The sequence below is a fragment of the Streptomyces sp. NPDC000345 genome, assembly GCF_042898825.1.
In the GTDB taxonomy this organism is placed as follows: Bacteria; Actinomycetota; Actinomycetes; order Streptomycetales; family Streptomycetaceae; genus Streptomyces.
On the sequence record NZ_JBIAZE010000005.1, the window covers coordinates 342601 to 506114 of the forward strand.

Consider the following 163514-nt stretch of genomic DNA (forward strand, 5'->3'; position numbering starts at 1 on the left):
GCGCCACCCAGCTGTTCGGCGAACCCCTGCTGTTCGAGGGCAGCATCTCCGGCGGCATCTCCCACCAGTACCAGACCCTCGGCCTGTACATGTACGAACAGGGCTGGGGCTTCTTCCACCTCGGCCGCGCTGCCGCCACCGCCTGGGTGATGTTCCTGCTCATCGTCCTGCTGGTGCTGTGCAACACCGCCATCGCCCGCCGCCGCAGCGGTAAGGAGACCGAGCGATGACCACACTCACCGCGCCGGAGCGCACCCGGAAGACCGCCGATCCAGCCCGTCCGGCCCGCGGCCCGCGCGGGGGGCGGGCGGGAGGCCAGCAGCACGGCGGCCGTCTGGCATACGCCATCCTGATCGCGGCGGCCCTGTTCTCGGCGTTCCCCTTCTACTGGACGATCGTGGCGGCCACACGCTCCAACGCGGACCTGGCCAAGACCCCGCCGACGCTGCTGCCCGGCGGCAACCTGATGCACAATGTCGGTCAGGTGCTCGACCAGGCCGACATCGGCAAGGCACTGCTCAACTCACTCATCGTCTCCGGATCGGTCACGGTGGGGACCGTGCTGTGCTCCACCCTGGCCGGCTTCGCCTTCGCCAAGCTCCGCTTCCGGGGACGCAACGCGCTGCTCGCCCTCACGATCGGCACGATGATGATCCCGCCCCAGCTCGGTGTGATCCCGCTGTTCATGGTCATCGCCAAGCTGCACTGGGTGAACCAGCTCCAGGCCGTCATCCTGCCCGGGCTGGTCTCCGCCTTCGGAGTCTTCTTCATGCGCCAGTACCTGGTGCAGGCGCTGCCCGACGAGCTCATCGAGGCGGGCCGGGTCGACGGCGCTTCGACGGCGCGCATCTTCTGGAGCGTCGTCATCCCGATCGCGCGGCCCGGTATGGCGGTCCTCGGGATGCTCACCTTCATGGCCTCGTGGAACGACTTCTTCTGGCCGATCATCGCCCTCACCTCGCAGGAGCCGACGGTGCAGGTCGCTCTGCGGCAGCTGGGCGGCGGGTACGTCCACGATCAGTCCGTCATCATGGCCGGCACTCTGCTCGGCACCCTGCCCGTGCTGCTGGTCTTCGGCCTGCTGGGCCGGCACATCGTGGGCGGCATCATGCAGGGCGCCGTCAAGGGGTAGAAGCGGCGCCCGGCGGCCCCACCGCCGCGGGTACCACGTGCCCGCCGCAGGCGGCCCCCGGTCCACAGCCTCATGCCCCGGCGCGGTACGTCCGCCCCGCTTCGCCGCGCCGACCCCGGGCCGCGCCGGCCGGGGGCCGCCCGTACGCACCTGCCCGCAGGCCGTGGCCCGGGCCCCTCTGTGGCTGACACAGAGCCGAGGAAAGGCTCTGGTCAGCGTCTTTCGCAAACGACCACGCTGGAGCTTCGATGACCACTACCGCCCCCCGCACCGCGACCGTCGCCGGCGTGGCGTTCCCCTCGGACTTCCGCTGGGGCGCCGCCACCGCCGCGTACCAGATCGAAGGAGCCGCGGACGAGGACGGCCGGACGCCTTCCATCTGGGACACCTTCAGCAGAACGCCGGGCAAGGTGCGCAACGGCGACACGGGAGACATCGCGGCCGACCATTACCACCGTATGCGCGAGGACGTCGCGCTGATGGCCCGTCTCGGCCTGACGGACTACCGCTTCTCCGTCTCCTGGCCCCGCGTGCAGCCGACGGGGCGGGGCCCGGCCTCCCGGAAAGGCCTCGACTTCTACCGCGCCCTGGTCGACGAGCTCCTCGCCAACGGCATCCGGCCCGTGCTGACCCTGTACCACTGGGACCTCCCGCAGGAACTGGAGGACGCGGGCGGCTGGCCCCTGCGCGACACGGCGCAGCGGTTCGCGGACTACACCGCGCTCGTGGCGGAGGCGCTCGGCGACCGCGTACCGACCTGGACGACTCTGAACGAACCGTGGTGCGCGGCGTTCCTCGGCTATGCCGAAGGCGTCCACGCCCCGGGCCGCACCGAGCCGAAGGCGGCGCTGCGAGCGGCACACCACCTGAACCTGGCCCACGGCCTGGCCGTCGGCGTGCTGCGCGAGCAGGCGCACCCCTCGGCCGAGGTGTCCCTGACACTGAACCTCGCCGCCGTCCGCCCGCTGAGCGACAGTCCCGCCGACACGGACGCGGCACGGCGCATCGACGCGCTGGCCAACCGGATCTTCCTGGACCCCGTCTTCCGCGGCCACTACCCGCAGGACCTGCGAACGGACACCGCGCAGCTCACGGACTGGTCCTTCGTGCGGGACGACGACTTGTCAATCATCTCCCGCCCCATCGACAGCCTCGGCATCAACTACTACACCCCCACCATGGTCGCCGCCGGCTCCCACCCGCTGCCCTCACCGTGGCCGGCCGCGCAGGACCACGCGCGGTTCCTCCCCGTGCCGGGCCCGCGCACCGCCATGGACTGGCCGGTGGACGCCGAAGGCCTGTACGAGATCCTGACGCGGTTGCGGGACGAACTGCCGGGCACCCCAGTGCTCGTGACCGAGAACGGCGCCGCGTACGACGACTACGCCGACCCGGGGGGAGTCGTCCACGACCCCGAACGCATCACCTACCTCCGGGCGCACCTCGAGGCCGTGCACCGGGCGATGGCGGCCGGCGCGGACGTCCGCGGCTACTTCTTGTGGTCGCTGCTGGACAACTTCGAGTGGGCCTACGGCTACAGCAAGCGTTTCGGCATGGTCCACGTCGACTTCGCCAGCCAGCGCCGCACGCCGAAGGACAGCGCCCGCTGGTACGCGGATGTGGTGGCTCACGGCAGGTTGCCGCAGGACTGACCGCTGCCGTACGCGCCAGAGGTACCGCACCGCGCTCGCCGGGAGCGGATCGGTCGCACGCCTTCCCGTACGATGTACCGGTGAGAGCGCTCTCTACGAGGGGACTCTCACTCCGTCATGCGGGAGCTGCGCTGTTCCCCTCCCGAGAGGAGTGCTCCTTGTCCGACCAGAACTCCGCACCCCGCCCCACCCTGGAAGCCGTCGCCGAACGGGCCGGCGTCTCCCGGGCCACCGCCTCCCGTGTCGTCAACGGAGGCAGCGGCGTGCGCGAGGCCCTGGTGGAGAAGGTCCGCCGCGCCGTGGAGGAACTGGGGTACGTACCGAACCATGCGGCCCGCACGCTGGTCACACGGCGCACCGGGGCCATCGCCGTCATCGCCGCCGAGCCGGAGACCAAGGTCTTCACCAACCCGTTCTTCGCCGAACAGCTGCTCGGCATCAGCCGGGAACTGGCCGACCACGACCTTCAGCTCGTGCTGCTGCTGGTCGAGGGAACGACCGACTACGACCGTGTGGGCCGCTATCTCGCCGGCGGCCACGCCGACGGCGCCGTGCTGTTCTCCCTGCACAACGAGGACCCCCTGCCGGCCATCACCCGCCGGGTAGGGATTCCGACCGTCTTCGGCGGCCGCCCCGGGTGGCCGGGGGCGGAAGCAGACCGCGGCATCCTGTACGTCGACTCCGACAACCGCGGCGGCGCCCGCGAGGCCGTGGGCCACCTCATCACGCTGGGACGTTCACGCATCGCGACCATCACCGGTCCGATGGACCAGACGGCCTCCGTGGACCGGCTCGACGGCTACCACGACTTGCTCCTGGACGCCGATCCGAAGCTCATCGCCGAGGGTGACTTCACGGAAGCAGGAGGCGCACGGGCGATGGCCGAGCTGCTGGACCGCACCCCGGACCTGGACGCTGTCTTCGTCGCCTCCGACCTCATGGCCTGCGGAGCACTGCGCGTCCTGCGGGAGCGCGGGCGCCGGGTGCCGGAGGACGTCGCGGTCGTCGGTTTCGACGACATGGTCAAGGTGGCCGAGCTGACCGAGCCCCCACTGACCACGGTCCGTCAGGAGATCGAGGAAATGGGTCGGCTGATGGTACGGCTGCTGCTGCGCAGTCTCGACCAACCGGCGAAGGAGGACAGCGTCGGCCGCCCCCTGTCCTCTGTGATCACCCCGACCCGGCTGATCCGTCGGGCCACCGCGTGACCACGCCGACACGCCGGCGGCCGACCGTGCGGCAGTGACCGGCACAGGCGGTCTTCACACAGCCGTGGATGACGCCGAGGCCGCCGGTCCCCGCACACGGGCCACCGGGGTTGGTACCGCAGCAGGGGCGCCGGCCCCTTGTGTCGCGGTTGCTCCGGCGATTCGTGCCCGCAAGGGACGTGTCGCTGCGGTGGGGCGACATCGGCCCCACCGACAGGGCCTCGGTGGCCGGCCAGTGATGTGAGTGCTTTTCCGGCTTTCGCGGTATGTGGGCGGGGCCCCGGCGGAGTGTGTGAAGAGGAGTGGACCATGAGACTGGTGATCGCAGATCGCTGGAGGACTGGGACAGCGACGTGGGCATCGATCGACGAGAGGCCAACAGGCTGACAATCGGACCGGCCCCAGGAGATCAGGCTCGTACGTCCCGCTGCTGAACGTCCTTGAGCACTCCGGCCACCGTCGCGAAGTCGTTGTCCACGTGGAGAACGGTGTGCCCGTGGTGAACTGCGGTCGCACACACCAACAGGTCGATCGCTCCGGCCGCGCGATGCTGACCCTGCTGGGTCAGTTTGTACTGGGCGGTGTCGACCCAACGCCAGGCATTCTTCGGAACGGGAGAGAGGTGGCAGAGTGCGTCCAGCTCCTCCGCGAGCTCGTCCCGGTGGGACGGGCTGGTTGCCGAGTAGAGAAATTCGGCGCGTGTCGGCTCGCAGAGGTGGAACACCCCGGCGGCGATGTGCCCCTCCCAGGGCGGCAATGCTCCGGGGGTGCGGAACAGGTGCCACAGGGCGGACGTGTCGAGCAGGTACGTGATCACTCAAAGGCCTCGCGCCGGGCACGCCTGCCCGCGTCATGCGCCGCCGCGGCCTGCTCGAACTCGCCACGCGCACCACGCGCGGCCAGCTTCTCGGCGGCATCGAGCCGCTTGATCCGTGCCACGTAGTCCCGCAGGGCCGCGTTGACTGTCTCCTTCTTCGTCGTTACACCCATCAGCCGCATGGCCTCGGCGAGCGCCTCGTCATCGAGATCAATCTGCGTGACGGACATCGACCACCTCCGGCATCCCTGATGTATGCCATCAGAATACATCACCAACATTGCAGCGCATCACGGCTCAGACCACTCTCGGCGCAGCGGACCCGCAATGGCCCGGACGCCGATCGCCACGCCATCAGCAACACGCGCCCTACCGCCACCGGCAGCGCCAAGAGGCATCACCATCCACTCCGCCCGGTGCGCGCGGCATCCGACCGGATACATCGCGGACGACGGCCCACAGTCAACGAACGAGAAGTACCCCGACCCTGGATCCCACACGCTCGACGCATGATGGGCGCCGTCCCGGCCCCTGTCCGGTCCCTGGATCTTGGTATCGAGCCTCAGGACAGCCGCCCGGACTACGAGCGACAACCTCGATCAACTACCCCGCCGCAGGTCCGAGGGGTTGAAGTTCCCCGAGCGCCGCCGGACTCCAAACCCACAAGCAGCGGATTCAGTCCGCTCAGGCAAAGTTGACGCCCCGACACCCAAAAATGAACGTTTCCGCAGGTCAGGGTCCTGCATAGGTGGGGCGGGTGGGACTCGAACCCACGGCCGACGGATTATGAGTCCGCTGCTCTAACCGGCTGAGCTACCGCCCCATAGCGGCGTGTCGCGTACATGTGTGCGCGCCGTCTGCCGCAGCATAGCCGCTCATACGATCTCACGCTTCGGCTGGTCGACCTTGCATGACCAGGGAGACCGCGCTGCGGCCTGCGCGGTCTCCGTCGGCGTGACACCGACATGAAAAAGGACCCCGTAGGGTCCTCGTTCACGATGCTCCCCCGACTGGACTCGAACCAGTAACCTGCCGGTTAACAGCCGGCTGCTCTGCCAATTGAGCTACGGAGGACCGAGCTCCCCCGACTGGACTCGAACCAGTAACCTGCCGGTTAACAGCCGGCTGCTCTGCCAATTGAGCTACGGAGGAATGCCTCGTTGCATCGAACGTACCTACCTGGGTATTCGCCAGGGGGCGGGCGCTCGCTGCGACACATACATTAGCGCAAGCAGGGGGGTGCTCCGCCAATCGGTTCCCCCCGGCGCCCACGCCGTGCCAGGGACCTACGCAAGGAGAGGGTGGCCGCCATGCGCTACAAGCTGACGTTCGTCGTCGGGCTCGCCGTCGGGTACGTGTTCGGCACGCGCGCCGGGCGCGAGCGTTACGAACAGCTGAAGAAGTCCGCGCGCCAGGTCGCGCAGAACCCTGCCGTACGCAACACCGCCGAGACGGCCGCCCAGCAGGGCCGCCAGTACGCGGGCCGGGCGTACCACGTGGTGAGCGCCAAGGTCGGCGACCGTATGCCCGAGTCGGTGGCCGGCCGGGTGCGCTCCCTCCGGGAACGCAGCGCCCACAACGGCGGCGAGGACGACTGGGGCACGAGCAACACCTAGACCCGGCGACACGCGGCACCGGTGGACGCGGAGCACCGCCGCCGGTTTCGGGGGCGGTGCCGCCATCGAATCGCGGCTCCGCCACGCGGGCGCCACCAGCCACGACGCTCCCGCGTCCGGCCGCCTGCGCACCCCTGCGGCGCCCGACGGCTCGACCCCGGCGGCGCGTGCGGCAGAATTTTACGTATGGGGATAGTCGCCGGGCTGGACAGTTCGCCCGATTTCACTCGTATCGTCGTCTGCGACGGGGACACCGGAGCCGTGCTCAGGCAGGGGTATGCGCCGCATCCGGTGGAGGGCCCGGACAGCGGCGGCCGGCCCAGCGACGTCGATCCGCAGGCCTGGCTGCTCTCCCTCGGCGAGGCGGCCGGCGGCGGGCTGCTCGAAGGCGTGCAGGCCATCGGGGTGTCCTCGCAGCAGAACGCCCTGGTGCCGCTGGACGCGCAGGGCAACACCGTGCGTCCGGCGATGGTCGGCGGGGACAAGCGCGCCCAGGTCGCGGCGGCCGATCTGATCGACGCGCTCGGCGGGCGCGAGGCCTGGGCGCAGGCGGTGGGATGCGTCCCGCAGGCCGCGCAGCCGGTCACCAAACTGCGCTGGCTGGCGAAGGCCGAGCCCGACGCCGCGCTGCGTACGGCGGTGCTGATGCAGGCTCATGACTGGCTGGTGTGGCAGCTGCTCGGGCGGCCCGTGCGCAGGACCACGGACCGGGGCGGGGCGTCCGGGACGGGGTACTGGTCCGCCGCCACCGGCGGGTACCGGTCCGACCTGGTCGAGCTGGCGCTCGGTCACCAGGCCATGCTGCCCGAGGTGATCGGGCCGTCCGACGCGGCCGGTACGACCCCGGAGGGGCTGCTGATCTCGGCCGGGACCGGCGAGACCATGGCGGCGGCGCTGGGCCTCGGGCTCGGGATGGGCGACGCGGTCGTCTCGCTCGGCGCCTCCGGGTCCGTGATGGCCGTCCACCCCGAGGCCCTCGTCGACCAGAGCGGGATGATCACCTCACTCGCGGACGCGACGGGCATGCACCTGCCGGTCGTCACCACCCTGAACGCCGTACGGACCCTGCGCGGCACCGCCGAGCTGCTGGGGCTGCCCGACCTGGAGAGCCTGTCCGATCTGGCGATGAAGTCGACGCCCGGGTCGCACGGTCTGGTGATGCTGCCCTATCTGGAGGGCGAGCGGACGCCGAACCTGCCGCACACCGCCGGGACGCTGGCGGGGCTGCGGCGCGAGTCCATGAAGGCCGAGCATCTCGCGCGGGCCGCCTTCGAGGGCATGCTGTGCGGGCTCGGCGACGCGCTCGACGTGCTGCGGGGGCGGGGCGTGGAGGTACGGCGGATCTTCCTGCTGGGGGCCGCGGCCGAGCTGCCGGCCGTGCAGGCGGCGGCGCCCTCCCTCTTCGGCGCGCAGGTCGTCGTACCGCAGCCCGCGGACTACGCGGCGATCGGGGCGGCCCGGCAGGCCGCCTGGGCACTCGGCGTGAAGAACGGCACGCTCGATCCCCGCACCCCGCCCGCCTGGCAGGGAGCGGCGGCCCAGGTCCTGGAGCCGGGCGAGGACCTGGCCGTGGGCCAGGCGGTGCGGCAGCAGTACGTGTCGGTACGCGAGCAGACGCACCCCGGGGCGTTCCGGGTGTAGGGCGGACCCGCGGGCGGGGAGGGGCGGCGTTTTTTCGGGTGCAGGGCAGGGGCCCCTCGGCCGGGCGGCGTTTCGGGCGGGGGCGGGACCCACGGACCGGTGCGGCGAGTCGGGCGTAGGGCGGAGCCCACGGGCCGGGGCGGCGAGTCGAGTGCGGGGCGGGCCCCGGCCGGGCGGCGTTCTGGGTGGAGAGCGGGACTCGCGGCCATAGGCGACGCGTTGCAAGTACAAAGCCGAGCTCGGTCCGGTCCGGGTGAGCCGGCGGGCTGGGCGGGCCGGACGGCCCGGCCGGCCGGGCGCGCCATCCGGGCGCTGGCCCGCAGACCACCCGGGGCGCAGGTCAGCAGGCCACCCGGGCGCAGGTCGGCAGGCCACCCGGGCGCGCGGGCCGACCAGCCATCCGAGCGCGGCCCTCAGGCCACTCGGCCGCAGGTCGGCGGACCACCCAGGGCAGACCCACACACCATCCCCGCGCAGGCCCACAGACCACCCGGGGGCGCAGGTCAGCAGGCCACCCGGGCGCGGGTCGGCAGGCCACCCGGGCGCGCGGGCCGACCAGCCATCCGAGCGCGGCCCTCAGGCCACCCGGCCGCAGGTCGGCGGACCACCCAGGGCAGACCCACACACCATCCCCGCGCAGGCCCACAGACCACCCGGGGGCGCTGGCCCGCAGACCACCCGGGCGCAAGTCAGCAGGCCACCCCGGGGGCGCGCGGGCCGACCAGCCATCCGAGCGCGGCCCTCAGGCCACTCGGCCGCAGGTCGGCGGACCACCCAGGGCAGACCCACACACCATCCCCGCGCAGGCCCACAGACCACCCGGAGGCGCAGGTCAGCAGGCCACCCGGGCGCGGGTCGGCGGGGCCGTCCAGACGCAGGCCCGCACACCATCCCCGCGGGGGCCGACAGGCCATCCCCGCGTCGGTCCACACGCCGCCCATGCGCGGGTCGGCGGGCGTTGCCCGCGCGGGTCGTAACCGTGAGGCATACCCGGGCGGCGGCATAGCACACCGCTGTCGGCTTAATGGGTTGAGGTAACGCGGGTGGAGTGTCCGACGATAGGGGCCAGGGGCAACCAGTGCCCCGACCGCCGACTCCGAGAGACGCAGCGTGCTCATACGACTTCTGAGGGCCCACCTCAGCCCCTACCGAACACCCATCGCCCTGCTGGTGCTGCTGCAGTTCCTGCAGACCTGCGCCACCCTCTACCTGCCCACGCTGAACGCGCACATCATCGACAACGGCGTCGTCGAGGGGGACACCGGTTACATCCTGTCCTTCGGCGGCGTGATGATCGGCGTCTCGCTGCTGCAGGTCGTGTGCAACATCGGTGCCGTGTACTACGGCGCCCGGACCGCCTCCGCGCTGGGCCGGGACGTGCGGTCGGCCGTCTTCGACCGGGTGCAGTCCTTCTCCGCGCGCGAGGTCGGCCAGTTCGGCGCGCCCTCGCTGATCACCCGGACCACCAACGACGTCCAGCAGATCCAGATGCTGACCCTGATGGCGTTCACGCTGATGGCGTCGGCGCCGATCATGTGTGTGGGCGGCATCGTCATGGCGCTCGGCCTGGACGTTCCGCTGTCCGGGGTGCTGGTGGCCGTCGTGCCGGTGCTGGGCATCTGCGTGACGCTGATCGTACGGCGGCTGCGGCCGCTGTTCCGGTCGATGCAGGTGCGTCTGGACACCGTGAACCGGGTGCTGCGCGAGCAGATCACCGGCAACCGGGTGATCCGCGCCTTCGTCCGCGACGAGTACGAGCAGCAGCGCTTCCGCAAGGCCAACACCGACCTCACGGACATCTCGCTGAAGACCGGCAACATGCTGGCGCTGATGTTCCCGATGGTCATGACCACGGTCAACCTGTCCTCGATCGCGGTGGTCTGGTTCGGCGCCCACCGGATCGACAGCGGCGGCATGCAGATCGGTGATCTGACCGCGTTCCTCGCCTACCTCATGCAGATCGTCATGGCCGTGATGATGGCCACCTTCATGTTCATGCAGGTGCCGCGCGCGGAGGTGTGCGCCGAGCGCATCCAGGAGGTGCTGGAGACCTCGTCGTCCGTGGTTCCGCCGGTGGCGCCCGTCACCGAGCTGCGGCGGCACGGACATCTGGAGATCCGGGGCGCGGGCTTCCGCTACCCGGGTGCCGAGGAACCCGTCCTCAAGGGCATCGACCTGGTGGCGCGGCCCGGTGAGGTGACCGCCGTCATCGGCTCGACCGGCAGCGGCAAGTCCACCCTGCTCGGGCTGGTCCCCCGGCTGTTCGACGCGACCGACGGGGAGGTGCTGGTCGACGGGGTGCCGGTGGCCGACGTGGATCCCGCGCTCCTCGCCAGGACCGTCGGGCTCGTGCCGCAGAAGCCGTACCTGTTCGCGGGGACGGTCGCGACCAACCTGCGCTACGGCAACCCGGACGCCACCGACGAGGAGCTGTGGCAGGCGCTGGAGGTGGCGCAGGCCAAGGACTTCGTCAGCAAGCTGGAGAACGGCCTCGACTCCCCCATCGCCCAGGGCGGGACGAACGTCTCCGGCGGCCAGCGGCAGCGGATCGCCATCGCCCGTACGCTCGTGCAGCGGCCGGAGATCTACCTCTTCGACGACTCCTTCTCCGCCCTCGACTACGCCACCGACGCGGCTCTGCGCGCGGCGCTCGGGCGGGAGACCGCCGAGGCGACCGTCGTGATCGTCGCCCAGCGGGTGGCGACCATCCGGGACGCCGACCGGATCGTCGTCCTCGACGAGGGCCGGGTCGTCGGCGCGGGCACCCACCGCGAGCTGATGGCGGACAACGAGACCTACCGGGAGATCGTGCTCTCCCAGCTGACGGAAGCGGAGGCTGCCTGATGGCCGTCATGGGACGCATGATGGGGGGCACCGGTCCCGACAGCCGCTCACTGGACTTCAAGGGATCCGGCGGGCGGCTGCTCGCCCAGTTCAGGCCGGAGCGGCTCACCCTCTCGCTGATGCTGGCCTGCGTGGTGATGAGCGTCGGCCTCAACGTGGTCGGGCCGAAGATCCTCGGCAAGGCCACCGACCTGGTCTTCGCGGGCATCGTCGGACGGCAGATGCCGGAGGGGGCGAGCAAGGAGCAGGTGCTCGACTCGATGCGCGAGAGCGGCGACGGCAGTGTCGCCGACATGCTCAAGAGCACCGACTTCACCCCGGGCAAGGGCATCGACTTCGACCAGGTCGGTGAGGTCCTGCTGTTCGCGCTCGGGGTGTTCCTCGTCGCCGGTCTGCTGATGGCGGGGGCGACGCGCCTGGTCAACCGGTCGGTCAACCGCACGATGTTCCGGATGCGCGAGGACGTGCAGACGAAGCTGTCCCGGCTGCCGCTGTCGTACTTCGACAAGCGCCAGCGCGGCGAGGTCCTGTCCCGGGCGACGAACGACATCGACAACATCGGGCAGACGCTGCAGCAGTCGATGGGCCAGCTCATCAACTCGCTGCTGACCATCATCGGCGTCCTGGCGATGATGTTCTGGGTGTCCTGGCTGCTCGCCCTGGTCGCGCTCGTGACGGTGCCGCTGTCGGCGGTCGTCGCGGCGAAGGTCGGCAAGCGGTCGCAGCCGCACTTCGTGCAGCAGTGGCGCTCCACCGGCAAGCTGAACGCCCACATCGAGGAGATGTACTCCGGTCACACGCTGGTGAAGGTGTTCGGCCGCCAGGAGGAGTCGGCCCAGCAGTTCGCCGAGCAGAACGAGGCGCTGTACGAGGCCGGGTTCAGGGCGCAGTTCAACAGCGGGATCATGCAGCCGCTGATGTTCTTCGTGTCGAACATCAACTACGTGCTGGTGGCGGTGGTCGGCGGTCTGCGGGTGGCGTCGGGTGCCCTCTCCATCGGTGACGTGCAGGCCTTCATCCAGTACTCCCGCCAGTTCTCGATGCCGCTGACGCAGGTCGCGTCGATGGCGAACCTGGTGCAGTCGGGTGTCGCCTCGGCGGAGCGGATCTTCGAACTCCTGGACGCGGAGGAGCAGGAGGCGGATCCGGCGGCGGGCGCCAGGCCGGGGGAACTGCGCGGGCGGGTCGCGCTGGAGCATGTGTCGTTCCGCTACGACCCCGAGAAGCCGCTGATCGAGGACCTGTCGCTGACGGTGGAACCGGGGCACACCGTCGCGATCGTCGGTCCGACGGGCGCCGGCAAGACGACGCTGGTCAACCTCCTCATGCGCTTCTACGACGTGTCCGGCGGCCGTATCACCCTCGACGGCGTCGACATCGCGCGCATGTCCCGGGACGAGCTGCGCTCCGGGATCGGCATGGTGCTGCAGGACACCTGGCTGTTCGGCGGCACGATCGCGGAGAACATCGCGTACGGGACGTCCCGCGAGGTCACCCGGGGCGAGATCGAGGAGGCGGCGCGGGCGGCCCACGCGGACCGGTTCATCCGCACGCTGCCCGACGGCTACGACACCGTGATCGACGACGAGGGCAGCGGGGTCAGTGCCGGTGAGAAGCAGCTGATCACCATCGCGCGGGCGTTCCTGTCCGATCCGGTGATCCTGGTGCTCGACGAGGCGACGAGTTCCGTGGACACCCGGACCGAGGTGCTGATCCAGAAGGCGATGGCGAAGCTGGCGCACGGGCGTACGTCGTTCGTCATCGCTCACCGGCTGTCGACGATCCGGGACGCGGACACCATCCTCGTGATGGAGAACGGCTCGATCGTCGAGCAGGGCGCGCACGCGGAGCTGCTGGAGGCGGGCGGGGCGTACGCGCGGCTGTACACGGCGCAGTTCGCTCAGGCGGTGGCCGAGGTGGACTGAGGCCGCGCCCGGCGCCGGGACGGGTGGGTGCGTTCGCCCGGGTCGGCGGGGTGCCGCCGCGCCCGCCCTCCCGCACTCTCGGCATCGCTCGAGCGGGGGACCCCCATCGCCCCAGCGGCACGACTGCCCGCGGCTACCGGCAGCAGGGGGCGGCTGAAGGGTGGGCGCCGGGCCCGCCGTGCGGCTGCCCTCCGCTGCGGTGGGGGGCGTCGTCGAGAAGGGCCCTCAGTCCAGGTAGCCCCTCAGTTGGTCCGCGAAGGCGTGGTCGCGGAGTTTGTTGAGGGTCTTGGACTCGATCTGGCGTATCCGTTCGCGCGTCACGCCGAAGATGCGGCCGATCTCCTCCAGCGTGCGCGGGCGGCCGTCGGCCAGGCCGTACCGGAGCTGGACGACCTTCCGCTCGCGTTCGCCGAGGGTGGAGAGGACCGCTTCCAGGTGCTCGCGCAGCAGCAGGAAGGCCGCCGACTCCACGGGGCTCGTCGCGTCGCCGTCCTCGATGAGGTCACCGAGGGCCACATCGTCCTCCTCGCCCACCGGCGCGTGCAGGGAGACCGGTTCCTGGGCCAGGCGCAGCACCTCGCCGACCCTTTCCGGGGGCAGGTCCAGCTGGCCGGCGACCTCGTCGGGGGTCGGTTCGTAGCCGCGCTCCTGGAGCATCCGGCGCTGCACGCGCACCACCCGGTTGATCAGCTCGACGACATGGACCGGAACGCGGATGGTGCGGGCCTGGTCGGCGAGGGCGCGGGACATGGCCTGCCGGATCCACCAGGTGGCGTACGTCGAGAACTTGTAGCCGCGGGCGTAGTCGAACTTCTCGACGGCCCGGATCAGCCCCAGGTTGCCCTCCTGGACGAGGTCCAGCATGGTCAGGCCGCGGCCGACGTACCGTTTGGCGACGGAGACGACGAGCCGCAGGTTCGCCTCGATGAGCCGGCGCTTGGCCATGCGGCCCATGACGACCAACCGGTCGAGGTCGACGGCGAGTTCACTGTCCAGGTCGGGCGTGCTGCCCAGCTTCTCCTCGGCGAACAGGCCCGCCTCGACCCGGCGGGCGAGTTCGACCTCCTCGGCGGCGGTGAGCAGCGGGATGCGCCCGATCTCCCGCAGGTACTGGCGGAACAGATCGGAGGAGGGGCTGCTGCTGTCGGTGGCCCGGGCGCGCGGCGCCTCGACGGGCTCGGGAGGGTCGTCCGGGGCCTCTTCGAGGGCCCCGGGCGGCGGGTCCGGCTCCGTCTCGGGGTGGTGCGCGGCGCGGTTCTGCGGCGGGACCGCGGCCAGGACGTCGGGCTCGGCGTCCGGTTCCGTGTCGTCGGCAGTGCCGGCGTTCTGCGTCAGGGTCTGGGTCTGGGTCTGCACGGGGGCGACCTCCAGGATGATCGCTGCTGAGGTGAGCGGCAGCGGTGCTCCGGGGGCCGCTCCGAGGACTCAGGCACCGGACCCAGTGTGGAGTACGACACATCCCCGCCACGAGGGGCGTGCGGTGACTTTTTGAGTCCGTCCCGTAACCGGCTGTTCAGAGAGCCGCGGCTCCGTGCTCGCGCAGCGCCTGGTCGTACTGCTGAAGGATCCACAGTTCGTTCTGCACGGCGGCGAGTTGGGCCTGGTCACCGCCCGCGCCGAGGCGGGCCAGCTGGGACTGTACGTCCCGGACACGGCGCTCGACGGCGCGGCGGCGGACCTGGACCAGGACCGTGCCGGCGTACACCTCGTCGACCGTGCGGCGCATGATCGGCTCGACGGCGAGTTCGGTGACCATCGCGCGGACCGTGTCGTCGGGGGCGGCCTCGCGGACGCGGACCAGGTACTCCTGGGCGTCCTGTACGCCCCATTCGGCGCCGCCCGCGTCCAGGACGGCCTGGCGTACGGCGGCGTAGGGGGCGGCGGTGAACTCGTCGACGCCGTACGCGTCGAAGGCCGGGGAGACCAGCTCGGGGCGCTGCAGGGCGAGTTTGAGCAGCTCGCGCTCGGTGGCGTAGACGGGGTTGCGCAGGGTCAGGGCGGGGCCGGCGGCGGCGGGGCGGGGGGCGGCGTCGTACTGCTGGGGGCCGCCGCGGCCGGCCGGTGCCGGTCCCTTGCCGCCCCGGTCGCGGGCCCAACGGGCCAGCTGGGCGACGCGTTTGACGACGAACTGGGTGTCCAGGATGCCGAGCATCCCGGCGAGCTGGACGGCGACCTCGTGCTGGGCGCCGCTGTTCTTGATGCGGGCGACGACGGGCGCGGCCTCGTCGAGGGCGGCGGCGCGGCCGGCGGGGGTGTCCAGGTCGTAGCGGACGACGATCTGGCGGAGGGCGAACTCGAAGAGGGGGGTGCGGGGTTCGACCAGGTCGGCCACCGCCTCGTCACCCTTGGCCAGGCGCAGGTCGCAGGGGTCCATGCCGTCCGGCGCGACCGCGATGTAGGTCTCGGCGGCGAACTTCTGGTCGTCCTCGAAGGCGCGCAGGGCCGCCTTCTGCCCGGCCGCGTCGCCGTCGAAGGTGAAGATCACGCGGGCGCTGCCGTTGTCCATGAGGAGCCGGCGGAGGATCTTGATGTGCTCGCCGCCGAAGGCCGTGCCGCAGGTGGCGATGGCGGTGGTGACGCCGGCGAGGTGGCAGGCCATGACGTCCGTGTAGCCCTCGACGACGACGGCGCGGCTGGACTTGGCGATGTCCTTCTTGGCGAGGTCGATGCCGTACAGCACCTGGGACTTCTTGTAGATCGCCGTGTCGGGTGTGTTGAGGTACTTGGGGCCGTTGTCCGCCTCGTAGAGCTTGCGCGCGCCGAAGCCGACCACCTCGCCGCCGATGTCGCGGATGGGCCACATCAGCCGGCCCCGGAACCGGTCGATGGGGCCGCGGCGGCCCTCCTGCGCGAGGCCGGAGAGGAGCAGTTCCTTGTCGGTGAAGCCCTTGCCGCGCAGGAAGCGGGTGAGGTGGTCCCAGCCCTGGGGGCTGTAGCCGACGCCGAAGTGGACGGCGGCGGCCTGGTCGAAGCCGCGCTCGGCGAGGAAGATCCGGCCGGTGTCGGCCTCGGGGCTGACGGCGAGCTGTTCGGCGTACCAGTCGGCGGCGATCTTGTGGGCCTCCACCAGGCGGATACGTTCGCCGCGCTGGTGGGCGGGGTTGTAGCCGCCCTCCTCGTAGCGCAGGGTGATGCCGGCCTGGGCGGCGAGCCGCTCGACCGCCTCGGAGAAGGTGAGGTGGTCGACCTTCATCACGAACGTGATGGTGTCTCCGCCCTCCTGGCAGCCGAAGCAGTGGAAGAGTCCCTTGCTCGGGCTGACCTGGAAGGACGGCGACTTCTCGTCGTGGAACGGGCACAGCCCCTTGAGGTTGCCGCCGCCCGCGTTGCGCAGCTGGAGGTACTCGGACACCACGGCGTCGATCGGGACCGCGTCCCGTACCGCCTTCACGTCCTCGTCGTTGATCCGTCCTGCCACGAGGTGATTCTACGGGGGTGCGGTGACAGTCAGGCTGCGAGGCTTTCGAGCGGAACGTGCGGGTCCGCCAGCGCCTCCGTGTTCACCGGGCTTGCGGAGGTGATCAGCCGCTGGATCTGCTCGGTGACGTCCCACACGTTCACGTTCATGCCGGCCAGCACGCGGCTCTCCTTCACCCAGAACGCGATGAACTCCCTCTTGCCCGCGTCCCCCCGGATCACCACCTCGTCGTAAGACCCCGGCGGCGCCCAGCCGCTGTACTCCATGCCGAGGTCGTACTGGTCGGTGAAGAAGTAGGGCACGCGGTCGTAGGTGACGTCCTTGCCGAGCATCGCGCGGGCGGCCGCCGGGCCGCCGTTCAGGGCGTTGGCCCAGTGCTCGACGCGCAGTCTGGTGTCGAAGACGCCGTGCGGGAAGGAGGCGACGTCTCCGGCGGCGTAGATGTCGGGGTCGGAGGTGCGCAGGCGGGTGTCGACCGCGACCCCGCCGCCGTGGGCGCGGTCGGCGAGGGTGAGGCCGGCCGCCTCCGCGAGGCCGGTGCGGGGGGCCGCGCCGATCGCCGCGAGGACGTCGTGCGCCGGGTGCTCCTCGCCGTCGTCGGTGCGGGCGGCGAGGACCATGCCGTCCTGTCCGACGATCTCCGTGAGCCGGACGCCGAAGCGGAAGCGGACGCCGTGGTCGCGGTGCAGCTCGGCGAAGACGTTGCCCAGCTCGGGGCCGAGGACGCCGTGCAGCGGGGTCGGCGAGGGGTCGACGACGGTGACCTCCGCGCCGTACTCGCGGGCCGCCGCCGCGATCTCCAGGCCGATCCAGCCGGCGCCGGCGATCACGATGTGGCCGTTGTCGCGGCCCAGGGCGGCGAGGACGCCCTTGAGGCGCTCGGCGTGCGCGAGCCGGCGCAGATGGTGGACGCCCGCGAGATCGGTGCCGGGGATGTCCAGGCGGCGCGGCTCGGCGCCGGTGGCCAGGAGCAGCTTGTCGTAGTGGACGAAGGTGCCGTCGTCGCCGAAGTGGACGGTCTTGGCCGTGCGGTCGATCGCGTCGACGGTCTGGCCCAGGTGCAGCTCGATGTCGTTCTGCGCGTACCAGGCGGGTTCGTGCACGAAGACGCTCTCCCGGCTCTCCTTGCCGAGCAGGAAGCCCTTGGACAGCGGCGGGCGCTCGTAGGGGTGGTCGCGTTCGTCGCAGATCAGTATCACCCGGCCGGTGAAGCCCTCGGCCCGCAGCGTCTCGGCCGCTTTCGCGCCGGCCAGGCCTCCTCCGACGATGACGAACGTCTGATCCGCGTCGACCACGTGATGCCTCCTAACGGGGGTCTGGGGATGACCCCAGACAACACTGTGCGAACCGCCATCTGCGAGCGTCCCGCACGGAGCGTGATGGGGGAAGGGGGAGTGGCCCGATCAGGCCACCGAGTGTCCCGTTCGGGTTCCTTTGATCCTGTCAGCACCCCTTTGTCCCATCGGTGTCGCCTCCTCCGTCACGGCTGCCCCGTCAGACGGGAGTGAAGCGAGCGGGCCGAGGCGTCGGTGAGGGAGGCGATCTGGTCGACGATCACGCGCTTGCGGGCACGGTCGTCGGGAGCCTGCTCGAACAGGGCCCGGAACTGGGGGTCGAGTCCCTCGGGGGCGCGGGCGGTGAGGGCCTGCGCCAGCTCGGTGATCACGATGCGCTGGTCGGCGCGGAGCCGTGTCTGCTCGGCGCGCTGCATGACGTACCGGTCGGCGACGGCCTTGAGGACCGCGCACTCCAGGCGGGTCTCGTGGGGCACGACCAGTTCGGCGCCGTAGCGCGTGAGCTGCCCGGACCCGTACCGCGCGCGCGTGGCGCCCTCGGCGGCGAGGCAGAAGCGGCCGATGAGCTGGCTGGTGGTGTCCTTGAGGCGGGCCTGGGCGGCCGCCGTGCCGTCGTAGCCGTGCGGCCACCACTCCTGGTCCTGAAGGCGGTCGAGGGCGGCGGCGAGTTCGGCCGGGTCGGTGTCCGCCGGGACGTAGCGGCCGACGGCCACCCGGTAGACCTCCGCGCGCTCCGGCTCCGCGCGCAGGCTGCCGGGGTCGATGTGGCCGGCGTGCAGGCCGTCCTCCACGTCGTGCACCGAGTAGGCCACGTCGTCGGACCAGTCCATGACCTGTGCCTCGAAGCACGTGCGCGTGCCGGGGGCCTCCTTGCGGACCCAGTCGAAGACGGGCCGGTCGTCCTCGTAGACGCCGAACTTGGGGGACGCGGGGTCCGTCGGATGGGCGCCCCTCGGCCAGGGGTACTTGGTGGCGGCGTCCAGGGTGGCGCGGGTGAGGTTGAGGCCGACGGAGCCCTCGGCGGTGAAGCGCTTGGGCTCGATGCGGGTGAGGAGGCGCAGGGACTGGGCGTTGCCCTCGAAACCGCCGCAGTCGTGGGCGAAGTCGTTGAGGGCCTGTTCGCCGTTGTGGCCGAACGGGGGGTGGCCCAGGTCGTGCGACAGGCAGGCCGCTTCGACCAGGTCGGGGTCGCAGCCCAGGGCCGCGCCCAGCTCGCGGCCCACCTGGGCGCACTCCAGGGAGTGGGTGAGGCGGGTGCGGGGCGTCGCGTCCCAGTCCTGGCTGTGTTCACCCGGCGTGACGACCTGGGTCTTTCCGGCCAGTCTCCTCAGCGCGGAGGAGTGCAGGATTCTTGCGCGGTCGCGCTGGAATGCGGTGCGGCCGGGGCGCTTGTCCGGTTCCGGGGCCCAGCGTTCGGTCGACGGCAGGTCATAGGGCATGTCTCGACAGTAAGCGGCGGCAGTGACAATCGGGTGCCCGCTGGTCCGCCGGGTTCTGTGCGCCTACGGGTGCGGGAGGCGCCGTGGCCGTTCGCACCCACGGGTGCGGGACACGTCACGGGCGGCCACACGCACGCGTGCGGGACGCGCCGGGGCCGTCGGCGCCCACGCGGAAGAAACAGGTCATGGCCGCTCGCACCCACGCGTGCGGGGACACGCGACACCCGGCCGCACGCGTGCGGGACGCGCCGGTGCCGATCGCGCCCACGGGTGTCCACGCGTGCCCACGGGTGCGGGACGTGATCGTGGGCGTTCACGTCCCCGCGGCCGGGCAGCGCGTCGGGGCGGCCCGCCGTGTTCTCAGGCGGCGTTGCTGGTGCCGTCCGCCGCCAGTGCGCGGTCGTAGCGGTGCAGCAGCAGGCTCGCCATCGCCGGGTGGGTGCCCAGGGGGGCCGACGCGATCCACGGGGCCGCCTGCGCGCATTCCGTCGCGAAGCGGCCCGGGGCCGTGAAGTACGAGGCCACCGCCACCCTCTCGCGGCCCCTGGCCGCCAGGGCGCGGATCGCCTTGGGGACGGTCGGGGCCGCCGTGGAGGCGTACGCCGGGATCACCGGGACTCCGAGGCGCGCCGCCAGCAGGTCGGCCGTGCGGCGGGTGTCGGTCGCCGAGTCGGGGTCGCGGGAGCCCGCCGCCGCGAGGACCACGGCGCTCGTGCGGCGCTCCTCCTGCGTCATGTCCGTGCGCCAGCCCGCCTCCACCAGGCGGGTGTACAGGGTGTCCACGAGCAGCGGATGCGGGCCGAGCGGTGCCGCCACGCGCGTGCGTACCCGTGCCCGCGCCGCCATCTCGGGGATGTCGCGCTTGACGTGGTAGCCGCGGGCGAGCAGGAGGGGGACCAGGACGGCGTCCGCGGTGCCCCGGGCGTCCAGGCCGGCCAGCGTGTCCGTGAGCAGGGGCTCGTTCAGCTCGATGTGCCCGAGGTGCACCGGCAGGCCGGGGCGCCGGTCGCGGACGCGGTCGAGGAGCGTGCGTACGGTGCTCAGGGCGCGCGGGTCCCGGCTGCCGTGGGCGACGACCACCAGCGCGGGCGGGGCCGGGCGGCGACGGCCGTCGAGCGGGACGAGGCTTGGCTGGCTCATGCATCCATCCTCACGCGGCGAGGTTGCACCCCCGTTGCCTGACCGTCACGAGTATTTTCCGGGCGTTCACCGCGCGCCCCGGGGCGGTGTGAGGTGCGCGCCCGGCGAGGGAGCGAACCGGATCACCGCGGGTTGCGTCTTCCCAGGCCGAACGGGATTTCGACCCAGATCGACCCAGGGGGCACCTCATGAACATCCGTCGACCGCGGCTGCCGCGCACCCGTGCCGGGCGGCGCCGGCTGGTGCAGGCCGTGATGACCGGGTGTGTGCTCGCGCTGCTGCCGGCCACCTGGCTGTACGTGTCCACGGCCGACCGGATCGGTACGACGGCCGGCGCGCCGCGCCGGGAGGTCGCCGTGGTCTTCGGCGCGGGCCTGTGGGACGGGGAGCCGTCGCCGTATCTGGCGCACCGGCTCGACGCGGCGGCGAAGCTGTACCGGGAGGGCCGGATCGCGGTCGTCCTCGTCACCGGCGACAACAGCCGCGAGGACTACGACGAGCCGGACGCCATGCGCGCCTATCTGAAGAAGCACGGCGTGCCGGACACCCGGATCGTCAGCGACTACGCCGGCTTCGACACCTGGGACTCCTGTGTGCGCGCCAAGAAGATCTTCGGTGTCGACCGGGCCGTGCTGATCAGCCAGGACTTCCACATCCGGCGGGCGGTCGCCCTGTGCGAGGCGGCGGGCGTCGACTCCTACGGGGTCGGCGTCGCCGCCAAACATGACGTGACCTGGTACTACGGGGGCACCCGGGAGATCCTCGCGGCGGGCAAGGCGGCCCTGGACGCGGCCTTCGAGCCGGATCCACGCTTCCTGGGACCGAAGGAGCCGGGCGTGGCACGGGCGCTGGCCGGGGCCGGATGACCTGGGCGGAGTGCGTCCGGCGGCGGCCGGGGGACTCCGTGTGACGCCGCCGCTGTCGTCCGCCAGGATTGACGCGCCCACTACACCCGGCGGTGCGAAGAACGGATCGGACGCTCTCCGCTGTCGTCCGCCTGATCCGCCTGATCCGCCTGGTCCGCCTGGTCCGCTCCGGCCGCCCTGACGACCGCGGCGGCGGCTGAAGCCGTCCAGGCGAGGGAGCCGGGCGGCGCCGGCCTTCCTCCTGCGGCGTGGGACGGGCCGGTATCCGCGACTCCCACGGCCGCACGGTCTTCGCCGGTCAAGCGAGGAGGTCCGGCATGCGAACCCCGGGTGCGTGGCCGGCGTCGGCGGAAGAACCCGCTGGGGCGCCGGTCGGATGGGATGGAGGCGTGGACGGCGCTGGTCGTCGCCGTGCTGCTGCTGGTGGCCGTGCCGCCGGCCGGGGCGGTCGCGGGGCGGTGGGCGCACGAGGCGGCGCGGACGGCCGCGGCCGCGGCGTCGCGGTGCACTGGTTCGGCCCGTCGCGCGTCCCGAGCGGCCCCTGCCCGACCGCCGCCGTCGGGCTGGAGCCGGGTGACGTGCCGTACCGCGCGTACGTGTGCGGAACAGGGCGGGGCCGGGAGCAGTGGCGGCCGGTCCGGGCCCCGGCCGTTGTACGGCCGTCAGCGCCCCCGGAAGACCGGGGCGCGCTTCTCCAGGAAGGCACTCATGCCCTCCTTCTGGTCCTCTGTCGCGAACAGCGCGTGGAACACCCGGCGTTCGTACCGGACGCCGTCCCTGAGGCCCGTCTCCAGGGCCCGGTCCACGCACTCACGGGCCGCGCGTACGGCGCCGCGGCCGTACGAGGCGATGGTCGCCGCCGCCTCCAGCGCCTCGGGCAGGACCCGGTCGTCCGGGACCACCCGGGAGATCAGGCCCGCGCGTTCCGCCTCGGTGGCGTCCATGGCACGGCCGGTGAGGACCAGGTCCATCGCCTTCGCCCGGCCCACCAGGCGGGTCAGCCGCTGGGTGCCGCCGATACCGGGGATCACGCCCAGTCCGATCTCGGGCTGCCCGAACACCGCCGACTTCCCCGCGATCACCAGGTCGCACATCATCGCCAGCTCGCAGCCGCCGCCGAGGGCGACGCCGTTGACGGCGGCGATCTTCGGGGTGCGCAGGTCGGCGAACTCCTCCCAGCCGGAGAAGTAGTCCTCCGCGGCCATCTCCACGGCCGACTTCCCCACCATCTCCCTGATGTCGGCGCCCGCGGCGAAGGCCCGCCCGGAGCCGGTGAGGACCACACAGCCGACCGTCGGATCCGCGTCCAACGGGCTCAGCACGTCCAGGAGTTCGTCCAGCAGCTCGGAGTTCAGCGCGTTCAGCACCCTCGGCCGGTGCAGCCGTACGGTCACGACGGCACCCGTACGTTCCAGGATCAGGTTGGTCATCCCCGCCACTCCTCTCACGAGTCCCAGATCGCGCCGTATGCCGGAATCCCGCGCCGTTCCAGCCCGTGCACCACCTGCCAGGTCAGTTTCTTGTTGGAGATGCAGATCACCGCCTCCGCCCCGAAGTCCCGGTACGCGGCGTACGCGAGCGCCACCATGTCGGGCTTGCCGTCGCGGGAGGTGTCCCGGACGACGGCGTGCGGCTGGACTGCGAGGATCTCGTCGACGAGGGCGTCGCCGTAGGTCGCCCGGGGGTCGCGGGTCGCCCAGACCAGACGGGAGGGGACCTCGGCGGCGAGCAGATGGGGCAGGCAGGGGCCGATGCCGCTGCCGGTCGCCACGTACACCACCTTGGTGAACAGGACCTCGATGTTGGCGACGCCGGCCGTGGTGATGCCCTTCGTCCAGACCCGCGCGGGCAGGTCGTCGATGAAGGAGCCGGTCCAGTCGCCGGCCCGGGAGATGGTGAGCCGGAAGCCGGACTCGCCGGGGGCGGGGACGTTGGCGAAGGAGTGCCACTCCTTGAGCGGGCTGCGGCTGATCGCGGTGGAGGAGCCGGCGAACGGGGTCTCGCCGTGGTCGAAGCGGGCCAGCGCCACGTGCGGGGAGGGGCGTTCGGTGCGGACGTCGACCTTGCGCAGCCTCAGCCAGGGCAGGGCGACGCTGAAGGTGACGAGGGCGAGCACCGACAGCGGTACGGGCCCGGGGGCGGACATCAGGGTGTGCGTCCAGAAGAGCGCGAGGGCGCTCCAGCCGCCGAAGCGGTGGATCATCTCGAACCGGTCGTGGTGGCGGGAGCGGAAGCGGGGAAGCGCGGTCCCCACGATCACCGCGAGCAGGGCCACCAGGGTCCAGCCGACCGCCAGGAGCGGACCGTTCGTCGTCCGCAGCGTCAGCGCCAGGAACCAGACCGCGCCCGCCAGCGCCCCGCCCACGTGCAGTCCGCCGAAGTGGTACACCTTGCCGAGCGTCCAGCGCAGCCGCAGCGGCCAGTGCGTCGGGGCCGAAGTCGCCAGCCGGAAGAAGAGGTTGATGACGTACTGCTGGCGGACGAGCACGGCCAGGGCGAGGTTGGCGAGGGCCGCGTGACCGAGGGAGCGGTCGGACAGCGGCCGGCTCGCGCACGCGTAGGCCACGTTGCCGAGGACCACCAGTGCCGCCAGGCGGTTGTAGTGCATCAGACGGGGGTGTTTGAGCAGGCGGCGGGGCGCGGAGGTGAGCGGGGGCAGCTCGGTGGCGGGCCTGACCGGCGAGGTGGTCATCGGCGGGCCACCGCCGACCGCTCGTGCGCCAGCCTCAGCAGCGCCTGTTTGTCGATCTTGCCGCGGTCGGTCTCCGGTAGCGATGTCAGGGGCATGACATTCTCGGGCACGCAGTAGTACGGCAGCGCGTCGGCGACCGCGCGGCGGGCCGCGTCCGGGTCCACGTCCGCCGGGCAGACGAAGGAGACCAGGCTGCGGGCGTCGCGCTGGAGGGTCACCGCCCGGGCGCACCCGGGGAGCCGCTCCAGCACCGAGGAGACGGAGTCCAGCTCCACGCGGAAGCCGCGCACCTTGACCTGGTCGTCGGTGCGGCCGAGGTGTTCGAGCCGGCCGTCGGGGGTCCAGCGGCCCAGGTCACGGGTGCGGAACATCCGGTGGTCGCCGCCGAGGAAGGGGTCGGGGGCGTACCGCTCGGCGTTCAGCGGCTCGTTGGCGAGGTAGCCCGCCGAGACGCACGCGCCGCCCGCCCACATCTCGCCGACCTCGCCGATGGGCAGTGGGCGGCGGTCGGCGTCGAGGACGTAGACGGTGTTGTTGGGGGTGGGGCGGCCGATGGTGAGGAGCGGGTCGGCCGGGTCGTGGCGGCTCATCGTGTTGACGATGGTCGTCTCGGTGGGGCCGCAGCCGTTGAAGAAGGCCGCCCGGAGGGCCCAGCGGTCGGCCAGTGGGCGGGGGCAGGGCTCACCGGCCACGGCCACCGCGCGCACCCGGGGGCAGGCCGCCGGGTCGATGCCGGACAGGACGGTCGGGGTGGCGATCAGCACGGTGGCCGTGCGGGCGGCCGCGGCGATGTCCTTGCCCCGCAGGAGCAGGGTGGCGCCGTGCGCGAGGCAGCCGAGGATCTCCCAGGCGGCCATGTCGAAGGCGATGTTGAGGAGTTGGGCCACGCGGTCGCCGGGGCGGATGCCGAGGGCGCCGGGCTGGGTGAGGAGGATGTTGGCGACGTTGCGGTGGGTGACCTTCACGCCGTTGGGGCGGCCGGTGGTGCCGGAGGTGAACAGGACGTAGCAGCCGGCGTCGGGGACGGTCCGGGGACGGGGGGCCGGCGCGGGCGCGAGCGGGTCGTCGAGGGTGATCACCCGGGGACCGGCCGGCACCCGGGCCGCGTGCTCGCGCTGGGTGAGGACGACGGCGGTGGCGGCGGTGCGCACGACGTGGTCGAGCTGGGCCCGGGGGGCGAGGCCGATGTCCTGGGGCACGTAGGCCGCGCCCGCTTTCAGGACGCCGAGCAGGCCGACGAGCATCGGGATCGAGCGGCGGACGAAGAGGCCGACGTGGTCGCCCGGCCGTACGCCCTCGCGGACCAGGCGGGCGGCGAGGGAGTCGGCGTACCGGTTCAGCTCGCCGTAGGTGAGGGTCGCGCCCTGGTGTTCGGCGGCGACGGCGTGCGGGGTGGCCGCGGCGTGCCGTTCGACGGCGTGGTGGACGAGGGGATCGGGGACGGGGACGCCCGGGCCTCGGCCGTACAGCCGGAACAGACGCCGGTCGTGGGGGGTGAGGTGGCGCAGAGGCATGTCGGGGGGACCTCCAGGCTGCTTCGAGGGTCGGTGACATGTCCGGTGGCGGCGGCATGCCCGGGATTTCGAACGCCGTGCGGGGTCGTGCGATGCCGTGCGAGTGGTGAGCGTCGACTGTACTGCCGACGGTTCAACTCTCAACCGTATGTGTCCGGCCAACTACTGTTACGGAATGAGTCACATGCGGCGTCTTTCGTCGCAGCGGCAACTCACGTGAGGGCCGGCGGCGACTCAAGGGAGGAGCGCCGTGCGCCTCACGGCGGCCGGGGGCCGGCGGGGAGGGCACCACCACACCGTCGTAACAGGAGACCGCACGGCGTGTAACACGGCCGAAGCACGCTGAGGAGCATGCGGACCACCTCGACGCCCACCCACTGCCCGTACTGCGCCCTGCAGTGCGGGATGGCCCTGTCGCCCCTGCCCACGGGGGGCGTCGAGGTGGTCGAGCGCCCGGACTTCCCGGTGAACCGGGGCGCGCTGTGCGGCAAGGGCCGTACGGCGCCGGCGGTGCTCTCCTCCCGCGTGCGACTGACCTCGCCGTTGGTGCGTTCCGGCGACTCGCTCGTGCCGGCCACCTGGGACGAGGCGCTGGACCGGATCGCCGGGGAGCTGCGGCGGGTGCGCACGGAGTACGGCGCCGACGCGCTCGGCGTGTTCGGCGGGGGCGGGCTGACGAACGAGAAGGCGTACACGCTCGGCAAGTTCGCGCGGGTCGTACTGGGCACCTCGCAGATCGACTACAACGGCCGTTTCTGCATGTCGTCGTCGGCGGCGGGCGGGATCAAGGCGTTCGGCCTGGACCGGGGGCTGCCCTTCCCGATGGAGGACATCCCGAAGACGGGCTGTGTGATCCTCGTGGGCTCCAACCTCGCCGAGACCATGCCGCCCTCCCTGCGCTTCTTCCAGGAGCTGCGGGAGAACGGCGGCACGCTGATCGTCGTCGACCCGCGCCGCACGAAGACCGCCGAGCAGGCCGACCTGCATCTGGCGCCGAGGCCCGGGACGGACCTCGCGCTGGCGCTCGGACTGCTGCACCTGGTCGTCGCCGAGGGGCGGGTCGACGAGGAGTACGTGGCGGAGCGGACCGTCGGCTGGGAGGACGCCCGGGCCGCCGCCATGGCCCACTGGCCGGAGTACGTGGAACGGATCACGGGGGTGTCCGTTCCGCAACTCCGCGAGGCCGTACGGCTGTTCTGCGAGCCGGAGGCCGCGATGGTGCTCACCGCGCGCGGTCCCGAGCAGCAGTCCAAGGGGACCGACACCGTCGGCGCGTGGATCAACCTCTGCCTGGCGACGGGCCGGGCGGGACGCCCGCTGTCCGGCTACGGCTGTCTGACCGGACAGGGCAACGGGCAGGGCGGGCGCGAGCACGGCCAGAAGGCCGACCAGCTGCCCGGCTACCGCAAGCTGGACGACCCGGCGGCGCGCCGGCACGTGGCCGAGGTGTGGGGCGTGGACCCCGACTCGCTGCCCGGGCCGGGACGCAGTGCGTACGAGCTGCTGGACGCGCTGGGGACGGACGTCAGGTCGCTGCTGCTGATGGGGTCGAACCCGGTGGTGTCGGCGCCGCGTGCCGCCCATGTCGAGGAGCGCCTGAAGTCCCTGGACTTCCTCGCCGTGTGCGACGTCGTGCTGTCGGAGACGGCGGCCCTCGCCGACGTCGTCCTGCCGGTGACGCAGTGGGCCGAGGAGACGGGCACGACGACCAGCCTCGAGGGCCGGGTGCTGCTGCGCCGCCAGGCGCTCACCCCGCCGGACGGCGTCCGCAGCGACCTGGAGGTCCTGCACGAGCTGGCCGCCCGGCTGGGCGTGGAGAAGGGCTTCCCGACCGACCCCGAGGAGGTCTTCGAGGAGCTGCGGCGGGCCAGCGCGGGCGGGGTCGCGGACTACTCCGGGATCACCTACCGGCGGCTGGCGGAGGAGAACGGCGTGTTCTGGCCGTGCCCGGCGCCGGTGCGGGAGGAGGACGGCGAGGACGCCGCCCTGGACGCGCTCCCCGACGACCCGGCGCAGGACCCGGAGCCCGCGCGGGCGGCGCACCCGGGGACGCCCCGGCTCTTCCTCGACCGGTTCGCGACCCCGGACGGCCGGGCCCGCTTCACCCCGGTCTCGCACCGCCCGGCCGCCGAGGAACCGGACGACGAGTACCCGGTGCTCCTCACCACCGGCCGTGTGGTGGCGCAGTACCAGTCCGGCGCCCAGACCCGCCGCGTGGACGAGCTGAACGCCGCCGCGCCCGGCCCGTTCGTGGAGCTGCACCCCCGCCTCGCGGCGCGGCTCGGGGCGGCCGAGGGCGATCCCGTGGCCGTGGTGTCCCGCCGCGGACGGGCCGTCGCCCCGGCCCGCATCACCACCGGGATCCGTCCGGACACGGTCTTCATGCCGTTCCACTGGCCGGGCGAGGGCCGCGCCAACACTCTGACCAACCCGGCCCTGGACCCGACCTCACGGATGCCCGAGTTCAAGGTGTGCGCGGTGCGGGTGGAGATTGCGGAGGCCTGAGGCTTCGCTGAGCGGTCGAAGAACTGCCGGTACTCCACCGATCACCGGGTCGTCCTTTCGCCCACATGAAGGGCTGGACGATCCTCCGGACCTTTCGCCTCGCCTGCCGCGCACGCCCGTGGTGCGATGAAACAGGGGGGTCGGGAAGGAGAGAACGATGACCCCACCGGCAGGCGAGCGCAAGAGTGGCACGGGCCCGTTGTCGGTCCGCCCGCTGGGTGAGGCGGACCTGGACCGGGCCGACGAGATCTTCAGGGTCGCCTTCGGGACGTTCTTCGGGGTTCCCGAGCCGAAGACGTTCTTCGGGACCGCCGACTACGTCCGCACCCGCTGGGCGGCCGATCCCCAGGCGGCCTTCGCAGCGACGGTCGAGGGCGAAGTCGCCGGATCGAACTTCGCCGCCAACTGGGGCAGCGTCGGGTACTTCGGCCCGCTGACCGTGCGTCCGGACCTGTGGGACCAGGGCGTCGGCAGGCGCCTCATGGAGCCGGTCATGGACTGCTTCGACACCTGGGAGAACCGCCACCTGGGCCTGTTCACCTTCTCGCACAGTCCGAAGCACCTCGAGCTCTACCGCCGGTACGGTTTCTGGCCCCGATTCCTCACGGCCATCATGAAGAAGCAGGTGGCGGGCAGTGCCGCAGTCCCCGGCCGAGTGCTGTACGGCCGGCTGCCCGCCGCCGAGCAGCCCGAGGCCCTGAGCCTCTGTCGCGCACTGACCGGGGCCGTGTACGAGGGCCTGAGCCTGGAGCGCGAGATCGTGGCCACGCACGCGCAGGGGCTCGGTGACACCATCCTGCTGCAGGGCGCCGGCTCCGAGCTCGACGGCCTGGCCGTCTGCCACTGCGGAGCCGGGTCGGAGGCCGGCGAGGACGTGTGCTTCGTCAAGTTCGGAGCCGTACGGCCCGGCCTGGAGGCTGCCAACCGGTTCGAACGGCTGCTTGGCGCGTGCGAGCAGCTGGCCGCCGAACGCGGACTGGGTCAACTGGACGCCGGGACGAACCTGGGCCGCCCGGATGCCTACCGTCGAATGGTCGACCGCGGTTTCCGCACCTGGTTGCAGGGCGTGACCATGCACAGGCCCAACGAACCCGGCTACAGCCACCCCGACGCCTACGTGATCGACGACTGGCGCTGAGCCCCCGCCGCACTCGGCCCGCGTCCGGACACGGGGTCAGGTCCCGGAGGTCCAGCCCGGGAGGGTGGGCAGGAGTTCCGCCGCGACGCGCAGCAGCGTGGCGTCGTCGGGGGGTGCGGAGTCCTGGCGCCAGAGGGCCATCTCGTAGGAACCGCCGCCGTCCTCCGGGTCCCGTGCCACCACCAGGGTACGGGTGGGGCGTCCGGTGGCGCGGGCGGCGTCGCCACCGCCGGTGCCGAGGGCGAAGGCGAAGGTGCGGTCCGAGTAGAGCACCGCAGGGCGCCCGAGGAACGTCCGTTCCCGCGCGTCGCCGCCCAGCAGGCCGGCCATCCCCTTGACCGCGAAGTGGTCGTAGGACGCGGAGAGTTGAACGGAGTACGTGGTCAGCGTGACGTTCATCTCCGGTGCGGGGACGTCGGCGCCGCCCAGCGTGACCGAGTTGTCGCCGCCCCCGTACGACGTCGCCCGCTCCCCCGGCGTGCCGAGCAGCGCGGCGAGGTCCGGACGGTTCAGCACCTGGCAGAGCTGGTTCGCGGAGACGTACTCCACGCCCGCCCGCACCATCTTCGGCACGCCGGTGGGCGTCGACGTCGAGCAGGAGATCGGGCCGGCGGGTCCGGCGGCCTTCTCCTGAACCGCGTTGTTCTTCTGCTGCACCCACAGGAACCCTGCCAGCGCCCCCACCACGGCGAACGCGGCGACGACTTGGACGAAGGCGTTCGGTTCCCTCCTTCTGGGCGGGCCGGCCTCCTCGGCCCCGTCGGCTCCCTCGGCCGGTCCGGCTCCCTCGGCCGTTTCCCCCACAACCGCCCCCATTACCCCCGGTACCCCCTGGTCATCCGTGTCCCCGGCGCACGCTGGTCCGCGTGCGCCGGGGGAGCATAACGGGTGATCGGGTCACGGGAAAGCGGCTTTCCCGAGCGTCAGTTCACGTTGACCGCGCTCCAGGCCGCCGCCACCGCGTTGTACTCGGTGCTGCCGGAGCCGTAGAGGTCGCGGGCGGCGTTCAGGGTCGCCGTCCTCGCCCCCGCGTAGTTGGTGGACGACGTCATGTAGACCGTCAGCGCCCGGTACCAGATGGCGCCCAGCTTGTCCCGGCCGATCCCGGTGACGGTGGAGCCGTTGTAGGTCGGGGAGTTGTAGGTGACGCCGTTGATGGTCTTGGAGCCGCTGCCCTCCGCCAGCAGGTAGGCGAAGTGGTTGGCGACGCCCGACGAGTAGTGGACGTCGAGGTTGCCGACCGAGCTGCTCCAGTAGTCGGCCGAACTGCCGTCCTTGCTCGGCTTGTCCATGTAGCGCAGGGCGTCGCGGCCGAAGCCGGAGCGGACGATCTCCTCGCCGATGAGGTAGTCACCGGTGTCGGAGGTGTTCCCCGCGTAGAACTCCACGAGCGAGCCGAAGATGTCGGACGTGGCCTCGTTCAGGCCGCCCGACTCGCCGGAGTAGGTCAGCTTGGCGGTCTTGGAGGTCACACCGTGGGACATCTCGTGGCCGGCCACGTCCAGCCCCACCAGCGGGCCGAGCTGGGTGCCGTCGCCGTCGCCGTACGTCATGCAGAAGCAGCTGTCGTCCCAGAAGGCGTTGTTGTAGCTGTTGCCGTAGTGAACGCGGTTGTAGGAGCCCTTGCCGTCGTTGCCGATGCCGTTGCGGCCGTGGACGTTCTTGTAGTAGTCCCAGGTCACGTTGGTGCCGTACTGCGCGTCGACCGCGGCCGTGGCGCGGTCCGAGGTCGCCCCCGTCCCCCAGTGGTTGTCGGTGTCGGTGAAGACCGTCGAAGGGGCGCGGCTGATGCAGATGCCGAAGATGCACAGGTCGGTCTTGTTCGCCGCGTCCCCCGTGTAGGTGTTGCCGCGGTTCGGGTCCTTGAGCTGGTACGTGGATCCCGAGAGCGTGGTCTCCAGGGGGACCGTGCCGCCGTACAGGGACTTGCCGTCGCCCGTGGCCGTCTCGATGGCGTCCCAGGCGTCGATCTGGGCGCCGGTGCGCGCGTCGGTCAGCACCGTGCGGGCGACCGGGTTGCCGAGGGAGTCCAGGGCGACGGCGTTGGTCCGCCAGGCCAGTCTGGGGGTGCCGTGCAGGGCGTCGACGACCAGCTCGGGCTTGGCCTTGGCCTGCTTGAGGGTCTCGCCGAGGTTGGCCGCGCGCAGGGCGTTCACGGCGGCGTCGGCGGCCTTCGGGGCGGACACCTTCGGGGTGATGGTCGCGAGGGAGATCGCGCTCCGCGTCGCCCGGTTCGCGCTGCGGTAGGTGCCGTCGGGAGCCAGGTGGACCACGAAGTCGCCGCCCAGCACCGGGAGTTCACGGTACGTACGGTCGTAGCGGACGTGCTGGGTACCGTCCTTGTCGATGACGACGTCACGGACGGTCGTGTCCTGGGTGGCGGTCAGCCCCAGGCTCGCCGCGTGGTCGGCGAGCGCGGCGGCCGCGTGGTCGAGCGCGGTGGCGCGGGTGGGTCTGCCGGCCGCGTCGGCGGCCGGTGAGAGTACGGCGGCCAGCAGGGTGGCCGTGGTGACGGCGATGCCGGCGGTGGCGAGACGGGAACCTCGGACGTGCTGCCGTATCCGACTCATCAGTCTGCTCGGTCTCCTCGGGAAGGCGCCGTGGGGGCGCGTGTGGGGGTGGCGCTGAGGTCGTGCACTGATACCGCCCTGCGATTTAAGTGGGCATGACATGTCATGTCCATAGCGTCTTCGTGCCGGACCGGTGAGAGGGCGGTGAAAGGGAGAGAATCGTCCCGTGACCAGCCCGACCCGCCCGCCCCGCACCGGCCTCCCCTTCTTCGTCTACGGCACCCTCCGCCCCGGCGAGGCCAACCACCGCCGGTTCCTGCGCGGCCGCACCCTCCGCGAGGAACCGGCCCTGCTGACGGGCGCCGTGCTGTACGACGGGCCCGGCTATCCGTACGCGGTGGAGGAACCCGGCGGGATGGTCACCGGGGAGCTCGTCACCGCCCTCCCCGAGGCGTACACCCGCCTGCTGGCCGAGCTGGACCGGCTGGAGGAGTACACGCCGGGCGATCCACGCAACCTGTACGAACGGGTGGCGCGCCGGGTGACGGTCGGCGACGGCTCAGCGGACGCCTGGGTCTACGTGGCGGCGCCGGCGGTGGCGGCCCGGCTGCGCGGCCGGGGGAAGCCCGTCGAGGGCGGCGACTGGCTCGCCCGCCGCTGACCGGTCACCCGTTCACACCCCCTCCGGACGGTTTTCCGCCCCGCGCCCCCCACAGCCCGGGTGACCTGCCGAAACGGCCATCCTCCACGCTCCGCCGCCGCGCCCCCCGACACCCGTTCATCCCAGTCCTGACGCCCCCTCAGGAAGCGCGCCCGGCGCGCTGCGACTTACCTCGGAAGAGCAGGGACGCGCCCCGAGGAGCTCGAAGGAGCACAGATGCGACGTACGACCCGTCTGCTCACCGGCACCGCGCTCGCCGTCGCCGCCGCCGGGATCGCCGTTCCCGCCGGCGCGGCGCACGGCGCGGACGGCGCGGGCGGGAACCTGCGGATCCACCCCGCCGCCGTCGTGCCGGGCAGCCCGGTCACGGTCGACACCACGGCGTGCGGCAGGGGCGGTACGGCGACGGGCGACGCGGGCGCGGTGGGCGCCGGGCGCTTCACGCTGGCGCCCGGCGCCCACCGGGACGAGGCGGCCGGGGAGTTCCGGGTGCCGCCGAGCGCGCAGCCGGGAACGTACGAGATCGTCGCGCAGTGCGCGCGGGGCGGCCGGCGGATCACCGGGGACCTGGTGGTGTCGCTGGCCCCGGCGCGGCAGCCGGTGGCTCCGCGAGGAAGCGTGAAGACGGGGGTCGGCGGCGCACTCGGCCCCGACCCCGTGCAGACCGCGGCCGGTGTGGCGGCTCTCGCCGTCGCCGCCGCGGGCGGTACCTGGCTCCTGCATCGCCGGGCGAGAGGCGACGGGATCTGACGGACACCCTCCGCTGTCCGTCCGCCGGTACCGCATGTCCCCTCCCCCTCCGGGTCCGACGCCCCTCGCGGCCCGGAGGGGGGTACGGGGCGCCGTGAGGGAGAGGGGTTGAGATGCGCAGGGTCGGCAACACCGTCATAGCGGCCGTCACCGCGACCGCCCTGTGCGCGGGCGCGTGGCTGCTGCACAGCGGCGCCGAGACGCACCCCCCGCCGCAGCCGTCCGCCGCCCAGGCGCGCTCCGGGGGCCGGGACAGCGGCACGGACGGCGGTGCGGCCATACGGTCCGCCCCGGCCATGCCCCCCTCCCCTCCCGTCCGGATCCGCATCCCCTCCCTCCGCGTCGACGCCCCGCTGACCGGCCTCTCCCTGACCCCCGCCGGCGGCCTCACCGTGCCGCCCGCCGACCGGAAGAACCTCGCCGGCTGGTACGAGGCCGGCACCACCCCGGGCGAGCGGGGCACCGCGATCGTCGCCGGTCACGTCGACAACGCCGAGGGCCCCGCCGTCTTCTACGGCCTCGGCTCGCTGCGCAAGCACGGCACCGTCGAGGTGGACCGCCGGGACGGCACCGTCGCCGTCTTCACCGTCGACGCGGTCGAGGTCTACGACGCCCGCCGCTTCCCCGACGACAAGGTCTACGGCGCCGCCACCCGCCCCGAGCTGAGGGTCATCACCTGCGGCGGCACCTACTCCGAGGCGACCGGTTACCAGGGGAACGTGGTCGTGTTCGCGCATCTGACGGGGAGCAGGTGAGGCGCACGCCGCCGGACCGGCCTAGGCCACCCACTGCTCCCAGGCAAGGTTCCCCACCAGGGCGAACACCACCGTCAGCAGCACCACCCGCACGAACCCGCTGCCCTTCTTCAGGGCCGTACGGGCGCCGAGGGTGCCGCCCGCCAGATTGAACACGGCCATCAGGGCGGCCAGTTGCCACAGGACGGTGCCCTGCCAGGCGAAGGCGGCGAGGGCTCCGGCGTTGGTGCAGCAGTTGACGATCTTGGCGGTGGCCGAGGCCGTGACCAGGTCGAGGTGGAGGACGGCGGTGAGGGCGAGGACGAGGAAGGTGCCCGTGCCGGGCCCGATCAGGCCGTCGTAGAAGCCGATGCCGAGGCCCGCCGGCGCGATGGCCGTGAGGATCTGACGGCGGGTCGCGGGGCCGGGCGCGGGAGCGGTGCCGAAGGCGGGGCGCAGGATGACGAACGCGGCCACCGCGAGCAGCACGACCATGATCAGCGGCTTGAGGACGTCCGTGCTCATCCCGGCCGCGAAGAACGCCCCGGCCGAGGAGCCCGCGAGCGCCGCGAGACCGATCCGGACGGCGGTGCGCACGTCGACCGGTGCCTTGCGGGCGTAGGTCACCGCCGCCCCCGAGGTGCCGACGATGGCCACCGCCTTGTTCGTGCCGAGCGCGTACGCGGCCGGGGTGCCGGCCGGCAGCCCGAGGAGCAGCACCGGCAGGAGCAGCAGCCCGCCGCCGCCCACCACCGCGTCGATCCACCCGGCCGCGAGGGCGGCGAGACAGAGGAGGGCGATCACGGCGAGGGGGATGTCGGGCATGGCCAGGACCCTACGGCCCCGATGTGTGCACAGGCCACGCACCTGAGGATCTTCTGAGGTCCGGCCCCGGGACCACCTCGCACACCCCGGCCACCCGCCCGGGACCACCTCACGCACCACCGGACCGCCCGCCCCGGGACCACCTCGCACACCCCGGCCACCCCAGCACGGACCGGCCTCGGACACACCCCCCCCGGGACGCCCGCCCCAGCACCACCTCGGACACCCCGGCGACCCGCCCCTGCAATCACCGGACACCCCCGGCCACCCCAGCACGAACCGGCCTCGAACACCCCCCGGGGCGCCCGCCCCAGCGCCACCTCGGACACCCCGGCCGCCCACCCCTGCAATCACCGGACACCCCCGGCCACCCCAGCACGAACCGGCCTCGGACACCCCCCGGGGCGCCCGCCCAGCGCCACCTCGGACAGCCGGCCGCCCGCCCCTGGGATCACCGCGGACACCCCGGTCACCCGCCCCGGGGCACCTCACGCACCCCCGGGCCGCCCGCCCCGGGGCACCTCACACACCCCCTCCCACCGGCCCCGGGAACCCTCACACCCCCGCCCGGCCCCCGCTGAGGGCAGCGTTCCTCGCGGGAAACAACCGTGATGCGGCCGGGTAACCTCCGCACCGCACGCTCGATGACATGACCTCGAATTCGCGTGTGGTGGTGATCGGCGCCGGCCTCGCGGGCGTACGTCTCGCCCGCCGGCTCGGTGAGCTGGGCATGCCCGCGCTGCTCGTCGGCGAGGAGGAGCACCGCCCGTACAACCGGGTCCTGCTCGCCGAGGTGCTGGCCGGCCGGTACGCCCCCGAGGTGATCGCGCTGCCCTCGCCCGCCGGGCTGGTCCGGGCCCGCGTCACCGGCATCGACCGCGACCGGCGGACCGTGGCCTGTGCGGACGGCTCGGAGATCGCATACGACACGCTGGTCCTGGCGACCGGCTCCAACCCGGTGCTGCCGCCCCTGCGCGGGCTGTTCACCCCCGACCACGTGCTGCCCGAGGGCGTCCACGCGTTCCGCACCATGGACGACTGCCTGGGCCTGTCGAAGGCCGTCCGGCCGGGTGTGCGGGCCGTGGTCATCGGCGGCGGGCTCCTCGGGGTCTCCGCGGCGCGCGCCCTCGCCGTGCGCGGCGCGCAGGTCGTCCTCGCCCAGCAGTCCGAGCGGCTCATGGAGCGCCAGCTCGACCCGAGCGCCTCCAAGCTGGTGCTGCGGCACCTGAAGGACCTGGGCGTCGAGGTCCACACCGAGTGCCGCGTCCGCGACGTGCGCTGCGTCGGCGGGGCCGTCCGCTCGGTGGAGATGTCCGACGGCTACGCCCTCGACGCCGACCTGGTGGTGCTGGCCTGCGGGGTCTCCCCGCGCGCCGGTCTCGCCAAGGAGGCGGGCCTCGCCGTGCACAAGGGCATCCTGGTCGACGACGAACTCCGTACGTCCGACCCGCACATCCGCGCCATCGGCGACTGCGCCCAGCACGACGGCAACGTCTACGGACTGGCCGCACCGGCGCTCGAACAGGCCGACGTGCTCGCCGAGTCGCTCGCCGGTGCCCCGGACGCCCGCTACGGCGGCACCCGCGCCCTCACCCGTCTCACCCTCTCCGGGAACAGCGTCTTCGACCTCGCCGCGTTCGGCGAGACCGAGCCGCGCCCCGGCGACGACGTCGTGCAGCTCGCCGACGCCACCCGCGGGACCTACCGCAAGGTCGTCGTCCGCGACGACCGCCTGGTCGGCGGGGTCCTCGTCGGCGAACTCGGCACCGTCGGCGCGCTCGCCCGCGCCTGGGAGGGAGCAGAGCCGCTCCCGTCCGACGGCGGCCCCCTGCTCCACCTGCTCACCAACGATGGAGGCTCCTCATGACCGCCACCCTGGGGGCCACCCCCACGATCGTGCTCGTCGGCCACGGCATGGTCGGCCAGCGCTTCCTCGAAGCGCTCGGCGAGCGCGGCCTGACCGCCACGCACCGCGTGGTCGTGCTGTGCGAGGAGCCGCGTCCCGCGTACGACCGCGTCGCGCTCACCTCGTACTTCTCCGGCAAGACGCCCGAGGACCTCTCCATGACCGACATGGAGTTCATCGCCACCCACGGCATCGAGCTGTACGTCGGCGACCCGGCGGAGTCGATCGACCGCGAGGCGAAGAAGGTCACGGCCCGCTCCGGCCAGGTCTTCGAGTACGACACCCTCGTCCTCGCCACCGGCTCGTACCCCTTCGTGCCGCCGGTCCCCCACAAGGACGCCGAGGGCTGCTTCGTCTACCGCACGATCGAGGACCTCCTCGCGATCGAGGAGTACGCGAAGACGAAGGCGACGACCGGTGCGGTGGTCGGCGGCGGTCTGCTCGGACTGGAGGCGGCCGGCGCCCTGAAGGGCCTCGGACTCACCTCCCACATCGTGGAGTTCGCGCCCCGGCTGATGCCCGTCCAGGTCGACGAGGGCGGCGGCGCCGCGCTGCTGCGCACCATCGAGGACATGGGCCTGAGCGTGCACACCGGTGTGGGCACCCAGGAGATCGTCGTCGGCGAGGACGGCGCGGTCACCGGCATGAAGCTGTCCGACGGCTCCGAACTCGCCACCGACATGGTGGTGTTCAGCGCCGGTGTCCGTCCCCGCGACCAGCTCGCCCGCGACTGCGGTCTGACGGTCGGCGAGCGCGGCGGCATCTCGGTCGACGAGCAGTGCCGTACCGTCTCCGACCCGCACGTCTTCGCGATCGGCGAGTGCGCGCTGGCGGCGGACGGCCGGGTGTACGGCCTGGTGGCCCCGGGGTACGAGCAGGCGGAGACGGCCGCCGCGACCATCGCCGCCGACGAGGCGTCCTTCACCGGCGCCGACCTGTCCACCAAGCTGAAGCTGCTCGGCGTGGACGTGGCGTCCTTCGGCGACGCGCACGGCGCGACCGAGGACTGCCTGGACGTCGTCTACTCCGACTCCCGCGCGGGTCTGTACAAGAAGCTCGTCATCGGCCGCGACGGCACGCTGCTCGGCGGCATCCTGGTCGGCGACGCGGAGGCGTACGGCACGCTGCGCGCCCTGACCGGTTCGGTCCCGCCGGTCTCGCCCGAGTCGCTGGTCCTGCCCGCCGGTTCCGGGGGCGGCGCCCAGCTCGGCCCGTCCGCGCTGCCGGACGAGGCGATCATCTGCTCCTGCCACAACGTCAGCAAGGGCACGATCCGCGGCGCGGTCACCGAGCACCAGTGCACCACCGTGCCCGAGGTGAAGAAGTGCACCAAGGCCGGCACGGGCTGCGGTTCCTGCGTGAAGGTCCTCGGCCAGCTGGTCACCGCCGAGCTGGAGGCGAGCGGCGTCGAGGTCGACAAGGGCCTGTGCGGCTGCTTCGCGCAGACCCGCGAGGAGCTGTACGAGATCGTCCTCGCGCTGCGCATCAACACCTACCAGGACCTCCTCGACCGTTACGGCCGCGAGGACGCCCGGGGCGGCGACGGCTGCGAGATCTGCAAGCCGGCGATCGGCTCGATCATCGCCTCCCTCGCCCCGACGATCGGTGCGAGCGGCTACGTCCTGGACGGCGAGCAGGCGGCCCTGCAGGACAGCAACGACCACTTCCTCGCCAACCTCCAGAAGAACGGCTCGTACTCGGTCGTCCCGCGCATCCCCGGCGGTGAGATCACCCCGGAGGGCCTGATCGTGATCGGCGAGATCGCCCGTGACTTCGGCCTCTACACGAAGATCACCGGCGGTCAGCGGATCGACATGTTCGGCGCGCGCGTCGAGCAGCTCCCGCTGATCTGGGCCCGGTTGGTGGACGCCGGCTTCGAGTCGGGCCACGCGTACGGCAAGGCGCTGCGCACGGTGAAGTCCTGCGTGGGCCAGACCTGGTGCCGCTACGGCGTCCAGGACTCCGTCCGGATGGCGATCGACCTGGAGCTGCGCTACCGGGGTCTGCGCTCGCCGCACAAGCTCAAGTCGGCGGTGTCGGGCTGCGCCCGTGAGTGCGCGGAGGCCCAGTCGAAGGACTTCGGCGTGATCGCCACCTCCAACGGCTGGAACCTGTACGTCGGCGGCAACGGCGGCGCCACCCCGCGCCACGCGGACCTGCTCGCCCAGGACCTGTCGGACGCCGAACTGATCCGTCTGATCGACCGCTTCCTGATGTTCTACATCCGCACCGCCGACCGCCTGGAGCGCACCTCCACCTGGCTGGAGCGGATCCCCGGCGGCCTGGACCACGTGCGCGACGTGGTCGTGGAGGACTCCCTCGGCATCTGCGAGGAGCTGGAGTCCCTGATGGCGGACCACGTGGCGCACTACGCCGACGAGTGGGCCACCACCATCAACGACCCGGAGAAGCTGGCCCGGTTCGTGTCCTTCGTCAACGCGCCGGACACCCCCGACCCGGTCGTCGGCTTCGTCCCCGAGCGCGACCAGATCAAGCCCGACCTGCCGCTGCTGACCATCGGCCACCGTCCCCTGGAAGGGAGCGCCCAGCGATGACCCTGGCACCCGAAACCACCGACCTGAAGATCCAACTCCAGCTGGAGGAGGGCTGGTTCACGGTCTGCGACCTGAACCAGCTGCTGCCCGGCCGCGGTGTGGCCGCGCTGCTGCCCGACGGCCGCCAGGTCGCCCTGTTCCGTGACCGCGCCGGCGAGCTGTACGCCGTCGACAACCGTGACCCGTTCGGCGGGGCGGCGGTCCTCTCCCGCGGCCTGACCGGCACCCACCAGGGCCGCCCGTTCGTCGCCTCCCCCCTGCTCAAGCAGCGCTTCGACCTGGCGAGCGGGCAGTGCCTGGACGACGAGACGGTGCGCATCACGACGTACGAGGTACGGGCGGCGGCCTGAGAACCCACGGTGGCCCGGGTCAGCGTCGACCCGGGTCACCGTCGGCCCTGGTCACCGTCGGCCCGGCGCCGCCGTCTGCAGCGGTCGCGCCGGCCGCTGGGAGGGCGCCGCGGTGCCGGCCCGGCCCGGCACCGCCGCGAGCCGGATCACGGCGTCGAGACCGCCGAGCGGCGCCGGCCGCAGAACCGCCTCTCCGCCGCTCGCGTGGGCGAGGCGCTGCACCAGGGCCAGGCCCAGACCCGTGCCGCCCTTGGGGGCGCCCGGGGCGCGCCAGAAACGGTCGAAGGCGCGCCGGCGCTGTTCCTCGGTCATGCCGGGGCCCTCGTCCATGACGTGCAGCTCGACCCAGGCCGGGCCCGCCGCACGGTGCGCCTGGCGGTGTGGGAAGCGCCGTTCGTGGGGCGCGTGACGGCGCGGGTCGATCGAGACCGTGGAGCCCGGCGGCGACACCCGCAGGGCGTTGGAGAGCAGGTTGTCGAGGATCTGCTCGACCGCCCCGGGCAGGGCCAGCACCTCCCCCGTGCAGTCGCCGGCCAGCGCGAGCCAGACGCCGTGCTGCTCGTACAGCGCGCTCCAGGCGCTGTGGCGTTCCGCGCACACCCGCGCCAGATCGACCGGCTCCCGCTCGGCGGCGCTCTCGTCGAGCCGGGCCATCGCCAGCAGCGCCTCGACCATCCGGGCCAGCCGGTCGGTCTCGGTCAGCGCCGCGGTGAGCGAGCCGCGCGCGTTCAGGGCGATGTCGTTCTCCAGGTTCTCCAGCCGCAGCCGCAGCGCCGCGAGCGGGGTCTTCAGCTGGTGCGAGGCCTCGCCGGCGAACGCCCGCTGGGAGGCCAGCAGGTGTTCCAGGCGGGCGGCGGTGCGGTTGAAGGTGGCGGCCAGGCTGCGCACCTCCGGCGGCCCCTTGGTGATCGCCACCGGCACGGCGGTGCCGCCGACCGCCAACTCGTTGGTGGCGTGCTCCAGTTCGCGGATGGGGCGGCCGGTCCAGCGCGCGATGCCGAACCCGATGACGGCCACCGCGGTCAGCGCGGCCAGCCCGCCGAGGCCCAGCAGCAGCCAGACGTGATGGACCCGGTCGGCCACCGTCCTGGTCGGCACGGTGATCCGCACCGCCCCCTGCTCCTCGGCGCCGTGCCGCACCGGGGTGGCCACCGCGAGGTACTCCACCCCGCCGATGGTGGAGGTGCGCACGTCCGCCGTGGCGGTGCCGCGCAGCGCGGCGGCGATCCCCGGCCAGGAGGCCAGGCGGGACTCCTCGGCCGCGCCGAGCGGATGCGAGGAGGCCAGCAGGGCGCCGCTCCGGTCGACGATCAGCACCTTGCCGCCGATGCGCTCGGCGCAGTGCGCGGCACGCTCGGGCAGGTCCTGCGCGGCCCGGCCCGCCGAGACGGACAGCGAGGCGAACGCCGACACCGACTCCGCCTCGTCCGTCGCCGCGTTGATCACCCGCTCCCGCTCGGCCCGCGAGTAGACGAAGCCGAGCGGGATCTCCAGACAGAGCAGGAGCAGGGCGGCGAGCGTGAGGTAGCTGAGCAGCAGCCGACGGGTCATCAGTAGGCCGCCGACGGGTGGGGGGTGGGGAGGGGGCGGGTGAACGGGGTGTCGTAGGGGGGTGGTTCGTACGGGGGCGGGTCGTACGCGGGCGCGTCGTAGGTGGCCGGGCTGTAGGGGGGTGGGTCATAGGGGGGCTGACTGTAGGTGGGGCGGTCGTGGCTGGGGCTGTCGTCCCTGGGCTGGTCGTCCCGGGGCTGGTCATGGGTGGGCTGGTCGTACGGGGCCTGGTCGTACCTGTGGTCGCGGGTGGGCCGGCCGTAGGAGGGCCGGTCGGGCTGGGGGGCAGTCGGAGGCCGGGTGTGGACCGCCAGCCGGAAGCCGACCCCGCGCAGCGTCTGGATCCACGCCGGGTTGCCCAACTTCCGCCGCAGGGTGGCGACATGCACGTCCAGCGTCTTGGTCGGACCCTCGTAGTGCGGATCCCAGACCCGGTCGAGGATCTGCTGTCGTGAGTACACGGCCCCCGGGTCCTCGGTGAGCAGCGCGAGCAGCCCGAACTCCTTGGGCGTCAGCGTCACCGCCTCCTCCCCCACCCACACCTGCCGGGTCCGGCGGTCGACGACCAGCGGGCCGACGGCACCCTCGACGGCTTCGAAGGGCGGGGAGGCGAGCGGGCTCGGGGGCGAGACCGGTGGCGGAGGGGAGGCCGCGGGCGGAGGGGAGACCGGTGGCGGAGGCGGGGGTGCGGGCTCGAAGGCGGCGGACGGGGCGGTGGCGGCGTGGGGGGTGGCGGCGCCGTAGGGGGCCGCGAGGGGCTCTCCGCCGAACGGTTCCGCCGCGGCTCCCGTGAACTCCCGTTCTCCCAGCCCACGGTGGGTCCGCCGGGTCACCGCCCGCACCCGCGCGACCAGCTCCCGCATGCTGAACGGTTTGGCCAGGTAGTCGTCGGCCCCCAGTTCCAGGCCCAGCACCCGGTCGGCCTCCTCGCCCCGCGCGCTGAGGATGATGATGGGGACGTCGGAGGTCTGCCGGATGCCGCGGCAGACGTCGATGCCGTCCACGTCGGGCAACCCCAGGTCGAGCAGCACGACATCGCCGTACGGGCCTCTCAACCCCTCGCTCCCCGTGCTGACGTGATGCACCGTCAGCCCGAAGTGCCCGAGACCCTCGACGAGCGGTTCGGCGATCGTCTGGTCGTCCTCGATGAGCAGGACTCGTACGCCCATGCGTTCCCGTCTCTCCCATGAACCGAATTCGCGTGTTCCGTGGACACGCCACGCTACAAGAGCGACCGATAAAACTTCGTATCGATCCGAAGAATGTGAGCAGCAGCTCAGTCCGAGACGACACCCGACAAAAACTGTCCCATTCTTGTCGGCGGTTTAGTGTTCCTCTAACCTTCGCCTGGCAAAGGCTCCTCTACGGTGATGAGGAACTGGTCGTACCCCCATGACGACCAGCTCTGACCTGGGATGAAAGCACCGGGAGGAAACGTGAAAGCACTGCTGGACCGCGCCCGCTCGTTCCAACGGCGGGTCGACTTCGAAAGCGGCGAATACCGGCGGCTGGCCGAGGGGCAATACCCCGAGGCATTGTTCATCACCTGTTCCGACTCACGGGTGATTCCAGCCCTGATAACCGGCGCGCGGCCCGGTGAGATGTTCGAGCTGCGAAACGCCGGGAACATTGTTCCGCCGCATGGCGGACAGGGGGCCTCGGGCGAGGCCGCCACCATCGAGTACGCGCTGGAGGTGCTCGGCGTTCAGGACATCGTGGTGTGCGGCCACTCCCACTGCGGGGCGATGGGCGCGCTCAAGTCCGGTGACGACCTGTCCGCCCTGCCCGGTGTGGACGCCTGGCTGCAACTGGCCCGCCCGAGGCTGGCATCCGCGCTGGACGGCCCGGCCGAGGATCCGCGGCTGCGGGAGGTCGCCCAGCTGAACGTCGTCAACCAGCTCGCTCTGCTGCGGAGTTACCCTTCCGCACGGCGGCGTCTCGACGCGGGGACCCTGCGGCTGCACGGCTGGTACTACGAGGTGGACACCGGCCGGGTGCACGAGCTGGACGAGGACGGTCTGTTCCGGGTGCACGCCGCATGAGCGGCGCACACGCCACCCGGACCCGCGGCGCGAGGGCCCGCGACCCGAAGGCCCGCCCGGCCCGGGACGGGGCGAGGGACCCGGCCCGGAGCACGGGCGGGGACCCGGGCGGGGGCGCCGGCCCACGCCGGGACGCGGGGCCGGGCGGGGACGCCGGCCCGCGCCGGGACGTGGGAACGGGCAAGGACGCCGGCCCGGGCGGGGACGCGGGGACGGGCGGGGACTCCGTGACGACCCGGAAGGGTCCGAAGGCCGACCTGGCGACCGAGATCACCGCGTCCCTCGTCGTCTTCCTGGTCGCGCTCCCCCTGTGCATCGGTGTGGCCGTGGCCTCCGGTGTCCCCGCCGAGCTGGGCATCATCTCGGGTGTCATCGGCGGTCTCGTGGTCGGCGCGGCGCGCGGCAGCACGCTCCAGGTGAGCGGCCCGGCCGCCGGTCTCGCCGCGCTGGTCGCGGAGACCGTGCTGGAGCACGGCGTGGCCATGCTCGGTGTGATCGTGCTCTTCTCGGGCCTGCTGCAGATCGTCCTCGGCCTGGTCAAGCTGGGCCGGTTCTTCCAGGCGATCTCGCTGGCCGTCGTCCAGGGCATGCTCGCCGGCATCGGTCTGCCGCTGATGTTCAGCCAGGCGTACCCGGCGATGGACGCGAAGGCACCCGGCACCCCGATCGAGAACATGGCCGGCGTCCCCGGCCTGCTCGCCGACACGCTCACCGACCCGCAGGCCCTGATCGCGGCCGCCCTCGGTGCCGTCACGGTCGTGCTGAGCTTCCTGTGGAAGAAGGCGCCCGGACCCGTCAGGAAGGTCCCGGCGGCCCTGGTCGCCGTCGGCATCGGCATCGCGGTCGCCGCGATCCCGGGCGTCGAGATCAAGACGCTGCAGGTGGGCAATCTACTGGCCTCGGTCGACGTGCCCGGCCCGGAACAGTTCGCGGGCCTGGCCCACGCGGGGATCATCACGGCCGTCCTGACCTTCACGGTGATCGCCTCCGCCGAGTCCCTGTTCACGGCGGCCGCGGTGGACCGTATGCACGACGGTCCGCGCACCCGCTACAACCCCGAGCTGATCGCCCAGGGCGCCGGCAACACGGTCGCGGGCCTGCTGGGCGCGCTGCCCATCACGGCGGTGGTGGCCCGCAGTTCGGCGAACGTGCAGGCGGGCGCGAAGACCCGGCTCTCCCGCACCCTGCACGGCCTCTGGCTGCTCGCCTTCGCGCTCCTCCTCCCCCAGGTGCTGGCCCTGATCCCGATCTCGGTCCTCGCCGGCGTGCTGATCCACAGTGGCTGGAAGCTGTTCGCGCCCGAGGAGTTCCCGAAGATGTGGCGGCAGGACCGCGGCGAGTTCGCGGTCATGACGCTCACCACACTGGTCATCGTGGCGACCGCGCTCCTGGAGGGCGTCCTGTTCGGCCTCGCGGCGGGCATCGTGCTGGCGGCGGTCCGCATGTCGCAGACGGTGATCAGGCAGCACATCGAGGACGACACCGCGAAGGTGGTCATGGCGGGGAACGCGACCTTCCTGCGGCTGCCGCAGGTCATCGAGGCACTGGAGGCCGCCGCCGGGGCCGGCCGGCCCCGGATCCGGCTGGACCTCACCGGCGTGACCCACCTCGACCACGCCTGCCGCAGCCAGGTGGAGGAGTTCACGGCCCAGCAGCGCGGCAAGGGCCTGCGGGTGGAACTGCTGATGCCGGGTCCCGCGAAGCGGCACGACACCGGCGAGGACGGCTCCCCGCGGTCGGCGGCCGACCGGTCTGCGCGGCCCGGCTCCGAACGGCCTTCGCAGACCGCCGCCACGTGGCCGTCGGGGGCCGATGCCGAGTGGCCGTCGGGGACCGATGCCGAGTGGCCGTCGGGGACCGATGCCGAGTGGTTCTCGCGGCCCGGAGGGGAAGGGGGCTCGCGGCCCGGAGACGAAGGGTCCTCGCGGCGCGGCGCCGGCCGGCACGCGCGGCCCGCTCCCCTGCCTCGCCGGAGGACGGCCGCCGCACCCGCCGCACCCGCCGCCCCTGGGCCCTCCCCCGTCGCCCCCGGCCCCACCGCGGAGTGGTTCTACCTGGACACCACTCCCATGCCGGAGGACTTCGCCCAGCGGTACGCGGAGGAATACGCGCCGGGTCACGCCCAGCGGTAGCCGCCGCCCCGGGACATCGACGAGGCGGCGGCGAGGGGGCGGCGGGCCCGTGTCCCGTGCGTGAGCGGGCCCGTGCGTGAGCGGGCCCGTGCGTGAGCGGGCCCGTGCGTGAGCGGGCCCGTCCGGTGGCGGACCCCTCCGATGGCGGACCCCTCCGATGTCCGGACCCCTCCGAGGCGGACCCGCCTGATGCCGGGCCCGCCGGGTTCGTCAGCGGTCCGGCGGCGGGTAGAGCCATCGCCGCAGCAGGTGGCTCAGCCGTGGCATCACCAGGTACGTCAGCGTCGGCAGCAGCACCACCGGGAACACGGCGGCCCGCAGCGGCAGGGGCCAGGCGCCCGTGGCCGGCGCCACCAGCCACTGGATCAGCAGCGTGAACGGATACGCGCCGAGGAACGTGGTGAGCACCATCTTCCAGCGGGGCGGCGGCTGCACGGTGGTGCCGGGCAGGCTGAACCAGGTCTCCATCCCCGAGGTCGACTGCCGCTCGCTGCCGATCTCCGTGGCGACGTCCGCGATCCGCTCGTGCCATGCCGCCCGCTCACCCGACTCCAGCCAGGCGGCGAGCCGCTGGGGGTCGGACCAGCGCAGCACCGCGTGGAAGCGGTGGCCCTGCTCGGGGCGCAGCCAGGAGACGCCCTCGTTGCCCGGGAACCGTCTGGCACAGCGGGTGATCCCACGCGTCCAGTCCTCGAACTCCTGCTCGCGGCCGGGGCGGACCTCCCAGGTGAGGACCGTGGTGATGGGATCGCCCCGCCGAACGTGCGTGGTGCTCATGCTCATCACGGGTGCCACGTACCGCGCGGATCATGCCCGGTTCGCGCCGCCGGACGAACCGGTGCGCAAAGCGGTCATACGGCCTTGAGGGCGTCGTAGGACACGCCCGTCAGCTCCTCCGAGGCGTCCCAGAGCCGGCCCGCCACCGCGTCGTCGGTGGTCCAGGGCGCCCGCCACGACGGTGCGGGTGCCCCGCGCCACATCGCGAGGGACGGCCCGGTGAACGAGTCCGGCCGGACTCCGGGCGCGGTAGCCGCGTACAGCACGGGCAGCGCGCCGGCCGCGGCGGGCTGGGCGACGACGCGGTTGCCGAGTTCCATCAGCCGCTCGGCGGCCCGCCGCCCCTCCGCACGCGGTCCGGCGGTCTGGAGGTTGGTCGCCGCGTACCCCGGGTGGGCGGCCGCCGCCACGACATCGGCTCCGGCGGCCTCCAGCCGTCGCGCGAGTTCGTGCGTGAACAGCAGGTTGGCGGTCTTGGACCGGCCGTATGCGAGCCAACGCCGATACCGGCGTTCGGAGTTGAGATCGCGGGCGTCGATGTTGCCGACCAGGTGCATCATGCTGGAGACGGTGACGACCCGGGCTCCGGACGGCGCGGCGAGCAGCGCGGGCAGCAGCAGCCCGGTGAGCGCGAAGTGCCCGAGGTGGTTCACCCCGAACTGCGTCTCGAAGCCGTCGGCGGTGGTGCCGTACGGCAGCGCCATCACGCCCGCGTTGTTGACGAGAAGGTCGAGGGGACCGTGGTACGACGTCGCGAACTCCCGCACGGAGGAGAGGTCTCCGAGATCGAGCCGCGCCAAGTCCACGTCGGCGCCCGGTACTTCACCCACGAGCCGCTCGACGGCGGCGGCACCCCGCGCCTCGCTCCGGCAGGCGAGCACCACGCGCGCCCCCTTCCGGGCGAGCTCTCTGGCGACGACGTACCCGAGCCCGCTGTTGGCGCCGGTGACGACGGCGGACCGGCCGCCCTGATCGGGAATGTCGCGCACGCTCCAGCCGGCCATGACCGACCCCCTCCGCTGCTCTGTCTCCGGAAAGCCTACGGCGCTCCCGGTCACGCACCCCGCATCTTCCCGTTACGACGTGTCCACGACACAGCTACCCTGCGCGGTTAGCGTCCTCCCCGCACGACCCCGGCGCCGTCCGGTACCGGGCCCGGTTCACGACACCCCTGGGAGTGAGCGTGGAACGTCGTACCTTCCTGCGTGCGGCCGCGGTCGGCGGCTCCTCCGCCGTACTCGGCGGAACCCTCTGGCGCGGCGCCGCCTACGCCGCGCCCGCCCAGCCCGGCACGGGCCCCTACGGAGCGCTCGGCTCCCCCGACGCCAACGGCATCCGCCTCCCCGCCGGCTTCACCAGCCGGGTGATCGCCCGCTCCGGCCAGAGGGTCTCCGGAACGTCGTACACCTGGCACAACGCCCCCGACGGCGGCGCCTGTTACGCGGACGGCACGGGCTGGATCTACGTCTCCAACTCGGAGATCAACCCGTCGGGCGGCGCGAGCGCGGTGAAGTTCTCCTCGACGGGCGCGGTCACCGGCGCCTACCGCATCCTGTCCTCGACCCGCCAGAACTGCGCGGGTGGCAGGACCCCGTGGAACACCTGGCTGTCCTGCGAGGAGGTGGACCGCGGCTACGTCTACGAGACGGATTCCTGGGGGGTCCAGTCCGCGATCCGCCGTGACGCGATGGGCCGTTTCAAGCACGAGGCGGCGGCCGCCGACCCGGTCCGCAAGGTGATCTACCTGACGGAGGACGAGACGAACGGCTGCTTCTACCGCTTCCGGCCGACGAGTTGGGGCGACCTGTCCTCGGGCACCCTGGAGGTCATGGTGGCGGGCACCGGCACCTCCGGCCCGGTGTCCTGGTCCCCCGTCCCCGACCCGACCGGCGCCACCGCCACCCGGACCCAGGTCTCCGGCGCCAAGCACTTCAACGGCGGCGAGGGCTGCCACTACGCGGACGACACCTGCTGGTTCACGACCAAGGGCGACAACCGCGTCTGGCAGTACGACGCGGCGGCCCAGACGATCGAACTGGCCTACGACGACTCACTGGTGACGAGCGGCACAGCCCCTCTGACAGGCGTCGACAACGTCACGGGCTCGGCGTCCGGCGACCTGTTCGTCGCGGAGGACGGCGGCACCATGGAGATCTGCCTGATCACCCCGGACGACGTCGTCGCCCCCTTCCTCCGTGTCGACGGTCAGTCCTCCTCGGAGATCACGGGTCCGGCCTTCTCCCCGGACGGCACCCGTCTGTACTTCTCCAGCCAGCGGGGTACGAGCGGCAGCTCGTCCGGCGGAATCACGTACGAGGTGAGGGGCCCGTTCCGCGCCTAGCACGCCCCGACCGGGCGGGCGACGCCCGGCACCGGCCGCGAACCGATGCCGGCGCCGGTGCCGGGCGCCGGGTGCCCGGCGCCGGGTGCCGGGCGCCGGGTGCCGCACACGGGCGGACGGCCCCGGGGCGTCAGCGGATCCGGCGGACGACGGTGAACCCGTCCCACCCCTTGGCACCCACCGTCTGCAACGCGGTCGCCTCCAGCCGCGCATCCCGCGCGATGTCCGCGAGCACGGCTCGCACGCCCTGAACGCGCTCGTCGGAGCTGCCGGCGTCGACGACGACACCGTTGCGCACGACGTTGTCGATGACGATCACGCTCCCGGGCCGGGTCAGCGCGAGGGAGGCCTTCAGGTATTCGGGGTTGCTCGGCTTGTCGGCGTCGATGAACACGAAGTCGTACGGTTCCACGCCGTCCTCGACCATCCGCCACGCCGACTCCGCCGCGGGCCCCACGACGACGTCGACCCGCCCGGCGACACCGGCCCGCTCCAGGTTCCGCCGGGCGATGTCCGCGTTCCGCTCCTCCAACTCCAGCGAGGTGACCCGCCCGCCCTCCCCCACGGCCCGCGCCAGCCACACCGTGCTGTACCCCACCAGCGTCCCGAACTCCAACACCCGCCGCGCCCCGGCCATCCCGCACAGCAGCGCCAGCAACTTCCCCTGATTGGGCGCGACTTCCGCCTGCGGCATCGTGCTCAGCCGCCCGGACTCACGAGCCTCGATCAGCGCCTGGTCCTCAGCGACGAGCGTCTCCACGAAGTACGCATCGACAACCCGCCAGACCCCCTCGGACGCATACACCGCAGCATCCCCCTCCTCACGCCGACCCCACTCCCGCCCACCACCCTAAACCTCAAGATCGCCCACCATCGGGCGTTCCCCGACACCGACCACCATGGAACGGGGCGACACCCCCGACGGGCGCCGCCCCTGCCTTCTCCCACACCCGAGGATCAGTCCCGTCTGATCAACTCCGGATCGATCCGCCGCCCGATCAACGGCAGGGACCCGAGGGCGGCGACCACCACGGCCCCGAGGGCACAAGCCAGCAGCAACGGCACGCCGGCTCCGTCCCAGAAGACCGCGCCCCCGCCGGTGACGAGATAGCTGGACTCGGCCGCCTTCCCGGCGACCACCGCCCATGCCAGGCCGACGGCCAGGGGCAGGACGACCTGTGTCACCTGCACGGCTCGCAGCGTACGGGGCCGCGCGCCGAGCAGGGACAAGGCAGTGACCTGCGGCCGGCGTTCGACAGCACGGTCGGTCGCGGCCACCAAATAGGCGGCTACGCCGATGATCAGGCCGAGGACCATTCCCATGGCGAGGATCGTCTTGACCACGGCGATCTGCTGGAGGGCGGTGACGACCACACCGGGCGTTTCGACCTTGGCGGTCGGATCGACTCCGCCGACGCCGTCGAGGACCGAGCGGACGGTGGCGGGCTGGGAGCTGCTGAGGAGGACGAGCGTGGCACCCTCAGGGCGAAATCCCGCAGGGAGAGATGAAGGAGGGAGGAGCACCGCGCCGCTGCTGGCAACAGGAACGGCCGCGCTGTCGTGATAGCGGATCGCCTTCTCAGGAACCAGTACCTCGACAACCCTGCGATGCTTGCCTTCGTCGTAGAGGTGGAGCGGGTAGACCTTTCCAGGCCTACTGGGCTCGTCGTACGTCTGCTGCGGGTCGACCAACCGCGTGGGACGCCCCTCTACGCACCCCTTCGTCATGGGCGAAACTCCACGCAACTGAGCGCAGGTGGCGATCAGAACACTGATGGCGTCCTGCACCTCATCAACGGTGGAGTCCGTCCACGAACGGGCTTCGACCACGTGTCCCTGGATACCCGGCACGTTCTCGAAGGCCCTCTGTTTCCTGTCGGAGACACCGTCGAGCGGCAAGTCATACGTCTGGACCGGTGAGGTGTTCTTGGAGACCTGATCCAGTTCGATGAGCACTCCTTGCACGAGCGAGGCTGCGTAGACCAGCAGCACCAGACCGGTGGCAACCCGCAGGGCCCCACCCGAATCCACCTCATTGCGTCGCATGGCCAGACCGAGGGGCAGGGATCGGCTGGTGTGTGCCAGGGTTCGAGCCAGGCTTCGGGAGAGGATCGGAAGCGACATCACAAGCCCGAGGCCGATCAAGACAACGGCGAGCGGCATCAGGATCGATGAAACCGAGGTGTCGCGTGGTGCATGCCCCGTCGCCCCAGCGACGCAATACCCGGCGGCGATGCCCAGTCCTGGCAGGAGGGGAAGCAGCCCCCACTTCGGGGGTGCCTTCTCCACCGCACTGCGCCGCACTGCCAAGGGGTTCGCCGCGGCCTTCTTGGCCCCGACCGCTCCTGCGAACCACGCGAGGGCGGGACAACCGATCAAGCAGAAAAGGGCGGTGGACAGAGAGAGCGAACCATCAGTCGGATACCATCGAAATCCGGGCAGACCGATGTGGGAGATGAGCCGGTTGGTCACCGCGTAGATGCCCAGGCCGATCACTGTCCCCAGCAGCGCCGCAGCGACCGTCTCGGCCGCGTTGACACGCTGAACACCTTTTTTGCTCAACCCGACAAGCCGCAAGGCAGCCAGTCGGCGGCCCCGTGCGGCAGCCGACAGCCGCGCGCACACGGACAGATACACGGCCAGCGGAAGCAGTACGACGCCCGCAAGGGTGAACCTCACGATGTCCAGCGTCGAAGGTTCTACCGTTTCGTCCTGTGTGTACGACCACCCGTACGAGGTCACGGGCTCGCCATTCTTCAACTGGTCACGGCGGACCCCGATGTATGCGTACAACTCGTCCGGGTGAGCCAGCCCTTGCGCGCCAATAATTCCCCGTTCCCGGCCGGGCAGAAGCTGGGCCAGGCCAGGCTCCTTCTTGAGCTCCTCGTGCAGCCGGGGCGACAAGAACATTTCGCCGGGAGCAGGCAGGGCGCTCAGACCCGGCGGAGGATGGATGGCGGCAGCACCCGGCGCATGGAATACGCGCGTCATGGGCCGGGAGCCGTAAGGGTCTGTGAGTTCGAGCTCGCGAGGCGCCCGGTCGGCTCCGACACAAACCCGGCGATCGCTGCGGGGACAGTCCGCCTCACGTGCCGCCTTACGTCCGTCCTGCGCAGCCAAGATCCCGGGAATGGCGAGCACCATGGCGAGGCAGCACACGCCAACGGCACAGCCCGCGGCCATGAGGAGGAACCGCACGCGGTTGCCGCGACCACTGCCCAACAACAGCCGGAGTCCCAGCAGGAGTTCCCTCATGTCGCCTCCCGCGCCAGGGCCGAAAGAACGCCATCGCACATGGTGTACTGGCTGTCGGCCCGAGAGGCCACCTGGGCGTCGTGTGTAACGAGCAGCACGGCCGTACCCTGGGACCGCGCCAGGGACAGGAACTCCTCCAGTACGGCCGTGGCGTTGGCGCTGTCGAGCGATCCCGTCGGCTCGTCGGCGAACACCACAGCGGGCTGATGCACCAACGCCCTTGCAACCGCTACGCGTTGGCTCTGCCCCCCGGACACCTGCGAAGGTCGTCGCTGTCGCAGGTCGGCCAAGCCCAGCCGGCTCAAAACCTTGCCGGCCGCGGTGAGCGCCTCCGCCTTGCGTTGGCCGGCCAGGCGCAGCGGCAAGGCCGTGTTTTCCTCCACGGTCAGCTCAGGCAGCAGTTCACCGTACTGGAAGACGAACCCGAATCGCTCACGACGCAGGGCGCTGAGTTCCTCGTCGTCAAGTTCACCGAGGACGCGCCCCTCGAAACGGACTTCTCCGCGCGCCACGGGCAGGACCCCGGCCAGGCAGTACAGCAACGAGGATTTACCGGAGCCGCTCTGTCCTGTGATCGCCGCGACTTCGCCACGGCGCAGGCTGATGTCCGCCTTCCTGACGGCGGGCGTCTCACCGTAGAAGAGGTCGACATCCTTGGCGGACAAGACTTCTGACGTATTGATGATGGTTCCCCAATGACGAGAGGGAGCCCAGATGCGGGCATCTGGGCTCTGCGGTTCGGAAGGCTCCTAGCGACGGTGCGTAAACTTCTTGGTATAGGAGCAGTTGTCCGGCCTCAGGCTGCCGCGATTTCGGCAAACCCGGATCTCCGCGTCTTCGGTGTAGCGCTGGGCTCCGTCCCAGTTCGAGTGGTGCAGGACGACGGTCTTGCCCTGCTTCCCCTCATATCGCACCCAGGGATGGGATTCGACGCGCACCAACATGTACACGTTGTGACCGTCGCTCCTCGTGTCGCTCAACTTGCCGTTCCACTCGAAGGAACCGTGGTTCCGCTGTGGCGGATTGAACCGGTAGCGGCCCTCCAGAAAGCTGGCCCCGGCGGTGTTCAGCGAGCCCATGCGGTGCCACGAGTCCGCCACTGCACTCCCCGCCCCGACGACCAGTAGCCCTGCGGCCACGACTCCGAGTAGCGCCCTCTTCATCGCTGCACCCTTCTGTACGTCCAGAAGCCCCGTCGGCTTCGGCCGCTACAGAAGGTAATGGATCAATCACATGCTGAAACCTTAAGTCACCAAGCACCATCACAACAGGTGATCGACTTCCAGCCACCCCGTCCCAAACCCACCCCAAGCTGCCGGGGCGCAGCACAAGAGGGCGGCACCCCCGCACAGGGTGCCGCCCTCCTCTTGCGTGCCGGAGCCGCCGTCGATCGGTACTGAGGGTCGGGGACCGACGACGGCTCCGGGGTCTAGCGGGGGATCAGCGGTGGTCGCTGCCCGCCGACTGCGTGGCCGCCCGGCCGGCCTCCAGCCGGGCCACCGGGATCCGGAACGGGGAGCAGGAGACGTAGTCGAGGCCGACCTCGTGGAAGAAGTGCACCGACTCCGGGTCGCCGCCGTGCTCGCCGCAGACGCCGAGCTTGAGGTCGGGGCGGGTCTCGCGGCCCGCCTTCGCCGCCGCCCTCACCAGGGAGCCGACGCCGTCCTTGTCGATCGTCTCGAACGGGGAGACCCCGAAGATGCCCTTCTCCAGGTAGGCCGTGAAGAAGGAGGCCTCCACGTCGTCCCGGCTGAAGCCCCACACCGTCTGGGTCAGGTCGTTGGTGCCGAAGCTGAAGAACTCCGCCGCCTCCGCGATCTGGCCCGCCGTGAGCGCGGCGCGCGGCAGCTCGATCATCGTGCCGATCGACAGCTTCAGCGACACGCCCGTCGCCGCCTCGACCTCGGCGACGACCTGGTCGGCCTCGTCGCGGACGATCTCCAGCTCCTGGACGGTGCCGACGAGCGGGATCATGATCTCCGCGCGCGGGTCGCCCTTGGCGTTCTTGCGCTCGGCGGCGGCCTCGGCGATGGCGCGGACCTGCATAGTGAACAGGCCGGGGATGACCAGGCCGAGGCGTACGCCGCGCAGGCCCAGCATCGGGTTCTGCTCGTGCAGCCGGTGCACCGCCTGGAGCAGGCGCAGCTCGTTCTCGTGCGGCTCCTGGCGGGACTCCGCCAGCGCCACGCGCACCGACAGTTCGGTGATGTCGGGCAGGAACTCGTGCAGCGGCGGGTCGAGCAGCCGGATGGTGACGGGCAGGCCGTCCATCGCCTCGAACAGCTCCACGAAGTCCTTCTTCTGGAGCGGGAGGAGCTGCTTGAGGGACTCCTCGCGCTCGGTCTCCGTGTCGGCGAGGATCAGGCGTTCGACCAGCTCACGCCGGTCGCCGAGGAACATGTGCTCGGTGCGGCACAGGCCGATGCCCTGGGCGCCGAAGCGGCGCGCCCGCAGGGCGTCCTCGGCGTTGTCGGCGTTCGCGCGGACGCGCAGGCGGCGCTTGCGGTCCGCGAAGGCCATGATGCGGTGGACCGCCTCGACCAGCTCGTCCGCGTCGTCGGCGCCGGCGTGCATCCGGCCCTCGAAGTACTCCACCACCGGGGAGGGGACCACCGGGACCTCGCCCAGGTAGACCTTGCCGGAGGAGCCGTCGATCGAGATGACGTCGCCCTCCTCGACGACGTGGCCGCCCGGCACCGTCATCCGGCGTCGCTTGGTGTCGACCTCGAGCTCCTCCGCACCGCAGACACAGGTCTTGCCCATGCCGCGCGCGACGACCGCCGCGTGGGAGGTCTTGCCGCCCCGGGAGGTGAGGATGCCCTCGGCCGCGATCATGCCGTCGAGGTCGTCCGGGTTCGTCTCACGGCGGACCAGGATCACCTTCTCGCCCGAGCGGGACCACTTCACCGCGGTGTACGAGTCGAAGACCGCCTTGCCGACCGCCGCACCCGGCGACGCCGCGATGCCGCGCCCCACCTGCTGCGTCTTCGCCTGCTCGTCGAAGCGGGGGAACATCAGCTGGGCGAGCTGGGCGCCGGTGACGCGCTGCAGCGCCTCCGTCTCGTCGATCAGGCCCTGGTCGACGAGCTGGGTGGCGATGCGGAAGGCGGCACCGGCGGTGCGCTTGCCGACGCGCGTCTGGAGCATCCACAGCTGACCGCGCTCGATCGTGAACTCGATGTCGCAGAGGTCCTTGTAGTGGTTCTCCAGCGTCTCCATGATGCCGAGCAGCTGGTCGTACGACTTCTTGTCGATCTGCTCCAGTTCGGCCAGGGGGACGGTGTTGCGGATGCCCGCGACGACGTCCTCGCCCTGGGCGTTCTGGAGGTAGTCGCCGTAGACGCCCTGGTGGCCGGAGGCGGGGTCACGGGTGAAGGCCACGCCGGTGCCGGAGTCCGGGCCCAGGTTGCCGAAGACCATCGAACAGATGTTGACCGCGGTGCCGAGGTCGTGCGGGATGCGCTCCTGGCGGCGGTAGAGCTTGGCGCGGTCGCCGTTCCAGGAGTCGAAGACGGCCTTGATGGCGAGGTCCATCTGCTCGCGCGGGTCCTGCGGGAAGTCGCGGCCGGCCTCGGTCTTGACGATCTTCTTGAAGCGGGTGACCAGCTTCTTGAGGTCCGCCGCCTCCAGCTCGGTGTCGACGGTGACCTTCTTCGCCGCCTTCGCCGACTCCAGCGCGTCCTCGAAGAGCTCGCCGTCGACGCCGAGGACCGTCTTGCCGAACATCTGGATGAGACGGCGGTAGGAGTCCCAGGCGAAGCGGTCGTCGCCGGCCTGGGCCGCGAGGCCCTGGACCGACTTGTCGGAGAGGCCGATGTTGAGGACCGTGTCCATCATGCCGGGCATGGAGAACTTGGCGCCGGAGCGGACGGAGACCAGGAGCGGGTTGTCGGCCTGGCCGAGCTTCTTGCCCATCCGCTCTTCGAGGGCCTCGAGGTGTGCACTCACCTCGTCACGCAGTGCCGCCGGCTCCTCGCCGCTGTCGAGGTAGACCTTGCAGGCCTCGGTCGTGATGGTGAAGCCGGGCGGGACGGGAAGGCCCAGGTTGGTCATCTCGGCGAGGTTGGCGCCCTTGCCACCGAGGAGGTCCTTGAGGTCCTTGTTGCCCTCGGTGAAGTCGTAGACGAACTTCACGCCCTCAACGCTCGCGGCCTGATCGGCTACCGGGAGATCTTTGTTTTCCGACACGGGTCTCGACTCCTCGAGGACGCGGTGGCTGCCCTGACGGCCAGGAACATACCCAGATCAAAGGCGCCTGGGTACGTCCACTTGCGCGTCATGCGCCTGTAACCAGTCGTCCGCCACGGGATCGAAAGTCAAGGCTTGGCAAGCGCAGGGCCGCCGATGTTTTCACTTCTTGAACGCGACCTATCCCAAGCGTCCCATTCAGCGCTCACATGAGCGCCGTTCGGCACGCCTGATTTCGATCGATGAACGATCAAGGGGTGGCACGGAGTGCCACCCCTTGGAGAAGTACAGTCGGCCAAGATCCGCTCATCTGAGCGCTACCCCTATCAAGGGTGGCGAGAATCACGCTTCCTGGAGCCATCGAATTTCACCATCCGGACGCGCCTCGGGACGGAGACAGGAGCGGAAACACCCCTGTCACACGGCCCCCGTCCCCTGAGCGTCCCTCACACCCCCAGCGCCAGCAACCGCTCCTCCACCCGCTCCGGCGCGTACAGGTGCTCCACGACCAGCGCACCCGCCCCCACCAGCCCCGCCCGCTCCCCGAGCCGCGAGGTCACGACGTCCAGACGGGCGGTGGAGCGCGGCAGCGCCCGCTGGTAGAGCAGCTCGCGCACCCCGGTCAGGAAGGGGGTTCCCGCGAGGTCCCCGGCGATCATCAGGACACCGGGGTTCAGCAGGGTCACGACCGTCGCCAGCACCTCCCCCACCCGGCGCCCGGCCTCCCGTGCCAGCGCCGCCGCCTCCGGGTGCCCGGCGGCCAGCAGGTCCCGCACGTCCGACCCGGACTCCGCCCGCACCCCCTTCTCCGCCAGCCGCCGGGCGACCGCGCCGCCGCTCGCGAGGGCCGCGAGACAGCCGTACGACCCGCAGCGGCACAGCGCCTCCGCGCCCTCGGGGACCCGGATGTGCCCGATGTCCCCGGCGCCGCCGTCGATCCCCCGGAAGATCGAGCCGTCGACCACGACCCCCGCGCCGATGCCGGTCGACACCTTGACCAGGACGAACGCCGAGCAGTCGGGGTGTCCGGTGCGCTGTTCGCCGTACGCCATGAGGTTGGCGTCGTTGTCCACCAGCACCGGGACCGCCGGGGGGAGCCCCGGGGCCGCGAGCCGTGCGGCGGCGAGCCGTGACGCAGGGTGCCCCGGAGCCGCGCCGGACCCCGGCCGCCCCGGCACCGCGTGCCCCGCCGCGCCGTCCGTCCGCTCCGCGAACGCTCTCGCCAGGCGGCCTCGTATGTCGTAGCCGTCCCAGCCGGGCATCATCGGCGGCTGCACCACCCGGCCCGTCTCGCTGTCCACCGGACCGGGCACGGCCAGTCCTATGCCGCAGACCTCCTCCGCCCGGTGACCCGCCTTCACCAGCAGCTCGGCGAACCAGCCGCCCAGCTCGCCGAGCACGACGTCCGGGCCGTCCTCGACGGCCAGCGTCCCGGAGTGCTCCGCCAGCATCTCGCCGGTCAGGGACAGCACGGCCGCGCGCGCGTGCCGGGTGTCCAGGTCGGCGGCGAGCACCACCGCGTGCGCGTCGTCGAACTCCAGGGTGATCGAGGGGCGGCCGCCCAGCGGTGAGTCGACCGGGCCGCCGGCGCCCTCGCGCAGCCAGCCCGCGCGGAACAGGCGGTCCAGGCGCTGGCCGACGGTCGCGCGGGAGAGGCCCGTCGCCTGCTGGAGGGCGCCGCGTGTGGTCGCCCGCCCGCTGCGCACCAGTTCCAGCAGATCTCCGGCGCTGGCCTGACCACCGGCCCTGCCGGTCCGTCCCGGACGCCCAGTCATGCACACCCCCTTGTGTTTCTCAAGCTTGCATTACATATTGAGTTTTGCGTGTTAAATAGACGTAACCCTACGGTAGCCCCTGCCGAACCAGGTGGCCTTGTCGTCTTCGGGGAGCCCCGAGTGGATCGCACCGCCCAGCTCATCGCCCCTCCGGCGGAGTACACCGCTGTATACGATCCGGCGGCTCCGCCGGGTTCGCCGCACCTCAGGGCACTGCGCCGCGGGGCGGTGGAGGTGCTGGAGGGCAACTGGACGGGCACGTCGACCGTGCCCTCCCGCCGGCTGTACCCGCACCAGTGGTCCTGGGACTCGGCCTTCATCGCGATCGGGCTGCGGCACGTCTCGCCGCGCCGGGCGCAGACCGAGCTGGAGACGCTGCTGGACGCCCAGTGGGGTGACGGGCGGATCCCGCACATCGTCTTCAACCCCTCCGTGCCGCTCGACGCGTACTTCCCGAGCCCCGACTTCTGGCGCTCCTCGACCGCGGGGCGCGCTGCGGGCGCCCCGCGCACCGTACAGACCTCGGGCATCGTGCAGCCACCGGTGCACGCGCTCGCCGCCTGGCTGGTGCACCGCGCCGACCCGGGGCTCTCCCGGGCACGGGGCTTCCTCGCCCGCGTCTACCCGCGGCTGGCCGCCTGGCACCGCTATCTGCTGCACCGGCGCGACCTCGGCGGGGGCGGGCTCGTGTCCGTCGTCCACCCGTGGGAGCAGGGGATGGACAACGCGCCCTCGTGGGACGCCCCGCTCGCCCGGATCACCCCGGCGCCGGCCCGCTCCTTCCGGCGCGCCGACCTCGACCACGGGGCCGCCGAGGACCGGCCGACGGATCTCGACTACGGGCGGTACGTACGGCTGGCGGCGGACTACCGGGACGGGCGGTACGCCGACGGGGACGGCGACTTCGCCGTCGAGGACCCCTCCTTCAACGCGCTGCTCATCGCCTCCGAGCACGCCCTCGCACGGATCGCGCGGGAACTGGGGGCGACGGCCACCGCCCGCCACGCGCGCGCGGAGCGGCTGACGGCGGCGCTCGTCGAGCGGCTGTGGGACCCGGCGGAGGGCATGTTCTTCTGCCGTGACCTGCGGGGCGGGGTGCTCGTGCGCGAGCGGGGCGTCTCCGGACTCGTCCCGCTGCTCCTGCCCGGACTGCCGCGCGAGGTGGTCACGGCCGTCGTGGGCACCCTGCGGGGTCCGCACTTCGGTGTCGGTACGACGACCCGGCTCGTCCCCAGCTACGACCTGCTGGGCGAGGCCTTCGACCCGCACCGCTACTGGCGCGGCCCGGCCTGGTTCAACACCGGCTGGCTCCTGGAACGGGGCCTGCGGCTGCACGGGCACACCACCGACGCGGACGCGCTGCGCCGGGCCGCCCTGGACACCGCGCTCACCACGGACTTCGCCGAGTACGTCAACCCGTACACCGGCGAGGCCTGCGGCGCGACCGGCTTCAGCTGGACCGCTGCGCTCACGCTCGACCTGCTCCACCAGCACACCACGGCCATCAAGGGAGGGGACCGGGGATGACGGACCGGCATCATCTGCTCGTGTACGGCGGGACGTTCGCCGCCGTGGGCGACCGCGGGGACATCAGCGGCGTACGGGGCGCCGGCTCCTCTCCGGAGGGGGTGTTCGTCAGGGACGCCCGGCACCTCAGCCGGTGGCAGCTGACGATCGACGGCGCGGTCCCGGAGGCGCTCGCGCCGGTCGCGGGCGGGGACACCGTGCGCTGTGTGCTCGTCCCGCGCGGCGGGCGCAACGAGCCGCCGTCCTGCACCCTCTTCCGTGAACAGGCCGTCGGGGACGGGGCGTTCGTGGAGTCGGTCAGGGTCGTCAGCAACCGGCCGGTGGCGACGACGGTCCGGCTGGCCCTGACCGTCGACGCGGACTTCGCCGACCAGTTCGAGCTGCGCTCCGACCACCGTACGTACGCCAAGACGGGAGCCGTCCGCCGCCGCCAGGTCCTCGACGACGGCGTGGAGTTCACCTACCGGCGCGGTGAGTGGAAGTCCTGTACGACGGTGACCGCCGAGCCCGCCCCGGACGGCGTCGAGGAGACCGGCACCGGGGCCCGCCGCCTGGTGTGGAGTCTCGAGCTGGAGGCGCACGGCTCCGCCGAGCTGGTCCTGCGGGTGATGGCCCGGCCGCACGGCGAGAAGCGAGCGCTGCGGGTACCCCGCTCCCCTTCCGCAATGGCCGAAAAGCTACTTGCGCAGGAAGGCGACTTCATGGAAGGTGTCGCTTTTCCTACGGAATGGCCCGAACTGGCGACCGCCTGTGTTCGAGGGCTCGCGGATCTGGCCGTGCTCCAGGTCCACGCGACCGGCCCGGACGGCGAGGAGCTGCGCGTCCCGGCCGCCGGAGCCCCCTGGTTCCTCACCCTGCTCGGCCGTGACGCCCTGCTCACCTCCCTCTTCGCCCTCCCGTACCGCCCGCAGCTCGCCGCCGCCACGCTCCCGGCCCTCGCCGCCACCCAGGCCACCGAGACCGGCGCGCAGTCGGTGTCCCAGCCCGGCAAGATCGTCCACGAGGTGCGGCACGGCGAGCTGGCCCACTTCGGGCAGGTCCCGTTCGGCCGCTACTACGGCTCGGTCGACGCGACGCCGCTCTTCCTGGTCGTCCTCGGCGCGTACGTCGAGCAGACCGGCGACACCGCGATGGCCCGCCGCCTGGAGCCGCACGCCCGCGCCGCGATCGGCTGGATGCTGGACCACGGCGGGCTGACCTCCCGGGGCTATCTGGTCTACCGCGCCGACCAGGGCGGCCTCGCCAACCAGAACTGGAAGGACTCCCCCGGCGCCATCTGCTCCGCGGACGGCACCCGCGCCACCGGAGCGGTCATGGCGGCGGGGGCCCAGGGATACGCGTACGACGCGCTGCGCCGCACGGCGTGGGTCGCGCGCACGGTGTGGGAGGACCCGACCTACGCGGCCCTCCTCGAACAGGCGGCCGCCGACCTCCGCGACCGCTTCCAGCGGGACTTCTGGATGCCGGAGCGGTCCTTCCCGGCGCTCGCGCTGGACGGGGAGGGCCGCCAGGTCGACGCGCTGGCGTCGGACGCCGGGCATCTGCTGTGGTCCGGCCTGCTGGACAAGGAGTACGGCGAGGTCGTCGGCCGGCGCCTCCTGGAGCCGGACTTCTTCTCCGGGTGGGGCGTGCGCACGCTGGCGGCCGGGCAGCCGGCGTACCACCCGCTGTCGTACCACCGCGGCTCGGTCTGGCCGCACGACAACGCGCTGATCACGCTGGGGCTCGCCCGCTACGGCCTGCACGACGAGGCCCGCGCGGTCGCCCACGCCCTGGTCGACGCGGCGACGGCGACAGGTCACCGGCTCCCGGAGGTGCTCGCCGGCTACGGCCGCGACACCCACGCGGAACCGGTTCCGTACCCGCACGCGTGCGTACGGGAGTCCCGTTCGGCGGCGGCGCCGTTGGCGCTGCTCACAGCGGTCGGAGGGGCGTAGCGCCCACCGCGGGCGGGTGCTTGGCGTGACGTTTGCACGGTGTTTGCCGAGGACTGGCCGAGGGGGCTGAACGCGGGCCGAGGGCAGGCCGTACGAAACTGAGGCGGATCCGACTTCCCGCGTGGGATCCGCCGAACCACCGGGCTTCGTACGGAAGGACCCTCGGGTGCCTGTCTCCACTCGCTCATCCCATCCGCCGGTTTCGAGAGAACCCGAGGACGACGCCGTGCTGTCCGCGGGCGCCGAGAATTCCACGGCCGCTGAGCAACCGACGGCACCCGAGCAGCCGACGGCACCTCAGGAACCGGCGGCCACCGGTTCCTCGGCCGCCTCCGAAGCACCCGCGGCGGCCGAGGAGCCGCCGGGCTCGGCCGCCTCCACGGCCACAGCGGCCCCGGCCACCACCGAAGAACCGGCACCCGCCGAGCACCCGGCCGCGTCCGGAGCAACGGCGGCCGTCACCAGGGAACCGCTCGCGTCCGAGGAACCGGCGGCATCCAAGGAACCGGCGGCATCCAAGGAACCGGCAGCCGCCAAGGACCGGGCACCCGAAGAAGCCGCGGAGGCCACCAAGGAACCGGCAGCCGCCGATACCCCGGCCCCGTCCGGAGAAGCCGAGGACCCCGGAGAATCGGCGGCCACCGACGAACCCGCCGCGCTCGCAGAACCTGCCGCATCCGCAGAACCCGCCGCATCCGCAGAACCCGCCGCGCCCGCGGAACCCGCCGACGTCCAAGAAGCGGCGGGTACCGGGGAATCGGCGGGGGTGGCAGACCCGACGGGAATGGCAGAGCCGGCGGGGACGGCAGAGCCGGCGGGTGCCGGGGGCGGCTCCCTCAAGGCTCGTTTCGCCCGCGCGTGGGACTGGCGGGACCGGCATCCCCGGGCCGCCCGGGTGGTGTGGTGGACGGTGACCGTCCTCTCCCTCGTGCTCGTGCTCGGCGCGCTGCTGCTGCCGAACCGGCTGGCCGCGCTCCAGGTGAACCGGTTCGTCCGGCTGCCGGGTGAGGCGATCATCGGGGCGGCGGTGCTGCTGGCGCTGCCGCGCAGGCCGAGGGTGGCGCTGGCGGCGTTCGGCGGCGCGGTTCTCGGCGCGCTGACCGTGCTGAACCTGCTCGACATGGGCTTCCTGGAGTACCTGGGCCGGGACTTCAACCTGGTCCTGGACTGGGGCCTGCTGGACGACGCCCAGTCGTATCTGGCCGACACCATGGGGAAGACCGCCGCCGGCGCCGCCGCGATCGGCGTCGTCCTGCTCGTCGTCCTCGTGCTGACGCTGATGGCGCTGGCGACGGTCCGGGTGAGCGATCTCCTGGTGCGCGACACCCGGCGGGCCACCCGGGTCACGCTGATCGCGGGCACCGCCTGGATCACCTGCTCGGTGCTCGGGCTGCAGTACGCCGGGATCCCGGTCGCCTCCGAGCGGGTCGCGAACCGGCTGGAGTCCGAGGCCAGGCAGGTGCGGGCGACGATCCGGGACGAGGCGGCCTTCGGCAAGGAGGCCCGCAGCGACACCTTCGGCAACACGCCGGCCGACCAGCTCGTGCCCGATCTGCGCGGCAAGGACATGATCTTCACGTTCATCGAGAGCTACGGCCGCAGCGCCATCGAGGACCCGGTCATCGCGCCCGGCGTCGACGCGACCCTGGAGGCCCGTACCGAGGCCCTGGCGAAGGCCGGCTTCCACGCCAAGAGCGGCTGGCTGACCTCGGCGACGTACGGCGGAAGCAGCTGGCTCGGCCACTCCACCACCCTGTCCGGCCTGTGGGTCGACAACCAGCAGCGCTACCGCACGGTGATGGCGAGCGACCATCTGTCCCTCACCAAGGCGTTCCGGAAGACGGGAGCCTGGGACACGGTCGGTGTCATGCCGGGAGTGCAGAAGGGCTGGCCGGAGGCGGAGTTCTACGGTCTGGACAAGGTCTACAACGCCTTCCAGATGGGGTACCAGGGACCGAAGTTCAGCTGGTCGACCATGCCCGACCAGTACGCCCTGGAGGCGTTCCAGAAGCTGGAGCACAGCAAGAAGCGCGACAAGCCGCTGATGTCGGAGATCATCCTGACCTCCAGCCACCAGCCCTGGGCGCCGATCCCGACGATGGTCGGCTGGGACGAGCTGGGCGACGGTTCGGTCTTCAAGGACATCGAGGCGGCCGGCGAGAAGGCGTCCGACATCATCGCCGACTCCACCAAGTCCAAGGAGGAGTACGGCAAGTCGGTCCAGTACTCGGTGACCGCGCTGACCGAGTGGCTGGAGCGCTACGGCACCGACGACACCGTCCTGGTCTTCCTCGGCGACCACCAGCCCATCTCCCGGGTCAGCGGCCAGAACGCCAGCCGCGACGTGCCGGTCTCGATCGTCGCCAAGGACCCGAAGGTCCTCGACAAGATAGCCGCCTGGAACTGGACCGACGGTCTCAAGCCGGCCCACGACGCCCCGGTGTGGAAGATGAGTTCGTTCCGCGACCGCTTCCTGACGGCGTACGGCTCGACCCCGCACCCCCGCAACGGCTGATCGCCGTACGGCGGTTCAGCCGCCGGAGGTGTCCAGCTCCGCGTCCTCGCCCACGCCCGCGCAGTCGTACGGGTCCTTCAGCCAGCCGTCCGGCAGCACCACCCGGTTGTTGCCGGACGTACGGCCGCGGGGCCCGTCGGCACCGGCGGGCCAGGCCTGGCCGAGGTCCAGCTCGTCGAGCCCGGAGCGGAGTTCCTCCAGCGAGGAGGTGACGGCGAGCCGCTTGCGCATCTCCGAGCCGACCGCGAACCCCTTGAGATACCAGGCGACATGCTTGCGGAAGTCGACGACTCCCTTGGTCTCGTCGCCGATCCACTCGCCGAGCAGCGTGGCGTGCCGGACCATCACCTCGGCGACCTCGCGCAGTGAGGGACGCGCGATGTCCTGCGTACGCCCCTCGAAGGCGGCGACCAGGTCCGCGAACAGCCACGGGCGGCCCAGGCACCCCCGCCCGACCACCACGCCGTCGCAGCCGGTCTCGCGCACCATCCGCAGCGCGTCCTCGGCCGACCAGATGTCGCCGTTGCCGAGCACGGGGATCTCCGGGACGTGCTCCTTGAGGCGGGCGATGGCGTCCCAGTCGGCGGTGCCGCCGTAGTGCTGGGCGGCGGTGCGGCCGTGCAGCGCGATGGCGGTGACGCCCTCCTCGACGGCGATCCGGCCGGCGTCGAGGTAGGTGATGTGGTCGTCGTCGATGCCCTTGCGCATCTTCATCGTCACCGGGAGGTCGCCGGCGCCGGCGACCGCCTCGCGCAGGATGGCGCGGAGCAGGTTGCGCTTGTAGGGGAGGGCGGAGCCGCCGCCCTTCCTGGTGACCTTCGGGACCGGGCAGCCGAAGTTCAGGTCGATGTGGTCGGCGAGGTCCTCCTCCGCGATCATGCGGACGGCCTTGCCGACGGTCGCGGGGTCGACGCCGTACAGCTGGATCGAGCGCGGCTTCTCGGTCGCGTCGAAGTGGATCAGCTGCATGGTCTTCTCGTTGCGCTCGACCAGCGCCCGGGTGGTGATCATCTCGCTCACGAAGAGGCCCTTGCCCCCGCTGAACTCCCTGCACAGGGTGCGGAAGGGCGCGTTGGTGATGCCGGCCATGGGGGCCAGGACGACGGGCGGCAGGACGGCGTGCGGGCCGATCCGCAGGGTCGTGTTCTTCGTGGGCGCGGTCGTGGGCATTCCCCCATTGTCACGCATCGGCCGGGGTGCCCGGCGGGCGCCGGGACAGCACCCGACATGATCATGTAACAACCATTAGTTAGACGCACTATCGACACGCGCGTACGATGAGGCGCATGCCCGAGCTCAGCCCTCGCCGACGTCTGCTGGTCCTCGCGATCTGCTGTATGAGCCTGCTGATCGTGAGCCTCGACAACACCGTCCTCAATGTCGCGCTGCCCTCGATGGAGCGCGACCTGCACGCCTCCACCGCCGGCCTGCAGTGGACGATCGACGCCTACACGCTGGTCCTGGCCACCCTGCTGATGCTCGCGGGCTCCACGGCCGACCGCATCGGCCGCAGGAAGGTGTTCATGGCGGGCCTGGTGGTGTTCTCGCTGGGCTCGCTGCTCTGCTCCCTCGCCCCCGGTCTGGGGCTGCTGATCGCGGCCCGGATGGTGCAGGCGGTCGGCGGCTCGATGCTGAACCCGGTCGCCATGTCGATCATCACCAACACCTTCACCGACCCGCGTGAGCGCGCCCGCGCGATCGGCGTGTGGGGAGCGGTCGTGGGCATCTCCATGGCGGCCGGCCCGCTGCTGGGCGGTCTGCTGGTGGAGTCGGTCGGCTGGCGCTCGATCTTCTGGCTCAACCTGCCGGTGGGCCTGGCGGCGCTCCTGCTCACCCTCCGCTACGTCCCCGAGTCCCGTGCCCCGAAGGCCCGCCGCCCCGACCCGGTCGGCCAGTTGCTGGTCATCGCGCTCTTCGGCTCCCTGACGTACGCGATCATCGAGGCGCCCGAGGCGGGTCTCGCGGTCAGCGGCCCCTTCGCGGCGGTGGCCCTGGCCGCGCTGACCGGCCTGCTGATCTACGAGCCCCGCCGCGCCGAGCCCCTCATCGACCTGCGGTTCTTCCGCTCGGCGCCGTTCAGCGGAGCGACGGTGGTGGCGATCAGCGCGTTCGCCGCGCTGGGCGGGTTCCTGTTCCTGTCCACCCTGTATCTGCAGAACGTGCGGGGCCTGGACGCGCTGCACGCGGGTCTGTGGATGCTGCCGATGGCCGTCCCGACGTTCCTGTGCGCGCCCCTGTCCGGCCGTCTCGTGGGCACCCGCGGCCCCCGGCTGCCCCTGGTCGTCGCGGGGAGCGCGCTGACGACGAGCGCGCTGCTGTTCGCCGCGTTCGACGCGGAGACGTCGAACGTGACGCTGTTCCTCGGGTACGTGCTGTTCGGGGTGGGCTTCGGCTTCGTGAACGCGCCGATCACGAACACGGCGGTGTCCGGGATGCCCCGCAGCCAGGCGGGGGTGGCGGCCGCGGTCGCGTCCACCAGCCGTCAGCTGGGCCAGACCCTCGGCGTCGCGGTGGTCGGGGCGGTGTTGGCGGCGGGCGTGAGCACGACGTCGTACCGCGAGACGTTCGTCGCGGCCGCGGTCCCCGGCTGGTGGATCCTCACCGTCTGCGGTCTGTCGGTGCTCGTCCTCGGTGTCCTGACGACCGGTCCGTGGGCCAGGCGGACGGCCGAGCGCACGGCGGAGCGCCTGGAGGCCAGGGACGTCCGGGAGGCGGCGGGCGTCAGCGCCTGACCTCGCGCCGCGCTCCCGGCCACGGCGGGGTCACCGCGGACCGGGTCCGCTGAACATCAGGTGCAGCTTCTCCAGCCGCTCGCGGGTCACCTCGTCCACCGGCGTGTACGTCACCATCCGGGCCCCGTGCTCCGGGCCGAGCCACAGGTCCGTGTGACAGACGGTGAGGAGGCCGACGTAGGGGTTGCGGAACTCCTTGGTCTTGGTCCGGTTGACCACGACCTCGTAGCGCTCCCAGTTCTCGCGGAACTCCGGGGACTCCTTCTGAAGCCGCTTGACCAGCATCTTCCAGGCCGGCTCGGAGAGATGACCGGCCATGGAGGCGCGCAGCTTGGCCGCCATCAGGCGCGTCGTCTCGTCGAAGTGGACGATCGCGGACCGCCAGTCGGGGTTCGTGTGCACCAGGAGCATGCAGTTGCGGTCCTCGGGCGCGATGGCGTCGAGGTCGCAGAACAGGCGGGCGTAGGTGCGGTTGTAGGCCAGGATGTCGTAGCGGCTGTTCTGGACGCAGGCGGGCAGCGGGTCGAGCTGGTCCAGCGTCATGCGCACGGAGTCGCTGACGCCCTCGCAGTACGCGGCGGGCGTCGGATCGATGGCGCCGGCCAGCTGGAAGAGGTGGACGCGCTCGGTCTTGTCGAGCATCAGCGTGCGGGCGAGGGCGTCCAGGACCTGGACGGAGACATGGATGTCCCGGGCCTGTTCGAGCCAGGTGTACCAGGTGACGCCGACCGCCGAGAGATGGGCGACCTCCTCACGGCGCAGCCCGGGCGTGCGGCGGCGGGCGCCGCGCGGGAGGCCGACCTGTTCCGGGGTGATCCGCTCGCGGCGGCTGCGCAGGAAGGCGGCGAGTTCATGGCGCCGTATCTCCGAGCTGCTGTTCCGCGGGGCGGCCGCCGTCTGCCGGAGCGACTCCTGGGCCATCGTCGTCATGCCTCCAGCGTGCCGCCGTCCGGACCCTGTTGCCAGGTACTCCTTCTACCAGGATAAGGACACTCTGGTACCCGTCTGGGGCGCGGCGCAGGCTCGGGGGCGTGACTGAGACAACCCGGACCACCACCACCGCCGCCCCGCCGGGCGCCCGCGGCTCGTCGGCCGCCCACGCCCTCGGCTCCCTCGGGCTCTTCACCGTGCTGCTCGGCGCGGCCCTGCCCCTCATCGACTTCTTCATCGTCAACGTCGCCCTGCCCACCATCGGCCGCGACCTCGCCGCGAGCGAGTCCGTCCTGGAACTCGTCGTCGCCGGGTACGGGGTCGCCTACGCCGTGCTCCTCGTCCTCGGCGGCCGGCTCGGCGACCTCTTCGGCCGGCGCCGGCTCTTCCTCGGCGGGATGGCCGCCTTCGGTCTGACGTCGCTGGCCTGCGGACTCGCGCCCGAGGCCTGGTCGCTGGTCGCGGCGCGGGTCGCGCAGGGCGCCTCGGCGGCCGTCATGGTCCCGCAGGTGCTCGCCACCATCCAGTCCGCCACCGAGGGGACGCGGCGTGCCAGGGCGATGAGTCTCTACGGCGCGACGGCCGGCCTGTCCATGGTGGCGGGCCAGATCCTGGGAGGCGTCCTGGTCGCGGCGGACATCGCCGGCACGGGGTGGCGTTCCGTGTTCCTGGTGAACGTCCCCGTGGTGGTCGTGGGCCTGGTCCTCGCCGTCCGTGCGGTCCCCGAGACCCGCTCCCCGCATCCGGAGCCGGTGGACGGTCCCGGCACGGTCCTGCTCGCCGCGGCCCTGCTGACCCTTCTCGCGCCGCTCACCGAGGGCCGGGCGGCGGGCTGGCCGCTGTGGACGTGGCTGTCCCTGGCCGCGTTCCCGCTGGTGGCGGCGGCGTTCTACGCGGTGGAGCGCCGGGCCGACCGGCGCGGCCGTACGCCGCTCGTACCGCCGAGCCTGCTCGCGCTGACGACACTGCGGCGCGGGCTGACGATCATGGCACCGCTGGCCGTGGGCTTCAGCGGGTTCATGTTCGTGGTGGCGGTGGCGCTGCAGGGCGGGGCGGGCCTGGGCCCGGTCCGGGCCGGACTGGCGCTCGCGCCGATGGCGCTGGCGTTCTTCGCCGCCTCGCTCGCCGGTCCCCACCTGGTGGCCCGGTTCGGGTCGCGGGTGGTGACGGCGGGGGCGGCGCTGCAGGGCGTGGGCATCCTGCTGATCGTGCTCGCGGTCCGCGCCGACTGGCCCGACGTGGGCCTCATGGGCCTGCTGCCGGGTACGGCGGTCGCGGGTGCCGGCCAGGCGTTCCAACTGCCCGTCGTCATGCGGATCGTGATGTCCGAGGTGCCGCCGGCCCGGGCGGGCGTCGGCAGCGGGATGATGGTGACGACCCAGCAGGCGTCGCTGGCACTGGGCGTGGCCACCCTCGGCACCCTCTTCCTCTCCCTGGTCCCGGGGATGGGCATGCGCGACGCGCTGGTGACGACGCTGGCCGTGCAGGTGGGCGGGGTGGTCCTGACGGGGCTGCTCAGCCTGCGGCTGCCGCGCGGGGTGAGGTGAGTCCGGTGGCGGCCCCGCACTACGGCTTGGCCAACTCATCCGGCCGAACCCCCCGTTGATGTTGTTCTTGCGGCACACTCCATGCCTGCCGGAGCAGGGAAGGGACGGAACAGGTGACAGGAGGCGTCGTGCCGTCGATCGACTCGAGCAAGGTGAGCCGCTGGGACCAGCACGGGCGCGAGCACGTCGTGCGGGTGCAGCGGACGGGAGTGCAGCGCACCCTCAGATGTGACACCTGCGGCTGGCGCAAGGGCGCCCAGTTCCTGCCGTGGCTCAAGGCGGCGGAGCATCTCGCCGAGGTCCACCAGGCGACGGTGGACCCGGCCGGAAGCTCTCCTCGATCTCGGTGAACTCCTTCTCGTAGGCGTAGCCGCCGTCGGGCAGCGCCTCACGCAGGGCGGCGAGGTCGGAGGGGCGCAGCAGCGGGAAGGCGTTGTCGGGCAGGAGCACCAGCAGGTCGGCGGTGTGCGCGGCGAGCCAGTCGGTCAGCCCGAACTCCCGTGCCAGGCGGAGGAGTTCGATGACGGCGACGGGGTGACAGGCGGCGATGTCCGGGAGCAGGGGGTCGGCGACACAGGCGTCGAAGACACCGACCAGCCGGCCGCTGCCGTCGCGGTGGAGCTGTCCGAGGAAAGAGGTGGTGCGGCCCGCCCGGGTCAGTCGCACCAGCATCACCGGGTGGGTGAGGGGGTCCTGGACGGCCTGCGCCTGGAGCGCGGCGACCTCCGCGCCGAGTGCGCGGTCCCCTCGCCCCAGGAGGCGTTCCACGCAGCGTGAGAGGGTCGCCCGCAGCGAGCCGGCGCTGACCCTTCCGAGGCACCGGTTCAGCAGTCCCACCACCGTCAGCAGGTCCTGGTCGGTCATTCCGTCGGCGTCGTGCACGAGCCGCTCGCAGACCGCCTCGAGCATGAGCTCGCCTTCGGCGGCCGGCAGGGCCGGGACGATGTCCAGGCAGCGGAGGTATAGGTCCGGCAGGCTGGAGGAGTCGTACACGTCGTGGGCGAGCAGGGCGGTCAGTGTCTGGGCCGCCGACCGCAGCAGCCCGCCCGGAGCCGCGGCGTGGACGCGCAGCGCGCTCGGCAGCCGGTGCAGCAGGGGGTGGGCCGCGTCCAGCAGCAGCTCCGCGTCGCGGTCGCCGACGAACATGACCCGTCGCGCCACGTTCGGGACGTCGTCGTCCGCCCCGCCGTCCACCGCGTACGGGCCGACCGTGGGCCCTGTCCCCGGGAAGCCGAGCGGCCAGCCGAGGTCGTGCTGGACGAAGGGCACCCGGCGGGTGCCGAGGAGCAGGTCGGGTCGTACGTCGTCGCCGGAGCCGTCCTCCGGCGTCCGCCAGACCCGTTCCGGACGCAGCGAGGACGTGTACACGTCCCACGACTCCTTGGAGAGCTGGGACTGCCACAGCAGGGTCTGACGGCGCCACCGGTCGACCAGGTCGTCGGGCCCCAGGAAGTCCGACGCGTGCAGCCGCCCCGCCGCGAGCACCGCGATCAGCAGCAGGTTGGCTCCGTAGACGGCGTCACGGTACGCCCTGGTCTGGCGGGTGGGGGCGTGCGCGGGGCCGGTGCGGTGGGCGTTCTCCCAGGGCACCTCGCGAAACAGGGCGCGGAGCCGGCCGGGCAGTGCCGCCCGTTCCGGTGCCGGCCACCCGGCGGTCATGTCGACGAGGTTCTGCACGATCTGGGCCCGGTCGGTGAGCGGGGTGAAGGACAGCAGCGCGTACAGCTCGCCGTCGTCGGGGAGCAGGGACGGCAGTCGGCGCAGGGCCCGTTCCACGAGGCGGGCGGTCAGATGCTCGCCGAAGGTGGCGTGCATGAACTCGTAGCTGCGCAGCCGTTCTTCGGCGACGACGGCCTGCGCCTCGTGCACGAAGAAGAAGCGGCCGAAGAGGAGGTCGTCCCCGGTGCCGCCGTCCGCAAGCGCCCGCAGGTCGTCCTCGGCCTGTCCGCCCGTGATGGCCTGGGCGCCGCGCTGGAACATGCCGAGGGCGACGACCGCGAGGCGGTGCATCTCGCGCTCGGTCGCGTCCCGTTCGCCGGAGGCGGGAAGGGGGCCGTCCTTGACGATCTGTCTGCGGACGAACGTCGACAGCAGCCGGTCGTAGAGGTCGGTGCGGCTGATGTTCTCCTCCCGCAGCCGGCGCAGGGCGTTGTCGTCGGCGTCGTAGAGGGCGAGCATGAGCAGCAGGAGCGGATGGGCGGCGAGGTCGTGGTGCGGGACGAGTACGTCGCCGGAGAGCGGGCGCAGGCCGCGCCGCTCCAGGTACGCCAGGTTCGTGGTGTTCCAGGCGGTGAGCCAGCGCTCGATCTCCGGCGCGTCGAACGGCTCCAGGCGCAGCACCTGGCTCTGTGCCGGGATCTCCGCGCGGGCCGCCACGACCGTGCGGCTCGTCACGATCACGGCCAGCGGCCGGCCGGCCTCCGCCTCCCGGCGCTGGAACCACTCGACGTCCCGCAGATAGGCCCACTGCAGGGCGGAGTCGAGCCGCTGGGCGCCGGCCTGGAGCAGTTCGTCGAAGCCGTCCAGGAGGACGACCGGGAGGGCGCCCGGTTCCCGCTCCGCCCAGTCCGGCCAGCTCTCGGACCGCCCGGTGGCACGCCGCAGGGCGTGTTCCAGCTGGGTCTGCACGTCGGCGTCGGCGGGCGTGTACCGCAGTTCGACGCGGAGCGGGCGGAACTCCCGGGCCGGGAGCCGGGCCGTCAGCAGCTTGGTGAGCAGTGACTTGCCCGCTCCGGGGTGGCCGAGCACGATCAGGGGGCCGAGGAGTGCGGGGAGACCGATGAGGTGGGCGGCGAGGAACCGCTCGATGTCCTCGTACAGCGGGCGCTGCTGCCACCACTTGTCGGAGGCGGCGCCCTGCTGGAGGCCCTCGCCGCCCGGTCCGGCCAGCCGGTAGCGGGGGTTGACGTAGCCGTCGGCCAGGCTGGGCAGTCCGGGCCCGCGCACGTCGAGAGTGGTGATCGGCCCGTCCAGCAGCGGGCGGGCGGCCGCGGGCAGGTCGTCCCGCCCGGCGAAGCGCGCGAGCATCGCCCCCAGCCCGGCGAGGCCGGTCCGTTCCTCGTCGGCCTCGCCGGCCCCGCCGGCCCCGTCGGGGTCCGGAGGCAGTCCGGCCGACAGGGCGAACTCGGGGCAGGCTTCGGCGAGGGGCCCGGCGAGTGCCCGGTAGGTGTCGAGGACGGCCCGGTCGGTCGGGGGCCCGACCCTGCCCATGTCGATGCCTTCCCGCAGGGCGGGGTCGGCGGGGAGCGGCGGGAGGCCGTCCGGATCCCCGGCACGGGCGGGCCAGCCGTAGGCCCTGGCGGCGCCGTTCACGACGGTTCGCCTGCCGTCGCGGACGAAGGGGTGCACATCGACGGCGGCCACCGCCACCGAGACGAGGACGACCCGCGCGGCCTGCAGCAGCGCGGCCCGCCACACGCCGTGCGCCGCGCGCACCCGTTCGGGGAACCGGTCCAGCAGGACGCTCAGGGCGTGGGGCTGGTCGGCCTCGCTCAGCAGGAGTTTCTTCAGCGAGTACGCCAGGTCGTCGTCGCCGCCCGCGAGGATGAGCACGGCACGTGAGGCGTCCATCGCGGTGGCGGCGAAGACGTCGGTCGTCTCGGGGAGTTCGGGGGTCGGCGGGACGGGGGCCGGAGCGGGTCCGGGCGCGGGGCCGGTTCGTGCGGGGCGGGTCTCGACGGTCCACACGAGTCCGTCGTGGCGGCTCTTCCACCACGGGACGTCGAGCCGTACGCCCGGTGGCGGTGTGCGCGGGTTCCCGTGCCGTTGCGCGCACAGCGTCACGATCCCGCGCACCACGTCCCAGTCGGGAGGGGTGCGCCGGCGTCCGCCCAGCAGTTCCGAGACCGAGGGCCGGGTGAGGCCGAGGGAGTCGGCGATGTCCTTCTGCAGCACCCCGCACGCCCGCACCAGCCTGCGCAGCTCGGCGCAGAAGTCCGCTACGGGTCCCGTGGGTGGTGCGGCCAACTCCCCGTTCCCTTCGGCGCGGTTCGGCGAACTGTTCCGAAGCGTACGGCGTGACCTGCGGCTTGTGCCGGGAGTTCGGCATGAGTCGGGATCGGGCTGCCGGACGGCCGGGGCGCGGGACGGTGATGGCGGACGACCTGCCACAGCTCCCTCAGGAGAAGCCATGACGCTGCCTGCGCCTTCCCTGCTCCCCTTCCTCCTCGTCTTCACCGCCGTCTACGCCGGGGTGGTGCTGCCCGCCGTCTGGTCCCGCAGGCCCGCACGCCGGCGGGCGGCGCTGCGGGTGCTCACTCAGCTGCTGGGTGCTCTGCGGCGTCGAGGTCGCTGACCAGGGACCGGAGTACCGGCCCGTACTCGGGGTGGGACAGGGCGTGGGCCATCTGGGCGACCAGGTAGTCGGCGGGGTTGCCGGTGTCGTACCAGCGGCCCTGGATGACCTGGCCGTAGACCGCCCTGGTGGACGCGTAGGCGTTGATCGCGTCGGTCAGGTAGATCTCGCCGGTGCGGTGCTCGTACCAGCGGCGGGTCTGCTCGCGCAGTTCGTCGACGATGCCGGGGGTGATGACATAGCCGCCGATGGCCGCGTAGGAGGACGGCGCGTCGGCGGGGGCCGGCTTCTCGACCAGGCCCGTGATGCGCAGGGTGCCGCCGCCGAGGTCCTCCTTGACGAGGGGGACGCCGTAGCGTCGGGAGTCGGCGGGGTCCATCGGCATGAGGGCGAGCACGGGGCAGCCGGTCTGCTCGTGGGCGCGGATCAGCTGCTGGGCCCGGGGCACCCCGGCGACGAACACGTCGTCGGGCCACAGGACGAGGACGGGCTCGTCGCCGAAGGAGCGGGCGGCGTTGAGGACGGGGGTGCCGTTGCCGTAGGGGCCGCGCTGGTCGAGGTAGGTGATGTGGCCCCGGCGGGCCAGCTCGGCGACCTCCTCGACCGCGTCCGCGTAGGCGGTCTTGCCGTCGGCGCGCAGCTGGTCGACGAGGGCCGGGTTGGGGCGGAAGTGGTCCTGGATGAGGGACTTGCCGCCGGAGACGACGATCGTGATGTCCGTGATGCCGGAGTCCACCAGTTCCCGCACGGTGTGCTCGATCACCGGCTTGTCGCCGACCGGGAGCATCTCCTTCGGCGTCGCCTTGGTGAGCGGCAGCAGACGGGAGCCGAGTCCGGCGGCGGGGATCACGGCCCTGCGGATCGTCGGTGGCATCGCGCACCCCTCGTCCTCGTCCACGCTCCCGGTTCGCTCCGGTTCCTCTCCGGCCGGTGGGCACGACTCTAGCCCGCCCGCAGCCCCCTCAGCAGCAGCTCCACCACCGCCGCGAAGTCGCCCCCGGCCTCCGGCCGCTCCCACTCCGCGCGGTAACCGGGGTCGTGGAAGCGGCCGGTGGCCTGGAAGACGGCCCGTGCCTCGGTCTGCGGGTCGGCGGCGGTGAAGACGCCGGCTTCGGCCCCGGCCGCGATGATCCGCGCCAGCTGGCCGGTCAGGTCGTCGATGTGCTCGCCCACCACCGCACCGCTCTCCTGGGACAGCACCATGTACGTGGCGAACAGCTCCGGGTCGCCGCCCGCCTTGCGCCGCTTGGCCTCGAAGAGGGCGGCGAGCCAGTCGCGCAGCCGGGTCCCCGGGTCGCGGGTCTCGTCGGCGGCGATGCCCGCCAGAACGTCCGACGTACGGTCGAGCCACCGCTTCGTGACCGCCTCGCGCAGCGCCGCCTTCGTACGGAAGTGCCGGTAGACGCTGCCATGGCTGACGCCGAGCGCCCGGGCCACGTCCACCACGGTGGCCTTGGCCGGGCCGTGGCGGCGCAGCACCTCCTCGGTCGCTTCGAGGATGCGCTCGGCGGTCAGGGTCTCGGTGGTCGGTGCCATGCCCTAGACGGTACCCGGCACCACGATCACTGCTCCGTGCCGAGATGTGCCATCTGCGGGGCCGGGTAGCGGGTGCCGGCCGCCGCGCCGGCCGGTACGGCCTCCTCGATCGCCGCCAGATCCGTCTCGTCGAGTACGACGTCCAGGGCGCCCAGCGACTCGGCGAGCCGCGCCCGGGTGCGGGCGCCGACCAGCGGCACGATGTCCTCGCCCCGGGAGAGGACCCAGGCGGTCGCGATCTGCGCGACGGTGACGCCCTTGTCGTCGGCGATCTTGCGCAGCGCCTCGACGAGGTCGAGGTTGCGCTGGAGGTTGTCCCCCTGGAAGCGGGGCGAGACGCCACGGAAGTCGCCCGCCCCGAACCGCTGGTCACGGGTCACATGGCCGGAGATCAGGCCCCGGGAGAGCACTCCGTACGCTGTGACGCCGATGCCCAGCTCGCGCATGGCCGGCAGGATCTTCCGCTCGATGTCCCGGGTGATGATCGCGTATTCCAGCTGGACGTCGGCGATGGGCGCGGTGGCGGCGGCCCGCCGGATGTTCTCCGCGCTGGCCTCGCTGAGGCCGATGTGGCGGACGTACCCCTTCTCGACGAGTTCGGCGATCGCGCCGACCGTCTCCTCGATCGGAACGTCCGGGTCGACGCGGGCGATGCGGTAGACGTCGATGTGGTCGAGGCCGAGGCGCTGGAGCGAGTACGCGGCGAAGTTCCGCACGGCGGCGGGCCGGCCGTCCTGGCCGCCCCAGCCGCCGTCGGGGTCCCGCAGGGCACCGAACTTCACACTGACCAGGGCCTGTTCGCGGCGGGCCGCGGGGGCCGTGCGCAGGGCTTCGGCGACCAGCATCTCGTTGTGCCCCATGGCGTAGAAGTCGCCGGTGTCGAGCAGGGTCACGCCCGCTTCCAGGGCGGCGTGGACGGTGGCGATCGCCTCGGTGCGGTCGGCGTCGCCGTACACGGCGGAGGACATGCCCATGCAGCCCAGGCCGAGGGCGGAGACCTGGGGGCCGGTGCTGCCGAGAGTACGCGTGGGAAGGCTCATGCCCCCACCCTGACACGACAGATGACAGATTTCAATATCTGTCAGTCCATACTTGTCGACACGACAGTCCCCGCCGCCGCCCGGAAAATGAGAATTGTCCGCGAACAGTCACCCCCTGGGAGGGGCCATGACGATCCGCATCGGCACGTACAACGCGGAGAACCTGTTCCGCCGCCCCAAGGTCTTCGACATACCGGACGCCGCGGAGCGCCGGCAGGTCCTCGACGACTTCAACGAGCTGGTCGGCCTGCTCGACAAGGCCGTCTACAGCGACGAGGACAAGACCCGCATCGCGCGGATCATCAAGGACCACCGGGCCTACGACCAGGACCCCGACCACCCGCGCCCGCCGTTCGTCATCCAGCAGACCCGCGGCGGCACCGCCTCGCTCTTCAAACAGAGCGGGCCGGAGAGCGATCCCGTGATCACCGTCACCGCCAAGGGCCGCGCGAAGTGGACCGGTTGGGCCGAGATGGTGCGGTCCGAACTCGACTGGGACGTGGTCCGCAACACCGGCCGGGTCGTCGCCGAGGTCAACGCCGACATCCTGCTCACGGTCGAGGTCGAGGACCGGCTCACCCTGGAGCGCTTCAACCGGCAGGTCCTGGGCGGCGCGCTGGGCAAGCGGCCGTACCCCTACAGCATGCTGATCGACGGCAACGACCCGCGCGGCATCGACGTCGGCATCCTCAGCCGGCACCCGATCACCTCGATGCGGTCGCACATCTTCGACCTGCGCACCAACGGCGCGCCGGTGTTCAGCCGGGACTGCGTCGAGTTCGAGATCGCGGTCAACGGGACACCGCTGTGGATACTTGGCAACCACTTCAAGAGCAAGCGGGGCGGCGGAGGCGGCGGCGGGCTGCGGCTGGCCCAGGGCACCCGGGTCGCGGAGATCTACACGGAGGCCCTGCTCCGCTCCCCCCGCGTCCTCGTCGCCGGCGACCTCAACGACTCCCCCGACAGCGCGGCGGTCCAGAAGCTGCTGGCCACCGGCGCGAAGGACGCGATGAGCCACCCCTCCTACACGGGCGACCTCGGCACGTTCGGAACCGGCCACTCCCTCGACCAGAAGATCGACTACCTGCTGTTCTCACCGGAGCTGTTCGGCAAGGTGCAGCATGTGGACGTGGAGCGGCGCGGGGTGTGGGCGCCCAAGTCGTTCAAGTCCTTCGACACGGTGACCTCGAAGGCGGACGAGGCGTCGGACCACGCGGCGCTCTACGCGGACGTCGACCTGTAGGCACCGACGAAGCGGGTCCAGGCCTCCGCCCCGAAGAGGAGCACGCCGCGGGCGGGGGCCTTGCTGTCCCGGACGGGGACGAGGGCGGGGATGTCGTCGGCGACTTCTAGGCAGGCGCCGCCGTCCTGGTTGCTGTAGCTGCTCTTGCGCCACGTCACGTCGCTCAGGTCAAGGGCTCGCATGGCGCTTCCTCCAGCATCCGTTCGATGAACTGCCGCGATTCGCCCGGGGACAGAGCCAAGTCGCGTACCCGATCGTATCGGAGCTGGAGGCGCTCAACCGAGGCCGATTCCTGGACGAGTTCGCCCGAGTAGCCAGTCTCCACCCAGGCTACGGTCTGGCCGTCCAGACCTCGCAGAAAGATGGTGTCGGTGTTCGCCAGCCCGTGAAGTCCGGCGGGCCACGGCAGCACCTGGAGGGTGACGTTGAGGCGATGGCCCATCATGCCCAGGTGCTCCAACTGCGCACGCCACTCATCAGGCTCCTCCAGCGGAGTACGCAGCACCGCCTCTGAGAGAATCACGCGGAACTGAAGCGGATCCTCCCTCAGCAGCACGTCACGCCGCCCGATCCGGGCCTCGACCTGCGCTTCCAACTCGTCCCCCTTGAGCCCACCCTTCCTGAGCAACTCTCGTGCGTACTCGGGAGTCTGCAGTAGCCCCGGCAGGATGCTCGGCGAGTACTGCCACACACTCACGGCCTCCGCTTCCAGCACCATGTACCTCCGGTACCGCTCCTTGAACTGCGTCGGATCCGCCATCGCCAGTTCCCACAGCGCCAGCAGCATTCCCGGCGTCCCGTAGTACTGGTCGAGCGCCTGGACCACTTCGGGACTGCCCAGGGTGTGTCCCGTCTCCAGTTTCCCGAACAATGACCAGTCCCAGCCGACTTTCTCCCCCAGCTCCCGCAGGCTGTCGCCCTTCGCGGCCCGCAGTAACCGCAACTCCTCCGCGAACCGCTGCCTCGGCTCCTGGCTCCGTCCCGTGATCACTCGCCTCGGCGGCATCGCATCGCATCCCTCCGTGGAATTTGTGGAACTTACGCCGCCCGGCGACGAACAACCCCTCGTCAACGGCGCGCCGGCCCCGCCGCGAGGCCATCCTGTCGACAGCCCCCACCACCCAGAGTAGCCCAACCCTCACATTACGTACGAAAGTTGGGTAAAAGGAGTGACCTCATGCAGCACGAACCCGGCGCCCTCCTCTACGACCCCGCCACGGACAAGGTCGGCGAGTACCAGGACCGCTCCGGCCCCTACGCGATGCTCCGCCCCCTCGGCGGCGGCCGGGAATGGCAGGCCGACCCCGCCGCGCTGCGGCCGGCCACGGAGCGGGAGCGGCTGCACGCGAGCGTCCGCGCGGTGAACTCGCGGGCCCGGACCGACGGGCCCTTCATGGTGGGCCTGCGCCGTCCGCCCGAGCCGGCGCCGGACTGCGCCGAGTGCGGTGAACTGGCGGCGGCGCGGGAGAGCGCCCGCGCCGCGCACGACCACAGCGCGGAGACCGACGCCAACGTCCTGCTGCGCAGCCATCAGCGGCAGCAGCACCCCACCGCATAGCGCGAGGCCGGCCCCGACGGGATTCCCGTCGGGGCCGGCCTCGCGCGTGGACCGTGAGCCGTGGCTAGCAGCCGATCAGGCGGCCCGCCAGGTAGCCCTCGATCTGGTCGAGGGAGACCCGCTCCTGCTTCATCGAGTCGCGCTCACGCACGGTCACCGCGTTGTCGTCCAGGGTGTCGAAGTCGACCGTCACGCAGTACGGCGTACCGATCTCGTCCTGGCGGCGGTAGCGGCGGCCGATGGCGCCGGCGTCGTCGAACTCGATGTTCCAGTGCTGGCGCAGGGCGGCGGCGAGACCCTTGGCCTTCGGGGACAGCTCGGGGTTGCGGGACAGCGGCAGGACCGCGACCTTCACCGGGGCCAGACGGTGGTCGAGGCGCAGGACCGTGCGCTTCTCCAGCTTGCCCTTGGCGTTGGGGGCCTCGTCCTCGACGTAGGCGTCGAGCAGGAACGCCAGCATCGCGCGGCCGACACCGGCCGCCGGCTCGATGACGTACGGCGTCCAGCGCTCCTGGGCCTCCTGGTCGTAGTAGGAGAGGTCCTGGCCGGAGGCCTTGCCGTGGGCCGAGAGGTCGTAGTCGGTGCGGTTGGCGACACCCTCCAGCTCGCCCCACTCGTTGCCGCCGAACTGGAAGCGGTACTCGATGTCAGCGGTGCGCTTGGAGTAGTGGGAGAGCTTCTCCTTCGGGTGCTCGTACCACCGCATGTTCTCCTCGCGCAGGCCGAGACCGGTGTACCAGTTCCAGCGCTGCTCCATCCAGTACTCCTGCCACTGCTCGTCCTCGCCCGGCTTGACGAAGAACTCCATCTCCATCTGCTCGAACTCGCGGGTGCGGAAGATGAAGTTGCCGGGCGTGATCTCGTTGCGGAAGGACTTGCCCATCTGGGCGATGCCGAACGGCGGCTTGCGGCGCGAAGTGGTCTGCACCTGGGCGAAGTTGGTGAAGATGCCCTGGGCGGTCTCGGGACGCAGGTAGGCGATGGAGCCGGAGTCCTGGGTCGGGCCGAGGTGGGTGGAGAGCAGACCCGAGAACTGCTTGGGCTCGGTGAACTGGCCCTTGTTGCCGCAGTTGGGGCAGTTCACGTCCGCCAGGCCGTTCTCCGGGAGGCGCTTGTGCTTGGCCTCGTAGGCCTCCTCGAGGTGGTCCGCGCGGAACCGCTTGTGACAGGAGGTGCACTCGGTCAGCGGGTCGGTGAAGGTGGCGACGTGACCGGAGGCGACCCAGACCTCGGGGGCCAGGATGACGGACGAGTCGATACCGACCACGTCCTCGCGCGACGTCACCATGTAGCGCCACCACTGACGCTTCAGGTTCTCCTTGAGCTCGACACCCAGCGGTCCGTAGTCCCAGGCGGCACGCTGACCGCCGTAGATCTCACTGCAGGGGAATACAAAGCCACGGCGCTTGCTCAGGCTGACGATGGTGTCGATCTTGTCGGCGGCCACGGTGCTCTCTTCATAACGACGACGGGCGACGAAGCGAGATGCTTCCAGCGAATGATTCAGGGTACCGGCGGGGGCTCCCCCTCGACCAAATCGGATCCCCTTCCGCAGCTTGTTGACAACGGTTTCCATATTTGTTGAAAATGACTGTCATGAACGTACGACGACAGCGCATATCCGGGACAGTCGTGGCGGCCGTCACCGCTCTCGGCCTCGGAACCCTCTCCGCCTGCTCGGGCGCGAGCGCGGCGGGCAACACGGAGAAGTTCGACGTCGTCGCGTCGTTCTACCCGATGGCCTTCCTCGCCCAGCAGATAGGCGGGGACCACGTGAACGTCACCAGCCTGACCGAACCCGGCCAGGAGCCGCACGACCTGGAGATCAGCGCGAAGCAGACCGCGCAGCTCCAGGAGTCCGACGCGGTGCTCTACCTCAAGGACCTCCAGCCCTCCGTCGACGACGCGGTGGCCCAGTCCGAGGTGAGGACGAAGATCGACGCCGCCTCCCTCACCACGCTGGAGAAGCACGGCAACGAGGTCGGCGGCCACGCGGCCGAGCACGACGACCACGAGGACGAGGAGTCGTCCGGCCTGGACCCCCACATCTGGCTCGACCCGGTGCGCTACGCCCAGGTCGCCGAGGGGGTCGGCAAGGCCTTCGAGAAGGCCGACCCGGACCACGCGGCCGACTACAGGACCAACACCGCCGCCCTGGTGAAGAAGCTCGACGCGCTCGACACCGAGTTCGAGGACGGGCTCGCGCACACGAAGTCCAAGGTGTTCCTCACCACCCACGCCGCCTTCGGCTACGTCGCCGAGCGCTACGGCCTGACCGAGGAGGCCATCAACGGCCTCGACCCCGAGTCGGAGCCCAGCGCCGCGCGCGTGAAGGAGCTTGAGAAGATGGCGAAGGCGGACGGCGTCACCACCGTGTTCTACGAGACGCTCGTCAGCGACAAGACCGCGAAGACCATCGCCGCCGACGCCGGCCTGAAGACGGACGTGCTCGACCCGATCGAGGGCATCACGGACAAGTCCCGGGGCAGCAACTACTTCTCGGTCCAGAGGGCGAATCTCAAGGCGTTGCAGACGGCCCTGGGAGCCAAGTGACCAGCCGATCGGAGAGCGGCATGACCGAGCCCGTCATTTCCCTGCGCCAGGTCCGCGCCGACCTGGGCTCGCGCCCCGTCCTGCGGGGCATCGACCTCACCGTGCACCGCGGTGAGGTCGTCGCGCTGCTCGGCGCCAACGGCTCCGGCAAGTCCACCGCCGTGCGCAGCGTCATCGGCCAGGTGGCGATCGCCGCCGGCGAGATCGAGCTGTTCGGCACCCCGAGGAAGCGGTTCCGGGACTGGGCGCGGATCGGCTACGTCCCCCAGCGCACGACGGCCGCCGGCGGCGTCCCCGCCACCGTCACGGAGGTCGTCACCTCCGGCCGCCTCTCCCGCGCCCGCTTCGGCGTCCTGCGCAAGGCCGACCGGGAGGCCGTACGGCACGCCCTGGAGCTGGTCGGCATGGCGGACCGGGCGAAGGACAACGTCGACGCCCTCTCCGGCGGCCAGCACCAGCGCGTCCTGATCGCCCGCGCCCTCGCCGCCGAACCCGAGCTGCTGATCATGGACGAGCCGATGGCGGGCGTCGACCTGGCCAGCCAGGAGGTCCTGGCCCGCACCCTGAAGGACCAGGTCGCGGCCGGTACGACGGTCCTCCTCGTGCTGCACGAACTGGGCCCCCTGGAGCCCCTGATCGACCGGGCGGTCGTCCTGCGCGACGGCTGCGTGCAGCACGACGGACCGCCCCCGAAGGCCGTCGGCCAGCACGCCCTTCCCGGCCATGACCATGTGCACCCGCACGCCTCGGCGGGCGCCGAACCGATCCGTACCGGCCTGCTGAGCTGATGGACCTGTGATGGACTTCCTCGACTACGCCTTCATGCAGCGGGCCCTGCTCGCCGCCGTCCTGGTGGGCGTCACCGCCCCCGCCGTCGGCATCTATCTCGTCCAGCGCCGCCAGGCCCTCATGGGCGACGGCATCGGCCACGTCGCGATGACCGGCGTCGGCCTCGGCTTCCTGCTCTCCACCTCCCCGGTCTGGATGGCGACGGCGGTCTCGGTCGTCGGCGCGGTCCTGATGGAACTGATCCGCTGGTACGGCAGGACCCGCGGCGACATCGCCCTCGCGATGCTCTTCTACGGCGGTATGGCCGGCGGCGTGATGTTCATCAACCTCGCGCCGGGCGGCTCGAACGCCAACCTCACCTCGTACCTCTTCGGCTCCCTGTCGACGGTGTCGGATGCGGACGTCACGGCGATCTGCCTGCTCGCGGCCTTCGTGGTGCTGGTCACCCTGGGGCTGCGCCGCCAGCTCTTCGCGGTCAGCCAGGACGAGGAGTTCGCGCGGGTGACGGGCCTGCCGGTCCGCGTGCTCAACCTGCTCACGGCGGTCACGGCGGCGGTGACGGTGACGGTCGCGATGCGGGTGGTCGGCCTGCTGCTGGTGAGCGCGCTGATGGTGGTCCCCGTGGCGGCGGCCCAGCAGCTCAGCCGCAGCTTCGCCGCGACCTTCGCGATCGCGGTGGCGATCGGTGTGACGGTGACGATCAGCGGCACGGTGACCTCGTACTACCAGGACGTCCCGCCCGGCGCGACGATCGTCCTGCTGACCATCGCCGTGTTCATCACGCTGAGCGTGCTGGCCGCCCCGCTGGCCCGCCGCCGCGCCCGCGCGGCAGCCGCAGCCCGGCCGGCCGCGGACCCGGCGGAGTGCGCGATTCCGGCCACGAGAGCGGCCGACCGGGAAGTCGGCGTCTGACCGGCCACCGGCCGGGCTGGCACAATGGCCCGGCAAGCCGCAGACGTGAGGAGGCAACGGTGACGACCGCTGGACCGCCCGTGAAGGGCCGCGCCACCCGGCAGCGCGCCGCCGTGGCGGCGGCGCTGGACGAGGTCGACGAGTTCCGCAGCGCGCAGGAACTGCACGACATGCTCAAGCACAAGGGCGACTCGGTCGGCCTGACCACCGTCTACCGCACCCTCCAGTCCCTCGCCGACGCCGGCGAGGTCGACGTCCTGCGCACCTCCGACGGCGAGTCCGTCTACCGCCGCTGCTCCAGCGGCGACCACCATCACCACCTCGTCTGCCGCGCCTGCGGCAAGGCGGTCGAGGTGGAGGGCCCCGCGGTGGAGAAGTGGGCGGAGGCGATCGCCGCGGAACACGGCTACGTCAACGTGGCCCACACGGTGGAGATCTTCGGCACCTGCGCGGACTGCGCCATGGCTGCTTCCTAGCGGGCGCGGTTGCGGGCGAGGCCCACACCGCCCGCGGCGTCGCCCCCGAGCGTCGGCCGGCGGAGACCACGGGCACCGAGCCGGCGGTCCGCCTCCCTGAACAGCAGGTCCAGGGAGATGACCTCCGGCCCGTCGGGCAGGCCGTTGTTCAGAATGTCGATGAGTCCGCCGGTGAACGCCGTGTACCCGCCGCCCGACGGAGCGGGGGTGTCCTGGGCGGAGGCGGCCATCATCAGGACGTCGTTCGGGAACGGCTCGATGTTGAGGACCCCGGGCAGCGAGTCGATCCGGGCGGCGCCGGCGTAGTAGCAGTCCAGGATGATCATCTTGTGGCGCGCCTGGCTGTCGCGGACCGCGTCACGGACGTGGTCGACCGGCACCGCCATGACGGTCGAGTGCGGCCTCGTGTCACGGACCGCCAGACTCAGGTCCCCGTTGACCGGGTCGAACAGGCCATGCCCCGCCAGGTACACCAGCAGCGTGTCCTCAGCGGCCGCGGCGGACCGGCGGACCTCGTCCAGGACCTGCTCTGTGCTCTCCGGGTTCGCCAGGACCGCCGTGCGGTCCCGGGCGAAGGCGCCGTCCGACGGATCCGTCAGCACACCCGCGAGGTCCCTCAGTCCGTTCAGCACCTGCGGCAGCTCGGGCAACTCGTCGTACACACCGGCTCCGACGAGGACCGCGTTGGAGCGGGACCGGTCGGGAAGACCCGGCGGGCGAGGGCGTTCGGGCAGGGCCGGCCGCAGCCAGGCCCAGGCCCGGTAGTTCTTGAGGTCGACACGCACACGCTGGAAGTGCTCCTGGAGGGCGGGCACCTTCCGGCAGAGCGGATCGGACACGACGACGGCGAGGTCCGCATCCCGGTCGGCGTCCACCGCCGCTCGCAGCACGGCCGAGTCGAGAAGACGGGCCGTGTGGACCACCGTTTCTCCCGTGGAGAACGGATCCGCCACGGCAGGTCCCTGGTGCACGGCGACGCGCAGGCGCATCGGATCCCCCGCCGCACGAGTCCTTCTCAGCGCCTCGCCCAGCCCGTCGAGGAACGCGGGCAGGGTCGCGGACTCGTCCACGCCGGGAGGCAGAAGCATGACCGCGCCGTCGCCGCGGCTCTCCAGGCGAAACTCGTCCGCGGCGACCCCGGCCGCCCGCGCCGCTTCGACGAGGATCGTGTCCTTGATCTCCCACAGACGCATCTGGGCCGACTCGGGCAGGTCCGAGAAGCCCACGATGTCGACGGCGACGCACACCCGTTGCTGAAGGGCCGGCACACCGTTCTGGAGGCGCAGCCACACGACCGGCGCGACGCTGTCGGCCCGCCCGTCGGCCCGCGCGACGACGACGCAGTCGTCGACCGGGAGCGGTCCGTCCGGCTTGTCGTCGTCGTCGACGGCCACGACGAAGACCACGGGAACAGAGCCGTCCGTGTCCGGCGTCCCCCCTATGCCCGGCCAAGTGAAGGGGGATCCGCGATGGCTGACCTTCACCACGTAGCGCTGACCGTCCTCAAGCCACACCAGCCCGTCACTTCGCCCGGCCCGTCCTCGCCGCTCCCGTACGACCTCGATCCCGCGGGCTCGGAGGAATCGCCACAGGTCCTCGGTGACCTCCCTCTCGTCCCGGTACGTCCCCTCCCCCCGGAGGGCCCCGGAGTGCGGATCGACGAAGTGGATCAAGTGCGGAAGCAGCAGCCCCGCGCCCGGCGGCAGTCCGGCCCGGCGCACCCGGTCGAAGGCGCCACGGACCTCGGCGGTGCTCTTGGACAGTACGGCCTCGGCGTACTCCGCGCGCAGGCGGTCCTTCTCCTCGGGGGTCTGCTCGCCGAACCGTGTCGCGAGCGTGTTCCACAGCTCGGTGACCAGGTGCCAGGGAGGAAGGACGCGCCCCTCGAAGTAGCCGTCGAGTTCCGCGGGCGACATATCGGCGTCGGCCATGAAGTCATAGCCGTCGATGCCCAGCGAGTCGAACAGCAACCGGAGCGATCCGCCGAAGGACGACGGGGCGGGTGTGCTGTCGTAGCCGGGCACGTCCCGGAGTCCGAGCCGGGCCTGGAACTCCGGACCGAGATACGCGAACGGTGCCGCGGTCGTCGCGGAGTCCGGGTCCAGCGGCCATGCCGGGAAGTCCGAGGAGCGGCCGGCCAGGGACTCGATGAGGTCCCCGACCCTGCGTGCGCAGTCGATCAGTTCGGCGGTGGGGACGGCGTCGAGCAGCAGGTCCTTGACCTGCGGTGTGAAGTCGAACAGCCGGTGGCGCCCCGAGGACGGGATGTCCCGCACGGGTGGAAGGGCGTGCAGCAGTCCGCCGAGGAGCACCTCCGCCAGCGGTGTGGGGTCCTGTCCCTGATCGAGGCAGGTGTGGACGAGGCGCATGACCGGCACGGTGACGGGGGCCATCGCGGCGAGATGCGCGGCCAGCCGCAGCGCCTCGGGGGAGGCCGCGCGGGCGAAGTCCGTCACCGGCACCGCAGGCCGTGCGTCACCGGCGGCCCGGGGCCGGGGGGCGGTCCACAGGGGCACGGGGACCGGACGTCCCACGACGGTGTTCACCGCGGTCCAGGTGGCAAGGCTGTCGGCGGTGAGTTCCAGCACCGGGACGGGGACGGACGGTGGTGGGGCGACCTCCGGCGGGAAGAGCTGGTCCGCCACCGCCCATGCGGTGTTCGGCGCGCCGGGCCGGGGGGACGTGACCCGCCAGGTGTCCGCCCCGACGCCGGATCCCGCCCACAGCCGGCGGGGCAGGGTGTGGACCACGGCGGTGGGGCCGCGGCGGGCCCAGGCTTCGAGCAGGGGGCGCAGGCGTCCGTCGCTCCAGGCGGCCGCGGCTCCGTCGGTGACCACCAGGACCATCGTCCGTCCGGAGCCGTCCACGACGGTGTCGGCCGGCCTGGTCGCCGTAGCGGTGCTCCACGGGGGCCCGAGCCGGATGCCGGCGCCGTCCGTGTCGTAGCGGATCTGGTACGTCTGCACCTCGCGGAAGGCACCGCTGTGCTCCAAATGGGCCCGGAATTCGGCGCAATGACGCTCCCACAGCAGCATCGACACTCCGCTGTCGATGATCAGGACCAGCCGCAGCCACCGTTCCCGTTCCGGACGCAGGACCGGGTACGTGACACCGGTGTCGGCCTGCCGCTCGGCCGTCGCCTCCTCGTCGAACTCGGTCCTCCGGTGGTTCGCGACGAGTCGTTTCAGGGGCCGCAGCGCTCGGCCGAGCGGCAGGGACGGTCCCAGCGCCCTGGTGCCGGGGGTCCGGACGGCCTCGGCCGCGGCCGAGGGGCCGACCGGGCGCGAGACGACTCCGACGCGCCGGGCCGGTTCCCGGGCGGGCGCGGAGAGTGCTGCCGGGAGCCGCTCCGCCGCCGGGAAGACAGCATCGTCGTCCGTCGTCCGGGAGGAGGGGACGGGGTCCGGAGGCGAGGGCTGCGGGGCCGTGGCGCGGGGGAGATGGGCGGCGAGGGGAGCCGCCGGGCCGCTGGGGACGCGGCGGGCCAGCCAGAGGAAGTCGACGAGGTCTTCCTCCTCGACAGGCAGGTGCAGCAGCCCGGCGTCCGCGAGGATCTTCCCCAGCTCCTCGAACATGCTCAGCCGTCCGCGTTGAGCCGGTGCAGCACCGTCTTCAGCAAGCCCTCGGCGTCCAGCCGGGCACCTCCGTGGCGCAGGAACACGGCGTTGAGGAGCTGGTCCGTGGCCAGTTCCCCGACGGCCCTCTTGGCGAGGAAGGCCTGCACCAGGTCGCCGGCGTCGGCGAGGGCGCCGGGTCCGAGATGACCGGCGATGATCTCCCGCAGGCGGGCCTCGTCCGGATCGCCGAGGTGCAGCGGAAGGCAGCGCCGCCGGAACGCCGGAGGGAAGTCCCGTTCGCCGTTGCTGGTGATGACGACCAGCGGGAACTCGACGCACCGCACCATGCCCCGCGTCACCTTCGCCCGCTGGTGCGGGTCGGCGGTCAGGACGTGGACGTCCGCCTGGTCCTCGGGGAGCCGGGACAGCTCCGGGATCTCGAAGGTGCCGTCCTCGAAGACGGTCAGCAGGTCGTTCGGGAGGTCCACATCGCCCTTGTCGAGTTCGTCGACGAGCAGGACGCGGGGGCGGCCGGTGGCGACGAGCGCCGTGCCGACCGGGCCCAGCCGGAGGAACGAGCCGATGTCGGGCTGGGCTTCCTGGGGAGCGCGGTGGAGATTGCTCTCCTGAAGGCGCCCGATGGCGTCGTAGCGGTACAGCGCGTCCTGGAGAGTGGAGCGGCTGTTGACCGGCCAGTGCAGTACGGGTCCCAGGTCCAGCTCGTGCGCGATGGCGGCCGCGAGTGAGGACTTGCCGGTTCCCGGGTGTCCGGTGACGAGCAGCGGTCGGCGCAGGTGGATGGCGGCGTTGACCACGTCCGTCTCCTGACGGCCGATCACGTAGTGCGGGGTGGCGGCCGTCGGGGCGGCGAAGCGCCGCCAGGGCGGCGCCTGGGGAATCGGGACGGCGCGCCGGTGTCCGTCCCCTCGGAAGATCCGCCAGTCCTCGGTCTCGGCGGCGGATTCGCCCATGGCGTCGGGCTCGGGCTGGTGCGTCATCGGAAACCCACTTCTCAGGAGTCGGAGCCGTCGAAGCCGTCGGTGGAGCCCGAGGAGCCGGCGGAGTCAGGGGGGCCGCCGGCGGGCTCACCGAGGCCGGACGGTTCGGCCAGGGACAGCACGGGCGGCGGAGGGCGGTCGGCGGCCTCCAGCAGCACCGCCGGGCGGGCGGGATGGGCCACGGGGTCCGCACAGGCCTTCGCCCGGTAATGACGGACCCGCCAGGGCAGATCCGCCACGGCCCCCTCGGGTCGCAGGGGGGCGAAATGAGCCTCCGGCACCGCTTGTGCGGCCTGCCGGTCCCACAGCACGACGGGGTAGCCGAGCCGGAGCGCCGCCTGCACTAGACGGTCCCGGCCCGGCGGGGCGGCCCGCACCACGACACGGGCCGCTTCGGCATACGCCATGAGGGCCCCGTACACCGCTGCTCTGTCCTTGAGGTGCTCGTCGTCGAGGTAGACCACGATGTCGTTGTGGCGTCGCGACCAGCGGCGCTCGAGCGCGGCCCGGCGCCGTTCCTCGCCGTCCCGGGAGGCCAGGGGCGCACAGCGCAGGACCGTCGCCTGCCCCACACCGAGCAGGAGGGGCAGCGGATCGTCGTCGTCGGATCCGTCCCAGGAGTCGACGGGCAGGTGTACGGCGTCCGGCGGCACCACGATCTCGACCACCGGCTCCTCCTCGGTGAGCGCGCGCAGCAGCGACACCGTGCGCTCGATGCGGCGCACCACGTCCCGCGGGGTCAGAGGCTTCATGCTCTGCTCGGTCGCCCGTTCGAGGCCACCCGCACCCGTGTCGATCCACATCACGCAGATGAAGTGCTCCTCGCCGGCGCCGTCGCCCCCGGAGGTGCCGCCCGGTGATGCCGGGTCCAGTTGGGCCACCACCCTGGGGGTCCCGCCGAGCGAACCGGGCCACATCATCGCCTCCCCGCGGCGTTCGGCGAGGCCGCCGGGGTCGACGCCCAGCCTGCGGGCGACCCGCTCTCCCCAGTCGTGCAGCGGTCGGCGGATGTCGTGGGCGAGTGCGGCGAGCAGTTCGGTGAAGCGGACGACCGCGGGCACCAGCTGCCGGCCCGGACGCGCCATACTCTGGCCGCCGGTGTGTTCCTCGAAGTGCTTTACGCACGCCATGAGCTGGCCGACGGTCGGGCCGGTGGCGTCCTCGACGGCCGGCGGCAGCCACGTCCTCTCCATCGGCAGAGCGGCACGCACCGCGGCGAGCACATGAGCCGTCGGGAGCGGAACCGGGTTCCGGCCGAGGATCTCGCGCAGGGCGGCGTACTCCAGCGGGGACAGCAGACCGGGCGCCTGCCGGGAACGGCCCAGTGCCAGGAGCCGGTCCGCGGCCTCCCGGTCGCGCGAGTGCACCATCTCCACGACTGCGGCCATGGCCCGCTCCACGGTGAGCAGCACCTCCGCGATCCGTTCGTCGGACGGTGCCGGTCCCAGCGCCGCGCCCGGACACGAGGAGGCGAGGTGTTCGACGCACCGCCCGCGCAGATCCCTGTCGGTGAGGGCGTTGCGCAGTGCGAGGGCGACCTCGTCCCGGCCGACCGCCGGGGTCCGCGGAGGGGGCGGCTCCGACGGCACCAGGCGTTCCTCAGAACCGTCCAGGGTGCGGATGCGGAGGCTGACGGGCGTCTGCCGGGGGCCGCCCACGGCGTTCCACTCGTCGAACCACCTCCTGACGTCGGTTGCGAGCGCGTCCAGGTCCGGTCGCGGGCCGGCCGCGTGCGTCTCCAGCCAGTCGAGTACGGCGCGGGAGAAGGCTCCGCTGCGCGCCGCCGCGTCGTTCTCCGCGACCTGGCCCGCCGCGGCCGCGTACAGCAGGAACTGATCGACGGAGCGCCGGGGGGCCGTGGGGAACTCGGCGACCGCCGGGCCGTTCGGCTGATGGTGGTGTTCCAGGAAGGTCGCGCAGGTGTCGAAGAAAAGCACCTGCTGTCCGAAGCCCCGCAGGTCGGCACGCTGGAGGTGTTCGAGCAGATGGGCCGTGTCGAGGCAGCGCTTGTCCCTCGGGGATGCGTCGGGACACAGCAGCAGGCGCCGGTCGCCGTGCCCCAGGACCCCGTGGCTGCCCCAGTACACGTACAGGAGGTCGCCGTCGCGCCCGTCGAGACCGTCGGTGAAGGCGTCCATGAGCTGGTCCCGTGACCAGGTCTCGCACCAGTCGAACGCGGGCTGCGCGGCCTGCGTCCTGAGCAGCCGGCGGCTGTCCTCTCCGGGGGCCAGCAGCAGCCGGACGTTGGCGTCGGGCACACCGCCCCCGCGCAGCCACTGGGCGAACCGCAGGGCGTCCCCCACGGCGCCGGACAGGTCCCAGTCCGGGTGCCGGGGATACCGTTCGATGCCGACGACCACGGCGTGGACGCGTGCCGGGTCGTCGACGGGGTTCAGCCCAGCCATGTGCCGACGGCGTCCCAGACCTCGCGGTTGGACCAGTAGGCGCTGTGCGCGAAGGGGAACGGCTGGCGGTTGTCGACCTCGTGGTCGGTGGCGACGGCGGGGAAGACCGCGGCCGCGCGGAAGGACAGCAGGTCGCGTCGGTCGTAGAGGTTGAGCCAGCGTCGCGGGAAGTGCGCGGGGGGCTGCTGGGGGTGTTCGAGGGAGACCAGCGCGCCCGCCTCGTAGAAGAACGGCGCCTGGGAGCCGACGGTGATCAGCTGGTCGACCCGCTCGATCTCCTCCGCCACCATGAGGTCGACGCAGGCCACGCCGCCGAGGCTGTGGGCGATGACGGTGACGGCGTCGCCGGGGGCGTGCTCGACGGTGCGCTTGATCAGCCGGCGCAGGGTGTGGCCGCGGGCCTGGTAACGCAGGATGTCACCGACCGCGGGCACGAGGAGGTCGTCGCTGTACCTGCCGCGCCGCCGACGGGCCTGCCACGTGAGGGCGCGCAGCGCGGGGGTGGCGGCGGCCTTGGCCACCGATCCCGCCAGACTGCGGCCCTGGGTGTGCAGGTCGGAGCCGAGCACGGTCAGCAGGGCGTCCCGCCGGAGGCCGTCGAGGGAGTCGGCTCCCCGGTCCGCCGCGTCCGCCAGCGCCGCGGCGACGACGGCCCGCGCGAACGCGTGCCGGTGCTCGTAGCCGCCTTCGTCGGCCGTGGCCGCCGCGTCCCGTAGCTCCGGCGACCCGGCGACCGCGCGCACGGCGCGGTCGAGGGCGTCGCCCAGCCCGTGTTCCGCGAAGGCGTCCCTGACCCGGGGCGACGGGGTGTAGGCGGAAAGCTCTTCGAGCAGCTTCAGGGCCGGGCTCTGCCCCCGTCCCATCGCCGAGGGAAAGGCCGGGCGGAGACCCAGAAGGCGCAGTTCGTAGCCGGGGTCGCGGTAGAGCACCCCCCAGACGGCCACGTCCGCGTCCTCCTCACGGCCCCCGCCGGATGCGGTGTAACCGGGGATGCTCGCACCGTCGACGGCGAGCCCCGCTCCGGCCTCACGCCCCCAGAAACAGCCCCGCGTCCGCATCCCGGGACGCAGCCCCGCCAGCGCCGACCGCACGGTCTCGAGCGTCTCGCCGTAGGACTCTTCCCGTACACCGGTGCCGTGCACGAACACCACCGAGCGCTGCATGTCCCCCCACCCCGTGGACGCATGCGGCCGGGCTTCCGCGCCCGGCCCCGGCTCGATGCTAGTGCGGCTGCCCGGCCCGGGGAGGTGATCCGGGGGAAACGGGCCCTTGTTCCGCGCCCCCGGTGGACGTGCGGGAGCTACGGAGCGGTCTGCTGGTCCGCGGGCCGGCCCTCCATCGCCAGCAGTTCCTCGTTCGGGATCGCGCCGCCGAAGCGGCGGTCGCGGGAGGCGAACTCGACGCAGGCGCGCCACAGGTCGCGGCGGTCGAAGTCCGGCCACAGAACGTCCTGGAAGACCATCTCGGCGTACGCGCTCTGCCAGATCAGGTAGTTGGAGGTGCGCTGCTCGCCGCTCGGCCGCAGGAACAGGTCCACGTCCGGCATGTCCGGGTAGTACATGTACTTCTGCAGGGTCTTCTCGGTGACCTTGGAGGGGTCGAGGCGCCCCGCCTTCACGTCCTCCGCCAGGGCCTGCGCCGCGTCGGCGATCTCGGCGCGGCCGCCGTAGTTCATGCAGAAGTACAGGGTGAGACGGTCGTTGTCCTTGGTCTGCTCCTGGGCGATCTGGAGCTCCTTGGCGACCGACTTCCACAGCTTGGGCATCCGGCCCACCCAGCGCACCCGGATGCCGAGCTCGTCGAGCTGGTCGCGGGTCTTGCGGATGAAGTCGCGGTTGAAGTTCATCAGGAAGCGGACCTCGTCGGGTGAGCGCTTCCAGTTCTCGGTGGAGAAGGCGTACAGCGAGATGTTCTTCACGCCGATCTCGACCCCGCCCTGGAGGACGTCGAGGACACGCTCGGCGCCGACCTTGTGGCCCTCGGTGCGGGGCAGTCCGCGCTCCTTGGCCCAGCGGCCGTTGCCGTCCATGACGATCGCCACGTGCTCGGGGACCAGCTCACCGGGGAGCTTCGGCGCGCGGGCGCCGGACGGGTGCGGCTCCGGTGCCCTGTACTCCCGACGCTGCCGCCCCAGGAACCCGCGTACGACCATGTGTCTCTTCTCTCCTCTTGCCGCTTATTTCTCTACGTACCGCAGGGAGCGCAGGCCGCGCTCCAGGTGCCAGTGCAGGTAGGCGGAGACCAGTCCGCTCCCCTCCCGGACGTGCCGCGGCTCGCACGCGTCCGCGGTCTCCCAGTCTCCCGTGAGCAGCGCGCCCAGCAGGACCAGGGTCTGCGGCGAGGGTACGACGCTGCCGGGCACCCGGCAGTCGGCGCAGACGCTGCCGCCGGAGGCGACCGAGAAGAACCTGTTCGGACCGGGCATTCCGCACTTCGCGCAGGCGTCGAAGCTGGGCGCGTAGCCGTTGACGGCGAGGGAGCGCAGCAGAAACGCGTCCAGGACGAGGTGCGGGGCGTGTTCGCCCCGGGCCAGCGTCCGCAGGGCCCCGACCAGCAGCAGGTACTGCTGGACGGCCGGTTCGCCCTCGTGGTCGGTGAACCGCTCGGCGGTCTCCAGCATGGCCGTCCCGGCGGTGTAGCGCGCGTAGTCGGTCACGATCCCGCCGCCGTACGGCGCGATGGTCTCGCTCTGCGTGCACAGCGGCAGCCCGCGCCCGACCAGCTCGCTGCCCCGCGCGAAGAACTGCACGTCGACATGGGAGAAGGGTTCGAGCCGCGCCCCGAACTTCGACTTGGTGCGCCGGACTCCCCGGGCGACCGCCCGCACCCGCCCGTGCCCGCGGGTCAGCAGCGTGATGATGCGGTCCGCCTCACCCAGCTTCTGGGTGCGCAGCACGATGCCGTCGTCGCGGAACAGGCTCATGGGCCCATTCTCGCCTACGGGGCGGGGGCCGTGTCCCGGCCTCCCGCGAGATCCCCGGGCCGGAGCCGGTGGGACCGCGGTCCCACCGGCTGCGGCCCGGCGGTCAGACGCCCTCCGGGTCGGGTCCCGGGGTCCGTACCCGCACGCTGCCGGGCACGCCGTTCAGGAGGTTGTCCGGGTCGGCCGCCTCCCACAGCAGGTTGAACCGGCGCAGCAGGGGCTGGACCAGTTCACGGCGGGCGTTCACGGCGGTGCGCGAGTTCAGCCCCAGCTGGTCGGGGTGGATCTCGTACGACAGCGCCTCGTCGAAGACGATGAAGTCGATCATGTTGCCGCGGCGGTGGTGGGCGGGGAGCTGGTCCAGGGCCACCACGCGCACCTGGATGCGCAGATCCCGCTGCTCCTCGCAGATCGGGGCCAGCGCGGCGCGCTCACCGCGTTCCTTGACGATGAACAGGCGCCGGACCGTGACGCCCCGCTCGACGATCGCCTCGTGCTGGGCGGTCAGATAGCGGTTCGCGGGCTCGGTGGACCAGAAGCCGTCGTCGACGACGCTGGTGCTGATGGCGTCGATGCTGGTGCGGGCGCACTTGGTCAGCGTCATGAGCCAGTCGTGGTTCTCGCCGGGTGTCTCGGCGCTGAAGCTGGTCAGGTCCTCCATCACCCCGGCGAGCCGGTTGATCTCCTCGTTCGCGAAGTCGTGCAGGATCCTGGGCCCGGTGGAGACCACCTTGGTGGCGTTCTCGGCGAGCCGGGGCACCCCGTCGTCGCGCAGCTTCTCCACCTCGTTGAAGAGCTTGGTCGCCCGGCCGATGTCCGCGAACCGCTTGTCCACGGAGTCGTTCATGGCGTGCATCTGGTTCACGAAGGACACCATGAACTGCGCGAGCAGCACCACGCCGCCGCACAGGACGGACAGGACGAGCTGCCAGGGGCCGTCCTCCTCGGACGGTCCGATGACATTGGTCAGCAGGTAGACGACGCCACCCACCACTACGGTGACCAGGAGCTTCAGGGTCACATGCCGTGCATTCATCTCTCTTTCTCCCCCCGTTGGGATCGTGAGCCGTCGAAACGGTGAGCCGTCGCGGGCCCGGAGCGTCAGGGCGCCGGCAGCGGATCCGGCCGGACGCCGAGGTGGTACAGGACGAGCTGGTCGCGGATGCGCTGCGCCAGCGCGTTCCACTGTCTGCTGTAGCCGGGGCTCTTCTCCAGTTCCTCCCAGGCGGTGTGCAGGGCGCCGTCGACTCGGGCCCGCGGCATCCACAGGTGCAGCAGGTGGTCGACGAGCGGGCGCAGCACCTTCAGCGCGGCCCGGCCGTCCTCGGAGCCGACCCGCAGTCCGTCGAGCTTGTCCGCGACGGTCGTCAGCAGCCAGTCGTGCAGGGCGAGGTCCTCGCACAGCCCGGCCGCGGCCGCGGGCGCGGTGCCGCGCGGCACCCGCAGTTCGACGATCCGCAGTCCGTCCTCGGCCTTGGTGAACAGCAGGGACGGCTCCTCGCCGTCGCCGGCCGCGGCCGCCGTCCAGCGCAGGCTGGTGTCGGCGGTGGTGAGCGGGGTGTCGTAGTCGAGGATCCGGTGCTGGCAGATCTTCGCCAGCAGGCTCTCGGCGATGGATCCGACGTCCAGTTCGCCCGGCTGGTGGCCGGTCAGGAACCCTTCGGTGACGGACTTGCCGGGCAGCCGGCCGAGCGGGACCAGACAGCCGGGCCGGACCAGGTAGTAGCCCCAGGGCTGCCGCCGGTCGGGGCCCGAGGCGGGGGCGCGGAAGTACGCCGTGGACTGCAGGACCCGTCCCTCGGTGAGGGCCGCCCGGGCCGTCACGGTGCCCACCGCGCGGCAGCGGGCGCCCGTGGCGGTGGGCAGCCGGCAGTCGACGCCGGTGAGGACGTCCGGGGAGACGGCGTGCCGGTTGGGGTGGCGGGAGACCCGGACGCGTTCGTCGGCGCGCAGCCGCAGCAGTCGTACGGCGGTGCGCTCGTCCACCGCGTCCCGGGTGGGCAGCAGGCAGGTGCGCACCTCGCCGCAGACGAGGACGGGTCCCGAGGTGGTGCCCAGACCGCTCATGTCACAGCCCCGGCGGGAACACGTAGGAGGTGCGGTCCACCACCGCCGTGGGCACGTCGAAGCCCTCCGCCGCCGACCGCTCGGCGACCTGGCCCAGCGCCTCCGCCTCGACCTGGACCTGGTCGAGGATGACGCGTACGGCGTGCTCGACGGGCAGGAAGCGGGCGGGGAGCACGCTGCAGGTGACGTACGCGGTGAAGGGCGCGGCCTGCGGGTTGAGGCGCAGTACGGGCGGCAGGGCGTCCCACTCGGCCGGGAACTCCTTGTCGTCCCAGGGGGTGGGGGTGAGCACGGCGCGGCCGTTGTCGCGCAGCAGCCCGAGGCGGACCAGCTGCCAGACGGAGGCGAGGAAGGCGCAGGACCAGGTGCGGTCCTCCTCGGGGCCGTTCCACAGTTCGACGTCCATGAAGACGGAGTGGCCGCGGGCGCCGGTCTCGCTGGGCGGCTGCCAGACGCTGCCGGTGGCGTCCAGCGCGGCCGAGGTCCGCACACCGGGGGCGCGGCGGCCGTTGGTGAGCCAGCCGGTGCGGCTGACGGGCGGGCGGAAGCCGTTGCTGCCGGGCGGCGGTGACTCCACCAGCCGGTGCAGGACGGACTCGGCGAGTTCGGCCCGGTCCCGGTGCGCGGGGTCGGCCGCGGCGCATCCCGACTCGCGGGCCAGGTAGTCGATGGTGAGTCCGGCCTCGGCGGCCGCCTCGAGGAGCGGCGGTATCAGCTCGGCGGGGGTGGAGAGCCGGGAGAAGTAGTCGTCGATGAGGAAGCAGGTGCTGATCCGGGGGCGCCGGCCGGCGGGCAGCGGGCCGAAACCGGTCCGTGCGGCGTCCACCCAGGGGCGTACGGCGGCGAAGTGCCGGCGCAGCCGGGAGGGCCCCTCGACGAAGTCCTCCATGTACAAGTGGCCTAATTCCAGGGAGAGATGGGAGAACGGAACGGATTCCGTGCGCGGCTCGGCGCTGGTTTCCCGGAAGACGGCCGCGGGCCGGTTCACAACTCCCCCCAGAACTTGTCGTCGGCGACCCGCTGGGCGAGGTCTCCCATGGCCTGCCAGGTCGCGTTGTTGGCGATCCGGCGGTCGTGCACGTCCTCGTCGGTGATGAGGCGTTCCTGCCATTGCAGGACGGGTTCCAGCGGAATGGAGGTCAGCACCCGGGTCTTGCCGATGCCACGGCCGGCGGCGAGTTCCTCGAGTTGCTTGTCGCACTTGCGCATCCACGCGTACTGCGCGGGCGACACCTGCGACCACAGGGGCGACTCCAGATCCGGTACGGCGGCCCGGACGAAACGGATCGAGCCGCCCAGTGCTTCGGGCCGATGGCCCATGGCGGTACCGGCCTGCACAATTCCCTGTTTCCCGTACACGAGTTCGGCTGCGGCCATCACATGCTGGCGGGTCCAGCGGTGATAGACGAGCCACCGCGTTTTGAGCCGTCCGAGCCCGCCGCGGGGTGAGGTGGCGACGAGGGCGAGGTCCATCGCATAACTGCGTCCGGCGCTCAGGTCGACGATGATGACGTCGAATTCGCGTTTCAGGCTCAGGACGAGATCGACGCAGCGGTGCAGGTTCTCGTCGTCGGTGACGAATTCCCCGCCGGTGCGGTCACCGGGCAGCAGGACCAGCCGGCCGGAGCCGCCGGGCCGGCTGCTCAGGTCGGGGTGTTCGGTGCGGGCCCAGACGTCGACCCGGAGCGGTTTGCCGGTCTTGCCCTGCAGATACGAGTGCAGGCCCCGCCCCTCGGCCTCGGTCAGCACGTCGGGCAGGTCGAACACGGCGGCCGCGGTGGGGGATCCGAAGTCGAAGTCCAGGTAGCAGACGTCGTCCCCCTCGAGGGCGCGCTGGTAGGCGAGGTTGGCACTGGTCACGGAGCGGCCGGTGCCTCCCTTGTCGGAGGCGGCGAAGACGAGCACGGCTCATACCCCCTGGGAGCCGGAGTCGCCCCGGGCGCGGTCGAGTTCGTAGAGCCGGGCGAGGACGCCGAGGGCCAGCGAGTGGGCGGTGCCGGGCTGCCGGTCGAGCAGCTGGCGGGCCCGGCGCAGGTCGGCCTCGATGGCCCTGACCTGTTCGCCCTGGGGGCTCCTCGGGGCGGGCGCGGGCTGGTTCATCTGCTCCTTGCCGAAGAGGTGGGCGGCCTCGCTGAGCGCCGCCTGGGCCAGCGTGGACATCTCGGGGCTGCGGATCGGGTTCTGCGAGTAGAGGCCGTGCGCGGCGACCATGCACTCGGTGACGCGCTCGGTGATGCTCCAGGACAACGGGCCTTCGCGGACCGGGAACTCCGGGTAGACGGCGTGCACGTTGTCCCACAGGCCGACGCCCTCGCCGTCGGTGATCCGGCGGGACCAGAGGTGGTCGAGGATGTCCTCGGCGAGCCGCAGCAGCCGGTCCTGCGAGGCGATGTTCCTCGACAGCGCGCACAGTTGGACGGTCCGCTTGAGCAACTGGGCGGCGAAGTCGCCCATCGTCCACTTCATGGCCGGGCCCAGCTTCTCGCTGCCCAGCAGGGGCAGGCTGACGCCGGGGTTGTGCAGGCCGACCGCCGGGTCCTGACGGGTGGGACGGCTGGTGATGCGGCCGCGGTCGGCGAGACGTTCCATCACCGCGACGGTGCGGGTGAGGTCGTCGTCCGTGGCGCGCCGGCGGACCAGGTCGTGGACGAGGATGGAGGCGACGGAGAGGGAGAAGTACTCCGACTCCAGCTGCTGGAGCGTGGTGCGCCAGGGGATCTCCTCCAGCGGCCAGGTGGCGTCGTCGAAGCGGGCGATGGCGGACCAGTACTGCTGGGTGATCTCCCAGCGCAGCCGCAGCGCGTCGGCCAGCTTCTGCTGTTCGGCGGTGAGCAGGCCGAGGACGAGGGTGCGCTCGGAGGACAGGTCGGGGATGCCGTCGAGGGCGACGACGGTGAAGTACAGGTAGGGCACGGCGCGGGCGACGCCCTCGGGCTGTTTGCCGATGTCCTGGGCGGTCTTCGGCTCCACCTCGATCTCGGGTGCGCCCTTCACCAGGCTCCAGGCCCAGCCGCACTCGAAGAGGCGGTTCTCGTTGCGCAGTTCGTCGGTGACGTCGGTGTCGAGGCCGAGGGTGACGCTCTCGGTGATGAGGGCGCGCAGCGACTTGAAGCGCTCCTGGAAGCGTGCCAGGACCTGCCGGTCGGAGAGCCGGCCGCGGCCGAGGAGGCGGGAGAGCGCCTGTCCCTGTTCGGAGGAGATGTCGACGACGTTGACGGTGAAGGAGCGCAGCAGGCTGACCATGGCGGCGGTCAGCCGGGCGCTGGTCTCGTCCCTGAGCTGGTCGATCCGGGCGAGGGTGGAGGCCCGGCGGGTCTTGCCCCGGTACACCTTGAGGAAGCCGAGGGTGGCCAGGCACAGGGTGATCGACATGGAGTACGAGTCGACGACGCCGACCTCGCGCTGTTCCTTGGAGAGCTCCTGCTCGGGGTCCTCCGCCGCGAAGTAGTAGCCGCCCGCGAAGGTGGGGCCCTCCTCGCCGCGGTGCTTGTCCATGAAGTCGCCGAGGATCTCCACGAGGTTCGCGGGAATCTCGCTGGAGTCACCCGCGTTCCGCAGGGCCCTTTCCACGTCGAGCTGAGTGGTGTCGGGGTCGTCCAGACGGAACGGCTCGATCTCGGTGGCGGGGTAGAGAAGGCAGAGCAGCCGCTCGGCGTCGGCGACGCTGCTGCGGCCGCCCCATTCACCCCAGTCCCATTCCCCGTCGCCCCAGGAATGGCGGGCGATGGCCTGCCACACTTCGAGCAGATTCTGTCTCGGCTTGATCTGCATGCCCATTCCCCTCGCACAGGCCGGTCCCTACGGATGACGATTGACGGAGTCATTCTTTCCGTCGGCCGCAGACCAGGATCATTCCGGCGTATCCGTCGCGCACGTAATGGTCCGGGTCTTCCATCCGGTACATCTTCATGTTCTCGGCGAAATCACCGAGGGCCGCTTCGGCCTTCACCTCGTCGATCTCACGGGTGGCGGGGAAATCCACATCGCCGACCCGGTATCCCGTGGAATGCTTCATGAAGGCGGCGGCGAAGGGCGCGCCGGGATTGAGGACGCTCATGAAACAGCCGACCCCGCGCCGGAACTCGTCGAGTGACGTCGTGATGGATTCGGCCACGAAGAACATCGTGCCGAGATCCCAGCGGCGGCTGTCCGCGCAGAGGTCGAAGAGACTGCCCCGCTCGGGCTGCTGCACGGCCTCCTTGAAGCGGACCCTGGGTGTGACGTCCAGCTCGGCATATGCCTTGTCCTCGCACAGGACATCCCAGAACTGGTCCCAGTTCTGGGCGTAGTCGGCGCACTGGCCGCGAAGGTACTCCAGATTGCGGGCGGACCACTCGAGGAGCGTGATCCGGTCGCACCAGGGAAGCATGGTGAGGGCGGGATAGAGGTTGGGACCGGCGCCGACGTCAATACCGGAAGGAACGCGGCCATGACCCCGGAAATGATCACTGAAGTGGTCCCGGACCCGGGAAATGATCTCCTTGTCCACCGCCTGCATCCGGATGTAGTTACGCCCGATGTACGCCTCCGGGTCGAAGTCGTCCCAGCGTACGTCGGCATTCAGTTTTCGGGCGGCGGTGGTTCCAGAAGTCATGGTTCACCTTACCGTAAGTCTACCAGTGCGCGGGGGTCTTGAAGCTGTGGATGGACCTGGCAATGATGGAGATCAGGTACGGAAATCACACAAGGCCCCCATTCGATTTATCGACATTCACAAGGGGACGGCATGACTCCACTTCCCGGAGATCATTTCCGGTCGACCGCCGGTTCGACAGTGAGCCAGGGACCCGGGGACCAGGGACCCGGGGAAAGGAACTTACGGATCAGAACGGCCACCGACGCGGATCTGCCCCATATCGTCCGCCTCGACGAGCAGGCCTTCCCGACCGACCCCTACCCGTTCTTCGTGGTGCGCCAACTCCTCACGGCGTTCCCGGACTTCCTGCTCCTCGTGGAGGACGACGAGGACCTGCGCGGCTATGTGTTCTCGACCCCGCCGCGCGCCGCGGAGAGCTGGGTCCTCAGCCTCGGCATCGTCCCCGACCTGCGCGGACACGGGCTGGGCCGGAAGCTGATGGTCGAGACGCTGATGAAGCTGCGGGCCGAGGGCGCGCGCACCGTCCGGCTCTCCGTCGAGCCCCGCAACACCCCGGCCATCACGCTCTACGAGGACCTGGGCTTCGTACCCGATCCCGACGGCCCCTGCCCGGACTACTTCGGTCCCGGCGAAGACCGCCTCCTCATGACCCTGGCCCTGTGAAGCTGCGGACGTAGCGCCGCTGCCACGGCGTCTCCACGGCGTGCCGGTCGTAGTTCCGGCGCACGAACTCCACCGCCTCCCCGGCCGGTACGCCGTCCAGTACCGCCAGGCACGCCAGCGCGGTCCCGGTACGCCCCCGCCCGCCGCCGCAGGCCACCTCCACCCGCTCGTCCGCCGCCCTGCGCCACGCCTCGGCGAGGGCCGTGCGGGCGTCGGCGCGGTCCGCCGGGAGCCGGAAGTCGGGCCAGCGCACCCAGCGCGCCTCCCAGGGCACCCCGGGGGGCGGCTTGCCCAGCAGATAGAGCCCGTACGCCGGTGCGGGCGCCGCCGGGTCGAGCGGCCGCCGCAGCCCGCGCCCCCGCACCGACCGCCCCGACGGCAGCACCAGCACTCCGGGCTCCCCCGCCCGCCAGGCCCCGCCACCGCGCTCCGTCCCCGTCGTGTTCTCCACGCCCTCATTCGAACCCGGCCGGCGGGCCGGGGCAACCGATTCCCCCCGACCGGTGGTCTGGAGGGCGAGGAGGGTGCTTGATGCAGGCCGAACTAGAGGATCGGTTCCAGGAGTTCGTCAGAGCGCGGTGGTCCCGGCTGGTGCGGACCGCCTATCTGCTCACGGGGGACGTCCACCACGCCGAGGATCTGACGCAGACCGCGCTGGCGAAGGCGTACCGGTCGTGGCGGCGGATCTCCCGCAGCGACAACCCGGAGGCGTACGTCCGGCGGATGCTGGTCAGCTGCAACAGCGACCGGTTCCGCAAGCGGCGGGTCTCCGAGGCGCTGACCGCGGCGCCGCCGGAGCGGGCCGGACGCGACGAGGCCACGGGGCGGGTGGAGGAACGGGGCTCGCTGATGGCCGGGCTGGCCCAGCTGCCCAGGAAACAGCGGGCGGTGGTGGTGCTCCGGTACTGGGAGGACCTGTCGGAGGCGGAGGTCGCCCAGGTGCTCGGCTGCTCGCCCGGCACGGTCAAGAGCCAGGCGTCCAAGGGGCTGGCGAAGTTGCGTACGTATCCGGGACTGGCCCCCAGCCGCACGGTCTCCGGGCAGGCCCAGGGAGGCGGCAGGTGAGCGGCGAACAGCACTTCGACACCGATTTCGAGCAGCAGTTGCGGGAGCTGCTGGTGCGGGACGCCGACATCGTCCGTCCCGCGCCGGCCCCGTATCCGGCGATCAGGAGGCGCGGCATGGCGGAGCGACGGCGGCGGGTGGCGGCGGTCGGAGCGGCACTGGTGGCACTGACCGCGGTGCCGGTGGGGGCGTACGCCTGGGCCGGCGGGAACGGGGAACGGGAGGTGGACACGGCGACGCCGATGACGTCGGCCAGTGCCCCGCGGAGCACGGGCGCCTCCCCGGAGGAGACCGGGCCCGCGCGGCCCGCGGGCGACGGACAGCTGCTCGACGGCATCACCTTCGCCCAGGCCTCCGACGGGCTGCGCACGTGCCTGGCCGCCGAGCGCCCCTCGTCCTCGCTCGGCATCAAGCTGGGCAAGGCCGAGGACTACCGGATCCTCCTCGCGGCGAAGAGCACCGGCGACTCCAACGACCCCGGTGACGGCTTCCACGTCGTCGCCGTGAAGGACGAGCCGGCCGGCTTCCGGGTGATCTGCGACATCAAGGACGGCGAGGCCTCCGGCATCAACGTCAGCGCGCGCGACGCCGCGGCGGCGGACGCGGGTCCGGTCGTGCCCGACCCCAACGCCGGCGACCTCTACCGCCAGTCGGTCATCGACCAGGGCCAGTGGAAACTGCCGTACCGCTGGGCGGCCATCGGCTACGTCGACGAGTCGGTGGCCAAGGTCACCGTCACCTACGGCGACAGCACCACCGACCCGGCCGTCCTCGACCACGGCTGGTTCGTCGCCACCGGAGTCGTCCACCAGCAGGTCGATCTCGCCCCGCACATCATGGGCTACGACAGCGACGGCGAGCTGGTCTACGACTCCGACACCGACAAGGGGTACTCGCGCGAGCTGTACTAGAGGCCCTGCAGACGGCGGAACCCGATCGTCTCGTACGGTCCCGCCGTCCCCGTCTCGTACAGCACCCCGGTCGTCTGCGCGTCCACCCGTACGAGATCGGAGTAGGCGGCGGGGTCCGACGACAGCGTCACCGCCCGGGTGAAACCCCCGGCCGGATCCGTGGCGCGCCAGACCGTGAGAGCCCGGCGGGCGGTCGGGCCGGACGGGGCGGAGAACAGCAACGGGGCTCCCCGCCCGGGGAGTTGCAGGGTGCTGCCCTGGACGACGGGGACCGCGAGGGTGGGCTGCGGGGCGTAGGGCCGGGCCAGGGTCTCACCGCCGTCCTCCGAGACGGCGTCCACCCGGTTGCCGGGGGCCGTGCCGCCCTGGTCGCGGGCGCTGAAGTACACGCGTCCGTCGGGGAGCTGGGCGGCCGAGCTCTCGTTGGCGTTCACGGTGCCGTCGTGTGCGGCGTCGACGAACCCGAGCCGCCAGGTGCGGCCGCCGTCGTCGCTGAGCAGCGCGTGGCCGCCGTAGTGGCGGGACTCCCGGCCGGTGTCGGGGGAACCGGGAGGCGGGGCGGCGGAGTGGTTGGCGGGGACGACGAGGCGGCCCGCGTACGGGCCCCGGGTGAGGGCGAGGGCGTGCCCGGGGCCGGTGGCGTACCAGCGCCAGGCCGGACGCGCGGCCGCCGCCGTGATGTCCCGGGGCCGGGTGAAGCGGAGCCCGTCGTCCCGGCTGTGCTGGACGAACACCCGGCGGCCGGGCGCCTCGCCCCGCATGATCCCGGCCTCGGTCGCCGTTCCCTCGTTCGCGCAGCTCACCAGCACGACGGCACCCGTGCGCGGATCGACCACCGGCGCCGGGTTGCCCCGGGTGTCCCCGTTCCCGGCGGCCACCACGGACAACGGACCCCAGGTGCAGCCGCCGTCGGTGGAACGGCGCAGCACGATGTCGATGTCCCCGGTGTCCCCCGTCCCGTCCCGGCGCCCCTCGGCGAACGCCAGCACGGTTCCCCGGAGCGTGGTGACGGCGGCCGGGACGCGGTAGGAGGCGTAGCCGCCCTGCCCGGAGACGTACGGCACCGAGGAGGTGCAGCGACCGGGGGCGGCGGCGGCCGGGGCGGCGGTGAGGGGGGTGAGGAACACGGCGGTGGCGAGGAGGGTACGGCTCAGGAAGGTCATCCCAGCTCCATGGTGCGGACTGGTCACATCGTCCCCGGCGTCACCACCTGCGACGCGTACGCCACGGCGACGCGTCGGGCACGGTCCCGCGCACCCGGCTTCCCCGTGGTCCGGCCGGCGCACGTTCTCGCGGTGAGCGGACTCGGCCCCTCCGCCCGGACGATCCCGGCGTCGCCCCGGCCCCGCCCGACCAGGACGCTCCCGTCCGGAGAGCCGGGCGGGGGCGGGTCAGGAGGGGGTGCCGGCCGCCGCCAGCAAGCGCGTCACGTCGTCCGCGCAGATCGTCAGCGCCGCGCCCACCGTCGCCAGCACCTCCCGCTCGGCCGGGGTGTACGGCCCGTCCGCGAGGGCGATGCGGGCGCCCTGGAGGAGGATCGATTCGCGGCCGGCCGGCGCGAGGTGGGGGGCCAGGGGGTCCAGGGCCTCGTGGAGCTCTATGGCGAGACCCGCGCCGCAGGGCTCGCCGTAGGTGCGGCCGGTGTCGGCGGCGAGGGCGTCGACGAGGGCGGCCAGCTGTTCCCGGGTGCAGTCGGCGAAGCCGGCCGCGCGCACCGCGCCCGCCGCCGTCTCCAGGGACGTGGGCGCGCAGGGGCTGCCGGCGGAGAGGACCGCCAGGGCGACGGTGTGGACGGCGTCGCGGAGCATCGCGGAGAAGCGGGTGGTGGTGGGGTGGTCGAGGACGTCGGTGCCGTACTGGCACTGGCAGGCCGCGCACTCGACGACCGGGCCGGTCTGCCCGCGCGAGAGGACGGGCAGGCCCAGCAGGGTGAACCTGCGCCGCCCGGTCAGCCGCTGGTAGTTGCGGTCGCCGCCGCAGCCGGGGCAGAAGAACTCGCCGTCCCCCACGGGGGTCCACGCGGTACGGGTGCCCAGGATGCGGGCAAGCCTGGTGACCTGGCCGTCTCGTCCCCGTCCTGGCAGCACGTCGCACCTCCGTAACCCCGCGGCAACATCGCCACGTCTGCGTGATGTTAGCCACATCGGGGAGGAGTAGTCAGCACCCAGGACGAGACCTTTCCGTGACCTCCACGTGGCGGTGGCCGATAACCGACGGGGCCTTGATCGCCGTATACGACGGTCAAGGCCCCTGAACCACCGGTCAGGATGGTCAGCGCGCGGCGCGGTTGACGGCGGAGACGACCGCCTTCAGCGACGCACGCGTCGTGTTCGCGTCGATGCCGATGCCCCACAGGACCTTGTCGTCGATCGCGCATTCGATGTAGGAGGCGGCCTGCGCGGAGGCGCCCTCGCTCATCGTGTGCTCCTGGTAGTCGAGCAGGCGTACGTCGATGCCGATGGACTGCAGGGCGTCGAAGAAGGCCGAGATCGGACCGTTGCCGGAGCCGGTCAGGACGGTGTCCTCGCCGTCGACCGTCGCCTCGACCGTGAGGGTGTCCACGCCGTCGGTGTCGGTCGTGGACTGGCCGGTGCGGACCTGGATGCGGCCCCACGGGTTGTCCGGGTTCGGCAGGTACTCGTCCTGGAAGACCGACCAGATGTCGGAGCCGGTGACCTCGCCGCCCTCGGCGTCCGTCTTCGCCTGGATGATCTTCGAGAACTCGATCTGCATCCGGCGGGGCAGGTCCAGCTTGTGGTCGTTCTTCAGGACGTACGCGATACCGCCCTTGCCGGACTGCGAGTTGACGCGGATGACGGCCTCGTAGGAGCGGCCGACGTCCTTCGGGTCGATCGGCAGGTACGGGACCGCCCACTCGATGTCGTCGACGGTGACGCCCTTGGCGGCCGCGTCGGCCTCCATGGCGTCGAAGCCCTTCTTGATGGCGTCCTGGTGGGAGCCGGAGAAGGACGTGTAGACCAGGTCGCCCACGTACGGGTGGCGCGGGTGGACCTCCATCTGGTTGCAGTACTCCCACGTACGACGGATCTCGTCGATGTCGGAGAAGTCGATCTGCGGGTCGACGCCCTGGGAGAACAGGTTCATGCCCAGGGTGACCAGGTCGACGTTGCCGGTGCGCTCGCCCTGCCCGAACAGACAGCCCTCGACGCGGTCGGCGCCGGCCATCAGCGCCAGTTCGGCGGCGGCGACGGCGGTGCCGCGGTCGTTGTGCGGGTGGACGGAGATGCAGACGTGCTCGCGGCGGGAGATGTTCCGGCTCATCCACTCGAAGCGGTCCGCGTGGGTGGACGGGGTGGAGCGCTCGACGGTGGCCGGCAGGTTCAGGATGATCTCGCGGCCCGGGCCGGGCTGGTAGACGTCCATCACCGCCTCGCAGACCTCCAGCGCGAAGTCCAGCTCGGTGTCGGTGAAGATCTCGGGGCTGTACTGGTAGCCGAACTCGGTCTCCGGGCCCAGCAGTTTCTCCGCGTACTCCATCACCAGGCGGGTGCCGTCGACGGCGATCTGCTTGATGTCGTCCTTGGAGCCGCGGAAGACCACCCGGCGGAAGACCGGCGCGGTGGCGTTGTACAGGTGGACGGTGGCGCGCCGGGCGCCCTTCAGGGACTCCACGGTCCGCTCGATCAGGTCCTCGCGGGCCTGGGTCAGCACGGAGATCGTGACGTCGTCCGGGATCGCGCCCTCTTCCTCGATGATCGAGCGCACGAAGTCGAAGTCGGTCTGGCCGGAGGCGGGGAAGCCGACCTCGATCTCCTTGTAGCCCATCTTGACCAGCTGGTCGAACATCCGGCGCTTGCGCTCGGGCGACATCGGGTCGATCAGGGCCTGGTTGCCGTCGCGCAGATCGGTGGAGAGCCAGCGGGGGGCTACGGTGATCCGGTTGTTCGGCCAGGTGCGGTCGGGGATGTCGACCTGCTCGTACTGTCCGTACTTGTGGATCGGCATCTGGCTGGGCTGCTGGCGGTTCGCCATGGTGCGGTGGCTCCTCAGGATGTCCGGATGGACGGCCGACGACGCAACACCGAGCTCCGCGGGGAGGGGGTCGGCCTCGACTACAGGCCCTCGCCGCGGCAGCTAAGGAGAAGCAGCCCGAAACGCATAGTGCTCCGCAGCCTAGCCGAGCCGCTTCCGTCGCGTGGGGTCCGTATCAGTATGCGGGACCACGGGGACCAATCGGGCGAAACGTGCGCTATACCACTCCCCGCTGCGGATCGGACGCGTTTGTCACCGTTTTTCACCGATCATGGTTGCACGTGGTGACAGGGATATAACACAGTGCAAGGGTTCCGCTCATGACGACGAACGGGGGCTTCGAGCCCGTCTTCTGCACCGTCGTACCGCCGCATGTCCTCGACAAGCTGGCCCGGCACGACGACCCCGCACTCTCCGGTCCCGCCCAGCGCACCCTGGTGCGCGACAGCGAGCTGCGCGCCAGGCGCCGGGTGACCACCGAGTTCCGCCTGTGGGCGGGCCCGACGGCCAAGGCGCCGGCGGAGCAGCCGCTGCGCACCGTCTACGACGCCGGGCACGGCACCGACCTGCCCGGCACCAAGGTCCGCTCCGAGGGCCAGGACCCCGGCCGGGACGCCACCGTCAACCGCGCCTACTCCGGGCTCGGCGCCACCTTCGACCTGTATCTCAAGGCCTACCGGCGTCACTCGATCGACGACGACGGTCTGCCCCTGGACGCCACCGTCCACTACGACGAGGGCTACAACAACGCCTTCTGGAACGGCGAGCAGATGGTGTTCGGCGACGGTGACGGCGAGATCTTCACCGACTTCACCAACTCCATCGACGTCATCGGCCACGAACTCACCCACGGCGTCACGCAGTACACGGCGAACCTGACCTACTACGGCCAGCCCGGCGCCCTCAACGAGTCGATGTCCGACGTCTTCGGCTCGCTCATCAAGCAGTACTCGCTCGGCCAGACCGCCGCCGAGGCCGACTGGCTGATCGGCGCGGACATCCTCGCCCCGGGCGTCACCGGCTCGGCCCTGCGCTCGATGAAGGCCCCGGGCACGGCGTACGACGACGACGTCCTCGGCAAGGACCCGCAACCCGCGACCATGGACGACTATGTGCGCACCGGCCGCGACAACGGCGGGGTGCACATCAACTCCGGCATCCCCAACCACGCGTTCTACCTGGTCGCCACCGCCCTCGGCGGCCACGCCTGGGAGAAGGCGGGCCAGCTCTGGTACGACGTGCTGACCGGTGGCGAGCTGACGTCGGGGGCGTTCTTCACCGACTTCGCGGGACTCACCGCCAAGGCCGCGCGCGAGCGGTTCGGCGACGGCAGCGACGAGCTGCAGGCCGTACGGAAGGCGTGGGAGCAGGTGGGGGTGCGGATTCTCTGACCGGGCGATAGACAGGGACCCATGCGTATTCAGGTGAGGCGCACGGGCGGTTTCGCGGGCATCGAGCGGCAGGCCGAGGTGGGCACCTCGGGGCGGCCCGATGCCCAGGAGTGGCACACCCTGGCCGAGCAGGCGGTCGCCGCCGGGCAGGGCGTGCCGCCCCTGGGCGTGCCCGACGGATTCAGCTACGAGATCACGGTGGACGGGAAGACGGTGTACGCGGCCGATCCCGCACTCACCCCCGAGCAGCGGGAGCTCATCTCCCGCGTGCTCAGGGAAGGGGCGTGAGGGCTGGGCCGGGACAGGGGCGCAACTGGTAGTTCACGCCTGGACGTTGACTTCCTTACCCGGCGGTAAGGATGATCCCGCCCATGGCGAACGATCCGCGCGACGCGGCGCACCCGATACCCCAGTTCCCGGCCGGCTTCCTGTGGGGTGTGTCCACCTCCGCCCATCAGATCGAGGGCGCGGTGGACCGGCGCGAGCCGTCCGTGTGGGACACCTTCACGGCCGAGCCGGGGCGGGTGAAGGACGGCTCGACGGCGGCGGTGGCCTGCGACCACTTTCACCGCTACCGCGAGGACGTGGCCCTGCTGTCGGGGCTCGGCGTGGACGCGTACCGCTTCTCGGTCTCCTGGCCCCGGGTGAACTCCCCCGGCGGCCTGGACTTCTACGACCGTCTCGTCGACGAGCTGCTGACGGCGGGCGTCCGTCCCGTCCCGACCCTGTTCCACTGGGACCTGCCGGCGGACCTGGACTGGCTGGAACGGGACACGGCGTCCCGGTTCGCCGAGTACGTGTCGGTGGTGGTGGACCGGCTGGGCGACCGGGTGCAGAAGTGGATCACCCTCAACGAGCCCGCCGAACACACCCTGCTGGGCCACGCCCTCGGCACCCACGCCCCGGGCAGGCAGCTCCTCTTCGACGCGCTCCCGGTGGCCCACCACCAGTTGCTGGCCCACGGTCTCGCCGTACGGGCCCTGCGCGCGGCCGGTGCCACGGACATCGGCGTCGCCAACTCCCACGGCCCCACCTGGCCCGCCTCCCGGGAACCGGCCGACGTGGAGGCGGCGGCCTTCTACGACGTCCTGCTGAACCGCCTGTTCGCCGAACCGCTCCTGCTGGGCGAGTACCCCGAGGGGCTCGGCGAGCTGATGCCCGGGGACGTGGCGGCCGACCTCAAGGTCATCGGCGAGCCCCTCGACTGGTACGGCGTCAACTACTACGCGCCGACCCGGGTGGGCGCCCCGCAGGGCACGGAGATCGAGTTCGGCGGGATCCGCATGCCGGCCGACCTGCCCTTCTCCGTCCAGGACATCGAGGGCGTCCCGGTGACCGACTTCGGCTGGCCGGTCGTCCCCGAGGGCCTGACCGAGCTGCTGACCACCTTCAAGGACCGCTACGGCGACCGCCTCCCGCCCGTGGTCATCACGGAGAACGGCTGCTCCTACGAGGGCGTCGACGACCAGGCCCGCATCGCGTACCTCGACGGCCACATCCGGGCCCTGCACCGGGCGCTGGAGGCGGGGGTGGACGTACGCGGCTACTTCGTGTGGTCCCTCCTGGACAACTTCGAGTGGGCGGAGGGCTACGCGCGCCGGTTCGGCCTCGTCCACGTCGACTACGCCACCCAGACCCGGACCCCGAAGGCGTCGTACCGCTGGCTGCGGGACGTGCTGCGGGCGCAGAGATGACGACCGCCGGCCGGGCCCCGGCCGCCGCGCTGGCCGAGCCCGTCGAGCGGGTGAGCCGGGGCTGGTCCTCGGCCCTCTCCCTCGCCAACGGGGCGATCTGGGTGGGCTGGTACGGCCCGCTGCAGATCCTGCTCGCCTCCCAGGCCGAGGACTTCGCGCCCGGCTCCGGCCTGTCGAAGGAGACCATGCTGGCCTGGGTGACCGGCACGGGCGCCCTCGTGTCGCTGGTGGCGAACCCGCTCTTCGGCGCCCTGTCGGACCGCACGACCTCCCGGTACGGCCGCCGTACGCCGTGGATCGTGGCGGGCGCGGCGGGCGGCGCCCTCTCCCTGCTGCTGCTCGCGGCGGCGGACGGGGTGTGGACGATGGCGCTGGGCTGGTGCCTGGTGCAGCTCACCCTGAACGCGGCCTTCGCGGCGGTGACCGCCGCCGTCCCGGACCGTGTCCCCCGGCTCCAGCGGGGTTCCGTGGGCGGCTGGCTCGGTGTCGCGCAGGTGCTCGGCGTGGTCGGCGGGACGGCGCTCGCCACGGCCGCCGGGGGTGTGGGCGCCGGGTACGCCGCGTGCGCGGCGTTCACGGCGGTGGGCGTGCTGCCGTACGTCCTGCGGTTCGAGGACCTGCGGCTTGCGGCGGAGGACCGGCCGCCCTGGTCCTGGCGCGGCTTCCTGGCGGGCTTCTGGCTCAGCCCGCGCCGCCATCCCGACCTGGGCTGGGCCTGGCTGACCCGGTTCCTGATGAACCTGAGCAACGCGCTGGTGCTGCTGTACCTGCTCTACTACCTGCGGGACCGCCTCCACCACGCCGACCCCGAGCACGGCGTGCTGATCCTGACGGCCGTGAACGGGGTGACGCTGCTCGCCACGGTCGTCGTGGGAGGCGTCTGGTCGGACCGGGTGGGCCGGCGCAAGCCGTTCGTGATCTGGTCCGGCGTGCTGATGGCGGTGGCGACGGCGGGGCTGGCGGCCTGGCAGACCTGGCCGGGTGCCGTCGTGGCCGCGGCGGTCCTCGGGATCGGCTTCGGCGTGTTCACCTCCGTGGACTTCGCGCTGATGACGGACGTGCTGCCGAAGGCCCTGGACCGGGGCAAGGACCTCGGCGTCATCAACGTCGCCAACGCCCTGCCCCAGGTCGCGGCCCCTGTCCTCGCCGCGCCGATCGTCACGTACCTGGGCGGCTACCGGGTGCTGTACCTGGTGGCGGCGCTGGTCGGACTGGCGGGGGCGGTGCTGGTGGGGCGGATCAGGGGCGTCGACTAGGGCCTGTCGCCGTCCCGGGGCTCCGGTGTCACAGGGCTCCCGCGTCCCGGGCGGACCAGACGGTCGGGTGGATCGGGCGGAAGCCGAGGTCCCGGCGGATCCGCCGGGTGGACATGACCCCGAACCAGGGGTCGGGGTCCGTGCGGGTCCGGAGCTCGGCGGGAACCTCCACGCCGTTGAGCTGGTGCAGCTCGACCGCCGTCACGGGAGCGTCGTCGGCGATGTTGTAGACCGGGCGGGTCACCCCCGGCGCGTGCAGGAGACGCAGCAGCCCCTGGGCGACGTCCGCGTGGTGGGCCATCTGCAGCCGCTGGGCCGCCGCCCAGGTCCCGGCCCAGCCCGCCCGGGCACGGAGGCCCATGAGCGGCTGCGGCTGCTGAGGGTGGTGGGGCTGCAGGACATGTCCCCCGGGGAGGCGGCTCCCGGCCGGACCGGCTAGAACCCCAGCTTGCGCAGCTGCTTCGGGTCGCGCTGCCAGTCCTTGGCCACCTTGACGTGGAGGTCCAGGAACACCGGGGTGCCGAGCAGCGCCTCGATCTGCTTGCGGGACTTGATGCCGACGTCCTTCAGCCGGCGGCCCTTGGGGCCGATGATGATGCCCTTCTGGCTCGGCCGCTCGATGTAGAGGTTCGCGTGGATGTCGAGGAGCGGCTTGTCGGCGGGGCGGTCCTCGCGGGGGAGCATCTCCTCGACGACGACCGCGATGGAGTGCGGCAGCTCGTCGCGCACGCCCTCCAGGGCGGCCTCACGGATCAGCTCGGCCACCATCACCTGCTCGGGCTCGTCGGTCAGGTCGCCCTCGGGGTAGAGGGCGGGGCCCTCCGGGAGCATCGGGACCAGGAGGTCCGCCAGCAGGTCCACCTGCCGGTCGCCGACCGCCGAGACCGGGATGATCTCCGCCCACTCGATGCCCAGCTCCTTGCCGAGCTGGTCGATGGCGATGAGCTGCTCGGCGAGCGCCTTGGAGTCCACGAGGTCGGTCTTCGTGACGACGGCGACCTTCGGGGTCTTCTTGATCCCGGCCAGTTCCTTGGCGATGAAGCGGTCGCCGGGACCGAGCTTCTGGTCGGCGGGCAGGCAGAAGCCGATCACGTCGACCTCCGCCCAGGTGGTGCGGACCACGTCGTTGAGGCGCTCGCCGAGCAGGGTGCGCGGCTTGTGCAGGCCCGGGGTGTCGACCAGGATCAGCTGGGCGTCCGGACGGTGCACGATGCCCCGCACCGTGTGCCGGGTGGTCTGGGGGCGGTTGGAGGTGATCGCCACCTTCTGCCCGACCAGAGCGTTCGTGAGGGTGGACTTGCCCGCGTTGGGGCGGCCCACGAAGCAGGCGAAGCCGGCGCGGTGAAGGGTCCCGGCCGGCTGCTCGGATGACTGGTTACGAACGCTCATGCCGCCCATTCTCCCTGATCCATCAAGCCCCGCCGCACATACGAGCGGCAGCGCCCCTCCCGGTGAGCTCCCGGAAACCTGTGCGCAACGAAACGTCGCGGAAACACACCCGTACGCAAGCGGAAACCAGGACCGGTGAACCTCTGACGAGCCCCCGTACCGATGGAGACCCCGTGACGACCCTCGCCGCCGCACACGTCGACACCGGCGACACCGCCTGGCTGCTCGCCGCCACCGCGCTCGTCCTGCTGATGACCCCGGGTCTGGCCCTCTTCTACGGCGGCATGGTCCGCACGAAGAGCGTGCTCAACATGCTCATGATGAGCTTCGTGTCGATCGCGCTGGTCACGGTGGTGTGGCTGGCGGCCGGCTACTCCCTCGCCTTCGGGGAGGACGCCGGGGGCGGCCTCATCGGCGGGCTCGAGCACGCCGGTATGTCCGGCCTCGGCCCGGACAGCGTCCAGGGCACCGTCCCCACCGTTCTCTTCGCCACCTTCCAGCTCACCTTCGCGATCATCACGGCGGCGCTCATCAGCGGCGCGATCGCGGACCGCGCCAGGTTCGCCGCCTGGCTGGTGTTCGTGCCCGTCTGGGCGCTGCTCGTATACGTTCCCGTCACCCACTGGGTCTGGGGGCCCGGCGGCTGGATCCTGGACCGGCTCGGCGCCCTGGACTTCGCGGGCGGTCTGCCGGTCGAGATCACCTCCGGTGCCTCGGGGCTGGCGCTCTGCCTGGTCCTCGGTCCCCGTCTCGGCTTCAAGAAGGACGCGATGCGTCCGCACAACCTGCCCATGGTGGTGCTGGGCGCGGGCCTGCTCTGGTTCGGCTGGTTCGGCTTCAACGCGGGCTCGGCCCTCGGCGCCAACGGCCTCGCCGCCGCGGCCTTCCTCAACACCCTCGCCGCCGGCTGCACCGGCCTGCTGGGCTGGCTCTTCGTCGAGCAGAGGCGCGACGGCCACCCGACGACGCTGGGTGCCGCCTCTGGCGCCGTGGCCGGTCTGGTCGCGATCACGCCCTCCTGCGGCTCGGTCTCGCTGCTCGGCGCCCTGGCGGTCGGCCTGGCCGCCGGTGTCGTCTGCTCCTACGCCGTGAGCTGGAAGTTCAAGCTGAACTACGACGACTCGCTCGACGTCGTCGGCGTCCACCTGGTCGGCGGCGTCATCGGCACCCTCCTCATCGGCGTCTTCGCGGTCGACACCATGACCGGCGGCGCGGAGGGCCTGCTCTACGGCGGTGGCCTCACCCAGCTCGGGAAGCAGCTGGTGGCCGTGGCCGTCGTGGCGGCCTACGCCTTCGGCGTCACCTACGGCATCGGCAAGCTGCTCGACCGCACGATCGGCTTCCGGGCGGACGAGGACCAGGAGCACACCGGCCTGGACCTTACGGTCCACGCCGAGACCGCATACGATCACGGCGTCCTGGGCCACGGTGCCCCGGTCGGACACTCCGTCCTCCCCTCCGCCCAGAAGGTCAAGCCGCAGGCATGAAGCTCATCACCGCGATCGTCAAGCCCTACCGCCTCGACGAGGTCAAGACGGCCCTGCAGGAGCTCGGCGTCCACGGTATGACCGTGACCGAGGCCAGCGGGTACGGCCGCCAGCGCGGCCACACCGAGGTCTACCGGGGGGCCGAGTACCAGGTCGACCTCGTGCCGAAGGTCCGTATCGAGGTGGTCGTGGACGACGCGGAGTCGGAGGCCGTGATCGACGCGATCGTGCGCGCCGCGCAGACCGGGAAGATCGGGGACGGAAAGGTGTGGGCGCTGCCGGTGGAGACGGTGGTGCGGGTCCGCACGGGCGAGCGCGGACCCGACGCGCTCTAGGGGTGTGCCGACAGTCCTGTGCGGTGCCCGGGGTGTCCGGTGCGTGCCCTCGGCGTGCCGGACGAAAGCCCACGCACGGGGCGTACTCGGGCTTTCGGCCGGTGCGGCGGCGGGGTACCTCCCGCTTGAGCGAAGCCGGGAGCGGGGGAGCGTGCCGGCCGCCGCGGGTGCTGTGCGGGCCTTCGCGACACCCCCTAGCCTCCGGCGGATCGGCCGGCTTCCGGCTGCGGGTGCGCGGGGGCCGGTCGCGCCCCGCGGCGGAGCCGCATGACGGCACGGCCCCGCGCCCCTGCGCGGCGCCGCCGGAGCAGCAGCCACACCCCTGCCGCGGTCCCCGCCACCGCCGCCGCCACCACGAGCCACGGCACCGCCACGAACGACGCCGTCGCCGACTCCTTCGTGTCCTTGGCCGTCGCCGTCAGCTTCACGTCCGCCCGGTCCAGCTGGGGGGCGCTCCGCCAGGTTTCGGTGAGCCGGACGCGCTGGCCGGGGAGCAGCTGGGAGGGGATCTTCTTCAGGTCGCGGGTCAGGAGTGTACGGCCGAAGAGGCCGCTCGCCTTCAGCTCCACCTTCGGTTCGAGGGTGACGTTCCCGGTGTTGTGCAGGGTGTAGGAGATCGTCGCCGTGCTGGCGCCGAGGCCGGGGACGAGGGGCTGGTGGTGGCTGACATGGACGTTCTCTACGGCGAGCGCGGGGAGCCTGGGGCCGCCGACGGTGAGGTAGACACGGGCGCCGACCGCCCGCTGTACGCCGAGGGCGACCGAGCCGTCGCCGCGGTCGATCCGCTCGTCGAGGGCGACGATCGCGCCGGGGTGGTCGCCGGGCTCGGCGCCCTGGGGCACCTTGACGGTGAACGGCACGGTGACCGTCCTGTGGCCGGGGACCGTGACCCGTTCCTTCGGCAGCTCGGCCCACGCGCCCACACCCCGCATGCGCTCTCCCGGTGACTTCACGGCGAAGCCGCCGTCACGCGCGGTGTTGTAGGCGTCGGCGGCGTACAGCCGGAAGGTGAGGGGCTTGCCGGTCTTGTTGGCGACGACGACCTTGTCCTCGACCGTCTGGCCGGGGTCGGCGGAGACGTAGAAGTACGGCCGTGCGGCGACGGCCGAGGAGAGGGGATAGACGGACCAGCTCCCGTTGTCGGCGGCCCGGGCGGGCGCGGCGGGCAGCAGGCCCAGGAGGAGCGGCAGGAGGAGGACGTACGGCTTGCGCAGCAGCATGGGTGCGGACCCCCACAGACGTACCACGGGTGATGGAACGGGCTCGGTGGACGGGCGGGTGCGGGCCTGTGGGGCGGCCGCCCGGCCACCGCGGGGACGGGTGGGTCAGGTGAGCGTGAGCGTCAGGACGCCGGCGTACGCGCCCGGGGGTGTGAACGCCGGTACGTCGAGGGAGAGTCCGGCACTCGCGGTGAACTCACCGCCGGTGAGCGTGCCGTCCGGCGCGGACGCCAGGGTCGCCCCCGCCCCGCCCACGACGCCGGGCGACCCGGCCTGACAGGTGCTCGGGCTGCCCGCCTTGGTGGTGCACGCGGGGGTCCAGCTCAGCTTGCCGGCGTCGATCTTGGCGCCGGGTCCGCTGAAGTCGGTGACCTTGCCGGTCAGGGACCAGCCCGCGGGCCCGCCGCGGTAGTCCTTGACCGTCACCGTGTTGAGGTCGCCGGTCGAGGGGTCGCCGGAGCCGAAGTCGACCGTGGACATCGTGACGCTGTCCCCGGCCTGCGCCATCGACAGGTCGCCCGCCTTCACGGTCGCCGTCAGCCGCTGACTGCCCTCGGGTACGGGCGTGTCGTCGATGACGACGTACGCGGCGGGCGGGGTCCCCAGCTCGGCGGTCCAGGCGCTGCCCTCGTACGCCACCACACCGGTCGTGGTGGGGTCGTTGACGACGAGCGACCCGGAGATGCCGCCCGAGGAGCCCGCGGTGACGGTGGTCCGGTCCGCGGTCGGGTCGGATCCCGACCGCCCGGCCACGGTGACCGTCGCGCCCGGGGTGAAGCCGCCGCCCGTGAAGGTGACGGGGTCACCCGGGGCTCCGGAGGCCGAACCGAGGCCGAGGTTGCGGGTGTTGGCCGGGGGGTTGTCGGCCGCGGTGACCGTCTCCGACACCGGGGCGGGCGGGTTGGTCACCGTGCAGACGGTGTCCAGTTCCAGGATGTAGCTGGTGTGGATGTTGTAGTCGCCGGGTGCGAGGGTGATCGCGCCGGGCGAGGTGACCGTGAACGTGCCGGTCATCGAGAACGACGGGAAGGCGGCCTTGCCCGGCACCGGGTCGTTCTTCCTCGGGCCCGCGACGGTGACGTCTCCGGCCTGGGCGCCGCCCAGGGTGACCTTGCCCGTCGGCGTCATGATGTCGGCCGGCAGGTCGATCGCGGTGGGGTTGGCCGCGGCGGCCGTGACCACCGTGTACGTCACGGTGACGGTGTCGCCGACCTCGGGGCTGGTGTTGTCCACCGTGATCCTCGCGGTGGTGGTGCCGTCGATCGGCGGGAGGCCCGCGATCGCGGGCGGGATGCAGTGCGTCGCGAAGTCCACGTCGGTCGCGGCGCCGGCCGGGCACGCCAGCGCCCCGCCCGCGGTCACCGCGAGCGCGGTCGCCCCGAGCAGCGACGCCCAGCGCCGTCTTCGGGAACTGCGGCCATTTCGGGGTGAACCCATGTTTGCCCCCTCCTCCGGGGTGCGGGCGCAGCGGCTCTTCTGCGCCGACAGGGGGCATTGACGGGCGGATCGCGAGAGAAGTCAATGGACTCGGCGGCAGAAACTGATGAACCGTCAGCTTCCTGATGCTGCTCGGAAACTGACGGTCCGTCAATCCGGTTTCCGGCCGCTATCAGTCGAACACGAACGGACCCGGTGCCTGCGCCGTGCTGGTCGTACAGGTGAGGGTGATGCCGAGGACCACCATCTTCAGCGATCCGCCGTTGAAGTCGAGCTTGTCACCCGAGGCCACGGTGCCGGGCAGCGGGCCGACCGTGATCGAGGCGCCGGCCGCCATGGCCGGGTTGACGGAACCGCTGAAGACACGTGCGGAACCGGTCGAGTTCGCCATCGTGAGCGTCGAACTGATGCTGTTGGCGCCGAGCGCGATGGGGGTGGTGATCGCGGAGGAGGTGAGGGTGATGGTGGCCGAGGTACCGGACTGCGTGGCGGTGAGCGTGGCCGCACCACCGCCGAAGATGCCGCAGCTCGCGGTGATGGTGGCCGTCGTCGGGGTCACCGCGGCGGCCGAGGGCGCGAACACCAGCCCGGTGACCGCGAGGGCCCCGGCCAGCAGTGCCGCACCTGATCCGATTCGCTTGCTCATGGGATTCCGGCTCCTTCCCGGATGTGGGGAGACGGACGGCCGGAACGGGACGGTGGGTGCGGTCACCGGGCCCGGTGGGGGGTGGATCTGACGGTCCGTCGGAAGTTACGGGTCCCATTGACGCGGGAGCGGTGCGGGAAGGGCAAGGTTGAATTCCGGCCGAGTTGGAACCGGGGTCCAGGGGGCAGAGCCCCCTGGTGCCTCAGCCGGCGGAAAGGGTCAGCCGGACCGTCCCGTCCGGCGAAGCCACCAGCACCGAAGTCCCCGGCCCGCCGAGATCGCGCACGGCGGCGAGATCGTCCTCGGCGGCGCCCTCCGCTTCGGTCACCACGGCCGCCGCCTCCAGGGACGCCGCTCCCGAGGCCACCGCCATCGCCACCGCCGTCCGCAGCGCGCTCAGCTTCAGCGACGGCAGGCCGACCGTCCCGGCGACATACGTACGTCCCGTCTCGTCCCGTACGGCGGCCCCCTCCGGCACGCCGTTGCGGGCCCGCGCGGAACGGGCCAGGGTGACGATCTTGCGGTCCTCGGGGTCAAGCGCGCTGCTCTCGGTCATGCCCCGAGCATACGAAGTACCCGACCCCTCAGCCCGCCACGGGGTACATCGCGCCCCGCCGCCCCTCCGGCGAGGCCAGCCACTCCAGCTTCGCCGCGGTGTTCGCCTCGTCCAGCGGCGTGTGCAGCACGATCATCAGATCCGGCCGGGCCGGCACCTTCATCGCCGTACTCTCCACACACAGCAGACCGACCAGCGGATGGTCGAGCTCCTTGCGGACCACGCCCGCGTCCTGGATGTCCCGCTCGTCCCACAGCCGGGCGAAGTCCGGGCCGGCCGTCTCCCGCAGCTCGGCGAGCACCGCCTGGAACCCCTCGTCGTCGGGGCAGGCCGAGCAGGCGGCCCGGAACTGCGCGACGACCGTGCGCGCGTTGCGCTCCCAGCTCTTCGTACGGGACCGGTACAGCGGGTCGGTGAAGAAGTCGACGAGGCAGTTCTGCCTGATGCCGGGCCGCATGCCGAGCACCCAGGTCGCGGCCTCGTTGTAGATCACACAGTTGTAGTACCGGTCCATGATGTGGGCCGGAAACGGCATCCACGCGTCGATCAGCCGCCGCAGCCCCTCGCAGCCGTGGTCCGGCGCCGGCTCGGGCGCGGGCGGGTTCAGCCCCGCGAGGACGTAGAGATGGCGCCGCTCGGGGTTGCTGAGCCGCAGCACCCGGGCCACGGAGTCCAGGACCTGCGGGGAGACGGAGATGTCCCGCCCCTGCTCCAGCCACTGGTACCAGGAGGCACCCACCCCGGCGAGCACGGCGACCTCCTCGCGCCGCAGCCCCGGCGTACGCCGCCGCGCCCCGCCGTCCGGCAGCCCGGCCTCGGCCGGACTGACCCGGGCCCGCCTGCTCATCAGAAACTCGCGCAGTTCGCTCAGCCGACGGCTCTTCACCGCGTCCGTCGTTCCGCCTTCAGGCACGTGCCGCTCCCCCGGGCCGTATCTGGTGGTGCCACCACCACCATAAGTTCCGACTCCCCACGAGTATTCCGGCCGCCGGAAGCTCTTGCCATGGCGATCGACACCACCCCGTCCACCTCCACCTCCCTCCCCGAGACGCCCGGCGCCCCACGGCTGTCGGCGCGTGACCGGCTCGTCCTCTTCGTCCTGTGCGCGGCCCAGTTCATGGTCGCGCTCGACTTCTCCGTCCTGAACGTGGCACTGCCGGTGCTGGGTGCCGACCTGGGCATGAGCACCTCCGCCCTGCAGTGGGCGGTCACCGCCTTCGCGCTCCCCTCCGGCGGCTTCCTGCTCCTGTTCGGCCGCATGGGCGACCTCTACGGCCGCCGCAGGCTGTTCCTCGCCGGTCTGGCCCTGTTCGGCACGGCCTCACTGCTCGCCACCTTCGCCTGGGACCCCGCGTCCTTCCTCACCGGACGGGCCCTGCAGGGCCTGGGCGCGGCGGCGATCGTGCCGACGGGCATGTCCCTGCTGACCACGACGTTCCCGGAGGGCCCGGCCCGCGACCGCGCCCTCGGCATCTCGGGCACCCTGCTGTCGCTGGGCTTCACGGTCGGCATGGTGGCCGGCGGCGTCCTGACCGACACGCTCGGCTGGCGCTCCACGATGGGCCTGCTCACCGTCTTCGCCCTGGTCGTGCTGCCCCTCGCCCCCGGCCTGCTGCCCGAGTCCCGCACTCCGGAACGCCCGCGCCTGGACGTGCCCGGCGCGGTGACGGTGACCACCGGTCTGCTCTCCCTGATCTACGCCCTGTCGACGGCCGCCGACCACGGCTTCGGCCGCACGGACGTGATCGCGACCCTGATCGCGGGCGTCCTGTTCCTCAGCGCGTTCGTCGCGGTCGAGTCCCGTACCCGCGCGCCCCTGGTCTCGCTGCCCATGCTGCGCCGCCGCACGGTGGCCTGGGGGAACCTCGGCGGCCTGGTCACCTTCTCGATGATGTCGACGGTCGTCTTCGTGCTGACCCTGTACCTCCAGGAGACCCTGCGTCTGTCGGCCTTCGAGACCGGGCTGGTCTTCGGCGTCCAGGGCGTGCTGTCGGTGGTCGCCGGCACCTGCGCCCCGAAGGTCATCGGCCGCCACGGCGCCCGCCGCACCCTCGTCGGCTCCCTCACCGGGCAGGGTGTCCTGGTCGCCGCCCTGCTGGCCCTGGACACCCACACCTGGTCGGTCTGGCTCGCGACGGCCGCCGTCTCCCTGGCCAGCATGTGCCACCTGGGCGCGATCATCTCGTACGGCCTGACGGTCACCTCGGGTGTCCCGGACGAGGAGCAGGGCCTGGCGACCGGCCTGGTCACCTCGACGCAGCAGGTCGGCATCACGGTGGGCATCCCGCTCCTCGGCGTCCTGGCCACGACCTCGGACGACCTGCTGGCCGGGGTCCACACGGTCCTGGCCCTGGATGCGGGCATCGTGCTGGCGGCGGCGCTGCTCGTGGGGCTGGGGCTGCGGGGACGCGCCGGCTCCCGCTGACCGGGCGGTGACGGCCGCCCGCGCCTCAGGGGCGGTCGAGCCGCAGCCGCTCCGCGCGCGGCAGTCCGGCCACCACCAGGTCGTAGGAGTCCTCGATCAGCTCCCGGACCAGGCGGTCCGGGAGGCCGCCGTCGGCGGTCACCGTGTTCCAGTGGCGCTTGTTCATGTGGTAGCCGGGGGCGATCAGACCGGGGTGCTCGGTGCGCAGCCGGACCGCGTCCTCGGGGTCGCACTTGAGGTTGACCTTCAGGGGCCGCTCGTCCGTCCAGCTCAGTGCGAACATCTTGCCGCCGACCTTGAAGACCGAGATCTCCGGGCGGAACGGGAAGTCCTCCACCACCGCGTCGAAGGACAGACAGAAGGCGCGCAACTCCTGCGGGGTCACTCCGGTTTCGTCTCCTCCCGCGGTGGACCGGCCGGCTCCACCGGCTCCACCAGCACCGTCACGATCTTGTTCCGGCGGCCCGCGGCCGCCTCGGCGGTCAGGCGCAGGGCGCGGCCGTCCGGGAGGTCGACCACGCCGGACGCCCCGGCGATGGGGACCCGGCCCAGGGCCTTGGCGAGCAGGCCGCCGACGGTCTCCACGTCCTCGTCGTCGTACTCCTCCAGGCCGTACAGCTCGCCGAGGTCGGTGATGTCGAGCCGGGCGGTGACCCGGTACCGGTCGTCGCCCAGCTCCTCCACCGGCGGGAGTTCGCGGTCGTACTCGTCGGTGATCTCGCCGACGATCTCCTCGAGGATGTCCTCGATGGTGACGATCCCGGCCGTGCCGCCGTACTCGTCGATGACGACGGCGACGTGGTTGCGCTCCTGCTGCATCTCGCGCAGCAGGTCGCCGGCGTTCTTGGTGTCGGGGACGAAGGCGGCGGGCCGCATGGCCGTGGACACCAGGTCGGACTCGGCGTCGCGGCTGATGTGGGTCTTGCGCACCAGGTCCTTCAGGTACACGATCCCGACGATGTCGTCCTCGCTCTCCCCGGTCACGGGGATGCGCGAGAAGCCCGAGCGCAGGGCGAGGGTCAGGGCCTGGCGGATCGTCTTGTAGCGCTCGATGACGACCAGGTCGGTCCTGGGGACCATGACCTCCCGGACGAGGGTGTCGCCGAGCTCGAAGACGGAGTGCACCATGCGCCGCTCCTCGTCCTCGATCAGCGACTCCTTCTCGGCGAGGTCGACCAGCGCGCGCAGCTCCGCCTCGGAGGCGAACGGGCCGCGGCGGAAGCCCTTGCCGGGGGTGAGCGCGTTGCCGATGAGGATGAGCAGGGACGGGATCGGGCCCATGATCCGGGCCAGCGGGAGCAGGACGTACGCCGCAACCGTCGCCGTGTTCAGCGGGTGCTGGCGGCCGATGGTGCGCGGAGAGACCCCGACGGCGACGTACGACACGAGGACCATCACGCCGATCGCGGCGAGCAGGGCGGTGGCGGTGCCGTCGATCTCCTGCAGGCAGGCGTAGGTCACCAGCGCCGCGGCCGCCATCTCGCAGGCGACGCGGACCAGCAGCGCCACGTTCAGATAGCGGGTGGGGTCGGCGGCGATCTGGGCGAGCTTGGCGCTGCCGCGCCGTCCGGACCGTACGGCTTCCTCGGCGCGGAAGCTGGAGACGCGCGCGAGGCCCGCCTCCGCGCAGGCGGCGAGCCACGCGACGACGACCAGGGCGATCGCGCCGGAGACGAGGGTGGGGCTCATGAGACGGTCGGGGCCGGGGACGGGCCGGTCAGGCCCCTCTCCGCACGCCAGCCGTCCACGATGGCAGCCTGGAGGCCGAACATCTCGGCCTTCTCGTCGGGCTCCTCGTGGTCGTAGCCCAGCAGGTGCAGCACGCCGTGGACGGTGAGGAGCTGGAGCTCCTCGTCCATGGAGTGCTGCGTGGGCGCGTCGGCGCCCTGCCTGGCGGCGACCTCGGGACACAGCACGATGTCGCCGAGGAGGCCCTGCGGGGGCTCGTCGTCGTCCTTCGACGGCGGACGCAGTTCGTCCATCGGGAAGGACATGACGTCCGTCGGCCCCGGCAGGTCCATCCACTGGATGTGCAGCTGCTCCATGGCGTCGGCGTCCACGACGATCACCGACAGCTCGGAGAGCGGGTGGATGCGCATCCGCGCGAGCGCGTAGCGGGCGATGTCGAGGATCGCCTGCTCGTCGACCTCGGTTCCGGACTCGTTGTTGACGTCGATCGACATGGTGCTGCTGTGTCTACTTCCCCTTGTGCCCGGACTGCCGGCCCCGGCCGCCCTTGTGGGTGCCGTTCTCGGTGCCGTGCTTGCTGTCGTACTGCTCGTACGCGTCGACGATACGGCCGACCAGCTTGTGCCGTACGACGTCCTGGGACGACAGGCGGGAGAAGTGGACGTCGTCGAGGCCCTCCAGGATGTCCTGGACCTGACGCAGACCGGACTTGGTGCCGTTCGGCAGGTCGACCTGCGTCACGTCACCCGTGATCACGATCTTCGAGTCGAAGCCGAGACGGGTGAGGAACATCTTCATCTGCTCGGGGCTCGTGTTCTGGGCCTCGTCCAGGATGATGAAGGCGTCGTTGAGGGTGCGGCCGCGCATGTACGCCAGCGGCGCGACCTCGATCGTGCCCGCGGCCATGAGCCTCGGGATGGAGTCCGGGTCGAGCATGTCGTGCAGCGCGTCGTACAGCGGGCGCAGATAGGGGTCGATCTTCTCGTACAGGGTGCCCGGGAGGAAGCCGAGACGCTCGCCGGCCTCGACCGCGGGGCGGGTCAGGATGATCCGGTTGACCTGCTTGGACTGCAGGGCCTGGACCGCCTTGGCCATGGCCAGATACGTCTTGCCGGTACCGGCGGGGCCGATGCCGAAGACGATCGTGTGCTTGTCGATCGCGTCGACGTACCGCTTCTGGTTGAGGGTCTTCGGTCTGATGGTGCGGCCGCGCGAGGACAGGATGTTCTGCGTCAGAACCTCGGCCGGGGTCTCCTGGCCGTCACTCGTCCCGTTCTCACTCGCCCGCAGCATGGCGATCGAGCGTTCCACTGCGTCCTCCGTCATCGGCTGCCCGGTGCGGAGCACCAGCATCATCTCGTCGAACAGGCGCTGGATGAGAGCGACTTCCCGTGCGTCGCCGACCGCGCTGATCTCGTTGCCCCGGACGTGGATGTCGGCTGCCGGGAAGGCCGTCTCGATCACGCGCAGGAGGGAGTCGCCGGATCCCAGGACGGTCACCATGGGGTGCTGGGCGGGGACAGTGAACTGTGCTCTCGCCTGCCCCTGCGCGGGGCTCTGAGCTGTGGGTGTCTCAGTCATAGGCCGGCCACGAGGGCCTCTACGTCCTCCCGGATGCGTCTCGCCTGCCACAAGGGCGGCCTGGCGATTTCAAGGGTACGCCAGGGCACTGACAACTCCGTAGGGCTTTTCCTCATACCGGCGGGGGGTCAGGCCGAGCGGCGGAAACCGATCGTCGGGACCGCGCGGCGCAGCGGCCAGGGCGTGGTGGGCTCCTCCCGCGGGAGCAGGTCCTCCAGGAACGCGTACCGGCGCAGCGCCTCCGGGTCCTGGCCCTCGACCGACTGCACCCGGCGCCACCAGGCCGCGATCTCGGACCAGCCGGGGGCGGAGAGGGAGCCGCCGAACTCCTGGACCGACAGCGCCGCGGTGAGGCCGGCGAAGGCGAGGCGGTCGGCGAGCGGCCAGCCGGCGAGGGTGCCGGTGACGAAGCCGGCCACGAAGACGTCTCCCGCGCCGGTCGGATCGAGGGCCTCGACCGCGATCGCGGGGACCTCCGCCGTCTCGCCGGTCTCCCGGTCCACCGCGTACGCGCCCTCCGCGCCGAGGGTCACGACGGCGAGCGGCACGTGCTCGGTGAGGGCGTGGGCGGCGGCGCGGGGGCAGTCGGTGCCGGTGTAGCGCATGGCCTCCTCGGCGTTCGGCAGGAAGGCCTCGCAGTGCTCCAGGTCGGCGAGGCCGGCCAGGTCCCAGGCGCCGGTGTCGTCCCAGCCGACGTCGCCGAAGACGCGGGTGCCGCGGCTCGCGGCCTGGGCGATCCAGGGGGCGCGCTTGCCGGGGGTGAGGGAGGCGACGGCGGCGCGGGCGCGCGGCGGGCACTCGGGGGCGGGCTCCTCCGGGGGCGGTTCGTGGCCGTGGGACACCATGGTCCGTTCCCCCTCGTAGGCCATGGAGACGGTGACCGGCGAGTGCCAGCCGGGGACGGTCCGCGAGGGGCCGAGGTCGATGCCCTCGCCCTGGGCGAGGGCGTCCCAGCAGTACTCGCCGTAGTGGTCGTCGCCGAAGGCGGCGGCGAGGGAGGTCCTCAGGCCCAGGCGGGCGAGTGCGGTGGCCATGTTGGCGACGCCGCCGGGGCTCGATCCCATCCCGCGCGCCCACGACTCGGTCCCGCGCACCGGGGCGGAGTCGAGCCCGGTGAAGATGATGTCCAGGAAGACGGTGCCGGTGAGGTAGACGTCCCAGGGCGGATCGCCGGGGGTCCGCCGGGCGGCCAAGGGGTCGACCAGGGCGGCCTGGCCGTTCTGACGGTGGTGTCCCTCTCCGGTGGACGCGGCGGACGCGGTCACGGTGCGCTCCCTGACGTGGTGCGGATCTGGCCAGTCTGCACCACGGGGCCGACACCGTGCCGCCCGTCACGCCGGAAACGGAAGGACGCGCCGCGGGCCCGCGCCGGGCCGGCATCCGGCGCGGGCCCCTGGGACGCCGCGGGGACGCGGCGGCGGGAGCGCTACCAGCGGGGGACGGCCGGGGTGACCCAGGCGGGGTCGGCGACGCGCATCGCCGCCGCGTCGTCCCGCTCGCGCAGCGCACCGTCGTCGTCGAGCCACCGACGGTGCAGGAGACCCAGCTTCTCGCGGTCGAGTGCGACGCCGAGGCCCGGCGCGTCGGAGACGGTGACCCCGCCGCCGTCGAAGGTCAGGCGCTCGGTCAGGACGTCCTCCGACTGCCAGGGGTAGTGGGAGTCGCAGGCGTGGTGGAGGCCGGGGACGGTCGACGCGACATGGGTCATGGCGGCCAGCGAGATGCCGAGATGGGTGTTGGAGTGCATGGACACCCCGACGCCGAACGTCCGGCAGACGGCGGCGAGTTGCTGGGTGTTGCGCAGCCCGCCCCAGTAGTGGTGGTCGGAGAGGACCACCTGTACGGCGTTCCGGGTGAACGCCTCCTCGATCTCGGCGAACGTCGTGACGCACATGTTGGTGGCGAGCGGCACGTCGGTGCCCGCCGCGACCTCGGCCATGGCGGGGGTGCCGAGCGCCGGGTCCTCCAGGTACTCGAGGACGTCCCCGAGCTCCCGCGCCACCCGCAGCGAGGTCGCCACGCTCCACGCGCCGTTGGGGTCGAGCCGCAGCGGGTGCCCGGGGAAGGCCTCCGCCAGCGCCCGTACGGCGGCGATCTCCTCGTCGGGCGGGAAGACGCCGCCCTTGAGCTTGAAGGAGGTGAAGCCGTACCGCTCCTTGAACCGGCGGGCCTGCCCGACGATCCCGGCGGGGTCGAGGGCGGCGCCCCAGTCGTCCTTCTCGCAGGCCACGCCCTCGGGGTGGCCGGCCCACTTGTAGAAGAGGTAGGCGCTGTACTCGACCGTGTCCCGCACCTTGCCGCCGAGCAGCGCGTGCACGGGCAGGCCGAGCGCCTTGCCGAGGGCGTCGAGGCAGGCGACCTCGAAGGCGGAGACGACGGACAGTCGCAGTTTGTCGGCGGTCTGGACCCCGCGCAGCCCGCCCACGTCGACCTGGCCGGAGATCCGGGAGCCGTCGACGGCCACCTCGTCGGCGACGGCGGACAGCCCGTTCAGACCGGTGACCTGACGGCCGGGCAGTTTCTCGGCGAACGGGCGTGCCAGTTCCAGGTACTTGGTGTCGCCGTACGTCTCGCCGACGCCGGTGACCCCGTCCGCGGTCTCGACCTCCACGATCAGCCGGGGGGTGTACGGCTGGTGCACGCCCTGGGTGTTGAGCAGCGGCGGGTCGGCGACCAGGATCGGCGTCAGCCGTACGTCGGTGATGGTGAGGTTCACAGCGCGGCTCCCACGAGGTCGAGTCCGGTGGTCAGCAGGGTCCGAAGGGCGGCGAGGTCGGCGGCCGAGGGGTCGGTGAGCGGGGCGCGCACGGGTCCGACCGGCCGGCCGCGCAGCCGGGCCGCCGCCTTCACGAGGGACACGGCGTACCCCGGCACCCGGTCCCGCAGTTCGACGAGCGGGACGTAGAACGCGCGCAGCAGTTTGTCGACCGTGCCGCCGTCGCCGTCCCGCAGCGCCGCGAAGAAGGCGTTCGCGATCTCGGGGGCGAAGGCGTGGACGGCGGAGGAGTAGGCGGGCACGCCGACGGTGGCGTAGGCGCGGGCCTGGATCTCGGCGGTGGCGGCGCCGTTGAAGAAGAGGAAGCCCTCGGGGGCGGCGAGGGTGAGGCGCTGGAGGCGGTCGAGGTCGCTGTGGCCGTCCTTGAGGCCGATGACGGTGGGCAGGGCGGCGATGCGCCGCAGCGAGGCGGCCGTGAAGGCGACCTGGCCGCGCTGGTAGGCGATGAGCGGGAGCCGGGTGCGGGCGGCGATCTGCTCCAGCTGGGCGACGAGGCCGTCCTGCGGGGCGGCGACGAGGTAGTGCGGCAGGACGAGGAGGGCGTCGGCGCCCGCCTCCTCGGCGATCCGGGCGAAGCGGACGGCCTGCGCCCAGCCGTAGCCGGTGCCGGCGACGACGGGGATCCGGCCGGCCGCCTCCTCGACGGCGAGGGTGACGACCTGCCGGTACTCGTCCTCGTCGAGGGAGAAGAACTCGCCGGTGCCGCACGCGGGGAAGACGGCGCCGGGCGCGGTGGCGAGCTGGGCGGCGACGTGGGCGCGGAAGCCGTCGGGGGCGAGCGAGCCGTCCGCGCGGAAGCTCGTCAGCGGGAACGACAGCACGCCCCGCGCCATGCCGTCGCGCAGGCGACGTGCCGTGTCCGTTTCGAGGCTCACCCTGGCCATCTCCCCATGTAGACGACATCCATGTATGAAAATGGAGGTTAGATATGCGAACGCCGCCCGTCAATGGGGCCCGTCGCCGCCTGCGCTTACGATCGGGCCATGCCAGAGGAGACAGGCGGCGTCCGCGAGGTGAAGTCGGCCGCCCGCACGGTCGAGCTGCTGGAACTCCTCGCCGCCCGCGGGGACCGTCCGGCGCGGCTGCGTGAGCTGGCGGACGCGCTGGGCGTGCCGCGCAGCTCGATGTACGCGCTGCTGCAGACCCTGATCGGCCGGGGCTGGGTGCGCACGGACGTCACCGGCTCCCTCTACGGCATCGGCATCCACGCCCTGCTGGCCGGAACCGGCTACCTGGACTCCGACCCGCGCGTCCGTCTGGTCCGCCCGTATCTCGACGAGGCGTCGGAGGCGCTGGGCGAGACCATCCACCTGGGGCGGCTGGACGGGCGGGACGTGGCCTATCTGGCGACGCGGGAGTCGCACGCATACCTGCGCACGATCAGCCGGGTCGGCCGCCGGCTGCCCGCGCACGTGGGCGCGCTCGGCAAGGCCCTGCTGGCCGAACGCCCGGACGCCGAGCTGCCCGAGGGCCCCTACGAGGCGCTGACGCCGAGGTCGCACACGAGCCGGGAGTCGCTGCTGGCCGACCTGGCCGGGGTCCGGGCGCGCGGCTACTCGGTGGACCGGGAGGAGGGCGTCACCGGTATCGCCGGTTTCGGCTTCGCCCTGCGCTACGACCGTCCCGCGCAGGACGCGATCAGCTGCTCGGTGCCGGTGGCCCGGCTGACGGCGGAGCACGAGGAACGGATCGTCGTGGTGATGCGGGAGATCCGGGCGAAGATCGAGGCGGCGGCGACCGCGCCGGGGACGGGGAACGGCTCGGCGGGAGCCGTGAACTGGCGCTGAAAGGCGCCCTTTTACCCGCGCACCCCCACCCCAAACGCAAAGTGATCCACATCACGCACCCCGCGCTTCTTCTCCCTCCCCGCGCTTGATACAAATTGCCCGCGCGTTCCTGTCCGTCGACGGCCTGCGCCCCACCCCCCTTTTTTGAGCCTCTTCTTTCCGCATGCCCTGGAACGCCCGTGTTCGCCCGCCGCACCCCCACGCCCTGGCCCCTGCTCGCCCTTTTCACGGCCGGATACCTCGCTCCCTACCTGCTGCCGACCGTCGTCGGCCGGCTGGAGTCGGGACTTCCCCTGACCGCCACCGAGGCGGGTGCCGTCGGCAGCGCGCTGCTGCTGAGTTCGGCGTCGGCGGGATTCCTGCTGGCCTCGAGGGTGGAACGGATCGGCGCCCGGACCCTGGCCCGCGCCGGACTCGCGCTGGCCGTGCTCGGCTACGGCGGGGCCGCCCTCGCCGGTGACGTCCCGGCCGTGGTCGCGGGCGCCGTCCTCGGCGGCTTCGGCTCCGGTACGGCCACGACGGTCGCCGCGACCCGGATCGCCGCCCAGCCCGATCCGCACCGTGCCTCCACGCTGGGCCTGCTCGCGGTCTCCGCGCTCGCCGCCGTCGTCTATCTGACGGTGCCGCGGCTCGGGCCCGGACACGGGCAGCCGCTCGCCGCCATCGCGCTCACCGCGGCCGCCGTGTGGCCGCTGACCGGCCGGCTGCCCGCACGGACGGCCCCCGCGCCGACGGCCCGCCGCGCGGAACGCGCCCGTCTGCCCCATCTGCGCTCCGGGCTCGTCCTGGCCGCCGCCATGCCCTGCTGGTCGCTGGTGCAGAACTCCCTGTGGGGAGTCAGCGGCCGGATCGGCCTGACGCAGGCCCACCTGGGCGAGGCGGCGGTCGGCGCCGTCTTCGCGGTGGCGCTGGGCGCCGGCCTCATGGGTGTGCTCGGCGCGGGATTCCTGGGACCGCGCCTCGGACGGGCGGTGCCCATCGGTGCCGGGACCGTCCTCATCGCGGGCTGCGTCGTCGTGAGCGCCCGCGCGACCGGTCCGGTGAGCTTCGCGACCGGTGAGATCGCCTGGAACGTGCTCTACCCCGTCGTCCTGTCGTACCTCATCGGGCTGGCCGCCTCGCTCGACCCGCGCGGCCGCTGGGCGGTGCTCGTCGGCTCCGCGGGCTCACTGGGCACCGCCGCCGGGCCGCTGACCGGGAGCGTGCTGTCGGCACAGGCCGGGTTCCCCGCGATGGGGCTGGTGCTCGGGGCGGGACTGCTCGTCGTCGCCGTACCGATGACCGCCGTGGCCCTGCACACGGGCGGACGGCCACTGTCCACGGGCGCCGTGCGGCGCCGGGGCGGCGCATCGGAGCAGCCGGTCGTCGAGCTCATCGAGCTGGACACCCCGGCCAGACCCGCACCGGACGCCTACGACACGGCCGGCCCCCGGCAGGCGGGCACGTCCCCGGGCTCCGGGAGCTGAGTCCCCCCACAGCCCCGCCCGCCGGCGGAGAGACCGGCCCGTCGCCGCGAGCGGGAGGGCCGGGCCCGCCCGCGACCGTGCGGTGTCCCGGCCCCGGCCGCACGCCCCGCGCCGGTGGGCCGTTGAGGTGAGTCCGCTACTGCAATGAGTGCCCCCGCCGGGGTTTTCCGGGCCTGTGCCCTCGGCGCGCTGCCGATGATGTCGGTCGAATCCGACCGTCCGGATCCCACCGCCCGGATCCGGCTGCCCGAAGGAGCATCATGCGGTCTGCACGCATCGTGGGCCTGCTGCTGGGGGCCGTGCCCCTGGTGGCGATCGGCGCCCTGGCACCGGCGTCCGCCACGCCGAAGCCGAAACCGCGCGCCCTGGTCGTCCCCACCAGGGCCTTCCCGACCATCCAGTCCGCGGTCGACGCCGCGCGCCCGGGAGACCGCGTCACCGTCCGCCCCGGCGTCTACCGGGAGCAGGTGACGATCGGCAAGAAGCTCACCCTCACCGGGGCGGGAGCCGGGAAGACCACGATCCGCGCCCCGAGGAAGCTGGTGAAGGGACCCGACGGCCGCACCGCGATCGTCACCCTCGACGACGCGGCATCGGTGCGGATCTCCCGTCTCACGGTGAGCGGGCCGGGTTCCGGCACCTGCGACAAGGGCGCGCTGGGAGCGGGCATCCGGGTCATGGGCGGGGCCCACCTGGACCTCGGCCGGGCGAAGGTGACCCACATCAAGGACACCCCCCTCGCACCGTGCTTCCGCAGCGCCACCGCGGTCCTCGTCGGCGGCCTTCCGGAGGGCACCGGATCGGCGACCATCACCGACTCCCGCATCACGGACTACCAGGGCGCCGGCATCGTCGTCCTCAACGCGCGCTCCCGCGCCACCCTGGTCCGCAATGTCGTCGTCGGACAGAAGAAGCTGTCGACGGACGGGATCGAGTTCATCGAGGCGACCGGCCGGATCGAGCACAACGTCGTCCGTGACAACGCCTGCCGCGAGCCGGACCCGGGCTGCGGCACCGACTTCTTCGAGGACGTCCAGCACGCCGGCATCCTGGCGGGCGCCCCGGGGACGGTCATCACCGGGAACCGCCTCACCGGGAACCAGCTGGGCATCTACGCGGTGGACACCGCGAGGATCAGCCGCAACCGCATGACCGGCAACACCTACTTCGGGATGGCCCTCCAGGACGGTTCGTTCACCGCGGCCAAGGACGTCGTCCGGGGCGGGACCGGCGGTGTCGCGGTCATCGCGTCGTCCGTCGACACCACCGCCCGGCTGCACCATGTGAAGATCACCAAGACCTCGGGGCCCCGGATCCGCACGTTCACCTGCTGTGGCCACACCGCCACGGTGAAGACCAGGCGCCAGGCGGAGCGGACCGCTCCCTACGAAGGAAACGTGTAGGCGTCCACCTCGGCGAGACACCGCGCCCGCCGCTCCTCGTCGTCCTCCAGGAAGGAGGCGGTGAAGGAGTTGCGGGCCAGCTCGCGCAGCCGTTCCTCGCTCAGGCCCAGGGTCTGCCGTACGGCGTCGAAGTTGTCGCCCGCGTAGCCGCCGAAGTAGGCCGGGTCGTCGGAGTTGACCGTGCAGACGAGCCCGGCGTCGAGCATCGCGGGCAGCGGGTGGTCGGCGAGGGTGTCGACCGTGCGCAGCCGCACGTTGGACAGCGGGCACAGGGTGAGCGGGATCCGCTCCCGCACCAGCCGCTCGACGAGCGCCGGGTCCTCCATGCAGCGCAGCCCGTGGTCGACGCGCTCGACGCCGAGGACGTCGAGGGCCTCGGTGATGTACTCCGGCGGCCCCTCCTCCCCCGCGTGCGCCACGCGGCGCAGCCCCAGCGCGGCGGCGGCTTCGTACACCTCGCGGAACTTCACCGGCGGGTGCCCCACCTCGGCGGAGTCGAGCCCGATGCCGGTGATCCGGTCGAAGTGGGGCTTGGCCGCCTCCAGCGTCTCGAGGGCCGACTCGGCGGATTCGTCGCGCAGGAAGCAGAGGATCAGCCGGGTCGAGATCCCGTGGTCGGCCTCACTGGTCCCGAGCGCCCGCCACAGCCCCTCCACGACCGTGCCCATGCCGACGCCGCGGGCCAGATGGGCCTGCGGGTCGAAGAAGATCTCCGCGTGCCGCACGCCCTGTGCGGCGGCGCGGGCGAGGTAGGCGCGCGCCAGATCCTCGAAGTCCCGCTCGGTGCGCAGGACGGCCATGAGTTCGTAGTACAGGTTCAGGAAGGACTGCAGATCCTCGAACCGGTACGCCCTGCGGAGTTCGTCGGTGTCGGCGTACGGCAGCGCGACCCCGTTGCGGGCGGCCAGCTCGAAGGCCAGCTCCGGCTCCAGGGTGCCTTCGATGTGCAGGTGCAGTTCGGCTTTCGGGAGGGACATCAAAGCATCGTACGTCCGCTTTACCGTCGTTTCGGCAGCGGCACCCGGAGCAGATCGTGGGCCACGGTCAGCTCGCCGTCGAAGCCCGCCGCCCTCGCCTGGCGCTCGAAGTCGTCCGGCTCCGAGTAGCGCTGGCTGAAGTGGGTGAGCACGAGATGCCGTACGCCGGCGTCCCGGGCGGCGCGGGCGGCCTGACCGGCGGTCAGATGGCCGTGCTCGACGGCGAGTCGCTCGTCCTCGTCGAGGAAGGTCGACTCGATGACGAGCATGTCGGCGCCCTCCGCGAGCGCGTGCACGCCCTCGCACATCCGGGTGTCCATGACGAACGCGAACCGCTGCCCGCGCCGGATCTCGCTCACGTCGTCGAGCGAGACACCGCGGACGAAACCCTCGCGCTGGAGAAGGCCCACGTCCGGACCCTTGATGCCGTGCGCGGCGAGGCGGTCGGGGAGCATCCGGCGGCCGTCGGGTTCGATCAGCCGGTAGCCGTAGGACTCCACGGGGTGGGAGAGCCTGCGGGCCTCCAGCGTGCAGGAGCCCAGGCTGCCGACGGCCCCGTCGGCGCTCACCGGTGCCTCGGTCAGCTCCACCGTCTCCCGGTAGGCGGTCGCGTAGCGGAGGCGGTCGAAGAAGCGCTGCCCCGACTGCGGGTAGTGGACGGTGACCTCGTGCCGGACCTGGTCGAGATTGATGCGCTGGACGACCCCGGCGAGGCCGAGCGAGTGGTCGCCGTGGAAGTGCGTGACGCAGATCCGGTGGATGTCGTGGGCCGCGACACCGGCCCGCAGCATCTGGCGCTGGGTGCCCTCGCCGGGATCGAAGAGGATGCCCTCGCCGTCCCAGCGGAGCAGATAGCCGTTGTGGTTGCGGTGCCGGGTCGGGACCTGGCTGGCGGTGCCGAGGACGACCAGTTCACGTACGGACATGGCAGGTCACCCGGGGGGCCACTGCAGGCCACGGCCGCCGATGACGTGCGCGTGGGCGTGCCAGACGGTCTGGCCGGCGCCGGTGCCGGTGTTGAAGACGATGCGGTAGCTCTCCAGCTTGTCCTCGTCGGCGACGGCCTGCGTCTCGCGCAGCACGTCGGCGGCGAGCTGCGGCGCCTCGGCGGCCAGGACGGCGGCGTCCTTGTAGTGCGCCTTCGGGATCACCAGGACGTGCGTGGGGGCCTGCGGGTTGATGTCCCGGAACGCCACGGTCGTCTCCGTCTCCCGGATGATCGTCGCCGGGATGTGCCCTTCGACGATCTTGCAGAACAGGCAGTCGTCCTGCGGTTCCCCGGCCATGAGGTCTCCTTTGCGGCGGGTGATCTCTTACGGGGCATCGTAGCGAGCGGTGGCTGGACGACGGCCACCTCTTTGCCGACCGAGCCGCGTGGTGGAGGGGCACAGGCCGGGGGTCCAGGGGGCGGGGAGCCCCCTGGACGGTCACGGCAGCGCGGGGGGCGTTCTGGCCGGCGTCGACTCCAGCGCGGCCAACGCCAGCCGCACCGCCTCGTCCAGCTGGACGTCCCGGCCGGCCGCGTGGTCCTGCGGGGCGCAGACCACCTCGACGTCCGGGTCGACGCCGTGGTTCTCCACGCCCCACCCGTAACCCTCCAGCCAGATCGCGTACTTGGGCTGGGTGACGAGGGTGCCGTCGACCAGGTGGTAGCGGCTGTCGATGCCGATCGTGCCGCCCCAGGTGCGGGTGCCGACCACCGGTCCGATCCCGAGGGCCTTGATCGCCGCGTTGACGATGTCCCCGTCGGACCCGGAGAACTCGTTGGCGACGGCGACCACGGGCCCCCGGGGCGCGTCCTCCGGATAGCTGAACGGCCGCATCCCGCGCGGCACGTCCCAGCCGACGATCCGCCGCGCCAGCTTCTCCACGACCAGTTGCGAGGTGTGTCCGCCCCGGTTCTCCCGGACGTCCACGACCAGCCCCTCACGGGCCACCTCCACCCGCAGGTCGCGGTGGATCTGGGCCCAGCCGGGCGCCTGCATGTCCGGCACGTGGAGGTAGCCGAGCCGGCCCCCCGAGACCTCGTGCACATACGCCCGCCGGTCCGCGACCCACGCGTGGTAGCGCAGCGCCTCCTCGTCGGCGACGGGGACCACGACCGCGTGCCGCGGCTCGCCCCCGCCGGAGGGCGAGACGGTCAGTTCCACCACCTTGCCCGCCGTGCCGACGAGCAGCGGGCCGGGGCCCGTCACCGGGTCCACCGGATGCCCCGACACGGCGACGATCGCGTCCCCGGCCCGCACCGCGACGCCGGGTGCGGCGAGCGGCGAGCGGGCGTCGGGGTCGGAGGTCTCCGAGGGCAGCACCCGGTCGATGCGCCAGCTGCCGTCCTCGTGCCGGGAGATGTCGGCGCCGAGCAGCCCCTGGCGGGCGCCCCGGCCGAAGCCGCCGCGGGGCGAGACGTAGGCGTGTGAGGTGCCCAGCTCGCCGTGCACCTCCCAGAGCACGTCGACCAGGTCGTCGTGGGTGGCGACCTTCTCCAGCAGCGGCCGGTAGCGGTCCAGGACGCCGTCCCAGTCCACTCCTCCCAGGTCCGCCCGCCAGAAGTTGTCCCGCATGATGCGGCCGGTCTCGTCGTACATCTGCCGCCACTCGGCGGCCGGGTCGACCAGCTGCCGGATCCGGCCGAGGTCGACCGTGATGTTGCTGTCGCTGTCCTCGTCGCCGGAGGCGCGCCGGTCGCTGGGTACGACCTTGAGCTTGCCGTCGGTCCGCAGCAGCAGCCGCTTGCCGTCGCCGCTGACCTCGTAGCCGTCGGCGTCGGCGGCGAGGTGCTCGATGCGCTGCTGGACGAGGTCGTAGCGCTCCAGCTCGGTGTTCGGATCGGGGTCGTCGGGGGTGGCGCGGGAGGTGCCGAGGACGCCGCGCACGGGGTGGCGCAGCCACAGCACGCCGTCCTTGGCCGCCGCGAGGCCGGAGTAGCGGCCGGCCTCGACCGGGAAGGGCACTATCCGGTCGGCGAGGCCCTCGAGGTCGATCCGGGTGGCCGGGGTGCCCTCGCTGTCGGGCGTCTCGTCCTTGTCGGGCGCGTCGAAGGGACGGCCGTGCCGCTGCGGGCCGAACGGCGACGGCGTCGTCGCGGCCAGCGTGATCAGGTGCGGGCGGGCGCCGGCCGGGAAGGAGAGGTCGAAGACGTGCTCGTCGTAGACCGGGTCGAAGGCGCGCGTGGACAGGAACGCCAGGTGCTTGCCGTCGAGGGTGAAGGCGGGCGCGTAGTCGCGGAAGCGCAGCGGGGTCGCCTCGGTGACCGACAGATCGGTGACGTTGGCGAGCTTGAGCTGGGCGAGCGGGCGCGGGCCGGGGTGCGACCAGGCGAGCCACGCCGAGTCGGGCGAGAAGACCAGGTCGCCGACGTCTCCGTCGGCGCTGCGGTCGACCTCGCGGACCTCGCCGCTCTCCCGTTCTACGAGCAGCAGCCGCCCGTCGTGCGAGGCGACGGCGGCCCGGCTGCCGTCGGGCGCCATGGCGAGTTCCAGGACCCGCCCGAGCCGTCCGGCCGCGAGCCGGCGCGGGGCGGCGCCCGCGACGGGCCCGGTGGCCGGGGCGAACTCCAGGGCGTCCTCGCCCTCGGCGTCCGTCACCCACACCACCCACTCCTCGCCCTCCGTGCGGAAGGTGCGCGGCAGCCGGGCCCGCACCCCCGGCTCGGCGGCGAGCGCCCGCGCGGGCCCGGAGCGGTGGGTCACCCAGTGCACGGCCCCGCGCACCTCGACGGCGCTGCCGCGCGCGGTGTGGTCCGGCGCGGCCCCGCCCAGCCAGCGCGAGGGGGTCACCGGGTACGGGCGGCGGTCGGTGCGCTGCCCGCCGAGGCGGACGTCGAGGCGGCGTGGCTCGGCACCGTCGAGGTCGTCGAGCAGCCACAGCTCCCCCGCCGACATGTACACGATCCGGGTGCCGTCGCCGGTGGCGTGCCGGGCGTAGAAACCGTCCAGCGGGGTGTGCCGCCGCAGGTCGGACCCGTCGGCGAGGGACGAGTACAGCGCGCCGGTGCCCTCGTGGTCGGAGAGGAACGCGATCCTGTCCCCGGCCCACACCGGGTACTCGATGTTCCCGTCCAGCTCGGTGTGCAGCCGGACGAAGTCGCCGGTGCCGTCCCGGTCGATCCACAGCTTGCCCGCCGTGCCGCCCCGGTAGCGCTTCCAGTAGGCGGCCTCGCGGCCCATCGGCGCGGACAGCAGCACCGTGTGCGGGCCGTGGGCCACGGCGCCGACCGGGCCGTACGGCAGTGTGGTGGCCGGTCCGCCGTCGACGGGGACGGCCCGGGCCCAGCTGCGGCGCAGGGTCGCCTGGTCGTGGGTGCTGACGGCGAGGACCTGGCCCTGCGGGGTCCAGCCGCGCACCCGGGTCTGCCAACTCCCCCAGTACGTCAGGCGGGTGGCCGGTCCGCCGTCGACCGGGGCGATGTGCACCTCGGGGGCGCCGTCGCGGGTGGAGGCCCAGGCGACGGTGGTGCCGTCGGGCGAGATACGGGGCGAGGAGACCGGTACGTTGTCGGCGCTGACCCGCCAGGCGCGCCCTCCGCCGAGGGGCGCGAGCCACACGTCGTCCTCGGCGGCGAAGGCCACCAACTCGCCGTGCAGGTGCGGGTGTCGGAAGTATGCGGCAGGCGTCGCGGACTGTGTCACCAGGTCACTCTATGCAAGGACGGCGCCGCAGGTCAGGGGTTTCGATCACTTCTGTCCGCCACTGCCCTGCACGGTCCGGGTGACGGTCACGGTGACCGTGACGGTCGGCTGCCCGCCGGGCCGCGCCGAGCCGGACGGCCCGACCGGCGAGGGGGTCACGGATCCGCAGTCCCCGAGCCCGCTGACCCGGAACACCTCCTTCTTGCCGACGACCGCCCGCAGGTCACCCCGCACGCACTTGCCGTCGACCGCGCGGACGACCTTGCCGTCGACGCCGACGTCCCGTCCGTCGCCGGTCTCCCCCTGGCACTCGACGGAGACGAGACGGTCCTCGGTGCCGCCGGTGCAGGTCAGCCAGCGCACGTCGACGTCCCGCCGCTCGATCTCCGCCGTTGCGGCCTGGTCGGTCGTGTAGGCCACGGAGGCACTGCTCACCCCGCCGCCCGGCTCGCAGGCCACGGCGCCGCCCACGGCCACCGGCACGACCAGGAGAAGCCGCATCCGCCTCAAGGCTCCCATGGAGGGCAGCCTGCCACTCACGCAGACGGCGCGACAGCCCGTATGCGGCCACGATCTACGCTGAACCCATGCGCGACCGACGCCGTCTGAGAAGTCTCGTCGTGGACGACGCCACCACGTATCTGTGGAGGGTCCGTCACCGGCACGAGCCCTGCCGGGAGATCCTCACCCTCCTGCGCGACGGGGTCCGCACCCGGATCGTCTTCCGGACCGGGGACGGCCACTACGCCGGCGACGGCGCGTACACCCACACCGGCGGTGTGGGCGACCGCCACCACCACCTCAACCTCCACCGGCCCGCCGTCGTACGCGCCCTCGTCGACGAGGCGGCCCGACGCGGACTGCTGCCCTCGACGGAGGACTTGGACGGCTGGGAACTGTTCCCGGCAGTGGCCCACGACTGAACACCCCGGCGCCGGCCAGAAGCAGCGACCCCTCCGGCCTGGGATCAGGAACAGCGGCGCGTCCGGCCAAGGACCACGCCCAGCGGCCCCGTCCCGCCCGGGACCAGAACCAGCGACACGCCCGGCCGACGATCACGCCCAGCGGCCCCGCCCCGCCCGGGATCAGGACCAGCGGCCCGTGCGGCCGAGGATCAGGGCTGTGGCGGCCGTTCCGGCGGTCGAGGTGCGCAGCACGCTGCGGCCCAGCCGGTACGCCCTGGCACCCGCCTGTTCGAAGAGCGCCAACTCGTCCGGGGAGACGCCCCCTTCGGGGCCGACGACGAGCACGATCTCGCCCTCGGCGGGGAGTTGGGCGGTGGCCAGCGGCTCGCTGCCGTAGTCACGGTCCTCGTGCAGTACGGCGGCGAAGTCGGCCCGCGCCAGCATGTCCGCCACCTGCTTGGTGGTCGCCGCGTCGGCGACCAGGGGGAAGCGGACCCGGCGGGACTGCTTGCCGGCCTCACGGGCGGTGGCCCGCCACTTCGCGAGCGCCTTCAGCCCCCGCTCGCCCTTCCACTGTGTGATGCAGCGGGAGGCGGCCCACGGGACGATCGCGTCGACGCCGGTCTCGGTCATCGTCTCGACGGCCAGCTCGCCCCGGTCCCCCTTCGGCAGCGCCTGGACGACGGTGACGCGGGGCGACTCGACGGGCTCCTCGACGACGTCCTTCAGGCTCACGACCAGCCGGTCCCTGCCCTCGGCGGCGAGCACCTCGCCCTCCGCCCAGTGCCCTGCCCCGTCGGTGAGGACGACCGCCTCCCCGGCCCGCAGCCGCTTCACGGAGACGGCGTGCCGTCCCTCGGGCCCTTCCAGCACGAACGCGCCGCCGCGGGTCAGCTCGTCGACGACGAACACCGGCGCGGTCACGAGAGGCCCCGCTCACCGGCCGGACGCCGCACCAACGCCGCCCGTGCCGCCTCGAGTTCGGACACCAGGACCTCCACCAGCCGCCCGGCGGGAAGCTCCCGGGCCATCCGGTGCCCCTGGCCCGCCCACAGCGCCATGCCCTGCGCGTCGCCCGCCTTGGCGGCGGCCTTGCGCAGCGGCGAGGTGAGGTGGTGGACCTCGGGGTAGGCGGCGGGGGCGTAGGGGCCGTGCTCGCGCAGGAAGCGGTTGACCAGGCCGCGGGCGGGGCGGCCGGAGAAGGCGCGGGTCAGTTCGGTGCGCACGAAGAGGGGGTTGGTCAGCGCCTCCTTGTGCACGGCGTGCGCGCCCGACTCGGGGGTGGCGAGGAAGGCGGTGCCCAGCTGGGCCGCGCTCGCGCCGGCCGCGAGGACGGCGGCGATCTGGCTGCCGCGCATGATGCCGCCGGCGGCGACGATCGGCAGGCTCACGGCCTCGCGGACCTGGGCGATCAGGGAGAGCAGCCCGATGCCGGAGCCGTCGTTCTCGGGGATGTCCTTGTGGGTGCCCTGGTGCCCGCCGGCCTCCATGCCCTGCACGATCACGGCGTCCGCCCCGGCCTGCTCGACGGCCCCGGCCTCCTCTACGGAGGTCACGGTGACCAGGGTGAACGTGCCCGCGCGGCGCAGCGACTCCAGCGTGTCGGCGCTGGGGACGCCGAAGTGGAAGGACGCCACCGGCACCGGGTTGTCCAGCAGTACGGCGATCTTGGCGTCGTAGCCGTCGTCGCGGCCGCTGTCCGGGTCGCCCAGCTCGGTGTCGTACCAGGTGGACTCGCCGGCGAGCTGCTCGGCGTAGACCTGCACGGCGCCGGCGTCGAGAGGCGCGGCGCCGGCCGTTGCGGTGGAGCCGTCGACCGCACCGGGTTGTTCGGGCTGCGGCATGAAGAGGTTCACGCCGAAGGGGCGGCCGGTGAGCCCCCGGAGCTGCTTGATCTCCTGGTACATGCCGTCGGCCGTCTTGTACCCGGCGGCGAGGAACCCGAGCCCGCCGGCCTCGGACACGGCGGCGGCGAGCTGGGGCACGGAGACGCCGCCCGCCATGGGGGCCTGCACGATCGGATGGGGGAAGAGATCGGTCAGCGCGGAGGACATGACGGCATGTTGTCACGTCCTCCGAACAAGTCCGAATCCGGCCGTCCCTCCGGCGAGGGTGTGACGGGACCAGCCGGTGCTGCGGTCCGGGCCGAGGCCCGTCCAGGGCCTCGGCGGGGGTCCGGGGGCGGCGGCGCGGCAGCCCCCGGCAGCCCGTCAGCGGCCGTTGAACGCGTCCTTCAGCCGCGAGAACAGACCCTGCTGGCCCGGCTGGAACTGGCCCTGCGGCCGCTCCTCGCCGCGGAGCTTGGCCAGCTCGCGCAGCAGCCGTTCCTGCTCGGGGTCGAGCTTGGTCGGCGTCTGGACCTCGACGTGGACGATGAGGTCGCCGCGGCCGCCGCCCCGCAGATGGGTGACGCCCCGGCCGTGCAGCGGGATCGACTGGCCGGACTGGGTGCCGGGCCGGATGTCGACCTCCTCCAGGCCGTCCAGCGTCTCCAGCGGCACCTTGGTGCCGAGGGCCGCCGCGGTCATCGGGAGCGTCACCGTGCAGTGCAGGTCGTCGCCGCGCCGCTGGAACATCGCGTGCGGCAGCTCGTGGATCTCGACGTACAGGTCACCGGCGGGACCGCCGCCGGGGCCGACCTCGCCCTCGCCCGCGAGCTGGATGCGGGTGCCGTTGTCGACACCGGCCGGGATCTTGACCGTGAGCGTCCGCCGGGAGCGGATACGGCCGTCGCCCGCGCACTCCGGGCACGGGGTCGGGACGACGGTGCCGAAGCCCTGGCACTGCGGGCAGGGCCGCGAGGTCATGACCTGGCCGAGGAAGGACCGGGTCACCTGGGAGACCTCGCCGCGGCCGCGGCACATGTCGCACGTCTGGGCCGTGGTGCCGGGGGCGGCGCCCTCACCGCTGCAGGTGCCGCAGACGACCGCCGTGTCGACCTGGATGTCCTTGGTCGTGCCGAAGGCGGCCTCCTCGAGGTCCACCTCCAGCCGGATCATCGCGTCCTGGCCGCGCCGGGTGCGCGAGCGCGGGCCGCGCTGGGACGCCGTGCCGAAGAACGCGTCCATGATGTCGGAGAAGTTGCCGAAGCCACCCGCCCCGAAGCCGCCCGCGCCGCCGCCCGCCTGCGAGAGGGGGTCGCCGCCGAGGTCGTAGACCTGCTTCTTCTGCGGGTCCGACAGCACCTCGTAGGCGGCGTTGATCTCCTTGAACCGCTCCTGGGTCTTCGGATCCGGGTTGACGTCCGGGTGCAGCTCGCGGGCGAGCCGGCGGAAGGCCTTCTTGATCTCTTCCTGCGACGCGTCGCGGCGCACGCCGAGAACGGCGTAGTAGTCCGTGGCCACTTACGACTCCGCCAGGATCTGTCCGACGTACCGTGCCACTGCGCGTACCGCTCCCATCGTTCCCGGGTAATCCATGCGGGTCGGTCCGACCACGCCGAGCTTGGCGACTGCCTCGCCGCCCGAACCGTAGCCGACCGACACCACGGAAGTGGAGTTGAGTCCCTCGTAGGCGTTCTCGTGACCGATGCGTACGGTCATGCCCGAATCCCCCGCCTCGCCCAGGAGCTTGAGGAGCACCACGTGCTCCTCAAGGGCCTCCAGGACGGGCCGGATGGTGAGGGGAAAGTCATGTCCGAAGCGGGTGAGATTGGCGGTGCCGCCGATCATCAGCCGCTCCTCGTTCTCCTCGACGAGCGTCTCCAGCAGCGTGGAGAGCACCGTCGAGACCGTGCCGCGGTCCTCGGCCTCGAAGGCGTCCGGCAGGTCCTCGACCAGACGCGGCACGTCCGTGAACCGGCGGCCCGCGACCCGGCTGTTGAGCCGCGCGCGTAGATCCGCCAGCGAGGCCTCCCCGAAGGGCGCCGGGCAGTCCACCATCCGCTGCTCGACGCGGCCGGTGTCCGTGATCAGCACGAGCATCAGCCGGGCCGGGGCGAGCGACAGCAGTTCCACGTGCCGCACGGTGGACCGGGTCAGCGACGGGTACTGCACGACGGCGACCTGCCGCGTGAGCTGGGCGAGCAGCCGCACCGTCCGCGCGACCACGTCGTCGAGGTCGACGGCGCCGTCGAGGAAGTTCTGGATGGCGCGCCGCTCGGGCGCGGTCATCGGCTTGACGCCGGCCAGCTTGTCGACGAACAGCCGGTAGCCCTTGTCGGTGGGGATGCGCCCGGCGCTGGTGTGCGGCTGGGCGATGTACCCCTCGTCCTCCAGGGCGGCCATGTCGTTGCGGACCGTCGCCGGGGACACGCCGAGGTTGTGCCGCTCCGTGAGCGCCTTCGAGCCCACGGGCTCCTCGGTGCCGACATAGTCCTGGACGATGGCGCGCAGTACCTGCAGCCTGCGTTCACTCAGCATCCGCGCACACCTCCAGAAGTAGTCCCCAGTCCCCTGGGCGCCTGCCCTGGCACTCTTCACTTCCGAGTGCCAGCGTTCCCCGGCCCAGTGTACGGCTGTGGGGTACGCCCCGGGCAAGGTCGTCCGGCGGCAGGGCGTCCTACCGTTAGCGTCCCGGTATGACGGTGACTTGGGAAGAGCTGGGGTGGGAGCAGGTCGCGGCCGGGGTCGGGCGGGTGCGGCTGCCGGGCTGGGACTGCACGGCCGGGCTGGTCGTCGGGGCGGGCGCGGTGCTGGTGGTGGACGCGGGGTCGAGCCTCGCGGAGGGTGCGCGGCTGCGGGCGCAGGCCGAGGAGCTGACCGGCGCGCGTGTGACCCATCTCGCGCTCACCCATCCGCACTTCGACCATGTGTTCGGCGCCGCGGCGTTCGCGGGCGCGGAGGTCTTCGGGGCGGTGGGCGTCGACACGGTACGGGCGGAGGAGCTGCGGGCGGACGCGGTGCGCCACGGTCTGGACGAGACGACCGCTACGGAGGCCGCGGACACCCTGGTCCGCCCCCGCCACCTCGTCTCCGGCGAGTGGACCCTCGGCCTCGGCGGCGGCCGGCAGGTCCTGCTGGCGAACGTCGGCCCCGCCCACACCGCCCACGACCTGGTGGTCCTCGTCCCCGGCGGCCCCGGCTCCCCGGAGGTCGTGTTCTGCGGCGACCTGGTCGAGGAGTCCGGCGAGCCGCAGGCCGGCCCCGACGCCGTCCCCTCCCACTGGCCCGCCGCCCTGGACCGACTCCTCGACCTCGGCGGCGAGGACGCGCTGTACGTGCCCGGTCACGGGGCCGTGGTGGACGCGGCGTACGTGCGGGCGCAGCGGGACGCGCTGGCGGTGCGTTTCGGCGTGTCGCGCTGAGCCTTCACCCCTCGGGGCCGGGGCTTCTCCTATCGTCATCCGAATGCGCCAGTACTCCGCCGACCTGACTCCTCCCTGGAAGAAGCCGAAGCCCGTCCCCGAGGTCCCGGCGGAGCCCGGCCTGGTCGTGGAGGAGCCCGGCACCGGCTTCTGCGGCGCGGTGATCCGCTGCGAGGCGGGCGCGGTGACCCTGGAGGACCGCTTCGGCAAGCACCGGGTGTTCCCGCTGGAGCCGCGCGGCTTCCTGCTGGAGGGCCGCGTGGTGACCCTCGTACGGCCGTCGTCGGGTGGCCCCGTGCGCCCGGCCCGTACCGCCTCCGGTTCGGTCGCCGTCCCCGGCGCCCGCGCACGGGTGGCCCGCGCCGGCCGCATCTACGTCGAGGGCCGGCACGACGCCGAGCTGGTCGAGAAGGTGTGGGGCGACGACCTGCGCATCGAGGGCGTGGTCGTGGAGTACCTGGAGGGCGTCGACGACCTGCCGTCGATCGTCGCGGACTTCGCCCCGGGCCCGGACGCGCGCCTGGGCGTCCTGGTGGACCACCTGGTGCCGGGGACGAAGGAGTGGCGCATCGCGCAGTCGGTGACCAGCGCGCACGCGCTGGTGGTCGGCCACCCGTACATCGACATCTGGGAGGCGGTGAAGCCGTCGTCCCTGGGCATCGCGGCCTGGCCGCGGGTACCGCACGGCCAGGACTGGAAGACGGGGGTGTGCCGGGCCCTGGGCTGGCCGTCGGACAACACCGGCGCGGTGTGGCAGGCGATCCTGGCGAAAGTCGGCTCCTACAGGGACCTGGAACCGGAGCTGCTGGGGCGGGTGGAGGAACTGATCGACTTCGTCACGGACAGCGGTGCGGCCTGACGCGGCACCGGGCCGCTCGCCGCAGTGATCAGTCCACCAGGTCCCGCACCACCGCGTCCGCCAGCAACCGCCCCCGCAGCGTCAGCACGGCGCGCCCCTCGCCGTAGGGCCCGCGGTCCAGCAGCCCCTCCGACAGGGCCCGGCGGGCCGCCGCGAGCCCGTCCTGCCGCAGCAGCGACAGCGGCACGCCCTCCCGCAGCCGCAGCTCCAGCAGGATCCGCTCCACCCGCCGGTCCTCGTCCGAGAGGAGTTCGCGTCCCGCCCCGGGCGAGCGCCCCGCCGCCAGGGCCGCCGCGTACGCCCCCGGATGCTTCACGTTCCACCACCGCACCCCGCCGACGTGCGAGTGGGCGCCCGGCCCCGCGCCCCACCAGTCGGCGCCCCGCCAGTACAGCTCGTTGTGCAGGCACCGGGCCGCCGCGGAGGTGGCCCAGTTCGACACCTCGTACCAGTCGTAGCCCGCGGCCGACATCACCTCGTCCGCGATCAGATAGCGGTCGGCGTGGACGTCGTCGTCGGTCATCGGGACCTCGCCGCGGCGGATGCGGCGGGCGAGCTGCGTGCCCTCCTCGACGATCAGCGCGTACGCGCTGACGTGGTCCGGGCCGGCCCCCAGCGCCGCGTCCAGGGACGCCCGCCAGTCGTCGTCCGACTCGCCCGGGGTGCCGTAGATCAGGTCCAGGTTGACGTGCTCGAAGCCCGCCGCCCGCGCCTCCGCCACACACGCCTGCGGCCGTCCCGGTGTGTGCGTGCGGTCGAGGACCTTCAGGACGTGCTGCCGGGCGCTCTGCATGCCGAAGGAGACACGGTTGAAGCCGCCCGCGCGCAGGGTCGCCAGATACGCCGGGTCCACCGACTCGGGGTTGGCCTCCGTGGTGACCTCCGCGTCGGCCGCGAGACCGAACTCGTCGCGGATCGCGCCCAGCATCCGCACCAGGTCGGAGGCGGCCAGCAGGGTCGGTGTGCCGCCGCCGACGAAGACCGTGCGGACCTCGCGCGGGTCGTCGCCGAGCACCTTGCGGGCCAGGCGGATCTCGTCGGTCAGGGTGTCGGCGTAGTTGTCGCGGGAGGCGAGGACACCGCCGGTGCCGCGCAGCTCGGTCGCGGTGTAGGTGTTGAAGTCGCAGTACCCGCAGCGGGTCGCGCAGTAGGGGACGTGCAGATAGAACCCGAGGGGGCGGTCGGCGGCGCCGGTGAGCGCGTGCGCCGGGAGCGCGCCGTCGTCGGGGACCGGCTCGCCGTCGGGGAGTGCGGAAGGCATGCCCTCCATTGTCCAGCACCCCGGCGCACACCTACTCCGCCTGCAGCACCAGCAGCGCCAGGTCGTCCTCGGGCGGCCGCTCGCCGAACTCGTGCACCAGCCGGCGGATGCGCCGCGCGATCAGCTCCGCGTCCAGGCCGACGCACCCGGCGAGCGCGGCGGCCAGGCCGTCGCCGTCGTCGAACTGGCGCGAGCCCGAGCGCCGCTCCGTCACCCCGTCGGTGACGCACAGCAGGCTGTCGCCGTGCCGCAGTTCCAGCACGTCACTGGTGTACGTGGCGTCCTCGACGACCCCGAGGAGGGTCTGCGGGCGCGCGGCCGTGGCGACGGAGCCGTCCGGGCCCAGCAGCAGCGGCAGCGGGTGACCGGCGGAGGCGAGGGTGCAGCGGACGCCTCCCTCGAAGGGGGCGAGCTCGCCGTAGAGGAGGGACAGGAAGCGGGTCTGGGGGCCGTCGGCGGGTCCGGCGGGGCCGACGAAGGCGCGGGCGGCGGCGTCGGCGGCCTCGGTCGCGTCGTCGAGGAGGAGCTGGTTGAGGCGGTCCAGGACGTCGGGGACGCCGTAGCCCTCGCGGGCCAGCAGCCGCAGCCAGGGGCGCGCCAGACCGATGACGACGGCCGCCTCCGGGCCCTTGCCCTGGACGTCGCCGATGGCGAAGCACCAGCGGCCGTCGCCCGCCGGGAACAGGTCGTAGAAGTCGCCGCTCGGGCCGCCCTGCTCGCGCGGCTCGTAGACGAGGGCGCTGCGCACCCCGGGGATCTCGGCCATCGCGCCGGGCAGCAGACCGCGCTGCAGGACGGCGCTGATGGTGACCTGGCGGGCGTACTGGCGGGCCGCGCCGATCGCCAGCGCCACCCGGCGGCCGAGGTCCTCGACGAGCCCCGTCACCTCGTCGGGGAAGGCCCGCGGTCCGGCCTGTCCGATCGCCAGGGTGCCCAGCGGGCGGCCGCCGGCGATCAGCCGGTAGGCGAGGGCCGTGCCGCGCGGGCCGAGGGCCGTGCCGGGCCAGGGGTAGGGCTCCGGGCCCGAGCGCGGGGGATCGGACGGCCGCGGCGGGTCCTTCTCCAGGGCCCGGCGCAGTTCCTCGATGTGACCCTCGTTGGCGTGCCACACCCGGGCCAGCCGTGGTCCTGGCCCCCCGGCCCACTCGCCCCAGCCGCCGCGCCCGCTGACCTCGTCCTCCAGCCACACCGCGCACCAGTCGGCGAGCCGCGGCACCAGCAGCTGGCTGGTGAGCGCGGCGACCAGGTCCTCGTCGAGCTGACCGGCGAGCAGGTCGGAGGCCTCGGCCAGGAAGGACAGGGCGCCCCGGTTCAGCCAGTCCGGGCCCCGGTCCGCGGCCTGCGGTTCGGGGGCGAGGGCTTCGAGCAGACCGACGGCGGCACCGGGTCCGGGGGCGGCCGCCTCCTCGGTGTCGTACGGGGGCCCGGACGGCGTCGGCAGCAGCCGCGCCCAGACCGTCTTGGCGCCCCTGCGGTAGGTCACTCCCCAGGCGTCCGCGAGCGTGGCGACCAGGCGCAGGCCCCGGCCGTACTCGGGGGTCTCGTACGGCGGTTCGGGCGGGTCGTCGCGCGGGGCGCGGGAGGGATGGTGGTCGGAGACCTCGACGACGACCGCGCGGCCGCACTCCGGATGCTCCTCCAGCCGGCACAGCAGCTCCACGTCGGTGCCGGCGTGGATCACGGCGTTGGTGACGAGCTCGCTGACGACGAGTACCGCGTCGCCGACGAGGTGCTCGGCCACACCGCCCCACTCGGTGAGCGCGGCTCGCACCAGGTCGCGGGCGTCGCCGGGCGCGAGGGATCCGGCGCCCAGGGTGGTCCGCAGGTGCGGGAGCGCACCGACGGGCGCGTACGGGAGCGCGTCGGTGGCGAGGGAGAAGGTCTCCCGCTGGGTCGGAATGGCCCCCATGCGCAGCTCCCGGGACGGTCGGATGCCCTCAGGGTGACAGGACGGACCCGGTCATAAGCAAGGAGTTACCGAAGTGGAGCCGGATGAGTGAGAACCCTGCCACGCCCGCGCTCGAAGCGGTGCGGTTTCGGAACGGATTCCGAGCGTCCGGACTATGCCGGACGCACGGAGCAGCCGTACGCCCCCGGCCCCGCCGCTCAGTCCTCCACACACCGCACGACGACCCGCATGGCGGCACCGCGCTCGGTCAGCCAGCTCACCTCGTCGCCGACCTCCCGCCCCATCAGCGCCCGGCCCAGCGCGGAGTCCGGGCTCAGCCGTTCCGCCTCGTCGCCCGCGAGCATCGCGATCTCGTACGTGGTGACGCCGGGCTCGTCCGGATACTCCACGCCGACCAGGCAGCCGGGCACGACCGTCGAGCCGCCCGAGAACGCGGAGTCGGGCGTGACCCGGTCCAGCAGGTCCCGCAGGAAGCTCCGCCGCTGCCGCAGGGCCGCACGCCGCCGGTCGTGGTCCGCCAGCTGTGCCTGCCGCGAGGACGAGTCGACTGCCACGATCTCGGGCGCGGGCCGGTCCAGGGCGTCCTGGACGCGCTGCAGTTCCCGGTGCACCCGGCGGTGCGCGGCGGGGCTGAGCCGGTCCACCCGGTCCGGGGCGGAGGGCCCGGCGGCCGCCCGCGGCTGTGGCACGGGAGCGGGCTCGGCGGCACGCGCCGGCTGCCGCGGTACGGCGGGCAGGGTCCCGGCCGCCGGACGGGGCGCCGCCGGGCGGACCCGCAGCAGCTCGGTCGTACGCCCGTCGGTGACGCCGGCGGAACCGGGTGCGTGGTAGCGGGCCAGACCCGTCTGTCCCGCGGGGCCCAGCACGGGCACGTCGGCATGGGCGATCACGGCCCGGATCATGGCCTGTATCTCGGCGTGGGCGACCCGCACGACCGCCCGTCCGGCGCGCAGCACCTCCACGGCGTCGGCGCCCGGGAAGCCGGGCACCCCCACTCCGGCGAGGAACCGCGCGGTGCTCTTCACGCTCCGGCCCATGCTGAACGCGTGCTGCGCCGAATTGACCTCGTCACGGTGCAGCCGCGCCACGGACTCCAGCTCCGGCTTCCCGTCACCGGCCGCCGATTCAGAAGGCCTGCCCGGGCCCACGGAGGAAACGGGGCCGGAGCCGGCGGGGACGCCGGTGGTGCCAGCGTCGGTGGTGCCGGCGTCGGTGGTGCCGATGGCGGTGGTGCCGATGGCGCCGTCCGCGCCGGATCCGCGGGCCCTTCCGGACACCGTGGGGTGCCCCGCCGGACTCCCCGCGCGGCGAGCGCCGGGACGGACGTCGGTCCCGCCCGCCGGCGGCTGGCCCGCACGGCCTCGGACGCCGTCGCCCGGACCGGCCTCCGCCCCGCGCGGCCGGTCCCCAGGACCACCCGGGCCGTCGTGCCAACCGGCCTCGGCAGCAGCCCCGCCCGGCCGGCCCGAGGGCCTGCGCGAGTCACCGGCCGGACCAGCCCCGGAAACCACCCCGCGGCGCGGATCCACAGCACCACGCGAGCCCTCGTACCGACCCGCCTCCGCAGCAGCCGTGCCCGGCCGGCCCGCGGGCCTACGCGGGTCGGTGGACGGGCCGGCGGGCTTCGGAGCAGCCTCGCGACGCCCGCCCGCACGGCCGCGCGGGCCGTCATACGGACCGGCCTCCGCGGCTGCGCCCCGCCGCGGGTCCACGGGGCCGTGGGGGCCGTCGTACGAAGCGGGATCCGGGACCGCCGGGAGGGCGGGGCGGGGCCGGTCGGTCGGGGGCCTTGCGTCGCCGGGGGCCTCGGCCTCGCTCGCCGCACGGTCACGTGACAGCTGGGCCGCCGTTTCGATGTCGAGCCGCTCCAGCTGCGCCCACAGGGGCTCGAGCGCCCGCTCGGGGTCGAGGAAGAACCGGCTGCCCCGGATCCGGACGAACGTCCAGCCCACGCGCTCCAGCTCGCGCTGGCGGGCGGCGTCCGCGTCCGCGTTCTCCTCGGTGTGGAACGCGTCGCCGTCGCACTCGACGGCCAGGCGCCGCGTCCCGCCCTCGACGACGAGGTCGATGCGGTAGCGGCCCGCCCGGTACTGCGGCCGCACCCGGTAGCCGCGGGCCCGCAGCGCCAGATAGACCCGCTGCTCGAAGAGGCTGTCGAAGGCCTCGTGCGGAACGTCAGGCCGGACGTCGCCCAGCCCGATGCCGTCCTGCTCCTCGGCGGGACGCGAGAACCAGTCCAGGTAGGCGCGCCGCAGATCGGTCTCGCCGAGTTCCGTCAGCGCCACGCTGTGGAACAGCCACACCTGGTCACGGGCCCGGGACGCGGCCACGTTGATGTGCTGGCGGTACAGCGCGCTGTTGTAGGAGCCGATGCGGCGCGGCCCGTCCGGCCCGGTGAGGGAGGTGACGAGGCCGATGAACACGATGTCCCGCTCGTCGCCCTGGAACTCCTCCGCGTTGCCCACCCGCAGCCGCCGCCGCTGCCGCTCGTCGAGCGGGACGCGGTCCGCCAGCAGGTCCTCGATGAGGAACTTCTGTCCGGCACCGAGCAGGGTGATCACGCCCATGGTGCGCCCCGCGTAGGCGGGGTCCGCGATGCACCGGGCGACCTGCTCCACCAGCCGCTCCGCCTCGGGCCGGTTGATCTGCTTCTGGCCGCTGCCCTCGACATGGCCGTCGGCCACGTGCACCGACCGCAGCGGGGGCAGCCGGTCGGCGCCGTACTGCCGCAGGGGCTGGAGTCGGCCGCCGTAGCAGAGTTCGTTGGAGAAGCCGATGATCTCCGGCATGCACCGGAAGTGTTCCTGGAGCATCAGCCTGCCGCGGCCGCCGGCGAGACCGGACGCGATGTCGAAGAGGCTCGCGGTCGGCGTGAAGAGGTTGCGCCGGGCGGCGGGCAGTTCGCCGAGGAGCCGCCGCTGCAGGGCGAACTGCTCGTCGTGGTCGACGCCCACCTGGGCGGGGCTGACCTGCTGGTCGTCGCCGACGACGATCACCTTCGCGCCGAGCCAGGCGAGCAGCAGCGCCTCGGGGCCGGACTGGCTCGCCTCGTCGATGATCACGACGTCGAAGCGTCCGGCCCGGTCCATCGGCACGGTCTCGGTGACCTGGTGCAAGGGCATGATCCAGGCCGGCACCGCCTCCTGGCTGGCCTGCAGGCTCTCGCGGGCCTGGCGGCGGTAGGTGGCCGCGTACTTTCCGGTGCCCTTGCCGAGCCTGCGGACGTTCTGCTGGTAGGAGGTGAGGGCGACGGCCTGGTCGTCGGTGAGGCGGGACAGGCAGTTGAACCAGGCCCGGTCGGCCGCCAGCCGTTCCAGGCTGATGCGGATCTCGGCATCGGCCTCGGTGAGCAGGCGCAGCTGCCGGTTCTCGGCCTCCGGGTCCGTCAGTTCCGTCATCCGCGCGTGCCATGCCGACCAGGCCCACGCGGCCTCGAAGTCCGCGAGGCGCGTGTCCCACTCGGGGTCCTCCGGGGCAGACTCCAGCGTGTCGGCGACCTCGGGGAGTTCGGTCGCCACCCGTCGGTAGGCGTCGTCGCACTCGGCCTTGCGGGCGAGCGCCTCCCGCAGGTCGTCGAGGTCGCCCACGGCGGCGGAGTACGCGGCCGGGTCGTGGGTCTCGGCCGCGGCACGGGCCCGGTCGACGGCGGCCGGCGCACCCCGCCGGTGCGCCGCGGCGCGCAGCACGACCAGCGCCGCGTCGATCAGGGCCCGGGCGGGATCGGCGGCCCTGCGCGCCGCTCTGGCCCGCAGCACACTGCGGAGCGTGCCGACGGCCGTGGTGTCGCCCCAGTCGACGCCGGCGAGGCCGGGCGCGTCGGCCGCCGCCCGCACCGCCTCCGCGCGCAGCCCGGCGAGAGCCGTCAGCGTGGCCAGGGAGGCGGCGTCCTGGTGGAGCCGGGCGACACGGCGGGTGGCGGGCTGCCAGGCGTCGGGGCCGTCGCCCCACTCCCGCTCGATGTCCTGGAGGTGCCGCTCCAGGGTGATCCGGTGCAGGACGACGGCCGCGGCGGCCTCGGTCTCCACGGTGCGGCCGTCGACCCGTACCGTCTCCGGGAACTCGCCGACCGCCTTGCGCAGCCTGGTCTTCATCCCGAAGGTGCCGCGCAGCTTCTCGCCGGCCGCGAGGCCGTCGCGCAGGGTGGTGGCGAGCCCGAGCGCGGTCGGTACGTCGTACGCCTCCAGGCCGCTGACCAGCGTGGACCCCAGGGCGCGCGCCGCCTCGTCGATGGCGGTCAGGGCTGCCGTGGTGCGCTCGTGCCGGCTGCGTGCGCCCACGTCCTGTCCGGCGAGGACGTCCCGGCGCAGCTCGGCGGCCCAGTCGGCGGGGAGCGCGGCGGCGGCCGCGTCGCCGGCCGTGAATCGGTCGAGTACGGCGGCCAGCCGCTCCTGCTGGGCGGCCGTGAGGGCGGACACCGCGTCGTCGAGGCGGGAGACGGAGCCGTCCTGCCGGAGCGCCGCGAGGTCGGCCTCGGCGGCCCGGACAGTGCGGACCGCGTCGGCGAAGTCGGGGCCCGAGGGCAGCTCCCCCGGCTCGGGAAGCGCGGCGGTGACGGTGGCCGCGAGAGCACGGTGCCGGTCGGTGAAGGCGAGGGCGGCGCGCCGCAGGCCGGTCAGGGCTGCCGCGTCGAGGGTGGGCGCGGCGCCGGGCACCGGCCCGATCCAGGCGAACCGCGGGCGTTCCTCCGCCAGGCGCTCGGCGATCCGGGCCAGGGTCCCCTCGTAGTCCCCGATCTCGACGGGATGACGGAAGGTCTCCTGCTCACGCAGGGCACGCAGGGTCTTGAGCGCGCGGGCCTGCGCGGACCGGGCGGAGCGCAGCCGCTCCTCGTGCTCCTCGATACGGCGACGGTAGACGCGCGGGTCGAAGTCCCCCTGCCGGTCGAGGAGCGCCTTGACCGACTGTTCCAGCTCCTGCTGGCCGGCCCCGTCGTCGGTGCGGCTGACACAGAGTTCGCGCACGCTGGCGGGAAGTTTGTCCCTGAGCACCTTCAGGGCGCGGGCCGTGTGACTGGTGATCAGCACCCGGTTGCCGTGCGCCAGCAGGTCGGTGACGAGGTTGGCGATGGTGTGGGTCTTGCCGGTTCCCGGGGGTCCCTGGACCACGACGAGGTCCCGGTCGCGCAGCCGCTCGGCGATGGTGCGCTGCTCGTCGTTGGAGGGCAGCGCGAAGTACAGCTCGGGCAGCTCCCCACGGCCCCCGGCCGTACCGGGCTCGCCCAGCGGGCGGTCGCCGCCGGCTCCGGCGATGGCCCGCAGCAGGGCGGTGGGCTCGGCGCCCTGTTCGATGCTGACGGCGACGCCGCGCAGCGCCTCCAGCATGCTGCGCCGGGTGCGCTCCCGCAGGAGCAGCACCGGTGCGAAGCCGACGAGCGGGACGGCGGGGTCGCCGGAGGCGCGGTGCCGGGCGGGCGAGGGGTCGTAGCGCCCGGCCTCGTGGGCCGCGATGGTCCAGGTGGTCAGCGCACGGTGGACCTGGTCGAAGAACACCGGGTCCGTGGTGTCGCCGGCGGCGTCCAGTTCCTGGCGTACGAGGGCACGGATGTCGGCGCGGGCCTTCTGCCCGGCGTCGAGCATGGACTCCTCAAGGACGGGGCTGCCCTGTTCCGGGTCGGGGCCCACGGTGATGGCGCCCGTGTCCGGATCGATGGAGATGACGGCCCGGCAGGTGACGAGATGGCGGCGGATCGGCTCGCCCTGTGCCGACCAGGTCAGGTAGCCGAAGCCCACGACCAGTTCGAAGCTCTCGCCCAGTTCGGAGGCGTCCACGCACAGCCGGTAGAGGCGGTCGTAGGCGCGCACGACCGGCTTGGCGGCGCGGTCGCGCCGGGCCCAGCCCTCCCAGGCGGGCGCCCAGGCGCGGTGCTGGTCGCGCACCACGTCCCGCTGGGGGAAGTCCTCGAGGGCGACGGTCGTCCGGCCGGTGCGCAGGGTGCCGCCCGCCGAGAGCTCGTCGGCGGGGATCTCCACGTGCGGCCGCGGTGCGGGGGCGGTGTCCCGGTCGGAGTCGTGGACCTCCCGGCCGTCCACCCAGTGGGCCAGGGGCAGGGGCGGGGCGGGCGGGTCCTGCCGAAGGGGGCGGGGCGCCCGCAGCCACAGCGGGGCGTCTCCGGGCACGACTTCGGTGAGGAAGGACGCGAACTGCTCGGGGAGGTCGGCGAACCACACCTGATGCCTGGCGTCGTCGTGCGTCCGTACCGGCCTGGTGCGGCTCTCGCCGACCTCCGCCAGGTAGCGGAAGACATGGCGGACGACTTCGTCGGGCGTCGCGGCGGACAGGGGCACGAGCACCTCGCTGAACCAGTGGAGAAGGAAATGTGCAGATGGTGTGCGCATCCTATGCGGCACGTCTGACATCGCGGCCCATAGGCCCATTTCACCGGGGAGATGCGGACATACGGCGGCCCCGGAAGGCCGACTGCCTTCCGGGGCCCTCGTGTTGGGTCACGCCTCGCGGGTGCCGGCGTACATCTCCTCGATGAGGTGCTTGTACTCCCGCTCCACCACCGGGCGCTTGAGCTTCAGGCTCGGCGTGATCTCACCGTGCTCGACGTCGAGGTCACGGGGCAGCAGCCGGAACTTCTTGATGGTCTGCCACTTCTGCAGCCCCTGGTTGAGTTGCTGGACGTACTCCTCGACGAGGGCGACCGTCGCGGGCGCGGCGACGACCTCGGCGTACGTCCTGCCCTCCAGGCCGTTCTCCTTGGCCCAGTCCAGGATGGACACCTCGTCCAGCGCGATCAGCGCGGTGCAGAAGTTCCGGTCGGCGCCGTGCACGAGGATGTTGGAGACGTACGGGCACACGGACTTGAACTGTCCCTCGACCTCGGTGGGCGCGATGTACTTGCCGCCGGAGGTCTTGAAGAGGTCCTTCTTGCGGTCGGTGATGCGCAGATAGCCGTCGGGCGAGAGCTCGCCGATGTCGCCGGTGTGGAACCAGCCGTCGGCCTCCAGGACCTCGGCGGTCTTGTCCGGCAGCCCGTGGTAGCCCTCCATGATGCCGGGGCCGCGCAGCAGGATCTCGCCGTCCTCGGCGATGCGCACCTCGGTGCCGGGCAGCGGCTTGCCGACGGTGCCGGTGCGGTAGGCCTCGCCGGGGTTCACGAAGGAGGCCGCGGAGGACTCCGTGAGGCCGTAGCCCTCGAGGATGTGGATGCCGGCGCCGGCGAAGAAGAAGCCGATCTCGGGGGCGAGGGCGACGGAGCCGGAGACACAGGCGCGCAGCCGGCCGCCGAACGCCTCACGGATCTTGGCGTAGACGAGCGCGTCGGCGGCCTTGTGCCTGGCGCCGAGGCCGAAGGGGACGGAGGCCGTGCCGGTGCGGCGGAAGTTGTCCTGGCTGACCTTGGCGTACTCGCGGGCGACCTCGGCGGCCCACCGGAAGATCTTGTACTTGGCCGGGCCGCCCGCCCGGGCCTTGTTGGCGATGCCGTTGTAGACCTTCTCGAAGATGCGCGGCACGGCCGCCATGTACGTCGGCCGGACGACCGGGAGGTTCTCGATGATCTTGTCCACGCGGCCGTCGACGGCGGTGACGTGTCCGACCTCGATCTGGCCGGAGGTGAGCACCTTGCCGAAGACGTGCGCGAGCGGCAGCCAGAGGTACTGCACGTCCTCGCCGCTGATCAGGCCGGTCGCGGCGATCGCCTTCGCCATGTACGACCAGTTGTCGTGCGGGAGGCGCACGCCCTTGGGGCGGCCGGTGGTGCCGGAGGTGTAGATGAGGGTGGCGAGCTGGTCCTTGGTGATCGCGCCGACCCGCTCCTTGATCAGCTGGGGTTCCTTCTCCAGCCGGGCCGCGCCGCGCTTCTCCAGCTCGTCGAGGGTGAGGATCCAGTCCTCGCCACTCTCCACGCCGGCCGGGTCGATCACGACCACATGGGTGAGGTCGGACAGCTCGGCCCGCTTCTCGACCGCCTTGGCGAGCTGCGCCGCGTTCTCGGCGATCAGCACCCGGCTGTCGGAGTCGGAGAGGATGAACGCCGACTCCTCCGCGTTGGTCTGCGGGTAGATGGTGGTCGTCGCGGCGCCGGCGCACATGATGCCCAGGTCGGCGAGGATCCACTCGATCCGGGTGGAGGAGGCGAGCGCCACGCGCTGCTCCGGCTGCACACCCAGTTCGATGAGGCCGGCCGCGATCGTGTACACCCGCTCGGCGGCCTGGGCCCAGCTCAGTGACTTCCAGTCGTCGGGGCCCTCGCCGGACGCGGCCGGCACCGGGTAGCGGTACGCCTCGGCGTCGGGCGTGGCCGCCACGCGCTCCAGGAAGAGGCCCGCGACGGACGGCGGACGGTTCTCGATCAGGGTCTGTGTGTCGCTCACGACATCCTCCGGGGCCCGCGACGGCGCGGCTGGCTCAAATGCGGCTGTTGTCTGACGCAGCTGTTGGGTGAACGCGACTCTTGTTTAACTCGCGAGTAACTATCGGGCAGGGACAGAGTAAGGGGCGACCGGTCGGTGCGTAAGGGGCTCCGGACAGTGGATTTCCGCAGGGGAGGGGCCGGATTCACCCGAGAAGCGGCACGGGGCCCGCCACGCGGTCGCGTGACGGGCCCCGGAAACCGGCCTTCACCGTGGCTACTTCTTGCCCTTGGCGGAGCTTCCGCCGTCGTCGCTGCTGAGGACGGCGATGAAGGCCTCCTGCGGAACCTCCACGGAACCCACCATCTTCATCCTCTTCTTGCCTTCCTTCTGCTTCTCCAGCAGCTTCCGCTTGCGGGAGATGTCACCGCCGTAGCACTTGGCGAGAACGTCCTTGCGGATGGCGCGGATGGTCTCGCGGGCGATGACCCGGGAGCCGATGGCGGCCTGGATCGGCACCTCGAAGGCCTGCCGCGGGATCAGCTCGCGCAGCTTGGCGACGAGCCGCACACCATACGCATAGGCGGCGTCCTTGTGGGTGATCGCCGAGAAGGCGTCCACCTTGTCGCCGTGCAGCAGGATGTCGACCTTGACCAGGCTGGAGGTCTGCTCGCCGGTGGGCTCGTAGTCCAGCGACGCGTAGCCGCGCGTCTTCGACTTCAGCTGGTCGAAGAAGTCGAAGACGATCTCCGCGAGCGGCAGGGTGTAGCGGATCTCCACCCGGTCCTCGGAGAGGTAGTCCATGCCGAGCAGGGTGCCGCGCCGGGTCTGGCACAGCTCCATGATCGAGCCGATGAACTCGGTCGGCGCCAGGATCGTGGCCCGCACGACCGGCTCGTACACCTCGCTGATCTTCCCCTCGGGGAACTCGCTCGGGTTGGTGACGACGTGCTCGGTCCGGTCCTCCATGACCACGCGGTAGACCACGTTCGGCGCGGTGGCGATCAGGTCGAGCCCGAACTCGCGCTCCAGCCGCTCGCGGATCACGTCCAGGTGCAGCAGGCCGAGGAAGCCGACGCGGAAGCCGAAGCCGAGGGCGGCGGAGGTCTCCGGCTCGTAGACCAGCGCGGCGTCGTTGAGCTGGAGCTTGTCCAGGGCCTCGCGCAGCTCGGGGTAGTCGGAGCCGTCCAGCGGATACAGACCGGAGAAGACCATCGGCTTCGGGTCCTTGTAGCCGCCGAGGGCCTCCGTGGCGCCCTTCGCCTGGCTGGTGACGGTGTCACCGACCTTGGACTGACGGACGTCCTTCACGCCGGTGATCAGATAGCCCACCTCGCCGACGCCGAGGCCGTCGGCGGACAGCATCTCGGGCGAGTTGGTGCCGATCTCCAGCAGTTCGTGGGTGGCGCCGGTGGACATCATCCTGATCCGCTCACGCTTGTTGAGCTGACCGTCGATGACCCGGACGTAGGTGACCACGCCCCGGTAGGAGTCGTACACCGAGTCGAAGATCATCGCGCGGGCGGGCGCGTCCTTGACGCCGACCGGCGCCGGGATCTCCCGCACGACCTTGTCGAGCAGCGCGTCGACGCCGACGCCGGTCTTCGCGGACACCCGCAGCACGTCGTCGGGGTCGCAGCCGACGAGGTTGGCGAGCTCCTCCGCGAACTTCTCGGGCTGCGCGGCCGGAAGGTCGATCTTGTTCAGTACGGGGATGATCGTGAGGTCGTTCTCCATCGCCAGGTAGAGGTTGGCGAGGGTCTGGGCCTCGATGCCCTGGGCGGCGTCGACGAGGAGGATGGTCCCCTCACAGGCCGCGAGCGACCGCGAGACCTCGTAGGTGAAGTCGACGTGCCCCGGGGTGTCGATCATGTTGAGGATGTGCGTGTTGCCGGGGTCCTGAGTGGGAGCCCACGGCAGACGCACCGCCTGGGACTTGATCGTGATGCCGCGCTCGCGCTCGATGTCCATCCGGTCGAGGTACTGAGCACGCATCTGCCGCTGCTCGACCACACCGGTCAGCTGGAGCATCCGGTCGGCGAGTGTGGACTTGCCGTGGTCGATGTGCGCGATGATGCAGAAATTGCGGATCAGAGCCGGGTCGGTACGGCTCGGCTCGGGCACATTGTTAGGGGTCGCGGGCACGCAGGGTCCTGTCTCTTGAGGCGCCTTATGCCTCGGGTCGGATCGATACGTAGGCTCCATGGTCCCACGCGCGGGGACCGGGGGCCGGTTTGGGCCATTCTCCGGCCCGCTGGTAACCTGGGTGGCTGTGCCTCATGCCCTCTCAGCGCGAGGCGCACCTCAGAAAATCACCTGGTGCGGGTCCCGTGCGGCCCCGTGCCTGAACCTGAAAAGGCTCATTCGTGGCGAACATCAAGTCCCAGATCAAGCGGATCAAGACCAACGAGAAGGCCCGGCTGCGCAACAAGGCCGTCAAGTCCTCCCTGAAGACCGCGATCCGCAAGGCCCGTGAGGCCGCTGCCGCGGGTGACGTCGAGAAGGCCACCGAGCTCCAGCGCGCTGCCGCGCGTCAGCTCGACAAGGCCGTCTCGAAGGGCGTCATCCACAAGAACCAGGCCGCCAACAAGAAGTCGGCGCTTGCTTCCAAGGTCGCGTCCCTCAAGGGCTGAACCCTTCTGGTCTGATCGCCGGCAGGACCCAGAGCGGGCCCTCTCTCATCCGCTCCCGGCCGGCACCCCGGAGCCGCGCGCGGCCTGCGTTCGCCACGCGGGCGCGGCTCCAGCAGCGTGAGTCGAAGGCCCCGGCGCCTCGCCCTTCCCCAGGGCGGGAGCCGGGGCCTTCGGCGTGCCGGGGCCGTGCCGTGCCCGGCACGCCGGTGGGGGCGCGGGTGCTCACGTCCAGAAGTCGGCGGCGGTGTCGAGGTCCGCGACGCACTCGTCAAGGTCGGTGATCTTGTCCCCGACGATCCGGAAGACGATGCCTCCCATCTCGTCGATGTGCTTGCTGCCCCGGTCGGCGGTGACGTGGTGCACGGTCATGGCGTGTCCACGACCATCGACGAAGATGTTGCGCAGCTCGACGCGGAACGAACCGCCCGTCTCGGAGTAGAGCCGGCTGTAGTACCCGTCGATGATGTTGTCGATCCCCTTGTAGTCCCCCGCGAGCGGGTGGGTGCCGGGTACGTGGTGCGTGCAGTCACCGGTCATCATGCCGCGCAGGGCGTCCATGTCTCCGCGCTGGAAGGCCTCGTAGCCCTCGCGGACGATGCTGGCGTGCGGGTGTTCAGCCACGGCGATCGCCACCTTCCTGGTCCGGTCCTGGTCCGGCGATGGACGGCTGATACGCACGATTGTCCTCCGGGGAGTGCCTACCGTCCTCCGGAGCGGGCGGCCCGCGCGATGGCGACCACGGCCTTCTCCAGGGCGTACTCGGGATCGTCCCCGCCGCCCTTCACACCGGCGTCCGCCTCGGCCACGGCCCGCAGCGCCACGGCCACCCCGTCCGGGGTCCATCCCCGCATCTGCTGCCGCACCCGGTCGATCTTCCACGGGGGCATGCCCAGCTCCCGCGCGAGATCGGCCGGGCGGCCGCCGCGCGCGGAGGACAGCTTGCCGATCGCCCGGACGCCCTGCGCGAGCGCACTGGTGATCATCACGGGCGCGACGCCGGTGGCCAGCGACCACCGCAGCGCCTCCAGTGCCTCCGCGGCCCGTCCCTCCACGGCCCGGTCGGCGACGGTGAAGCTCGACGCCTCGGCCCGCCCGGTGTAGTACCGCCCCACGACGGCCTCGTCGATGGTGCCCTCGACGTCCGCGACCAACTGGCTCACGGCGGACGCCAGCTCCCGCAGATCGCTGCCGATGGAGTCGACGAGCGCCTGGCAGGCCTCGGGCGTCGCGGAGCGCCCGGTGGCCCGGAACTCCTGCCGCACGAAGGCCAGCCGGTCCGCCGGCTTGGTCATCTTCGGACAGGCCACCTCGCGCGCGCCCGCCTTGCGCGCGGCGTCCAGCAGCCCCTTGCCCTTGGCCTGCCCCGCGTGCAGCAGCACGAGGGTGATCTCCTCGGCGGGCGCCGTGAGGTAGGCCTTCACGTCCTTCACGGTGTCGGCCGACAGGTCCTGCGCGTTGCGTACGACCACGACCTTGCGCTCCGCGAAGAGCGACGGGCTGGTCAGCTCGGCCAGCGTGCCGGGCTGCAGCTGGTCCGGTGTCAGGTCACGTACGTCCGTGTCGGCGTCGGCGGCCCGGGCGGCGGCCACCACCTCCTGCACGGCACGGTCGAGCAGGAGGTCCTCCTGGCCCACGGCGAGGGTCACCGGGGCGAGAGGGTCGTCGTTCGCAGTCTTCCTGGCCATCGCGTCAAGCATGGCACGGCCCACTGACAACCATGGCCGGCCCGGGGGTGCGGGGGCGGCCTGGCGGTGCGGAGGCGGCCCGGGGGTGCGGAGGCGGCCCGGGGGTGCGGAGGCGGCCCGGGGGTGCGGAGGCGGCCCGGGGGTGCGGGGGCGGCCTGGGCGGGCGTGATCGGCCCGGGGGCGGGGGCGGCCGAGGGGGCGGGGGCGGCCGAGGGGGCGGGGGGTCTGGGCGGGCGTGGCCGACCCGGGCTCGCGTGATCGGCGGGGGGGAGTGCGTGGCCGACGCGGCCGGGGGTGGCCGACCCGGCCGGGGCGTGGCCGACCCGGGCTCGCGTGATCGGCCGGGGGGAGTGCGTGGTCGACCCGGCCGGGCGTGGCCGACGCGGCCGGGCATGGCCGACCCGGGCTCGCGTGATCGGCATGGGGCGTGCGTGGCCGGCCCGGAGGGCGTGACCGGCCCGGAGGGCGTGGCCGACCCGGGGCGTGGGCCGGCGGAGGGCGGCCCCGCACCGCCCGGCCCCGCACCGGCTCGGCTACGGTCTACGGTTCCTCACGCCATCCCTCCCACGCCGCCACGAACTCGTCCAGCGCCCCCGCGTCGAGCCGCGCCTCCTCGTCCCGCAGCACCACCAGCCACTGGGCGTCCTCCGCGTCGTCCTCCCCGGCCAGCGCGTCCCGGACGATCCGCGGCTCCTCGGCGACCCCGAACCGCTCCGCGAGCGCCTGCGCCACCTCCTCCGCGGCATCACGGTCGGGCAGCACCAGCACATGTCTCACATCACTCACGGGACCATTTTCCGGCACCCCGGCGGCACCCGGATCGCCCCCTCGACGACCGGCACCGACGGAGGCGGCGTCGACCACCCGACCGGCACGGACCGCCGACCGGGGTCACTCCCTGCGCCCGGCGTCCCCCGCTCTCACCTCCGGCACCCGCGCCACCTCGATCCCGAACCGCTCCCGGTACACCTCCAGCACCTCCTCGTCCGTCGCCAACTCCCTCTCCTCGCTGCCCCCTTCAGGCGCCGTCACCTTCAACCGGCGTCCGCTGAGCGTGATCCTCCCGCCGTCCTCCGTCACCCGCGAACAGACCAGCGACCGTGTGAAGTGCGACGTCGGCGCGGTGCTGTGCCACCAGGCGCCGGCCACGAAGTCCCTCAACTCCCTCGGCCGCGCCTCCAACCGGTACTCCGGCACGCCGTCGCGTACGACGTCCAGGTCGCCCGTGTCCGTACCGGCGTCGACGATCCGGAAGACCCCGCCCGGATCCCGCTGCTCGCCCCGGTCCTCCCACCGGAGCGGATAGTGGCTGTGCGCACCGAACCCCACATCGGCCAGCCATACCCCGTCGTCCACCGTGCCCACCCGCAACGCCATGTGGTCGTACGGGATCCCGAGCCGCCCTTCCTCGCCGAACACCCGCGCCGCCAGCAGCGTCACCTCGAACCCCAGGGCGGCGAGCAGCGCCCCGAACGCGCCGTTCAGTTCGTAGCAGAACCCTCCCCGCCGTCCCCCGACCAGCTTGTCGACCAGCCGCTCCTCCTCCAGCACGATCTCCTCACCGAGATGGACCGAGAGGTTCTCGAAGGGCACGGTCCGCAGATGTCTCAGGTGCAGCTCGCGCAGGACGCCCGCCGTGGCGGCGGTGGGCCGGTCCGCGGGCTCGATCCCGAGGTGGCCGAGATAGGCGGCGAGCCGGCGACCGCCGATCCCGCCCCCACCGACCGGACGGACGACGGACCGGGAGTCAGCACTCCGTGTGGCATTCATGCCCTCAGTCTCGCGTCACCCGCAGGGCCCCGCCCGTGCCGGTGACCGCGAGTGCCCCGTCGCGGTCGGTTCGCAGGACCACCGCCCCGCCCGCCCGCAGCGCCGCGACCGTGCCGGGGGCGGGATGTCCGTACGGGTTGTCCGCGCCGCAGGAGATCAACGCCAGCCGGGGCGCCACCGCGCGCAGGAGGTCCGGATCCTGGTAGGCCGAGCCGTGATGGGCCACCTTGAGGACGTCCACCCGGCTCACCGACGCGGCCGCCGGTGAGCGCAGCAGCGCCCGCTGGGCCGGGGGTTCGAGATCCCCGAGCAGCAGCATCCGCAGGCCGGCCGACCGCACGAGCAGCGTCACACTCGCGTCGTTCGGGCCGTCCGGCTCCGGCGCCGGACCCGGGGGCGGCCACAGCACCTCCCAGTCGAGCGCCCCGACCCGCCGCCGCTCCCCCGCCGCGGCCCGCAGCAGCGGAACATGGTGCGTCCGCGCCTCCCCGCGTACGAACTCCACCTGGTCCAGTGGCTCCTCGAACCCCGTCGTCTCGATCGCGCCCACCTCCCGTCCCCGCAGCACACCCGGCAGTCCGGCCACGTGATCGGCGTGGAAGTGGGTGAGCACCACGAGCGGCACCCTGGTGATGCCGAGCGTGCGCAGACACCGGTCGACCGGTTCCGGGTCCGGTCCCGCGTCCACCACCACGCCGGTGCCCTCGCCCGCCGCGAGAACCGTCGCGTCGCCCTGCCCGACGTCGCACATCGCCAGCCGCCAGCCCGGTGGCGGCCAGCCCGTGAGCACCCGGGTGAGCGGGCGGGGCTGGACCACGGCGAGCAGGAACAGCACCCCGCAGAGCGCGCACAGCCACGGCCGCCCCGGCAGCCCTCGTCCGAGCAGCACTACCGCCGCCGTCACCAGGGCGAGCAGCAGCGCCCCGGCCCAGCTGCCCGGCCAGTCCACTCCCCCGCCGGGCAGCGCCGCCCCGGCCCGCGCGACCTGCGCGATCCATCCGGCCGGCCAACCCGCGCACCAGGCCAGCGCCTTGGCCACCGGCATCGCCAGGGGCGCGGTCGCCAGCGCCGCGAAGCCCAGGACGGTCGCGGGCGCCACCGCGAACTCCACGAGGAGGTTGCACGGCACGGCCACCAGACTCACCCGCGACGACAGCACCGCCACGACCGGCGCGCACACCGCCTGCGCCGCCCCCGCCGCCGCCAGCGCCTCCGCCAGCCGCGGCGGCACCCGGCGGCCGCGCAGCGCGGCGCTCCAGCGCGGCGCCAGCGTGAGCAGGGCGCCCGTGGCCAGCACCGACAGCAGAAATCCGTAACTCCGGGACAGCCACGGGTCGTACAGCACCAGCAGCAGCACCGCCGCCGCCAGCGCGGGGACGAGCGATCTGCGGCGGCCGGTCGCGAGGGCGAGCAGCACCACCGCTCCGCAGGCCGCGGCCCGCAGCACGCTCGGGTCGGGCCGGCACACCGCGACGAAGGCGAGCGTGAGCGCCCCGCCGAGCAGCGCGGTCGCCCGCAGGGGGATGCCCAGGCGGGGGGCCAGGCCACGGCGCTCGGCCCGCTGGGCCAGCCCGGGCGGTCCGAGGAGCAGGGCGAGGACGATCGTGAGGTTGCTGCCGGAGACGGCGAGCGTGTGGGCGAGGTCCGTCTCCTTGAAGGCCTCGTCCAGTTCGGGCGTGATCCGCGCGGTGTCCCCGACGACCAGGCCCGGCAGCAGCGCCCGGGCGTCCGCCGGAAGGTTGTCGGTGGCCTCCCGCAGGCCCGCCCGGAGCCGCCCGGCCTGCCGCTGGGCCGCCGACGGCTCCCGCACCACGGCCGGCACCGCGTGGCCGCCGCCCCGTACCCGCAGCACCGCCGCGATCCGGTCCCCGCCCGTCAGCGCCGGAGCCAGCCGCCCGGTCACCCGCACCCGCGTGGACGGCAGCAGCCCCAGCCAGGGCGACGGCTCGGCCGCCTCCCGCCCGGCCGCCCGCCGCACGGCGGCACCCTTACGGACGTCCACGAGCATCAGCACCGGCGTCCGCGTCGCGACCGCCCGTCCTCCCGGACCCTCCACCCTGTGCACCTCCGCGTCGATCAGCACGGCGTCCGGCGTCGCGTGGTCCCCTCTGACCCGGGGCCGGGTGAGCCGTGGATCGGAGGTGAGCTCGACCTCCGCGGTCACGGTCGCGTACTGCCGCGCCAGCACCGGCACCGGCCCGCGCCGCAGATCGGCACCGTGCAGCCCGGCCGACGCCGCGGCCGCGGCGACACAGAGCAGCGAGGCTGCCACGGTGACCGGCGGCCGGCTGCCCGAGCCCCGCGTCGGCCGCCCGCGCCACAGGGCCGGCAGAGCGACCGCCGTGACCAGACAGAGCAGCACGAGCGCCACCACCGGCCCCGGCGCCGCGTCCAGCGCCAGCGCCGCCGCACCCCACGCCCCGAGCGCGGGCGGAACCAGCCGCAGGTCCACCGGTCCTTCCTGCCGCGGGTGCGCATCACCCAGCCGCTTCCCGGAAGCGGCGTGCACCGCAGGCCGGGGCCTTGAGCCGGAACCGGGGCCGGAACCGGGGCCAGCAGCAAGGGCGGGACATTCGGCGGGACCGGGAGCGGGAGCGGGACCGGGGCAGGGGCCAGCGGCAGTGGCGGGACGTGCGGCAGGGGCGGGACCGGAACCGGGGACGACGGTAGGGCCCGGGCCAGGACGCGTGGCAGAGCCGGGACGCGTGCGAGAGCCGGGGCCGGGACGCGGGGTCCTGGGCGGAGAGGTCAGGTCCCCTGGCGGAGGGGTCGGACCCCTGGACGGAGGGGTCGGACCCCCGGACGGAGGGGCCGGGTCCCCGGACGGGGCGGGCGAGGCCCC

At 72.4% G+C, this 163514-nt stretch carries 130 protein-coding genes, 3 tRNA genes and 3 pseudogenes (1 of these 136 running past the window's edge); 51 read left to right on the forward strand and 85 right to left on the reverse strand.

Features of this window, described 5'->3' with window-relative positions:
- The 4 genes from ACFY30_RS14610 to ACFY30_RS14625 all read left to right on the forward strand — a co-directional run.
- Positions 1-230, forward strand: the 3' portion of a protein-coding gene (locus ACFY30_RS14610; protein WP_390845548.1) for a carbohydrate ABC transporter permease. Its footprint begins 718 nt before the window's first position; only the last 230 of its 948 coding nucleotides appear in the window; its start codon lies off the left edge, out of view; its stop codon occupies positions 228-230.
- Positions 227-1132 (forward strand): carbohydrate ABC transporter permease, encoded by a 906-nt coding sequence (locus ACFY30_RS14615; RefSeq protein ID WP_390845549.1) that lies wholly within the window; start codon positions 227-229, stop codon positions 1130-1132. Before ACFY30_RS14610 ends, ACFY30_RS14615 begins: the two co-directional genes overlap by 4 nt.
- A gap of 248 nt (positions 1133-1380) precedes the next feature.
- Positions 1381-2784, forward strand: coding sequence for a GH1 family beta-glucosidase (locus ACFY30_RS14620; RefSeq protein WP_390845550.1), 1404 nt, complete (start codon positions 1381-1383; stop codon positions 2782-2784).
- 158 nt (positions 2785-2942) lie between these two features.
- Positions 2943-3992, forward strand: coding sequence for a LacI family DNA-binding transcriptional regulator (locus ACFY30_RS14625; protein ID WP_390845551.1), 1050 nt, complete (start codon positions 2943-2945; stop codon positions 3990-3992).
- Between the two features lie 409 nt (positions 3993-4401).
- On the opposite strand, the gene ACFY30_RS14630 is transcribed toward ACFY30_RS14625, so the two are convergent.
- The 5 genes from ACFY30_RS14630 to ACFY30_RS14650 form a co-directional block, all read right to left on the reverse strand.
- Entirely contained in the window at positions 4402-4809 is a 408-nt protein-coding gene (locus ACFY30_RS14630) for a PIN domain nuclease (RefSeq protein ID WP_390845552.1), read from the reverse strand.
- On the reverse strand, positions 4806-5039 hold the full coding sequence (locus ACFY30_RS14635) for a type II toxin-antitoxin system VapB family antitoxin (protein ID WP_390845553.1): 234 nt from the start codon (positions 5037-5039) through the stop codon (positions 4806-4808). The genes ACFY30_RS14630 and ACFY30_RS14635 overlap by 4 nt, the downstream gene beginning before the upstream one ends.
- Before the next feature lie 519 nt (positions 5040-5558).
- Positions 5559-5632: transfer RNA gene (locus tag ACFY30_RS14640), tRNA-Ile, on the reverse strand.
- 178 nt (positions 5633-5810) lie between these two features.
- Positions 5811-5883 (reverse strand) — tRNA-Asn (locus tag ACFY30_RS14645).
- 5 nt (positions 5884-5888) lie between these two features.
- Positions 5889-5961: transfer RNA gene (locus ACFY30_RS14650), tRNA-Asn, on the reverse strand.
- A gap of 158 nt (positions 5962-6119) precedes the next feature.
- Here ACFY30_RS14650 and ACFY30_RS14655 point away from each other — a divergent pair.
- The 4 genes from ACFY30_RS14655 to ACFY30_RS14670 all read left to right on the forward strand — a co-directional run bounded on the left by ACFY30_RS14655 (position 6120) and on the right by ACFY30_RS14670 (position 12835).
- Positions 6120-6425 carry a YtxH domain-containing protein gene (locus tag ACFY30_RS14655; RefSeq protein ID WP_390655458.1) on the forward strand — a complete coding sequence of 102 codons (306 nt, stop codon included), beginning with the start codon at positions 6120-6122 and terminating at the stop codon, positions 6423-6425.
- Between the two features lie 186 nt (positions 6426-6611).
- The gene (locus ACFY30_RS14660; protein WP_390845554.1) at positions 6612-8066 is read left to right on the forward strand and encodes an FGGY family carbohydrate kinase; all 1455 of its coding nucleotides are present in this window, start codon (positions 6612-6614) and stop codon (positions 8064-8066) included.
- Between the two features lie 1110 nt (positions 8067-9176).
- On the forward strand, positions 9177-10910 hold the full coding sequence (locus ACFY30_RS14665) for an ABC transporter ATP-binding protein (protein ID WP_390845555.1): 1734 nt from the start codon (positions 9177-9179) through the stop codon (positions 10908-10910).
- Entirely contained in the window at positions 10907-12835 is a 1929-nt protein-coding gene (locus ACFY30_RS14670; protein WP_390845746.1) for an ABC transporter ATP-binding protein, read from the forward strand. The genes ACFY30_RS14665 and ACFY30_RS14670 overlap by 4 nt, the downstream gene beginning before the upstream one ends.
- Before the next feature lie 225 nt (positions 12836-13060).
- Here the strand turns inward: ACFY30_RS14670 and ACFY30_RS14675 are convergent, their stop codons facing one another.
- From ACFY30_RS14675 to ACFY30_RS14695, 5 genes are all read right to left on the reverse strand, one after another.
- Positions 13061-14233 carry an RNA polymerase sigma factor gene (locus ACFY30_RS14675; protein WP_390845747.1) on the reverse strand — a complete coding sequence of 391 codons (1173 nt, stop codon included), beginning with the start codon at positions 14231-14233 and terminating at the stop codon, positions 13061-13063.
- Positions 14234-14348: 115 nt separating this feature from the next.
- Positions 14349-16253, reverse strand: a complete 1905-nt coding sequence (dnaG, locus tag ACFY30_RS14680) for a DNA primase (RefSeq protein WP_390845556.1) — start codon at positions 16251-16253, stop codon at positions 14349-14351.
- 29 nt (positions 16254-16282) lie between these two features.
- Positions 16283-17548 (reverse strand): NAD(P)/FAD-dependent oxidoreductase, encoded by a 1266-nt coding sequence (locus ACFY30_RS14685; RefSeq protein WP_390845557.1) that lies wholly within the window; start codon positions 17546-17548, stop codon positions 16283-16285.
- A 185-nt stretch (positions 17549-17733) separates the two neighbouring features.
- A complete protein-coding gene (locus tag ACFY30_RS14690; RefSeq protein ID WP_390845558.1) occupies positions 17734-18987 on the reverse strand; it encodes a deoxyguanosinetriphosphate triphosphohydrolase in 1254 nt (417 codons plus the stop codon).
- Between the two features lie 360 nt (positions 18988-19347).
- Complete coding sequence (locus ACFY30_RS14695) at positions 19348-20127, reverse strand: sirohydrochlorin chelatase (RefSeq protein WP_390845559.1); 780 nt, start codon at positions 20125-20127, stop codon at positions 19348-19350.
- Between the two features lie 188 nt (positions 20128-20315).
- On the opposite strand from ACFY30_RS14695, the gene ACFY30_RS14700 reads away from it, so the two are divergent.
- On the forward strand, positions 20316-20993 hold the full coding sequence (locus tag ACFY30_RS14700) for a vancomycin high temperature exclusion protein (protein WP_390845560.1): 678 nt from the start codon (positions 20316-20318) through the stop codon (positions 20991-20993).
- 662 nt (positions 20994-21655) lie between these two features.
- Here ACFY30_RS14700 and ACFY30_RS14705 read toward each other — a convergent pair.
- The 3 genes from ACFY30_RS14705 to ACFY30_RS14715 are packed head-to-tail and all read right to left on the reverse strand — an operon-like array spanning position 21656 to position 25199.
- Positions 21656-22423 (reverse strand): enoyl-CoA hydratase-related protein, encoded by a 768-nt coding sequence (locus ACFY30_RS14705; RefSeq protein ID WP_390845561.1) that lies wholly within the window; start codon positions 22421-22423, stop codon positions 21656-21658.
- A 14-nt stretch (positions 22424-22437) separates the two neighbouring features.
- Positions 22438-23685, reverse strand: coding sequence for a hypothetical protein (locus ACFY30_RS14710; protein WP_390845562.1), 1248 nt, complete (start codon positions 23683-23685; stop codon positions 22438-22440).
- Positions 23682-25199 (reverse strand): amino acid adenylation domain-containing protein, encoded by a 1518-nt coding sequence (locus ACFY30_RS14715; RefSeq protein ID WP_390845563.1) that lies wholly within the window; start codon positions 25197-25199, stop codon positions 23682-23684. The genes ACFY30_RS14710 and ACFY30_RS14715 overlap by 4 nt, the downstream gene beginning before the upstream one ends.
- Before the next feature lie 351 nt (positions 25200-25550).
- On the opposite strand from ACFY30_RS14715, the gene ACFY30_RS14720 reads away from it, so the two are divergent.
- Together ACFY30_RS14720 and ACFY30_RS14725 are read left to right on the forward strand one after the other, a co-directional pair.
- Entirely contained in the window at positions 25551-27704 is a 2154-nt protein-coding gene (locus ACFY30_RS14720) for a molybdopterin oxidoreductase family protein (RefSeq protein ID WP_390845564.1), read from the forward strand.
- A gap of 157 nt (positions 27705-27861) precedes the next feature.
- Positions 27862-28842 (forward strand): GNAT family N-acetyltransferase, encoded by a 981-nt coding sequence (locus ACFY30_RS14725; RefSeq protein WP_390845565.1) that lies wholly within the window; start codon positions 27862-27864, stop codon positions 28840-28842.
- Positions 28843-28878: 36 nt separating this feature from the next.
- Here ACFY30_RS14725 and ACFY30_RS14730 read toward each other — a convergent pair whose 3' ends face one another.
- Together ACFY30_RS14730 and ACFY30_RS14735 are read right to left on the reverse strand one after the other, a co-directional pair.
- Positions 28879-29646 (reverse strand): DUF6215 domain-containing protein, encoded by a 768-nt coding sequence (locus tag ACFY30_RS14730; protein ID WP_390845566.1) that lies wholly within the window; start codon positions 29644-29646, stop codon positions 28879-28881.
- 119 nt (positions 29647-29765) lie between these two features.
- Positions 29766-31412 carry a M4 family metallopeptidase gene (locus ACFY30_RS14735; protein ID WP_390845567.1) on the reverse strand — a complete coding sequence of 549 codons (1647 nt, stop codon included), beginning with the start codon at positions 31410-31412 and terminating at the stop codon, positions 29766-29768.
- A 166-nt stretch (positions 31413-31578) separates the two neighbouring features.
- Between ACFY30_RS14735 and ACFY30_RS14740 the strand changes: the two genes are divergently transcribed.
- The 3 genes from ACFY30_RS14740 (at position 31579) to ACFY30_RS14750 (ending at position 33518) form a co-directional block, all read left to right on the forward strand.
- Positions 31579-32013 (forward strand): gamma-glutamylcyclotransferase family protein, encoded by a 435-nt coding sequence (locus ACFY30_RS14740; protein WP_390845568.1) that lies wholly within the window; start codon positions 31579-31581, stop codon positions 32011-32013.
- Positions 32014-32229: 216 nt separating this feature from the next.
- Positions 32230-32763: a hypothetical protein gene (locus ACFY30_RS14745; protein ID WP_390845569.1), complete on the forward strand. Its 534-nt coding sequence runs from the start codon at positions 32230-32232 to the stop codon at positions 32761-32763.
- A gap of 113 nt (positions 32764-32876) precedes the next feature.
- On the forward strand, positions 32877-33518 hold the full coding sequence (locus tag ACFY30_RS14750) for a class F sortase (RefSeq protein WP_390845570.1): 642 nt from the start codon (positions 32877-32879) through the stop codon (positions 33516-33518).
- A 21-nt stretch (positions 33519-33539) separates the two neighbouring features.
- On the opposite strand, the gene ACFY30_RS14755 is transcribed toward ACFY30_RS14750, so the two are convergent.
- Positions 33540-34322: a sulfite exporter TauE/SafE family protein gene (locus ACFY30_RS14755; RefSeq protein ID WP_390845571.1), complete on the reverse strand. Its 783-nt coding sequence runs from the start codon at positions 34320-34322 to the stop codon at positions 33540-33542.
- Between the two features lie 649 nt (positions 34323-34971).
- Here ACFY30_RS14755 and ACFY30_RS14760 point away from each other — a divergent pair.
- Genes ACFY30_RS14760 through nirD form a run of 3 tightly spaced genes read left to right on the forward strand, consistent with a single transcriptional unit; the run spans position 34972 to position 39133 of the window.
- Positions 34972-36189: an NAD(P)/FAD-dependent oxidoreductase gene (locus ACFY30_RS14760; RefSeq protein ID WP_390845572.1), complete on the forward strand. Its 1218-nt coding sequence runs from the start codon at positions 34972-34974 to the stop codon at positions 36187-36189.
- Positions 36186-38783, forward strand: coding sequence for a nitrite reductase large subunit NirB (gene nirB, locus ACFY30_RS14765; protein WP_390845573.1), 2598 nt, complete (start codon positions 36186-36188; stop codon positions 38781-38783). The genes ACFY30_RS14760 and nirB overlap by 4 nt, the downstream gene beginning before the upstream one ends.
- The gene (gene nirD, locus ACFY30_RS14770) at positions 38780-39133 is read left to right on the forward strand and encodes a nitrite reductase small subunit NirD (protein ID WP_390845574.1); all 354 of its coding nucleotides are present in this window, start codon (positions 38780-38782) and stop codon (positions 39131-39133) included. The genes nirB and nirD overlap by 4 nt, the downstream gene beginning before the upstream one ends.
- Positions 39134-39184: 51 nt before the next feature.
- Here nirD and ACFY30_RS14775 read toward each other — a convergent pair whose 3' ends face one another.
- Together ACFY30_RS14775 and ACFY30_RS14780 are read right to left on the reverse strand one after the other, a co-directional pair.
- Complete coding sequence (locus ACFY30_RS14775) at positions 39185-40684, reverse strand: ATP-binding protein (RefSeq protein WP_390845575.1); 1500 nt, start codon at positions 40682-40684, stop codon at positions 39185-39187.
- 275 nt (positions 40685-40959) lie between these two features.
- A pseudogene (locus ACFY30_RS14780) lies at positions 40960-41853 on the reverse strand (response regulator transcription factor); the annotation flags it as partial.
- 267 nt (positions 41854-42120) lie between these two features.
- Between ACFY30_RS14780 and ACFY30_RS14785 the strand changes: the two are divergent.
- A complete protein-coding gene (locus tag ACFY30_RS14785) occupies positions 42121-42726 on the forward strand; it encodes a carbonic anhydrase (protein WP_390845576.1) in 606 nt (201 codons plus the stop codon).
- Positions 42723-44858 carry a SulP family inorganic anion transporter gene (locus tag ACFY30_RS14790; protein ID WP_390845577.1) on the forward strand — a complete coding sequence of 712 codons (2136 nt, stop codon included), beginning with the start codon at positions 42723-42725 and terminating at the stop codon, positions 44856-44858. The genes ACFY30_RS14785 and ACFY30_RS14790 overlap by 4 nt, the downstream gene beginning before the upstream one ends.
- Positions 44859-45068: 210 nt before the next feature.
- Here the strand turns inward: ACFY30_RS14790 and ACFY30_RS14795 are convergent, their stop codons facing one another.
- The gene (locus ACFY30_RS14795; protein WP_390845578.1) at positions 45069-45635 is read right to left on the reverse strand and encodes an antibiotic biosynthesis monooxygenase; all 567 of its coding nucleotides are present in this window, start codon (positions 45633-45635) and stop codon (positions 45069-45071) included.
- Between the two features lie 74 nt (positions 45636-45709).
- Complete coding sequence (locus ACFY30_RS14800; protein ID WP_390845579.1) at positions 45710-46639, reverse strand: oxidoreductase; 930 nt, start codon at positions 46637-46639, stop codon at positions 45710-45712.
- A 179-nt stretch (positions 46640-46818) separates the two neighbouring features.
- Here ACFY30_RS14800 and ACFY30_RS14805 point away from each other — a divergent pair, with 179 nt between their 5' ends.
- On the forward strand, positions 46819-47976 hold the full coding sequence (locus ACFY30_RS14805) for an alkaline phosphatase PhoX (protein ID WP_390845580.1): 1158 nt from the start codon (positions 46819-46821) through the stop codon (positions 47974-47976).
- Positions 47977-48106: 130 nt separating this feature from the next.
- Here the strand turns inward: ACFY30_RS14805 and ACFY30_RS14810 are convergent, their stop codons facing one another.
- The 6 genes from ACFY30_RS14810 to ACFY30_RS14835 form a co-directional block, all read right to left on the reverse strand.
- Positions 48107-48781 (reverse strand): O-methyltransferase, encoded by a 675-nt coding sequence (locus tag ACFY30_RS14810; protein WP_390845581.1) that lies wholly within the window; start codon positions 48779-48781, stop codon positions 48107-48109.
- 152 nt (positions 48782-48933) lie between these two features.
- The gene (locus tag ACFY30_RS14815) at positions 48934-51231 is read right to left on the reverse strand and encodes an FtsX-like permease family protein (protein ID WP_390845582.1); all 2298 of its coding nucleotides are present in this window, start codon (positions 51229-51231) and stop codon (positions 48934-48936) included.
- Positions 51228-51896, reverse strand: a complete 669-nt coding sequence (locus ACFY30_RS14820) for an ABC transporter ATP-binding protein (protein WP_390845583.1) — start codon at positions 51894-51896, stop codon at positions 51228-51230. Before ACFY30_RS14820 ends, ACFY30_RS14815 begins: the two co-directional genes overlap by 4 nt.
- Positions 51897-51980: 84 nt before the next feature.
- Positions 51981-52394 carry a hypothetical protein gene (locus ACFY30_RS14825; protein WP_390845584.1) on the reverse strand — a complete coding sequence of 138 codons (414 nt, stop codon included), beginning with the start codon at positions 52392-52394 and terminating at the stop codon, positions 51981-51983.
- Positions 52395-52671: 277 nt separating this feature from the next.
- On the reverse strand, positions 52672-55419 hold the full coding sequence (ppdK, locus tag ACFY30_RS14830; RefSeq protein WP_390845585.1) for a pyruvate, phosphate dikinase: 2748 nt from the start codon (positions 55417-55419) through the stop codon (positions 52672-52674).
- 446 nt (positions 55420-55865) lie between these two features.
- Positions 55866-57194: an ROK family protein gene (locus tag ACFY30_RS14835; RefSeq protein WP_390845586.1), complete on the reverse strand. Its 1329-nt coding sequence runs from the start codon at positions 57192-57194 to the stop codon at positions 55866-55868.
- A 120-nt stretch (positions 57195-57314) separates the two neighbouring features.
- On the opposite strand from ACFY30_RS14835, the gene ACFY30_RS14840 reads away from it, so the two are divergent.
- Both ACFY30_RS14840 and ACFY30_RS14845 read left to right on the forward strand, forming a co-directional pair.
- Entirely contained in the window at positions 57315-58721 is a 1407-nt protein-coding gene (locus tag ACFY30_RS14840) for a hypothetical protein (protein ID WP_390845587.1), read from the forward strand.
- On the forward strand, positions 58718-60658 hold the full coding sequence (locus tag ACFY30_RS14845; RefSeq protein WP_390845588.1) for a glycogen debranching N-terminal domain-containing protein: 1941 nt from the start codon (positions 58718-58720) through the stop codon (positions 60656-60658). Before ACFY30_RS14840 ends, ACFY30_RS14845 begins: the two co-directional genes overlap by 4 nt.
- Positions 60659-60955: 297 nt before the next feature.
- On the opposite strand, the gene ACFY30_RS14850 is transcribed toward ACFY30_RS14845, so the two are convergent.
- Positions 60956-61195 carry a hypothetical protein gene (locus ACFY30_RS14850; RefSeq protein ID WP_390845589.1) on the reverse strand — a complete coding sequence of 80 codons (240 nt, stop codon included), beginning with the start codon at positions 61193-61195 and terminating at the stop codon, positions 60956-60958.
- Positions 61196-61442: 247 nt separating this feature from the next.
- Here ACFY30_RS14850 and ACFY30_RS14855 point away from each other — a divergent pair, with 247 nt between their 5' ends.
- Positions 61443-63173 (forward strand): CDP-alcohol phosphatidyltransferase, encoded by a 1731-nt coding sequence (locus ACFY30_RS14855; protein ID WP_390845590.1) that lies wholly within the window; start codon positions 61443-61445, stop codon positions 63171-63173.
- A gap of 15 nt (positions 63174-63188) precedes the next feature.
- Here ACFY30_RS14855 and dusB read toward each other — a convergent pair whose 3' ends face one another.
- Positions 63189-64343, reverse strand: coding sequence for a tRNA dihydrouridine synthase DusB (gene dusB, locus ACFY30_RS14860; RefSeq protein WP_390845591.1), 1155 nt, complete (start codon positions 64341-64343; stop codon positions 63189-63191).
- 116 nt (positions 64344-64459) lie between these two features.
- On the opposite strand from dusB, the gene ACFY30_RS14865 reads away from it, so the two are divergent.
- Entirely contained in the window at positions 64460-65905 is a 1446-nt protein-coding gene (locus ACFY30_RS14865; protein WP_390845592.1) for an MFS transporter, read from the forward strand.
- 30 nt (positions 65906-65935) lie between these two features.
- Here the strand turns inward: ACFY30_RS14865 and ACFY30_RS14870 are convergent, their stop codons facing one another.
- Positions 65936-66835 (reverse strand): helix-turn-helix transcriptional regulator, encoded by a 900-nt coding sequence (locus ACFY30_RS14870; protein ID WP_390845593.1) that lies wholly within the window; start codon positions 66833-66835, stop codon positions 65936-65938.
- A 101-nt stretch (positions 66836-66936) separates the two neighbouring features.
- Between ACFY30_RS14870 and ACFY30_RS14875 the strand changes: the two genes are divergently transcribed.
- On the forward strand, positions 66937-68382 hold the full coding sequence (locus ACFY30_RS14875) for an MFS transporter (protein WP_390845594.1): 1446 nt from the start codon (positions 66937-66939) through the stop codon (positions 68380-68382).
- Positions 68383-68510: 128 nt separating this feature from the next.
- On the forward strand, positions 68511-68732 hold the full coding sequence (locus ACFY30_RS14880) for a hypothetical protein (protein ID WP_390845595.1): 222 nt from the start codon (positions 68511-68513) through the stop codon (positions 68730-68732).
- On the opposite strand, the gene ACFY30_RS14885 is transcribed toward ACFY30_RS14880, so the two are convergent.
- On the reverse strand, positions 68656-72348 hold the full coding sequence (locus ACFY30_RS14885; RefSeq protein WP_390845596.1) for an NACHT domain-containing protein: 3693 nt from the start codon (positions 72346-72348) through the stop codon (positions 68656-68658). The two genes, ACFY30_RS14880 and ACFY30_RS14885, sit on opposite strands and share 77 nt — an antisense overlap.
- 163 nt (positions 72349-72511) lie before the next feature.
- Here ACFY30_RS14885 and ACFY30_RS14890 point away from each other — a divergent pair, with 163 nt between their 5' ends.
- Complete coding sequence (locus ACFY30_RS14890) at positions 72512-72676, forward strand: hypothetical protein (protein ID WP_390845597.1); 165 nt, start codon at positions 72512-72514, stop codon at positions 72674-72676.
- Here ACFY30_RS14890 and ACFY30_RS14895 read toward each other — a convergent pair.
- From ACFY30_RS14895 to ACFY30_RS14905, 3 genes are all read right to left on the reverse strand, one after another.
- Positions 72636-73550, reverse strand: coding sequence for a UTP--glucose-1-phosphate uridylyltransferase (locus ACFY30_RS14895; RefSeq protein WP_390845598.1), 915 nt, complete (start codon positions 73548-73550; stop codon positions 72636-72638). The genes ACFY30_RS14890 and ACFY30_RS14895 overlap by 41 nt on opposite strands.
- A 68-nt stretch (positions 73551-73618) precedes the next feature.
- The gene (locus ACFY30_RS14900; protein ID WP_390845599.1) at positions 73619-74212 is read right to left on the reverse strand and encodes a TetR family transcriptional regulator; all 594 of its coding nucleotides are present in this window, start codon (positions 74210-74212) and stop codon (positions 73619-73621) included.
- Positions 74213-74238: 26 nt separating this feature from the next.
- The gene (locus ACFY30_RS14905; protein WP_390845600.1) at positions 74239-75252 is read right to left on the reverse strand and encodes an aldo/keto reductase; all 1014 of its coding nucleotides are present in this window, start codon (positions 75250-75252) and stop codon (positions 74239-74241) included.
- Positions 75253-75379: 127 nt separating this feature from the next.
- Here ACFY30_RS14905 and ACFY30_RS14910 point away from each other — a divergent pair, with 127 nt between their 5' ends.
- Complete coding sequence (locus ACFY30_RS14910; RefSeq protein WP_390845601.1) at positions 75380-76495, forward strand: endonuclease/exonuclease/phosphatase family protein; 1116 nt, start codon at positions 75380-75382, stop codon at positions 76493-76495.
- On the opposite strand, the gene ACFY30_RS14915 is transcribed toward ACFY30_RS14910, so the two are convergent.
- Together ACFY30_RS14915 and ACFY30_RS14920 are read right to left on the reverse strand one after the other, a co-directional pair.
- Positions 76474-76677 carry a DUF397 domain-containing protein gene (locus ACFY30_RS14915; protein ID WP_390845602.1) on the reverse strand — a complete coding sequence of 68 codons (204 nt, stop codon included), beginning with the start codon at positions 76675-76677 and terminating at the stop codon, positions 76474-76476. The genes ACFY30_RS14910 and ACFY30_RS14915 overlap by 22 nt on opposite strands.
- Positions 76659-77501, reverse strand: a complete 843-nt coding sequence (locus tag ACFY30_RS14920; RefSeq protein ID WP_390845603.1) for a helix-turn-helix domain-containing protein — start codon at positions 77499-77501, stop codon at positions 76659-76661. Before ACFY30_RS14920 ends, ACFY30_RS14915 begins: the two co-directional genes overlap by 19 nt.
- 171 nt (positions 77502-77672) lie before the next feature.
- Between ACFY30_RS14920 and ACFY30_RS14925 the strand changes: the two genes are divergently transcribed.
- Entirely contained in the window at positions 77673-78053 is a 381-nt protein-coding gene (locus tag ACFY30_RS14925) for a hypothetical protein (protein WP_390845604.1), read from the forward strand.
- 64 nt (positions 78054-78117) lie between these two features.
- On the opposite strand, the gene ACFY30_RS14930 is transcribed toward ACFY30_RS14925, so the two are convergent.
- Positions 78118-79500 carry a glycine--tRNA ligase gene (locus ACFY30_RS14930; RefSeq protein ID WP_390655408.1) on the reverse strand — a complete coding sequence of 461 codons (1383 nt, stop codon included), beginning with the start codon at positions 79498-79500 and terminating at the stop codon, positions 78118-78120.
- Positions 79501-79649: 149 nt separating this feature from the next.
- Here ACFY30_RS14930 and ACFY30_RS14935 point away from each other — a divergent pair, with 149 nt between their 5' ends.
- Genes ACFY30_RS14935 through ACFY30_RS14950 form a run of 4 tightly spaced genes read left to right on the forward strand, consistent with a single transcriptional unit; the run spans position 79650 to position 82783 of the window.
- Complete coding sequence (locus ACFY30_RS14935; RefSeq protein ID WP_390845606.1) at positions 79650-80606, forward strand: metal ABC transporter substrate-binding protein; 957 nt, start codon at positions 79650-79652, stop codon at positions 80604-80606.
- Positions 80607-80626: 20 nt separating this feature from the next.
- Complete coding sequence (locus ACFY30_RS14940; protein ID WP_390845607.1) at positions 80627-81394, forward strand: metal ABC transporter ATP-binding protein; 768 nt, start codon at positions 80627-80629, stop codon at positions 81392-81394.
- A gap of 10 nt (positions 81395-81404) precedes the next feature.
- On the forward strand, positions 81405-82307 hold the full coding sequence (locus ACFY30_RS14945) for a metal ABC transporter permease (protein WP_390845608.1): 903 nt from the start codon (positions 81405-81407) through the stop codon (positions 82305-82307).
- 59 nt (positions 82308-82366) lie between these two features.
- Positions 82367-82783, forward strand: coding sequence for a Fur family transcriptional regulator (locus ACFY30_RS14950; RefSeq protein ID WP_390845609.1), 417 nt, complete (start codon positions 82367-82369; stop codon positions 82781-82783).
- Here the strand turns inward: ACFY30_RS14950 and ACFY30_RS14955 are convergent.
- The 12 genes from ACFY30_RS14955 to ACFY30_RS15010 all read right to left on the reverse strand — a co-directional run bounded on the left by ACFY30_RS14955 (position 82780) and on the right by ACFY30_RS15010 (position 99327).
- Positions 82780-86358: an SAV_2336 N-terminal domain-related protein gene (locus ACFY30_RS14955; RefSeq protein ID WP_390845610.1), complete on the reverse strand. Its 3579-nt coding sequence runs from the start codon at positions 86356-86358 to the stop codon at positions 82780-82782. The two genes, ACFY30_RS14950 and ACFY30_RS14955, sit on opposite strands and share 4 nt — an antisense overlap.
- Before the next feature lie 2 nt (positions 86359-86360).
- Positions 86361-87338 carry an AAA family ATPase gene (locus ACFY30_RS14960; RefSeq protein ID WP_390845611.1) on the reverse strand — a complete coding sequence of 326 codons (978 nt, stop codon included), beginning with the start codon at positions 87336-87338 and terminating at the stop codon, positions 86361-86363.
- A 14-nt stretch (positions 87339-87352) separates the two neighbouring features.
- Entirely contained in the window at positions 87353-89743 is a 2391-nt protein-coding gene (locus ACFY30_RS14965) for a hypothetical protein (RefSeq protein ID WP_390845612.1), read from the reverse strand.
- Positions 89731-90906 carry a hypothetical protein gene (locus ACFY30_RS14970; protein ID WP_390845613.1) on the reverse strand — a complete coding sequence of 392 codons (1176 nt, stop codon included), beginning with the start codon at positions 90904-90906 and terminating at the stop codon, positions 89731-89733. Before ACFY30_RS14970 ends, ACFY30_RS14965 begins: the two co-directional genes overlap by 13 nt.
- 137 nt (positions 90907-91043) lie before the next feature.
- Entirely contained in the window at positions 91044-91895 is an 852-nt protein-coding gene (locus ACFY30_RS14975; RefSeq protein WP_390845614.1) for an isoprenyl transferase, read from the reverse strand.
- 24 nt (positions 91896-91919) lie between these two features.
- A complete protein-coding gene (recO, locus tag ACFY30_RS14980; RefSeq protein ID WP_390655402.1) occupies positions 91920-92666 on the reverse strand; it encodes a DNA repair protein RecO in 747 nt (248 codons plus the stop codon).
- 103 nt (positions 92667-92769) lie between these two features.
- On the reverse strand, positions 92770-93702 hold the full coding sequence (locus ACFY30_RS14985; protein ID WP_390655401.1) for a hypothetical protein: 933 nt from the start codon (positions 93700-93702) through the stop codon (positions 92770-92772).
- A 65-nt stretch (positions 93703-93767) separates the two neighbouring features.
- Positions 93768-94733: an SCO2521 family protein gene (locus tag ACFY30_RS14990; RefSeq protein WP_390845615.1), complete on the reverse strand. Its 966-nt coding sequence runs from the start codon at positions 94731-94733 to the stop codon at positions 93768-93770.
- 1 nt (position 94734) lies between these two features.
- On the reverse strand, positions 94735-95721 hold the full coding sequence (locus tag ACFY30_RS14995) for an SCO2522 family protein (protein WP_390821441.1): 987 nt from the start codon (positions 95719-95721) through the stop codon (positions 94735-94737).
- Positions 95718-96638 carry an SCO2523 family variant P-loop protein gene (locus ACFY30_RS15000; RefSeq protein WP_390845616.1) on the reverse strand — a complete coding sequence of 307 codons (921 nt, stop codon included), beginning with the start codon at positions 96636-96638 and terminating at the stop codon, positions 95718-95720. The genes ACFY30_RS14995 and ACFY30_RS15000 overlap by 4 nt, the downstream gene beginning before the upstream one ends.
- A 3-nt stretch (positions 96639-96641) precedes the next feature.
- Positions 96642-98504, reverse strand: coding sequence for an SCO2524 family protein (locus tag ACFY30_RS15005; protein WP_390845617.1), 1863 nt, complete (start codon positions 98502-98504; stop codon positions 96642-96644).
- A gap of 49 nt (positions 98505-98553) precedes the next feature.
- Positions 98554-99327, reverse strand: a complete 774-nt coding sequence (locus tag ACFY30_RS15010; RefSeq protein ID WP_390845618.1) for an SCO2525 family SAM-dependent methyltransferase — start codon at positions 99325-99327, stop codon at positions 98554-98556.
- Positions 99328-99507: 180 nt separating this feature from the next.
- Between ACFY30_RS15010 and ACFY30_RS15015 the strand changes: the two genes are divergently transcribed.
- Positions 99508-99993 carry a GNAT family N-acetyltransferase gene (locus tag ACFY30_RS15015; protein WP_390845619.1) on the forward strand — a complete coding sequence of 162 codons (486 nt, stop codon included), beginning with the start codon at positions 99508-99510 and terminating at the stop codon, positions 99991-99993.
- Here ACFY30_RS15015 and ACFY30_RS15020 read toward each other — a convergent pair.
- Complete coding sequence (locus ACFY30_RS15020; protein WP_390845620.1) at positions 99974-100444, reverse strand: protein phosphatase; 471 nt, start codon at positions 100442-100444, stop codon at positions 99974-99976. The genes ACFY30_RS15015 and ACFY30_RS15020 overlap by 20 nt on opposite strands.
- Positions 100445-100524: 80 nt before the next feature.
- Here ACFY30_RS15020 and ACFY30_RS15025 point away from each other — a divergent pair, with 80 nt between their 5' ends.
- Together ACFY30_RS15025 and ACFY30_RS15030 are read left to right on the forward strand one after the other, a co-directional pair.
- Entirely contained in the window at positions 100525-101058 is a 534-nt protein-coding gene (locus ACFY30_RS15025; protein ID WP_390845621.1) for a SigE family RNA polymerase sigma factor, read from the forward strand.
- Positions 101055-101969, forward strand: coding sequence for a hypothetical protein (locus ACFY30_RS15030; protein ID WP_390845622.1), 915 nt, complete (start codon positions 101055-101057; stop codon positions 101967-101969). Before ACFY30_RS15025 ends, ACFY30_RS15030 begins: the two co-directional genes overlap by 4 nt.
- Here the strand turns inward: ACFY30_RS15030 and ACFY30_RS15035 are convergent.
- The 3 genes from ACFY30_RS15035 to leuA form a co-directional block, all read right to left on the reverse strand.
- Positions 101966-103132 carry an exo-alpha-sialidase gene (locus tag ACFY30_RS15035; protein WP_390845623.1) on the reverse strand — a complete coding sequence of 389 codons (1167 nt, stop codon included), beginning with the start codon at positions 103130-103132 and terminating at the stop codon, positions 101966-101968. The two genes, ACFY30_RS15030 and ACFY30_RS15035, sit on opposite strands and share 4 nt — an antisense overlap.
- Positions 103133-103360: 228 nt before the next feature.
- Complete coding sequence (locus ACFY30_RS15040) at positions 103361-104056, reverse strand: TerB family tellurite resistance protein (RefSeq protein WP_390845624.1); 696 nt, start codon at positions 104054-104056, stop codon at positions 103361-103363.
- 184 nt (positions 104057-104240) lie between these two features.
- Entirely contained in the window at positions 104241-105962 is a 1722-nt protein-coding gene (gene leuA, locus ACFY30_RS15045; protein WP_390655389.1) for a 2-isopropylmalate synthase, read from the reverse strand.
- Positions 105963-106282: 320 nt separating this feature from the next.
- On the opposite strand from leuA, the gene ACFY30_RS15050 reads away from it, so the two are divergent.
- The 4 genes from ACFY30_RS15050 (at position 106283) to ACFY30_RS15065 (ending at position 110303) form a co-directional block, all read left to right on the forward strand.
- Positions 106283-107353 carry a M4 family metallopeptidase gene (locus tag ACFY30_RS15050; RefSeq protein ID WP_390845625.1) on the forward strand — a complete coding sequence of 357 codons (1071 nt, stop codon included), beginning with the start codon at positions 106283-106285 and terminating at the stop codon, positions 107351-107353.
- A 21-nt stretch (positions 107354-107374) separates the two neighbouring features.
- On the forward strand, positions 107375-107641 hold the full coding sequence (locus tag ACFY30_RS15055) for a protealysin inhibitor emfourin (protein ID WP_390845626.1): 267 nt from the start codon (positions 107375-107377) through the stop codon (positions 107639-107641).
- Between the two features lie 83 nt (positions 107642-107724).
- Complete coding sequence (locus tag ACFY30_RS15060) at positions 107725-109047, forward strand: GH1 family beta-glucosidase (RefSeq protein WP_390845627.1); 1323 nt, start codon at positions 107725-107727, stop codon at positions 109045-109047.
- A complete protein-coding gene (locus ACFY30_RS15065; protein ID WP_390845628.1) occupies positions 109044-110303 on the forward strand; it encodes an MFS transporter in 1260 nt (419 codons plus the stop codon). Before ACFY30_RS15060 ends, ACFY30_RS15065 begins: the two co-directional genes overlap by 4 nt.
- A gap of 28 nt (positions 110304-110331) precedes the next feature.
- Here the strand turns inward: ACFY30_RS15065 and ACFY30_RS15070 are convergent.
- A pseudogene (locus ACFY30_RS15070) lies at positions 110332-110640 on the reverse strand (NAD(P)-dependent oxidoreductase); the annotation flags it as partial.
- Here ACFY30_RS15070 and ACFY30_RS15075 point away from each other — a divergent pair.
- Positions 110641-110742: pseudogene (locus tag ACFY30_RS15075) on the forward strand (transcriptional regulator); the annotation flags it as partial.
- Here ACFY30_RS15075 and era read toward each other — a convergent pair.
- Positions 110739-111692: a GTPase Era gene (gene era, locus ACFY30_RS15080; protein WP_390655383.1), complete on the reverse strand. Its 954-nt coding sequence runs from the start codon at positions 111690-111692 to the stop codon at positions 110739-110741. The pseudogene ACFY30_RS15075 and the gene era sit on opposite strands and share 4 nt — an antisense overlap.
- 173 nt (positions 111693-111865) lie before the next feature.
- Here era and ACFY30_RS15085 point away from each other — a divergent pair, with 173 nt between their 5' ends.
- Together ACFY30_RS15085 and ACFY30_RS15090 are read left to right on the forward strand one after the other, a co-directional pair.
- Positions 111866-113179 carry an ammonium transporter gene (locus tag ACFY30_RS15085; RefSeq protein WP_390845629.1) on the forward strand — a complete coding sequence of 438 codons (1314 nt, stop codon included), beginning with the start codon at positions 111866-111868 and terminating at the stop codon, positions 113177-113179.
- Positions 113176-113514 carry a P-II family nitrogen regulator gene (locus ACFY30_RS15090; protein ID WP_390845630.1) on the forward strand — a complete coding sequence of 113 codons (339 nt, stop codon included), beginning with the start codon at positions 113176-113178 and terminating at the stop codon, positions 113512-113514. The genes ACFY30_RS15085 and ACFY30_RS15090 overlap by 4 nt, the downstream gene beginning before the upstream one ends.
- A gap of 194 nt (positions 113515-113708) precedes the next feature.
- Here the strand turns inward: ACFY30_RS15090 and ACFY30_RS15095 are convergent, their stop codons facing one another.
- The 5 genes from ACFY30_RS15095 to ACFY30_RS15115 form a co-directional block, all read right to left on the reverse strand.
- Complete coding sequence (locus ACFY30_RS15095; protein ID WP_390845748.1) at positions 113709-114728, reverse strand: WxL protein peptidoglycan domain-containing protein; 1020 nt, start codon at positions 114726-114728, stop codon at positions 113709-113711.
- A gap of 111 nt (positions 114729-114839) precedes the next feature.
- A complete protein-coding gene (locus tag ACFY30_RS15100; protein ID WP_390845631.1) occupies positions 114840-116171 on the reverse strand; it encodes a beta-xylosidase in 1332 nt (443 codons plus the stop codon).
- A gap of 172 nt (positions 116172-116343) precedes the next feature.
- A complete protein-coding gene (locus tag ACFY30_RS15105; RefSeq protein WP_390821450.1) occupies positions 116344-116817 on the reverse strand; it encodes a hypothetical protein in 474 nt (157 codons plus the stop codon).
- A 202-nt stretch (positions 116818-117019) separates the two neighbouring features.
- Complete coding sequence (locus tag ACFY30_RS15110; protein ID WP_390845632.1) at positions 117020-117373, reverse strand: cytidine deaminase; 354 nt, start codon at positions 117371-117373, stop codon at positions 117020-117022.
- A 28-nt stretch (positions 117374-117401) separates the two neighbouring features.
- A complete protein-coding gene (locus ACFY30_RS15115; protein WP_390845749.1) occupies positions 117402-118220 on the reverse strand; it encodes a helix-turn-helix transcriptional regulator in 819 nt (272 codons plus the stop codon).
- Positions 118221-118376: 156 nt separating this feature from the next.
- Here ACFY30_RS15115 and ACFY30_RS15120 point away from each other — a divergent pair, with 156 nt between their 5' ends.
- Positions 118377-119798: an MFS transporter gene (locus ACFY30_RS15120; protein ID WP_390845633.1), complete on the forward strand. Its 1422-nt coding sequence runs from the start codon at positions 118377-118379 to the stop codon at positions 119796-119798.
- A 25-nt stretch (positions 119799-119823) separates the two neighbouring features.
- On the opposite strand, the gene ACFY30_RS15125 is transcribed toward ACFY30_RS15120, so the two are convergent.
- From ACFY30_RS15125 to ACFY30_RS15155, 7 genes are all read right to left on the reverse strand, one after another.
- Positions 119824-120183: an MmcQ/YjbR family DNA-binding protein gene (locus ACFY30_RS15125; RefSeq protein WP_390845634.1), complete on the reverse strand. Its 360-nt coding sequence runs from the start codon at positions 120181-120183 to the stop codon at positions 119824-119826.
- Positions 120180-121487 (reverse strand): hemolysin family protein, encoded by a 1308-nt coding sequence (locus ACFY30_RS15130; protein WP_390845635.1) that lies wholly within the window; start codon positions 121485-121487, stop codon positions 120180-120182. Before ACFY30_RS15130 ends, ACFY30_RS15125 begins: the two co-directional genes overlap by 4 nt.
- Entirely contained in the window at positions 121484-121981 is a 498-nt protein-coding gene (ybeY, locus tag ACFY30_RS15135; protein WP_390845636.1) for an rRNA maturation RNase YbeY, read from the reverse strand. Before ybeY ends, ACFY30_RS15130 begins: the two co-directional genes overlap by 4 nt.
- Before the next feature lie 13 nt (positions 121982-121994).
- On the reverse strand, positions 121995-123068 hold the full coding sequence (locus ACFY30_RS15140; protein WP_390845637.1) for a PhoH family protein: 1074 nt from the start codon (positions 123066-123068) through the stop codon (positions 121995-121997).
- A 128-nt stretch (positions 123069-123196) separates the two neighbouring features.
- On the reverse strand, positions 123197-124333 hold the full coding sequence (locus ACFY30_RS15145; protein WP_390845638.1) for a carbohydrate kinase family protein: 1137 nt from the start codon (positions 124331-124333) through the stop codon (positions 123197-123199).
- Between the two features lie 161 nt (positions 124334-124494).
- Positions 124495-125784, reverse strand: coding sequence for a glucarate dehydratase family protein (locus tag ACFY30_RS15150; RefSeq protein WP_390845639.1), 1290 nt, complete (start codon positions 125782-125784; stop codon positions 124495-124497).
- Positions 125781-126728, reverse strand: coding sequence for a 5-dehydro-4-deoxyglucarate dehydratase (locus ACFY30_RS15155; protein WP_390845640.1), 948 nt, complete (start codon positions 126726-126728; stop codon positions 125781-125783). The genes ACFY30_RS15150 and ACFY30_RS15155 overlap by 4 nt, the downstream gene beginning before the upstream one ends.
- Positions 126729-126827: 99 nt before the next feature.
- On the opposite strand from ACFY30_RS15155, the gene ACFY30_RS15160 reads away from it, so the two are divergent.
- The 3 genes from ACFY30_RS15160 to ACFY30_RS15170 all read left to right on the forward strand — a co-directional run bounded on the left by ACFY30_RS15160 (position 126828) and on the right by ACFY30_RS15170 (position 130500).
- Positions 126828-127631: an IclR family transcriptional regulator gene (locus tag ACFY30_RS15160; protein WP_390845641.1), complete on the forward strand. Its 804-nt coding sequence runs from the start codon at positions 126828-126830 to the stop codon at positions 127629-127631.
- A gap of 179 nt (positions 127632-127810) precedes the next feature.
- Positions 127811-129097 (forward strand): MFS transporter, encoded by a 1287-nt coding sequence (locus tag ACFY30_RS15165; RefSeq protein ID WP_390845642.1) that lies wholly within the window; start codon positions 127811-127813, stop codon positions 129095-129097.
- Positions 129098-129357: 260 nt separating this feature from the next.
- Complete coding sequence (locus tag ACFY30_RS15170; protein WP_390845643.1) at positions 129358-130500, forward strand: nitrous oxide reductase family maturation protein NosD; 1143 nt, start codon at positions 129358-129360, stop codon at positions 130498-130500.
- On the opposite strand, the gene ACFY30_RS15175 is transcribed toward ACFY30_RS15170, so the two are convergent.
- From ACFY30_RS15175 to ACFY30_RS15195, 5 genes are all read right to left on the reverse strand, one after another.
- The gene (locus ACFY30_RS15175) at positions 130482-131477 is read right to left on the reverse strand and encodes an adenosine deaminase (RefSeq protein WP_390845645.1); all 996 of its coding nucleotides are present in this window, start codon (positions 131475-131477) and stop codon (positions 130482-130484) included. The genes ACFY30_RS15170 and ACFY30_RS15175 overlap by 19 nt on opposite strands.
- Positions 131478-131497: 20 nt before the next feature.
- Positions 131498-132403: a ribonuclease Z gene (locus tag ACFY30_RS15180; protein ID WP_390845646.1), complete on the reverse strand. Its 906-nt coding sequence runs from the start codon at positions 132401-132403 to the stop codon at positions 131498-131500.
- Positions 132404-132409: 6 nt separating this feature from the next.
- Positions 132410-132763 carry a histidine triad nucleotide-binding protein gene (locus ACFY30_RS15185; protein ID WP_390845647.1) on the reverse strand — a complete coding sequence of 118 codons (354 nt, stop codon included), beginning with the start codon at positions 132761-132763 and terminating at the stop codon, positions 132410-132412.
- Positions 132764-132904: 141 nt separating this feature from the next.
- Positions 132905-136105: a S41 family peptidase gene (locus ACFY30_RS15190; RefSeq protein WP_390845648.1), complete on the reverse strand. Its 3201-nt coding sequence runs from the start codon at positions 136103-136105 to the stop codon at positions 132905-132907.
- Positions 136106-136150: 45 nt separating this feature from the next.
- The gene (locus ACFY30_RS15195; protein ID WP_390845649.1) at positions 136151-136624 is read right to left on the reverse strand and encodes a hypothetical protein; all 474 of its coding nucleotides are present in this window, start codon (positions 136622-136624) and stop codon (positions 136151-136153) included.
- 68 nt (positions 136625-136692) lie between these two features.
- Here ACFY30_RS15195 and ACFY30_RS15200 point away from each other — a divergent pair, with 68 nt between their 5' ends.
- The gene (locus ACFY30_RS15200) at positions 136693-137028 is read left to right on the forward strand and encodes a hypothetical protein (RefSeq protein ID WP_390845651.1); all 336 of its coding nucleotides are present in this window, start codon (positions 136693-136695) and stop codon (positions 137026-137028) included.
- 162 nt (positions 137029-137190) lie between these two features.
- Here the strand turns inward: ACFY30_RS15200 and ACFY30_RS15205 are convergent, their stop codons facing one another.
- From ACFY30_RS15205 to hrcA, 4 genes are all read right to left on the reverse strand, one after another.
- Positions 137191-137934 carry a 16S rRNA (uracil(1498)-N(3))-methyltransferase gene (locus tag ACFY30_RS15205; protein ID WP_390845652.1) on the reverse strand — a complete coding sequence of 248 codons (744 nt, stop codon included), beginning with the start codon at positions 137932-137934 and terminating at the stop codon, positions 137191-137193.
- Positions 137931-139064 (reverse strand): nitronate monooxygenase, encoded by a 1134-nt coding sequence (locus tag ACFY30_RS15210; RefSeq protein ID WP_390845653.1) that lies wholly within the window; start codon positions 139062-139064, stop codon positions 137931-137933. The genes ACFY30_RS15205 and ACFY30_RS15210 overlap by 4 nt, the downstream gene beginning before the upstream one ends.
- Positions 139065-139220: 156 nt before the next feature.
- Positions 139221-140354 (reverse strand): molecular chaperone DnaJ, encoded by a 1134-nt coding sequence (gene dnaJ, locus ACFY30_RS15215; protein WP_390655359.1) that lies wholly within the window; start codon positions 140352-140354, stop codon positions 139221-139223.
- Positions 140355-141371: a heat-inducible transcriptional repressor HrcA gene (gene hrcA, locus ACFY30_RS15220; RefSeq protein ID WP_390845654.1), complete on the reverse strand. Its 1017-nt coding sequence runs from the start codon at positions 141369-141371 to the stop codon at positions 140355-140357.
- 158 nt (positions 141372-141529) lie between these two features.
- Here hrcA and ACFY30_RS15225 point away from each other — a divergent pair, with 158 nt between their 5' ends.
- Together ACFY30_RS15225 and ACFY30_RS15230 are read left to right on the forward strand one after the other, a co-directional pair.
- Positions 141530-142255, forward strand: coding sequence for an MBL fold metallo-hydrolase (locus tag ACFY30_RS15225; RefSeq protein WP_390845655.1), 726 nt, complete (start codon positions 141530-141532; stop codon positions 142253-142255).
- Between the two features lie 43 nt (positions 142256-142298).
- Positions 142299-143114 (forward strand): DUF3097 domain-containing protein, encoded by an 816-nt coding sequence (locus ACFY30_RS15230; RefSeq protein WP_390845656.1) that lies wholly within the window; start codon positions 142299-142301, stop codon positions 143112-143114.
- Positions 143115-143142: 28 nt separating this feature from the next.
- Here the strand turns inward: ACFY30_RS15230 and hemW are convergent, their stop codons facing one another.
- From hemW to lepA, 5 genes are all read right to left on the reverse strand, one after another.
- Entirely contained in the window at positions 143143-144375 is a 1233-nt protein-coding gene (gene hemW, locus ACFY30_RS15235) for a radical SAM family heme chaperone HemW (RefSeq protein WP_390845657.1), read from the reverse strand.
- A 31-nt stretch (positions 144376-144406) separates the two neighbouring features.
- Positions 144407-146284 (reverse strand): SpoIIE family protein phosphatase, encoded by a 1878-nt coding sequence (locus ACFY30_RS15240; RefSeq protein WP_390845658.1) that lies wholly within the window; start codon positions 146282-146284, stop codon positions 144407-144409.
- 197 nt (positions 146285-146481) lie between these two features.
- A complete protein-coding gene (locus ACFY30_RS15245; protein WP_390845659.1) occupies positions 146482-152568 on the reverse strand; it encodes an AAA domain-containing protein in 6087 nt (2028 codons plus the stop codon).
- A 159-nt stretch (positions 152569-152727) separates the two neighbouring features.
- Positions 152728-154605: an AMP-dependent synthetase/ligase gene (locus ACFY30_RS15250; protein WP_390845660.1), complete on the reverse strand. Its 1878-nt coding sequence runs from the start codon at positions 154603-154605 to the stop codon at positions 152728-152730.
- A gap of 255 nt (positions 154606-154860) precedes the next feature.
- Positions 154861-156729, reverse strand: coding sequence for a translation elongation factor 4 (lepA, locus tag ACFY30_RS15255; protein ID WP_390845661.1), 1869 nt, complete (start codon positions 156727-156729; stop codon positions 154861-154863).
- A 221-nt stretch (positions 156730-156950) separates the two neighbouring features.
- Between lepA and rpsT the strand changes: the two genes are divergently transcribed.
- The gene (rpsT, locus tag ACFY30_RS15260; RefSeq protein WP_360340939.1) at positions 156951-157217 is read left to right on the forward strand and encodes a 30S ribosomal protein S20; all 267 of its coding nucleotides are present in this window, start codon (positions 156951-156953) and stop codon (positions 157215-157217) included.
- 222 nt (positions 157218-157439) lie between these two features.
- On the opposite strand, the gene ACFY30_RS15265 is transcribed toward rpsT, so the two are convergent.
- From ACFY30_RS15265 to ACFY30_RS15285, 5 genes are all read right to left on the reverse strand, one after another.
- Positions 157440-157838 (reverse strand): nuclear transport factor 2 family protein, encoded by a 399-nt coding sequence (locus ACFY30_RS15265; protein ID WP_390845662.1) that lies wholly within the window; start codon positions 157836-157838, stop codon positions 157440-157442.
- A 77-nt stretch (positions 157839-157915) separates the two neighbouring features.
- Positions 157916-158902, reverse strand: a complete 987-nt coding sequence (gene holA / locus ACFY30_RS15270) for a DNA polymerase III subunit delta (RefSeq protein ID WP_390845663.1) — start codon at positions 158900-158902, stop codon at positions 157916-157918.
- A gap of 540 nt (positions 158903-159442) precedes the next feature.
- The gene (locus ACFY30_RS15275) at positions 159443-159688 is read right to left on the reverse strand and encodes a hypothetical protein (protein WP_390655347.1); all 246 of its coding nucleotides are present in this window, start codon (positions 159686-159688) and stop codon (positions 159443-159445) included.
- A 105-nt stretch (positions 159689-159793) separates the two neighbouring features.
- Complete coding sequence (locus ACFY30_RS15280) at positions 159794-160672, reverse strand: arylamine N-acetyltransferase (protein WP_390845664.1); 879 nt, start codon at positions 160670-160672, stop codon at positions 159794-159796.
- A 4-nt stretch (positions 160673-160676) separates the two neighbouring features.
- Positions 160677-163181, reverse strand: a complete 2505-nt coding sequence (locus tag ACFY30_RS15285) for a ComEC/Rec2 family competence protein (protein WP_390845665.1) — start codon at positions 163179-163181, stop codon at positions 160677-160679.
- Positions 163182-163514 lie beyond the last annotated feature (333 nt).

What these genes read in the sequence shown, in the direction of transcription:
- ACFY30_RS14790 (WP_390845577.1), top strand. Translation starts at nt 42,723, where the DNA reads ATGAGCGGCGCACACGCCACCCGGACCCGCGGCGCGAGGGCCCGCGAC.
- ACFY30_RS14905 (WP_390845600.1), bottom strand. Translation starts at nt 75,252, where the DNA reads ATGAGCCTTCCCACGCGTACTCTCGGCAGCACCGGCCCCCAGGTCTCC.
- ACFY30_RS14990 (WP_390845615.1), bottom strand. Translation starts at nt 94,733, where the DNA reads ATGAGCGGTCTGGGCACCACCTCGGGACCCGTCCTCGTCTGCGGCGAG.
- ACFY30_RS14705 (WP_390845561.1), bottom strand. Translation starts at nt 22,423, where the DNA reads ATGACCAACCTGATCCTGGAACGTACGGGTGCCGTCGTGACCGTACGG.
- ACFY30_RS14955 (WP_390845610.1), bottom strand. Translation starts at nt 86,358, where the DNA reads ATGTTCGAGGAGCTGGGGAAGATCCTCGCGGACGCCGGGCTGCTGCAC.
- ACFY30_RS14845 (WP_390845588.1), top strand. Translation starts at nt 58,718, where the DNA reads ATGACGGACCGGCATCATCTGCTCGTGTACGGCGGGACGTTCGCCGCC.
- ACFY30_RS15115 (WP_390845749.1), bottom strand. Translation starts at nt 118,220, where the DNA reads ATGAGCAGGCGGGCCCGGGTCAGTCCGGCCGAGGCCGGGCTGCCGGAC.
- ACFY30_RS14890 (WP_390845597.1), top strand. Translation starts at nt 72,512, where the DNA reads ATGACGCTGCCTGCGCCTTCCCTGCTCCCCTTCCTCCTCGTCTTCACC.
- ACFY30_RS14900 (WP_390845599.1), bottom strand. Translation starts at nt 74,212, where the DNA reads ATGGCACCGACCACCGAGACCCTGACCGCCGAGCGCATCCTCGAAGCG.
- ACFY30_RS14775 (WP_390845575.1), bottom strand. Translation starts at nt 40,684, where the DNA reads ATGACCCGTCGGCTGCTGCTCAGCTACCTCACGCTCGCCGCCCTGCTC.
- ACFY30_RS14615 (WP_390845549.1), top strand. Translation starts at nt 227, where the DNA reads ATGACCACACTCACCGCGCCGGAGCGCACCCGGAAGACCGCCGATCCA.
- ACFY30_RS14695 (WP_390845559.1), bottom strand. Translation starts at nt 20,127, where the DNA reads ATGAGCCAGCCAAGCCTCGTCCCGCTCGACGGCCGTCGCCGCCCGGCC.
- ACFY30_RS15180 (WP_390845646.1), bottom strand. Translation starts at nt 132,403, where the DNA reads ATGTCCGTACGTGAACTGGTCGTCCTCGGCACCGCCAGCCAGGTCCCG.
- ACFY30_RS15060 (WP_390845627.1), top strand. Translation starts at nt 107,725, where the DNA reads ATGGCGAACGATCCGCGCGACGCGGCGCACCCGATACCCCAGTTCCCG.
- ACFY30_RS14655 (WP_390655458.1), top strand. Translation starts at nt 6,120, where the DNA reads ATGCGCTACAAGCTGACGTTCGTCGTCGGGCTCGCCGTCGGGTACGTG.
- ACFY30_RS14935 (WP_390845606.1), top strand. Translation starts at nt 79,650, where the DNA reads ATGAACGTACGACGACAGCGCATATCCGGGACAGTCGTGGCGGCCGTC.
- dusB (WP_390845591.1), bottom strand. Translation starts at nt 64,343, where the DNA reads ATGCCCACGACCGCGCCCACGAAGAACACGACCCTGCGGATCGGCCCG.
- ACFY30_RS15130 (WP_390845635.1), bottom strand. Translation starts at nt 121,487, where the DNA reads ATGAGCCCCACCCTCGTCTCCGGCGCGATCGCCCTGGTCGTCGTCGCG.
- ACFY30_RS14825 (WP_390845584.1), bottom strand. Translation starts at nt 52,394, where the DNA reads ATGAAGAGGGCGCTACTCGGAGTCGTGGCCGCAGGGCTACTGGTCGTC.
- ACFY30_RS15160 (WP_390845641.1), top strand. Translation starts at nt 126,828, where the DNA reads ATGCCAGAGGAGACAGGCGGCGTCCGCGAGGTGAAGTCGGCCGCCCGC.
- ACFY30_RS14815 (WP_390845582.1), bottom strand. Translation starts at nt 51,231, where the DNA reads ATGAGGGAACTCCTGCTGGGACTCCGGCTGTTGTTGGGCAGTGGTCGC.
- ybeY (WP_390845636.1), bottom strand. Translation starts at nt 121,981, where the DNA reads ATGTCGATCGACGTCAACAACGAGTCCGGAACCGAGGTCGACGAGCAG.
- ACFY30_RS14960 (WP_390845611.1), bottom strand. Translation starts at nt 87,338, where the DNA reads ATGACGCACCAGCCCGAGCCCGACGCCATGGGCGAATCCGCCGCCGAG.
- ACFY30_RS15010 (WP_390845618.1), bottom strand. Translation starts at nt 99,327, where the DNA reads ATGACTTCTGGAACCACCGCCGCCCGAAAACTGAATGCCGACGTACGC.
- leuA (WP_390655389.1), bottom strand. Translation starts at nt 105,962, where the DNA reads ATGGCGAACCGCCAGCAGCCCAGCCAGATGCCGATCCACAAGTACGGA.
- ACFY30_RS15090 (WP_390845630.1), top strand. Translation starts at nt 113,176, where the DNA reads ATGAAGCTCATCACCGCGATCGTCAAGCCCTACCGCCTCGACGAGGTC.
- ACFY30_RS15005 (WP_390845617.1), bottom strand. Translation starts at nt 98,504, where the DNA reads ATGCAGATCAAGCCGAGACAGAATCTGCTCGAAGTGTGGCAGGCCATC.
- ACFY30_RS15035 (WP_390845623.1), bottom strand. Translation starts at nt 103,132, where the DNA reads ATGACCTTCCTGAGCCGTACCCTCCTCGCCACCGCCGTGTTCCTCACC.
- ACFY30_RS14915 (WP_390845602.1), bottom strand. Translation starts at nt 76,677, where the DNA reads ATGCGAGCCCTTGACCTGAGCGACGTGACGTGGCGCAAGAGCAGCTAC.
- ACFY30_RS14965 (WP_390845612.1), bottom strand. Translation starts at nt 89,743, where the DNA reads ATGGCTGGGCTGAACCCCGTCGACGACCCGGCACGCGTCCACGCCGTG.
- ACFY30_RS14715 (WP_390845563.1), bottom strand. Translation starts at nt 25,199, where the DNA reads ATGCCTCTGCGCCACCTCACCCCCCACGACCGGCGTCTGTTCCGGCTG.
- ACFY30_RS14835 (WP_390845586.1), bottom strand. Translation starts at nt 57,194, where the DNA reads ATGACTGGGCGTCCGGGACGGACCGGCAGGGCCGGTGGTCAGGCCAGC.
- ACFY30_RS15105 (WP_390821450.1), bottom strand. Translation starts at nt 116,817, where the DNA reads ATGAGCAAGCGAATCGGATCAGGTGCGGCACTGCTGGCCGGGGCCCTC.
- ACFY30_RS14920 (WP_390845603.1), bottom strand. Translation starts at nt 77,501, where the DNA reads ATGCCGCCGAGGCGAGTGATCACGGGACGGAGCCAGGAGCCGAGGCAG.
- ACFY30_RS14725 (WP_390845565.1), top strand. Translation starts at nt 27,862, where the DNA reads ATGACCCCACCGGCAGGCGAGCGCAAGAGTGGCACGGGCCCGTTGTCG.
- ACFY30_RS14755 (WP_390845571.1), bottom strand. Translation starts at nt 34,322, where the DNA reads ATGCCCGACATCCCCCTCGCCGTGATCGCCCTCCTCTGTCTCGCCGCC.
- ACFY30_RS14975 (WP_390845614.1), bottom strand. Translation starts at nt 91,895, where the DNA reads ATGGTCGTACGCGGGTTCCTGGGGCGGCAGCGTCGGGAGTACAGGGCA.
- ACFY30_RS14925 (WP_390845604.1), top strand. Translation starts at nt 77,673, where the DNA reads ATGCAGCACGAACCCGGCGCCCTCCTCTACGACCCCGCCACGGACAAG.
- ACFY30_RS15170 (WP_390845643.1), top strand. Translation starts at nt 129,358, where the DNA reads ATGCGGTCTGCACGCATCGTGGGCCTGCTGCTGGGGGCCGTGCCCCTG.
- ACFY30_RS14895 (WP_390845598.1), bottom strand. Translation starts at nt 73,550, where the DNA reads ATGCCACCGACGATCCGCAGGGCCGTGATCCCCGCCGCCGGACTCGGC.
- ACFY30_RS15155 (WP_390845640.1), bottom strand. Translation starts at nt 126,728, where the DNA reads ATGGCCAGGGTGAGCCTCGAAACGGACACGGCACGTCGCCTGCGCGAC.
- recO (WP_390655402.1), bottom strand. Translation starts at nt 92,666, where the DNA reads ATGAGCCTGTTCCGCGACGACGGCATCGTGCTGCGCACCCAGAAGCTG.
- ACFY30_RS14940 (WP_390845607.1), top strand. Translation starts at nt 80,627, where the DNA reads ATGACCGAGCCCGTCATTTCCCTGCGCCAGGTCCGCGCCGACCTGGGC.
- ACFY30_RS15110 (WP_390845632.1), bottom strand. Translation starts at nt 117,373, where the DNA reads ATGACCGAGAGCAGCGCGCTTGACCCCGAGGACCGCAAGATCGTCACC.
- ACFY30_RS14750 (WP_390845570.1), top strand. Translation starts at nt 32,877, where the DNA reads ATGCGCAGGGTCGGCAACACCGTCATAGCGGCCGTCACCGCGACCGCC.
- ACFY30_RS15280 (WP_390845664.1), bottom strand. Translation starts at nt 160,672, where the DNA reads ATGAATGCCACACGGAGTGCTGACTCCCGGTCCGTCGTCCGTCCGGTC.
- ACFY30_RS14945 (WP_390845608.1), top strand. Translation starts at nt 81,405, where the DNA reads ATGGACTTCCTCGACTACGCCTTCATGCAGCGGGCCCTGCTCGCCGCC.
- ACFY30_RS14710 (WP_390845562.1), bottom strand. Translation starts at nt 23,685, where the DNA reads ATGACCACCTCGCCGGTCAGGCCCGCCACCGAGCTGCCCCCGCTCACC.
- ACFY30_RS14870 (WP_390845593.1), bottom strand. Translation starts at nt 66,835, where the DNA reads ATGACGACGATGGCCCAGGAGTCGCTCCGGCAGACGGCGGCCGCCCCG.
- ACFY30_RS14620 (WP_390845550.1), top strand. Translation starts at nt 1,381, where the DNA reads ATGACCACTACCGCCCCCCGCACCGCGACCGTCGCCGGCGTGGCGTTC.
- ACFY30_RS14745 (WP_390845569.1), top strand. Translation starts at nt 32,230, where the DNA reads ATGCGACGTACGACCCGTCTGCTCACCGGCACCGCGCTCGCCGTCGCC.
- ACFY30_RS14660 (WP_390845554.1), top strand. Translation starts at nt 6,612, where the DNA reads ATGGGGATAGTCGCCGGGCTGGACAGTTCGCCCGATTTCACTCGTATC.
- ACFY30_RS14800 (WP_390845579.1), bottom strand. Translation starts at nt 46,639, where the DNA reads ATGGCCGGCTGGAGCGTGCGCGACATTCCCGATCAGGGCGGCCGGTCC.
- ACFY30_RS15175 (WP_390845645.1), bottom strand. Translation starts at nt 131,477, where the DNA reads ATGTCCCTCCCGAAAGCCGAACTGCACCTGCACATCGAAGGCACCCTG.
- ACFY30_RS14795 (WP_390845578.1), bottom strand. Translation starts at nt 45,635, where the DNA reads ATGAGCACCACGCACGTTCGGCGGGGCGATCCCATCACCACGGTCCTC.
- ACFY30_RS15055 (WP_390845626.1), top strand. Translation starts at nt 107,375, where the DNA reads ATGCGTATTCAGGTGAGGCGCACGGGCGGTTTCGCGGGCATCGAGCGG.
- ACFY30_RS14910 (WP_390845601.1), top strand. Translation starts at nt 75,380, where the DNA reads ATGACGATCCGCATCGGCACGTACAACGCGGAGAACCTGTTCCGCCGC.
- era (WP_390655383.1), bottom strand. Translation starts at nt 111,692, where the DNA reads ATGAGCGTTCGTAACCAGTCATCCGAGCAGCCGGCCGGGACCCTTCAC.
- ACFY30_RS14760 (WP_390845572.1), top strand. Translation starts at nt 34,972, where the DNA reads ATGACCTCGAATTCGCGTGTGGTGGTGATCGGCGCCGGCCTCGCGGGC.
- ACFY30_RS15200 (WP_390845651.1), top strand. Translation starts at nt 136,693, where the DNA reads ATGCGCGACCGACGCCGTCTGAGAAGTCTCGTCGTGGACGACGCCACC.
- ACFY30_RS15050 (WP_390845625.1), top strand. Translation starts at nt 106,283, where the DNA reads ATGACGACGAACGGGGGCTTCGAGCCCGTCTTCTGCACCGTCGTACCG.
- ACFY30_RS14970 (WP_390845613.1), bottom strand. Translation starts at nt 90,906, where the DNA reads ATGCAGCGCTCGGTGGTGTTCGTGCACGGCACCGGTGTACGGGAAGAG.
- ACFY30_RS15140 (WP_390845637.1), bottom strand. Translation starts at nt 123,068, where the DNA reads ATGACTGAGACACCCACAGCTCAGAGCCCCGCGCAGGGGCAGGCGAGA.
- ACFY30_RS14865 (WP_390845592.1), top strand. Translation starts at nt 64,460, where the DNA reads ATGCCCGAGCTCAGCCCTCGCCGACGTCTGCTGGTCCTCGCGATCTGC.
- ACFY30_RS14855 (WP_390845590.1), top strand. Translation starts at nt 61,443, where the DNA reads ATGGCAGAGCCGGCGGGGACGGCAGAGCCGGCGGGTGCCGGGGGCGGC.
- ACFY30_RS15240 (WP_390845658.1), bottom strand. Translation starts at nt 146,284, where the DNA reads ATGGGGGCCATTCCGACCCAGCGGGAGACCTTCTCCCTCGCCACCGAC.
- ACFY30_RS14985 (WP_390655401.1), bottom strand. Translation starts at nt 93,702, where the DNA reads ATGAATGCACGGCATGTGACCCTGAAGCTCCTGGTCACCGTAGTGGTG.
- ACFY30_RS15100 (WP_390845631.1), bottom strand. Translation starts at nt 116,171, where the DNA reads ATGGGTTCACCCCGAAATGGCCGCAGTTCCCGAAGACGGCGCTGGGCG.
- ACFY30_RS14735 (WP_390845567.1), bottom strand. Translation starts at nt 31,412, where the DNA reads ATGAGTCGGATACGGCAGCACGTCCGAGGTTCCCGTCTCGCCACCGCC.
- ACFY30_RS15025 (WP_390845621.1), top strand. Translation starts at nt 100,525, where the DNA reads ATGCAGGCCGAACTAGAGGATCGGTTCCAGGAGTTCGTCAGAGCGCGG.
- ACFY30_RS14635 (WP_390845553.1), bottom strand. Translation starts at nt 5,039, where the DNA reads ATGTCCGTCACGCAGATTGATCTCGATGACGAGGCGCTCGCCGAGGCC.
- ACFY30_RS15120 (WP_390845633.1), top strand. Translation starts at nt 118,377, where the DNA reads ATGGCGATCGACACCACCCCGTCCACCTCCACCTCCCTCCCCGAGACG.
- ACFY30_RS14690 (WP_390845558.1), bottom strand. Translation starts at nt 18,987, where the DNA reads ATGCCCTATGACCTGCCGTCGACCGAACGCTGGGCCCCGGAACCGGAC.
- nirB (WP_390845573.1), top strand. Translation starts at nt 36,186, where the DNA reads ATGACCGCCACCCTGGGGGCCACCCCCACGATCGTGCTCGTCGGCCAC.
- ACFY30_RS14720 (WP_390845564.1), top strand. Translation starts at nt 25,551, where the DNA reads ATGCGGACCACCTCGACGCCCACCCACTGCCCGTACTGCGCCCTGCAG.
- hrcA (WP_390845654.1), bottom strand. Translation starts at nt 141,371, where the DNA reads ATGCTGAGTGAACGCAGGCTGCAGGTACTGCGCGCCATCGTCCAGGAC.
- ACFY30_RS15210 (WP_390845653.1), bottom strand. Translation starts at nt 139,064, where the DNA reads ATGTCCTCCGCGCTGACCGATCTCTTCCCCCATCCGATCGTGCAGGCC.
- holA (WP_390845663.1), bottom strand. Translation starts at nt 158,902, where the DNA reads ATGGCCAGGAAGACTGCGAACGACGACCCTCTCGCCCCGGTGACCCTC.
- ACFY30_RS15065 (WP_390845628.1), top strand. Translation starts at nt 109,044, where the DNA reads ATGACGACCGCCGGCCGGGCCCCGGCCGCCGCGCTGGCCGAGCCCGTC.
- hemW (WP_390845657.1), bottom strand. Translation starts at nt 144,375, where the DNA reads ATGCCTTCCGCACTCCCCGACGGCGAGCCGGTCCCCGACGACGGCGCG.
- ACFY30_RS15185 (WP_390845647.1), bottom strand. Translation starts at nt 132,763, where the DNA reads ATGGCCGGGGAACCGCAGGACGACTGCCTGTTCTGCAAGATCGTCGAA.
- ACFY30_RS14700 (WP_390845560.1), top strand. Translation starts at nt 20,316, where the DNA reads ATGAACATCCGTCGACCGCGGCTGCCGCGCACCCGTGCCGGGCGGCGC.
- ACFY30_RS15225 (WP_390845655.1), top strand. Translation starts at nt 141,530, where the DNA reads ATGACGGTGACTTGGGAAGAGCTGGGGTGGGAGCAGGTCGCGGCCGGG.
- nirD (WP_390845574.1), top strand. Translation starts at nt 38,780, where the DNA reads ATGACCCTGGCACCCGAAACCACCGACCTGAAGATCCAACTCCAGCTG.
- ACFY30_RS15195 (WP_390845649.1), bottom strand. Translation starts at nt 136,624, where the DNA reads ATGGGAGCCTTGAGGCGGATGCGGCTTCTCCTGGTCGTGCCGGTGGCC.
- ACFY30_RS15230 (WP_390845656.1), top strand. Translation starts at nt 142,299, where the DNA reads ATGCGCCAGTACTCCGCCGACCTGACTCCTCCCTGGAAGAAGCCGAAG.